Source organism: Lentzea albidocapillata (assembly GCF_000719115.1).
Lineage (GTDB): Bacteria > Actinomycetota > Actinomycetes > Mycobacteriales > Pseudonocardiaceae > Lentzea > Lentzea albidocapillata.
This window is the reverse complement of the sequence record NZ_JOEA01000009.1, coordinates 283,772-498,529: the sequence shown is the minus strand read 5'-3', so window position 1 is coordinate 498,529 and position 214,758 is coordinate 283,772. Positions and strand designations below refer to the sequence as shown.

At 68.7% G+C, this 214,758-nt stretch carries 179 protein-coding genes and 4 pseudogenes (1 of these 183 running past the window's edge); 76 read left to right on the top strand and 107 right to left on the bottom strand.

Features of this window, described 5'->3' with window-relative positions; all coding sequences use genetic code 11:
- The 6 genes from IG04_RS0116310 to IG04_RS48960 all read left to right on the top strand — a co-directional run.
- The coding region (locus IG04_RS0116310) for an STAS domain-containing protein (RefSeq protein ID WP_030477502.1) at positions 1-583 on the top strand (583 nt) is incomplete at its 5' end.
- Positions 584-685: 102 nt separating this feature from the next.
- Complete coding sequence (locus IG04_RS0116305) at positions 686-922, top strand: hypothetical protein (protein WP_030477501.1); 237 nt, start codon at positions 686-688, stop codon at positions 920-922.
- 48 nt (positions 923-970) lie between these two features.
- Positions 971-1,711: a hypothetical protein gene (locus IG04_RS0116300; RefSeq protein ID WP_030477500.1), complete on the top strand. Its 741-nt coding sequence runs from the start codon at positions 971-973 to the stop codon at positions 1,709-1,711.
- Positions 1,708-2,664 (top strand): ADP-ribosylglycohydrolase family protein, encoded by a 957-nt coding sequence (locus IG04_RS0116295; RefSeq protein ID WP_030477499.1) that lies wholly within the window; start codon positions 1,708-1,710, stop codon positions 2,662-2,664. Before IG04_RS0116300 ends, IG04_RS0116295 begins: the two co-directional genes overlap by 4 nt.
- Complete coding sequence (locus IG04_RS0116290; protein ID WP_030477498.1) at positions 2,665-3,111, top strand: hypothetical protein; 447 nt, start codon at positions 2,665-2,667, stop codon at positions 3,109-3,111.
- A gap of 536 nt (positions 3,112-3,647) precedes the next feature.
- Positions 3,648-4,157 (top strand): methyltransferase family protein, encoded by a 510-nt coding sequence (locus tag IG04_RS48960; protein WP_051770008.1) that lies wholly within the window; start codon positions 3,648-3,650, stop codon positions 4,155-4,157.
- A 267-nt stretch (positions 4,158-4,424) separates the two neighbouring features.
- Here the strand turns inward: IG04_RS48960 and IG04_RS46500 are convergent, their stop codons facing one another.
- From IG04_RS46500 to IG04_RS0116265, 4 genes are all read right to left on the bottom strand, one after another.
- A complete protein-coding gene (locus tag IG04_RS46500; RefSeq protein WP_157512932.1) occupies positions 4,425-4,721 on the bottom strand; it encodes a hypothetical protein in 297 nt (98 codons plus the stop codon).
- A 197-nt stretch (positions 4,722-4,918) separates the two neighbouring features.
- Positions 4,919-5,149, bottom strand: a complete 231-nt coding sequence (locus IG04_RS0116275; RefSeq protein ID WP_030477495.1) for a YgaP-like transmembrane domain — start codon at positions 5,147-5,149, stop codon at positions 4,919-4,921.
- Between the two features lie 12 nt (positions 5,150-5,161).
- Entirely contained in the window at positions 5,162-5,791 is a 630-nt protein-coding gene (locus IG04_RS0116270; protein ID WP_144065333.1) for a hypothetical protein, read from the bottom strand.
- A gap of 17 nt (positions 5,792-5,808) precedes the next feature.
- Positions 5,809-6,183, bottom strand: a complete 375-nt coding sequence (locus tag IG04_RS0116265) for a DUF302 domain-containing protein (protein WP_245816152.1) — start codon at positions 6,181-6,183, stop codon at positions 5,809-5,811.
- Positions 6,184-6,372: 189 nt separating this feature from the next.
- Here IG04_RS0116265 and IG04_RS0116260 point away from each other — a divergent pair, with 189 nt between their 5' ends.
- From IG04_RS0116260 to IG04_RS0116250, 3 genes are read left to right on the top strand one after another with little or no spacing between them, the layout of a single operon-like run.
- Entirely contained in the window at positions 6,373-7,761 is a 1,389-nt protein-coding gene (locus IG04_RS0116260) for an MBL fold metallo-hydrolase (protein WP_030477492.1), read from the top strand.
- Positions 7,758-8,129, top strand: coding sequence for a rhodanese-like domain-containing protein (locus tag IG04_RS0116255; RefSeq protein ID WP_030477491.1), 372 nt, complete (start codon positions 7,758-7,760; stop codon positions 8,127-8,129). Before IG04_RS0116260 ends, IG04_RS0116255 begins: the two co-directional genes overlap by 4 nt.
- Positions 8,126-8,929, top strand: a complete 804-nt coding sequence (locus IG04_RS0116250) for a sulfite exporter TauE/SafE family protein (protein WP_030477490.1) — start codon at positions 8,126-8,128, stop codon at positions 8,927-8,929. The genes IG04_RS0116255 and IG04_RS0116250 overlap by 4 nt, the downstream gene beginning before the upstream one ends.
- Positions 8,930-8,939: 10 nt before the next feature.
- Here IG04_RS0116250 and IG04_RS0116245 read toward each other — a convergent pair whose 3' ends face one another.
- Positions 8,940-9,206, bottom strand: a complete 267-nt coding sequence (locus tag IG04_RS0116245) for a metal-sensitive transcriptional regulator (RefSeq protein WP_245816199.1) — start codon at positions 9,204-9,206, stop codon at positions 8,940-8,942.
- 306 nt (positions 9,207-9,512) lie between these two features.
- Here IG04_RS0116245 and IG04_RS0116240 point away from each other — a divergent pair, with 306 nt between their 5' ends.
- On the top strand, positions 9,513-9,815 hold the full coding sequence (locus IG04_RS0116240) for a DUF2243 domain-containing protein (protein WP_084401181.1): 303 nt from the start codon (positions 9,513-9,515) through the stop codon (positions 9,813-9,815).
- A gap of 5 nt (positions 9,816-9,820) precedes the next feature.
- Here IG04_RS0116240 and IG04_RS0116235 read toward each other — a convergent pair whose 3' ends face one another.
- The 3 genes from IG04_RS0116235 to IG04_RS0116220 all read right to left on the bottom strand — a co-directional run bounded on the left by IG04_RS0116235 (position 9,821) and on the right by IG04_RS0116220 (position 12,833).
- Positions 9,821-9,991, bottom strand: a complete 171-nt coding sequence (locus IG04_RS0116235; protein ID WP_157512930.1) for a hypothetical protein — start codon at positions 9,989-9,991, stop codon at positions 9,821-9,823.
- Positions 9,992-11,038: 1,047 nt separating this feature from the next.
- Positions 11,039-11,890 carry a helix-turn-helix domain-containing protein gene (locus IG04_RS0116225; protein ID WP_144065334.1) on the bottom strand — a complete coding sequence of 284 codons (852 nt, stop codon included), beginning with the start codon at positions 11,888-11,890 and terminating at the stop codon, positions 11,039-11,041.
- Between the two features lie 70 nt (positions 11,891-11,960).
- Positions 11,961-12,833 (bottom strand): helix-turn-helix domain-containing protein, encoded by an 873-nt coding sequence (locus IG04_RS0116220; protein WP_030477485.1) that lies wholly within the window; start codon positions 12,831-12,833, stop codon positions 11,961-11,963.
- Between the two features lie 318 nt (positions 12,834-13,151).
- Between IG04_RS0116220 and IG04_RS0116215 the strand changes: the two genes are divergently transcribed.
- On the top strand, positions 13,152-13,610 hold the full coding sequence (locus IG04_RS0116215) for an NUDIX domain-containing protein (RefSeq protein ID WP_245816154.1): 459 nt from the start codon (positions 13,152-13,154) through the stop codon (positions 13,608-13,610).
- A gap of 31 nt (positions 13,611-13,641) precedes the next feature.
- Here IG04_RS0116215 and IG04_RS0116210 read toward each other — a convergent pair whose 3' ends face one another.
- Both IG04_RS0116210 and IG04_RS48615 read right to left on the bottom strand, forming a co-directional pair.
- Positions 13,642-14,856, bottom strand: coding sequence for an acyl-CoA dehydrogenase family protein (locus tag IG04_RS0116210; RefSeq protein ID WP_157512928.1), 1,215 nt, complete (start codon positions 14,854-14,856; stop codon positions 13,642-13,644).
- Positions 14,857-14,876: 20 nt separating this feature from the next.
- On the bottom strand, positions 14,877-15,629 hold the full coding sequence (locus tag IG04_RS48615) for an LbetaH domain-containing protein (RefSeq protein WP_157512926.1): 753 nt from the start codon (positions 15,627-15,629) through the stop codon (positions 14,877-14,879).
- A 218-nt stretch (positions 15,630-15,847) separates the two neighbouring features.
- On the opposite strand from IG04_RS48615, the gene IG04_RS0116200 reads away from it, so the two are divergent.
- Together IG04_RS0116200 and IG04_RS0116195 are read left to right on the top strand one after the other, a co-directional pair.
- On the top strand, positions 15,848-17,215 hold the full coding sequence (locus IG04_RS0116200) for a helix-turn-helix domain-containing protein (protein WP_030477481.1): 1,368 nt from the start codon (positions 15,848-15,850) through the stop codon (positions 17,213-17,215).
- 48 nt (positions 17,216-17,263) lie between these two features.
- A complete protein-coding gene (locus IG04_RS0116195) occupies positions 17,264-17,905 on the top strand; it encodes an HAD family hydrolase (RefSeq protein ID WP_030477480.1) in 642 nt (213 codons plus the stop codon).
- A 12-nt stretch (positions 17,906-17,917) separates the two neighbouring features.
- Here the strand turns inward: IG04_RS0116195 and IG04_RS0116190 are convergent, their stop codons facing one another.
- From IG04_RS0116190 to IG04_RS0116180, 3 genes are read right to left on the bottom strand one after another with little or no spacing between them, the layout of a single operon-like run.
- Complete coding sequence (locus IG04_RS0116190) at positions 17,918-19,186, bottom strand: helix-turn-helix domain-containing protein (protein ID WP_036014713.1); 1,269 nt, start codon at positions 19,184-19,186, stop codon at positions 17,918-17,920.
- A 45-nt stretch (positions 19,187-19,231) separates the two neighbouring features.
- On the bottom strand, positions 19,232-19,768 hold the full coding sequence (locus IG04_RS0116185; RefSeq protein WP_051770001.1) for an NUDIX domain-containing protein: 537 nt from the start codon (positions 19,766-19,768) through the stop codon (positions 19,232-19,234).
- On the bottom strand, positions 19,756-20,982 hold the full coding sequence (locus tag IG04_RS0116180) for a transcriptional regulator (RefSeq protein WP_051769999.1): 1,227 nt from the start codon (positions 20,980-20,982) through the stop codon (positions 19,756-19,758). Before IG04_RS0116180 ends, IG04_RS0116185 begins: the two co-directional genes overlap by 13 nt.
- A 251-nt stretch (positions 20,983-21,233) precedes the next feature.
- On the opposite strand from IG04_RS0116180, the gene IG04_RS45275 reads away from it, so the two are divergent.
- Together IG04_RS45275 and IG04_RS0116170 are read left to right on the top strand one after the other, a co-directional pair.
- Positions 21,234-21,521, top strand: a complete 288-nt coding sequence (locus IG04_RS45275) for an HC3 family zinc finger protein (RefSeq protein WP_144065336.1) — start codon at positions 21,234-21,236, stop codon at positions 21,519-21,521.
- Positions 21,434-22,108 (top strand): hypothetical protein, encoded by a 675-nt coding sequence (locus IG04_RS0116170; RefSeq protein ID WP_169745996.1) that lies wholly within the window; start codon positions 21,434-21,436, stop codon positions 22,106-22,108. Before IG04_RS45275 ends, IG04_RS0116170 begins: the two co-directional genes overlap by 88 nt.
- A 215-nt stretch (positions 22,109-22,323) precedes the next feature.
- Here the strand turns inward: IG04_RS0116170 and IG04_RS0116165 are convergent, their stop codons facing one another.
- Genes IG04_RS0116165 through IG04_RS44015 form a run of 4 tightly spaced genes read right to left on the bottom strand, consistent with a single transcriptional unit; the run spans position 22,324 to position 26,031 of the window.
- On the bottom strand, positions 22,324-23,295 hold the full coding sequence (locus tag IG04_RS0116165; RefSeq protein WP_030477476.1) for an NAD-dependent epimerase/dehydratase family protein: 972 nt from the start codon (positions 23,293-23,295) through the stop codon (positions 22,324-22,326).
- A gap of 27 nt (positions 23,296-23,322) precedes the next feature.
- Positions 23,323-24,681, bottom strand: coding sequence for a DUF6545 domain-containing protein (locus tag IG04_RS0116160; RefSeq protein ID WP_144065337.1), 1,359 nt, complete (start codon positions 24,679-24,681; stop codon positions 23,323-23,325).
- A complete protein-coding gene (locus tag IG04_RS0116155; protein WP_144065338.1) occupies positions 24,629-25,132 on the bottom strand; it encodes an ImmA/IrrE family metallo-endopeptidase in 504 nt (167 codons plus the stop codon). The genes IG04_RS0116160 and IG04_RS0116155 overlap by 53 nt, the downstream gene beginning before the upstream one ends.
- Positions 25,133-25,137: 5 nt before the next feature.
- On the bottom strand, positions 25,138-26,031 hold the full coding sequence (locus IG04_RS44015; RefSeq protein ID WP_084401183.1) for a helix-turn-helix domain-containing protein: 894 nt from the start codon (positions 26,029-26,031) through the stop codon (positions 25,138-25,140).
- A 367-nt stretch (positions 26,032-26,398) separates the two neighbouring features.
- Between IG04_RS44015 and IG04_RS48955 the strand changes: the two are divergent.
- The 30 genes and pseudogenes from IG04_RS48955 to IG04_RS0116010 all read left to right on the top strand — a co-directional run.
- Positions 26,399-26,926, top strand: a pseudogene (locus tag IG04_RS48955) (AAA family ATPase); the annotation flags it as partial.
- Between the two features lie 30 nt (positions 26,927-26,956).
- Complete coding sequence (locus tag IG04_RS0116145) at positions 26,957-28,945, top strand: LuxR C-terminal-related transcriptional regulator (protein WP_248782525.1); 1,989 nt, start codon at positions 26,957-26,959, stop codon at positions 28,943-28,945.
- A 1,128-nt stretch (positions 28,946-30,073) separates the two neighbouring features.
- A complete protein-coding gene (locus IG04_RS46495) occupies positions 30,074-30,820 on the top strand; it encodes a hypothetical protein (RefSeq protein ID WP_144065339.1) in 747 nt (248 codons plus the stop codon).
- Positions 30,817-31,218 (top strand): hypothetical protein, encoded by a 402-nt coding sequence (locus tag IG04_RS0116135; RefSeq protein ID WP_144065340.1) that lies wholly within the window; start codon positions 30,817-30,819, stop codon positions 31,216-31,218. The genes IG04_RS46495 and IG04_RS0116135 overlap by 4 nt, the downstream gene beginning before the upstream one ends.
- Positions 31,219-31,564: 346 nt before the next feature.
- Entirely contained in the window at positions 31,565-33,508 is a 1,944-nt protein-coding gene (locus tag IG04_RS0116130; RefSeq protein ID WP_084401192.1) for a S53 family peptidase, read from the top strand.
- Between the two features lie 145 nt (positions 33,509-33,653).
- Positions 33,654-33,962, top strand: coding sequence for a hypothetical protein (locus tag IG04_RS0116125; protein WP_030477468.1), 309 nt, complete (start codon positions 33,654-33,656; stop codon positions 33,960-33,962).
- An 80-nt stretch (positions 33,963-34,042) separates the two neighbouring features.
- Complete coding sequence (locus tag IG04_RS0116120) at positions 34,043-35,092, top strand: DUF3558 family protein (protein WP_030477467.1); 1,050 nt, start codon at positions 34,043-34,045, stop codon at positions 35,090-35,092.
- Positions 35,089-35,832 (top strand): hypothetical protein, encoded by a 744-nt coding sequence (locus IG04_RS0116115; RefSeq protein ID WP_030477466.1) that lies wholly within the window; start codon positions 35,089-35,091, stop codon positions 35,830-35,832. The genes IG04_RS0116120 and IG04_RS0116115 overlap by 4 nt, the downstream gene beginning before the upstream one ends.
- A gap of 32 nt (positions 35,833-35,864) precedes the next feature.
- Complete coding sequence (locus IG04_RS0116110; protein ID WP_144065341.1) at positions 35,865-36,488, top strand: hypothetical protein; 624 nt, start codon at positions 35,865-35,867, stop codon at positions 36,486-36,488.
- Positions 36,485-37,579, top strand: a complete 1,095-nt coding sequence (locus IG04_RS44010; protein ID WP_051769995.1) for a hypothetical protein — start codon at positions 36,485-36,487, stop codon at positions 37,577-37,579. Before IG04_RS0116110 ends, IG04_RS44010 begins: the two co-directional genes overlap by 4 nt.
- Positions 37,580-37,676: 97 nt before the next feature.
- Positions 37,677-38,693 carry a L,D-transpeptidase gene (locus tag IG04_RS0116100; protein WP_084401200.1) on the top strand — a complete coding sequence of 339 codons (1,017 nt, stop codon included), beginning with the start codon at positions 37,677-37,679 and terminating at the stop codon, positions 38,691-38,693.
- Between the two features lie 47 nt (positions 38,694-38,740).
- Complete coding sequence (locus IG04_RS0116095) at positions 38,741-39,445, top strand: hypothetical protein (protein WP_030477462.1); 705 nt, start codon at positions 38,741-38,743, stop codon at positions 39,443-39,445.
- A 106-nt stretch (positions 39,446-39,551) separates the two neighbouring features.
- Complete coding sequence (locus IG04_RS0116090; RefSeq protein WP_030477461.1) at positions 39,552-40,130, top strand: hypothetical protein; 579 nt, start codon at positions 39,552-39,554, stop codon at positions 40,128-40,130.
- A gap of 4 nt (positions 40,131-40,134) precedes the next feature.
- Positions 40,135-41,013 carry a thioesterase II family protein gene (locus tag IG04_RS42640; RefSeq protein WP_051769993.1) on the top strand — a complete coding sequence of 293 codons (879 nt, stop codon included), beginning with the start codon at positions 40,135-40,137 and terminating at the stop codon, positions 41,011-41,013.
- Positions 41,010-41,492: a GNAT family N-acetyltransferase gene (locus tag IG04_RS0116080; protein WP_030477459.1), complete on the top strand. Its 483-nt coding sequence runs from the start codon at positions 41,010-41,012 to the stop codon at positions 41,490-41,492. Before IG04_RS42640 ends, IG04_RS0116080 begins: the two co-directional genes overlap by 4 nt.
- Positions 41,493-41,781: 289 nt before the next feature.
- Positions 41,782-42,642, top strand: a complete 861-nt coding sequence (locus IG04_RS0116075; protein ID WP_051769991.1) for an inositol monophosphatase family protein — start codon at positions 41,782-41,784, stop codon at positions 42,640-42,642.
- Positions 42,632-43,318, top strand: a complete 687-nt coding sequence (locus tag IG04_RS0116070; protein WP_051769989.1) for a YczE/YyaS/YitT family protein — start codon at positions 42,632-42,634, stop codon at positions 43,316-43,318. Before IG04_RS0116075 ends, IG04_RS0116070 begins: the two co-directional genes overlap by 11 nt.
- Positions 43,319-43,347: 29 nt before the next feature.
- Positions 43,348-44,082 carry a GP88 family protein gene (locus IG04_RS0116065; RefSeq protein ID WP_211257767.1) on the top strand — a complete coding sequence of 245 codons (735 nt, stop codon included), beginning with the start codon at positions 43,348-43,350 and terminating at the stop codon, positions 44,080-44,082.
- Between the two features lie 92 nt (positions 44,083-44,174).
- On the top strand, positions 44,175-44,816 hold the full coding sequence (locus IG04_RS42635) for a hypothetical protein (protein ID WP_245816157.1): 642 nt from the start codon (positions 44,175-44,177) through the stop codon (positions 44,814-44,816).
- A complete protein-coding gene (locus IG04_RS48610; RefSeq protein ID WP_030477454.1) occupies positions 44,816-45,937 on the top strand; it encodes a C40 family peptidase in 1,122 nt (373 codons plus the stop codon). Before IG04_RS42635 ends, IG04_RS48610 begins: the two co-directional genes overlap by 1 nt.
- A gap of 78 nt (positions 45,938-46,015) precedes the next feature.
- Positions 46,016-46,732, top strand: a complete 717-nt coding sequence (locus tag IG04_RS46490) for a hypothetical protein (RefSeq protein WP_144065342.1) — start codon at positions 46,016-46,018, stop codon at positions 46,730-46,732.
- Positions 46,726-47,916, top strand: coding sequence for a MinD/ParA family ATP-binding protein (locus IG04_RS0116050; RefSeq protein ID WP_051769986.1), 1,191 nt, complete (start codon positions 46,726-46,728; stop codon positions 47,914-47,916). The genes IG04_RS46490 and IG04_RS0116050 overlap by 7 nt, the downstream gene beginning before the upstream one ends.
- A 23-nt stretch (positions 47,917-47,939) precedes the next feature.
- Positions 47,940-48,269 (top strand): hypothetical protein, encoded by a 330-nt coding sequence (locus IG04_RS0116045; protein ID WP_051770038.1) that lies wholly within the window; start codon positions 47,940-47,942, stop codon positions 48,267-48,269.
- A gap of 76 nt (positions 48,270-48,345) precedes the next feature.
- Positions 48,346-48,996 carry a DUF8175 domain-containg protein gene (locus tag IG04_RS0116040; RefSeq protein WP_030477451.1) on the top strand — a complete coding sequence of 217 codons (651 nt, stop codon included), beginning with the start codon at positions 48,346-48,348 and terminating at the stop codon, positions 48,994-48,996.
- A 22-nt stretch (positions 48,997-49,018) separates the two neighbouring features.
- Positions 49,019-51,193 (top strand): hypothetical protein, encoded by a 2,175-nt coding sequence (locus IG04_RS44005; protein WP_144065343.1) that lies wholly within the window; start codon positions 49,019-49,021, stop codon positions 51,191-51,193.
- On the top strand, positions 51,190-52,686 hold the full coding sequence (locus tag IG04_RS0116025; RefSeq protein ID WP_030477449.1) for an SCO6880 family protein: 1,497 nt from the start codon (positions 51,190-51,192) through the stop codon (positions 52,684-52,686). Before IG04_RS44005 ends, IG04_RS0116025 begins: the two co-directional genes overlap by 4 nt.
- Positions 52,686-53,078 (top strand): WhiB family transcriptional regulator, encoded by a 393-nt coding sequence (locus IG04_RS45270; RefSeq protein WP_084401296.1) that lies wholly within the window; start codon positions 52,686-52,688, stop codon positions 53,076-53,078. The genes IG04_RS0116025 and IG04_RS45270 overlap by 1 nt, the downstream gene beginning before the upstream one ends.
- Before the next feature lie 176 nt (positions 53,079-53,254).
- A complete protein-coding gene (locus tag IG04_RS0116020; protein WP_245816158.1) occupies positions 53,255-54,553 on the top strand; it encodes an ATP-binding protein in 1,299 nt (432 codons plus the stop codon).
- Positions 54,550-56,436, top strand: coding sequence for a type IV secretory system conjugative DNA transfer family protein (locus IG04_RS0116015; protein ID WP_030477447.1), 1,887 nt, complete (start codon positions 54,550-54,552; stop codon positions 56,434-56,436). Before IG04_RS0116020 ends, IG04_RS0116015 begins: the two co-directional genes overlap by 4 nt.
- Positions 56,429-57,196, top strand: coding sequence for a hypothetical protein (locus IG04_RS0116010; protein ID WP_144065344.1), 768 nt, complete (start codon positions 56,429-56,431; stop codon positions 57,194-57,196). Before IG04_RS0116015 ends, IG04_RS0116010 begins: the two co-directional genes overlap by 8 nt.
- On the opposite strand, the gene IG04_RS0116005 is transcribed toward IG04_RS0116010, so the two are convergent.
- Both IG04_RS0116005 and mobF read right to left on the bottom strand, forming a co-directional pair.
- Positions 57,193-58,320 carry a DUF5677 domain-containing protein gene (locus IG04_RS0116005; protein WP_144065345.1) on the bottom strand — a complete coding sequence of 376 codons (1,128 nt, stop codon included), beginning with the start codon at positions 58,318-58,320 and terminating at the stop codon, positions 57,193-57,195. The genes IG04_RS0116010 and IG04_RS0116005 overlap by 4 nt on opposite strands.
- Positions 58,321-58,663: 343 nt before the next feature.
- The gene (gene mobF, locus IG04_RS0115995) at positions 58,664-63,115 is read right to left on the bottom strand and encodes a MobF family relaxase (protein ID WP_159460459.1); all 4,452 of its coding nucleotides are present in this window, start codon (positions 63,113-63,115) and stop codon (positions 58,664-58,666) included.
- Positions 63,116-63,420: 305 nt separating this feature from the next.
- On the opposite strand from mobF, the gene IG04_RS0115990 reads away from it, so the two are divergent.
- On the top strand, positions 63,421-63,939 hold the full coding sequence (locus IG04_RS0115990) for a hypothetical protein (protein WP_030477443.1): 519 nt from the start codon (positions 63,421-63,423) through the stop codon (positions 63,937-63,939).
- Positions 63,940-64,214: 275 nt separating this feature from the next.
- On the opposite strand, the gene IG04_RS0115985 is transcribed toward IG04_RS0115990, so the two are convergent.
- The 22 genes and pseudogenes from IG04_RS0115985 to IG04_RS0115885 all read right to left on the bottom strand — a co-directional run bounded on the left by IG04_RS0115985 (position 64,215) and on the right by IG04_RS0115885 (position 82,892).
- The gene (locus IG04_RS0115985) at positions 64,215-65,117 is read right to left on the bottom strand and encodes a hypothetical protein (protein ID WP_030477442.1); all 903 of its coding nucleotides are present in this window, start codon (positions 65,115-65,117) and stop codon (positions 64,215-64,217) included.
- Positions 65,118-66,329: 1,212 nt separating this feature from the next.
- Positions 66,330-67,199, bottom strand: a complete 870-nt coding sequence (locus IG04_RS0115980) for a magnesium chelatase domain-containing protein (protein WP_030477441.1) — start codon at positions 67,197-67,199, stop codon at positions 66,330-66,332.
- A 168-nt stretch (positions 67,200-67,367) separates the two neighbouring features.
- Positions 67,368-67,850, bottom strand: coding sequence for a single stranded DNA-binding domain-containing protein (locus IG04_RS0115975; RefSeq protein ID WP_030477440.1), 483 nt, complete (start codon positions 67,848-67,850; stop codon positions 67,368-67,370).
- Positions 67,851-68,065: 215 nt separating this feature from the next.
- Positions 68,066-68,560, bottom strand: a complete 495-nt coding sequence (locus tag IG04_RS0115970) for a hypothetical protein (protein WP_030477439.1) — start codon at positions 68,558-68,560, stop codon at positions 68,066-68,068.
- A 145-nt stretch (positions 68,561-68,705) separates the two neighbouring features.
- Positions 68,706-69,098, bottom strand: a complete 393-nt coding sequence (locus IG04_RS46485; RefSeq protein ID WP_144065346.1) for a hypothetical protein — start codon at positions 69,096-69,098, stop codon at positions 68,706-68,708.
- An 82-nt stretch (positions 69,099-69,180) separates the two neighbouring features.
- Positions 69,181-69,621 (bottom strand): hypothetical protein, encoded by a 441-nt coding sequence (locus IG04_RS0115960; protein ID WP_030477438.1) that lies wholly within the window; start codon positions 69,619-69,621, stop codon positions 69,181-69,183.
- Entirely contained in the window at positions 69,618-70,013 is a 396-nt protein-coding gene (locus tag IG04_RS0115955; RefSeq protein WP_030477437.1) for a hypothetical protein, read from the bottom strand. The genes IG04_RS0115960 and IG04_RS0115955 overlap by 4 nt, the downstream gene beginning before the upstream one ends.
- Positions 70,014-70,056: 43 nt before the next feature.
- Positions 70,057-70,734: a hypothetical protein gene (locus tag IG04_RS0115950; protein WP_030477436.1), complete on the bottom strand. Its 678-nt coding sequence runs from the start codon at positions 70,732-70,734 to the stop codon at positions 70,057-70,059.
- 236 nt (positions 70,735-70,970) lie between these two features.
- Entirely contained in the window at positions 70,971-71,582 is a 612-nt protein-coding gene (locus tag IG04_RS0115945; RefSeq protein WP_144065347.1) for a hypothetical protein, read from the bottom strand.
- A 219-nt stretch (positions 71,583-71,801) separates the two neighbouring features.
- Positions 71,802-72,722, bottom strand: a complete 921-nt coding sequence (locus IG04_RS0115940) for a bifunctional DNA primase/polymerase (protein ID WP_051769982.1) — start codon at positions 72,720-72,722, stop codon at positions 71,802-71,804.
- A gap of 49 nt (positions 72,723-72,771) precedes the next feature.
- Positions 72,772-74,421, bottom strand: a complete 1,650-nt coding sequence (locus IG04_RS0115935; protein WP_030477433.1) for a hypothetical protein — start codon at positions 74,419-74,421, stop codon at positions 72,772-72,774.
- A 137-nt stretch (positions 74,422-74,558) separates the two neighbouring features.
- A complete protein-coding gene (locus tag IG04_RS0115930; RefSeq protein ID WP_157512924.1) occupies positions 74,559-74,705 on the bottom strand; it encodes a hypothetical protein in 147 nt (48 codons plus the stop codon).
- Positions 74,706-74,945: 240 nt separating this feature from the next.
- On the bottom strand, positions 74,946-75,284 hold the full coding sequence (locus IG04_RS42625) for a hypothetical protein (protein WP_144065348.1): 339 nt from the start codon (positions 75,282-75,284) through the stop codon (positions 74,946-74,948).
- 507 nt (positions 75,285-75,791) lie between these two features.
- Entirely contained in the window at positions 75,792-76,262 is a 471-nt protein-coding gene (locus IG04_RS0115920) for a gamma-glutamylcyclotransferase family protein (RefSeq protein ID WP_036014705.1), read from the bottom strand.
- Positions 76,263-76,621: 359 nt separating this feature from the next.
- Positions 76,622-77,032: a hypothetical protein gene (locus tag IG04_RS49085; RefSeq protein ID WP_476737572.1), complete on the bottom strand. Its 411-nt coding sequence runs from the start codon at positions 77,030-77,032 to the stop codon at positions 76,622-76,624.
- A gap of 422 nt (positions 77,033-77,454) precedes the next feature.
- The gene (locus IG04_RS0115915; protein WP_084401206.1) at positions 77,455-77,712 is read right to left on the bottom strand and encodes a hypothetical protein; all 258 of its coding nucleotides are present in this window, start codon (positions 77,710-77,712) and stop codon (positions 77,455-77,457) included.
- Positions 77,713-77,866: 154 nt separating this feature from the next.
- Positions 77,867-78,103: pseudogene (gene ssb / locus IG04_RS0115910) on the bottom strand (single-stranded DNA-binding protein); the annotation flags it as partial.
- A gap of 282 nt (positions 78,104-78,385) precedes the next feature.
- Positions 78,386-79,396: a DUF4192 domain-containing protein gene (locus IG04_RS0115905; RefSeq protein ID WP_051769980.1), complete on the bottom strand. Its 1,011-nt coding sequence runs from the start codon at positions 79,394-79,396 to the stop codon at positions 78,386-78,388.
- Between the two features lie 523 nt (positions 79,397-79,919).
- Positions 79,920-80,171, bottom strand: coding sequence for a hypothetical protein (locus IG04_RS0115900; RefSeq protein WP_144065349.1), 252 nt, complete (start codon positions 80,169-80,171; stop codon positions 79,920-79,922).
- Positions 80,172-80,245: 74 nt separating this feature from the next.
- Positions 80,246-81,304, bottom strand: coding sequence for a DNA-processing protein DprA (gene dprA, locus IG04_RS45265; protein ID WP_159460460.1), 1,059 nt, complete (start codon positions 81,302-81,304; stop codon positions 80,246-80,248).
- Between the two features lie 167 nt (positions 81,305-81,471).
- Positions 81,472-81,990 (bottom strand): hypothetical protein, encoded by a 519-nt coding sequence (locus tag IG04_RS0115890; protein ID WP_144065350.1) that lies wholly within the window; start codon positions 81,988-81,990, stop codon positions 81,472-81,474.
- A 245-nt stretch (positions 81,991-82,235) separates the two neighbouring features.
- Entirely contained in the window at positions 82,236-82,892 is a 657-nt protein-coding gene (locus IG04_RS0115885) for a Crp/Fnr family transcriptional regulator (RefSeq protein WP_030477423.1), read from the bottom strand.
- 270 nt (positions 82,893-83,162) lie between these two features.
- Between IG04_RS0115885 and IG04_RS0115880 the strand changes: the two genes are divergently transcribed.
- The 6 genes and pseudogenes from IG04_RS0115880 to IG04_RS0115860 all read left to right on the top strand — a co-directional run.
- The gene (locus IG04_RS0115880) at positions 83,163-83,711 is read left to right on the top strand and encodes a hypothetical protein (protein WP_030477422.1); all 549 of its coding nucleotides are present in this window, start codon (positions 83,163-83,165) and stop codon (positions 83,709-83,711) included.
- A 303-nt stretch (positions 83,712-84,014) separates the two neighbouring features.
- Complete coding sequence (locus IG04_RS45260; RefSeq protein ID WP_245816162.1) at positions 84,015-84,260, top strand: helix-turn-helix domain-containing protein; 246 nt, start codon at positions 84,015-84,017, stop codon at positions 84,258-84,260.
- A gap of 46 nt (positions 84,261-84,306) precedes the next feature.
- The gene (locus IG04_RS48950) at positions 84,307-85,170 is read left to right on the top strand and encodes a helix-turn-helix domain-containing protein (protein WP_084401213.1); all 864 of its coding nucleotides are present in this window, start codon (positions 84,307-84,309) and stop codon (positions 85,168-85,170) included.
- 190 nt (positions 85,171-85,360) lie between these two features.
- Positions 85,361-85,750 (top strand): hypothetical protein, encoded by a 390-nt coding sequence (locus IG04_RS0115870; RefSeq protein ID WP_051769977.1) that lies wholly within the window; start codon positions 85,361-85,363, stop codon positions 85,748-85,750.
- A 216-nt stretch (positions 85,751-85,966) separates the two neighbouring features.
- Positions 85,967-87,205: a tyrosine-type recombinase/integrase gene (locus tag IG04_RS0115865; RefSeq protein WP_030477420.1), complete on the top strand. Its 1,239-nt coding sequence runs from the start codon at positions 85,967-85,969 to the stop codon at positions 87,203-87,205.
- Positions 87,206-87,360: 155 nt separating this feature from the next.
- A pseudogene (locus IG04_RS0115860) lies at positions 87,361-87,678 on the top strand (lysine 2,3-aminomutase); the annotation flags it as partial.
- Positions 87,679-88,075: 397 nt separating this feature from the next.
- Here IG04_RS0115860 and IG04_RS0115855 read toward each other — a convergent pair.
- Positions 88,076-88,963, bottom strand: a complete 888-nt coding sequence (locus tag IG04_RS0115855) for an alpha/beta fold hydrolase (protein ID WP_030477418.1) — start codon at positions 88,961-88,963, stop codon at positions 88,076-88,078.
- Between the two features lie 79 nt (positions 88,964-89,042).
- On the opposite strand from IG04_RS0115855, the gene IG04_RS0115850 reads away from it, so the two are divergent.
- On the top strand, positions 89,043-89,669 hold the full coding sequence (locus IG04_RS0115850) for a winged helix-turn-helix transcriptional regulator (protein WP_030477417.1): 627 nt from the start codon (positions 89,043-89,045) through the stop codon (positions 89,667-89,669).
- Positions 89,670-89,737: 68 nt separating this feature from the next.
- Complete coding sequence (locus IG04_RS0115845; RefSeq protein WP_030477416.1) at positions 89,738-90,484, top strand: MBL fold metallo-hydrolase; 747 nt, start codon at positions 89,738-89,740, stop codon at positions 90,482-90,484.
- 148 nt (positions 90,485-90,632) lie between these two features.
- On the opposite strand, the gene IG04_RS0115840 is transcribed toward IG04_RS0115845, so the two are convergent.
- Genes IG04_RS0115840 through IG04_RS0115780 form a run of 13 tightly spaced genes read right to left on the bottom strand, consistent with a single transcriptional unit; the run spans position 90,633 to position 101,864 of the window.
- Positions 90,633-91,472 (bottom strand): enoyl-CoA hydratase, encoded by an 840-nt coding sequence (locus IG04_RS0115840; RefSeq protein ID WP_030477415.1) that lies wholly within the window; start codon positions 91,470-91,472, stop codon positions 90,633-90,635.
- 14 nt (positions 91,473-91,486) lie between these two features.
- A complete protein-coding gene (locus IG04_RS0115835) occupies positions 91,487-92,533 on the bottom strand; it encodes an acyl-CoA dehydrogenase family protein (protein WP_051769975.1) in 1,047 nt (348 codons plus the stop codon).
- Between the two features lie 4 nt (positions 92,534-92,537).
- A complete protein-coding gene (locus IG04_RS0115830) occupies positions 92,538-93,668 on the bottom strand; it encodes an acyl-CoA dehydrogenase family protein (protein WP_030477413.1) in 1,131 nt (376 codons plus the stop codon).
- Positions 93,668-94,879 carry an acyl-CoA dehydrogenase family protein gene (locus tag IG04_RS0115825; protein ID WP_030477412.1) on the bottom strand — a complete coding sequence of 404 codons (1,212 nt, stop codon included), beginning with the start codon at positions 94,877-94,879 and terminating at the stop codon, positions 93,668-93,670. Before IG04_RS0115825 ends, IG04_RS0115830 begins: the two co-directional genes overlap by 1 nt.
- Positions 94,879-95,859, bottom strand: coding sequence for an NADPH:quinone oxidoreductase family protein (locus tag IG04_RS0115820; RefSeq protein WP_030477411.1), 981 nt, complete (start codon positions 95,857-95,859; stop codon positions 94,879-94,881). The genes IG04_RS0115825 and IG04_RS0115820 overlap by 1 nt, the downstream gene beginning before the upstream one ends.
- Entirely contained in the window at positions 95,856-96,638 is a 783-nt protein-coding gene (locus IG04_RS0115815; protein ID WP_030477410.1) for an enoyl-CoA hydratase family protein, read from the bottom strand. Before IG04_RS0115815 ends, IG04_RS0115820 begins: the two co-directional genes overlap by 4 nt.
- Positions 96,628-97,050 (bottom strand): MaoC/PaaZ C-terminal domain-containing protein, encoded by a 423-nt coding sequence (locus IG04_RS0115810; protein ID WP_030477504.1) that lies wholly within the window; start codon positions 97,048-97,050, stop codon positions 96,628-96,630. Before IG04_RS0115810 ends, IG04_RS0115815 begins: the two co-directional genes overlap by 11 nt.
- Entirely contained in the window at positions 97,047-97,496 is a 450-nt protein-coding gene (locus IG04_RS0115805) for an FAS1-like dehydratase domain-containing protein (protein WP_030477409.1), read from the bottom strand. The genes IG04_RS0115810 and IG04_RS0115805 overlap by 4 nt, the downstream gene beginning before the upstream one ends.
- A gap of 17 nt (positions 97,497-97,513) precedes the next feature.
- Positions 97,514-98,293: an SDR family oxidoreductase gene (locus IG04_RS0115800; protein WP_030477408.1), complete on the bottom strand. Its 780-nt coding sequence runs from the start codon at positions 98,291-98,293 to the stop codon at positions 97,514-97,516.
- On the bottom strand, positions 98,286-99,161 hold the full coding sequence (locus IG04_RS0115795) for an SDR family NAD(P)-dependent oxidoreductase (RefSeq protein WP_030477407.1): 876 nt from the start codon (positions 99,159-99,161) through the stop codon (positions 98,286-98,288). The genes IG04_RS0115800 and IG04_RS0115795 overlap by 8 nt, the downstream gene beginning before the upstream one ends.
- A 2-nt stretch (positions 99,162-99,163) precedes the next feature.
- Positions 99,164-100,213: an NAD(P)H-dependent flavin oxidoreductase gene (locus IG04_RS0115790; RefSeq protein WP_420843963.1), complete on the bottom strand. Its 1,050-nt coding sequence runs from the start codon at positions 100,211-100,213 to the stop codon at positions 99,164-99,166.
- A gap of 14 nt (positions 100,214-100,227) precedes the next feature.
- Positions 100,228-101,004 (bottom strand): CoA-transferase subunit beta, encoded by a 777-nt coding sequence (locus tag IG04_RS0115785; RefSeq protein WP_030477405.1) that lies wholly within the window; start codon positions 101,002-101,004, stop codon positions 100,228-100,230.
- The gene (locus IG04_RS0115780; protein WP_030477404.1) at positions 101,001-101,864 is read right to left on the bottom strand and encodes a CoA transferase subunit A; all 864 of its coding nucleotides are present in this window, start codon (positions 101,862-101,864) and stop codon (positions 101,001-101,003) included. The genes IG04_RS0115785 and IG04_RS0115780 overlap by 4 nt, the downstream gene beginning before the upstream one ends.
- Positions 101,865-101,978: 114 nt before the next feature.
- Between IG04_RS0115780 and IG04_RS0115775 the strand changes: the two genes are divergently transcribed.
- Positions 101,979-102,737 carry an enoyl-CoA hydratase/isomerase family protein gene (locus IG04_RS0115775; protein ID WP_030477403.1) on the top strand — a complete coding sequence of 253 codons (759 nt, stop codon included), beginning with the start codon at positions 101,979-101,981 and terminating at the stop codon, positions 102,735-102,737.
- Positions 102,738-102,923: 186 nt separating this feature from the next.
- Here IG04_RS0115775 and IG04_RS0115770 read toward each other — a convergent pair whose 3' ends face one another.
- The 3 genes from IG04_RS0115770 to IG04_RS0115760 are packed head-to-tail and all read right to left on the bottom strand — an operon-like array spanning position 102,924 to position 105,816.
- Entirely contained in the window at positions 102,924-103,730 is an 807-nt protein-coding gene (locus IG04_RS0115770) for a sugar phosphate isomerase/epimerase family protein (RefSeq protein WP_051769973.1), read from the bottom strand.
- Complete coding sequence (locus tag IG04_RS0115765) at positions 103,727-104,602, bottom strand: SDR family NAD(P)-dependent oxidoreductase (protein WP_030477401.1); 876 nt, start codon at positions 104,600-104,602, stop codon at positions 103,727-103,729. The genes IG04_RS0115770 and IG04_RS0115765 overlap by 4 nt, the downstream gene beginning before the upstream one ends.
- Positions 104,599-105,816, bottom strand: coding sequence for an ABC transporter substrate-binding protein (locus IG04_RS0115760; RefSeq protein ID WP_084401218.1), 1,218 nt, complete (start codon positions 105,814-105,816; stop codon positions 104,599-104,601). Before IG04_RS0115760 ends, IG04_RS0115765 begins: the two co-directional genes overlap by 4 nt.
- A 243-nt stretch (positions 105,817-106,059) precedes the next feature.
- Here IG04_RS0115760 and IG04_RS0115755 point away from each other — a divergent pair, with 243 nt between their 5' ends.
- Positions 106,060-106,644 (top strand): TetR/AcrR family transcriptional regulator, encoded by a 585-nt coding sequence (locus IG04_RS0115755; RefSeq protein ID WP_030477399.1) that lies wholly within the window; start codon positions 106,060-106,062, stop codon positions 106,642-106,644.
- A gap of 195 nt (positions 106,645-106,839) precedes the next feature.
- Here IG04_RS0115755 and IG04_RS0115750 read toward each other — a convergent pair whose 3' ends face one another.
- Genes IG04_RS0115750 through IG04_RS0115740 form a run of 3 tightly spaced genes read right to left on the bottom strand, consistent with a single transcriptional unit; the run spans position 106,840 to position 110,214 of the window.
- Positions 106,840-107,562: an ABC transporter ATP-binding protein gene (locus tag IG04_RS0115750; RefSeq protein WP_036014700.1), complete on the bottom strand. Its 723-nt coding sequence runs from the start codon at positions 107,560-107,562 to the stop codon at positions 106,840-106,842.
- On the bottom strand, positions 107,559-109,352 hold the full coding sequence (locus IG04_RS0115745) for a branched-chain amino acid ABC transporter ATP-binding protein/permease (RefSeq protein WP_030477397.1): 1,794 nt from the start codon (positions 109,350-109,352) through the stop codon (positions 107,559-107,561). The genes IG04_RS0115750 and IG04_RS0115745 overlap by 4 nt, the downstream gene beginning before the upstream one ends.
- Before the next feature lie 4 nt (positions 109,353-109,356).
- Positions 109,357-110,214 carry a branched-chain amino acid ABC transporter permease gene (locus IG04_RS0115740; RefSeq protein ID WP_030477396.1) on the bottom strand — a complete coding sequence of 286 codons (858 nt, stop codon included), beginning with the start codon at positions 110,212-110,214 and terminating at the stop codon, positions 109,357-109,359.
- A gap of 121 nt (positions 110,215-110,335) precedes the next feature.
- Here IG04_RS0115740 and IG04_RS0115735 point away from each other — a divergent pair, with 121 nt between their 5' ends.
- Positions 110,336-111,373: a phosphotransferase family protein gene (locus IG04_RS0115735; RefSeq protein ID WP_051769971.1), complete on the top strand. Its 1,038-nt coding sequence runs from the start codon at positions 110,336-110,338 to the stop codon at positions 111,371-111,373.
- Between the two features lie 48 nt (positions 111,374-111,421).
- Here the strand turns inward: IG04_RS0115735 and IG04_RS0115730 are convergent, their stop codons facing one another.
- Together IG04_RS0115730 and IG04_RS0115725 are read right to left on the bottom strand one after the other, a co-directional pair.
- On the bottom strand, positions 111,422-112,642 hold the full coding sequence (locus IG04_RS0115730; RefSeq protein ID WP_030477394.1) for an acetyl-CoA C-acetyltransferase: 1,221 nt from the start codon (positions 112,640-112,642) through the stop codon (positions 111,422-111,424).
- Between the two features lie 55 nt (positions 112,643-112,697).
- Entirely contained in the window at positions 112,698-114,320 is a 1,623-nt protein-coding gene (locus IG04_RS0115725; protein WP_051769969.1) for a FadD3 family acyl-CoA ligase, read from the bottom strand.
- Between the two features lie 101 nt (positions 114,321-114,421).
- Between IG04_RS0115725 and IG04_RS0115720 the strand changes: the two genes are divergently transcribed.
- Genes IG04_RS0115720 through IG04_RS42620 form a run of 3 tightly spaced genes read left to right on the top strand, consistent with a single transcriptional unit; the run spans position 114,422 to position 116,800 of the window.
- A complete protein-coding gene (locus tag IG04_RS0115720) occupies positions 114,422-115,576 on the top strand; it encodes an acetyl-CoA C-acetyltransferase (protein ID WP_030477392.1) in 1,155 nt (384 codons plus the stop codon).
- Positions 115,573-116,343 carry an SDR family oxidoreductase gene (locus IG04_RS0115715; RefSeq protein ID WP_030477391.1) on the top strand — a complete coding sequence of 257 codons (771 nt, stop codon included), beginning with the start codon at positions 115,573-115,575 and terminating at the stop codon, positions 116,341-116,343. The genes IG04_RS0115720 and IG04_RS0115715 overlap by 4 nt, the downstream gene beginning before the upstream one ends.
- A complete protein-coding gene (locus IG04_RS42620) occupies positions 116,333-116,800 on the top strand; it encodes an acyl-CoA thioesterase (protein ID WP_036014695.1) in 468 nt (155 codons plus the stop codon). The genes IG04_RS0115715 and IG04_RS42620 overlap by 11 nt, the downstream gene beginning before the upstream one ends.
- Here the strand turns inward: IG04_RS42620 and IG04_RS0115705 are convergent.
- The 4 genes from IG04_RS0115705 to IG04_RS0115690 are packed head-to-tail and all read right to left on the bottom strand — an operon-like array spanning position 116,787 to position 120,311.
- Positions 116,787-117,218 carry a nuclear transport factor 2 family protein gene (locus tag IG04_RS0115705; RefSeq protein ID WP_051769967.1) on the bottom strand — a complete coding sequence of 144 codons (432 nt, stop codon included), beginning with the start codon at positions 117,216-117,218 and terminating at the stop codon, positions 116,787-116,789. The two genes, IG04_RS42620 and IG04_RS0115705, sit on opposite strands and share 14 nt — an antisense overlap.
- Positions 117,215-118,249, bottom strand: coding sequence for an acyl-CoA dehydrogenase family protein (locus IG04_RS0115700; protein ID WP_030477388.1), 1,035 nt, complete (start codon positions 118,247-118,249; stop codon positions 117,215-117,217). Before IG04_RS0115700 ends, IG04_RS0115705 begins: the two co-directional genes overlap by 4 nt.
- A 9-nt stretch (positions 118,250-118,258) precedes the next feature.
- A complete protein-coding gene (locus tag IG04_RS0115695) occupies positions 118,259-119,434 on the bottom strand; it encodes an acyl-CoA dehydrogenase family protein (protein ID WP_030477387.1) in 1,176 nt (391 codons plus the stop codon).
- 4 nt (positions 119,435-119,438) lie between these two features.
- Positions 119,439-120,311 (bottom strand): SDR family oxidoreductase, encoded by an 873-nt coding sequence (locus IG04_RS0115690; protein ID WP_030477386.1) that lies wholly within the window; start codon positions 120,309-120,311, stop codon positions 119,439-119,441.
- A 121-nt stretch (positions 120,312-120,432) separates the two neighbouring features.
- Between IG04_RS0115690 and IG04_RS0115685 the strand changes: the two genes are divergently transcribed.
- Genes IG04_RS0115685 through IG04_RS0115665 form a run of 5 tightly spaced genes read left to right on the top strand, consistent with a single transcriptional unit; the run spans position 120,433 to position 124,156 of the window.
- Complete coding sequence (locus IG04_RS0115685) at positions 120,433-121,632, top strand: MFS transporter (protein ID WP_030477385.1); 1,200 nt, start codon at positions 120,433-120,435, stop codon at positions 121,630-121,632.
- 56 nt (positions 121,633-121,688) lie between these two features.
- Positions 121,689-122,444, top strand: coding sequence for an SDR family NAD(P)-dependent oxidoreductase (locus IG04_RS0115680; protein ID WP_030477384.1), 756 nt, complete (start codon positions 121,689-121,691; stop codon positions 122,442-122,444).
- Positions 122,434-122,919: a nuclear transport factor 2 family protein gene (locus IG04_RS42615; protein WP_051769965.1), complete on the top strand. Its 486-nt coding sequence runs from the start codon at positions 122,434-122,436 to the stop codon at positions 122,917-122,919. The genes IG04_RS0115680 and IG04_RS42615 overlap by 11 nt, the downstream gene beginning before the upstream one ends.
- Positions 122,916-123,656, top strand: a complete 741-nt coding sequence (locus IG04_RS0115670; protein ID WP_051769963.1) for an SDR family NAD(P)-dependent oxidoreductase — start codon at positions 122,916-122,918, stop codon at positions 123,654-123,656. The genes IG04_RS42615 and IG04_RS0115670 overlap by 4 nt, the downstream gene beginning before the upstream one ends.
- Entirely contained in the window at positions 123,653-124,156 is a 504-nt protein-coding gene (locus IG04_RS0115665; protein WP_030477381.1) for a nuclear transport factor 2 family protein, read from the top strand. Before IG04_RS0115670 ends, IG04_RS0115665 begins: the two co-directional genes overlap by 4 nt.
- A gap of 130 nt (positions 124,157-124,286) precedes the next feature.
- Here the strand turns inward: IG04_RS0115665 and IG04_RS0115660 are convergent, their stop codons facing one another.
- From IG04_RS0115660 to IG04_RS0115590, 15 genes are read right to left on the bottom strand one after another with little or no spacing between them, the layout of a single operon-like run.
- Positions 124,287-125,057 carry an SDR family NAD(P)-dependent oxidoreductase gene (locus tag IG04_RS0115660; RefSeq protein ID WP_030477380.1) on the bottom strand — a complete coding sequence of 257 codons (771 nt, stop codon included), beginning with the start codon at positions 125,055-125,057 and terminating at the stop codon, positions 124,287-124,289.
- Positions 125,054-125,767, bottom strand: coding sequence for a hypothetical protein (locus tag IG04_RS0115655; RefSeq protein WP_051769959.1), 714 nt, complete (start codon positions 125,765-125,767; stop codon positions 125,054-125,056). Before IG04_RS0115655 ends, IG04_RS0115660 begins: the two co-directional genes overlap by 4 nt.
- Positions 125,764-126,939, bottom strand: coding sequence for a lipid-transfer protein (locus IG04_RS0115650; RefSeq protein ID WP_030477378.1), 1,176 nt, complete (start codon positions 126,937-126,939; stop codon positions 125,764-125,766). The genes IG04_RS0115655 and IG04_RS0115650 overlap by 4 nt, the downstream gene beginning before the upstream one ends.
- Positions 126,936-127,358 carry a Zn-ribbon domain-containing OB-fold protein gene (locus IG04_RS0115645; RefSeq protein WP_030477377.1) on the bottom strand — a complete coding sequence of 141 codons (423 nt, stop codon included), beginning with the start codon at positions 127,356-127,358 and terminating at the stop codon, positions 126,936-126,938. The genes IG04_RS0115650 and IG04_RS0115645 overlap by 4 nt, the downstream gene beginning before the upstream one ends.
- Positions 127,355-128,194, bottom strand: a complete 840-nt coding sequence (locus IG04_RS0115640; protein WP_051769956.1) for an ATP-binding cassette domain-containing protein — start codon at positions 128,192-128,194, stop codon at positions 127,355-127,357. The genes IG04_RS0115645 and IG04_RS0115640 overlap by 4 nt, the downstream gene beginning before the upstream one ends.
- Positions 128,194-129,195, bottom strand: coding sequence for an ABC transporter ATP-binding protein (locus IG04_RS0115635; RefSeq protein ID WP_030477375.1), 1,002 nt, complete (start codon positions 129,193-129,195; stop codon positions 128,194-128,196). Before IG04_RS0115635 ends, IG04_RS0115640 begins: the two co-directional genes overlap by 1 nt.
- Position 129,196: 1 nt before the next feature.
- Positions 129,197-130,060 (bottom strand): ABC transporter permease, encoded by an 864-nt coding sequence (locus IG04_RS0115630; protein WP_030477374.1) that lies wholly within the window; start codon positions 130,058-130,060, stop codon positions 129,197-129,199.
- Positions 130,057-130,998 carry an ABC transporter permease gene (locus IG04_RS0115625; protein WP_030477373.1) on the bottom strand — a complete coding sequence of 314 codons (942 nt, stop codon included), beginning with the start codon at positions 130,996-130,998 and terminating at the stop codon, positions 130,057-130,059. Before IG04_RS0115625 ends, IG04_RS0115630 begins: the two co-directional genes overlap by 4 nt.
- Before the next feature lie 52 nt (positions 130,999-131,050).
- Positions 131,051-132,634 carry an ABC transporter substrate-binding protein gene (locus IG04_RS0115620; protein ID WP_030477372.1) on the bottom strand — a complete coding sequence of 528 codons (1,584 nt, stop codon included), beginning with the start codon at positions 132,632-132,634 and terminating at the stop codon, positions 131,051-131,053.
- Positions 132,635-132,660: 26 nt separating this feature from the next.
- Positions 132,661-133,842 (bottom strand): lipid-transfer protein, encoded by a 1,182-nt coding sequence (locus IG04_RS0115615; RefSeq protein ID WP_030477371.1) that lies wholly within the window; start codon positions 133,840-133,842, stop codon positions 132,661-132,663.
- Entirely contained in the window at positions 133,839-134,246 is a 408-nt protein-coding gene (locus IG04_RS0115610) for a hotdog family protein (RefSeq protein ID WP_030477370.1), read from the bottom strand. The genes IG04_RS0115615 and IG04_RS0115610 overlap by 4 nt, the downstream gene beginning before the upstream one ends.
- Positions 134,243-135,340 carry an acyl-CoA dehydrogenase family protein gene (locus tag IG04_RS0115605; protein WP_030477369.1) on the bottom strand — a complete coding sequence of 366 codons (1,098 nt, stop codon included), beginning with the start codon at positions 135,338-135,340 and terminating at the stop codon, positions 134,243-134,245. Before IG04_RS0115605 ends, IG04_RS0115610 begins: the two co-directional genes overlap by 4 nt.
- On the bottom strand, positions 135,340-136,311 hold the full coding sequence (locus IG04_RS0115600) for a bifunctional MaoC family dehydratase N-terminal/OB-fold nucleic acid binding domain-containing protein (protein WP_051770030.1): 972 nt from the start codon (positions 136,309-136,311) through the stop codon (positions 135,340-135,342). Before IG04_RS0115600 ends, IG04_RS0115605 begins: the two co-directional genes overlap by 1 nt.
- A gap of 5 nt (positions 136,312-136,316) precedes the next feature.
- Positions 136,317-137,474 (bottom strand): acyl-CoA dehydrogenase family protein, encoded by a 1,158-nt coding sequence (locus IG04_RS0115595; protein ID WP_030477367.1) that lies wholly within the window; start codon positions 137,472-137,474, stop codon positions 136,317-136,319.
- Positions 137,475-137,523: 49 nt separating this feature from the next.
- Positions 137,524-139,182 carry an AMP-binding protein gene (locus tag IG04_RS0115590; RefSeq protein WP_030477366.1) on the bottom strand — a complete coding sequence of 553 codons (1,659 nt, stop codon included), beginning with the start codon at positions 139,180-139,182 and terminating at the stop codon, positions 137,524-137,526.
- 188 nt (positions 139,183-139,370) lie between these two features.
- Between IG04_RS0115590 and IG04_RS0115585 the strand changes: the two genes are divergently transcribed.
- From IG04_RS0115585 to IG04_RS0115565, 5 genes are read left to right on the top strand one after another with little or no spacing between them, the layout of a single operon-like run.
- A complete protein-coding gene (locus tag IG04_RS0115585; RefSeq protein WP_030477365.1) occupies positions 139,371-139,988 on the top strand; it encodes a PaaI family thioesterase in 618 nt (205 codons plus the stop codon).
- Positions 139,985-140,830 (top strand): SDR family NAD(P)-dependent oxidoreductase, encoded by an 846-nt coding sequence (locus tag IG04_RS0115580; protein ID WP_030477364.1) that lies wholly within the window; start codon positions 139,985-139,987, stop codon positions 140,828-140,830. The genes IG04_RS0115585 and IG04_RS0115580 overlap by 4 nt, the downstream gene beginning before the upstream one ends.
- 3 nt (positions 140,831-140,833) lie before the next feature.
- On the top strand, positions 140,834-141,859 hold the full coding sequence (locus tag IG04_RS0115575) for an LLM class flavin-dependent oxidoreductase (protein WP_030477363.1): 1,026 nt from the start codon (positions 140,834-140,836) through the stop codon (positions 141,857-141,859).
- 22 nt (positions 141,860-141,881) lie between these two features.
- A complete protein-coding gene (locus tag IG04_RS0115570; RefSeq protein ID WP_030477362.1) occupies positions 141,882-142,751 on the top strand; it encodes an LLM class F420-dependent oxidoreductase in 870 nt (289 codons plus the stop codon).
- Positions 142,748-143,245, top strand: coding sequence for a nuclear transport factor 2 family protein (locus tag IG04_RS0115565; RefSeq protein WP_030477361.1), 498 nt, complete (start codon positions 142,748-142,750; stop codon positions 143,243-143,245). The genes IG04_RS0115570 and IG04_RS0115565 overlap by 4 nt, the downstream gene beginning before the upstream one ends.
- A 14-nt stretch (positions 143,246-143,259) precedes the next feature.
- Here the strand turns inward: IG04_RS0115565 and IG04_RS0115560 are convergent, their stop codons facing one another.
- The 9 genes from IG04_RS0115560 to IG04_RS0115520 all read right to left on the bottom strand — a co-directional run bounded on the left by IG04_RS0115560 (position 143,260) and on the right by IG04_RS0115520 (position 152,354).
- Positions 143,260-144,087 (bottom strand): SDR family NAD(P)-dependent oxidoreductase, encoded by an 828-nt coding sequence (locus tag IG04_RS0115560; RefSeq protein ID WP_030477360.1) that lies wholly within the window; start codon positions 144,085-144,087, stop codon positions 143,260-143,262.
- Positions 144,084-144,515: a nuclear transport factor 2 family protein gene (locus IG04_RS0115555; protein ID WP_030477359.1), complete on the bottom strand. Its 432-nt coding sequence runs from the start codon at positions 144,513-144,515 to the stop codon at positions 144,084-144,086. The genes IG04_RS0115560 and IG04_RS0115555 overlap by 4 nt, the downstream gene beginning before the upstream one ends.
- Entirely contained in the window at positions 144,515-145,387 is an 873-nt protein-coding gene (locus IG04_RS0115550) for an LLM class F420-dependent oxidoreductase (RefSeq protein ID WP_245816165.1), read from the bottom strand. The genes IG04_RS0115555 and IG04_RS0115550 overlap by 1 nt, the downstream gene beginning before the upstream one ends.
- A 262-nt stretch (positions 145,388-145,649) precedes the next feature.
- The gene (locus tag IG04_RS0115545; RefSeq protein ID WP_030477357.1) at positions 145,650-145,907 is read right to left on the bottom strand and encodes a hypothetical protein; all 258 of its coding nucleotides are present in this window, start codon (positions 145,905-145,907) and stop codon (positions 145,650-145,652) included.
- Positions 145,885-147,264, bottom strand: a complete 1,380-nt coding sequence (gene pcaB / locus IG04_RS0115540; protein WP_030477356.1) for a 3-carboxy-cis,cis-muconate cycloisomerase — start codon at positions 147,262-147,264, stop codon at positions 145,885-145,887. Before pcaB ends, IG04_RS0115545 begins: the two co-directional genes overlap by 23 nt.
- Positions 147,265-147,312: 48 nt before the next feature.
- Positions 147,313-148,644, bottom strand: coding sequence for an MFS transporter (locus IG04_RS0115535; protein WP_063758271.1), 1,332 nt, complete (start codon positions 148,642-148,644; stop codon positions 147,313-147,315).
- Positions 148,645-148,683: 39 nt separating this feature from the next.
- A complete protein-coding gene (locus IG04_RS0115530; RefSeq protein WP_030477354.1) occupies positions 148,684-149,439 on the bottom strand; it encodes an SDR family oxidoreductase in 756 nt (251 codons plus the stop codon).
- 15 nt (positions 149,440-149,454) lie between these two features.
- Positions 149,455-150,885 carry a class II fumarate hydratase gene (locus IG04_RS0115525; RefSeq protein ID WP_036014690.1) on the bottom strand — a complete coding sequence of 477 codons (1,431 nt, stop codon included), beginning with the start codon at positions 150,883-150,885 and terminating at the stop codon, positions 149,455-149,457.
- Positions 150,885-152,354, bottom strand: a complete 1,470-nt coding sequence (locus tag IG04_RS0115520) for an NAD-dependent succinate-semialdehyde dehydrogenase (RefSeq protein ID WP_030477352.1) — start codon at positions 152,352-152,354, stop codon at positions 150,885-150,887. The genes IG04_RS0115525 and IG04_RS0115520 overlap by 1 nt, the downstream gene beginning before the upstream one ends.
- Positions 152,355-152,442: 88 nt before the next feature.
- Between IG04_RS0115520 and IG04_RS0115515 the strand changes: the two genes are divergently transcribed.
- Together IG04_RS0115515 and IG04_RS45250 are read left to right on the top strand one after the other, a co-directional pair.
- Positions 152,443-153,576: a LysR family transcriptional regulator gene (locus IG04_RS0115515; RefSeq protein WP_084401222.1), complete on the top strand. Its 1,134-nt coding sequence runs from the start codon at positions 152,443-152,445 to the stop codon at positions 153,574-153,576.
- Positions 153,573-153,710 (top strand): hypothetical protein, encoded by a 138-nt coding sequence (locus IG04_RS45250; protein ID WP_157512922.1) that lies wholly within the window; start codon positions 153,573-153,575, stop codon positions 153,708-153,710. The genes IG04_RS0115515 and IG04_RS45250 overlap by 4 nt, the downstream gene beginning before the upstream one ends.
- Before the next feature lie 145 nt (positions 153,711-153,855).
- On the opposite strand, the gene IG04_RS44730 is transcribed toward IG04_RS45250, so the two are convergent.
- Complete coding sequence (locus IG04_RS44730; protein ID WP_063758270.1) at positions 153,856-154,953, bottom strand: S1 family peptidase; 1,098 nt, start codon at positions 154,951-154,953, stop codon at positions 153,856-153,858.
- A gap of 329 nt (positions 154,954-155,282) precedes the next feature.
- On the opposite strand from IG04_RS44730, the pseudogene IG04_RS42610 reads away from it, so the two are divergent.
- Both IG04_RS42610 and IG04_RS48945 read left to right on the top strand, forming a co-directional pair.
- Positions 155,283-156,071 (top strand): annotated as a pseudogene (locus IG04_RS42610) (S1 family peptidase); the annotation flags it as partial.
- Between the two features lie 81 nt (positions 156,072-156,152).
- The gene (locus IG04_RS48945) at positions 156,153-156,446 is read left to right on the top strand and encodes a proprotein convertase P-domain-containing protein (protein ID WP_420843964.1); all 294 of its coding nucleotides are present in this window, start codon (positions 156,153-156,155) and stop codon (positions 156,444-156,446) included.
- A gap of 195 nt (positions 156,447-156,641) precedes the next feature.
- Here IG04_RS48945 and IG04_RS0115495 read toward each other — a convergent pair whose 3' ends face one another.
- The 14 genes from IG04_RS0115495 to eccD form a co-directional block, all read right to left on the bottom strand.
- Complete coding sequence (locus tag IG04_RS0115495; RefSeq protein WP_030477348.1) at positions 156,642-159,074, bottom strand: ATP-binding protein; 2,433 nt, start codon at positions 159,072-159,074, stop codon at positions 156,642-156,644.
- A gap of 85 nt (positions 159,075-159,159) precedes the next feature.
- Positions 159,160-159,414, bottom strand: coding sequence for a hypothetical protein (locus tag IG04_RS0115490; RefSeq protein WP_245816167.1), 255 nt, complete (start codon positions 159,412-159,414; stop codon positions 159,160-159,162).
- Positions 159,415-159,545: 131 nt separating this feature from the next.
- Positions 159,546-159,971 carry a hypothetical protein gene (locus IG04_RS0115485; protein WP_030477346.1) on the bottom strand — a complete coding sequence of 142 codons (426 nt, stop codon included), beginning with the start codon at positions 159,969-159,971 and terminating at the stop codon, positions 159,546-159,548.
- A 109-nt stretch (positions 159,972-160,080) separates the two neighbouring features.
- A complete protein-coding gene (locus IG04_RS0115480) occupies positions 160,081-198,624 on the bottom strand; it encodes a glycosyltransferase (protein WP_030477345.1) in 38,544 nt (12,847 codons plus the stop codon).
- 93 nt (positions 198,625-198,717) lie between these two features.
- Positions 198,718-199,782 carry a hypothetical protein gene (locus tag IG04_RS43995; protein ID WP_051769951.1) on the bottom strand — a complete coding sequence of 355 codons (1,065 nt, stop codon included), beginning with the start codon at positions 199,780-199,782 and terminating at the stop codon, positions 198,718-198,720.
- Positions 199,783-199,824: 42 nt separating this feature from the next.
- Complete coding sequence (locus tag IG04_RS0115470) at positions 199,825-200,145, bottom strand: hypothetical protein (protein WP_030477343.1); 321 nt, start codon at positions 200,143-200,145, stop codon at positions 199,825-199,827.
- 11 nt (positions 200,146-200,156) lie between these two features.
- Positions 200,157-202,145 (bottom strand): hypothetical protein, encoded by a 1,989-nt coding sequence (locus tag IG04_RS46480; protein ID WP_030477342.1) that lies wholly within the window; start codon positions 202,143-202,145, stop codon positions 200,157-200,159.
- 5 nt (positions 202,146-202,150) lie between these two features.
- The gene (locus IG04_RS0115460; RefSeq protein ID WP_245816169.1) at positions 202,151-202,561 is read right to left on the bottom strand and encodes a YbaB/EbfC family nucleoid-associated protein; all 411 of its coding nucleotides are present in this window, start codon (positions 202,559-202,561) and stop codon (positions 202,151-202,153) included.
- Positions 202,500-204,602 (bottom strand): hypothetical protein, encoded by a 2,103-nt coding sequence (locus IG04_RS0115455; RefSeq protein WP_030477341.1) that lies wholly within the window; start codon positions 204,600-204,602, stop codon positions 202,500-202,502. The genes IG04_RS0115460 and IG04_RS0115455 overlap by 62 nt, the downstream gene beginning before the upstream one ends.
- 6 nt (positions 204,603-204,608) lie before the next feature.
- Positions 204,609-205,061 (bottom strand): hypothetical protein, encoded by a 453-nt coding sequence (locus IG04_RS0115450; RefSeq protein ID WP_030477340.1) that lies wholly within the window; start codon positions 205,059-205,061, stop codon positions 204,609-204,611.
- 33 nt (positions 205,062-205,094) lie between these two features.
- Positions 205,095-205,397: a WXG100 family type VII secretion target gene (locus IG04_RS0115445; RefSeq protein WP_030477339.1), complete on the bottom strand. Its 303-nt coding sequence runs from the start codon at positions 205,395-205,397 to the stop codon at positions 205,095-205,097.
- Positions 205,398-205,430: 33 nt separating this feature from the next.
- Positions 205,431-205,778: a WXG100 family type VII secretion target gene (locus IG04_RS0115440; protein ID WP_030477338.1), complete on the bottom strand. Its 348-nt coding sequence runs from the start codon at positions 205,776-205,778 to the stop codon at positions 205,431-205,433.
- A gap of 130 nt (positions 205,779-205,908) precedes the next feature.
- On the bottom strand, positions 205,909-207,315 hold the full coding sequence (gene eccB / locus IG04_RS0115435; protein WP_030477337.1) for a type VII secretion protein EccB: 1,407 nt from the start codon (positions 207,313-207,315) through the stop codon (positions 205,909-205,911).
- Between the two features lie 2 nt (positions 207,316-207,317).
- Positions 207,318-208,691: a type VII secretion integral membrane protein EccD gene (gene eccD, locus IG04_RS0115430; RefSeq protein ID WP_030477336.1), complete on the bottom strand. Its 1,374-nt coding sequence runs from the start codon at positions 208,689-208,691 to the stop codon at positions 207,318-207,320.
- A 122-nt stretch (positions 208,692-208,813) separates the two neighbouring features.
- On the opposite strand from eccD, the gene eccCa reads away from it, so the two are divergent.
- Complete coding sequence (gene eccCa / locus IG04_RS0115425) at positions 208,814-212,785, top strand: type VII secretion protein EccCa (RefSeq protein ID WP_211257766.1); 3,972 nt, start codon at positions 208,814-208,816, stop codon at positions 212,783-212,785.
- An 81-nt stretch (positions 212,786-212,866) separates the two neighbouring features.
- Here eccCa and IG04_RS0115420 read toward each other — a convergent pair whose 3' ends face one another.
- The gene (locus tag IG04_RS0115420) at positions 212,867-214,021 is read right to left on the bottom strand and encodes a S8 family serine peptidase (RefSeq protein WP_051769950.1); all 1,155 of its coding nucleotides are present in this window, start codon (positions 214,019-214,021) and stop codon (positions 212,867-212,869) included.
- Positions 214,022-214,164: 143 nt separating this feature from the next.
- Between IG04_RS0115420 and IG04_RS0115415 the strand changes: the two genes are divergently transcribed.
- On the top strand, positions 214,165-214,758 hold the beginning of the coding sequence (locus IG04_RS0115415) for a right-handed parallel beta-helix repeat-containing protein (protein ID WP_030477333.1). 2,691 nt of this gene lie beyond the right edge of the window; 594 of the gene's 3,285 nt are visible here — the first part of the coding sequence; its start codon is at positions 214,165-214,167; its stop codon lies beyond the right edge, outside the window.

Sequence of the window (214,758 nt, the reverse complement as noted above, 5' to 3'; positions counted from 1 at the left end):
CCTCGCGGCCGGTGTCTTCCTGCTGATCCTGGTCTTCACCCTGGGCCCGGTCGTCTCCCTGATCCCGATGGCGGCACTCGTCGCGGTCATGGTCTTCGTATCGATCAGCACCTTCGACTGGACCAGCATCAAGCCGGCCGCGCTGCGCCGTGCGCCCAAGAGCGAGACCGCCGTGATGGTCGTGACCGTCGGCACGGTCGTCGCCACCCACAACCTCGCACTGGGCGTCATCGCGGGCGCTCTGCTCTCGGCGATCTTCTTCGCCCGCCGCGTGGCGCACCTCGTCGACGTCTCCAGCGTGCTCGACCCGGACGGCACCATCCGCGTCTACGCCGTCACCGGCGAGCTGTTCTTCGCCTCCAGCAACGAACTGATGCACTCCTTCGACTACACCGACACCGTGTCGAAGGTAGTCATCGACCTGTCCGACGCGCACGTGTGGGACAGCTCCGCAGTCGCCACGCTCGACGCCGTGACCGCGAAGTTCACCTCTCGCGGCATCGAAGCCGAGATCATCGGTCTCAACCCGCACAGCGAGCGATTGCACACCAAGCTGTCAGGACAGCTCGCCGGATCACACTGACAACGCGAAGGGGCGGCATCTGCAGGTGCCACCCCTTCGCATTCGCCCATAACAGGCGAAACGGACTCTACACGACACTAACGTTAGAGTAGAGTCAGGGTCATGGAAGCCGTGCCTACCACGAGCGAACCCGTTCTGACGCAGACCGAGATCATCGACTGTGTCGAGGACGCCTTTCTCTCCGGCGCCGCCACTGTGACAGATTTGCTGGACGCGGCCCTGCGTTGCCAGGCCCGGCCCGCTGTCTTCGCCGCGCTGGTTCAGTTGTCCGAGCGCTCCTACGTCTCCGTCATGGACGTCCTGGCCAACCTGCCGGATCTGCCGTACACAGCGGACTGAACCACCAGCCTCCCCTCGTCCGAGCAGGCTTCCCGCGAACGGAGATCCTTGGCCCGTCCCACCGCCGAACCGCCCCCGGTCGCCGCCGTGCGGATGCTGCTCGCCGCCACCGCCGGCCGACGCCCTCATCCCGCACCGCTCGCCATCGCCCGAGGTGGCGTCATCGCGCTGGTTCGGGAAACCGACACCACCAGCCTGGATGTCCTGCAGGGACTGCGCACGCTGGCCGAGCACGCCGGGCTCGACCTGCTCGACGTCTCCCCCGCGCCGGTGTTCGGCCGGACACCGCGCGCCCGGCGAGTGAGACTGGTCGTCGCCGCGACACCAGCCGTCTCCCTTTCGGCTCAGCGGTGTGCCGCGGCCTGGAACGCTCCGGTGGTCCTTCCCGACGTGTTCGACCTGGACGAGTCTCTCCGGTTGCTGCTGCAGCCGGAACCGGCGCTGACCGTCGAGTTCGGCGAGGGTAGGACCTGCACGGTGCTGCAGGCAGCCCACTTCGCCGGACGCATGCACTGCTCGACCGCCTCCGGCGCCTTCGCTCAGGAAGCCCGAGCGCTGGCGGTCAGCCCGATCCCCGGCGGCATGCTGGCCTGCGCGGTGAGCGAGGAGGCCGGCCCGATCCGGCCTCTTCGCGAACCACTGACCGTGCGCCTGGCCGCTCCGGTCCTCTCGACCGTCGACGGCGTAACCGATCTCTTCCCCGCGGGAACGCACCGGATCGGCCCCGCGCAGCCGCTCTACCGAATCGTGCTCCACAACGCCGCACTGAAATCTGGTGATCTTCGATGACCGCCTCCACCACTCACGTCACTCATGCGGACAAACGCCGCGGGCTGCTGCTGGGCGCCGGGCTCGGCGACGCACTCGGCGCACCGTTCCAAGGCCACACCACCGTGGACGCCGACACCCTGGCCGCCGAAGAACGCGCACCGAGCCAGCTGGTGCACACCGACGACACCGTGCTCACCATCGTGCTGGCCGAACACCTCGCCGCCGGGCACGACACCGACGTCCTCGACGAGAACGCGCTCGCCCGCGAGTTCGCCGCGGCGTGGAAACGCGAACCATGGCGGGGCTTCGACTCCGGCACCCCGCCGGTGTTCGGCCTGCTGCACGCGGGCGTGGCGTGGAGCAGCGCCGCGAAGGCGTTCCTGCAAGCGCAGGCCTCGCAGGGCAACGGCGCTGCCGCACGCGTCGCACCCGTTGCGCTGGTGGGCACCAGCGTGCAGCAGACCAGGAAACTCGCGCTCCGCAGTGCCGCCATCACCCACGCTCACGCCCACGGCAGACACGGCGCCGAATGCCAGGCAGCCGCCGTCTACCTCGCGCTGCACAGCAACCCTGCTCAGTCGCTGGACAGCTATCAGTTCCTCCGCGACATCGTCGAAGTGCTGCCGTCACAACTGTGGCGCGAACAGCTCGACCGCGTCAGCCGTCTCGCAGACAGCGCCGATCCCGCGCGTGCCGCCCGAATCCTGGGCAACGACAGCTCCGCTCTCGGGTCGGTCCCCCTCGCACTGCTGGCATTTCTGCGCAACCCGGACGATCCCGCCGACGCCATCCGCTACGCGGTCCGGGCCGGAGGTGCCACCGACACCATCGCCAGCATGGCTGGAACTCTCGCCGGCGCACGCTCCGGCGGCACCGCGTTTCCCCAGTCCTGGCTGCGCCGCTTCCCCACCGCAGCAGCGCTGTACCGACTCGCCGACCAACTCGCCGCCACGAAGCTGCCCAACGCTTGAGTGCTCATCCCCAAGAGCTTGACTGTGCTTCGCCAGCGCGCAGTGGCCGGAGCGCCACGGATCAAGTTCAACGACGAGTTCCTGATGTCCGGCATGCTCGCCGTCGCCGAGGTGGAACTCTTGCAGGACAACGACTCCGCCACACAGTCGGTCTCGCGAAACTCGATTGATCATCGCTCATCCGGGCTGCCAGAGTCAGTATTGATCTCAGGCAGCGGAGGAGACACGATGCCAGCAGCCGACCCTCTGCCCGACGTCATCCGCGCGGACGCGGGGCTCGTCGTGATCAGCCCCTTGTATGTCGGTGGTACGCGGCAGCAGAAGGAAGTTACCGACGAAGTGCTGACTCGAACGAGACTGCGCGGCAACCCTCGCGCCTTGCGTCAGACCGGAATCATTGTCGGCTATATCTACGCACACTCAGCACCGACCGAGAGGAAACATTGAACACGGCTAGTTTCCGCGAGCTGGTTGAAACTGCACAGCAAGACGGGTGGGCCAGCGGAGGCCTCAACCTTCAGTTTCTGAACTTCTACGCCAACGAGCTTAGCCACACCGCGCTGCAGCGGGACACGCCTCCATGCAGTGACGAGCCAGGTTCACGACCTCACTCGATGGCGTGAGAATCCGCTGACAATTGGAAGATCTCAGGGGTTCATCCCCTAATCTCCGCGTTGTGCGCATTCCCGGACTCACGCGCAACGGTCGTAAGACGTCGAAGGACTTGCGTACGGGGTGAGGTGCCGCTTCCAGAGAAACGTCAGACCAACAACCGTTGCGTTGGTCGCCGCACTCGCCGCGCGACATCCAGCCGGAGCCCTGTCCCTTCGGGCGACGAGGATGATCTTAGATTTCGGACGATTCGGCATCGTTCCCGCAGATCGCGGCGCCGCCAGGAGGATCGCGCACGTGGATCAAACCTGCGGTTGATATACCCGGCTGGGTATTTTGAGAACCGTAGTCGAAAGAAGCGAGGTGCAGCGATGGTGTCGGAACCAGCTCGCGACAAGCGCGTGGCGGCCCTGCTGGTGAGTCTGCAGGTCGTTCTCCTGGCCGCCTTGGTCGTTGCGCCGGCGAGTGGCTGGGTCGCTCCTGACAGGGTGCGTTGGGCAGGGTGGGCAGCAGTGGTCGGCGGGGTCGTGTTGATGGCCGTGACGGCCGTGGTTCTGGGGCGGGGCCTGACTGCCTCACCGTTGCCGAACAGCCGTGCGGAGTTGCGGACGAGTGGGCCGTATCGGTTCTCGCGTCATCCGATGTACACGGGCTTGCTCGCAGCGGCGCTGGGGTGGGCGTTGGTAGCCCCAGGTGTGTTGCGGACCGTCGTGTTCATCGCACTGGTCGTCGTGATCGTGGTGAAGACACGCTGGGAAGAGTCGCACTTGCGGCGACGGTTTCCCGACTACCCGTCCTATGCCCAGCGGACTGGGCGGTTCCTGCCACGCCCGTGTGCTTTCGCGCGCGTGACTCGTCCGCCACAGATGCCGAGTTCGTGAAGTGAGACTCAGGTGCGCGAGCAGTGTTCGCAGCCACCGGTTTCCCGTGGTCAGAGAGGTGACGCTGGTTGATAAATACCCCTAGGGGTATAGTTGCCCAGACAGAACTTCGACGGAGGGCGTTCAACATGTGTCGCCGGGTGACGTGCAGTACGTGCGGTAAGGCCACCTATGCCGGATGTGGCCAACACGTCGAGCAGGTGCTCGGTGGGTTGCCGACCGCTCAGCGGTGCCAATGCGAGTCGCCGGGCCGGGGCCCGTCGCTGCTCAAGCGGCTGAGCGCATTGCTGAGGCGCTGAGGAGGACCACCCGCTGCGGAATCCCCGCCGCATCCCGTGCCGAGCCGCGCGGGTCGGTTCGACTGGGTGATCGTGCACTGTGCAAGAGTCGAGTGATGCGTCGTATCTTGTTCAGCAGCGACGGGCTGCTTCGACTGCCGGTGCTGCTCGCGGTGATGATCTTGGCCGCGGTGACGGTCTTGGCGTTGGCGTCCTGGGGTAGTTGGGTGGCAATGGCAGTCATCGCGGTGATCATCGGAGGCGGCTTGTTCGCTGCGATCAGCATCAAGTGATCGCAGCGAGAGGGATGCCGACGCGACTGCTCGTGATGCGGAATCGGGCTCGTGGCAACCAGGTTGACGAGGCGCGGTGGGTGTCGTACCCGGCGGTCATGTCCGGGCACGACGTCCCCGAGTCCCATGGCACACCAAGACTCGCAACCGTTCTGAGCTGGTTCCGGTCTGTGATGTTCCCCGGCGGTGATCAGGCGCGAGCAGCCAACCGTGCCCGCAACTGCCTGCCCTTCAATGGAAGTCGCAGCAGCGGGCCGATCAGGCAGAAGTCGAACACCCCAGCCGCAACGGGCAGCAATCCCGCCGCGGCGAGGACCAACCAACCGCCACCGGCGAGTGTCCCCACGGTGATCATGACGAGTCCGAGAACGACGCGCAGCGCACGACCTGCCTGGCTGCCAAGGAATCGAACGAGTCTCACGATGTGCTCCTTTTAGGAATTGCCCGCTGGGAAAGACGGGATGTCTGTGACAACACAGGCCACGGCGGCGGACGGCGGACTGACGGGCTGACGCCGCAGGTGCAGAACCGCCCCGACTCCGATGCCGTAGACGAGGTGCACCAGCAGGCTCGGCCAGACCCCTGAGATGCCTCGCGCCCACGGATGGTCATGGCCGAACAACACCGGAAGCGCCAGCGCGTTGACAGCAAGCCAGTAGCCATCGCCGTAGAGCAGGCTGAGCGCCAGTCGACGAGACAAGCTCTGTGGCCAGAGACCGGTCAAGGACAGCAATACGAGAGGACAGGCGCTGACGATGCCGATCAGCACATGCAGCGCCAGCAGCCCGACCCCACGGTCGGAGCCCGTCAACAGAGAGGCCACGAGTCGCCCGTAGCGGTTGACTTCGAACCCCATCGCCGACACGACGAGTCCAATCGGGACCATCGCCAACGCCGCGCTCACGCCCGCCACGACCGAGTCGGTCGCAGCCACGGACGGCCAGCCATGCCGCGGTCGGCACCGTACGCGCCACGCCCACACCATGGCGGCCGCGATCACCACGAGCAGCGCCGCGGCCACGACCGCCGCCAGCGATGGCGGCAACTGCAGAACAGGAGCCACCGAGTCCTGCGTACTCGTCACCCGGTGCCGGCGCCCAGACTGGACAGGGCGGCATCCAGGCGGCGTGCCGCGTCGGCGGCCACGGGTGCCAGATCGGGCAGACCCGTCAGCTCGACCATCGTGGCCGGATCGAGTGCCTGCACCAACGTGCCGTCGCCGTCGGCCCGAACCACGACGTTGCAGGGAAGCAACAAGCCTATGGCCCGGTCGACATCCAGGGCTTGCCGGGCCAGCGGCGGGTTGCAGGCGCCGAGGATCAGGTATGGCTCCATGTCGTGATCGAGTTTGGCCTTGAGGGTGGCGGTGACGTCGATCTCGGTGAGCACCCCGAACCCCTGCTCTGCCAATGCCCCGCGCACCGCCTCCACCGTGTCGGCGAACCCGGCGTCCACTCGCACGCTCCGGTCATACCCCACTGATCTTCCCGCCTTTCGCACTCAGCTGTGTCCACTCGTCGACCTCGGGGTACCCCCAGGCGTATCGGCCGGTGTCAACCAGTGACTCGTGTATACCCCTGGTGGTATCCGGTACTGTGGAAGATACCCCTATGGGTATCTTGAGGCGAGAGGAGGACTCCAGTCGTGCACTTCGTCGAGACGATCGAGGTCGAGGGCCTGGGCAATCGGCACTACCTCGCGGGTTCGGACGCGGTGGCGGTGGCGGTGGACCCGCCCCGCGATGTCGACCAGGTGCTGGCCGCGGCGGCCCGCAAAGGGGTACGCATCGGATGGGTCGTGGAAACCCATGTGCACAACGACTACGTCAGCGGCGGGCTGGAACTGGCTCGGCTGACCGGCGCCCAGTACGTGGTGCCCGCCGGGGCGCGAGTGGCCTTCGACCACACCGCGGTGTCCGATGGTGAGGTCATCGACCTTGCCGACGGGTTGGCGTTACGGGCGGTGGCCACTCCAGGCCACACTCCTCACCACACCTCCTACGTGCTGGCTGACACCGGCCGTGATGTCGCGGTGTTCACAGGAGGGTCGCTGCTGATCGGCACCGTGGGCCGTCCTGACCTGGTCGATCCCCGGCTGACCGAGTCGCTCGCGCGAGCACAGCACGCCTCGGCGCACAGGCTTGCCGACGAACTCGACGACTCGGTGCCGGTGCTGCCCACTCACGGGTTCGGCAGCTTCTGCTCGTCGTCGCAGGCCCAGGGCGAGTCGACCACCATCGGCGCGGAGAAGCAGTCCAACGAAGCGCTGACCAGCGATGTCGACACTTTCGTGATCCAACTGCTCAGCCAGTTGGACGACGTGCCCGCCTACTACACCCACATGGGACCGATCAACGCCACCGGCCCTGCCCCAGTCGACCTCACGCCCCCGCGACGCGCCGACGCCGCCGAGATCGCCGAGCGGCTCGCAGCAGGGGAATGGGTCGTCGATCTCCGGTCGCGGATCGCGTTCGCCGACGGCCATGTCGCAGGGGCGGTCAACATCGAAGGCGACGGCTCGCTCGCTACCTACCTGGCATGGCTGATGCCGTGGAACAAGCCGGTCACCTTGCTGGGCGAGTCCGCCGAGCAGGTCGCCGCGGCCCAGCGCGAGCTCGTGCGGGTAGGCATCGACCGGCCGGCCGCCGCCGGAGTCGGTGCCCCGCAGGACTGGGTGCCCGACGGCGACAAGCCCGTTTCCTTCCCCAGGGCGAGCTTCGGTGATCTGGCCGCCGCGCTCTCCGGTGGCGAGCGCCCGGTCGTGCTCGACGTGCGCCGCGACTCCGAACGGGACCAGAGCCGTATCGACGGCACGGTGCACATCCCGATCCACTCGCTGCCGCAACGGGTGCACGAGGTACCGCCGGGGCGGGTGTGGGTGCACTGCGCCAGCGGCATGCGCGCCGCCATCGGCGCCTCCCTGCTCGACGCCGCAGGTCGTGACGTGGTCGCCATCGACGACGACTACAGAGCCGCAGGCGACCTCGACGGCCTCACCATCCGCACCGACGAGCGGAAGCGACACGCCCGATGACCACTCCCCCGCTCCACGGCGCGACGACGCCGGACGAAGTCGACCCGGCATTCGCCTACCAGCACGTCACCGCCAGGACCGCAGTCCTGCTCGACGTCCGTGAAGACGACGAGTACGCCGCCGGCCACGCCCCTGGCGCAGTCCACATGCCACTGTCGCAGTTACGTGACGGAGCTGAGCTGCCCGTCGATCTCCGTCAGCGGTCCGTCCTCGCGATCTGCCGCTCCGGGGCCCGCTCCGGCGTGGCCTCCCGGATCCTGGCCGAGCGTGGCCACACCGTCTTCAACGTCGTCGGCGGGATGCAGGTGTGGCAACAGGCCGGGTTGCCTGTTGTCGACGAGCGGGGCGGGAACGGCATGGTCGCGTGAGTGCCTTGATCCTCGCCCTCGTCGCTGGAGCGATCGTCGGCCTCGCGCTCGGCGCGCTCGGCGGCGGAGGCGGTGTACTCGCGGTTCCGGCGTTGGTCTACCTGCTGCACTTGGAGCCGGCCGCAGCCGCTACCACGAGCCTGCTCATCGTCACCGCCACCTCGATGACGGCCCTGATGCGCCAGTACCGCGAAGTCGCTTGGCGCACCGGATGGCTGTTCGCGATCGCCGGCCTGCCCACCGCGGTCGCCGCCGGGATCGCAGCTCACCGCATCCCGGCACCCGCACTCACCGCCGCGTTCGCCGTGATCGCCGCCCTGGCCGCCATCACCATGCTCCGCGACAAGACCAACGCCTCTCCGGGCGATCGCGATCACGCCGACGATCGGGGTGAAGGCGCCGTGGCGACCGCCACACGCACCAGCACTGCCAAGGCGTTGTCGGCCGGGGCCGGTCTCGGCGCGGTCACCGGCCTGCTCGGCGTCGGCGGCGGCTTCCTGGCCGTACCGGCCCTAATCGCCACACTCTCACTACGCATGCGCACCGCGGTTGCCACCAGCCTGCTCGTCATCGTGGCCAACTCGGCGGTCGCGCTCACCACCCGCCTGGTGACCACCCCAACCGCCCTCAACTGGGGCGTTCTGGCCCCCTTCGCCGCCACCGCGATCCTCGGCGCCTGGGACGGCAAGCGCCTGGCCTCGAAACTGTCCGCCCGCGCGCTGCAGCGCGTCTTCGCCATCGTGCTGCTCGCCGTCGCAGCCTTCATGCTCACCGAAGCGGCCATCAACACATTCCGCTGAAGCGAGGACGTCAGGCCAGCGACAGAAACAACTTCTCCAGCCGCTTCCTCATGTCCTCGCCGTCAGGTGTCTGCCCCTCGGCGATGCACTTCTGCAATCCGGTCGCGATGATGGCGAATCCCGCCTTGTCCAACGCCCGCGACACGGCCGCCAGCTGCGTCACCACCGCCTCGCAGTCGCGTCCCTCCTCGATCATCCGGATCACCCCGGCGATCTGCCCCTGAGCTCGACGCAGCCGGTTCAACACCGACCGCAACTCCTCACCGGCCAGCTCCAGATCCACGACTTACCTCCGATGTCGATATACCCCCTTGGGTATCATACCCGGACACCGGCCCCAGCCTCGCGACCTGCCCGGAGGCATGAGCGCTGTGCGGTAGCGCGCCATGTTGCAGAGCCTGAGTGCCGGTCGCGTCACCAAAGGACTCGGCACAGCGTGGAACAGAGCCGGTTAGAACAGTGCGCCCTGGGCACTCGTGATCTGACCGAGCCGACGCGAACCTGAGGACCGGACAGCAATGGCCGCACAAGCACCTGTGATGCGGGATTCCGGACGAGCCCGGACGCTGACGGCGGGGTACCACTGGGGCTTGGTGCCGTATCGTTCGTCAATGAGGTCGTCTTCCATCAACTCCTGCACTGGCATCATTTCTACGATAAGTCCTCGACGGACATCGGCTTGGTCTCAGACGGGCTGTTCCACGCCTTCAGCTGGTTCGCCATGGTCACCGCGCTGCTGCTGATCGTGGGGCTCGTGCGCGACCAGGCGTTCGATGGCTTGACCTTCGCTGCCGGATGCTTGCCGGGGGCGGGTTTCTTCCAGCTCTACGACGGGATCGTGCAGCACAAGTTGTGGGGCCTGCACCAGATCCGATCGGGCAGATAGTGCTCCTAGGTGTCGTCGATCTCGAACGCGTGCTCTTCACACAACAGCAGGAGGTTGTCCGCACTTCGGTTGTCCTCTGCGGTCATCTCGTCCTTCCAACGAGGACCGCCCCGCCGGCGCGGGTGGATGTGCGCGACCCTGCCGTTGAGGATCGTCTCGCCGGTCTCGTTGTTCATCCGGTACAGCGGCTTGCTGCAGTCGGGCTTCGCGCAACGAAACACCGTCCCTTACAGCTACTTCGACGTCGTAGGCGAGGGCAGCGGGTGAACGATCGGCCTCGGCCTCCTATACCTGGGCGGTGTCCGTCATGCCGACCTTCTCGTGCCTGCTCCGATCCCACCGGGCTGGGCGCGCCGAAGCGTCCAACTCGCCCTCCTCAGTACGGCGGCACCTCGCCTTGCATGTAGCGGCGCTGCAGGTTCGTCTCCAGCACAGGCCGGGCCATTGGCAGAACGTCGATCGCGGTTTCCCGCTCGAAGGTCACGTACCGGACACACCGGCCGGTCGTCGTGTTCAGCCAGGCCCACAAGATCCCGGGGATTCTCGGCGGAGGATGAAGCCCTTCTCGCGCGTCAGCAGCGTTGGCGGCCTCGAGCCACGTGTGAACATCGCCGGGAAGACTTGGTCTCGTTCGATCCAGACCTCCACGCCTTGCTCCCGAACGTGGCCCAGCTCCCGCAACACCCGAACGCCATCGAACATAGGTTCGATTCTGTGCCGGATGGCATCACGAACATAAGTCAGCCACGGTCGCCATCCAAGCTTCTGCAACCGTCGTTGTCATACCGGCTTGACATCGATCAGAATCTCACGGACGGCGCCGTCCCTCGCTCTGGTGCTGCGGCGAACGCACGTCTTCGCGCGGCTGCGGCACGCGTCCAGGTCCGTCAGCAATCACCCGAGAAGACAAGAATGCCCGCGATCACGGTTCCATCTCCTCGTCGAGGTGTTCCAGGCAGATCGGCAGGCAGAGCATCCAGGGGTGTTCGCATAGGTGACCGGCGTCGGCTCAGCCCGATGCGCCCTCGGTGCGTACCACGTACTTGCAGAAACGTGCTCGCGGTCGGGGAGCACGGTCAGTGTCGTCAGCGGCATCGTGGGCCTCAAGATCACGAACGACTGATCCACCGCTATCAGGCCGACCACGCCGGCGGCCTGGTCGGCCCTACCTCAAGTCCCTGGTCACGACCTCAGCAATCAGAGCCCGCACGACGTTGATGTTCTCAATAGGCAACGGCCTCTGCGATGAGTTCCAGCGACTCCCCTGTCCCTAGCGCCGCGTCCTGCAAGCTCGCGAACCGCTGCGCACACTGGGCTGTCAACTCTGGCTCCTCGACGTACTCAGCCTTGAGGAAAGTCTCGAGATATGCCACGTCGTTGTGCTGCCGGTGAGGGAACTCGAGCAACGTGAAGGGAGAGCCCATCGCCGGATAAGCTCCCGCACTGCTTGGCACCAGGCGCACGCTCACCGCCAGATGCTCGCTGACCTCCATCAGATGCAACAACTGTGCCTTCATCACCCGCGGCCCGCCGACGATGCTCTGCAGCACTGCCTCGGGGAACACCGCCTGCACCATCAGCGGATCCTTGTCGTTCAACCGCGACAACCACACTTCCCGCACCATCGCCAGCCGTGCTGTGCGCACTGGATCTTCCAACTGCAGCACCGCGTTCGTGTACCCGGGAAGCTGGAGCACCGTCGGAATCAGATCGAGAGTAAAGGACCGCAGCAACGTCGCCTCGGACACCAGATTCGCGAAGTCCGCCGCCGGATCGAACACCACGTCGTCGCCCGCGGAACGTGCCCGCGCCCGTTCTGCGGACTGCACACGCAGCACCACGGCCTGCCATTCTGGAGTGGGCACCTTGTAGACGTACCCGAGCGCCATGACGTCCACGGAAGCCGACGGCTGCACCGCGTTCTCCATCATGGACAGCTTGGCGCTGCTGAAGCCCACGCGCTGGCCGGCCTCGGCGAGGCTCAGCTCGCGCTCGTCGCGCCACCCGGCCAACTGCCGCCCGATGGCGCGTTCGAGCGTCGTGGCCCGGAAATCCTTCGGCATGGTGAATTCCAAGATGTTGCGGTGGGGAGCGTTTCAGCTTCCCCGAAGCCAGACAAAGGACGACCGGACCATCGGCGCGCAGTCACTCAGCTATCGGCCCATTGGCTCCAGCAGCTAGCCGCTCTGCGAAATCGATGATCAGCAGCTTCGAGCCCTCGCAGTCCAAACTGGACTCACTGAGTGCCGTAACAACCTTCCCGTAGCCCTCGACTGCGGCCTTGTCCTCCACGAACACAGTGGACGTGTCGTTCTCGATGCACACCAGGGGTCCGTGGGCCTTGAAGGTCAAGCGAGTGAACGGCCCCCTCATGCCCGGATGGGCACCCAAGGCCGCAGGAACGATTCGAATGTTGATCTCAGGTCGGACCGACATCTGCAGCATGTGATGTAGCTGCTCGACGTGGACTTCGTCTCCACCGACGGGAAGCGCAAGGGCAAGCTCGTGCAGGTAAAACGTGTAGGTCAGGCCACGTAGCTGGAACTGCTGGTCATTCAGCTCCAGGCGAGCTGCGATCCATCCGTCCAGTTCCTTGTCAGGGACAGTGGACGAGGCGGTGATCTCAGCACTCATGTGGCCCGGAATCTGAAGCAGAGCAGGCAATCCGTGTGGATTCCAGGTGGTGACGGTGTCGGCCGCAGCGAGATTCTCGGCCAGCGTCCGGGGCCAAGCCAGCGGGCAGATCCCGTGCTGCTGCAACCAGTTCTTCTCACCCATGGTCGGATAGAGACGCTGCAGGTGCTTGCGTTCGGCGGCTTTGAGTCGGCAGACGCCGAGCAAAAGCGCAAGGTCGACGTCGTCAGCTCCACCCCTGCCGTTCACCACGTTCGACAGCTTGGCTTCGTCCCAGCCAACGACACCGGCGAGTTCACGTGAGCTGTAGCCCGTGCTCTCGATGGTCTGACGGAGACTGGCGCCAAACTCGCGCCCCTTGGCCGTGGAGAATCGCTTCGGCATCCCTTTTCCTTGCGGCGACTGGCAAAACACCCGATCTGTTGCGCCTTCAGCTAACCGGCCTGATCCAGTCGTGCACCAGACCGCCGATCTCGCACGGATCCGGCAGCAAACTCACATTCGCTGCCTCTGAGCTGCAAGGACCGGACGAAACGGCACGGGCGACACGATTGGGTGATTACCTCGCCGTCCCCGAAGTTGGGCAAGCGGAGTCGCGAGTTCCCCAACGGGAAGTGGTTCCACAGGATTGGCTAGGGTGCCGGCGTGACCGCATCGCACTCGTCTACTCCTGCCACTGAGGTCCTCCCAGTGGAGCAATACGTGAAGACGCTGGCCCGAAAGCGTATGGCGGCTGGCGTGCTTTTCCACGACAACGCGGGCCGGGTGCTGTTGGTCCAGCCGTCCTACAAGGACAACTGGGAGATTCCTGGCGGCGCGGTGGACGCTGACGAGTCCCCTTGGGCGGCCGCGACCCGCGAACTCACTGAAGAGCTGGGCTGGGAGAGGCCCTTGGGGCGGTTGCTGGTGGTGGATTACGTGCGCCCTCAGGACTCACGTCCTGAAGGCGTGATTTTCGTGTTCGACGGCGGCGTGCTGGACGAGACTGACCTGGTAGGCCTGGCGTTTCCGGACAGCGAGATCCTGTCGGCTGGACTCCACACGATGGACGAAGCCCGCGGCAAGGTGAAGCCGCTCCTCTCCGACCGCCTGGTCGTCGCATTGGAGGCTGCGAAGCAAGGCACGACCGCGTTGTGCGAGCAGGGACAGCGAGTCGCTTGATCGCGACCCACCGCCGCCTACCAGCTTCTCCTTACGCAGTCCGCGCTGCGGACTCGAGCCGACTGCGAGGCGGGGGCACCGTCGTTTTCGCTCCGTCGACGTGGTGTTTCCCCGCAGCCCGGTAGAGGCTGTCATGGATTCCGTCCGCGTAGAGCAGTCCGTTCAGGTCGCGACGGATTTTGGCCGTTTGGCAATCGGCACGGAAGCCAGACGCACCGAGCAGCAGCGCAAGCTCGGCGACGGTCGTGTTGGCCACGTCGATGCCGTGCGCTTTCGTCGCGGCGCCCCACAGCTCCGCTTCCGCGCCTCCTGCCTCGGCGACGTTGGACGCCATGACGGTGCCGAGCAGGGCAGTCGCCAGTTGAACGTGTGCGCGCCCCAGGGTTATCAGTGCGGAATCCCGCAGCCGAGGCAACTCTCCGCTGAACTGCCGGGCGGAGAGCCTGGCGGTCACGGTGTCGAAGACAGCGGCAGCGCCACCTAGCGCGGTGGCCGTGACGAGTGGTCGATAGCCGGCGAAGTGCTGACGCAGCAGCCTCATCCCGCTCCCGTCCAGCACGTCGTCCCGCCTGATCGGCACGGCGTCGAGTTCGAGAACTCCCCACGCCCAGCCGGCAAGCCCAGTCGGTGGAATCGGCTGCCGACGAAGGCCTTCCTCAGTGGCGTCGACCGCAGCAGCCGCTAGGCGACCATCAGGTGTTCGGAAGAACAGCACGAACACGGCCGCTTCGTTCAGCCGGCTGATCCACGTCTTACGACCCGTCACCAGCCACGTTCCACCTGGTCCTGCAACTGCTTGGGTGCGGGTTTCCGCTGGACGAGATCCGCCATGGCACTCCGTGATGGCGATCCCCGCCAACTCCCCCGCCCGCAGTCGCGGAATCCACTTCTGCCGTACCCCCGGACTGCCGTGGTCGGCGATGAGCGACCCGTGACCAAGCCCGAAAGAATCGCGCAGATCGATGTCGCGATAGCCGCACACGAACTGCACCAGCACGTGGAACAACGCGGGATCGCCCTCCGGTCCTGCGAGGCCGGAGGCGGCCAGGTCTCGCCGAATCGTCCGGAGGCGCCTGCTGCGTTCGCCCCCTGCCGGCGGTTCCGCCTCCACGGGGTAGGCCCCTACGGCCCGATCCAGTGCATCTGCGAACGCCTCCAATCGCGCCCAGTCGACCAGGCCGCCAGGGTCCAGCACGCGCCGCAACGGCCTCAGCCAGGCCGTGATCGCTTCGTGCGCCGTGGCCACCTCCCTCGCCAGGATCGGGCTCACGATGCCTCCCCACGCACAACAGCGGGATGCCCGAAAGCCAATGCACCTGGCGGGATGTCGCGAGTGATCACCGATCCCGCTCCGACGAGAGCGCGCTCGCCGACCGTCACACCGGCCAGCACGACGCAGCCGCTCCCGACCTTCGCTCCGGCCTCGAATCGCGGCGGCGCGAGAGAGGGCTCGCGGTGCGGGTCACGCCACGTCAGCGTCTTGTCGTTGATCGTGCGCACGCCGGCACCAAGGAACACTCGGTCGGCGATCACGGTCGCGCTGGTGATGTGAGAGCCGGGCGAACAGCGCACGTCACGACCGATGCGGGTGCCGCGCTCAACGGTCAGGAGGTGGCCGAGTTGCGTGTCTGCGCCGACCTGCACGGCGGTGCGCAGCAGCGTGTGGTGCCCAACCATGGAGTTCACACCAATGCCGACCTCTGCGTACACAACCGCGCCGGAGCGAACCGTCACCCCCGCACCGATGACCGTGCCGCCGCCGACACCAGGTCGGATCTTCCTGACCGCGTAGCCGAGCTCAGGCTTGCCAACGACCGCGTGCTCCTCGACACGTGCCTGAGCACCGATCGTGGTGCCGCCGTGCACGACGGCGAACGGCCCGATCACGGCACCAGCGTGGACCGTGACCGGCCGCGTTGTACCCAGTTCGTCGACCGGTACGAACAACGCAAACCGACTGATCACCGCGTGGCCTTCGACGTGCAGCAGGCCAGCGCGCTCAAGTTCTGACGCGGTCATTTCTTGCACGGTTGTGGTGTTGCTCATCATTGTCCCCTCCCCCGCGGCAGGAGTGGAGACCTACCGCGTCGACGCCCAGGACACGGCCTCTGCTATCTCGCTGACCAGCGGAGTTGCTGAGGTCGACCACTCATTTGCAAGGTGCGCAAACCGGCTGGCACAGTCTGTGATCGTTTGGGTACGCTCATAAGTCCTGCTCTGGGTGAGGAGGGCCGGACATGGATCGGACTTGTGCGATCTGGGAGACCGACGAGGTCCGCGCCGCTGTCGATTCCGGTGACCTCGGCGCGATCGTCCGTGCCGTCCGCCGGGCTGTTCCGCTCACCCTTGAGGAGCTGGCCAAGCGTTGCGGCTACTCCATTTCCACCTTGTCCCGGCTGGAGCGCGGCAAACAGCCTTTGCGGGACGTCCAGGTGCTCCGTTCCCTGGCCACCGCCCTGCAGATCCCGCCGCACCTGCTCGGCCTGTCCGACACCACATCACGGTCCGTGCACGCACCGCGTCCCGTCGCTAGGGTCAACGTCAACTTGGTGCCGGACGAGGAGACAGATCCCATGCGTCGTCGCACGCTGTTGGCGGGACTGACGGGGCTGGCTGGCGCCTCCGTGCTGGGGACCGGGTCAATGTCCTCGGCCGAAGCCGATCCGGTGAGCACGCTCGAGCGCGCCTTGCTCGATCCACCCGCAACGAGTGCCACGCCGGTCGCCATCGCCCAGCTTCGGGCCGACGTCGCCGAGGCGCGATCGGTCTACCAGCTCGGCCGCTACACCGACGCCGCGACACGGCTGCCCGGCCTCGTCTCAACGGCGATGGCCACGCGGGCCGGGGACGAGGACATCTCCTCCGCCAACGCCCTGCTGGCCGACGCGTACACACTGGCATCGGAGCTGATGGTCAAGCTCGACCGCGGGCAGCTGGCGTGGACCACCGCGGACCGGGCGATGCAGGCGGCCCACGACTCGGACGACCTCCTCGCCCAAGCCTCCGCGCACCGCGCCTGGGCCATCGTTCTGCGACGCACCGGACATGCCGACACCGCGCAGCGCCTGATCTTCAGCACCATCGGGACCCTGCAACCCGAACTGCATCGAGGTCCGGAACACCTGTCGGTGTACGGCACTCTGCTGTCCACCTCCGCGTACACCGCGGCCGTCGATGGAGATCGCGATACTGCACGTTCCTTGACCGCCGAAGCGGTCGAGGCCGCCGCGCGCCTCGGCTCCGACGCCAACCACCGGTTCACCGCGTTCGGCCCGACCGGCGTCGAGCTGTACCGCATCAGCGTGGCCAGAGCCCTGGGTGACTACGGCACCGCCATCGAGGTTGCGAAGCAGATCGACCCCACCTCCATCCCTCTCGCGGAGCGCCGCGCCCGCTACTGGTCCGACGTCGCCCACGCCTTCCACGAGTGGAACAAACCCGAACTCAGCTATCGGGCACTGCTCTCCGCAGAACGGGCGTCCCAGGACGAGGTCCGTTACCGCAAACCGATCCAGCGCATCACCACCAGCCTGCTGCAGCACCCGACCGCGCGCTCCATGCCAGGCCTGCAAGCTTTCGCTCGTCGTACTGGCGCTGTCGCATAGCCCTGTCACGGGTTCGCTCGGACGGGCTCGATGCCGTATGAGTGAGACATGGTCAGTGCTGTTGTGTTCGATGTCGGCGAGACGCTCTTGGACGACTCGCGCGAGTGGGGTGCGTGGGCGGACTGGATAGGCGTTTCGCGCCACACGTTCTCGACCGTTCTAGGTGCCGTGACCGCGGCCGGACGGGACAACGCCGAAACCTTCCAGTACTTCCGCCCCGGCTTCGACGTGGCGCGCGAGCGACAGCTGCGAGAGGACGCGGGGCTCGGGGAGCGAATCGAAGAAGACGATCTGTATCCGGACGTGCGCTCAGGCCTCGCAGACCTGCGCGACCTCGGCTTGTGGGTTGGAATCGCCGGCAATCAGACAGCTCGGGCCGGCGAACTCCTCCGTGCCCTCACATTGCCCGCGGACTACGTGGCCACCTCCGGGGAATGGGGTGTCGCGAAGCCCAAGAAGGAGTTCTTCGATCGGGTCGTCGCCGCGGCTCAGAAGCCTGCTTCTGAAGTCGTGTACGTCGGCGATCACCGGGACAACGACGTCGTCGCGGCGAAAGCCGCCGGTCTCCGAACGGTGCTGATCCGTCGCGGCCCCTGGGGCCATCTGTGGGCCGGCGATCCGCTCGTTCAACGGGATGCCGACTGGGTGATCGACTCGCTGGACCAGCTTCCCGCGCTGTTGACCAGCTGAGCTTCGAACGAGTCAGATCGCTCGTGCGCCTGCCCACGCGGCGAGCTCGACCACTCTGCTGTTTCCTGGGCGACGCTGGAGAAGCGTACCGAGGGTGCACTTGACCTGCGGATGTTCCCGTGTGTGTTGAGGAGCAGCTTCCCGCGCCCTCTCGATGCACGCATACGCGTCGTCGTGTCGCCCGAGGTTGAGCTGAGCGCGCCCCAGATCGATGTAGTAATGGGAGCGCCGCTCTGCCGGCAACTCCGAAGGCGGATGCCACGCCGAAGCTCGTCCGACTCCGACGGGGTCGCGCAGCTCAGCAGCCACAGCGAGTTCGTGGATGCGGATCGAATGCGGACCGAACGCCGTGCCGCGGTAGATGCCTTCGCGCACTTTGTCGGCGGCGTGCCGAGCCTCCCGCAAATGGTCCGTTGCCGCCCGGCCATCACCACGTCTTCCTGCAACCACTGCAGCCCTCATGTGGAGAGATCCGTACGCCGCGGCCACGTCTGGCCGGTCTCGATTGGACAGAGCCACCGCGTCAGCCGCTGCGACGAGGGCTCGAGCGCCTGTAGCAAGGTCGCCGTTGGCGAAGAACGTCTCGGTGCGGACATACTCCGACGCTGCCACCAGCAACCTGTCGTTCGCGGCCGCAGCTGACTGTCGCATGAGGTCGATGAGGCGAGCCGAAAGGTCCAGATACCCGAACTTGAAAGCGATTCCGTCCGCAGCACGGAACACAAGGGTGCGAAGCGCGGCTGCTTGATGTAGTTGCTCGTCGCTCTTCACCACCTGGCTTGCCCGTGCCAGCTCAGCGAGCAGCCCGGGAAGCTGGTCTGCCAGAACGCCGTAGCGTGCTTCCAGACGGTGTTCGTTGATGCGTGTTACGTCTGCGGCGATCTCTTCCAAAGGTCGCGCCGGTCCGTCCTCTGGGAGATCGAACGCGTCCAGAACTCGCCGAAGCCGGGGAACCACCGCGTGCACGCGGTCCAGATCATCACTGCCGCGGACGGACATTCCCTGCGAGCTCGACGCCATCCCGGCAGCTTCCTTGGCACCGGACGTGTTCGGCACGGAGGATGGCCCGTGAGGGTGGAGCACCCGCAGCAATTCCCCAACGGTCTTGAGCCTCAGCGCCTTCGCCAGGAGCGGCTGGAGAGTGGGAGTCAGCTTCGCGGTCTGGCCACGCTCCCAACGCCCAATGGTGCCAACGCTCACGCCCACCAACCTGGCCAGGTCTTCCTGGCTGAGACCCAGGGCGCCACGCAGCGCGGCCAGCTCCGTTCTAGGCGTCGCCATCGGTCTCCCCAAGTGCAAGATCTGGCCGCATTGTTGATGGCGAGCCTAGCTTGGAACCTGTCCCAGGCCCGCATCTCCGCCGAGGAACTTCTGTTCCTCGGCGTAGTCGAACGTTCCCGACTCCGCGGCAGCCAGCGCACGTTCAAGCTTGTTGGCCATGTCAGGTCTCAACCGCCGCAGCGCTTCGCTTACTTCGACGATCTCGAACTCGCTGATCTCCGGATCGCTCACACGCAGCGCCTTCAGCAAGTCCGGCCCCAGAACGCCACCATCAAAGACAAAAACAAGCTGGTCGTCCCATGGACCGTGCGGTGCTTCCCAATCGAGCAGCAGGACCCGCCCGATACTGAGTTGGACGCCAAGCTCCTCCAGCACTTCGCGCGCAGCTGCGACGGCCGGCGGCTCGTTGCTCTCCGCCATACCACCCGGCAGATCCCAGAAGGCCTTGTATGTCGGGTTGACCAGTACGACCCGTCCTTGTTCATCACGAAGAAGGACGTCAGCCGCGACTCGTTTGCGAGCCTGTCTGGCGTTTCCCTCCGCGAAGTATGCGAACTGATCTTTCCCGGTCAGATCGGCCACGTCGCAGTTCGACCTTCCTGTGCTCCTGTTCCGCGCGTTCCGGCCCCCTGGGCAGCCAGGAACACCTCGACCTCGGGCACGCGGCGCGCACCTTCAAGGTTACGTGCCAACAGATCGAGCCGACGGACGACTCGGCCTGAACTGAGTGATGAGGCTGTGCCACAGACCTCGGTCCCGACCACTGCGGCTTCGTCCACACGCCCAGCACCCACAAGGACCTTGGCCAAGGTGAGCTGACCGAACACTCGGCTACGCACACGATCCCCGGACCGCAGCCGGATCACCTCCCTAGCCTGGTGTTCGGCCTCTTCGTACTCGGCCAGGTCGAGGAAGCAGAGGGCGGCTTCGCCGGCCAAGGACGCCTCGTCAAAACCGGTGATCCAGTCGGCGCTCTGCTCTCCCGCCGAAATGTCCAGCATCGCTTCGGCTGCATTGAGCTCCTCCGTGCAAGGCCGACGCTCGCCCGCAAGACCAAAAGCCCTGGCACGCATCGCATGCAGGCGGGCCACCAGCCTCAAAGCACCCTCATGGTCACCAGCCCGCGCCAATCCCTTGGTAGCTATGCGAATCGCGTCGTCCGGCTGCCCAAGCTCGATGGCTAGGTGCGACATGGAGGCACATACGTTTGCTGAGAGCAAGTCGTTCTCTCCAGCGGACGCGAGCCTGAAGGCTCGGTCGAAGTAGCTGCGCGCCCTTGCATCGTCGCCGCTGCCGTCGTGGGCCATCCACCCGGCAAGCTCGGTCATCGAGGCGGCCGCAGAGAACAACCGGACGGCGTCAGCCGACGCATTACCCACGTTGAGAAGCTGAGGTGCAACCTCTTGGTTCAGGTACTGCACGACACCCAGATAGAGGACACCACCACCCACGCGGCGGTCTGTTTTTTGAAACGCCTGCGCCGCGAGTTGAATTCTTTGCACAGGGTCGAGTTGCGCCAGATCGGCTGGCTCGCTGATGCCCCACTGGCCAGAGTTGGGCGCACCAGCCGATTGCTCCTGTGCGCGCGGCCGCAGGATGATGATCAGCTCCCGCGTCCCGGTGAGGCCAAGCGCTTTCGCTAGAAGCGGTTGCAAAACTGGCGATAGCGACTTGGTCTCGCCCCGTTCCCAACGCCCAATGGTGCCAACACTGACCCCAACCGCCTCGGCCAGCTTCTCCTGGGTAAGCCCCAGAGCCCGACGAAGCTCAGCCAGGCCGGATCTCGGAGTCGGCATCGGTCACTCCCTGAGCCTGAATCGGGCGTATTGTCGCTGGCCAGCCTAGCTTGGAACACGTCCCAGGCTGGCATTCCAGCCGAAGGACCTTCGTTTCACCCAATCGGTGCATCCGATCGTTCGCGCAGGTCAGAGCCATCGAATGACAGATTCCTGATAGGCGATGGCAGATTGATGATCTGGTCCTCTCTCGCAGCGTCGTCTTGTGTGGATGTCTGCCAAGCCCGCACACGCTCGGGAAGTGACCGGACATGCCTAGAGACTTCAAGTGGCAGCCGCACGACGGTGAACGCCACGCGATACCCCGGACTCTCGTTCCGAACGCTGTAGGTCGCAGCCTGTGCGACATCGAGTTGACTGCAGGCTCCGATGTCTGGCCGCCGCACGCACGGTGGTGGCCCACATGCCAGATCTGCGACCGCGCGTGGCGAGATGCCGAAGGCATTCGGCCTTGGCCACGGCAAGGAAGTTCGACAAAGGTCAACTCGACTGGCAGGACCATTTCGTCGGCTGCCACGGAGCTGGTGTTGCAGCTATGACCGCTACTCCCGACGAACCGGCATGTCCGCCTTCGGGCATCGACCAAATCGCTGAAGACGAGGCTCGGCTTCAGAAAGGCAACATCAGCGAACGCGGCGCGCACCTGTGCTTGCGTGCGATTGGGCACCAGCTGAAGGCCGAGCCCGATGGAGTCGAGGATGCGCTTCAACTCATCATCTCCCAGGCAGACAAGCGGATGGTGGTGGTCGCGGCCGCCGGCATCATGGCCAAGATCCTTCTCGACGGCGTGCCACGCGACCAGTTGCGATCGCCGATCAGGTTCCCGATCTCGTTCTCCCTGCCCGGCGACATCGATCCCGAGGATCGTGACGCGTGGCAACAGAACGTGCGGGCAGCGTCGACCTTCGTCTCCGCATACGCGACGGCCGACCCCGTCGCGATCGAGGAAAGCATCCCGCTCCTCTGTGGTGAAGGCACGTTCGAAGTCCTGGTCGTCCTCGTAGCTGCTGTCGCACGCAAGCTGGAGAGACACGCGCGCTGGTTCACCGAAGCTCTACGGTGCTGCGACGATCAGTCCGATGATCCAGCCAACCAGGCCGTGCAGGAAAGAACGTTCAGCGACTGAGCATCGCCGCGTGGCGAGATGCTTCGAACACCAGGGGCGTTGACCGCGACTTCGTGCTCCGGGTCGGGACCGTGGCTACCGTTCTCCCGTTGAACGCCCGCACGAGACCTTAAGCAACAAGCGTTTCCGTTTAGTGCCTACCGACACGTTCACCACGCTCTCTGGACGTTAGACGAAGTGACCGGCTGAACCTCGGATCGGTGTCGGGCTTCGTGTCACTGCGCGTAGGTGGGTGGCGGAGCCCCGACAGTTTCGCGCAGTGCTGAGTCCAGATCGTCGTCGGTGATGCCCAGCTCTGGCAGGCACGTGGGAACGAACATCTTGCTGGTGTAGAGCTCGCCGTAGTGTGCGTAGTCGAGGCCGGTGTCCACTCCGCGCTCCAAATCCCTGAAGCCGTTGAAACGCATGAACCTCTGGAAAGTTCGTGCGGGCACTTGCCGAACGTCGTCCGGGTTCGGGTGTCCTGCGAGACGCGCGAGCCGTGACACAAGCTCAGTCCACTCAAGATTCGCTTGCGCGACAGGGAAGTCGCCCTCGAGCCGTGAGGTCAGGGCTGTGCAACTCGCTGCCCCGATCGCAGCCGCACTGACGAGTGCGGTGCCGCCAGGAGGCGTCATGAGCGGCAAGCTCGTCTCACCGCGAAACCACGGCAACATGTACTCGAACTGACTCGGCCGACCAGGTGTCGCGCCGAAGACGTACGGGATTTCCAGGACTGCCACGGAGCACGAACCTCCTGCGGCCTTCCGCGCCTGGATCGCTTGGTCTGCGCGGCTGGCGATGTACGGGTGACGATCAGGTAGCCCGAGCTCTGGGCGTTGCCGATTCAACGTGATGTTGTAGGACCCGTGGATGACGGCACTCGTGATTCCAGTCTGCCTCGCGGCTTCCATCATCCGGCCGACCGCGTCGACGTTGTGGTGCTGAAAGTAGGCGCCACTTGGCCGAGACGCTTGAGCGCGGCTATCGACTCCTGCCGCGAACACGAGTGCCTCGTGTCCCTTGAGGATCGGCTTCCAGTCGCTTTGCGGCAGTGAGCTGGCGTCGCCCTCGTAGAACTCAACATCGCTCGGCAGGTTGGAGTTGTGGCTACGTCCGACAACGCTGACGTCGTGGCCATGGCGTAGTAACGCGCCGACAACGTGGAATCCGAGATATCCGGTTCCTCCGACGACGATCGTTTTCACGCTGTTCCTCCGTGGATTCGCACGTCGTCAGCTCGTCGCTGCGCCGCTGGTTGCCGAGGCTCGGATGAGTTCTGGCGCGCGAGTTCGGATCTGCGCCACGACCGGCGACTTGCGTGCGTCATGCACCTCTTGCCACCAGCGCACCTCTGCAGCCTTCTCGCCTTGTCTCGTAAGACGTGACGCCTCGTCTGCGGTCGAGAGTTCGACGCGGACCTCTGTGCCTGTGCGGGCTACCTCAAATCCGACTTCGAGGCACGCACGTTCCACGACGGCCTCGAGCGCGGGTCCCCTCAGCCCTTCCTCGCGGGCGAGTTTGTCAGCTATGGCGCGGGTGCCGTACGGAATCCGCATGCGCAGACGGCCTTCCCACAGCTCGACCAGGCGATCGCCCAGCTGGCGGCTGGCGTCGCGCACGTGCAGGAAGTCCTTCACGGCCGACGAGGGCGGCGGGTCGACGACGATGGACGGAAAGGCCGCGTACATCCGCTGGTGCAACGGGTAGAGCCGGCGGCGGGCCTGATTGGCGTGCGCCCAGACGACAAGCCGGCTGTTCTTGATCCACAGGCTCAGTGCGGTGGCGCTGAGGCCGAGCATGGTCAGCAGGCCCGCGATGCCCTTGATCGGGGTCTCCACGACGTTCTGCGTCCAGGACGGTACGGTGCCGAACAGCAGGGCGAGGTTGTAGCTGACTGAGTGCAGAACCATGCACAGGCCGCCGATCTGGCCCAGCGCGTTGGTGTTGAGCCCCATCGCGAGCCAGCGCGTTCCCCTGGCCTTCTTCACCCACCGCCACCCGAGGCGACACACCACCACGTTCATCACGCCTGCGAAGCCCATCGACAGGACGTAGGCGACGGCGGCGAAAGGATCGCCCGGTCCCCCGGTCTGGTACCTGCCCGCGGACGTGATGTCGTAGTCGCTCGCAGTGGGGTTCATCGCGAACAAGACGACGACGGCGGTGGTCAGCACCGCGTAGATCAACCATTCCCGACGTGCGATCCGGACCGCGGTCGCGCGTTCTTCTACGGAGAACAGGTAGAACATGTGCACGCAGATCACAGTGGAATTGCCCAATGTCATGATCATAGGCCAGTTGAGCCACATGCCGTCAACGTGCAGCAACGATGTGAACGGCGGTATCGCCAGGGCATAGGAAACCGTGGCCAGCACGGCTGCGGCCAGAAGCGCTCGTTTGGCCGGCACAGACGGATCATCGGGTCGCCGCTTGACCCTGCGCAGGTGAGCGAGCACGGCCAGCGCCGACCACAGCATGCCGAAGCCCGTTACCAGTACAAACCACATCGCGCGTCCCCCCAGGCGTAAATGTGCGGTGTTACTCGATGTCGGCCAGCGCTCCCCCGAGCGACCTGACACCGTCTGGATCATCGACGTGTGGGGCGAGTTGCAAGGTGTCACGACCCCGTGCCCGATGGAGTAGTTCGCGGGCGAACAACTCTGCCTCGTTCTCGCGCGGCGAGGCGAAGGTGCTGCGGCACAGAACCTGGTCGTGGACGACGTGCCCCAAGACGCGATGCCCTACCTCGTGCAGGATGATGTCCTGCTGGTGGGTCAGTCCGCTCCTGTTGTCGAAGAAGATCGTGATGGAGTGCTCGGACTCGATGAGCGCACCGCTGAAATTGGTCTCAGGCAGGTCGTGAGGTGCGACCTCTTCGCTCAGCGGCCGAAATCGCACAGGCTTGCCGAACTCCACCGTGAGCAGGCCCGCGTACTCGTCCGCGTTCCACGGCATCGGGATCGGAACCCGCTTGGAGAACTCTGCAGCGCGCCTCCTCAGAGTTCGGCGATCAAGCGGGGCGTCGGTGTTGTCGTGGTTCATGTGCTTCACCGATCCGCCTTGTCGGGTCCTGATCCAGAGGCCGAGTTCAGGCGCACCTGGTTGTCCATCTCCAGGTGGCTGTTGATCAGCCCTGCCAGAATTCGAGCGCTGGCTTCATTGCTCAGGCCGCTGTTGCGGCCGGCGTTCTGGGGGTCGGCCTCCAAGGTCCGCAACGCGACACCGAGCAGTCCGCGCTCATCACTTTTTGCCTGCCGCAGGAGCTCGAGCAGTTTCTCGTCTTCCGACTTGGCGCCGGAGACGTCCTGATCGTCGGCGTAGAGGTAGCTGAGCCGCTGCCCGAAGAACGCCGCCAGGTTGCGCAGCACAGGAACGGACACATCGTTGTCGGTGATCTCGCCGCTACGGAGCCCCCGCACGCGCCAGGGCTTCTCCCCGATCGCGTCCGCCACCTCCTCCTCGGTGTACGGGCGCTGTTCGTGCACCGAGTGCACATGATCGAACAGCCAGTTCAAACGCTCGCACACCGGTCGGGAGCTGTCGGGCATCTCACCGGTGACTAACCAGTGCGGGCTCGACGGGTTCACCGGAAGTTCCTTGAGCTCGCCGTCCTTGAACCGGCGAAGATCGACGTCGTACTGGATCGCCGCCTCGACCCGCGCCGCTTCCGCGTCACTGAAGAAGTAGGCCGTTGGGACCTCGAAGAAGGAGGCGATCCCCTCCAGAACATCCTTCGTCGGATTCGGCTTCGTACCCTTTTTCAGCTGGCTCACGTAGCTCGCTGACACGCCAAGATGCAGCGCAAGGTCCTTGTTCGTATGTGGCTTGGTGTCGCAGTACCGCTGCCCCTCGACCGCAGGCCTGATCGTCTCGAACAGCCACGTGATCTGACCGTGCAGCGTTCGAGGGACCACATCGGCCGCGCGCTGAACCTCGCTCATGCATCCCCCACGGACACCCAGTTGAACCGCAGCGACGTACTCCGTCGCTCCCCCAGACACGTCGAGGTTAACTCAGACTGCATCAGTGCGGCCAACCTTTCAAGGTTGAAGCTGGTCGACGGGCTTACATCGAACCGGCCATTAACCCGAATGGGTGAGTGCGACCAGTTACTGGCCAAGCCACTTGGAGGTCCTCTAAGGTGCGACCAAGGGTGATGCAACTTCAGTTCATTTCGCGGGGAGGCGAACGAAACTGAGGTTGACCAGCGAAGATGCTTCGTCCCCAAAGGATAGTTAACTGAATCTGCGGTCCGCCACCGTTGTGCGGACGCATGCTCGACATCGAAGCGACCCGTACTGCACGCCAATGCAGATGCATGGAGCCGGGTCCGCGGACCTACGGAAGACTCGTCGCACCCCGAGGGGCGCCTGGCGACTTCAGCACGTGTTCTGGGGGAAGCACATGATGATCACTAAGCGACCGACGAACGAGGAAGCCGTCGCCGGCGGCCACGACGTCCCCGCTCCACGGGTGCGTGTCTCAGTGCACGAAAGCCTGCTGCCCGGCGAACTCAGCAGCTTGATCGGAAGAAGCCAGCTCCTGCGGCAAGGCGCCGACACCGTCGGATCGGCTCGCGTGCTGACCTTCATCGGACCTGGTGGCGTCGGCAAGACCCGAGTCGCGGAACGCCTCGTCCACGAGATGAGCCGCAGCAGCGACTTCGAGTGCGGTCGGGTTCACCTGGCCGACCTGCGCGAGGGCGAGGATCGGCTGGCACCCGCGATCGCGCAGGCATTCGGCCTTCGCGAGAACTCTCCCGAGCCCGCCGAGGACCTTCTCGTCGAACACCTGGCTCCCCGACAAGCGGTGCTGCTACTGGACAACTGCGAGCACCTTGTCGGCGAGAAGCCCGGCAGCGGGTCGGTGCCACAACTGCTGCGCACTCTCCTGCAAGCGGCCCCGGGACTGCGGGTGATCGCCACCAGCCAGATCAGGCTCGGCCTCAGCGGCGAGCACCTTCTGCCAGTGCCGCCCCTGTGCATCGGAGCCGAGGAGTCGTCGGATCCCACCTCGCTCACCACGGTGCATGAGGCACTCCAGTTGCTCATCGTGCGCGCTCGCGCCGTCGGCGTCGAGATCGCCGAATCCGACTACCCGGTCGCAAACCGGCTGTGCCAACTGCTGGACGGACTACCACTGGCCATCGAGTTGGCCGCCAGCCAGCTCGACGTGCTGAGCCTGCAGTCGGTCGTCGAACACTCCGACCTTCTCGGGCTCCTCGTCGATGGCACCTCAACAGAGGCGCACCACCGCGGGCTCCGGGTGATGCTCGAGTTGTCGCAGAAGCTGCTCACGAGCGATGAACAGCGGATGTGGGCGTTGATGACGGTGTTCGAATCCGAGACCGGGTTCGACCTGGACGCGGCGCGTGCGGTCTGCGTGGGCGATGACATCGCCTCAGCCGACGTCCAACCGCTGCTATCGCAGCTGGTGCGCAAGTCACTGTTGCTGGTCGATCACCAGGCCGGTTGCACGCGCTATCGCATGCTTCGCGTGATCAGGCAGTTCGGCCAGCAGCTGCTGACCCAGGCTCAGCAGGACGCCGACGGCGGCACTGCGCCGAGGCCGGCCAGTGCGGTCGTTCACGCGGCTGCCGAGCACTTCAGCGATCTGGCCCGACGGGGAGCGAAGCTCTGGCTCGGCCCCGGCGAGGTTGAGTGGATGCACTTGTTGCGGCTGGAACTCCCGAACCTGCGCGCAGCTCAGAAGCACTTCCTCGCACAGCCTGGGCAGCGGCGCCGCGGGGTCGAACTGGCGACCAATGTCACGCAGACGCGATGCCAGATCTTCGCCGGAAAGCTCAACGATTCCCGGCGAATGCTGATGCTCGGACTACAGCACGCCGCAGAAGTCCCTGAGCCGTCCGACGTCGTCGCTACGTCGATGCTCGCGTGGATCGCGATGCTGCAAGGACGCCTCGATCTCGCGGCCCCTCTGCTGCAGAAAGCCAAACGTGACGCCGCAGCACTAGGGCTGAGCGAGACGCTAGCGCCGCTGTTGTACGCCTCGGCGACGGCGGTCTTTCTCGGCGAGCCTGACCTGAAGAAGGCCCAGGCAGCACTCCCGGCCATGGAACGCGCCGAGACTGCGTTCCAGCTCGACGGCAATGCCGGCGACACCTTCATGGTGATCCTGTTCAGAGCGATGGCCGTGGCGTTCCTGGGCGAGCGAGACCAGGCCATGCTGCAGCGCGATCGACTGTTGGCCCTGGCGAACGAGGCTCAGGCAGTGTGGTCGATCTCGTGGGCGACCTGGACCAGCGCTTTGGTCGAGTTCATGCACGGCAGCCCGAGGCGCTCCATCTCTCTCGCCCAGGACGCGCTTCGGCTGCAACGCGAAATAGGCGACACGTGGGGACCGACGTGGAGCGCCTGGCTGCTCGCGGTCGCCACGGCCAAGGTCGGGGATCACGAACTCGCGGGCAAGCTCTTCGGGGCGGTCAGCTCCCTCCAGCGGGAGTCGCAGACTTGCGTGGTGAACATGCAGCCTTTTCTGCGTGTCAACGACGAGATCAGGAACTACTGCCGACACACGATCGGCGAGGACCGCTTCAGTGAAGCGATCACCACCGGCGAAAAACTGTCCATTGAGGACGGAACCGCGCTGGCGCTGACGCCGATCGAAGAGATGCATTCTGTCCGCGCCGGCGAGAACCTGCTGACGTCCAAGGAGATCGAGGTCGTCCGGATTCTCGCGCAGGGCAAGCGGTACGCCGAGATCGGCCGGGATCTCGACATCGCCGACCGCACGGTCGAGACCCACGTCCGCAACGCCAAGCGCAAGCTCGACCTCCACACCAGGTCGGACTTGGTCGCGTGGTACCTCGATCCAGAGTCCAACAAGTCGATCTGAGTCAGCGAATCGGTCGTCAGATCCGTGCATCGCCGCGTGAGTTCTACAGTCCGGCTCGCAGGCCCCGACAGGCCGCGCATCTCGTGAGGCGCACGAACCGGGGCCGCCATGCGTCGATTCCGACACTCCCAACTGCGCAGATTCCTGCGGACCCTGGGGAACATTGTCGCCCCGTAGTTGCACAGCAGAACCCGTAGCGGCCATCAGGTAACCCCGTAGCGCCATGCCTCAGTTCAGCAAGCCCGTGGCGGCCTCCGCGAGGCAACGTCTGGATGCACACATGAAATCGAACGAAGTTTCACGACAAGCCAGATTCTCTCTTCGCAAGTACATCCTTCGTCATCGGCACCAACCGTCGCTTCGCTCGTTTCCGCAGTTCAACAGGTTCCCGCCAGTGCCGCAAGGGCCCACAGCGCGTCGCACTACGGGAAAACACGTAGCTATTCGAACGCCTACGGGATAATTCATGCAATCCAATCCTCTAACTACGCGTTGACAACAGAAATGATTGCCATAGTGTTTGTCACGACGGGATGCGGAAACCGAGCGAGACACCTGAGCCACCAGCGACGTCTCTTTTAATCTCGCTGGCCGCGGATAGCGGGGCACCTCACTCGGATGCAACATCGCTCTCGTCCGGACGAGCACCAGGGGGCAGTGGGATGAGTGCGTTGGCGATACGGATAGGCATACGCATTGCGCGCCCAGCAGTCGCGGCACGTCACACCCGCGACGTCACCAGCAACACCTGGTGCACCAAGACCTCGCCGTCGCTTTACGAACGACGACGAGGCGGTGGCCAAGCGGCGGACCGGGGAGGGATCTGCTGCTTGGCCACCGGCCGACACACCGTTGTCGGCATCAGATGAGGCGTCGGCTGTCGCATCGCGGTCACCTGCTCGCTGGTCGACGTGGGGCAGCGCGGCGGCCGACGTCTCGAAGCTTTGGGGGAGGATTGCATTGCCGAAGCATCAACCGCGTTGGGCACACAGCAGCGCAGGCCTGGCAGTCGCGCTGGGCTTGCGAACAGATCCGATACCACCTGCGCTTGCGGGGCACCTGCAGAATGCGACCACCGCTGATCCAGCTGAGGATCTGGTCGAACTCGAAGGCAAGCTCCGCGCCACGGTGGCCACGCTGACGTCCCGCACCAACCAAGCCGAGCACTCCATTGCCGACGCTCGCCGGAAGATTGCTGAGGCGGGGCACAGTTGGAGCCCCGCCGGCTGGCTCCGTCGACGTAGCGCGAAGGCAGAACTGTCCAGTGCGATCGCGAGGCAATCAGGCCTGCGCGACTCGCTCGACCAAGCCGTCATCGCACGGGACACGTTGCGAGAGTTCGTGATCGGCCTGGGCGCGCCGTTCGGCCTACTAGGAGAGTCGTCCGCAGGTTGGCAGCGCTCAGCAGACATACCTGCGAGCGTCGTCGTGTTCGGCCCGGAAGACAGTTTCGTCGCCGCGGACTCACGCCGAATGGACAGCGGCTGGGCCAGCGCACGCGTCGCCGGGGAGATCTACGGCGAGCAGTGGCGTCGCGACGGCGACGACGACGGCCCCTACAGCCAGCCCCTGGACCGCGCTGGGCCGTGGAGGATCGGGTTCATCCCTCACACAGGTGAGGTCTACGCGTCACGGCACTGCGGCTATCTGCCCGAAGAGGTATGGCTGCTGGGCAGGGACTTCGAAGCGCAGCGCGCGCACACGACCTTGGATGGTCTGCTGCCGCGAATGCGTGAACCGAACTCGTTGATCCTGGCAGCGGGAGTCGTGCACGCCGCACGGAGCCTACGCAGCACACCGCAACGCACCGCGCTGCGACTCCGTGGCACCCAGGAGCCTCAGGCACACGTGGCCGAGGCGGGAGATCTGGAATGACCAGCCGGCAGCTGGCCGTCGCCATCGGTGTCGCCATAGCCGCGTCCATTGGTTGCTCAGTCCCGTCCAGACCAGTGCAGCCGTCCACCCCGACGACCGAAGTCGTTGCGTCCGTGCAGATCCCTCCACCGGAGTCGCGGAGTCCTCAGGTCACCGTCGAAGGTGAGGCCACCTGGCTGACAGGCCGGCCGGGATGCATCTCGCTGGTCACCGAAGCCGGTCAGCGTTTTCAGCTGTCCGGCAGCATCGTGCTGGACAACGAGCACCGGGCCCGCGCGGGTGAGCAGCCGCGGGCACAACGGGTGCGTGTGACCGGGTACGTGCCGGAACGCGGAGCCTCGGCCTGTCATCTCGGCCTTACATTCGTCGCGGAAAAGGTGACCGCGGTGAGCAGCTAGAAAATACCGCTGCCGCAATCATTTAGACCCGTTTGCCGTCAGGTTTCGGGAACTTTGCAATGCCTAAATGACGGCCACAAAAGTAATTTCGAAAATACGCTTGAACACGTTGACATCTGCGATCACCGCATTGCAGTCTAGAAACTACCAGCACGTCAGTGCAGGTCACGGGCTCACACGAAGACGCTGGCCCGTGCGGGGGTGACTCCGTCGCCGCGAGGGGCTCGCGTTCCCAGGGCACAAAACTGCCCGCCGCGTTTCCTCACACGCCTTTCATCAATGGCGTTGATATTGCCGTCACACCCGGCCGAGACCGGGTGAATCTATGAATTCGGGGGCTTTACACATGGCAGTACGTCCATCCCGCGCGGCGGCACTCGCCGGCTGCGCGGCGCTGGTCGGGATCCTCGGGACCTCCGCCGCTCAGGCGGATCCGACCCTGGCCAGCGACCGCGCATCGATCGAGGGCAACACACCGAGCTGGGCCACTCCATCGGCGAAGGTCGGCGACGTGAGCGGTGACGAGGTCCGCCGGGTACGGATCGCGTTGACGCTCAAGGATCGGCGCGGCGCCGAGGCTCTGGCCAAGGTGGTGTCCACGCCGGGCAGTCCGTCGCACCGCAAGTTTCTGTCCTCCCAGCAGTTCGTGGACCGATACGCACCTGCCCAGTCCACTGTGGATCGGGTGACCGGCTGGCTGCGGGGCCAGAACCTAACGGTGTCGGAGGTGTCGGGAAACCGGCACTTCGTGACAGTCGAGGGCAATGTCTCGGCATTGGAGTCGGCGTTCCGGGTGAAGCTCGGCAAGTTCAAGCTCTCCACGAAGGCCGGTGCGCTGGAGCTGGCCGCGCCGGAGTCCGCAGTGTCCGTTCCGCGCGAGCTGCGTGGTGCGGTGGAGGCGGTGCTGGGCCTGGACGACAGCGAGCGCACGATCACTCCGAAGCAGGTGGCGATGCGCACGCCCAACGGCGCACCGGCGCGGCCGCGCGGCGACGTCAAGGCGGCGGGCGACCCGAACAGCTGTGCCTTGTATTGGGGCGAGTCGGTCAACACCGCGGTGCCGCGCAAGTTCGCCGGTGACATGCAGTCCAACGCGCTGTGTGGTTACAACACAGCGCAGATGCGGGGCATCTACGGTCTGGGCGGTGGCAACACCGGTGCCGGGCAGACGGTCGCGATCATCGGCGCCTACAACCACGAGCCCATCGTGTCCGACACCAACCGCGCGGCCGCGACGTTCGGTTCGCCGCAGTTAGCACCGGGCCAGTACTCGGCGGTGCTCGCTAGCCGCTGGGACGACATCGAGCAGTGCATCCCCGAGTCGTGGGCGGGCGAGCAGGCGCTGGACGTGCAGGCGATCCACACCATCGCCCCGGCAGCGAAGATCGTCTACTACGGGGCGTCGAGCTGCCGGACGCTCTACGACGCGCTGAACAAGGCTGTGCAGGACAACAAGGCGTCGGTGTTGTCGAACAGCTGGGGCGCCTCGGGTGAGAACCAGCCCGCCGCGGTGCGTCAGCAGATGGACAGCATCGCTCTTCAGGCCGCGATCCAGGGCCAGGCGATCACCGTGTCCTCCGGGGACGCGGGTGACAACGCCGGTAACCCGGACGTGCGCCGGGCCGCTACCGACTTCCCGGCCTCGCACCCGTGGGTGACCGCGGTCGGTGGCACGTCGGTCGCCGTGGACGGCAACAACAAGGTGAAGTTCCAGACCGGCTGGGAGATCTCCGGCTACACCCAGTCCGGCCAGAGCTGGGCGCCGCAGCAGGGCGTCGACGGCAAGTTCGCCGGCGGCGCGGGCGGCGGCGTGAGCTCGCTGTACGAACAGCCCGACTACCAGAAGGGCGTCGCGCCGGGCACCGGACGTCGCATGCTGCCGGACGTTTCCGCGCTCGCGGACGCCTACACCGGAATCAGCGTCGGCTTCACGACCCCGGACGGCTACGTCGAGTACCCCTCCGGCGGCACGTCGGCCGCCGCGCCGATCATCGCCGCGCTCGTCGCGGACTCCCAGCAGGCCCAGGGCGTCGAGCGGTTCGGGTTCCTCAACGGCGCGCTGTACGAGATGGCGGGCAAGACCGGCATGACCGACGTCAAGCCGGTCGCGGCCGGTGTCTGGACGCCGTACATGGTCACCTACGGCCACGTCGACGTCCCCGGCACCCAGGGCTCTTACCTGGCCGAGTTCGACACCAAGCCGCAGTCTCTGCAGAGCGGCAGCGGCTGGGACAACGTCACCGGTGTCGGCACCCCGTCAGCGGGATTCCTCACTGCCTTCGGCAAATGACCCACCAGCGTCAGTCCATCAGGGACTGATCCCCCAGGGCCGCGTCGCCCGCCTCCGCACCCCCCAGGGCGGACTCGCAGTGCGGGCGGCGCGGCCACCTCACCCGGCTCACATACCGGTACTTCTCGAATCTGGAGCAGGACCATTGATCACTCGCAGGATCGTCACCCGCTTGCTGGCCACCGCGACCGTCGTCTCGGCGATGACGCTGACCGTGCTGTCCGGCACTGCCTCCGCGCTGGTCTCCCCCCACATCGGCGGGGCGGGATCACCGACGCTGGCTGCGGCCGACGTCGACGCGCACGCCGTCACCGAATTCGGCGCCGTTGACGTGGCTGTCCGGACCCGAGCCGGCACCGATCAGCCGCCCAGCCGGGCCATCCCCGGATGGATCGCCGATCTGCGCAGCACCGGCGTGCAGGTCTCGCAGGCCGTCCGGCTGCTGCGCGGCTGACCCGCCCAGCCTTCGCTCACTCCCACCCCAGTCTTTCGTGCCACCGGGCACATCCCGTTCGGATCAGGGGGATCACGAACATGGCTCTACGACAACGTTTCACGCTCGCGCTGCTGCTCGGCACGGCGCTGCTGGCCTCCGCGTGCACCAAGGACGCCCCCAGCCCACCTGAGGGCGGCGGGGAAACACAGCCGACGAAGATCGAGGCCGCAATCCCACAGGAGTACCGGGCGCTGGCCGAGGCCGCAGCAGGCTACCGGGCGATCGACGCGTGCGGGCTGCACGACCCGGACGCCGCGAAGGAGATCACCGGCGACGAGCTCGACGAGATCATCCCGTCGCAGGACGGCATGCAGGAATGCGTGCTGCGGACCCACAAGGGCGAGTTCCGGGCCAGCTGGACGATCTATCTGGAGGTGGGCGAGACCTTTGACGCGTCGCAGCGCAAGGACGCCGCCCCGGAGAGCATCGGCGGCCTGGAGGTCTTCGTCTCCGAGGACGAGCGGACGTGCACACTGGCCAAGCCACTCGACGACGACCGGGCGATCGTGCTGCGCACCAGCCCGTCCGGCACCGGGGAGGACAAGCCGGCCAAGTCCAGCTGCCAGCTGGCCAAGGAATACGCCGCCAAGGTCGCGCCTCTGTGGAAGGACCTGCCCAAACGCGGTTCTGAACGCACGAAACCGGAATTGACGCTAGCAAAGCTCGACCCGTGCACCGTGGCGTCGGGTGCGCTGGACATGTTCGGCGCGGACGCAGTGTTGCAGCCCTCAGGGCCCTTCGTGTGCACCGCGAAGCCGCTCAACCCCGGACCGCCGTCACGGGACAAAGGCGTGGGCCGCAACGAGGTCGGCATCACGCTCATGGTCGACGACGACCCGTCAGCACTGGTCAAGCCAGGAGATCAGAGCGCTCGTGAGGTCACGGTCGCCGGCTACAAGACGGTGATCTTTCAAGGCCGCTCAGGCTGCACCAGCTACATCGTCTACGACCCGGACACCAGCATCGTGCAGGACAACCGGGCCACCGAGGGCGGCGTGCTGTACCAGCAGATCCGCATGTCCACGGCGACCTGCGACATCGCGCAGCAGGCGGCGGAGAAGGTCTTGTCCAAGGTGGGCAAGCGATGAACGGCCGCCTGGTCACCCTGGTGCTCGCGGCGACCACGCTGACGGCCACGACGTTGAGCGGCTGCGGCAGCATCGTGCCCGGCACCGCGAAGCCGGAGTCCACACCCAGCAGCGGCAAGGCCGCGGCAGCCGGAGCGTGCGTGCGCAGCAACGAACCGGAGGTGTGCCAGGAGTGGTCGGACACCAAACCGAAAACCGGCCAGGACCTGCTGCGCACCGCTGAGGAGGAGCCGGTCGTCGCGGCGCAGATGCTGTGTTCGGCGCTGCCCGGCGATGTCCTGGACCGGTTTCTGGGTGCTGGCCACTACCGGGTCATCGCAGACAGCCCACGAAGCCCGACGTGCACGATCAGCTCGGACGACAACAAGAAGGGCGCTGACGGCAAGTACGAGTCCGTCATCGAGGTCGAGATCTTCTTGTCGACCAAGGAATCCCTGGCGCGGGATCTGTCCATCCTGCAGTCCAGGCCGGACACCGCCGCGAAGGTCACCGAACTGTCCATCGCGGGCAAGCCGGTGATGCGCGTCGGCGATCCCGAGGACGCCAACGGCCAAGGCCGCGACAAGGAAGAGCTCTCCATCGCGGTGCTGGGCGACAAGGAGAAACCCGGTGCTCTGCGGGTCCGGCAGAACCTGCGACCGCCGCGCGGCACCAAGGTCGACGCCCCGGTGGACCGGGCCCGCCTGGACAGCATCCGCGACCCGCTGGTCGCGGAGCTGCTGAAAACACTTTTCCCATGAGCCTCAACGCATCTTTGTCGGGGGACAAGATCATGACGACTATCAGGAGCTTGACGCGCGGCGTGCTGACACTTGCCGCCGCAACGGCCTGTCTCACCACCGTGCCCACTGCCCACGCCATCGCCACGGTCGCCACGCAGGACAAGCCCAAGCAGATCACCCTGGGTGATCTCGACCCGCGCGTGGACGCCAAGACCGTCGGCGCCCCGTACGACCCGTGCCAGCTCGGGTGGGGAGCCTTCCCGCAGGAAGTGCGGCCGGACAAGGACAACAAGCCCCGGTTGCGTGCGCCGTCCGCCACCGATGTGTTCCGCACGGGATGCAGGTACGACAACGGAGAGCCGAGTAAGGGCGCGGATCCGAGCGGAAAACCTCTTCCGACCAAGAGTTTCATCGCTCTCGTGGTCTGGGCCAAGCCGGGCGAGATGAAGACCGCACAATCCGAACAGGAGGGTTCGCAGCCGCACACCTTCGGCACCAAGCCGGGGTTGATCAAGCCGGGCATCAACAAGTCGAGCAACGAGCCGACCTGCACCGCGATCATCCCGCTGGCCAACGGCACCGCCGCGCTCACGATCACCAACGGACGTTTTCCCGGCGATACCTGCACGATCGTGAAGCACGTGGGCGAGGTCATCGCCGGGAAGACGCCGTGAGCACCCGCCTGGGCGACGAGGTCGTCATCACTCCCCTGTCCGGTCATTTGGCCGTCGTAGGCGCGAGCACCGCGCGGCTGACCGCCGGGCCAGAGACCGACCTGGAAATGACTCAGCCGCTCAAGCCCCTCACCGCGATGATGCTGCTGCGCCAAGCAATGCTGATGCGGCTGGTGGACTGGCGCCGGTCCGGTTTGATGGTGAAGCTGCTGTTGGCCGTGACCTTGGTCGTGCTCGTGGCGTTGTTGCTGCGCATGCACGACATCAGCCGCCCGGCCGCTGCACCTGCACCGGTTCCGGACACGGTGACTGCGACGGCGACTGCCGCCGGGCCGCTGCGGGACCGGATACCCGTTGCCACGCAGCAGGACCCTGCTGAGGTCGCTCCGCGAGCGATCAACGAGCCGGAGATGGCGGCGCTGCCGCGCGCGGCCGTCGGCGTGACTCTGGCGGGCGCGCCCGCCGATCCGGCACCTGGGGCTGATCCGGGCACGGTCGTGCTGCATCCCACCGACGACACCGCCGTATATGCCGAGCCTGGCGGGTGCGCGTTCGCTGTGCTGCCGCCGCGGCAAGTGCTCACGCCGACGTGGACACCGGTCCTTGAGCGCAGGCCGGGTTGGGCGTTGGTGATGCTGCCCTCGCGCCCGCACCCCACCGGTGCGGCAGCGGTCGGCTGGATCCACCTGCGGCCGCAGGTCGAACTGGCCCACGGTGACAGGCGCGTCGAGATCAACACCGTCACCGGCAAGGTCACGGTGCTCGCCGAACTCGGCCACGGCACCGCTGCAGCATCGACCCTCACCGGCACACCGGCGTCGGTCGCGATACCGGCCCGCGCTGGCGGCCGAAGCTTCGTCGCCGCCGGCGGCCAGGCCGATGCGCTGCCGTGGCTGCTGCGGGTGCTGTGGCCGTTCCGCCTCGATGTCGACCGGCTGTGCACGGGCCCGATCGGCGGGATCACGGTGCCGGGCCTGCCCGCCGTGTCCGCGCTAGGCCAGGTCGACTCCACCGGCTGTGTTCCCGCTCCCCCAGGCGTACGCGACGCCCTGCGCGACGTGCCCGCTGGCACCGCAGTGCTCCTGCACTGACCCCAGACCCCCAGTTGCGGGTGCGGCGATCCGCCGCTCGGGGGCGACCGGCACGCCGCACCCGCAGTCCCCACCGAGAAGCAGAAAGGAGGTCGTGATGATCCACGACGGTGACCAGCTCGGACCGGCTGGTCAGGACGACGAGCAGCGGCCGACGCCCGGCCCGCAATCCCCCTCGGGTGAGCGGCGCTACCAGACGCCGCCGACGCAGGCGCGCCGCAGGCCCGCCCTGCTCGCCGGCGCCGGGCTGGTCGCCGTCACCGTGTTCGCTGCCCTGCTGAGCATCGCGCTCACCCGGCCCACCGCCGGCGAGCAGCGCATCGACCCGCTCGGCCAGAACGACACCACCAGCGGCACCCTCACCTCCGAGACAACGCCGGTCGTGGCACCGCAGACGGTGAGCGCCGATCAACTCGCCTCGCTCCCGCAGGCCACCACCTTCGCCACGACCCCGGCCGCCCCGCGCGACCCCGCACCCGAGCAGGTGCCGGGCGGGCTGGTCGCCCACCCCACCACGGCGGTGCCCGTGTACGCCGCGCCCGGCGGCGACGCTGTCGCCGTCGTCCCTGCGACCCAGCCGCTGGGCATCGAGCCGAACATCACCCGCACCGACACGTGGCTGTCCATCCTGGACACCCAGCCGGGGTGGGCGCTGGTCGCGCTTCCTTCACGCCCCAACAACTCCGTCGCCTGGATGCACATCGACACCCCGGACGTCACCGTCGCCAAGAGCCCCAGTGTGATCACCGTGGACCGGCCCGCGTTCGAGGTCACGCTCACCACCCACGGCACCGTCACCGGCCGCTGGAAAGCCGGGATCGGCAAACCCGGCGCGATCACCCCGGCCGGCCGCACGTTCCTGCTCGCCGCGCTGCGCGACAACGGCTCCACGTTCTCCAAGGTCGTGCTGCCACTGGGCACGCACTCCGACACCCACCTGACCTTCGGCGGCGGCCCCGGCACGGTCGGCCTGCACACCTGGCCCACGCCCGAGGTCTACGGCACGGCCTCCTCCGACGGCTGCGTCCGGATCCCGCCGGACGCGCTCTCCAGCCTCACCGAGGCGATGACCCGCGGCGACCTGCCGCTCGGCACCCCGGTGTTGATCAAGTGAATTCCCGTACCCGGCCCCAGGGCCACACCACATCAAGGGGGGACCACGTGGTCCGCACAACCACCCACTCCACACGCCTGTTCCTCGCCGCGGCCGGCATCGGCGCGCTCGCGGCGGCGGGCTCGGCGTCCGTGCTGGCACCGGCGAACGCCCAGGTCCACGGGCTCGCTGCCGCCCAGGCCAGTACGTCGACGGCGTACGGCGTGTCCGCGTCCGGCAACGAGAACAAGGCCGCGCAGCCCTCGGTCGCCTCCGACGGCGAGGTCAAGACCGCGTCGGGCTCGGTGTCCGGCATGGGCTGGTCCGCGAGCGGCATCACCGTCAAGGCCGGCAACGGGATCGCCGAAGCGACCGTCGCCAACGTGGTGGTCGCGGGCAAGGCGATCGGGTCGGTGTCGGCCAAGTGCGCCGACGGCGCCGTGAGCTACGCCCACGGCGGCGCGGCACCCAGCGACCCGAAGCTCAAGGTCAGCTTCGGCGGCGGGGCGGGCGCGACCATCCAGATCCTCGGCGCGGGCGACAAGGTCGCGCAGACGATCACCGTCGCGGTGGTCAAGTGCGGCAAGGCCACCGTGCCTCCCACCAACCCGCCGACCAACCCGCCCACTGGGCAGCCCACGGGCCAGCCGACCGGCAAGCCGCCGGGGCAGCCGCCGACCGGCACGCAGAAGCCGACGCCCAAGCCCGGCACCACGCCGCAGCCCGCGCCGACACCCCAACTGCAGGACGGCCACCACCCGGTCACCGGCTGATCCAGGCCAGGACCGGTTCGCGGACCTAGATCCGGCGTCCCACCCCCACTTCCCCGGGGGTGGGGCGCACCAGCCCCACACCACCAGCGTTGCGAAGGAGGACCAGGTGATTCCGCTCAAGCCCGGCGCGGCCACCGACGAGCTCACCGATCGAGCCGCCCGGCTCGCACGCGGGATCCGGGTCGCGCCGAAGTTCTCCACGATCCTGAGCTGGTGGACCGGCTACCCGCTCAAGCGGGTACCTGTCGAAGCGGACCGGCTGGACGTCGTCGACGAGCACGAGGGCATGCTGCTCGGCCTGCCCGCCGGGACAGAAGTGTTGCGCCGCAACGGCGTGTTCGTCCCACTCAACGCCGACGGACCACACCTGGCGTCGATCAAGTCGCTGATCCACGTGCCGCGCCTGGGCCTGACGCCCGAGCAGCTCGTCCTGCTACGCGACGGCGCGGTCCCGATCGGAGAGCTCATCCCCGACGCACCGCGCGGCACCCACTACGCCATCGAGCTCGACGGCCCGCGCGAACCGCAGGCCCCGGCGATCATGTCGCGCGGCACGCTCTACCCCGGCGGCATGCCCGCCGTTCTTGCGGACGAGATCGTGTTCTGGCGGGTGCTGCGTGATCGCGCCCCGCAACACGGCGTGCTTCTCCCCCGTCCTGTCCCGACTTCCGTGCCCGTGTGGTGATCACATGTCAACGATCCTGACGACCCCGCCGCCCGCCGCCCCGGCGTCCCCGGAACGCCTTCCGTCACCTTCCTCGAGTTCGGGGTGGCTCGCGAGGTACCGCAACGGACCCGGCCCCACCCGGCACACGCTGGTCGCGTTCCCCTGGTCCGGCGCCGGCCCCACCGCCTACAACTCCTGGATTCCGTTGCTGCCCCAGGAAATCGACCTGGTGACCGTGGCGCTGCCCGGCCGCGACGACCGCCGTGACGAGGACCCGGTGACCAAACTGACTCCTGGGCTGGTCGACGCAATCACCGACGCACTGCTCGCGCACACCGGCGACGGCGACGGCACGGTGGCGTTGTTCGGGCACTCGTTCGGCGCGCTGCTCGCGCACGCCGTCGCCGTACGCATGCAGGAGCATCAGCGCACGCCGCAAGCGGTGATCGTCTCGGGCAGCCGCGCGCCGATGGTTCGCCCGCCGCACCCGCTGCACCTGCTCGGTGAGCGGGAGCTGCTGGCGAAGCTGATCGACATGGGTGGCCTGCCGCCGCGGTTGCAGCGCCACGAGCAGTTCCTGCGGTCGTGGTTGCCGCGCGTGCGCGCCGATCTGACCGCGTGCGAGACCTACTGGCCCGGCACGCTCCCGGTCCTGGACTGCCCGCTTTTCGCGTGGTCGGGCGCGGCGGACTGGTACGCGCCGGCGTGCACCACGCACCGGTGGCTGGAGCTCGCGCCCGACGCGACGCACACGACGTTCCCCGGCGGACATTTCTTCATCAGCGGCCAGCGCGGCACGACCGCCCTGCTGCAGGCGTTGCAGTGGCCCCGTCCAGTCGCGGCGCGGCCGTTGCGGCTGCTGCAGTCGCAGCCGCTGCTCGCGCGGAGGTGGGGAGCGTGACCACCTTCGAGGTGTTCGACGTCTACGCCGACGACGACGCGACCATGCAGGAACTGCGCGGGCTGCTGGCCCGCTGCTCGGAAGCGACGCTGCGATCCCGCTGCCACGGCGGGACTCCCGGCGCGGCCCGGCTGCTGCTGGAGGCGCTGCCCTCGCGCGCCGACCAGCTCACCGTCGCCGCGTGGACCGAGCAGAGCATGGTCGGCGTCGCGTCCATGCTCTACGACGCCGGCGGCATCGAGATCGCCGTGCTCGTCGAGGACGCATGGCAGCGCCACGGCGCGGGCACCGCGCTCGCGGCCCGTCTCGCTGAGGAAGCGGCCCGCGATGGGGTGCTCGCGGTCACCGCGTCGGTCGGCACGACCAACACGGCCGGAATCGGGTTGCTGCGCAAGGTGTTTCCCGCGCTCGCGCTCGCGGCACCGCGCGGCGGGCTGATCACCGCGGTGTGCCCGGTCGTGACGGGAGCGGGCCGATGATCACGAACGTGCCGGCGTGGACGTGCCGGCTGGGGTTGGGCACGTCCACGTTCGGCGCCCCCGCCCACCAGCCCCCGATTCCCGGTCCGCGCCGGAGGGTCCGCATGCACGATTTCGGGCCCGCGCCATGAGTTTCGTTCCGCGCGACGTGCTCTCGCCCCTCCCTGACGCGCCCGGTTGCACCGGGCCACAGCGAGATGTCACGCCGCTCCGCCTCGGCGCGCCGCCACCGCCTCATCGGGCGATCCAGCCCGCCCCGCCCGTGATCTACCACCGTCAGGGAGACCTAGTGCATTTCGATACCCGTCAGCTGCAGATCCACGCTGAGCACCTCGCCGGCACCGGTGCCCGCACCGTGCGCGAGCGCCTGGCACGGCCCGGAGCCACTGACGCGACCACCAAGAGCAGCGAGACCGACTACGTCACCGACTGCGACCCGGCCTCCGAAGCCGCGATGCGCCAGGAAGCCACCGAGATCTGGGGCGACGCCCCGCACTCCTTCACCGGTGAGGAAAGCGGTGTGGCGCAAGCACGTCCGGGCGAGCTGAGGTTGATCGCGGACGGCGTCGACGGCACCGCGAACCTGCACGCCGGCGCGCCGGAGTACGGGGTGTCGATCGCCATCGAGGTCGACGGCGTCGTGCTCGCGGGTGCGGTCGCCGAACCGGCCAGCGGCCGTGTCTACTCCGCCGGGCGCGGCAACGGCGCCCGCTTCTACGACCCGGCCGTGCGTCACCAGTGGATCCCGCTGGACGCCCGCAAGGACAAGCCGCTCTCGCAGCGGTTGCTCGCCACCGGCTTCAGCTACCAGGCCGCCGAGCGCGGCCCGCAGGCCGCGGTGGTCGCGCGGATGATCGAGCACGTCGAGGACATCCGCCGCGTCGCGCAAGGCACGTACGGCGGCTACTTCGAGCACTACCTCAACGAATGGGACTGGGCCGCCGGGCTGCTGATCTGCGAGGAAGCCGGTGCGGTCGTCAGCTGGCCGGGCACCGGCGGACCGGCCTCGCACCTGGGAGACCCGATCTTCGCAGCTGCGCCGGAGGTCGCCGACGACCTGCTGGTGCTGCTGGAGAAGGCCGGGGCCGCCGCGCTCGACCGCCGCGGGCCGGTGCCGAAGCGCGAGTGGGTGAGCGGTCATGCCCACTGATCCCACACAGGAGCAGCCCGCCGCCGAGGCCAACGAGTCACGGCCGTTCGTGGTGCGGCTGGGCCAGGTCGTCGTAGGCAACGCGCTCATGGGCATCGCGGTGGGCATGCTCGTCACGGCTTCCATGGGGCTGTTGCCGCTCGACGTTTTTCACCGGGCCGTCGGTGACCGATTCGGATGGACGATCGGCGGCGCGATCATCGCCGTGCAGGCGACGGTGCTTGTGCTCAATCTCGCGCTGCGCGTCAAGCCCGGCATCGGCACCGTCGCCTCGGTCATCATCCCCGCTGTCGTCGCCGACCTCACCCTCGCAATACTGCCCGCGCCGCAAGTGGTGTGGCTGCGGGTGATGGCGATGCTGCTCGGCGGCGCCATGTTCGCCGTCGGCACCGCCCTGTACCTGTCGGCTGAACTCGGCGCGCTACCCCGCGACGGCCTGATGGTCGCGATCGCCCGCCGCACGGACTGGAGCCCGGCACGCATCCGCATGGGCGCCGACGTGCTGTGCCTGCTCACCGGCGTACTCATGATCAACCCGGCGATCGCCGTCGCGAACGGATCACTCGGGGCCGGAAGCGTACTGCTCGCAGTCGCCCTGGGCCCGTCGATCGCAACGCTCGTCCCACTCTTCACACACCGTCCACAAGGGAACACGCGCGTGCGAGGTGAAACCTGATGCCACGAAACACTTACAGGCCCGAACGCATGATCACCCAGAATCGGTGGCTGCGTCCGCACGGAATCCACAACTTCTCGATCCCCGCGCTGGCAGGGAAATTGCCCGACGGCCGCCGGTACGTGACGTGTGAGCAGGCCGGCGTTTGTGCACGCGCATGCTACGCCCGGACGGGAACGTTCCGGTTCCCGCAGGTGCTGGCCAAGCACGAACGCAACCTGGCTCGCATCCTCGACGACCTCGAAAAGTGGACCGCGGACATCATCGCCGAGCTGCGCGCACCGAAGTTCGACGGGGCGGCGCTCCGAGTGCACGACGCCGGCGATTTCTTCAGTGACTTGTACCTGTCCACCTGGCTGGAGGTGGCGCGGGCGACACCGGGGACGCTGATCTACTGCTACACCAAGGAAATCTCCCGATTCGAGCGCATTGCCGTACCGAACGCGCCCGAGAATTTCCGCTGGATCTACAGCTACGGCGGCCGCGAGGACCACCTCATCGACCCGACGCGGCACCGCGTCGCCGATGTCTTCCCGACCGAGGAAGCGATCGCGGCGGCTGGGTGGCACACCAACGCCGCCACGGACCTCGACGCCGTGCTGGGCCCGTCGCCGGTCGGCATGCGGCAGAACCACATCCCGCACATCCAACGGCTCGTCGGCGACCGCACCTTCCGGGAGTGGCAGGCCTCCAGGCCGCGCGGCCGCCGTGCCGTCAACCGCAGTCCCGACGACACCCGACCACCCAAGAGCGGCCCGCCGTGACCGGCCGGCGTGAGCGGGGCACGCAACCCGGCACGCGTCGTCCGCACCCGGCCTGACCGATCGCACACCCCGCTCTGGAAGGGAGAAAGCACATGCGCGCCTGGATATCGACCGGCTTCGGCGCCGTGCTGCTGTGCGCGGGCTGCTCCTCCCCCGCACCCGAACGGACGGTCCCAGCACCGCCCAGGCCGGAACTGAGCGCGTCGACCCCGGCGACCAGCCCGTCACCGCCGCCCGGATCGGGTCTGCGGCTGCCGAGCGTCTCGCCGATCACGCCGTCCGCGCCCGCCGGGACCCCGTCGACGGTGCCGCCGCCCCCAACGGCGCCGACCGCCGCGACCACGGACTTCGCGGACCCCGTCGCGGTGACGCGGGCATGGATGACGCAGTGGTGCGCCTCGGACTACCGCCAGCCCCGCAACAACAACGTCGAGCGGGCAACGGTGTTCTCCACCACTGCAGGCAAGACCGCGGACCTGCGAGCCGGGGACAGCGAGGCCGCGTACCGCTCGGTGGTCGAGCAGAAGCTGTCTACCCGCTGCGACCGGATCACCGCCGAACTCATCCCCGAGGCCCCGCGCGGCGAGGACCAGGTCTACGTGCGGGCGACGGCGACCCGCACCCTGCTCGCGGCCGACGTCGCCTTCCAGACCGAGCACGTGCTCACCACTCGCACGGTGCTGCGCCAGCCCGACGGCCGGTGGCTCGTCGACATCCACGTCGAGGCCGGCTGATGAAACTTCTCCTGATCCCGCTCGTCGCACTGGCCGCCGCGCTGCTGCTCGTGCTGGTGCTGCTGCAACCCCGCCGCGCCGACGCCGACGCGATCATCCCGCCCGCGACGTGCCAGGTGCCCGGCACCGGTCCGAGCGCACCAGCGCCACCGTCGGGTGGTGGTTCGTTCGCAGGGGTGGTGCTCTCGCCGACGCAGACCGCGACGGTGCAGCAGATCCTCGGGGTCGCCAAGGGCATGAGCATCACCCGCCGCGGCGCGGTCGTCGCGTTGCAGGCCGGGATGCAGGAATCCACGCTCAACCCGTTGGCGCGCAACGGAAACGCCGTCGGCGTATTCCAACAGATCGCGCCGGGACCCTGGAACGCCTACGTCGGCTACGACCGCACCGACGCCGCCGCCGCGTCCAAGGGCTTCTTCGCCGTGCTACTCAAACGCGCACCGAGCTACGAGACCGACGCCCGGTCGAATCATGAACTCGCCGAGGACGTCGAGCGCAGCGGTGAGGGCTGGCGCTACGAGAAACACCAGCGGTTCGCCGAGGCGGTCGTGGCCGCGCTCTACGACGGCTCTGGGCCGCCGCTGGACTGCGCGGACCGCTCGTTCAAGGGCCGGATACAGGTCACCGTGACCGGCTCGGACGTCACCCTGCCGCCGGAGGCCGGGGTTGCTGGCGTCGTGCGTGCGGCCTCCCCGCAGGTCGCCACCGCGATCGCGGCTGGTCTGTCATGGCTGGGCATCACCTACTCCTGGGGCGGCGGTAATGCAGACGGTCCCACGAAAGGCGTCCGTGACGGCGGCGTCGCCGACGCGCACGGCGATTACAACAAAGTCGGATTCGATTGTTCGGGATTGACGCTGTACGCGTATGCGCAGGCCGGAGTGCAGATCATCCGGCCCTCGGACGCGCAGCTCACCCGCGCGAAGCTCGTCGTCCCGTTCGACCAGGCCAGGCCAGGTGACCTGCTGTTCTGGGGCACTCATCACGTCGCCATGTACCTGGGCGCCATCAACGGACAACACATGATGCTCGAAGCCCCGCAAAGCGGCGATGTCGTGAAGGTCTCGAAAGTCAGAACCGGCGGGGACTTCCGGAATGTCGGCGCCCGGCCAATTCCGTAAACGCCAGAGAAGGAGTTCGCACATGAAGGTACAGCACCTCGGTTCACAACACGAGTCGACCGCGAAGGGAGATGTGGAATGGAATTCCGGCCAGTAGACATGCCCTCATCGGAATGGGAGGAGGTGCCTCCTATTCGCATCCCACCCGGCTGGAATCCGGAGGAGTGGGGCTGGCAACCAGCGTTCGGTACCTACGTCCCCGACGATGATAAAAGCTTGGAGCTCCTCGTACGGATCGGAGAAGACCCTACTCATGGGTGGAGCTTCGTCACCTACAACGAACCGGGTCCACCAGACGCAGAAAACGGATGGTTGTTGTACAACCCGGTGAGCGTCCAGAAAAACGTCGACGATGTCTCCGACTTCAGGGTCAACTCTGTGGAAGAGCTTCAAGAGCTTCTGACACAGGTCCAACGGCACGGCTATGCAGAAGTCCACGCCGACGGATGGACTGTTCACGCCGCACCGACTGCAGCCATGGCACAGGACGCGGTCGAGCAGGACCATCAGCGCCGACTAGTCCATTGGGATGTGAATGGAAATTACTGGGCATTCACGGACTTCCCGATCCCAGTCCCGGTCACCGGTTCCGCGCCACAGCCGACGCGCCTAGCCGAAGCCCTGGACAACAGTCCGGTATCCCGGACGAGTCCGGCGCGGGAGGCATCCAGCTCGGGCACGTCGCTGAGGGACGTCGCGAAACGCATTCTCGCGGCGGTGCGCCCGAAACGCGGGCCCGATCACGACGTCGCTCCACCACAGCAGGGGCTCTCGCGCGGGGGGCCGCAGTGGTGACCGGCACCGGCTACAACGCCGAGGAACCCGTCGATCTGCACGGAGTCGCCCCGGTGGGGAGCGCTGCAGCTGCGCCTGCGAACCCGGTCAACGCCGACCGTCCAGGTCCGGAGCAGCTGGTGGCCGTGCAGCCGCCGGTGACGGCTGATCCGGCGATGTGGGGATGGCGCGCCCGGCTGCGGAAGGCGACCGGCGGGCTGATCAAACCCGGTCCCGGCCGTGACGAGGCGCGGCACCGGCAGGCCGAGGTTGCGGTGCGCCAGCACCTCGGAGGTGGGCGGCTGGCGATGGTCGCCAACCCCAAGGGCGGCGCCCAGGTCAGCACGACCACGTTGATGCTCACGCACACGTTCGCCGCGTTGCGCGGCGGACCGGTCGTGGCGTGGGACAACCACGAGGCGCGCGGAACCCTCGCGCAGCGCGCCGAGGTCGCCACGCCCGACACCCACGTGTGGCATCTGCTCGGCGCCGCCGAGCAGCTCACCGCCGTCGGCACGGCGGGCGACCTCACCCACTACCTGCGCTCGCAACCCACGCGCGCCGAGGTCCTGGCCAGCGACACCGACCCGGCCCGCGCACAGCAGATCGGGCCCGGCGAGTGCGGCCGGATCTGGTTACTGCTCAGCCGGTACTTCGGGCTGACGGTGATGGACACCGGCAACAACGTCCGCGCGGGGAACTGGCAGTGGGCCGCGGGCATGGCCGACCAGCTGGTCGTGCCGATCACGCTCGAGCCCGATGTCGCGCAGAGCGCGGCGTGGATGCTCGACCACCTCGACACCCGGCGGCCGGACCTCGTCGCCGGCGCGGTCACCGTCGTCGGCCCCGCCACGGCGGCCGCGCCCCCGGCACTGCGGCGGCAGATGCTCGCCTACTTCGCCGCCCGCACCGCCTTGGTGGTCGAGGTGCCGTTCGACCCGCAGCTCGCGGGCGGCCGGCCGATCGTGCACGCCCGGATCAGCGAGGCCTCCCGCCGCACGTGGGTCGGCGCGGCGGCCGCGGTCGCCGACAGGCTCGCGGCCCAGCGGGCCCCGCGCCCGGACCAACTACCACCCTGGGCAGGCAAGTCATCCCCTCCCGCACAGGAGCACCACGAACCCGAGCAGCCCGCCGACACCGCAACGCCGCCACCCGGCGGCGCGCCCGCGCCGGTCACCGAGCTGCACCTTCGAAAGGCCACATGATGTTTCACCGCAACGATCCGGAGGTGACGTTCCTCGCGCAGAAAGAGCCCGGCCCGCCCGGTGCACCGACCGGTTCGCCCAACCCCTTCGACGGCGTCCAACCCGATCTCGGAGTGTGGGGGGATGCGTTCAACTCCACCTGGAAAACGCTGCTCGGCGGCGTGTGGGGCATCGCGTTCCTGATCGTGGCGTTCGGCTTCATCCGGGCCACGGTCGAGCTGCAGCGAGCCAAGAAGGGCGGCTACTCCGCGGACGTGCACGAACACACCGAATCCGCGAGGAAGTCGGTATTCGCTCTGATCGCACTGGCAGGCCTGGGCATGATCTTCGGTGCAGTGATCGCGATCTTCTAGGGGAACCGGAGCCAAGCACATGTCCCACACCACGCCCACGAGCGCGCCGGCCGGTCCCCGGCCGAGGACCTCTCGCGTGCTCGTCCTGATCCTCACCGTCGCCGTCGTGCTCATTGGTGGCGTTCTGGTCGGCCGGTACGCGCTGCCCGCGTCCAGCGAGCAGGCACAGCCCGGACACACGCAGCCCAGCGACGTGCCCAGCGGTGCGGGGGCGCGCGAGCACGGGCCGAAGACGATCACCAAGGGGGTGCCGAGCGGGTTCACCCGCGACCGTGAGGGCGCAGCGAGCGCGGCGATCATCGCCGTACAGCTCCAACCCGCCGTCGCGCACGGCCACGCCGACCCCGAGGTCGTGAAGACCACGTGGATCGCCAGCAGCGCCGACCAGGCCACGCGTCAGCTGTTCTCCCAGACCAAGGCGACCAGCGGGGACGACCGGACCTCCAAGGCACCGGCCGACTTCGCGGTGAAGGACTTCACCGGCGACCAGGCGGTCATCGAGCTGTGGGTGTCCTCGGTCGGCATCGGCCCAGGTCTGGGCAGCCGGGGCGTCATCCGCGCGCAGCGGTGGTCGACGGTGACCTACCGGCTGGTCTGGGAGGCCGACACCTGGAAGGTCGCGACCGTCAAGACCGTCGACGGCCCGCAGCCCGGCACCGACGACACCGCCCCGGCGCCTGAGCGCAAGCAGGTCGCCTTCTACAGCTTCTTCATCACGATCGAGTAAGCGGCAAACCTATGGGGGGAGCATGTTCCGACGCTTGACCGTCCTATGTGGAACGGTTCTGGCGCTACTTCTCACACTCGCGCCCGCGGCGCTCGCACAGCCGCCGACGAACGGCAACACCCCGCAGGGTTTCCCTCCCAACCTTGTGAAGTACGTCGGCGACACCAGCGAGTTCCGCCAAGGACCGTGGTTCAGCACACCAGAGTGCAAGGACAAAGGCGGCGACCTCAGCCTTTACCTCAACGAGGTCATGAAGGTCGAGTCGCGGCTGCTGTACTGGGCCACGCCGCCCAGCGAACGTGCCAAGTTCTGGCCCGACCAAAACACCGCCGACGTCAACCGGGAACCACCGGAACTCCCGGCGACGTTCCCAGCGGTGTTCGGCCCCGACCACTCCTTCAACGTGGCGTACCGCTACTGCGCCGACGAGATACGCGAGTGGACCGCCCCCGTGCGCAACACGTGGGGCCTCACGTGGGCGGCCAAACCGGACGCCGAGTCGCTGGAGCGGATGAAGCCGTACGCCGCCGGCGACAGCACCCTGATCAAGAACTTCAGCGACCCGTGCGCCGACGCCGTGTCGTCCTACTGCCAGAAGGCGTTCTTCGTCGACTGCGGCCGGGCAGTCATGGTGCCGGACAAGAAGGAACGCTGCATCCGGTGGAACGAGTCGATCGCCAACTTCTTCCACGGGTTGTCGCAGTTCATCTCGAACAACACCCACTGGCTCGACAAGATCGGCGCGTTCTTCAAGATCATCGGTGAGGCGCACCTGGCCGCCGGGCGCATGCAGATCGACGCTTTCGCCTCGATCCTGTCGGTCGCCGTCGACATTGCGAAGTTCGTCGCCAACCCGGCCGGCGCGATGGACGAGCTCGCCAACTCTCTGCACGCCTCGGCCGTGGACTTCGCAGTCCGGGTGCTACTCGAGGGACTGGCCACCGTCGGGAACTTCGACCCCGGCTCGCCGTGGTTCCTGGCCACCTACGGCGCGTCGACCGGACTCGGGCTGATGGTCATGGCGCTGATGTCGGTCCTGATGATCTCCCGCACCGCCTCCGGGGGCGGCGGCCGCGAGGACCTGCAGGAGGCGCTGTTCAAACAGCTGCCCCTCGGGATGTTCTTGACCGTGTTCGCGCCCGCGATCGCGACGGTGCTGCACACGACCGTGCGCAAGATGACCAGCGGCATCGCCGCGTGGCAGTCCGACTACATCGGCAGCGCCATCACGAAACTGGCCGCGCTGTCCCAGGTGACCGCCGTGATGATCCCCGGCGGCGCCGGAGTGGGCAGCATCGTGTTCGGGCTGCTGATCTTCGGTACCGGCGCGGTCTTCGTGGGTTTCGCCCTGCAGTCGGTCGCGTTGCCGTTGTCGGGACTGGTGGCGGGGATCGCGTGGGGCATGCGCGTGCACCCGCGGTGGCGGCTCAAGGCGGCCCGGCCGGTCTACACCTACCTCGGGCTGCTGTTCTCCAAGCCGCTGCTGTACTTCTTGCTCGGCGCGGTGTTCGCGCTGATCGACGGCAACCTCTCGATTCCGGCGATGAAGGCCGGCGGAATGCCGCTGCTCGGCCAGATCGTGGTCGTGATCGTCGCGCTCATCGTGGTCGGTTTCGCGCCGTTCGCGTTGTTGAAGTACGCGCCGTTGCTGCCGACCGCCGAGGACTCCCACGACTCGCAGCCCTCCGCAGGGTTCGGCACTGCCGCGGTGGTCGGCGCGGGCATGGCCGCCTTCGAACGCCACCAGCACAGCCGCTCACAGAGCGAGGACAAGGACGGCGAGTCCGGGCAAGGCGGCGCCCACTCCATCGCGCAGACCTACAGCGCTGGCCAGAAGCCACAGGCACGGCAACAACAGCCGTCGTCGAAACCGCAGGCGTCCGGCGGCAGTTCCGGCGGCAAGTCCGGCGTCCCGCAGATGAAGGGCAGCCCGAACAACGCGGTCTCCGCCGCAGGCTCGGGCGGCTCCGCGCCGGGCATCGGGGCGGGCAAGCCGGGAGCGGCGACCGGTCCCGGTGGCAATGCTCCGGCGGGTACCTCCGCACAGGCCTCACAGGCAGGAGCGGCGGCCGGAGGCGCGATGGGGCCGATCGGTATCGCCGCGCAGGCCGCGCTCGCGGCCGGAAACAAGATGCGACAGGGCGCTCACCGCGCCGTCAAGGCCGATGAAGAGACAGTCCGGGGGGACGACAAATGAGGATTTCCGTACTGGGCGGCGAGATCAGCCGCCGAGGTCTGCTGGGCTCGCTGAGCACACCCGCCTACGTCGCGCTCGCCGCAGCCGGAGCGATCGCGTTCATCTTGTGGCTGGCGGTCGGCGACCTCGCCGGGGCGATCAGCGGGTTCGCCGTACTCGCCGGCACCTACGGGCTCGTGCGGCCGTGGGGCCGTCGCTCGGTCGCCGCGCAGGTCCTGTGGTCGTGGCGGTGGCGCCGCCGCCGGATCCGCGGCGAGACGACGTTCATCGCGCCGCAGCTGGCCCGCGAGTCCGATCCAAGCGACCTGTTCGGGCCACTGTGGACGCTGCCCACGCCGCTGGGCCGGGTCGAACCGCTCGACCTGCGTGGCACCCCGTGGGAGCACATGTTCATCCTGTGGCACCACAACCCCGGTGAACCCTCTTACCTGAGCGTTCTCATGGAGGTGCAGGGCCAGGCGTCCGGGCTGCGCGCCGAACGCGCCTACGAGGTCGCGTCCGTCCGCTACGGAGTGCTGCTCTCGCAGCTGGCCAAGGCCGGGTCGTACCTGCGCGGCTTGCAGCAGATCAACAGGATCGTCCCGCACGACGCCACACCGCACCGCGAGTTCATCTCCCAGCGGCTCTCGACCCGGCCCGGTCTGGAACCTCTGATCGAGTCCTATGAGGAACTCGTCGACCTGACCGCGAACACTGCCGAGCAGCACCGAAATTACCTCGTGGCCCGGTTCCCGCTGACCGGCGAGTTCTACGAGGAAGCACGCAGTCACGCCGACGGTCCCTCAGGGTGGGCGGGCCTGGTGCGCGACGAGCTCGCGCGGCTCGCGGACCTGGCCGTGCGTGCCGAGCTCACCCGCCCGCAGGTCCTCGGCGAGCAGCGCACCTGCGCGGTGCTGCGGTCGCTGCAAGACCCGCGGTGGCCGATCGACCAGCACGAAGGCGTGCGGTGGGACACCTGCTGGCAGAGCTACACCACCGAGTCCGACCACATGGTCGTCAACGAGGCGTGGCACACGCGCACCGCGTTCCTTCCTCGCGACGGGATCGCCCCGGCGCCGCTCGGACCGCGATGGCTCGCGCCACTGCTCACGGCGGTCACCCCGTCGGTCATCCGGACGCTCAGCGTGCGCATGGAGTTCGTGCCGGACAAACTCGCCCGCGCACGGGCGCGCGCCGACGTCGCCCAGGACGGCGCGTCGATTCTGGCGGACGCGAAGAAGGGCCGCGTCGACGACGGCACCGACAGCACGATGCTCTCAGCGTCGCAACGCCGCCTGCATGATCTCGCGCCCGGCTCCGGGCATCAGGGCGTCGACTGGTCGATGGCGATCTCGGTGACCGCCGACGGTGCTGCAGAGCTGCGCCGCGCGTGCATGCGGGTCGCAAACGAGGCCGCCCAGTCCGCGCTCACCGAACTGGACTGGCAGGACCGTGCGCAGGACTCGGCCGTCATCGCCACCTACCCGCTCGCGCGCGGGATGGCGGTGGCGTGATGCGCACGCCAACGATCTTCCACTACGCCCGAATCGCCGACGCGCTGCGCCATGCAGGCACCGACTGGCAAGCGCTCGACGAGCTGATCGGTGCCGTGCCCGATCTTCCCTGCCGCGTCAGCGATCCGGATGTGTTCTTTCCCGGCGAAGGGGCTCGGTTCGCGGGAAGGCGGGCGATTCGTGATGAACGAGCTCGGATTGCCGGGCTGTGCAGTGGATGCCCGGTCCGCACGGAGTGCTTGGCCAGCGCACTGCTGCGAGGCGAGATCTATGGTTCCTGGGGCGGCGTGTGCCAACCGGATTTCCAGTTATTGCAACAACTCTGGGAGGAACGTGTCCCCCGGAGTGCGCGGCCTCTGGCGGGTAGTGCCGCAGTGAAAGAGACCCGATGATGTCGCGCCGAGCCAGCGCGTGGACACGTGCTTCTCGTCGCGCGCGACCGGCTCCGCTGGTCGGATGGCGGCCACCGGAGCCAGCTGCGCCACCACCGCAACTGGAGTTCCTGCCGCCACCATCCCGTCGGCGGTGGCTGGACAAGTGGGGCTGGTACGAGCCGCGCAACGAACCTATGTCGACGACAACCCGGCAGGCCGAGGCTCTCAATCTCGCGCTCAGCTCGCCGCCGACGAGTAGCCGAGGGCTGATCGTCGGCACAGATCTGTTGTCAGGCCAACTCGTCGTGCACGACCCGTTCATAAGCTACGAGGACAAGCTGATCAGCTCGGTCAACGTGGCGGTGGTCGGGGATGTCGGCAAGGGCAAGAGTTCCCTGCTCAAGACTTGGGCTTGCACCCGGCAATTGCTGCTGCGGGGCCGGCGCGTCGTCGTGCTCGACAAGAAGCTGCAAGCCGGGCGTGGCGAATACACCGCTCTGGCCCAGTACCTGGGGGCACCGAGCATCCGGTTCACGGTCGATGGCACCGGTAGTCGCCTCAATCTCCTTGATCCGGTCATTGCGCTGGGCAGCGAGCAGATCGACGACGCCGGTCAAACGATTGACCGCACCGATCGGCCAACCGGTCAGATGATGCTGCTGCGCGCTGTGCTGGCCGAAGCGCTCGCGCGGCCGGTCACCGAACGCGAAGGGAAGGCGCTGCGCCTCGCGCTGGTGAGCGCGACCCGCGATGCCCGCGAGCGTGGTCGCGTGCCGGTGATCGGCGATGTCGTGCACCACCTGCTGCACCCTGGAACCGCCGAGGCTCAGTCGCTGAACCGGACGGTGTCCGAACTGCAGGACTGGGGTCTCGACCCAGCGTTCGGGCTGGAGCGGATGATCGAGGAAGACCTCGCGGGCCTGGTTGACGACGAGACCAGCGCAGAGGTCAATCTCGATCATCCCAGCGGCCTCACGCATTTCGACATCAGCGCTCTGCCCACCGAGGGGCCGGCTCTGCGGGTGGTCATGGCGCTGATCACCACGTGGCAGACCAACATGCTCGCGGCGCGTTCTGAGCGCGCCGAGCAAACGATCGATGTCATCGAGGAGGCCTGGCACGTCGCCGAGGGCTCGACCGGCAGGATTCTTCGTCGCAACGCCAAGCTTTCCCGTGGACTTGGTCTGTCGACCGTTGCGGGATTCCAGCACCTCGTTGACCTCGACGCCGACAGTCCCGGTCGCGCGCTGCTGCAGGAAGCGGAGACCAGGTTCATCTACTGCCAGGGAAGCTACGCGGATGCGGCTGCCTGCGTCGCGCTCTACAACCTTCCGCCTGGGACCGAAGAAACGATCATGACGCTGGCGCAGGGCACCTGTCTGCTCCAGATCAGTTCCCGTGACCCGATCCTCGTGCGGCATGAGCGCTCACCTCGCGAGATCGCGCTCACCGATACCGACAGCGCGCTGACCGGGATGCTCTGGCGCGTATGAGCAGGCCCGGCCAGCAGCACCAGATCCCGTCGTCGCCGAGGCCGCTCTACGGGGTCTTCTACCCCTTGCTCGGCGCGGCTCTGGCAACGGTCCTGTTGGCTGGTCTGGTCGGCGGCGCTCTGTCGGGCTGGCTGGGCGGGCATGGCTGGGCGTGGCCGCCACCCCGTCTCTTGCCGTCCACGATCATCGGCTGGGCGACACACCTGTCCGACCCCGCTGCAGGCTGGCCCACAGACCCTCGGCCTGGACCAGCAGTCCTCACCTACGGTTCGGTGCTCGTCGTGCTCGCAGCCGAGTTGGCGCTGTGGACTCGGGTGTTCGCCTGGCGGAACCGGATCTATCAGCGCCGCGCCGAACTCCGGTCCGGTCTGGCCGACCGCCACGCCGTCCAAGAACGTCTCGGTGCCAGGGCCGTCACCAAGGATGCGCCACGGTTGCGCCCGTCACTGGCCAACTTCCTCGACATCAGCGCGGATGACGCGGGCGCGTTGTTCGCTCGGTGGCCAGGCACGTGCGAGGGAATCTACGGAAGCCATGAGGACTCAAAACTCGTAGTCGCCCCTGTCCGAATGGGCAAGACCGCCCGGCAAGCGGTGTCCGACGTGCTGCGAGCCCCCGGCGCGCTCGTGGCCACCTCGACCCGTTTCGACCTGATCGAACTGACGATCATGGAACGCGCGAAGCGCGGACTCGTGTGGGTGTTCGATCCGGAGAACCGGGTGCCCTGGCCGGAGAAACTGCGGTGGGACCCGATTCGCGGCTGCGAGGACTTCGACGTAGCTCTGCGTCGAGCCGTCGCCATCTGCAGCGCTCGGCCGCTCGAGGACACCAAGAACGGCGGGTACTTCAGCGGCAAGAGCGAGGGCGTGCTCGCCGCCATGTTGCACGCGGCAGCATTGAGCGGCTCCGACTTGAGCATCTTGTGGCTGTGGACGACCAGCCAGTCCTACCGGCCCGCGCAGATCCTCGAGACGGACGAGCGAGCGGCGCCTGCGATCGCCGACGGACTCCGCAACCTGCTCGACAGTTTGAAGAGCACGAGCGACACCTCCGGCGCCGGCGGCATCTACTCCACACTCGAACTTCTCCTTCGTCCACTCACCTCACCGACGATCATGCGGGCGCTCACACCCCAGCCCGGTGACAGGCAGTTCGACATCGACGCCTTCATCCGCAGCGGCCACGACACGCTCTACATGGTTTCCCGCGGCCGCAAGAACTCCGCGGCACCGATGGTCAATGCCCTGATGGTCGAGGTGTTGCACCGCGCGGACATCCTGTCTCAACACCCGACCGCCGAGCAGCTCAACGCACCCGCCTACGGCGATCTGCGGCTGGATCCACCGCTGCGGATCGTGATGGACGAGGCAGCCAACATCACCCCGGTCGACGATCTGAGCGCACGGCTGGCCGACTCGGGTGGCCGTGGCATACAGCTCTACGTATACGTGCAGAACTTCTCACAGTTGCGGCAGCGCTGGGGTTTCGAAGAGGCAACCGAGATTTGGGACTGCGCGTCGATCAAGCTCGTGCTCGGAGGCTTGAGCAACTCCAAGGATCTACTGGCACTCTCGGACTTGCTGCCTGAACGCATCGTCGACCAGGCCAGCGTGTCCACCGGCACCGCCGTGCGCGACCAGGTCACGGTCTCCCCTTGGAGGCAGCGTGCTTTGACCATCGACGAAATCCGGGAGCTCGGCGACGGCGAAGGCTTGCTGTTCTACCGCAACCTGCGCGCGGCCAAGGTCGATCTCCCAGGTTGGTGGGAGACTCCGGACCTGGCCGACCTCGTCGCTCAAAGCCGAAACGAGGCGCGGAAGCTACTCGCTGCTTCCCAAACCGGCCTCGCCGCGGACCTCCAGACGCCTGCAGACGATGACTGACACTCCGTTCGACCCACCCGATCCCAGCGACGAGGCGGCCGTCCGCGAGAGAAAGCGAACACACCCGCCCGTCGAGGCCGTGCCGGTTCTGGACGTGGAGTTCCTGCCTGATGTGGTCTCGGACCTCGCTTCAACGAGCGAACTGCATGACCACCAGCTGGCCGAGCTCGCGGGTGTCGTCTCCGAGCTTGGCGGCTCCGTTGCGACGTCGCGCGACCAGATCCAGGCGTTGCGCGAGTTCCTGTTGGAGTTGCAGGAGAGCCTTGTCGAGCGAGTGAACCTAAGCCGTCCCAACCGGTGGGCCTGGGGAGTTCTCACCCGCGATGAGGCCGCCCAGCTATGGGGTGAACTGCGATGGTTCGTTGACCACCTCATCACGCGGTATCCCCTGTCTTCGGACGTGAGCATCCCGCCGTGCTGGTACCGCCACACGGTCGCCGTCGACGAGCTCACCGACCTCTACGCGGCGTGGCGTCACGCCTACTGCTCGGGAGACCAACCCTCGGACGAGATGACCGCGTGGCGCAACCGATGGCTGTGGCCGACCCTTCAGAACCTTCACGCTCACGCGGACTGGAGGGAATGCAAAGCACAGCGCCAGCATGTCGAACCGGCCGCGCGCCAAGAGCCGACCGACGATGGCATCCTCGACTTCGTCGTGCAGGATCTTAACGAGCGACCTGGTGAACGACGGTCAAGTCTTCCTTGGACAGCCGATCACAGGCCTCCATCTCACGGTTCCAGAACGAGACCTAGCTAGATCTTGTCATTCTCCGACGGTTCCGCGTCCGCTGCGCGATCAAATGCCACGGAGAGAGCGTGGTTGAGTCGGTACATGGCCCAGCGCGAACGCAGCCGTGCCCACTTGCTCGTCTTGGCGTGCAAGGTTGCTGCTTCGAAGCTCCTGTAACCCGCCACCAGCTCGATGTTGGTGCGGTCCACCAGAACTTGAATCGCACGAAGGGAGATGATCGCGTGGGCCTGCCGTGGGTTGATACCGAACAAGACCAGACTCGTCGTGCAGTGCTGCAGAAGCAGGAGAGCCAGATTGGCCGGCTCAACCAAACCTGTCGTGTTGCCGCCTGTCGGCAGCAGCTGCTCGTCGACGGCAAGCAGCGCGAAACGAATGCCCGTTGCGTCGGCGTGGATCTCGTGGCTGGCACGACGGTAGTAGGGCTCCAGATGCCCCAGCTCGGCAAGCCGGGTCAGGTCGGCGAACTCCATCCGGTTCTGGCCTTCGCGTCGCAGATCGTGAGCCCAGCCGTAGCTGCCTCGATAGTGCGGGCCGAACCGGTTCACCAATTCGTCGTGCTCGGCGCGCAGGCGGTCAAGCTCCTCAGCGGCAATAGGTGTTTGTTCCAGTGTCGTCGCATGCTTCTGGTGACGTAGCGCGTCGTTGTATGCGAGCACCTTCTCGTGCAGCACGTAACGCTCGGCCAGATCCGCGTGCTCGGGCTTGCGGCCGTACTCACCGATCACGCGCGCGATCACGGCCAGCTCGTGCAGCGTGCGGCACCGTCCGAGCGCGGCACCAAAGGCTCCGCCTCGCACGCGCGCGTAAGCATCGTGGGCCGCGCTACACGCACGGGTTTGCAGTCCCAGCAGCACTTCTAGTACTTGATCGACACTCGAAGCAGGGTTCTTGTCGCGCTGTTGAACAGTGCGCGTCATCAGGGCATTCGTCTCGTGCCACGCGAGTAAGTAGAGCGTGAGTGCCTTTCCCCAGTGCCGCCACAGCCACTTGCGAAAGCGTCGCTCCTCACGCGCGTAGTCAGTCGTAAGACGACCGGCAGTACGTAGCAATCGGTTGGCGTGGCGTGCCGCAACAGCATCCACATCGACGGCTATCCGGTGGCCATCGGCAGTCACGATGACGGCAGTCATGACACTCCAGGGGCAAGGTCGAAGTTGCGGGCTTGAGCCGCGCGAAGGTGAAAGAACGAACGAAGCCGCAGGGAGCCGAACTCGGCTACCTACCTGCGCTGTTTCAGAACCGACGCGCGTCGCAGCGTTGGCTGCACCGCATCGTCCTGGAGGCCGTTCACGTCGGCGATCATGCCACAGGTGGACTCCCCGCCACGTCCTGACTTCCGCCCACAGCACACGCGATTGGCCACCAGAGCCGGTAAATCCACGAGGAACTGGACGCTGACACGGCCACGTGTCCCTGAGAGTTCAACCAACCAGGTGACCCCATACGAATCTCAGTATCCTCTCGACCAGTCGTCTACGGGCTTGGTCGTGGTCCGCGACGAGGATCGTGCGGCTGGTGATCGAGCTCGCGACGACGGCGGGCGCCTGCCTCCCGGCGTTGCTGGTCGATGAGCCGTTGCCTCTCTCCTGTTACCTTCGTGTGAATCGGCGCAACAGGTGTTCGGTTCGGCGGATCCGCCGTCGAACGGGCTCCGATGGCCAATGCCGGACTCGGCGTCGTGGCACGGCGAGCCTGCTGTTCCGCGCCCTTAGCTGCCTCGAACGCGGATCGGGCCTGATCGCTTGTAGGCGCTCCTCCTAGAGGCTCGGGGCCGGTAAGTCCGTGTTGTTCTCGGTAGGCCGCGAGGATCGCCAGTGCTGCGAGGTACCGAGCCGTTTGGGCGGCGCCTTCGGGTGCGGGGCCGAGTTGTTCAACCCATTCCGGGCGGTCTCGAGCGGCGTCGCGCGCGAGCTGGACCACGCGTGCCTGGATCCGTTTGGCATCTGCGGTTGCTGCTGAGGCAAGTGCGCGGTCGCGGCCTTCCAAGGCGGCCAGCTTTGGCGGACGTGGCAACCATGACGGCCACATGCCGTAGACCCTGACGGGCTGAGGTGCGCTCAAGTTCGTACCAGGGCTCTCACCGGTAACCGGCTGCAAGTGGGCCATCGTACGTTCGTAGCTCGGGATCAGAAGATTCAAGCGCGCGGCGACGCCCAGGCCGGCACGCTCCTGGTCGACAGTGATCGCGCGAGCGTCGGTGGTTGTTGAGGTGCGGATGCGCCACGCGACGAATGCCGCCGGGTTCACCTTTTCCTTAAGTGCTTGGGGATCGATCGCAGCGAGTACGTCCCGCGGGTCATGGCCGGCGTCGGCTGCACGTGCGAGGTTGTGTGCGAGTGCGCCGAAGGCTGAGCCAGCGATGACGAGTTCGATGTTCGGGTGGTCGTTCCATGCTTCGCGGAGGAGGTCCGCTGCCTGGTCGCGCAGCTGTTCTTCATGCGTGAGCGCTGAGGCGCCGTTACCGTGTTCGGATTCCTTGGACGGCTTGGCTATGCGCTTGAGGGCGGCGACGACGAGGCGACTGGCATCCCGCACGTCAGGTCGAACCATCACGGCGGGGTTGATGCGCACAAGTGTGTCCCGAGGATCGACTGTGCTTGAGCTCAATCGGTCGATCAGGCGGGCGACGGTGTCGAACGCGCTTCCGTTTGTTACGGCCTGGACACCCTCGTGGTCGCGCCATACGTCGCGTAGCAGCTCTTCGGCGGTTGCTCGTTGTTCTGCGCTGGCGGCGTGGCGTCCGGCTTGAGGTGTGTTGGAGTCGGAAGGTTTCGGCTTGGGGAAGGGATCTTTGAGTTGCTTCAGGTCGACCAGTACCGGCCGGTCGTTGGCGTTGTTCTCGGTGTCTACGGCCCGTTCGACCATCTTGGTGATGACGCGGCGTCTGCGGGCGAAGGCGGAGTCTGGTTCGCCGAGCATGTATGTGTCTTGCGGGGTCTCGAAGTCCTGCTGGGATGCGAACGTCCAGACCGCTTGTGTGTGCCGTGAGGTCGCGACCAGAAAGCTTCGGTTGTCAGCACCTGGGGCATGGAAGAGCACGGCGCCGCCGCGTTGTTCGTCGTCCTCCCCCGTCCAGGTCTCGTTGATGTTGAGACCTTGGCTCTTGTGGACCGTGAGGGCGTAGCCGTGCGTCAGGCCGCCTTTGGCGACGTAGCTAGGGTCGAAGGTGCGGCTCTCGCGCACGTGTCCGCCGGGGATGGCGCGTGTCCAGGTGACGGCCAGGTGGCCGGTGTCGTCGATGTGGGTGATGACTCCGCGGTAGCCGTTGAGAGCGTCTGGGTCGTCGGTGTGGCGTTCGTTGATGCGGACGAGGACGTGGTCGTTCTCGTGGAGGTGGATGGTGTGGCCGCCGGGTAGGTCGTAGGTTCGGCCGTGGCCGAGTTCGCCTTGCACTTCGCGGATGGCTTGGGCGCCGGCGTTGAGGCGGTCTACTTGTTCGTTCGTGCTGGCGACCATGAGCAGGCCGAGCATCTCGGTGTGCGGGTCGGGTGCGCCGGTTCTCTGGTCGATCCATGTGGCGAGCATGGCGGCGGTGGTGTCCTGGCTGGTCTTGCCGACGATGAGGCGGTCGCGGTCGGCCCATGAGGTGAGTGCCTCGACGTAGTTGCCGTCGCGCCATGCCGCGACGGCGGCGCGTTCGTCTTCGTCGGCTTGGCGACGGTTGTCCACCAGTGCTCCGCCGTCGACCATTTTGTGCACGATCGCGACCATGGAGCCGCAGCCGACGCCGCGTAGTTGCTTGGGGTCGAAGATCTCTACGATCTTGGTGCCGCTGTCTTTGGCTGCTTGGTAGAGGGCTGCGCGGTCGCGGTCGTGGGTCATGCCGGCCTCGTCCAGGATCAGGACGTCGATTCCGTTCAGGCCATCTTTGTGGTCGATGCGCCATCTCCACTGGGCCACGGTTCGGCTGGAGATGCTCGACGCGGCTTGAAGGTTCTGTGCCGCAACGCCTTGCGTCGAGGCACCGGCGACGACGAATCCGTCGGCTTCGTAGGCGACGCGCGCCGCCTCCATGAGCGTTGTCTTGCCGGAGCCGGGTCCGCCGATCAGTGCGTCGATTGCCTGGCCGGAGGTGACGATGTTGAGTAGTTCGTGGCGTTGTTCGGTGGAGAGGGTGAAGCCGTTGGTCGCCTCGATGGTGTCGGCGGCCATCTCCGCGGTGGTTCGGGAAACGCGGATCGGGGTTTGATCTTCGTGGCTTGCTTGGGCGGCGGCGACGATGGCTTTCTCGGCTGTGACGATGTCTTGGGTGGTGTACAGCTGGGCATTGGTCATATGTTCGGCGCCGAGTTGGCGGCGCTCCCCCACACCGGCAGCAGGGTTTTCGTCGTCGTTGTCGACGCTGATCAGTGGTATGAAGCCGTTGTGCCGCAGAACCTCGTCGGTGAGGGTTTCGACGGTGTGGTGTTGGGCGCCGTTGGGGAGTTGGTCGACGACGGCTGCGAGCGCGTCGACACGGGAGAATCTGCGGGAGTGTCCGGTGAGGCCGCGCTCGACGTCCTGCAGTGCGGTTGCGAGCTCGTTGATGGTTGGTTGGCGGGTTGCTTCTTCTGGCATCCCGGGGATGTGCGCGTTTTGGGCCATCGCGTCGGGGTCGAGGCCGGCGTCGATGGCTCGCTGGCGGTTCTGCTCGCGGTGCGTCAACTCCGGTTCGGGGGTGTCGTTTTTCGCCTGACGGGTTTCTTGCTGGACCATGCTTTTGAGCGAGCGTGAGGCGTCCTGTTCGGTGAAGCCGAGGTCGAGGAGCATGGCGTGGATGTCGGCGCCACGCTGGGAGAACTCCTTGATGGCGGCGTCCGGAATGGACGCGATCTCCCACTGGCCGGTGCGTTCGGAGCGGCGCCAGGCGACGCCGTACCGCTGGGTGAGGACGTGACGGACGCTGCCGTGCAGGAGCTTCGCGGCTGCTGGGATGTGACGCATGAGGTCACGGCCACCGGCCGCTACGGTGCTCCACTTGCCGTCGAAGCCCTTGGTCATGTTGGTGATCGTGTAGTGGACGTGCCAGTGCGGGTCGCCGCAGCATTGGCCGGCGGCGGGTCGGGCCGCGGGGTGGATCATGGCCCAGCCCGCGAAGCCGTTGCCAGGAACCTTTTCGGCCGTCGAGCCGTCGCCGTGGTGTCCGCGCATCCCGTATGCGGTGTTGGTTTCCAGCCAGGCGAAGGTGGCGCCACCTTGCTCGAGGTAGATGGCGTCCAGGGCGTTACCGGTGTCCTCATCGACGAACTCGCGCAGGAGAGAGAAGCTTTTCGGCAGGGTGAGGGTGATGTCGTAGCCTCGGTTGCCGATGATGATGCGGTTGTCGACCACCGCGTCGCTCTGGGTTCCGTCCTTGGCGGTGATCGTGATGGTCTTGGTGAGATTTACTGCTGCACCTTCGAATACGCCGGGGTCCCACACGGCGGCGAGGCGTAGTTCGGCGGCGTCGGCGAGCTGGCCGGCGTGGTCGGCGCGGAGCATGGCCGTTTCGCCGTGACGCCCGACTGAGCGCTTGGCGCGGTTGAACATGTCGAGCATGCGTTTGGAGGTTGTTCCGGACCAGCGGCCCTGGCGGTGCCGGAGGACTTCAGAGACGTCCACTTTGGCCTCGCGCGCGACGCCCTCGATCATGCGAACCAGTTGCGCGATGGGAACTTTGGCCTCGATAGGCACGCCCAGCTTGTGCTCCACGAGTTGCTCACCTGAGCGCGGGTGGTAGCCGTCCATCATGGCTCGGGCGAGCGGGAACTGCTCCGCGGTCAGCTCAGTGCCCGCCTCGATACCCAGATCGGCCAGTGCCTGGCCGATCCAGATGAGGGGGCGTTCCGCATCGGTGCGGTACTCGAGCTGCGCGTCGCCGGAGATGCCTGCGACACAGCCGTGTTGCTGCCCGAGCCGGTAGTCGACCTGCTCTGGAGCGCTACCGATCGGTGTCACCCAGGACACCGGACACACCTCTCCCATCGCGCCGCGCGAGGGAGGGTTAGAAGATCATCTTCTTCGTATCGCGATAGCGATACCTTAGTCCAAAGCTGTTGTCCTTCGCAGGCGCAAAGCCTGCCCTGATCGCGTAGCGATCAGCACGAGAACTGCCGGCCCGTAGGGCCGTCGATGTCCGGCCGCCATGGGACTTCCTGGGGTTGTCAGCTGCTGCGCGTCGGTTGACCTGGTGAGGCAGGTTGGTCGAGCGCTGGAATGCGCGTGTGCTTTAGCGTCCATGGAGGGGGTCCGTCCACTCGGGAGGGGTTGACGTGAAGACGGCTGCACAGATCAGAGATGAGGTTCGCGCCGAGGAGCGGCAGCGACGGAAGCTGCGCGAGCGGGCGGTGTTGACGATCGCGGCGGCAGCGGCGGCGGCCGTGAAGGAGCTGGAGGACGTCGAACGTCGCAAGCAGGCGTTGCGCGATCAGCTGGAGCGAGATCTTGCGGCTGAGGACGCGAAGCTGGATGCGAAGGAACTGGCTGCAGGACGGGCGGTGGTCGAGGCGTTGAGTGGCGCCGAGCTCAGTGCCATCGGTGCGACGTTCCGGGACGCGGAGCTTCATCGGCACACCGGTATCCAGGTCGCCTCGTTGCGAAGGTGGGCTCGTCGGGCGCGAGACACCGAGGACCAGGCGCTCGATCATGTTGAGGATTCGCGGGCGTCAAGCCCGCGAGCATCCAGAGATTCCCCCGAGGTCCGCACTGATGTTCGGGGTGACCTGAATGTGGTTGGCGCTCTGGGGGCACCAGCCACTGTGTCCGAACCGCCCGACGATGAGTCGGGTTAGGCAAGTTCCCGGGCTCGGGTGCCGCGTTGACTCCTGGCCTTGGGAATGCGCGGACGCGGTTGTCGCGCCGGTGTCAGCGGCCGTGGGCCGAGGTCGCGTGAGGTGCGCCGCCGCAGGCGGTCCTTTTCGCCGCAGGCGGCAGGTGTGCGAGGGCGGCAGCCTTCGCTCGGGGTGTGTCGGGCTCGATGCCCGGCGCACCCCGGCTTCGCGCGCGGCGCCCACCGGGGATGCACCTCCTTGTCGGGCTGTGCATCCCCGGTGTGTGGCTGTGCGGCCTAGGCGGCCATTGCGTAGTGCGTCTCCCGCGCTTCGGACATCTTCGATTCGTCGTTCCAACCGAAGTTGTTGTGCACCAGCCGCTTCATGTCCCACTGGTCGGCCGGGCTGTAGGCGTCGGCTTCCTTGCGGAGGATGGCCAGTGCGGTCGAGCGCGGGAAAGTCGTGGCGATGAACTTGCACCTGGCGGCGATGATTTCGTCTCGCCACGCGGTGGCGGGCAGGGAAGGGAGCCCTGGGCGGCCAAGGCTGCGGCACCGGTCGCAGAGTCCATCGGTGTGGTGGCGGTTGTCCTTTGCGCTGCGTTCCTGCCAGCAGTGGACGCACGCGAGCCCTTGTAGCGCGGGAACGGCCGTCTCGTCGTAGTCGTTCTCGTAGTTGAACGGCCTGTCCTCGATCGGAGGCTGGTCGTCGACACCGGCGCGGCTCCACTGGTAGCGGTGGACAGTCTTGGCGCACTTGATGGCCGTTCGGATCTGCTTCTTGGTCCTGCGGGCGATGCGGGCGGCCGGGTCGACCTTCCGGCGGACGGGGCTGAACTCGACGACGTCCCTGCGGTAGCTCGTGCGCAACTCCGGCGCTTCGGCTCGGGTGGTGGGAATGTGCACGTCGGCGCGCAGGACCTCGGGCTCGGCCGGAGTTGCTTCGTCGACGGGCGGGGTGATCGGATCGACGTACAGGACGACGCACGTCTCGATGAGTTCGCGGTGCTCCAAGGTGCTGCGCTTCCAAGCGTCCCGCATCCGGGCGTTGACGGTCTTGGTGTTGTTCTCACGAACCCAGGCGATGTGAGCGAGTACCTCAAGGGTTTCGGGGTCTGCGGTGTCAAGAATCTGTGCGGCCAGCTCGCGTGCCTCGGCCATTCCGCCAAGGTCGAGGAGCAGGTCAATGTCTTCCAGCATTTCCGAAACAGACGTTTCATTCGTCATGAGACTCAACCTTTGGTGGTGTTTTCCGGCCGCCGGGGGTCGCGGTCCCCGGCGTTTTCTTGCACTTCGATCCTATAAAGAATAGGGCTGCAATGCAAGCCTTTCGCGGCCGAAAGAGTAATTCTTTGAACTCTTTTTCTTTCTCAGTGCCACAAAGTCCAGCCACGCAGAGGAAGTGATGGAAGGGGCGGCGCGCCACGAAAGGGCAGGCCAGGGGCCTGCCCTTGTCTTCCTGACCGCGGGTCGGTGGCGGTCTGTCAATTCGCCATCTTTGGCCGGTGATTTTTTGGCGCCCGAATTGCGTGGCGGTAGGGGCCCCGCGCCATTCGGGCGCCAAAAAATCATTGGACAGGCGAATTGACAGGCCGCCACCGACCCATACAATGCGCCGCCCCTTTCATCACTTCCGTAAGTGAGTCGAATTTCGGAGTCAGCCACAGTTTTCGGAACTGATTATGGCGACCTAAGCTATCCAGGGAACGCTGCCGCTTCAGATTCCGCGACATAAGCTGCTAGTCCTCGTGTCCGCGGCTCAGGTTCCAGCCAGGCAGTCGGGGCAGTTCGGCATGTCACTCGGAAACCCGCAGGTCCCGCACCTCTCACCGTTCGCTACCTCTCTCGCGTTCTGGCGCTGGCGCCTGCTCGCGATGGCGTACCGCTCACGTGCGGTCGCCGGCGCCCACGGGGCTTGGGTTGCTCGTTTGGCCTGAAGAAGCCTGCGGATGGTTCTGCTCGCCATTCGGCAACCCCCTGGTGCGCTGTGTTGCTCCGACAAGAACAGGGGCTGGTCCAGCTATGAGCTGTGCCAGCTCTCACGGCCGACGTACTTACTCGTCTGGTCGCGACCAGGCCCGCGACGTGCGGCGCATTCGTGGTCACGCTCACCGCGACTCTCGCGGTCATGCCTCGCAGGAGCATCACGCGCAACGCCAGGCGCAAGGTCGACGGTGCTCCACATCTCAGATCCACGAACGGTAGGGTGTGAAGGTCTTCAGCAAATCAGGCATGGTGTGCCTCCGGCGCTGAAGCACCGTGCTGGCGGCTGACTGTCGCGGTTCCGTCCTCGGACGGTGGGCCTCGTGCCTAAGCCGCCAGCACACCCATCCCGTGTGTTCGCAGAGTTCGTAGCCTTGTACGGCTCCCAGTACGTGTCAGCGACTCATCGCTCAGCCAAGAGCTGAGGCCTCACTCCTGAACCGGCACGGAACGTGTCGGAGAGTTCGGCTTGTCCGAAGTGAGATTGTGGAGCGCGTTGTCGTCGCCACGCAGCCACTCGGCAATCTCTGCCAGGCGATGAGCACCAAGCACTTCGAGGTCATCCAGTTCAACGATCTCCTCAAGGCACGTCGCCGGCACGATGACCCGGCTGATGCCGTGGGCGCGGGCTGCCCGGACTGCGGCGTAGATGTCGCCCGTTTTGCGGAGGCCGCCGTCGAGGCTCACGTCGCCGATCACGGCGGTGTCGGTGATCCGCCGCGTCGAGATTCCTGCCGCAGCCGCGATAGCAGCCACGGCGATGGCCGCCGACGTGACAGAAGGAAGCTTCCGGTGTGGGTCGACGCGCACCGTGATGCTGCGATGGATGAGAGGGACGCCAGAATTGGCCGTCGCCGCCCACAACCGCTCGCGCAGCTCGTTCGTGCTGCCACTGCTTCCAATCAGAGCCAGTGAGGTGGGACCGTCGGTCGCCGCAGCGCTGAAGGTGAGAACTTCGCCCGGCTGGCGTTCCACGGACACCGAAGCGACGGTCGCGGCGAGACCAACTGCCAGATGGCCATCTGTTCCGTACTTGGGGCCGACGTTCTGGCAGCAGTGCCGGCAGGCGACGTTGGTCTCGGAATAGGAAGCGCCCTTTCCCGTGGCGTGGCAGCAAGGCGTCAGCGGAACAAGGCGTTCGGTGCCGTCGGCACGCTTGATGTCCTCGTCGCACACGAGAACGTCGCCGTCAGCGTCAACTCCTCGGACCCGGCCGGCGATCACGGGAGCGACGTACAGCAGGCGGCCGTTGGCGAGCCTTAGTTGGAAGGTGCGGCTGGGAGATGTGCGGTAGCTCATTGGACTTCCAGTCAGCTCAGGGCGGAGGAACACAGCGCAGGTCCGTTGCTTCACGGAGGGCGGTCGCCATGCCCCTGTGTAGCCGAGGCATGGCGGCGTCGAACTCTGCGCCAGGAGGCTCGTGTTGATCGTTGCGAGTCGTGTCTCGGTCGATTCGCAGTCGGTGGTTCACGCCGCGGCCGGCGTCTCGACGGCAGGCTCGGTGCGCCGCCGCTGCATCTCTTCAAGAGCTCGGGCGACCTGAGGGAACATGTCGCCGGCGCGGACTGGTTCGTGACGAGCTTTCCGCTCCCTGATCGCTGTGACCGGACCGCGCCGCGCGCTCGGCCCAGCGTGGATCGCCTTGAACGTGAACGCTGGGATGGTCTTGCCGATCTCGTGGTCGAACGAGTCGTTGTTGGTCAGGTGGCCGTAGACCATGATCTTCAGGCCGGTGGTCCAGTCGCTCTCCAACACGTTCTTGGCGAGCGTGCCGGAGCAGACGACATCCAGGAAGGTCGCGGTTCCGTCGTCCCAGCGACCGGTGTCCTTGCTGAAGCGGCGGTCGTTGTTGAAACCAAGGATGAACTTGACCTCGAACCGGTCAGGGTGTCCGACGTCTCGGGGCACACCGCAAAGGTCGCCGATCTGCAGGAAGAGGTTTTCAGGCATGGAAGATCTCCTTTGTAGTGCTGGATGAGTCGGTTCAGAAGCGCGGCGGCTTGGGGAGTGGGCGTGGCCCACTGGCGGCTTGATGCGACGAGCTGGGCAGGTAGCGCGGATCGACTTCGCGTGGGTGCCGACAGCGGCTCAGCGGAGACGATGCGATCGGCTCGTGGCGGAGTTTGATCGTGCACCGCGTGCAGCTGGCAGCGGGGTGGCGCTGGTCATTCCTCCGGCATGCGAGGAGGGACGAAGCGGAGTTCGACATCGCCTCGCGGTCCGGACAGGTCTGAGGTTCGTTCGTGCTGGGCGGTGGGGCGACGGTTGTGCCGGCTTGCGACCCTCGGATCGCTCGCGTAGTCCACGTACATGCGCCGTGCGCCCGGCGAGACTGCGGGCAGAATCAGGTGTCCGAGGCCCACACCGTGTTTGATGATCGGTTCGCGAGTGCGTGGGCTGATGACCGCGACGATGGCCGCGATCGCGCGGAGTCCGACGTTGGCGAAGGCGAGGACCTGTACGCGCTCGCCGAGGTTGATGTCGCCGTGGGTATCCCATACCTCGTTCGTGAAGTCTGTCCACTCGCCAACCGTGAACGGGACTCGGACGATCGCGTCGCGCCGGTAGAACTCGCGGGTCATCTGGTCGACGAGGCCGTAGCCGGGATACTTGCGCTCCAGGGCCTGTCTGGTTGCTGTCGATGGGAAGTGGACGCTCATCTGTCTTCCTGATCGGTGTGCCGAGCGGAGGTGCGCAGGCATGCCACGCCGTCTCTGCCCCTAGCGGATGGTCCAGGTGGCGCTCCCGTCCAGATGACATCGAGGTACAGCCGACCGAGGATGTCGTCCAGGCAGACGACGCCCGTCAACGGCGGGGCCTGGCACTCAACGGTTGGTGTGGAGGAGTTCCACCTGTCGTCTGGCGCGATTCGCGCCCACACGATGAGCAGGCCTCCCAGGCAAGACACCACCCGAGGGCGTGTCGTTTGTGGAACGGGCTGCTGAGTGTTCGCCAGCCCGTGCGTGGCAGTACGTTCGTCGGCTCGGCCGTGATGAGCTCACGGGGTTCGAAGCAATTGCGAGCCAACCGAAAGGTGGTCATGAGCTGAACTTTGATGACGTCGCACCCGTGCTTGTACGTCGGCATGAGTCCGACGATCTTGACGGGCAGGTCGCCGGCGAACGAGGCGTCGTAGTGGACGAGATCGCCTACGCCGAGAATCGGATGGCCAGGCAGACGGATCATGTTGTCGTTCATTGACTTCTCCTGAACGCGGGTGCGGGCCGTCCCGTGCCGGTGCGTGATGAAGGCACCTCGCATGGCACAGGCACGGCGCCACTCAGGAGTCGGTGGTGCTCCGTTGCTGCGGTGGAGTGGCCCAGCTGTCTTCAGGGATCTCGATGTACCGACTGATGCCCAGCTTGCCGGTGGCTTCGCGTGCTGCCCTGGCAGTGCCGCCGTGCTGTGTGCGGGCGCAGTCCCAGCACAAGGGGGTGTCGTCGCCGCTATCACGCACGTAGCGCGTGGCGAGGTTGGTGCAGTAGTCACATCGGGGTTGAAGCCTTACCCATTTCACCGCAGCGCGCGGCGCATGCTCGGCCGCGAGAACCAGGTCCACCGCCGAGCGCGGAGAGCTAGCGAGTCCGACGGTGAACGTGATGGTGCCGCGGTCGTGGTGCAGCCGCACCGCGTAGACGTTGTGAACGGAAGAAGCTGCCGACGTGTGCTCGGCACCTGTCTGCTCCGGGCCGTTCAGTCCTGGATCGCTGGGTGCGGTCATTGCGCCGACTTCAGATCCGACGACGCGGTGGTGTCGATCGGTAAGAGTGTCTCTCCAGTGTGGATTGTCGTTTGGTTCTTGTGGGTCTCCCAGCCTGAAGTGGCGAAGTCGAGCAACTTCGTCGCGGCGTGTGTGAACTCTTCGAGGTCCACCGTGCCGCGGTCCCAGCTGTGCTCTCCGCACTGCAGGATCGCTGCCATGCGCACCACGGCCATCGGCAGAGACGGAAGTTCTTCGAACCACTCGTTTGCTACTTGGTCGGACCAGCCCAACTCGTACCGGTCCGATGCCAGCTTGGTGATCTCGATGTAGATCGAGTCATCGATGTACGTCAGGCAGACGTCACCGATCTTGTGACCGGCCTCGTCCGCTGTCCCGCTCTCCACGGGCATGAGGTTCTCCTCGCAGAAGGTGATTGAGGTGGGCCAGCCGGATTCAGCTGGGCGGGCCGTTGAGCGTCAGCGGAGTGGCGCAGTTCCCGCAAACGCGGGGCTTCAGCGGTACGGACTCCTCCTCGTCCTGCTCGTGCTGGAGGTTCGCCGGGACTTTGAGAGGTTTGGGGGCATCGGCTGAGTCGTAGCTGGACTCGTCGCTGAGATCGATGCCGCGCAGCGCGGCCTCGTAGTGCCAGGCCGCGTGGTGCAGGCGCCGCAGATCGTCGCTGGCAGGCACCAGCCCAGCTACCGCACGCACACAGCCCGTGCAGAACTCGTCGGCGCGATACTGGTAGGCCAGGGCGTGGGGAACGTCTTCCCATCGCCAGCCCAGGTTGTCGGCGTAGGTGTCGAGGTCGGCGTCAGTCGGGTTGCGGATCCGGGTGACGGCGTTCATGTATCGGCCGTGGGCGAACTGTTCCCAGGTGTGGCCGGACGCCAGGGTGTGCAGATCGTCGGTCTCGGTTCCGGCAGGCAGTGGCGTGTAGGCGCACGGCCACGCCGACGTGGCGATGCCGATCACGCGTGCGGGTGGGACGTAGAGGATGTCACCGTCGTGGATGTCTCCGTGTGACTGCACCGCGTCGTAAGCTTCGCCGCGGCTGTAGAACACCCACACGCCCGGGTTGGGGTTCGCGGGGATGTCCGGGTCGTCAAACGGGTGGATGTAGCCGGCCACAAGGTGTCCTATCGCCTTCTGTTGAGGAGTTGAGGTGGGTGTGCCGCGCGCCCGCACCCGCCTTGGGGGCAGGAGGCGGGGGGCTGCGCGGCACACCCGGCAGGTGGCGCCCGATCATTGCGTCCGTGACGCCACAAAGCCTTGTCGTGAAATGGTTTCTCGTTGCTGAGTGCGAAGGTCCTCTGCAGCTCCGCAGGTGTGGGGGCGCGACCTGCTCGTAGGCGTTCTGGGAGTCGTCAGCCGGGTGAAACGCCGGGCAACGTCCCGTCACAGGTCGCTGAGGTGGTGATGTGTGTGGAGTCGTTCGTCAGGTACGACTCGTCGTTGCCGCGGATGCGAAGCTGTCCGACGCGGTAGCGGAAGGCTGGAGCGGCCAGAATTCCGCTGGCCATCTCGGCGCGCAGTAGGCAGGCGTCAGCTTCGACGTGGCGGTTGCTTGCCAGCAGGCTCAGCACGTGTGTCGACAGCTGTTCGTCATCTGCGATGTCGATCGTGACGCCTTCCTCGGCGCATCGTCGGAGTACGGCCTCGATGCGCTCCACCGGATTGAGCACGCGATGGACGTATCCGAAGGGGATCGTGGCGATCGAGCGGCGACTGACGCGCCGCAGCACCACGAAGTCGTCCTGGTAGGCGGAGAGCGAGTAGCGATCTCCCGACGGACTTTCGGTGATCTCGACGACTCGGTAACGACCCCACGCTTCGAGGACGCTTCCCTCGTAGACGACATAGTCACCGAAAGCAGGTGGCACAGCACCGAATTCGCCGATGCTGGGGCTTGGCAGACCGTACATGGTTACCTCCGGCCGGGCCCTCCCGCGAACCACTTGTCGGTCAACGCGGGTCAAGGGCCGATGCGCGAAACGGACTAGGGTGTGCGATCGCGGAGGTCGTGACGCTCCAGCGCTTCTGGACGAGAGAGCGCGGGTTTGTCTCTACGTACCAGGCGATAGGTGGACCACCGCGTAGCTAGACGTGCTCACACGCCAGCGAGTCGAGGTCGCCGATACTGGTCGGCCGGCCGAAGTACGCGCCTTACGCGTCGTGAACTCGGCACCGAGTGGCAGCTAGGCGATGTCGAGGACTTCGCGTGGTTCCCGGATTCCGCGTGCGATCCCGTTCATGATGTGGTGCAGGGACTCTGCGTATGTCCAGCCGTTCACGCCTTCGTGGCCCGCAGCGGCGGCGAGCAGTGCGTCAACGGCATCTCGTTCGTCGAGCCATCGCGACCCGACGATCTGCCCGAGTTTGATCGCGGCGACGAACAGCGTGTGAGCACGGGTCCCAGGCCTCGCCTCCCGCACTTTCGTGGTTTCTCCGCGTACCGCGGCGGCCGCATAGGCGGTCGCACGGCGTGCGGGCAAGATCACGCCTCCGGACGTGCGAGCAGGAAGATCGGCTGCTCGAGGCGGCGTGAGCGCTGTGACAATCCAGAGGGGTAGCGGTGCGACGGGCAGAAGAGGTTGAGCGAGGCGATACAGGCGTCGTTTCCCCGCCACTCGGAGGGCCGACCCGGCCGCGATGATGCAGCCGTGCTGGGCGCGCGTGTCGATGTGCCAGCCGAGGGCCCCGACCGTGTTGCGCAGTGCGACATCGTGGGGAGCCTGGAAGTAGCGGTGTTCCCCTCCAGATGGGGTCCACACGCGGTAGGTGTGGACTGGGTCTGGTTCGCCGAGGTCGTGAGCGAGCAGCCTCAGCACGTCACGCCCGTGACGAGCGCCCCGACGTGCCCATTGGGCGGGTGGGAGTTCGCCGTGGGCGGCGTCGAGGTCGAGGACGACCAGCCCAGCTGCCCGGCACGAAATGGCGATGTTGTAGGGCACTCTCGCCCACCAGACTGAGATCTTTTCCTCGCTGGTGGTTGCCACCGAGTCCCAGCCCTCGAACAGAGGGATCTTGCTGTCGACCCCCGCCGGCACAACTGGCCACCCTCGGGCTGCCGCAGCACGCGCTGCCGCGAGTTGCCGGGAGCTCACGATCCGGCTCATTTCTCTCGGGCGGGTAGGGGCCACCCACGCGGTGGCCCCTACCCGACGGCTAGGCGGCTACCGGCTCAGACGAGCTCGCCGGGTCGGAGGCCTCGACCTGCTCGGCAACGTCGGCGGTGCCGTCGAGTGGACGGCCGTCTTCGTCGAGCCCAAGGATGTAGTTCTCGACGGGGCTGAGCCCCATGCCGAGTTCCTTGAGAATGGTCATCAGCAGAACCGTCTCGGGACCGGCGTTCTTCCACGGGCTCTTCTGCTTGGAGATCCTGGCCTCGACCGCGAACGCCCAAAGTCCCAGAGTGAGCATGGCGGCGTGCTCCTCGCTCGCGCCGTCGATCCGCTTCTGAAGTGCGTCCTGGCTCAGAGCCGGCTTCACGCCTTCGCCGCTCGCTGCGGCTCCGGCCAGGCATTCCCTCAGCAGCGGGTGAGAGTGCTCGATGGCCCTCTTGAACTCGTAGCCGGCGACGACTGCGAGCTGCGCGGTCCGGCGGTGGATCCGGAAGCCCTTCGGGTACTTCACTTCGCGGAACTTCTCCGCCATCCAGGCCTGGCGCGGCTCGATCGAGAGGGGCCATTCCCCGTTGAACTTGATCGTCAGTCGTCGATCGGCCAGTTCCTCCGGGGTCATCTTGCCGGCCGGTTTGAGAGCCGCCACGCCCTTCGGTGCATCGAGCATCGCGTGGCCATACCCCCGGAAATCCCGGCACAGGTGCACGGGAACCGCCTTACGGGTCTCGCCGTGGCCCTCGAAATCGATCAGCACCACGTTTCCGGGACAGTTCTTGTGCGCCGCAGGAGTGAGGGCGGTGCCGGGCTCGTGAGCGGGGCTGGGACGCAGCGCCGTCAGAGCGGCGGAGTCGTTGTCGGCCGCGAGCTCCATCGCCGTCACGATCGGAGTCTTGCTCTTGGCGAACTTCGCCTGCAACGGCCGAAGCAGATCGGCGTCCCGCCTTTGCTGCATGAGCTCGTACGCCTTGTTCCTCAGGCCGTACCGGTTGGTCTGTGCCGTCTGGGTGAGGGCCTCGACAGCCTCGGGATCATGGTCGACCTCGGCTTCAAAACCCGCGATCAGCAGCATGTCGTCGAGGGTCAGGTTCTCGTTGTTCCGGGACGCCTGGACTGCGGCTTTCGACTGCACCGCGGTGTGGAGCTTTTTCGCGTCCTTCAGGGGCATGTGTCGCTGCGTGGCCAGCTCCTGAGGCGTCACCTCGAGCAGGACGAGCTGATGGAGCGCGGCCATCTTGTCGCCCGTGGTGATGTCAGCGCGGCGCTCGTTGATGCGCAGCTGGCTGAAGATCCTGGCCTTGACGGCATCGCGCTCATCGTCATCGTCGTTGCTCGGCCGCACGAGCACGAGCAACTTGTCCAGGCCGGCCTTGAGCGCGGCGAGGGTGCGCATCTTGCCGTCGTGAACGGCCAGGCGGCCGTGGTGGTCACGGCGTGCTTCAATGACGATGTCGACGCCGAACTGTTCGACGCTGCTGGAGAAGACCTCGTCCTCGATGACGGTCTGCCTGGTGTTCTCCGTGACGTCCTTGCCGAGGTACAGCGCACGCGGGTGGGCAAAGAGCAGCTCGTAGCCGTCCCGCTCCATGATCACCTGGATGGAGTCTCCAGGAGCTTCAGGCGTGGTCTCGGCCGCGGCTGCGGGGGTGCCCTCGTCGGCAGGCTGGTCGAGTCGGTCGTCGGTCTTGATGCTCACGTGGTATTTCTCCTTGGAATAGAAGGGGAACGTCGATCGGGCGCAGGCGTGCCGAGTGCGTGGTCGCACGAGAAGGCGGACTCGGCTCGGCCGAATCCGCTGCGTACGAAGGAGTTGCGAGAACTGGCGAGTGTCCTTCAGTCCATGGCGACCGGACGGATGAACAGAAGCGCGGTGACGATCCGCAGGAACCCCGAGCGCTGTATCGACCTGAAGTTGACCGGCACTGCGCCGTCCACGTCGCTCTCGTAGAACGCGAGCCCGGCCAACTCATCACTGGACACCGTGAGGGTTTGCCCGCAGCAGAGCGAGATCGGAAGCACAGGAGCCGCGACAATGTGGCGTGGTCGTCTGCGTTCGTGCCACGGCCGCACGGCCGACCGGAGTCGAGGTCTGTTGGCTGAGCCACACCGAACCCCGCACTCGAAGTCACTCCACCAACCGTGACAACACAACGTTGCACCGCGGCAGCGAGGCTTGCTCGGTGTTGTGGCGCAAGGTCGACGAGATAGCCACGCCGCGATCTAAGGGCGGTCGACCGCGGTAGCCGCCTGCCGGCTGGTGACGACTCGCGCCCACTCCGCTGTGAGGCGGGCGTACTCGGCGTCGCAGCTACATCCGTGATCCACGCTCGCGCAGTGCGCGTAGAAGCCGTGGCTTTGACTGGCCTCCCGGGTGAGTCCAAGCGTGTCGATGCCGTTGTAGTGGCTGCCGAAGATCTGTCCGAGCAGGTCGTCCGTCGTGCTCTGCAGGTCAAGCACGGTGACGTCGACGCGCATAGCCCATCCCGGCTGCGCACAGTCGAGCCGGGCGGCGCCGCGTGCCACCCGCACGGGAATGCTGTCAGCTCCTCCGCTGGTCATCTCTACCGTCCTTCGAGTCTGCCTCTCACGAAGCCTTCCGGCTCCCGTAGGCGGATGAACGTGGTGTCGTGTGGCGCGATGGCGAGGCCTCACCATGGAGTGGATGGCCGCCAATCCCATACAGGGGCCGCGAGTTGGTAGTCCTCCCCCATGCCTGCACCAGACCAGCCGTACCCCCACTGCCAACACGTGATGACGATGCGTTCGTCGATGGCAGCAAGCTCGGTGGCGATCGTGCGGGGGGCCTCCGCTGCACGACACCGACTCGTCGTCGCGGAAGGTCGAGGATTGGAAAGATCTGTGCGAACTGCAGATTGCGGCCGACTCCCCGTCAATGACAACGACCGCGGCGCTTGACAGACCACCCCACGGAGCTGTGAGCCGGACTGCGTCACCAGCAAGCGGCATTCTTTCGGCCTGACCGTCCTCACAGGACAGAGATCCGCATCTCAACGAGTTCGAGGAGTGGACGAGACGGCGCAAGCCACACCTGATCCGAGGCGTCGCTCAGCCGACGACGTCGTTCCTTCTCGCGGACACATCGGGGATTTCGGCCTGGTGCAACACCCAGTCACCGCTCGAAACCTTGTTGTCCGGGGTGAGTTCGCGCGCGACGGTGTCGCCGGCCTCGTACAGCCAGGCGGAAACCGGGCCGGTGTTCGAGCGGACCGTGACAAGCACTCGCACGTAGATGCACGTCGGATCGGCAGGGTCGTAGCCTTCGAGCTCGTCCAGCTGGCGGAGAACGTCGTCGTACTGGTCCGGCCAGACGCTCATGAGCTCACCGACGACACCGTTGGTGTCGGCAGTCCTTCCGACAACGAGGGGAAGCCCGCTGGCGTCGTAAAGACAGTACCCGTCCAAGCGACCCTGTTCCTCCGCAGCGATGCGGCCGTCAAGGTGCTTCCGGTAATTGAACAACCCGCGTCTGAGGGTCCCGTAGACGAAGAACGGAGGCTGGATCAGCTCGGTCGGCACGAGGTACCTACTTTCCCTGTGGGCAGGCTGGGAGGACGAGGACTAGTCATGAGCGCGGGAACCGTGCTCCCGGCGGCGAAGCGGCTGGGTGTTCAATGAGAGTTGGCGACCAGACGCGGCGATCGGGCCTCCTGGCCCGCCACGAAGGGGCCGGTACTGCCTGGCGCAGTGGCTATGCCGACGCAAGACAGCACGACACCTCGTTGTGGATGCGACGCGTCGGTCGATCCGATGTCGCAGAGAATCCTGAACTGTTGCTAACAGGAAGGACTTTCTTGTCCTTACTGAGCCAGCATCGAATGTTCGGCCCTCTACACTGGATCTTTCGTTCATTGCCAGCAGGGCGGTGAACAAGCAAACTAGAGGCGCCCTGAGAAGCTCTCTGATCCGACGACAGCGAGTACGTTGTCAGCCGCTTCGAGCACAGTCGCGAGAGGACGGCGCATGAGAGGAAGGCAGTAGATCCCTTGCACACTGATGCGCGCTGCCTCGCACCACGGTGTGCGATCTGAGTCGACTGGGATGACGAGCAGAATGCCGTTGCGTGCGGGCAGATTCCGCTGAAGGCAGAGCGTCAGGGTCTGCTCGTCGAGCAGTACGACCGACGCCGCGGTCCACGCAGGAAGAGTGGGGGCTTCTGCGCGAACGACTTGCAAGCCCCGCTGTGCCCGGTGACAACCGAAGGTCGCCGAGATGAAGTCGAGCAGAAGCAGAGAAGATGATGTTCGGACCGAGGCGGAAGTACCAGTGGTGGCGGGAAACTCACGCATAGCTCCTTCTTTCGAAGAAACGAGCCGCCGCCACCGTCACGCAGGTGGCGGCCAGAACGGCGGGCAGTCCTGCGAACGGGACCGTGGGGCTCGGGTGGAGCGAAGTTGCTCGATATGGCTAGCTGCATGCCGTAGTGCGATGCGCAGCGTCAGCTGGCTTGGGTGGTAGCCGTTCCAGCGCTCCGGGTTGTCGATCGCGTAGCCGGCTATCGGCGCGTTGGGGCAGCGGGCATCTACGGATCGCACGAAGCTCAGCAGTGTCCGGCGGGAGCCGGAGCTGCTCAGGCATGTCGAGTACGCGGCGTTCCAGGTGTCTGGCCCAGGATCTGCGTCCAAAGCGCCGATACGATCCCGGACGAGATCTTCCAGGGGCTGCCCGAGGCCATCGACCAACCTGTCGAGCAGCCTCGCCAGGCGCCGTGTCACGCCTGAACCCCGAACACACCTGAAAAGCCGCATTCATGGGCTTCCTCTGCCTCCTGGCTGAACTGCCCAGGAGTCACACGGATCTTCTCCCAGCCTTGGGCGGCTATGTCTGACAAGGCGCGTTGGGCCTCTGTCCATGTGCACGCTTCTTCAAGCAGGAGTGCGTACTCTCCACGGCCGATTTGCCGGATGCCGCTGATCCTGTACATCTGACTGTCCTCATCAATGTGTTGCCGATCCCAGACTTCACGCATGCCTGGTGGACGTCGCTCACGTGTTGTCGATGCGTGGACGTGATCTGACAGAAGTGCGGGCCCGCCGACAAGCCGGCGGGCCCGAAGGTGAATCAGAGTTCAGAACGAGGGCTCGTCGTCGAAACCACCGGCGTCGGCCGCTGGGCCAGACCCCCACGATCCGTCGCGAACCGCGGGTGAGCGACTCGGCCACGTTCTCGGCGACCTGCCGCCACACGTTGCACCGCAGGAACAGCGCTTCGCCGTCCTTCCACTCGCCCGAATTCTTGTCGAACTTGCGGGGCGTGGAGGCGACCGTGAAGGACGTCACGGCCGCGCCGCTCTGGGTGAAACGCAGTTCCGGGTCGGCAGTCAGGTTCCCGACCACCGTGATCGTCGTTTCTCCAGCCATGGCTGATCCTCTCGTGATAGGTCGTTTCGTTCCGTGCGGATCTGTTGTGGACAGTTGCGGGCTTCAACCCGTCGAAATCCCGCGGTTCGGGCTAGACGCTGCGGCCCGGAAACTTGTTCGATGTAGCCGGTTTGCGTGAACGGGATCGCTCGATCGAGGGCACGTTCGACCGAACTCGAGTCCGTCAGAGCTCGGCAGATGCCGCGACGACGAAGGTGAACGCGGATGGCACCGCTCTGGTAGCTCTTGACCGAGATCGCTCGATCCGACCGGAAGGCGCGCCTACGTGTCGGCATGCTCCGCGAAGATCACTGCCGCATCGATGTCCGCCTGGCGCGCGAGGTAGCCAAGCTCTGCAGGTGGGATAGCTGCCGTGAAAGCAGCGCGTAGCAGCCTGGACAACTGATGTTCCGGACAAACCTCAACCGCGACGTCCAGCGCCACCGAGGCGAGCGCTCCTTCTCCCCGTAGATAGGCGTAAAACGCTGCCAAGGCTGCAGGCTCAGCACGGTACGGAGCTGGGCACTCCCGGATGAGCGTGAAGAACAGATGCTCAGCGGCCACGGCCTGCTCGTCCGTCGCGAAGGACAACGAAGCGTCACGGACCCGAACATCGTCCAACGCCAGTGCCATCCGTGCGACGAAGGCGTCGTCCACCTGGAGATCGCCTCGTGCTGAGGCGTCGACGGCGTCCCGGATCAAGGTGAGCCCTTCTCGGGAGGAACAAGCCCACGTCGTGGACATGCCGCCGAGCAATTCGGCTCTCCGGGCGAGGTCCTGTTCGGAGGCTGCCTCGACGTAGCTCGCCAGCTCCGCCCGGCTGGCGTGTGTCACCTTCCCAGCCACGACGCTCGCAGCAGCCAACTCGGTTGCCGATGGATCTGGGAGCGTGCCGGACATGCCGCATTCGCCGCAGTAGCAGCACCAGCGCGCACCTTCCACGCAGGCCTCGGCCCAGAGCGCGACCCCGTCTGGCAGGTGAACGTCGCCCAGGAATCGGTGAAGTGCGGTGATCACCTCGGTGTGCGGAGGTTGCCCGGTGGATGTGAGTTCGCCGCCTCCGAACACCAACACGATCGCGACGACGTTGTCGCCCTGTCCGAGGACCATCTGCGCGATCTGTTCAGCGAAGGCATCAGATTGGGAAGGGTCCGGAAGGTCGACCCTCATAGTCATGACCACGATCCCCTCGTTGCAGACCAAGCAGACCAGGGAGTTCTCCGGAGTGAAACCGATCAAGGGCGGCACGCTGGCAAGCAGCGCCCCGGCGTCCTTGCAGTTGATCTTTACCATCAGCTGTCCTTTTCGGAAGAAGCCGCCACTCGTTCGTAGGCGCGCTCGGTATCTGCGCTAATCAGAAAGAGAAATTTGATGCGGGTATCACGCGATCAGATGTCGATCCGAATGACTGGCAAGCGATTGCGCGGAGTTCGGTGCCGCGTGCGTGCCACCACAACGGCGTTCTGGACCGACCGCGGCAACCAAGGCCTGTACGGCGCGGATCATCCAGCCGCTGGCGTTCGGAGCGCAGTGCAGTCCGGTTAACCAGATGGTTCACGCAGCGCTTCGAACTGCGACTGCATGGTCCGTTGGGCTGGGAGCCGGTCACGACTGACATGGCCGACACCAAGGACGCCACTCCTACGCCAATCGTGTTGGCACGAAAGAGATGCACTCAATTTGGCGGAACGCGGACGTTGCAGCGCCGGACGAGCAGGGCCGGCTTCTTGACGATCTCATCGAGGTCGGTGAGCCGCTGGACATGAGCGGTGCCTGGAGGTCGAACGCGCGCACCGAGCCGGGCGAAAGGCGCCACCTAGTGGCGCCGCACCGCACAGCCGCGAGGACAGTCCTGATCGAGCGGTAGCCGTCGATCGAACTTCCAGTTGGCCGCATGCTCGCCGCGAATCATCATCAGTGCGGTGCAAAGCGCAGTTCGTGTCGGGAACGGTGGCGTCCAGCGCTCCGCACCGATGATCAGTGCGAGCCAGTAGCCGGGTGACCCGATGACGCGGCCGATCGACCAGCGAGTCTTGAAGAAGGTGTCGTGGAGCTCGATGACGTACACACGATCAGAGTCCGCGCGCTGCGGAAAGGACTGCAAGCAGTCGCGGAGGTGGACGTGCACGTCCAGGCCGCACCTCATGACGCCGCCTCTGGACGGACCGCTTGGGAAGCGGGCATCGTTCGATTGCCGCCCACGCCGTCAGTGCGGCTCTGCAGGGCCTTCAGGATGTCTTCGGTGGAACCGACCGGGATCGCGCGTCCGTCGCGCATCAGTTCAAGACAGCCAACCGAGGTCGCGGAGGTGATCGGTCCCGGCACGGCCATCACAACTCGCCCCAGGACGGCCGTGATCCTGGCGGTGTAGGAGGTTCCGCTGCGCCTGCCGGCCTCAACGACCACGAGGCCATCGCTACAAGCGGCAACGATCCGGTTCCGCGCCAGGAAACGTTGTCGTGCAGGCACGACTCCCGGCGAGTACTCGCTGATCAACAGTCCCTCGCGTGAGATCCGCTCCAGCAGAACGGAATTGCCCACGGGATACGCCACGTCAACTCCACACGGCAGCACCGCGACGGTTCGGCCGTCGGTCGTGAGCGCTCCGCGATGTGCCGCCTCGTCAATGCCGTAGGCGCCACCAGCAACGACGGTGACGCCATTCGCAGCGAGGTCAGATCCGAACTCACTCGCTACCTGGACACCGTAGGGGCTAGCTGCGCGTGCCCCGGTTACGGCCACCGCCTTGCCCAGGAACTCTGACAGGCAATGAGGCCCGCGGACCCAGAGCGCGAGTGGCTCACCACTGCCACGATCACGACGGCCACCCTCAGACGGCGGCGCCAACCTCTCCCCGGGCCACTCAGCGTCCTCGGGGACTACAAGCCTCCCGCCGCAGCGTCCGATCTCTTCCAGGTGCCGGCGAGCGAGCCCTACAGCACCGCCGCCCGACATCGCGTTCTTCGAGGCGAACACGAAGTCACCGGAACTGATCCTGTTCGACGCCTCGATTGGACCGACTTCGGCGACTAGGGCAGACAGTGCGGTCAGGTCCGCCTGTTCGCCGACGCAGGATCCAGCTACCAGGGACAGGTGCGCCCTGGCCAGGAGGACAGCGTCGGTCGGCTGACTTGCTGAAATCACTTTGACTCCATTGGGTTTGGTGCGATTGATGTACTTCGTCCGACGATCGACCAGCACACGCTTATAGCGTCGAACTGGAACGTGAGGTCGTGCCTCACGACGGCTGGGCCTGAACCTGAGCGCCAGGCTCGAACTGGAGTCCCTTTCCAGTAACCGAACGGCGTTCATCCTGTTGTCACAGTGCACGATCGACAGTCGTCGGCACCGCCCATCGGCAAGTCCCGCTATGCCTCGTGACGCACTGTTTGGGCGATGTCCGGTGGCCCGACTGTGACGCCCAGCAGGAATGTGAACGTCTTCGTTCGCCTACGGATCTCGAACTCAACCTCGTCACGAACCTGGCCGCGACTGAGCAGCAGATGTGGCTGCGTGTTGCCGATGAATCGAAGGCCGATTCCGTCGCCTGGACGAACGATCTGCGCCACGGTCTTCCAGCGAGAGTCGCTCTGCGCACACGACAGCGCTAGATGTCCCGTCGCATCGGGATGATCGATCAGCGACCACGAGGCGAGACTTCCATGCTCAGTTCCGAACATCTCCCCTACGGCCGCGATGACGCGTACCCGCTGTCCCTGTTCGCTCAGACGAAGGTTGAACAACTCCTCCTCTCGTGCTGTCACTCCCCTGGCCACGCTGCGAAGATCCAGCTCGAGAGCGAGCGACAGGTAGAAGCGGCGTCCTTGTCTCTTCAGCAGCACGGTTTCAGCCGCGCCGAACGCCTCGACATCGTCATGGTTCAGCACAACGGAAAGCATGATTTGCCGTGTCTTCCATGAAGTGTTGCAGGACAGGGTTCTCGTCGACACAAGGAGCTTGACACTCCTGCCGTTCGCGCCGCTCGCGCAGTTGCAACCGCGAGTAGCCGGAGTTCGGTAGCCCGCCTTGCAGACAAACAGTCCTTATAGGACGATCCACAGAGGCGCAATGTGTAGGACTGCGGGAAGGGAGAAGTAGCGATGCCACCGACGGTGGCTCGTATGCGCTCGACCTAACGAGCGAGCCGAGCAAGACGCGCTGGGTCGCGGATCAACACGCTCTTGTGGCCGACTTCCAACCAGCCGCGTCGGGCGAAGTTCGAGAGCACCTTGTTGACGCTCTCCCGCCGAGCACCGATGTACTGGGCGATCTCCTCCTGAGACAGCTCGTGGTCGAGCTGCATGCCGGACCTGCCGGACTCACCGAAGCGCATCGCGAGCTCCAGCAGCACCCTGGCCACACGTCGAGGAACATCCGCAAAGATCGCGTCGCCAACCATGTTGTTGGAGCGCCGGACCCGACGCGCGACAACGCGCAGCATGTACTCCCCGAGTTCGGGATGAGCGTTGATCCGCTTGCGCAACGCAGTGCGCCCCACGCTCACGGCACTCACGTTGGTCACCGCCGTTGCAGTGGAGGCACGAGGTCCTGGATCGAACACCGACAGCTCGCCGAACATGTCGGCCGGTCCGCAGATCGACAGCAGGTGTTCCCTGCCATCCGCGGTGCAGCGGCCGATCTTCACCATGCCCGACTGGATGATGTAGAGCTGATGTCCGGCATCTCCTTGCGTGAAGATCCTCTGACCACACGAGAACGAGCCCTGCTCTCCGACGGACGCGGCGAGTTCGGCAAGAACCGGGTCGGCCTTGGGTACGACGATGCTCATCTTGATTCCCCTACGAGCGTGAGATGGATATGCGACGGGCGCGGGTGCTAAACCCGCGTTGAAACCACAAGCACAAGGACTAAGTGGACTGTCGCCGGATGCGATGAAGCCGGAGTCGGTGACTTGGAGGACATCGGACGCCTTGACACCTCACGGCCCTGTGGGCCCGCTACGGCCCACGTGAACGAGATACAGAAGACCTGAGCGGACGAGAAACCAGTCAGACGCGGCGATGTACCAAGGCGCAACGACGTTTGGGACGATCACCGGGTGTCTGTACAACGCGAGGCTCACCAGTCACATCTGGTCGATTGGCTCTCGACTCAGGTTGAGATCCATGCCGCCTTCGCCAGCACCAGGACCTGGCTGTTCACCTGCGTTGAGGAACTGGTGCTCGAAACCGGGTACTGGGGAGTCCCAACCGAGCTTCCACCTGGTCACGTCCGCGGCGCCGCAGGAAGGTGCTTCGCGAACGCATCGGCGTACGCGACCGTTCACTGCCTGACCTACGTTGAAGGCTTCGCACTGTCGACCGTCGGCATCGCCTATCCGCACGCGTGGGCCGTCGATGACGCCGGCAACGTCCACGACAGCACCTGGCCCGGCACGCGCGGCCTGGCGTACCTGGGCATCCCGTTCTCGGCGGCTTACGTCGAAGCGTTCGACGGGATCCTTGGCGACGCGCGCCTCGTCCACGACGCTCACCTCGACGACTACCGGATGCTCCGAGATGGCCTACCCGATGGGGCAGTCCTTCCCCTTGGCGAACCAGTTGGCGCAGGAGCAGCTGGCTCGAGTCGTCGAGGCGGCATGTCTTAGTCCCGCGTGGTTTGTTCCCGGTGCAAGGTGGCGGCTTAACTTCAGTAAACACTGAAGTAATCGTGCTGGATGAGATTTGGCTGGACCCCGCTTCTTGGCCGTCCATTCCACGGAGCGCGATTGACGCCGTGGCGTAGCGGCGTCTGCGCGCCCACAAGAGCCCCACGGCCCTGGCAGTTGCTCGGGTGAACGCACACGCCGACGCGCCGCACTTCGTCCAGTAGCCGCTCCGTTTGCCCGAGCGGCCGACGACCTTCGACTCCTAACCTCGGGCTTCAACCGAGACGAGACGGGAGTCAACAGGTGAACACAGGCCATAACCCCACTTCGAAGAGCGGGAGTCGACCGGGCAGCGAGACATCGGCGATTCGATCGCTGAAGTACGCCGAGCCACTATGGGATCCCAACGAGGTCGCAGCTTTCTTGAAAATACCCAAAAAGACACTACAAAAGTGGCGTAGCGATAACACAGGGCCGCCGTGGCGACGGTATGGCAAACATGTTCGATACGAACCTCATCTGGTTAGAGAGTGGCTGTCCAACCAGTAGCCGACGATTGACGTGATCACATCCGCAATCAACGAAATCGAGCAGAATGAGTATCAAAGTTGTGACACTCGCCTGGGAGTACGCACCCGTGGCAGGCAACGAGCTTCTCCTGCTTCTGGCGATCGCCGATCAGGCAAATGATCTCGGCACGGATGCATGGCCTTCCATCGACACCCTCGCCCGCAAGACCAGGCTGAACAAGCGAACAGTCCAGCGACTCCTCCAGCGCCTCAGCTCAGCAGGTCTTGTCGCCATCGAGCCAGGCGGCGGCCGACGCAGCAACCGATACACCATCGACCTGGAACTTCTTGTCAGCCCATCATCGAGGACCGCAGATGACGACGACACACTCCCGGCAGAACGCCACCCCGGACAATCTGTCACCCGTGACACCGGCGCCACCCCAGGGGCGACAGTGCTTGACCACCGCAGCCACGACACAGCTATGTCCCCCAACCCGTCCCACACAGCCCTCTCCCCGTCCCCAGCATCTCGCGCTCACCCTGGCGACACCGACGACGCGGCAACGACTGAGTCAGCAAGAGCAGCAGCGGGAATCATCGACAAAATCCATGCCGTTGCACCGATTTCGCATCAGGACCAGAGAGCCCTGGAACTCAAAGTCCGGGATTCCCTGGCGGCAGGACACGAACCCGACCAGATCCTCCGGCACCTGGCGGAGAACCTTCACAGCGCCCGCTCCCCGATAGCCGTGATCCATTCGCGACTGCGGAACCTGCCGCCCAAGCCCACGCACGGCCGGACTTCCATTGCCCGGCCCGAATGGTGTGGAACTTGCGACGGCCCCGAACCGCACCGCAGGTTGATCCAACGCGACGACGGTCGTGTTCAGGCATGTCCCAACTGTCATCCCAAGCACAACGCGAACCCAGCGAGAACAAGCGGCTGACAGCCATATCAACAGGCAGCGCTCGGCAAGGTCGAACCCGGCCACCCCTCCCTCGACCACGCAGCGCGATGCCACAACCCTCAGGACTACTCAAAACTGGTACATCTATGTACCATCGGTACTTAGATGTACCAGAGACGGCCTCGCGAGGCCACCCGCGAGGCATACCGCCAGAATGGGAGGGGTTCACATGCTCGATCACCCACGGGAGGGCCAGGTGCCACGACGCAGCGGCGACCAACCGCCCGCCGCCTACGTGATCGAAGGGACATTCCCTGACGTCAAGCTCCGCGCGGACGCTCCCGTCAGCGCGCACTTCGCCGTCGCGTTCGCCAAGGCACTAAAAGCCGCGGTGCATGCGAGCAGCGGGAGCCTGCGGTCGATCGCCAAGGAGGCCGGCGTCACGCATCCGACCGTGACGAGGATCCTCGACGGGCAGACGCTGCCCGATCTGCGGTCGATATCCGGCCTGGAAGTTGCGCTGCACGCGAGGCTCTATCCCACCGAGCTGTACCAACAGTTCTCGGCGACACGCTCAGGCGCGAACGAGCCTGCAGGCGAAGCCGAGCAGAGCCGCTGACCTGACTGCGCTCAACCATCAGGTATTCGTGCGCTACCAGCTTCATACACCGCCGCATTTGACCGCGACTTAATGATCCGGTCGGCGTTGAGCGCACGTTAAACCGCCAGCAGGCCACACTGGCGTACTCCTTGGGCAAACAAGGCTGATGAGCGACCACTCCCCGTCGCCGAGCCGTGCGCCCATCATTCACATGCTCGACTTGCAGAAGGCATCATGGCGTACATCGACGACCGTTGGTGGCAAGAGAAGAAGGATCCGGTCACCAAAGAAGTAGTCCGGGACGCAAAGGGTCGTCCCGTGATGGAGAAGAGTTCGCGCTACGGCAAAGGCGACCGCTACCGCGTCCGCTGGAAGCTTCCCGGAGGCAAGGAGGACAACAAGAGCTTCCCCGACAAGCAACACAAGGAAGCCAAGGCATTCAAGACCCAGATCGAAAACTCTCTGAGGACCAAGAGCTACGTCTCCCCCAAAGCCGGGGACATGAAGGTCCGCGAGTACGCGGAGAGCTACAAGAACGGCAGGTCACCTGACGAACGCAGCCGAGCCTCGCTCGACAGCCTGTTCGCCTGCCAGGTCTACCCGTTCATGGGCGACATGTCACTGAACGAGGTCGCGCTCGATGGGACCGTGATCAGGAACTGGCTGGCCTGGATGAACAACGTGTCCGGGATCGCGGTGAACTACCAGTATCAGGTCTGGATCAACCTGTCCGCGATGTTGGACGCAGCGGTCGTGGACGAAAAGATTCACCGAAACCCGTGCAAGCTCGGCACCATCTCGGCACCCAAACCGGTGCAGAAACTGATCACACCTTGGACGGACGAGAAGCTCCAAGGGATCCACGACTCCCTTCCGCCTGAACATCAGGTGGTAGTGCCAATCGGCGGCGGACTAGGGCTCCGACAGGGCGAGATTCTCGCTTTCAACAGGGAGGACATCAACCGCAAGGACATGACCTATCACTGCAGGCTGCAGGTTACTTACATCAACGGAAAGTTGAAGTTCAAGCTCCCGAAAGGTCACAAGACCCGCATCGTTCCAATCTCGGGCGGGACGCTGCACCACATCGACTATCATTGCGAGCTTTATCCGTCAGTGGAAGTCACACTTCCCTGGGGAGAGAACGACAGCAAGGAGACCCACACCGCCAACCTCATCCTGCCGTACCGCGGTGTGACCGCGTGGCGCGGATCGATGTTTCTCAACCAGATCTGGAAGCCAACCTTCTCAATCGCCGGGATCCCCTACATCAAGGGCGACGACGGGATGCACGCCCTGAGGCACCTGTACGCGTCGCACATGCTCGCCTCGAACGTCAGCATCAAGGAACTGTCGGTGTTCCTCGGCCACTCAAGCGAGGCCTTCACCCTGAAGACCTATGCTCATCTCATGCCGTCGAGCTACGGACGAGCCAGGCTGGCCGCAGATACACTGTTCGCACCGCCTGCTTGAGAACCGGTCTCAGGACCTTCTCGCGGGCGAGCGATCTCGAATTCGAGATCTCAACCTCTCGGCCAGGGGCCCCACAGGGGCCCCATGATCATCAACTAGCGCCAAGCTCTCATAAACAGCCAGGTCAGACCGTCCATCCGGCGTGCCGCCGAATCATGTGCGACATGATCCCCAACGCCGAGCACTGGCGGGTGTCGGTATGGGAAGCGCAGGAGCTGCAGCACGCGATCATGGGCTACCTGCCTGGGTACGCGACTCCTCGGATCGTGTGCGACGTGCCGTACGTCGGCAAGCGCTGGGTGCACCAGCTCGCCGAGTACGACCGTGAGCTCGGGATTTCGTACTGGACCAAGAACTACCGGACCGGGATCGAGCTCGAGGACCCCGAGGCGTTGGACCGCCGCTACCCCTACTACGACCCGATCTCCACCCTCGGTGCGACCGGCCAGAAGTGGTGGGCCGACCAGGCCTGACGGGCCGCGATGGGGCCGTTCTCGGAGCAACTTCCGAAGGCGGCCCCATCGGCATGTTCTGTCTGTTCAGACCCATCGTGACTCGTTGGGTCTCGACGAGAAGGGACCCAAAAGGGGCCCCAGGAGTCCACAGTGGACGCAATGTCAGGTGCACAGTGGCAACACCGGTCGTTTCGGCCACTCCTGTGCTTGTGTGGCTGCCGACCGCAGGCGTCGTCATCCCTCGAACCACCCAGCCGGAGTACGAAGCCGGGCCGCTGGTGCCGGCCGGCGGCGCTCGCTGACACTCGAGCGACGAGCTAGTCGCGCAAGGACGCCAAATTCGAGCGGACTACTTTCGTTGTCCCGTACGGGTGAGAGTAGTCAATCGGTCCCGCTCACCCGCACGACTCGCGTCTCAGCGCTGGGTCGCTGCCCAGTCGCGGATCACGGCGACGAACTCCTCGGGCGCGTCGGACTCCGTGTAGAGGCCGGCGCCCTTGACGATGACGGTCTCGTGGTCGGGGAAGGTCGCTTCCAGGCGCTCGCGCTCCTGAGGACGGAAGGCGATGTCGGCATCACCCCACATGATCAGTGTCGGCAGGTGGGCAATGTCGGCAAGGCCGGCCTCGACCTCGGCGAAGAAGGCCCGGCTGGCGAGGACCCGGCTGGGGAACACGGCGGACGCCTGACGCCGCTCGGGGGTGTCCAGCGCCCGGCGGTAGTGGGTCATCTCGGCCGCGGTCAGCTTCCGCCTTCGGTGACCTGCGGGCATGAACCAGTTGACGAGGACGTTGAGCCGCCGGACCAGGAAGCGGAACGGGGGTCCGCCGATGATGCGACCGAACCACTCGAAGTGGAATACCCCGTTGACCGGCCAGGCCCAGGTGTTGGCGAGCACCAGCCGTTCGAAGACGCTTGGCCGCCGCTGCACGGCGGCCAAGCCGATCATGCCGCCCCAGTCCTGCCCGACCAGAGTGGCCCCCTTGAGGCCGAGCGCGTCGACAAACCCGGTGACCACGTCTGCGTGCTCCTCGGGCAGGTAACGGTAGCCCGGCTTCGGTGTGGACAGCCCGAAGCCCGGGTAGTCGAGGGCGATGCACCGGAAGTCGTCGCGCAGCGCGCGGATCACGTCGCGCCAGAGGAACGACCAGGTCGGGTTGCCGTGCAGGAGCAGCAGTGTGGGACCTGACCCCTCGTCGACGTAATGCACGGTGTGCCCGTCGATATCGACGAAGCGGCTCTCGAACGGGAACAGGTTGTCGTCGACCCAGGTGGGCCGCACGCTCTTGCTGGTCTCGGCCATGGCCGCCCCCTCTCGACTCGGGCCTACGGTAGACTTGAGTCTGTCAAGGGCACTTGAGATCGTCAAGTAGAGGGATTCGATGCGTAGCTACGGCCAGTACTGCGGGCTCGCCCGGTCGCTCGAAATCGTCGGTGACCGGTGGAACCTGCTCATCGTCCGCCAGCTCCTCATCGCACCCGCCCGCTACCGGGACCTGATCGACGGCCTCCCCGGCATCGCGACCAACCTGCTCGCAGACCGGCTCCGCGACCTCGAGGCCGCGGGCGTGGTCGAGCGGCAACTGGCCGGCCAGGGCAGCGTCGTCGAGTACGCCCTCACGCCGTGGGGTGCCGAGCTGCGCCAGCCGATCGAGAGCCTGCTCCGCTGGTCCACACCGCTGATGGTCCGCGGCCCCGACGGCGACTCCTTCCGCCCCGAGTGGCTCACCCTCGCCGTCCCCGCCCTGCTCGACACCAGGGTCAAGGTCCGCACCTCGGCGACGATCGGCCTCGAGATCGGCGACACGCCCTTCCAGCTGCGCGCGACGCGTTCCGGCTTCGAGGTCGGCCCGCATGACGGCCGCGACCTCGACGCCACCGTCCGCGCCGACCCCGCCTACGTCCTCGGCCTTGCCGCCGGCGCTCTCACCCTCAGCGACGCCCGCGCCCTCGGACTGGTCGAGATCGACGGCGACGAGTCCGTCGTCCGCACCGTCTTCGCCGCCTGACGGGCCGCTCCGGGCGGGCGTGGCTTTCCCCTGCCAACCGGATCTACCAAGAATGGCATTCTGCCCGGATGCGACAGATCACCGTGCTGGGCAGTTGTGGCGCATTCCCCGAGCCTGGGCGAGCATGCAGCGGGTTTCTGGTGGACTGGGACGGATACCGGCTGGTGCTCGATCTCGGCTACGCCACGCTGCCTCGTCTGCTGGCCCGCTGCCCGGATGGCGCGGTGGACGCTGTGGTCATCACCCACGAGCATCCCGATCACTGCATCGACCTGCACGGCCTGTTCCGCATACGCTTCTACAGCGGTCAATGCGAGCCGAAGGTGCCGCTGTACTGCCCGCCCGGTGTTCTCGCCCGGCTCGGCGGCCTGGAGCCGGATGTGGACCTGCGCGCGGTCTTCGAGGTGCACCCCCTGCCCGGCGCATACCGGGTCGGCCCGTTCGCCCTGACCGGTGTGCCGCTGCCGCACTATGTGCCCAACGCCGGCGTCCGGCTGCAGGCCGACGGGATGACCCTCGCCTACACCGGAGACACCGGTCCCGACCCGTTGCTGGCCGAACTCGGCCGGGACGCCGACCTGTTCATCGTCGAGGCCACCGATCGGGACGGCGAGGCCAGCCGGGCGGTGCGCAACCTGATGACCTCGGCTGAGGCGGGTCGATGGGCCCAGCTCGCGGGCGCACGCCGGCTCCTGCTCACCCACTTCTGGCCGGGCAACGATCGGGCGGCCTCAGTGGCCGCCGCGCGGGTCGAGTTCGGTGGCGATGTGCTGGCAGCGGAGGAAGATCTCGTCATCCCCCTCACCATCGACTGAACGCCGACCTCGCTCGACAGCACTTCTCCCGGCCTCCACTCGTTCGGTTCGCCATGAGCGGCGCTTCACCTCACCAGAACATCCGCACATGCCGCCAAGCGGCTGCACCGCTTGCACGATCGTCGTCATCGGTGATGGTCTGGCCAGTTCAGCGTGCGGAATCCCTCATCGACCTGGCGGTCTGACCGGCCAGCGAGTCCGCGCCCACCTCCGCGTTGTGCGCGTGCGCCGCGTGGTGCAGGCCGAACACCGAGTCCATCCCGGCACGCAGGCCCATCAGGTCCTCGGACTGGTTGACCGCCTTCTTCGTCAACGCCAGCCCCAGTCTGGGCATCCGGGCGATGGTCTCGGCCAGATCGTTCGTCGACGTCACCAGGTCGGCCCTGGGCACCACCCGGTTCACCATGCCCAGGGCCAGGGCCCGGTCGGCGTCGAAGCGCTCGCCCGTGAACAGGAACTCCTTGGCGAACCTGGCGCCCATCACCCACGGGTGGGCGAAGTACTCGACGCCGGGAATGCCCATGCGCACCACCGGATCGGCGAAGAACGCGTCGTCGGCGGCCACGATCAGGTCGCAGCACCACGCCAGCATCAGGCCACCCGCCACGCACGCGCCCTGAACCATCGCGATCGTCGGCTTCGGCAGTTCGCGCCACCGCCTGCACATGCCCAGGTACACCTCGGACTCCCGCGCGTACCGGCTTTCCACGCCCTGCTTGTCCACGTGGTCCCACCAGAGTCCGGCCCTGCGGTCGAACGTGGTGTCCACGTCCCGGCCTGGACTGCCGATGTCGTGCCCCGCGGAGAAATGATCACCCGCTCCTGCCAGCACGATCACCTTCACGGTGTCGTCGGCCGCGGCCCGGTAGAACGCGTCGTCGAGCGCGTAGGTCATCGCCGAGTTCTGGGCGTTGCGGTACTGCGGTCGGTTCATCGTCACGATGGCGATCGCGTCACGGACCTCGTAGGTCACGACATCGGTGCTCACGCTGGCTCCTCGTCTCAACTCGCGGGTGTTCCGGTGAAGGGCAGGCCGAGGTCGCGCGCGACGACGGCCCGGTGCCACGCCGCCGAACCCCAGTCGGCGGCCAGCGCCCACGCCCTCTTCGCGTACAGGTGGAGGTCGTACTCGGTGGTGTAGGCGATCGCGCCGTGGCACTGGATCGCGGCCCGCGCCACCTCGCGTGCGGCGTCGGAGGCCAGTGCCTTCGCCATCGACACGTCCCGCACCCGGTCCGGGTCGCTCGTCGCCAGCGAGAAACCCGCCCGTGCCACGGCGGGCGCGGCGAACTCGATCCGCAGCAGGGCGTCCGCCAGGCGGTGTTTGACCGCCTGGAAGCTGCCGATCGGCACGCCGAACTGCCGGCGTTGGCCGACGTACTCGACGGTCGTCTCCAGCATCCGCCGGGACAGCCCGATCAGCTGCGCCGACGCGCCCAGCACGCCGCGCAGCCAGGCGAGTTCGACAGCGGCCGGGTCGTCCACGACGACCAGTTCGGTTCCGCCGATGATCCGCCGGAGGTCCGCCGCCGGGTCGACGGCGTCGACGGGCTCGCGGGAAGCCCCCGCCAGGTCAAGCACCCGGATCGGCCCCACACCGCCGAAACCACCGTGCAGCAGCAGACCAGGGCGATGGCCGAACCGGACGACGCCGTCGAACGTCACCGCGCACGTCGTCTTCCCGGCCACCACGTCGGCCACCAGGTCCGAACCCGCCAGGTCCGGACCCAGCGGCCCCGAGCGCGCCGGCCCGGCGGACTCCAGCACCGCGGGCGCGAATCCGACCGTGTCCACCAACGGCAGCGGCACCGCCGCCCACCCGCACTCCACCATCAGCGCCACGAAGTGGTTCTCGTCCAGTCCCAGCCCCCCGGCGCCCTCGGACACCAGCAGGCCGGGGACTCCCAGGTCGACCAGGCCCCGGTGCAGGGCGGCCACCTCGGCGGAGTCCGGCGCGCACCGGACCGTGGCGGGCGGGCACAGCTCCGTCACCAGATCGTGGACGACGGCGCGCAGGTCGGACTGGTCGGCGGTCATCGCGAAGCGCACCAGGTCACCTCCTCGGCAGGCCGAGCACACGCTCAGCGATGATGTTGCGCTGGATCTCGTTGGTGCCCGCGTAGATCGGGCCCGCCAGCGCGAACTGGAAGCCCCGGCTCCACGGGTTGTCGGTCTGTGCCTCAGGTCCCAGAAGGTCGAGGGCCGTCTCGTGCAGGCTGATGTCCAACTCGGACCAGAAAACCTTGTTCAGGCTCGACCGTGCCCCCGGCGCGCGACCTTCTACGAGGTCCGTGACCTGCGCGAGGGTGAACAACCGATACGCCTGGGCCTTCATCCACACGTCGGCGACCCGGTCCGACACCACGTCGGTGGCGCCTGCCCTGGCCAGGTCCACCAGCCGGTCCGCCGCATGGAGAAACCGACCGGGCGAGCGGAGCGTCAGACCGCGTTCCGACCCCGTGGTGGCCATCGCCACCTGCCACCCCTCACCCACTACGCCGAGAACGGCACTGTCGGGCACGAACACGTCGTCGAAGAACACCTCGGCGAAGCCCTCGTCTCCGTCGAGCCTGTCGAAGCCGCGGACGATCACGCCCGGCGCGTCCAGCGGCACCAGGAAGTACGTCAGCCCGCGATGCCGTTCGGCGGTCGGGTCGGAGCGGAACAGGCCGAACAGGTGGGTGCAGAACGCGCCGCGGGTCGTCCAGGTCTTCTGACCGGTCAGCCGCCATCCGCCTGCCTCGTCATCTCGCTCGGCGCGGCTGCGGATGGCCGCCAGGTCGCTGCCGGCGCCCGGCTCCGACCAGCCCTGGCACCACAGGTCCTCGGCGGCGGCCATGCGGGGCAGCAGGGTGTCGCGCTGGTCCGGGGTACCGAACTCGAACAGGGTCGGCGCGAGCAGGAAGATTCCGTTCTGGGTAACCCGCTGCGGAGCGCCCGCCCGGTAGTACTCCTCCTCGAAGATCAGCCACTCCCACAGCGACGCGTCCCGGCCGCCGTACGCCTCCGGCCAGGACACCACCGACCAACGGGCGGCGAACAGCGCGCGCTCCCACTCCAGATGTGCCGCGAACCCCTCCCGGGTATCGCCCGACGGCAACGGCTGGGCGGGCACGTGCGCCGCGAGCCACTCGCGGGCCTCCGCGCGGAAAGCCTGTTCGGAGTCGGTCCACGTCAGATCCATCACGCGCTCCTGTTCCGGTGCCTGCGCAGTTCCTGACGGGCGACGGTCCGGATGTGTACCTCGTCCGGTCCGTCCGCTATGCCCAGGATCCTGGCGCTGGCCCACATGCGGGCGATCGGGAAGTCCTCGGTGACACCGCCGCCGCCGTGCGCCTGGATCGCCCTGTCAAGCACGAACCGGGCCACGCGTGGCGCGACGACCTTGATCGCGGCGATCTCGGTGGCCGCGCCCTTCGCGCCGACCTCGTCGACCAGCCACGCGGTCTTGAGCACCAGCAGCCGGGCCTGCTCGATCGCCATGCGCGACTCGGCGATCCACGTCCGGATCACGCCCTGGTCGGACAGCGGCCCCCCGAACGCCGTCCGCGCCATCGTGCGCCGCGTCATCAACTCCAGACCGCGCTCGGCCATGCCGAGAGTGCGCATCGCGTGGTGCACCCGACCCGGCCCGAGTCTGGCCTGGGCGATGGCGAACCCGTCGCCTTCGCCGCCGAGCAGGTTGGTGACCGGCACCCGCACGCCGGTGAACGTGATCTCGCAGTGCCCGTGCTGGTCGTGGTAGCCGAAGATGGGCAGCGACCGGACGATCTGCACGCCCGGCGCGTCCGCCGGCACCAGGACCATCGACTGCTGTCGATGCGCGGGCGCCGACGGGTCGACCCGGCCCATCACGACCAGCAGTTCACACCGCGGATCGGCGGCGCCGGTCGTCCACCACTTGTGGCCGTCGATGACGTACTCGTCGCCGTCGCGGATGATGGTGGTGGCGATGTTGCGAGCGTCCGATGACGCCACGGCGGGTTCCGTCATCGAGAAACCGGAGCGGATTCGCCCGTCCAGCAGTGGTTCCAGCCACTGCTCGCGCTGCTCGGCGGTCCCGAACAGGTGCAGCAGCTCCATGTTCCCGGTGTCCGGTGCGGAGCAGTTCAACGCCTCCGGCGCGATGTACGGCGACCGGCCGGTGACCTCGGCCAGGTAGGCGTACTCCAAAGTGGACAGACCGGAGACGGCCGGCAGGAACAGGTTCCACAGACCCCGCTCCCGAGCTTTGGTCTTCAGCTCCTCCACCACCGGCGGCAGCACGTGGCTGCGCGGCCCGGAGGCCTCCAGCTGGGCGGCGTAGACCGGCTCGGCCGGGTACACGTGCTCGTCCATGAAAGCGCCGAGCACGTCGAGCAGCTCCCGCACTCGCGGGCTCGGACCGAGATCCATCATCGGGCTTCCCCCGTCCGCAGCACGATCTTGCCGAGCGCGCCCCGGTTCAGCACCACGTCGAGCGCGGTGGCGGCGTCGGACAGCGAATAGGTCAGGCCGACGTGGGGCCGCAGCAGCCCAGCGGTGTACCACTCCAGCAGCCGAGCCATGTTCGCCGCGTTGGCCTCCGGGTGGCGCTCCGCCCACTTGCCCCACAGCACGCCGAGCAGCGCGCCTTCCTTGAGCAGCAGGCGGTTCATCCCCACCTTCGGAATCTCGCCGGAGGCGTAGCCGACGGTCAGGTAGCGCCCGCCCCAGGCCAGCGCGCGGACCGCCGTTTCGGCCGGTGCGCCGCCGACCGGGTCGTACACGACGTCGACTCCACCGGTGATCTCCGCCAGCCGTCCGGCGAGGTCACCCGTCGAGTAGTCGATCAGCTCGTGGGCACCGTGCTCGGCGCACAGGTCCAGCTTCGCCGGACTGGACGCCGCCGCGATCACCCTGGCGCCCAGCGCCACGCCGATCTGCACGGCGGTCAGCCCCACACCGCCCGCCGCGCCCAGCACCAGCAGGGTTTCGCCCGCTCGGAGCCCGGCCCGGTCCACCAGTCCGTGGTACGAGGTGCCGTAGACCACGGGAAACGCGGCGGCGTGTGCGAAGTCCATGTCGTCCGGGATGGGGTGCGCCCGCTCCGCGGCGACCACGACCTGCTCGGAGTAGCCGCCCATGCCACAGAACACCGCGACCCGCGTGCCCGGTGTGATGCCGGTGACGCCAGGGCCGACTTCCCGCACGACACCCGCCGCCTCGCAGCCGGGGGTGAACGGGAGCTCCGGCTTGCTCTGGTAGGTGCCTGCGACGATCAGACCGTCGGGGAAGTTCACCCCGGCCGCGTGCACGTCCACCAGCACCTGGCCCGGCCCGGCGGTCAGGTCGGGCACGTCAGCCGCGATCAGGTTCTCCGGGCCGCCCAGGGTCCGGCACAACATCGTCCTCATCGCGCGTCCGGCTTGCCGAACTGGTCCCGGACCCGGTCAGCGACCCCGGACAGGTTCAGTTCGAAGGTGAAGCCCTGCTCGAACCGGTAGCTCCGGTTGACGTCCCACGGGTCGATCCCGTTGAGCGACTCCTTCGCCATCCGGATCACCGCGGGGTCCTTCGCGGCGATCGACCGGGCGAGTTCGAACGCGGTGTCCACCAGCGCGGCGCGCGGCACCACCGAGTGCACCGACCCGTAGGCGTGCAGTTCGGCGGCGGTCGCGGTGGCCGACGTGTAGACCATCGCCCGCATCTTGTGCTGCGGCACGAGCCGGGACAGGTGGGTGGCCGCGCCGAGCGCGCCCCGGTCCACCTCGGGCAGGCCGAAGGTGGCGTCCTCGGCCGCGACGATCACGTCCGCGTTGCCGACCAGGCCGATCCCGCCGCCCAGGCAGAATCCCTGCACCGCCGCGATCACCGGCACAGGGCACTCGTACACGGCCTTGAAGGCCGCGTGACAGCCCCGGTTCGCGCCGATCAGCGCGCCGAACCCCTCGGCGCGCTGCATCTCCTTGATGTCCACGCCCGCGTTGAAGCCGCGCCCCTGCGCCCGGAGCACGACGACTCGCACCGCCGGGTTCGCGCCGGCCGCCACCAGCGCCTCGGCCAGGGCGAACCAGCCGGCCACCGGCAGCGCGTTCACCGGCGGGTTGTCCACCACGATCTCGGCCACGCCGTCGTCGTGCACCGTGAGCGTGACGAGGTCCGGCTCCAGCGGCGGGAAGTGCTCAATCAACATGGGGCTTCTCCTCCTGGTCCGGCACGACGAAGGTCGACCACGCGGTGACCGCCGGGTCGCCGTTCTGGCGCGAGCAGGTCAGTTCGACGTCGACCCGGCGTTCGCCGTCCTCGGCGTACTCGCGAACCACGTTGCCAACGCAGGAAAGCACGTCGCCCGGCCACACCTGGGCGCGGAACCGGATGCGGAAACCGCGCACGTTCTCCGGGCCGAGCCAGGCGGTCGCGTAGGTGCCGAGGAGACCGGCCTGCCACATGCCGACCGAGAACGGTGTCTGGAACCCGGCCGCTCTGGCGAACTCCTCGTCGTGGTGGATCGGGTTCATGTCGCCCGACGCGCCCTGGTAGCGCACGAAGTCGGTGCGCGTGACCGGACCGACCACCCACGGCTCCGGTACGGGGGGAACGGTCATGACTCCTCCGCCGGCGGCCGGGCGGTCTCGACCCCGGTCATGGTGGCCCGTGCGACCAGCCGGCCGGACTCGTCGCGGAACTCGGTGTGCATCACGGCGAACGTCATCTCGCCGCCGCGCCTGCCCTGCTTGGTGAACACCTCGCCGATGCGGGACTGACAGGTCAGCTTGGCGCCCGCGCGCGGCGGCGGACCGAAGAAGACGTACTCCTGCTCGGCGTGCAGACCGCGCCGCTGGTCCAGGTCCACCGCCGGCCAAGGGTTCGACTCGTCGCTCTGCCAGAAGAACGTCGTGGTGAGGAACGTCGGCTGAACCACGGGGTCCTCGCGCTCCAGGTAGTACGGGTCGGTGCTGCCGGTGGCGAGGGCGAACTCGCGGATCTTGCCCCGTTCCACGTCCATCCGGAAGGGTTCGCCCTCGGTGCCGGCGGCGTCTGGGTTGGCCATCCTCGGCTCTCCTCCGATCAGGGGTGCTGGCTGCTGACGGACACGACCTCGCCCGTCATGTAGGACGAGTAGTCGCTGGCGAGGAAGACGATGACGTTGGCGACCTCCCACGGCTGCGCGGCCCGGCCGAACGCCTCGCGGGCGGCCAGCGTGGCCAGCAGGTCGTCGCTCGTCACCTTGGCCAGATGGGGATGGACGGCGATGCTCGGCGACACCGCGTTGATCCGGACGCCGTGCGGTGCCACGTCCATGGCCGCGCACCGGGTCAGCGCCATCACACCGGCCTTCGCCGCCGCGTAGTGCGCCTGGCCGGCCTGCGCCCGCCAGCCGATCACCGACGCGTTGTTGACGATGACCCCGCGGCCGGCGGGCACCATGTGCCGCAACGCCGACCGGGTCGCCTTGAACGTGGCGGTCAGCGTCACCCCCAGCACCGAGTCCCACTGCTCGTCGGTCATGTCGACGACACTGGCCGTGCCACCTAGTCCCGCGTTGTTCACCAGCACGTCCAGTGAGCCGTGCTCGGCGACCACGGCGTCCATCAGGTCGTCCACCTGCCGCTGATCAGTGACGTCGCACGGCACCGCCAGCGGCCGGACGCCAGTCAGCTCACCGAGCTTGTCGGCCGCTTCGCCGAGGCGTCGCTCATGCCGGTCGCTGATCACGACCTTGGCGCCCTCCTCGGCGGCCCGCCGTGCCGTGGCGTAGCCGATGCCGGTGCCCGCGGCCGCGGTCACCAGGACCGAGCGGCCGGCCAGCAGGCCGTGTGCGGGACCGGCCCAGTTCTCGTCAGACACGGGTGCGCAGCTCCTTGTCCAGTTCGGCGACCGTCCAGCGGTCGCCCTTGTCCACGGTCCAGCCGTAGCTCCACCCGGTGAACTGCCGGATCTCGCCGCCCTTGACGTAGAAGACCTGGCCGTTCGCCGGGCAGTCCTCCGTGAGCAGCCACGCGACCAGCGGCGGGATGTTGCCGGGGTGGTAGACGTCGAAGGCGTCGGGGTCCTCGGGCGCGGCGACCATCTCGCCGATGCCCGGCAGGTCCTGGGTCATCCGGGTGCGGGCGACCGGTGTCAGAGCGTTGGTCCGCACCCCGTAGCGGGCCAGTTCCTGCGCCACCATCAGGGTCAGCGCGGCGATGCCCGCCTTGGCCGCACCGTAGTTGGTCTGGCCGATGGCACCGATCAGGCCGGAAGTCGACGACACGTTGACCACCGAGGCAACGGGCTGCCTGCCTGCCTTCGACTCGTCGCGCCAGTACCGCGCGAACACCTGGCTGGGGGCGAAGGTGGCCCCGAGTTGGCCGCGGACCACCGCGTCCCAGTCGTCCTCGGACATGTTCACGAACATCCGGTCGCGCAGGATGCCCGCGTTGTTGACCAGACCGTGCACAGCGCCGTACGTGGAGCGCGCCAGTTCCAGCAGCTCCACCGCACCGGCGACGGTCGCGACGTCGGCGGTGTGGGCCACGGCGGTGCCGCCGGACGCGGTGATCTCGTCCACCACGGCCTGGGCGACCGACGGGTCGGCGTTGCGCCCGGCGGCGTCCGCGCCGGTGTCGTTGACGACGACGCGGGCACCTTCGCGGGCGGCGAGCAGGGCATGTTCGCGACCGATGCCCCGGCCCGCGCCGGTGATCACCACGACGCGATCGGCTAGTGATGCCACCTTTACTCCTCGTCTGTCAGGTGACGCAGGACGTCGGCGGCCTGCGTCATGATCCGGTCGATCAGCTCGGCGCACGCCGGCAGGTCGTCGATCAGCCCGACCACCTGTCCGGTGGCCATCACGCCGACGTCGATCTGGCCTTCCAGCAACGCGGCGCGGTAGAGCATCGGCGCGTTGGCCGCCATGACGACCTGGCTCCAACTGAGGTCGCGGCCCTTGCGCATGGCCAGTCCCTCACGCGCCAGGTCTGCCCACGAGCTGCCGGAGACCTTGCGGAACGCGACGGCGTTGCGGGCGGCGCGCAGCAGCCTGCCGGGCGCCGAGGCGCGTTCCAGCCGGTCGACGGTGCCTGCCCGGAGCACGCGTTGCGGCACGCCGTCGACCTCGTTGGTCAGCACGGTGTCGGTGACCGACTTGGACAGGTAGAACTCCTTGACCTGCTGGGCCACCGGGGACTCGGCGGTGAGCATGAACCGGGTCCCCATCGCGATGCCCGCCGCGCCGTAGGACAACGCCGCCACCAGCCCACGGCCGTCGAAGAACCCGCCCGCGCCGATCACCGGGATGTCGACCGCGTCCACCACCTGCGGCAGCAGAAGGCTCGTCGGGACACCGCCGGTGTGCCCGCCACCCTCACCGCCCTGCACGATGACCGCGTCGGCGCCCCAGCCGGCGACCTTCTCCGCGTGCCGGCGCGCACCGATCGAGGACACCACCACCAGACCCGCGTCCTTGCACTTGGCGATCAGGTCCTGGCGCGGGGCGAGGGCGAACGAAACGACCTTGACCCCTGCGCTGATCAGCAGGTCCAAGCGGCGGCCCACGTCCGGCTGGTCCGCCCGGACGTTCACCCCGAACGGCTGGTCCGTGCCCGCCAGCACGGTGTCGACAGCGGTTACCAGCTCGTCGTAGGAGAGCAGGCCCGCCGACAGGATGCCCAGTCCGCCCGCGTTGGCGGTGGCCGTGGTCAGCGCGGCGTCCGACACGTAACCCATACCGGTCTGCACGATCGGGTAGCGCACGCCGAACAGGTCGCAGGCCTTGGTGTGCAGCGCGGACATCAAGCTCACCCCGCCACTTCGCGATTCCGCGACCCGCTGGGGTCGAGGAGTTCACGGATCAGCCGCAGCTCCTCCGAGGTGGGTTCCCGGCTGGTCGGCACGTCGGCGTCCACGGTGAGGTGGCACCCGGTGGCGGCGACGACCTGGTCCACCGTCACTCCGGGGTGCACCGAGACCAGCCGCAGCCTTCCGTCCGGACCGAAGTCCAGCACCGCGAGGTCGGTCACGATGCGGCGCAGGTCGTGGAACCGCTGGGCGCCGCGTCCTGCCCGCGCCGCCCGGTCGTTGCCGACGCCCGCGACCATGTCCACCTCGGGCACGAAGACCCTGGTCGAGTGCCGGGGCACCCAGTAGCTGGTCGGGTGGCTGACCGAGTTGCCCGGCGCCCCGCGCACGCCCAGCAGCTGCACCTTGGGCTTGCGGTAGTCGCCGATCGCGGAGATGTTGGTGTTGCCGTAGCCGTCGACCTGTGACGGGATCATCATCACGTGCCGCTTGCCGTGCCAGACCAGGTCGAAGATCGTGCGGAACGGCACCCACGCCTCGATCTCGCCCCCCGCCGGCGAACCGACCGGCCAGGTGCCACGCACCAGCTGTGCCTCGCCGTCGGAGATCAGCAGGTCGGGCGAGAAGGTGTGCCGGGCCAGCCGGACGCCGATCAGCGGGATCGTGCCGAACGCGCTGGCGAGCAGCTCGCCGTTGTCGCGGAACACGTCCGCGCAGGCCGCGACGCACACTTCGGCGCGGGTCACGATCGTCGGGTCGATCTGTGCGGTGGTCATGCCGACACCTCCTGGCGACGGGCCTCGACCGCCGACTGCCAGTCCGATTCGCTTCCGTCGAGGTAGCGCTCGGAGAACTGCCGCCAGGTCTCGGGGCCGGCCGCGGCGGCGACGTACTCGCGCTGGAAGCTTTCGTCGCGCTCGTAGTCGGGGACGCAGGAGGTGAAGTGCGCACCGCCCGGCGCCTCCACCACGCCGGTCACCAGCAGCCGGCTGATCCGGAGCGTGGCCGGGTGCGCGGTGACGGTCAGCTCCGCCGTCGGCACGATCTTCTCGCAGGACACGAACGCCTGCTCGGCGGCCATGCAGTACAGGTCGTCGAAGTACGGGTCGGGACCGAGGAACTGGGCGTTGCCGTGCATGTCCGCTCGGTTCATGTGGACCAGCGCCGCGTCGAGGTGCAGCGCGGGCATCGCCACCGTCTCGTCACCGCCGTACGGGTCGGCGACCGTGCGCAGGTCCGGGTTGTGCGTCAGCACGTCCGATCCCAGACCGGCCCTGGTGGGAAGGAACGGAAGGTTGAGACCGGCGGCGTACAGGCCCCACTGCAGCATGCCCTCGTCGTACTCGGCGACCTCGATGCTTCCGGCCTGCCGCGCGGCTCGGAAGTGCGGGTCCAGCGCGATCGAGTCCAGCGAGACGAACCCGAACACCACCTTGCGCACCTTGCCCGCCGCGCACAGCAGCCCCACGTCCGGGCCGCCGTAGCTGACCACGGTCAGGTCGCGCAGGTCCGACCGGAGGATCTCGCGGACCAAGGACATCGGCTTGCGTCGTGAACCCCACCCACCGATCCCGACGGTCATCCCCGACCTCAACCGGGACACCGCCTCGGCCCCGGTCATCCGTTTGTCGGCCATCTGCACCCCCGCGTTCTCATTCGCTTTGTAGCAAGCGCTTGGTTGGGTACCGTACCAGGCGCGGCAACCTCGTCAAGGTCGTCGCACAGGGCACGCATCACAGGAGGACACCGAATGACGGTGCAGGAGCAACGCAGTGGCACGGTCGCCGTGCTGACCATCGACCGTCCGGAGGTACGCAACGCGCTGGACCAGCGGACCCTGCTCGACCTGCACGCCCGGCTCCTGGCGTGCGGCGAGGACCGCTCGGTGCGGGCCGTCGTGCTCACCGCGACCGGAGACCGGGCGTTCAGCGCCGGGCTCGACCTCAAAGACCTGGTTCGCAACGGCGTCCCGGACGCGGCCCGGCGCCCGGTCAACCTGCTGCGCGACGGCTACGCCAAACCTGTGGTCGCGGCCGTCAACGGCGCGGCGGTCGGTGGCGGCTTCGAACTGGCGCTGGCCTGCGACCTGCTGGTGGCGGCCGAGCACGCGGTGTTCGCGCTGCCCGAGGTCAGCCGCGGCATCGTGGCCTCGGAAGGCGGCACCGACCTGCCGCTGCGGCTACCGGTGGCGGTCGCCCTGGAGCTCGGCCTGACCGGCGAACCGCTGACCGCGGCGGACGCGCTCCGACTGGGTCTGGTCAACCGGGTGTCGGCGGCAGCGGACGTGCTGCCGACCGCGCTGGCGCTGGCCGAACGCATTTCCGGCCACTCCCCCGCCGCCGTCGCGGCGACCAAGCGCCTGATGCGCCGGGCGTGGTGCCCCGACCCGGCGGTGCTGCGCGCGGAGAACCTCCGGGCCACCGCCGAACTGCTGGACGGTCCGGACGCGGCCGAGGGCGCGGCGGCGTTCCTGGAGAAGCGCGCGCCTCGCTGGGCGGACCCGGTCTGACGGATCCGGTCCGACGACGCGCCGGAGCCCCGACCTGCGCCGGCATCGAAGAGCGGGCGGGTCGGGGCTCCGGCGTTCGGCTCGGGTCCACGCGTCAGGCAGGCACCATGCGTCGGGCCTGCGGTTCGGTCAGGGCAACAGCCCACTCGGCCCACACGGCCCACTCGGCTCAGCGGCTCACACGGCTCAGCGGCCCAGTCTGGCGGCGGTCCACGCGACGGCGCGGGTCAGGGCGCTCTCGGCGCCCTCCTCCTCGATCGCCGGACCGGTCAGCTCGATGTCGACCGTGCCGCGGTAGCCGGCCGCCAGCACATCGGCCAGCAGATCCGCCATCGGCAGGTCGGCGTCACCCGGCACCCAGCGGTTCGGGAAGGTCAGGGTGCCGACCCGGAAGTCGCTCACCTGGACCAACCGGATGCGGTCCATCTCGGCCCGCAGCGTCTCCGGCAGGCCACCTTCCTGCCAGCAGCAGTACAGGTCCACGCACAGCCCCACGTCCAGCCGCCGGGCCAGCTCCGCCGCGTCCCGGACGCTGTGCGCGAAACTCAGGTCGCACCGCACCGGCAGCGTGTTCTCCAGCGCCAGCGCGACACCCGCCGCGCCCGCTCGCTCCACCACCGGCGCCATCCGGCCCACGAACCGGTCGGCAGCTTCCTCCCAGGTCAGGTCACCGGACGGGCCGACGGTGAGATAGACCGTCGGTGCGCCGAGCCGGGCCGCGAAGTCGACCGCGACGGTCAGCCGCTCCACCTGGCGTGCCCAGCCGGGCTCGTCGCGGGGATCGGCGGTGAAGGCGTGCACCAGGTACTCGATGCCGACTCCGGCGCGCGCGATCTCGTCGGCCGCCGTCCGCCACCCGAGCGCCGCGACCTTCGCGGCCGCCAGCCCGGCCGCATCCGTCCCGGTGCGCCCGTACATCGCCAGTTCGCCGGGCAGGGACCACGCCGTCGCGGCCATCCCGCTCACGCAGATCCGGTTGTCGTGCCGCGTCACGCCACCACCTCCGACCGCACACGTCGCACGCCCGCCGGCTGCTGCCGACCGGCCAGGTCCGACTCGAACGCCTCCGCCAACGACTCCACCGTCCACACGTCCCGGCGCACCACCGGCTCCAGGATCGCCGGGTGGGTGCACAGCATCAGCTCCTCCCCGGACAGCCGCACCACCTGACCCGTGACGGCCGCGCCGCGGTCGGACAGCAGGTACACCACCAGCGGGGCGTTCCGCTCGGGCGCCAGGCCGGCGTTCTGGCTGCCGTCGACACCCCGGAACGCCTGGTAGACGTCCGCCATCCGGGTGTGCGCGTTGGGTGAGACGGCGTTGACCCGCACCCCGTGCTCCCGCACGTCCTCCGCCCACGAGTAGGTGAGCGTCGCGACCGCCGCCTTGGTCGCCCCGTACACGGCCGAGGCGGTCTTGCCCATCTGCTCGCCGGACGTCACGTTCAGCACCACGCCACGACCTCGGGCGACCATGTGCCGCAACGCGTGCGTGCCGCACGCCACCGTGCCGAACAGGTTGACGTCGATGATCCGGCGGGTCTGCTCGGGCTGCTGGTCCTGCGGCAGCGCCAGCGCGAACACGCCCGCGTTGTTGACGAGCCCGTCGATCGCGCCGAACTCCTCGACACAACGCCCGATCAGCTCTTCGGCGGCGTCCCAGGACGTGATGTCGGCGGGGTGGGCGACGGCCCGGCCGCCGCCGGCGACGATGCGGGCGGCGACCCGCTCCGCCTCGTCCCCGTCGATGTCGTTGACCACCGCCACGCCACCGGCGGCGGCGACCGCCAGCGCGTACGCCGCACCGAGGCCGCGTCCCGCGCCGGTGATCACGACAGCGCGACCGGCCAGCGGGGCGTCACTCATTCGGCCGCACCGAACCGGCCGTCCTTGAGCACGGACGCCGGCACGATGGCCGCCGCCTTCGGGTCCGCCGCCGGGCCGTGCGACTCCGACGTGAAGGTGTAGCTCGACAGCGCCCACAGCCCTGTCGTCGCCGGCGTCAGCTTCTCCAGGTAGGCGGACTGGGCCTTGGCGTCGGTGGCCGTGCCGGACTCCTCTGCCGCCTTGGCGGCCAGCATGATCGCGTCGTAGGCGAAGTAGGCGTTGAGCGGAAGCTTGATCTCGCCCTCCGCCTTCAGCGCCGCCAGCATGGTCTTCAGCGCATCGGGGTTCGCGTGCTTCGCGCCTTCGACCGCGCCGGCCAGCACGTGCAGGTAGACGTTGGCCGCCGCCGGGGTGCCCACCACGCCGTCCGGCGCGGCCCGGTTGAGGAGCGAGGTGACCGCGGCCGTCGAGTCGGCGACCAGCGGCACGTCGGTCCAGCCGATCTTGCTCCGGCTCTCCAGGACGTAACCCACCGACGCGCCGGCGCCCTGCATGAACAGGATGTCCGGAGCACCCGCGCGCAGCCGCTCCAGCTGCGCCGTCACGTCCAGGTCCTCGGCCGTGTAGGTCTCCTCGCCGGACACCGCCAGCCCGGCCGCGGCGACGGCCTCGCGGGTCGCCTCGACGGTGGCCTGCGCGAAGGCGTCCTTGCCCGCGATGATCGCGACCTTCCGGGCGCCCTTCTCCTTGGCGTAGTCGACGAACGACTTCGCCCAGGAGGCGGGGATCGGCGGGGTCTTGAACAGGTAGGGGAACTTCTTCGGGTCGTCCAGCGCGGACGCGCTGGCCTGCTGGACCGAGAACACCTCGGCTTCGGTGATGACGGGAGCCATCGGCAGCGCCTCGGCGCTGGTGTTGCCCGGCAGCACCAGGTTCGGCTTGGGGCCCGCGTTCAGCCGGGCCTGAAGCTTGGTGACCGCGGTGGTCGGGTCGCCGCCGTCGTCGACGATCTCCAACTCGACCTTGCGCCCGAGGATGCCGCCGCGCTCGTTGAGCACCGCGACCGCTGCCTTCGCGGCGTGCGCCGCGGCCTGGGCGTTGATCGCGGCCGGCCCGGCCTGGTTCTGGCCGACGAGCTGCACCACGCGGTAGACGTCGTCGCCCGCCGCGTCACCACCCTCGCCGGTGTCGGGGCTGCAGGCGGTCGCCAACACCGCGGCAGCCGCCAGAAGTCCGCCAACTCGCTTCCGCACAGGCGTGCCTCCCTCGCATCAGCCCGCCACCTAACGTAGCAAGCGCTTGGTCGGGACCGTAGGAGCACATCCACCGCAGGTCAAGTGCCCGATGCGCACCCGTGACCCAATCGGCCGGAACGAGAGTGGTCCAAACGACGCAAATTGGTTTCGACCACTCCCACCAACCGTGGCCAGCGTGGTATAACAAGCGCTTGATTGGCAACAGGACGGCCTGACTGACCAGGCCCGGAAAGGGACGACATGGCAGCGACACCGGATCGTCGCGCAATCATCCTCGAGCAGGCGGCAGACCTCTTCGCCGCCAAGGGGATCGTGGCCACGACGGTGCGTGAGATCGCCGACTCGGTCGGAATCCTCTCCGGGAGCCTCTACCACCACTTCAAGTCCAAGGACGAGATGGTGATCGCCATCGTCACCAGCTACGTGGACGACTTGAAGATCCGGTACGAGGAGATCATGGCGGCCGGCGTCGATCCACGCACCCAGTTGGCGGAACTCATCCGCGGATCGCTGGCGGTCATCGAGGCACATCCGCACGCCACCGAGATCTACCAGAACAGCGGCGCGTATCTGGCCTCGCTGGAGGGCTACGACCACATCAAGGGCACCGCGAGCGCCATCCAGAAGACGTGGATCGAGGTACTGGAAGCGGGCGCCGAGTCCGGCGACTTCCGCTCGGACATCCCGCCGCGGGTCCTGTACCGCCTGCTGCGTGACGCGCTCTGGCTGTCGGTCCGCTGGTTCAAGCCGACCGATGAGTACTCGATGAAGCGCTTCGCGGACGACTTCGTCTCCACCTTCCTGATCGGCCTCGTCCCGCGCTGAGGCCGGCCGCGGACCACGGGAGTCCGGCGGTGGTCGCCACGACGCCGCCGCCACCCGGCTCGACAGGTCACCACCGAGGGCTCTGCCGGGACACTCCGGCAGAGCCCTCGGCCACGTCACCGCCCCGGTCAGGTGATCACCTGTGACGCGACGACCTCGGAACCCACCTGCCGGCCCCTGGCAGGCCACTCACGGTCACGTGCCGGCCCGGCCGAAGTAAGCCGAGGTGAGCGCGTCGGCCTCCACCTCGTCCGCCGGACGGTCCATGACCACCCGTCCGACCTCCAGGACCGTCACCCGGTCGGCGACCTCCAGTGCCGCCGCGACCGCCTGCTCCACGAGCAGGACACCGATGCCGGATTCCTTGAGCTTGACCACGGCGGCCATCACCTCGGCGACGATCGACGGCGCCAGCCCGCCGGACGGCTCGTCCAGCATCAGCAGCGAGGGCTTGGCCATCAGCGCCTGCCCGATCGCCAGCATCTGCTGCTGACCACCGGACAGCTGGCCGGAGGTGGTGTGCCGGCGGTCGGCCAGGATCGGGAACATCTCGTACACCGGGTCGAGCTCGGTCCGGAGCTTCCGCTTGCCGAGCCGCCGGGTGTAGCCGCCGAGGAGCAGGTTCTCCTCGATGGTGCGCCGGCGGAAGATCCGTTTGCCCTCCTGGACCAGGGCGATCCCGGCGGCGACGCGCTTGTGGGCGGCGACGCCGGTGATGTCCCGGCCCTGGAGGGTGACCGAGCCCGCGTCGGCCCTGTTCACGCCGGCGATCGCGCGCAACGTGGTGGTCTTGCCCGCCCCGTTGCGCCCGAGCAGCACGGTGACCTCGCCGGCGCGCACGCGCAACGACACGTCCCAGACCGCGCGAATGTCGCCGTATCCGGTGGCCAGCCCACCGACCTCCAACAAGGTGCTCACTGCTCGGCCTCCTGCATGACGCCCAGGTACTCCGACAGCACCCTGGGGTGGTTCTCGATCTCGTCCGGCGTGCCGGACGCGATCAGTTCACCGCGGGCCAGCACCTGGATGGTGTCGGCCAGGTCCAGCACCAGCCGGAAGTTGTGCTCGACCAGGATCACCGTCGCCCCGGCCGCTCGAATCGCCCGGATCAGCTCCCCCAGCCGGGCCACCTCGTCCTCGTCCAGCCCGGACGCGATCTCGTCCAGCAGAAGCACCTGAGGCCGGGACACCAGGGCGCGCGCCACTTCGAGCAGCCGCCGCGTGCCCAGCGGCAGCGAGGCCGCTTCCGCGTCGGCCAGGTGTTCCAGCCCGACCATCCGCAGCACGGCGGTCACCTCGGCCCGGTCCTCCGCCGCCGCCCTCCGGTAGCGGGGCAGCCGCAGGATCGACGACGGCATCCCGACATACCGGGGCGTGTACGCGCCGGCTGCCACCGCCTCGCGGACGGAGATGTGCGCGGGGAACAGGGGTGTCTGGAAGGTGCGCGCCACACCCGCCCTGGCCACCCGGTGCGTCGCCCAGCCGGTGATGTCCCGCTCCCCGACCCGGATGACCCCGGCGTCTGTCCGGTAGTAGCCGCAGATCATGTTCAGCAGGGTGGTCTTGCCTGACCCGTTGGGGCCGATCAACGCGGTGATCCGGCCGGGTTCGGCGGTCAGGCTGACCCCGCCCAGCGCCTGGAGGCCACCGAACCGCTTGCCCAGGTTCTCCACCGACAGGCGGGTGCCGGGCAGCGCGGGCACCTCCACGTCGGCGGGCGGGCGGTTCGGCACAGCGGCCGGCGGTGTGGTGAACCTGGCGACCAGCCAGCGGATCGCCCGGTTGGCCAGCCCGGCCAGCCCGTTGGCCACCAGTGTCCCCGCGATGATCAGAAAAATGCCGTAGACGACCTGCGCGTACTGCTCGAAGTCGGTCGAGCGCAACGGTCCGTACTGCATCACCGCCGCACCGATCAGCGGCCCGTAGATGCTCTTCGCGCCACCGAGGATCGACGCCGCCAGCACCGTGACCGCCATGGTGAAGCCGAACGTGTGCGGCGACAGGTACTTGTCGGCGAAGGCGAACAGCACACCCGCGATCCCGGCCGGGATCGCGCCGACCGCGTACGCGGTCAGCTTGAGCCGGTACACCGGGATGCCCAGCGAGGCCGCCAGCACCGGGCTCTCCCGCAGCACCTGGAAGGCGACGCCGTGCCGCGACGTGATCAGGTTCCGCATCACCGCGAACCAGGCGACCGTGACCACCGCGACGACCACGTAGAAGTCGATGTTGTTCAGTTCCACGCCGAACAGCCGGGGTTTGGGGATGCCGACCATCCCGACCGCGCCCCCGGTGTAGTGCTCCAGGAGGTCGATGAAGTGCGGCACCAGCAACACCAGGAAGAACGACGTCATGGCCAGCGACCAGCCTCCGAGCCGCAGGCCCGGCACACCCGATATCAGGCCGACCACGAGTGCGGCCACGGCGCCGACGACGATCAGCACGGCGAGGTCGTCGACCAGGTTGATGGCCAGGTACCCCGCGAGGTAAGCGCCGGTCGCGTACATCGCGGTCTGCCCCAGCGCCAGTTCGCCCGCGTAGCCGAAACTCAGGTTCAGGCCGCTGGCCACCAGTGCCAGGATGCAGGTCAGCAGCAGCAGCCGGCGGGTGCCCGCGTCGATGCCCAGCCAGGGCGCGGCGATCAACAGAGCGCCGAACACCAGCGGCAGCAGCCACGACGGAGTCGTGCGGAGGATACGCAGCGGCATCGCGCTAGACCGCCCTTTCCCTGGTCGTGCCGAACAGTCCGGCCGGTTTGAGCATCAGGATCGAGATCAGCACCACGAAGACCGCGATGGTCGGGAAATCACTGCCGAGCCAGCGCCCGGACAGCGACTCCACCAGCCCGACCACGAACCCGCCGATCACCGCGCCGGACAGGCTGCCGAACCCGCCGATGGCGACCGCGACGAAGCCCTTGAGGGCCAGGGCCGCGCCGAGCGTGGCCACCGCGAAGGTCTTGGGACCGACCAGCGGTCCGGTGAGCCCGGCCAGCACGCCGGTGAAGACGAACGCGCCGAGGGCGAGCTTCCGCACGTCGATGCCGCGCAGCAGGGCGGCCTCCCGATCCTCGGCCATGGCGAGCATGGCCAGGCCGACGAGAGATCGCCGGCTGTAGAGGATCAGTGCGCCGGCGATCACGAGGACAGCGACGATGAGCGCCAGCTCCACCACGCTCACCCGGCCGCCGAACACCGTCCAGGTCGCGTCCGAGAGCACCGACGGCACCTTCAGCACCTGGTCACCCCAGATGATCCGGGTGACGCCGTCGAGCAGGGTGGCCATGCCGAGGGTGGTGACCAGGTGTGCGTGGGTGCCCTTGACCGGGCGGATCGCGATCAGCTCCTCGACCAGGGCGACGAGCCCGACCACCACCACCGCGATCAGGACGATCAGCAGCACCGGCAACTCGGCGACGACCAGGCCCCAGTAGGTCACGAAGATCGCGAACATCATCAACTGCGCATGCGCGAAGTTGAAGGTCGTGTAGGCGATGAAGACCAGGTTGTATCCGATGGCGACCAAGGCGTAGACCGCCCCGATCGACAGGCCCGACCAGATCGATGTCACCGGACCTCCTCCTCCAGGCTGCGTTGCCCCTTGTCGTGCTGGCACTCTAGCTGACCAACCAAGCGCTTGGTAGAGTTACTTTGCGCGAGGTTTCGACGACGACCACACCTGGGAGCCACCGATGGGCCTGATCGACCAGACCGCACTGGGCATCACCGCCGCCGTGGCGGACCGACTGGCCGCCACGCTGCCGGGACTACGCCGACCTGTCAGCTACACCCGGCTCACCGGCGGGCGCTCCAACCTGACGTTCCTGGTCACAGACGCCAACGGTAACCGATGGGTGCTGCGCAGGCCCCCGCTCGGCGATCACCCGGCGACCGCGCACGACGTGCTGCGTGAGGCTCGGTTGCTCCAGGCCGTCGCGACGGGCGTGCCGGTGCCGGCCGTGCTCGCGGTGTGTGACGACCTGTCGGTCACCGGAGCGCCGTTCATCGTGCTGGAGTACCTGGACGGCTTGGTGCTGCGCGATCCGGACGGAGCGCGGACGGCGCTGCCGGAGGCGAACCGGGCCGCGATCGGCCCCGCGCTGATCGACGCGATGGCAGGCCTGCACTCGATCGACCCGGCCGGGCTCGGTCTGGACGCGCTGGCCGGGCGACGCGACCACCTGGCCCGCCAGCTGCGCCGCTGGCACGAGAACTGGCGCGGCACGGCCACCCGGCCACTGCCCGACCTGGAACGCGCGCACGCCCGGCTGGCCGACCGGGTGCCCGAGCAGACCCGCACCGCGATCGTGCACGGCGACTTCCGCCTGGACAACTGCGTTCTCGGCCGGGACGGGCGCGTGCTCGGCATCCTCGACTGGGAGCTGACCACCGTCGGCGACCCATTGGCCGACCTCGGCCAGTTCCTGGTCTACTGGGCGGAACCGGGTGACGAACACACCGCGCTGCACGCGCCACCGACCACGGTTCCCGGTTTCGGTTCGCGCGACGAACTGTCCGCGCGGTACTTCGACCGGCTCGGCGTGGACCCGGTGTCGATGGACTACCACCTGGCGTTCAACTGGTGGAAGACCGCATGCATCGTGGAGAACGTCTACACGAGGATGGCCGCCGGGGCGATGGGCTCGACCGACCGGACCCCGGAGTCGTTCGCCGAGCAGGCGGCGGGCCTGGCGGCGCAGGCGTGGCAGGCCACCGCACGCCTGCGGTGACGACCGTGCCTCGGAAACGGCGACCGGTTCCGAGGCACACCGCGGGGACTACGAAAGGCGCTCGACCACCATCGCCATCCCCTGGCCACCCGCCGTGCACATGGCCACCAACCCGAACTGGCCGTCCCGGAACTTCAGCCCGTTGACCAGCGTCGTGGTCAGCCGTGCCCCGGTCTGCCCGAACGGGTGCCCCAGCGCGATCGCGCCGCCGTGCACGTTCACCCGCTCGACGTCGAGCTTGAGATCCTCCATGGTCGGCAGCACCTGCGCGGCGAACGCCTCGTTGATCTCCACCAGGTCCATGTCGCCCACCGTCATCCCGGCTGCGGCCAGCGCCCGCCGGGACGCCTCGACGGGTCCGAGGCCCATGATCTCCGGCGAGATCGCCGAGACCCCGGTGGACACGATGCGCGCCAACGGCGTGACGCCCAGTTCCGCGGCCTTCCCGTCGGACAGCACGACCAGCGCCGCCGCGCCGTCGTTGAGGCCGCAGCAGTTGCCCGCCGTCACGGTGCCGTCCGGCCGGAACGCGGGCTTCAGACCGGCCAGGGACGCCGCGGTGATCCCGGCCCTCGGCCCGTCGTCGGCCGCGACGACCGTCCCGTCCGGGGTGGTCACCGGGGTGATGTCCAGCGCGAAGAACCCGTCCGTGATGGCCCGCTGCGCGCGCTGCTGGCTCAACGCGGCGAACTCGTCCTGCGCCTGCCTGCTCACGCCACGCACCTGGGCCACGTTCTCCGCGGTCTGCCCCATGGCGAGGTAGACGTCCGGCACCTGGCCCGCGGACCGCGGATCCGTCCAGGTCGGCACGCCGTCACCGGCCCGGGTCTCGCTGCGTGCGCCCGCCGCGCCGAACAGCGGGTTGCGGGTGCCGGGCATGCCGTCGGCCTTGCCTTGGGCGAACCGCGACACCGCCTCGGCCCCGGCCGAGATCAACGCGTGCGCCTCACCCGCCCTGATCGCGTGCAACGCCATCCGGCTGGTCTGGAGGCTGGACGCGCAGTAGCGCTGGACGGTGGTGCCCGGCACTTCGTCGAGCCCGAGCGCCACCGCGACGACCCGCGCCATCCCGTAGCCCTGCTCGCCCGCCGGTTGCGCGACGCCGAGCATCAGGTCTTCCACGGAGTGCGGGTCGAGTTGCGGCACCTGGTCGAGCGCGGCGCGAACCATCGCGACCGCGAGGTCGTCGGCGCGCATCCCGGTCAGCGTTCCCTTGAAGGCGCGTCCGATCGGCGAACGGGCGGCGGCGACGATCACGGCTTCGGGCATCGAAGCTCCTCGGTGCTGGGTGGGTGGATGTGGAACCGGCTCGGCGGCAGCGTGCTCACCCGCGGTCGCCGAGCCGGAATTTCTGGACCTTGCCGCTGGGCGTCCGGGGCAACTCGCCGACGAACGTGACCCGGCGCGGCACCTTGAAGTTGGCCATCGTCCGCCGGCAGTACGCGATGAGTTCCTCCTCCGTGGGCGCGGCACCGGCGCGGGGCACGACGAAGGCGTGACCCACTTCGCCCAGCCGCACGTCGGGGATGCCGACCACGGCGACCTCGGCCACGCCGGGGTGGTCGCCGAGCAGCCGCTCGATCTCAGCGGGATACACGTTGAACCCGCCGACCACGAACATGTCCTTGAGCCGGTCGGTGATCCGCAGGTAGCCGTCCGCGTCCAGCCGGCCGATGTCGCCCGTGTGCAGCCAGCCGTCCGCGTCGATGGCGGCGGCGGTGGCCTCCGGGTCCTCGAAGTAGCCGAGCATCACGTTGTGGCCGCGGACGACGACCTCGCCCTCTTCGCCGGGCGGCAGCGGCATGCCCCCGGTGCCGACCACGGCGACCTCGGTGCCCGGAATGGCCTTGCCACAACTGGTCGACAGTCGCTCCAGGTCCGCGTCCGGCGGGCACACGGTGGCCGTGCCGCAGGTCTCGGTGAGCCCGTAGGCGGTGATCACCTCCCGGAAGCCCAGCGTCTCGCGCATGCTCTTCAGCAACGGCACCGGGACGACGGTCGCGCCCGTGACCGCCAGCCGCACCGAGGTGAGGTCGTAGTCGGCGAGCCGGGGGTGCGCCAGGATCGACGAGTAGACGGTGGGTGCTCCGGGGAAGACGGTGATCCGCTCGCGCTGCACGAGGGTCAGGGCGGCGTCCACGTCGAACACCGCCAGCGGCACCATGGTGGCCCGGCGGATCAGACAGGCCAGGATGCCGGCCCGGTACCCGAAGCTGTGGAAGAACGGGTTGATCAGCAGGTAGCGGTCGCCGGGCCGCAGACCGCACATGTCGCTCCACGCCTCGTCCACGAGGAGGTCGCTCAGGTGGGTCACCATGGCGCCCTTGGGGTAGCCGGTGGTACCCGAGGTGAAGAGGATGTCGGCCACGTCGTCGGGCCGGATCGCGGCGATCCGGCGGTCGACCTCGGATTCCGGCGTGTGGTCGCCGCCGGCCAGGAACGCGTCGAGGGTCAACGCGGTGCGGTCGTCGGTGTCGTCCAGGGTGACCACGGTGTGCAGGTGCGGCAGCGCGGGCACGGGCCGCCGGCCGCCGGGCTTCTCGGGGCTGCTGTCGCGCAACATCGCCAGGTAGTGGTGGTCGAGGAAGCGGTCCTCGACCACCAGCATGCTCGCCCGCACCTTGGTCAGGGCGAACCGGGCCTCCTCGCCCTTGAAGCGGGTGTTCACCGGAACCAGGACGCCACCGGCGGCCAGGATGCCCAGCGCGGCGACGACCCAGCCCGCCGAGTTCGGGGCCCACACCGCCGCGCGGTCGCCGGGTTGGAGCCCGCGGGCGATCACGGCCCGCGCGAACCGGGTGACCGCGGCGTCCAGGTCGGCGAAGCTCAGCCGCACGTCGCCGTCGACCACGGCGTCCACGTCCGGCGCCTCCACCGCCGCCGAGCGCAGGCACGCGGGGATGGTCAGGTGTCCGGTGTCCGTGCCTCCGGTGTCCGTTTGCGACACGCGCGCCTCCCTATGGTTCCAGCAGATCGTGCTGGCAACCCTATCGGACCAACCAAGCGCTTGCTAGACTGCGGTCGCACCCATTGTCAGGAAGGATCCACATGGCCGAGGCTTACCTCGTCGAGGCGCTCCGCACGCCCGTGACCAGACGCGGCGGCGCGCTCGCCGGCGTGCACCCGGCAGACCTGGGCGCGCACGTGCTCGCCGGGCTGATGCGGCGGTCGGGCGTCGACCCCGGCGCGGTGGACGACGTGGTGATGGGCTGCGTCGACACCATCGGCCCGCAGGCCGGTTGCATCGCGCGTACCTCGTGGCTCGCCGCCGGGCTGCCCGACCACGTGCCCGGCGTGACGGTCGACCGGCAGTGCGGTTCGTCCCAGCAGGCGGTGCACTTCGCCGCGCAGGCAGTGCTGAGCGGCACGGCGGACGTCGTGGTGGCGGCAGGCGTGCAGAACATGAGCGCCATCCCGATCTCGGCGGCGATGACCGCCGGACAGCACTTCGGCTTCGCCGACCCGTTCTCCGGGTCGGCGGGCTGGCAGCGGCGGTACGGCAACGCCGAGATCTCCCAGTTCCGTTCGGCGGAGATGATCGCGAGCAAGTGGCACACCTCCCGCGAGGCCATGGAGGCGTTCGCGCTGCGCAGCCACCAGCGCGCCGTCGAGGCCGTCGGCTCCGGGTGGTTCGAGAAGGAGATCCTGCCGCTGGGTGAGGCCACCGTCGACACCTGCCCCCGGCCGGACACCTCGGCTGAGAAGATGGCCGCGCTGGCGCCACTGGAGGAAGGCGGCAGCATCACCGCGGCCATGGCCAGCCAGATCAGCGACGGCGCGGCGGCGTTGCTGGTGATGTCCGAGCAGGCCGTGCGCGACCACGGTGTGACGCCGCGGGCACGTATCCACCACCTGTCGGTGTCGGGAGCGGACCCGGTGTGGATGCTCACCGCGCCGATCCCGGCGACCGCCCGCGCGCTGGCCAGGACCGGGCTCACCATCGACGACATCGACCTCGTGGAGATCAACGAGGCGTTCGCGCCGGTGGTCATGGCGTGGCTGGCCGAGACCGGGGCCGATCCGGCCCGGGTCAACGTCGGCGGCGGCGCGATCGCGCTCGGGCACCCACTCGGCGCGACCGGGGCACGGCTGATGACGACGCTCCTGCACTCGCTGGAGCGAACCGGTGGCCGGTTCGGGTTGCAGACGATGTGCGAAGGTGGCGGGCAGGCCAACGTGACGATCATCGAGCGCCTCGGATGACCGGGACGCAGCAGGGCCGGGTCGTCATCGTCACCGGCGGCACTCGGGGCATCGGCGCGGTGATCGCGCGGCGGTTCCTGGACGAGGGCGCGGACGTGGTGGTGTGCGGACGATCCGAGACGTCGGAGCCACCCACCGGGGGCGGTCGTTCCGCGGTCTTCATTCAGGCGGACATCCGGCAGCCGGACGAGGCTGAACGGGTCGTGCGGACAGCGGTCGACCGGTTCGGGCGCCTGGACGTGCTGGTGAACAACGCGGGCGGCGCGCCGCCCGCGGACAGCGCGACCGTCTCGCCCCGGTTCGTCGCCGCGGTCGTCACCCTGAACCTGCTCGCGCCGTTCTACCTGGCCCAACCCGCCAACGCGGTGATGAAGGAGCAACCGGAAGGCGGCCTGATCATCAACATCGGCAGCGTGGCCGGGCGCAACCCCTCGCCCGACGCCGCCGCCTACTCGGCGGCGAAAGCCGGACTGACCGTGCTGACCCGCGCACTCGCCATGGACTTCGCGCCGCAGGTGCGGGTGAACCAGGTGACCGTCGGGCTCGTGCGGACCGAGCTGTCGCACCTGAGCTACGGCGACGAGGCCGGGCAGGAGCGGGTGGCCGCCACCGTCCCGATGGGGCGGATGGCGACCCCGGCCGACATCGCCGCCGCGTGCCTGCTGCTCGCCTCGCCCGGCGCCGAGTACGTCAACGGCGCCGAGTTGCTGGTCGACGGCGGTGGCGAGTTCCCGTCGCGCTACCTGGCGGCCCGGCGTGACGGATGAGCGGTTCCGGGAGGTCCACCACCTCGACATGCGACTGAGCTACGCGGACTGCGACCCGGCGCGAATTCTGTACTTCGCGGCGTGGTTCCCGTGGATGGAACGCGTGCACACGGAGTGGCTGTACCTCAACGACCTGCGCCAGGACACTCTGGACGAGCGGTACGGGTTCCGGACGATCACCCGTGCCGCCGAGTGCGAGTACCTGGTCCCGGCGAGCCTCTTCCAGCGCGTCCGGATCGGGCTGGGTGTGGCCCACCTGGGCCGCACCTCGTTCCGCTGGGACCTGCGCATGACGCGCCTCGACGACGGGGTGGCGGTGGCTCGCGGCTCGATGACCCTGGTGACCATCGGCACCGGCGGCTCACCGGTGCCGGTGCCCGAGCCGCTGCGATCGCTGGTGGCACGAGCCCTGCCGCCGTCGAACGGGGCCAGGACACCGCCGGTCACCCAAGCGTGACGCGGCGGCGCGCCAGCAGCCAACGACCGGCCACGCGCACGAACTCGTCGTGGTACAGGCCCATGCCGACCAGGCGTGGCGCACCGTCGGTCGAGGCGTAGAACCGCCAGCAGGACACGGCGGTCGCCCTGTCGCGGTCCGGGTCCACCGCCGTGCCCGTCACGACGTGACGGGTCGCGGTGCCGGGCCCCTGGATGCCCGACGCACGTCGTTCCGCCACACCTGCGGCGATCTCGGCGTGGCCCCGGCGGCACTGGGCCGCGACACCGGCCGCCGGGTGGCCGGGCATCTCCCAGACCGCGTCCGGGGTGAAGAGCGCCAGGTAGTCCACCGGGGTTCCGTCGTCGGCGGTGTGGGCGACGCGGGCCACCAGGTCGGTGATCAGGACCAGATCGGCTGCGTGGCGCGGGTCGTTCACAGACCGGCCAGCGCGGCGACGCGTGCGCGCAGTTCGGCGCCGGACCCGAACAGCAGCTGATTGGCCTTGCCGCGCTTGAGGTAGAGGTGCGCGTCGTGCTCGAAGGTGAAGCCGATGCCGCCGTGCAGTTGCACCGACTCGGCTGCGACCGCCATCAACGCGTCGGCGCAGACCGCCTTGGCCAGCGGTGCCACGACGTTCAGCTCGGCGGAGCCCGCGGCTGCGGCGCGGACCGCGTACCAGGCCGTCGACGTCGCGCCCGCCACGGCCACGGCCAGGTCGGCGCAGCGGTGCTTGAGTGCCTGGAACGTGCCCAGCGGCTTGCCGAACTGGGTTCGGATCTTGAGGTACTCCACGGTCAGGTCGAGGCAGGTCGTGGCCGCTGCGGCCGATTCGGCTGCCAAGGCGGTGAGGACGAGGTCGGTGAGGAGGTCCACGACCGGCTGTCCGGCGCCGAGAAGGGTGCCGGGTGTCCGGTCGAGGACGACCGTGGCCAGGGTCCGGGTGTGGTCCAGCGCGGTGCGGCGGTGGCCGGTGGGCGCGTCGACCGCGTAAAGGCGCCGATCCTCGGTGACCACCAGCAGCACGTCCGTGTCCACGCCGTGGATGACGTGGTCGAGGACGCCGGTGAGATGGTCACGGTCGGCGGCCACGGGATGGGTGGCGATCGAGACCGACGTGCCGTCCGCGGCGATCCGCGTCAGCAGGCGGTCGGCTTCGGGCGTTCGGCAGGTTTCCAGGACCGCGGCGGCGACCAGCGTGGTGAGGAGCGGTCCGGGCACCAGACGGCGGCCGAACTCCTCCAGCACCACGGAGGCGTCGGTGAAGTCCAGTCCCATGCCGCCGCACCGCTCCGGGACCAGGAGCGCGGTCAGGCCCAGCTCTCCCGTGACACGGCGCCACAGCGCCGGGTCGAATCCGGATTCCGAGTGGATGGCCGCACGGACGTCGGAGTGCTTGTCCAGGAAGCCGGCCACGGTCCGGCGCATCTCGCGCTGCTCGGTGTCGCGCATGGTGGTGACGTTGCTCATCGCGGTTCCCTACCGGGGCAGGCCGAGGACACGCTCGGCGATGATGTTGCGCTGCACCTCGTTGGTGCCGCCGTAGATGGTGTCCGCACGTGTGTAGAGGAACAGGCGCTGCGCGTCTGTCAACTCGTAGGGCCCGCCTTCGGCGACGAGGGCGGACTGGCCGGCCACGTCCACCGCCAGCTCACCCAGGTCGCGGTGCCAGTTCGACCACTGGAGCTTGGAGATCGAGGCCTCAGGGCCGGAGATGCCGTCACCCGCCGAGGTCAAGGTGCGCAGGGCGGTGAAGCGCATCACCTGAAGCCCGATCCACGCGTCGGCGACGCGTGCGCGGAGGATGGGATCCGACAGGGCCCCGTTCGCGCGGGCGGCTTCGACGACGGCGTCCAGCTCACGCTCGAACCCGATCTGCTGACCGAGGGTCGCGACGCCCCGTTCGAACCCGAGGGTCGCCATCGCCACCCGCCAGCCGTCGCCTTCCGCGCCGACCAGGTTCTCCACGCCGGTGACAGCACCGTCGAAGAACACCTCGTTGAACTCGGCGGTGCCGGTCAACTGGGTGATCGGCCGGACCTTGACGCCCGGCTGGTCCATGGGCACCAGCAGGTACGACAGGCCGCTGTGGCGAGTCGACTCCGGATCGGTGCGAACGACCGCGAAACACCAGTCGGCGATGTGCGCCAGGGACGTCCAGACCTTCTGGCCGGTGATCTCGTACTGATCGCCACGCCGCACCGCACGGGCGCGGACGCCTGCCAGGTCGGAGCCCGCGCCGGGTTCCGAGTAGCCCTGGCACCACAGGACCTCGCCGCTGACGATGCCGGGCAGGAAGCGGCGCCGCTGGTCCGGGGTGCCGAACGCGAGCAACGTCGGCCCGACGAGCTGCTCGCTCATGTGGCCAAGCCTGCCGGGAGCGCCCGCTCTGGCGCACTCCTCGTGGAAGATGACCTGGCGGATCAGCGACAGCGCCCGGCCGCCCTCGCTCACCGGCCACCCGAGGCCGATCCAGCCCCCAGCGCCCAGCCGCCGCTCCCACTCCCTGCGCCGGTCGATCGCCTCGTGTTCGCGGCCGGGGCCACCGGTGCCGACGACGTCCGCGAACTCCCCGGCGAGGTGCTCCGCGAGCCAGCCGCGCACCTCGGCGCGGAACGCCTCGTCCTCCTGGGTCAGGTCCAGGTCGAAGGTCATCGGGTCACGCACCGTAGACAGGCGCCGGGGGTTCGGTCCTGCCGACCAGTTCGGCGATCACGGGACCGAGTTCGGCAGCGTCCCAACGACGGTCGCGCGTCTCGGCTCGGCCGTGCCGCCAGCCGTCGGCCAGTGACACCTCGCCGCCGGCGATCTCGAACACCCGGCCTGTGACGTCGGCCAGGTCGCTGCCCAGCCACGCGACCAGCGGCGAGACGTTGGCCGGGTCCATGGCGTCGAACCCGTCGCTCGGCTTGGCCATCGCGGTGGCGAACACCGCTTCGGTCATCGGCGTGCGTGCCGACGGCGCGATGGCGTTGACCAGCACGCCGTAGCGGGCGAACTCCACCGCGGCGATCTGGGTGAGCACGGCGATGCCGGCCTTGGCCGCCGCGTAGTTGCCCTGGCCGACGCTGCCCATCAGGCCCGCGCCGGACGAGGTGTTGACCACTCGCGCGGCGATCGACTCGCCCGCCTTCGCCCGGTCGCGCCAGTACGCGGCGGCGTGCCGCATGGGCGCGAAGTGGCCCTTGAGGTCGACCCGCAGGACCTGGTCCCACTCCTCTTCCGACATGGTCACCAGCATCCGGTCGCGGTTGATCCCGGCGTTGTTGACCAGTGTGTCGAGCCGTCCATAGGCCCGCACGGCCGTGTGCACGAGCTCTTCCGCGCACGCCCAGTCCGCCACGTCGCCGGTGTGGGCCAGCGCCTCGCACCCGGCCTCACTCAGCTCGGCCGCCAGTTCCTTCACCGCTGGGCCCACGTCGTTGAGCACCAGCCGGGCGCCCTGACGGGCGAACTCCAGCGCGTGGGCCCGTCCGAGCCCCTGTCCCGCGCCGGTGACGATCACCGACCGTCCGGCGCACACCCCGGTCATATCCAGCCACCTCGCATGTCGTCGGTCGACGCCAGACAACCACACGTCACGTTGACCACGCAAGCAAGCGCTTGGTAGAGATGGCTGACCGTGACCGCACCAGTGGAAGACCAGGTTCCGGATGGACATGTTCCGCGCGATGCGCCACCAGCCGTTCCGCCTCCTGTGGAGTTCGGTGCTGCTGGTGCAACTGGGTTACTGGTTCACCACCATCGCGTTCCAGTGGGAGGTCGCCCACCTCACCGACAACGACCCGATGGCACTGGGCCTGCTCTACTTCGCCGCTTTCGCGCCCTATCTGCTCTTTTCACTGCCCGCCGGCGCACTCGCGGACAGCAGGGACCGGCGCACCCTGCTGCTGACCGCGCTGGGCTGCTCGATCGCCCTGGCAACGGTGTGCGTCCTGCTGGCGCTCCTCGACGCGATGCCGATCTGGATCGTGCTGCCGCTGGCGTTCCTGTCGGGCTGCGTGGTCACCGTGGTGTCGCCCGCCAACCAGGCGCTGACCGCGAGCGCGGTGCCGGCGGCCGATCTGGGGAGCGCCGTGCCGGTGCAGTCGATGGGCCTGAACCTGGCCCGCATCGTCGGACCCGCGCTGGCCGGACCGGTGCTGCTGTTCTCCGGTTCGGCAGCGGCCTTCGGCGTGTACGCGCTGACCTGCGTCAGCGCGATGCTGCTGGCGTGGCGGCTGCAGGTGCGGCGCGTGCCGCTGCCCGCACTGCGCGAGAGCACCGTGCGGCGGGTCATGGCCGGCATCGCGCACGCCAGAGCCCGGCCACCCGCCGCGACCGCCCTGGCCGTGGTGGCGGTGACCTCGGTGTTCGGATCGGCCTTCCAGTCCCAGATGCCGGTGCTGGGCGCACAGGTCGCCGAGGATGGCGACGCCGCGTTCCTGGCACTGGTGGTGACCGGCGGGGTCGGCTCGCTGCTCGGCGTGATCACCGTGGCGCGCCGCCGTGAGCCGGCCACCCTCGTGTCCGCGTCGAGGCAGTTGGCGGCGCTCGGCGTGACCGCCGCAACGCTGGGCGTCGTGCACTGGTTCCCGTTGATGATGCTGCTTGTCTGCGTGGCGGGCGGACTGACGTTCTCGATCATGACGTCGATCAACACGATGCTCCAGCACGTGGTGGAGGACGGCCAGCGGGGACGGGTGCTCAGCCTGTACTTCCTCTGCTGGGGAGGTCTGCTGCCGTTCGGTGGCCTGGGCATCGGCTCGCTGATCGGCGCGGCGGGAGCCGCGATCGCGTTCGCGGTGGCGGGCGTGGTGGCCGCCGTGGCGGGCGTCGCCATCGCGTGGCGCGGCCGGCGGCGCGACGTTTGACCTCGCCGGGCCCCGCTCCTATCATCCAACCAAGCGCTTGTTCAAATGGAGGTGGCGTGGACTTCGCAGCACGATCGGGTAGTGCCGTGGTGACCGGAGGGACCGGCGGAGTGGGCGCGGCGGTCTGCCGGCTGCTCGCGGAGCGAGGCTCGGACGTCGCGCTCACCTACCGCGCCAACCGCGCCGCGGCGGAGGAGCTGGTCGCCGAACTGACCGCGCTGGGCGTGCGCGCCCGAGCCGAGCAGGCCGACCTGTCCGACGCGGCGCGGACCGCCGCCGTCGTGGCAGGGTTCGGCGAGATCCACACCGTCGTGCACGCGGCCGGTCCGCACATCCCGATGGTTCACCTGTCCGCGGTGTCGCCAGAGCGGTACGCGACCCAGCTCGACCAGGAGGCCGCCGCCTTCTTCAACGTCGTGCACGCGGCGCTTCCCGCGCTGCGCCGCGGTAACGGCAACGTGGTCGCGGTGACGACGGCGGCCACCACGCGATACCCCGTCCGTGACGGGCTCTCCAGCGGCACCAAGGCCGCGGTCGAGGCCCTGGTGCGGGCGTTCGCCGCCGAAGAGGGCCGTTACGGCGTGCGGTTCAACAGCGTCGGGCCGGGCATGCTCACCGACGGCATGGCCGAACGGCTGATCAGCTCCGGCGAACTGGACGAGCGGGCGCTGGCCATCACCCAGGCCAACATCCCGTTGCGCCGGTTCGGCGTCGCGGCCGACATCGCCGAGGCGGTCGCTTTCCTTGCCTCGGACCGGGCCGGGTTCATCACCGGGCAGAAGCTCGACGTGGACGGCGGCTATGGAGTCTGACCTGCGTCGGCTACTGGCCGAACACGAGATCAGCCGAACGTTGCTGCGCTACTGCCGTGGCGTCGACGGGATGGACGAAGCCCTGGTGCGCAGCGCGTTTCACCCGGACGCGTCGATCCGCATGGGCGGCTTCGACGGTGGCGTCGACGAGTTCATCGCCTTCCTGTGGAAGGTGATCAGCCGCCGCACCATGACCATGCACTACCTGACCAACACCTCGGCCGAATTCGACCCGGCCGGCGCGGACGTGGAGTCCTACGGCATCGCGTTCCAGCGCGGCGCGGAACCGCCGCCCAAGGGCAACCTGATCACCGGGTTCCGCTACCTCGACCGGTTCACCGAGCGCGACGGCCGCTGGCTCGTCGCCGAGCGCACCACCAGCACGGAGTGGAACCGGGTCGACGACCTGCCCGGCCAGTGGCCCCTGCCGGACGGTGTCCGGTCCGGCATCCGGCACCAGCGAGGAGCGCGATGAACGCCAGTCCGCAGTTCGGTTTCACCCCCGGCGACATCCTGGTGGTCACCGGCGCGGCCAGCGGGATCGGACGCGCCACCGCACACCAGGCGGCCGGGGCAGGCCTGACCGTCGCGGCCTGGGACCTGGACGGGGACGGCGCCGCCACCACCGTCGCGGAGATCACCGAGGCGGGTGGGACGGCGCTGGCCGTGACCGCCGACGTCAGCGTGGCCGAGCAGGTGGACGAGGGGTTCGCGCGCAGCCGTGAGCTGGGGACCGTCCGCTACCTGGTCAACAACGCGGGTCCGTCGTCAGCCGTCGAGCTGGACTTCGACGAGGCGCTGCGGATCTCGGTCGGCAGCATGCGGCGGATGGTCGAGACGTTCCTCTCCCCCGCGCCCACCGGCGCGGCGGTGGTGAACATCGCCTCGGTGGCGGGCAACGTGATCGGCACCGCGTCCGACTGGTACTGCGCGAGCAAGTCCGCCGTCGCCGGGTACACCAGGCATCTCGCCGCGTACCGAAGCCACGAGGTGCGGGCCAACTCGGTCGCGCCGGGCATGACCGACACGCCCCGGCTGGCCGGTTTCGCGTCGAGCGAGGTCGGGCAGCGGGCGTTGGAGCGCGTTCCCCTGCACCGGATGGGCACGCCGGAGGAGATCGGATGGGCGGTGCTGTTCCTGTTGTCCCCCCTGGCTTCCTACGTGAACGGCGTGTTCCTGCCGGTCGACGGCGGATGGACGGTGACCCAGTGACGACCTCGGACCACGACCTGATTCGCGAGGTGGTGTCGCGGTACTGCCGCGGCGTCGACCGGCTGGACCTCGACCTGGTGCGGTCGGCGTACCACCCCGGCGGGATCGACCACCACACCGGCTTCGACGGGACGGTGGACGAGTATCTGGAGTGGGTCGGCGCGGCGTTGCGCCGGCTGTCGGGGACCATGCACATCATCGGCAATCATCTGGCCGAGGTGTCCGGGGATGTCGCGGTCAGCGAGACCTACGGCACCGCCGTGCACTGGGGTGAGCCCGCCGACGATCCCCGCCGGAACTTCACCACCGGGTTCCGGTACGTCGACCTGATGACGCGAGTGGCGGGCCGTTGGGCGATCCGCGAGCGCTGGGCCGTGCGCGAGTGGACCCGGTCGGACGCCGGACGGCTGATCGCCAAGGAGGGCGCTGGGCCGTCCGGAGCCCGCGACCGCACCGATCCGCTGTACCTGGCGCAGGACATCGCCCGCCGCCTCACCTAGGGCCTGTATCGAAGTCTGGTTCGATGAGAGTTGCGCTTGAGGTGGTTCCTGGTGGCCTCGGGCCCGGCTATCGCGGATCAGACTTCGATACAGACCCTAGTGCACGGCCGGTACCGGAGTTGGCACGGCGTCAGGTCCGGTACCGGCGGCCGGCGTTGTCGCGGACCACGGCCGCACGGTCGAGTGCGCTGCGGGCCGTCGCGGCGGCGAGGTTGCCGGCGGTCACCCGGACCGGACCGGTACCCAGGTGTGCCAGTCCTTCGGCAGCCACGGCGTCGGCGTCGTCGGCGTCCACCAGGCGGAGTCCCGCGCGCCGCATCGCCGGGGTGTCGGTCAGGCCGAGCACGAGTTCGAGCACGTCCACGCCGTGGGGTTGGAGTTCGAGCCACAACCCTTCCGCGAAGATGCGGCCGAACGCCTTGGCGGCGGCATAGACACCGATCCCGGCGTGCCCCACGTAGCCTGCGAGCGACCCGATCAGGAGGATGCCGCCACGGCCGCGCGCTTTCAGTTGCGCTCCGAAGTGGTGGCACAGCGCCAGCCGCACGGTGATGTTGAGGTCGACCACCCGCTGCGCTCCGGCCGGATCGGACTCGACGAACTCACCGCGGTGGGTGTTGGCACCCGCGTTGATCACGAGCAGCCCGACGTCGAGCCCGGCGGTGGCGTCCCGGACGGCGGCGATCGCGTCGGACGCGAGAAGGTCCACGGCCAGTGGCCGGACCAGCACGCCCGATCGCCGTACCGAGTCCGCGAGGTCGTGCAGCGGACCGGGTTTGCGGGCGACGAGGACGAGATTGACGCCAGCGTCCGCAAGGCGGCGCGCCAGGGCCGCGCCCACGCCCTCCGAGCCGCCCGCTATCACCGCCCACGGGCCGTAGCGGTCGCGGTCCACGGTCATCGGGCCTCCTCGAACCAGGTCCACCGCCACGGCTCGATGGTCCGCAGCGGGCTGCTCAGCAGCAGTTCCCCGGTGGTGGGCGGTGGGGCGAACGCGACCGGGTCGCGGTCCAGGTAGTACAGCGTGACTCGGAGCGACGCCGACAGCGGTCGCCGCGTGCCGTCCAGGCCCTCGGCACTCACCGCCTCGCTGTCGAACGTCCAGCCACCCAGCACGCCGTCGAGCTCGAGCACCTGGGCGAGGTCCGGTGGATCGGCCCCCTGCGGGTCGGTCACCGTCACGTGGACGCCACGGTGCGGCCGGAACGGCAGTGCGGCGGCGGAGATACCGGCGCGCGGGTGCACAACTCCGCGCAGCGGCCGGAAGAAACCCAGCAGCGGGCGCGTCGTGTAGGCCAGGTCGGGACGACGACCCGCGCGGCGGGTGCTCTCCCCGAGTGCCTTCCACTCCTCGATCGAACGCGATGCCGGTTCGGCGAACCAGTACATCGCCAGGTAGTGGAAGCTCGAGAGCAGGGGCGACGGAGCCTGGCCGGCCGCGGCGCAGTCCGGCGAGCGAACCCAGCGGTCCCCGTGGACGACGCCGGGCAGCGCCAGGTTCTCCGGGCGGTGGTCAAGCTGGTGCCAGGCGTTGTAGTCGTGGTGGCGGGCCGGGTCCGAGATCCGGGGAAAGGCGAAGAAGACCTGGCGTGAGGTCAGCGGCGTGGTCACCGGTCCACTCCGAGCACCAGGCCGCTGGTCGGCACCGGCGAGCCACCGGTCACCAGCACGTGGTCGACCGGGCGGACGGGCTGGTTGACCGACGTGCGGCGGACCAGCCGGACCCCCTCGGCGATGCCGTTCACGCCGTGCACGTAACCCTCACCCAGTTGGCCGCCGTTGGTGTTCACCGGTAGCGAGCCGTCCAGTTCGAGGTGTCCGTCCCGGACGAAGTCCTTTCCCTCGCCCCGGCCGCAGAATCCGTACTGCTCCAGCTGCAGCAACACCATGGGGGTGAACGCGTCGTACAGGATCGCGGCGTCCATGTCGGCCGGACGCAGTCCGCTCTGCTGCCACAGTTGCTCGGCGCAGACCCGGACCTCGGGCAGATCGTCGATCCGGGGCCGGGAGAAGCTGCTCATCGAGATCTGCTGCGGACCGATGCCCTGGGCGGCGGCCCGGATCACGGCGGGCGGGTGCCGCAGGTCCCGTGCCCGCTCCACACTCGTGATCACCAACGCCTGGCCGCCGTCGGTCTCCTGGCAGCAGTCCAGCAGCCGCAACGGGTCCACGATCCAGCGGGACGCCTGATGGTCGGCCAGGGTGATCGGTTTGCCGTAGAACCAGGCCTTCGGATTGGTGGCGGCGTACTTACGCGCCAGCACCGATATCCGGCCGAAGTCCTCAGTCGTGGCGCCGAACTCGTGCATGTACCGGCGGGCGACGACGGCCTCCTGCTGGGCCGGGGTCAGCAGGCCGTAGGGGTTGATCCAGTTGCGGTACTCCTGGTCGGTGGTCGCCTGGTAGGCGAACGGCGGCGGTCCCGCCCCGAACCGGTTGCCGGACCGCTCGTTGAATGCCCGGTAGACCACCACGACCTCGGCCACACCGGTGGCGATCGCCATCGCGGCCTGCTGCACGGGGGCGCACGCGCCGCCACCACCGTGCGGAATCCGGCTGAAGAACCTCAGCCGGGGGATGCCGAGTGCCCGCGCGACCGCGATCTCCGGGTTGTTCTCCATCGTGAACAGCGAGACGCCGTCCACGTCCTCCGGCGGCAAACCGGCGTCGGCCAGCGCGGCCAGCACACTTTCGCACGCCAGCCGCCACTCGCTGCGACCGGAGTTCTTGGAGAACTCCGTCGCGCCGATGCCCGCGATGGCCGCGACCCCGGACAACGTCATGACCGCACCTCGCGCAACGTCGGCAGCAGCTCGCCGCGGTAGTGGGGAGCGAACACGACCTCCACCGGCAGGCCGATCGCGATCCGCGACGGGTCCGCGCCGGGCATGTCCGCGACGATCCGCACACCCTCGGCCAGTTCGGCGAGGCCGATCACCAGGGGGTAGTCGAACGCCGGATCCTTCGGGTAGTAGGCGATCGCGTAACTGTGCAGCGTGCCCCGGCCGCACGCCTCGACGCAGTCCCAGTCGAACGACCGGCAGAGGGCGCACGTCGGAGCGGGCGGATGGCGCAACTCGCCGCACGGCACACAGCGCTGGATCACCAGCCTGCCTTCACGGGCCGCCGCGAACCAGAACGCGTTGTCCTCGGTCACCACCGGAACGGGCACCGCGGACTGCGGCCCCGATGCGCCGTTCACGGCGTGACCACGTAGTCGGGCGGGGTCAGGAACTTGCCGTGGCGGTCGCGGGGAATGGGCACCGGGATCGCCTTGAGCAGCCGCCGGGTGTAGTCGTGCCGGGGCGAGGAGAAGATCTCCTCGACCGCGCCCTGCTCGACCATCTCCCCCGCCGCCATGACCAGCACCCGGTCGGCGATCACCTCGACCAGCGCCAGGTCGTGACAGACGAACAGGTAGGCCAGGCCGAGCTCCTCCTGCAGGTCCCGCAGCAGGTTGAGGACCTGCGCGCGGACCGAGACGTCCAGTGCCGCAACGGGTTCGTCGCAGACGATCAGGCTCGGCTCCAGGGTCAGCGCGCGGGCGATCGCGACCCGCTGCAACTGGCCACCGGACAGCTCGGCCGGATAGCGGGCGAGGTAGCGGCTGCCGATGCCGACCCGGTCGAGCAGCCGGGCCACGTCCCTGGTCCGCGTCGCCCGGTCGCGGTCGGTGTGCACCACGAGCGGCTCGGCCACGGCGTCGGCGACCGTCATGCGCGGGTCGAGCGAGCTGTACGGGTCCTGGAAGATCATCTGCATCCGCGGGCGCAGCGCGCGCAACCGCGTGCCACCGAGTCCGCGCACGTCGACGCCGTCGAACGTGATCGTGCCGGCGTCCGCCTCGACCAACCGCAGCACCATCCGGCCGACGGTCGACTTCCCGGCCCCGGACTCTCCCACCACCGCAAGGCATTCGCCCTTGCCGAGGTCGAACGAGACGTCCTTGACCGCGTGCGTCCACCCGGTCCGCCTGCCGAGCAGGTTTCGCCCGGACGAAAAGGACTTCGACAGTCCCGACACCTCCAGCAGCGCCATCAGATCACCACCCCTTCCAACCGGATCTCCGGCGCCCGCAGGCAGCGCGCGCGGTCAACGTCCAACAGTGGGTGCGTCGTGTCGCACCGGCCCGCCTCGCTGAACGAGCACCGGTCGTGGAAGCGGCACCCCACGGGCCAGCCGCCCGGTGCCGGGATGCCGCCGGGGATCGCCACCAGCCGCCGGTCGGCGGTCCGGTGCCGGGCGTTCGGGATGGCCGCGAGCAGACCGGCGGTGTACGGGTGGCGCGGCCGGTAGAACACCTCGGAGGCGGTGCCCCGCTCGGCGATCTCGCCCGCGTACATCACGACCACCTCCTGACACAGCTCCGCGACCACCGCCAGGTCGTGGCTGACGAACAGCAGCGAGACACCGGTCTGCTCGCGCAGGTCGCGCAGCAGCTCCAGAATCCGCTCCTGCACGGTCACGTCCAGCGCCGTGGTCGGTTCGTCGGCGATCAGCAGGCGCGGGTTGCACGCCATCACCATCGCGATCATCACCCGCTGGCACATGCCACCGCTGAACGCGTGCGGGTACTCGTCCACCCGTTGCGCCGCACGGGGTATCTGCACCAGTTCCAGCATCTCCACCGCGCGTGCCCGCGCCTGCCTGCGGTTCAGGCCGAGGTGGCGGCGGACCGACTCGGCGATCTGGTCACCGACCGGGTACGCGGGGTTGAGGCTGCGGCTCGGCTGCTGAAAGATCATGCCCATGCCGGGGCCGCGCAACCGCCGCCAGCGCTTCGCGTCTCCGCCGGTGAGCTCCTCGCCGTCGAACGTCACGGTGCCTGCCGTGATCCGGCCGCCGGTCGCCCCGGTCAGGCCCATCACCGCCAGCGACGTCACGGTCTTGCCTGAGCCCGACTCCCCGACCAACGCCATCGCCTCACCCCGCCGGAGGCTGAACGTCACCCCCTCCACCGCACGGACCCAGCCTCGGCCGGTGTCGTCGGGGAACTCGACCGTGAGGTCGCGCACGTCCAGAAGAACGTCGTCGGTCATATCAGTCTCCGTTTCCGCCGGACCGGCTGCGCACCAGCGCCCGCCGCACGCCGTCGCCGAGGTACGTGAACGCGAGCACGGTCAGGAAGATCATCACGCCGGGCGGCCAGACCAGGTGCGGCGCCAACGACATGTTGGACGACGCGGTGGACAGCATCGAACCCCAGCTGGCGCCGGGCGGCCGGACGCCGAGGCCCAGGAAGCTGAGGCCTGCCTCGGCGGCGACGGCGCTGCCCAGCGACACCGACATCACCAGCACGATCGGTGGCAGCACGTTGGGCAGGATGTGCCGCATCGTGGTGCGCAATGTGCTGCACCCCAACGTCACCGAAGCCTCGATGTACGTCTCGTGGCGGATGTCCATGGTGGCCGCGCGCGCCACGCGGAAGAAGCGGGGCGCCATCACCAGCCCGACGGCCAGCATCGCGTTGGTGATGCCGGCGCCGAGCACCGCCACGATCGTGATGGCCAGAACCAGGGACGGTGCGCTCATCAACGCGTCCATGAGGCGGGTCAGCACCACGCCGACCCAGCCGGCGCGGTAGCCGGCGAGCAGACCGAGCGGCAGACCGAGGACGAACGCGACGGCGACCGCCTGAAGCGCCGCCCACAGCGACACCCGCGCGCCGAACATCAAGCGGCTCAGCACATCCCGGCCGTAGTCGTCGGTGCCGAGCAGGTGCTCGGCGCTGGGTGCGCGCAACCGCACCAGCAGGTTCTGCGCGTTGGGCTCGTAGGGCGCGATCCACGGTGCCAGGACCGCGACGAGCACCAGCAAGGCGATGAAGACGGCGGCGAACACCGTCGACCTGCGCCGCAGGACGCCACGCAGGATCGTCGGTCGCCCGGTGGTCGGCGTTGTCATGTCCGCACCTTCGGGTTGAAGTAGCCGTAGGAGACGTCGACGAGGAGGTTCACCAGGACGACCACGACTGTGGAGAACAGCACGAAACCCAGCAGTACCGGGATGTCCCGGCTCTGCACGCTGTCCACCGCCAGCCGGCCCAGACCCGGCATGTTGAAGATCAGCTCGATGGTGACGGTGCCCGCGAGCACTTCCGACACCCGGAAGCCGAACACCGTGATCACCGGGATGGCGGCGTTCTTCAGACCGTGTTTCAGCACGACGGTGGCCCGGCTCATCCCCTTCGCCTCGGCGTTGAGGATGAAGTCCGACTTGAGCACCTGCCCGAGCGCCGAACGCAACTGCAGGGTGACCTCCGCCGCCGGCAGCAGGCCGAGCGCCAGTCCTGGTAGGAACAGGTGCGACAGCCACGGCCCGAAGCCCGCCGACAGCGGCTGGTACCCGAACGCCGGGAACAGCTGGTAGGTCACCGCGAACAGCGAAGCCAGCACGAGGGCGAACCAGAACGCCGGGATCGCGATGGCGATCGAGGCGAGCCAGTTCGCCGCCCGGTCGAGGAACCCGCCGGGCCGCATGGCCGACGCGACCGCCAGGACAACGCCGATCAGCACCGCCATCACCATCGCCACCAGTACCAGTGACATCGTGGTGGACATCCGCCGCACCAGCAGGTCGGTGACGGACTGATCGGACATGAACGAACGGCCCAGATCGCCCTGCACCGCTCCGGCCACCCACCGCAGGTACCGCTCCACGACGGACTGGTCCAGACCGAGTTGCTCCCGGATCGCGGCGATGCGTTCCGGGGTCGGTTCCTCGCCCGCGAGGACCACCGCCTGGTCGCCCGGTGCCAGGTCGATCAACAGGAAGACCAGCAGTGGTACCACGAGCAGCAGCGGAATCGCCGCCAGAAGTCGCCTGCCTGCGTATCGCAGCATGGTGTGTTCCTTGACTCGGGGTGGTGGGGGTGGCCGTCGACCGCGCGAGCGGTCAGCCCTTCCTCATGGCCACGTTGCGCAGGTCCCAGATACCGATGTCGGCCCACGGCACGTCGTCGACGAACATGACCTTGTTGTTGGAGATGGCGGCGTTGGTGAGCCTGCAGATCGGGACGTACCAGGCTTCTTCGAGCGTGGTGGCCCAGATCCGCTCGTACAGCGGCGCGCGCTGCTCCTGGGACAGGGCGGGGTCGCCCGCCTCGGCCGCGAGGTCCTGGACCAGAGCGGGTTTGGCGGCGAGCTTGTACGTGCCGAGCAGGAAGGTGTTCACCGTGTCGGCGGGGTCGATCTTCGGGCTCATCGACGAGGCGACCAGCAGTTCGAAGTCGCCCGCGATGAACCGGGCCTCGCTCTCCGAGTTGGGCACCGGGTTGAGATTGGCGTCGATCCCCGCCGCGGCCAGCGCGCCCTGCACCACGTTGGCCGGCTGCTCGGCGTTGGTGCCCGCGGCGAACGTGATGTCCACCTTGGCCCCGCCCGCGGCCGTGACCAGTGACTTGGCCTTGGCCGCGTCGAAGCCATAGGGGTACTTGTAGTTCTTGATCGCCGGCCACTCGCCGTCGGGGTGCAGTTGGCGATGCGGCGCGCACATGCCCGAGAACAGCGCGTTGACGGCCTCCGGGTCGATGGCGTGCGCGATCGCCTGGCGCACCTCGGGCTTGACCAGGTCGCCTCGACCGGCCCGGAGGTAGACGCCGATCACGTTGCGGTAGGTCACCGGGAGGAAGTTCAGCTGACCGGTCTCGGACAGCTGCTTGGCCTGCGCCAGGTCGTTGGCCGAGCTGACGTACGACAGGTCCGTCTGCCCGGTCTGGACGCCCTTGAGCCGGGTGCTGGCCTCCGGCACCCGTTCGAGCTGGATGCCGGCGAGCCTTCCCGCCTTCGGGTCCCAGTAGCCCGGGGCCTTCTTCACGACGAGCTTCTCCTGCGGCACGAACTCGGACACCACGTACGGCCCGGAACCCGCGTTACCGGGCTTGCTGGACAGGTCCGAGGCCGGATCGCCGATCGCCTTCGGGCTCACCATCATGCCCGCGTTCGTCGCCAGCGAGCTGGGCAGCTGCACGCCCGTGCCCTTGGCCAGCGCCAGCCGGACCGTGGTCGGGTCCACCACCTCGACGGCGGTGATGTCGGCCAGCGCGGCCTTCACCGTGCTGCCGGGGAAGTTCTTGCCGCGGTCGATGTTCGCCTTCACGGCCGCCGCGTCGAACACGGTGCCGTCGTGGAACTTCACGTCCGACCGCAGCTTCACCTCCAGGTGCGTGCCGTCCGGAGCGAACTTCCACTCGGTCGCCAAGCCGGGGATGACCCGGTTGTCCTTGTCGATCATCGTCAGCCGGTCGTAGACCAGCGCGAGGTAGCCCTGGAGTCCGTACGAGGGCTGCAACACCGGGTCCAGCAGCGGCAGCGGCGCGGCCGAGCTGAACCTGAGGATCGCGTCCGGGTCGATGTCGGCCTCGGAGTTCGGGGGCGGCGCCGTCGAGGCGGCGTTTCCTCCCGTGCAACCCGCGAGCGCGAACACCGCCACAACGGCCAGTGCGAGACCACGTCGTCTCGCCTTTCTGCTGACAATCATCGGGATTCCCTATCGTTCGGCGTGGATCAGTGGTCCACGGACAGCACGAGGGCGCTGGTCGGCACCCCGACGCCCGCGGTGACCAGGACGTTGGAAACGTTCGCGGGCTGGGTGGTGGACGTGCCGCGGATCAACCGGACGCCTTCCGCGATCCCGTTGGTGCCGTGCAGATAGCCCTCGCCGAGCTGTCCGCCGTGGGTGTTGGTGGGCAGCGCGCCGTCCACTTCGAGGTGGCCGTCGGCGATGAAGTCCTTGGCCTCACCGCGCCCGCAGAACCCGTACTCCTCCAACTGGTTGAGCACGTACGGGGTGAAGTGGTCGTAGAGGATCGCCGCGTCGATGTCGGCGGGGCCGAGGCCCGACTGCGCCCACAGTTGCCTGGCGCACAGCTCGACCTCGGGGATGCGGGTCAGGTCCGGCCGGTAGTAGCTGGTCATCGGGTACTGGTCCGGTCCGCTGCCCTGGGCCGCGGCGGTGATGATCGCCGGTGGCTGCCGCAGGTCACGCGCCCGTTCGGCGCTGACGACCACGACCGCCTGACCGCCGTCGGTCTCCTGGCAGCAGTCCAGCAGGTGCAGCGGCTCGGCGATCCACCGCGACGCCTGGTGGTCGGCCAGCGTGATGGGCTTGCCGTGGAACCAGGCTCGCGGGTTGGCCGCGGCGTGCTTGCGCGTGACCACCGCGACCCGGCCGTAGTCCTCGCTGGTGGCCCCGTACACGTGCATGTACCGCCGGGCGATCATCGCGGTGTGCTGCGCGGGGGTGAGCAGGCCATAGGGGTTGACCCAGCCGCGGTACTCGTTCTCCGTGGTGCCCGCGGTCCTGCCGGGCGGCGGGCCGAGACCGAACCGCACGCCGGACCGCTCGTTGAACGCCCGGTAGGCCACGACGACGTCCGCGACACCGGTCGCCACCGCCATGGCGGCCTGCTGCACGGGGCCGCACGCACCACCGCCGCCGTGCGGGATGCGGCTGAAGAACGTCAACTCCGGAATGCCCAGTGTGCGGGCGACCATGTTCTCGGAGTTCGTCTCCATGGTGAACGTCGACATGCCGTCGACCTCGGCCGGGGTGATGCCGGCGTCCTCCAGCGCGGCCAGCACGGCCTCCGCCGCGAGCCGGAGCTCGCTGCGGCCGGAGTCCTTGGAGAACTCGGTCGCGCCGATGCCGGCGATGGCTGCCTTGCGTGACAGGAAATCGGACGTCATGGTGTCGCCTCCGGCAGCAGCACGGTGATCTCCGACAGGGCGTGGGCACCCTTGCTGTTGGTGCCGCGCACCGCGATCCGGACCGTGTCCCCGTCCACTGCGACCACCTCGCCGGTCAACGTCATCGTGTCGCCGGGGAAGTTCGGCACGCCGAGACGGGTCTTGAGCTTCGTCAGCCTGGCCGCCGGGCCGGCCCAGTCGGTGACGTAGCGGCCGACGAGTCCGTTGGTGTTGTTGATGCTCATGTAGGTGTCCGGTGTGCCGCGCTCCACCGCTCGCTGCGGGTCGTGGTGCACGTCCTCGTAGTCCCGGGTGGCCAGCGCGCCCGCCACTATCAGCGTCCGCGTGATCGGGACCGCCAGCTCCGGCAGCACGTCGCCCACGGCGACCACCTCCCGGTTCACGCCGCGCCTCCCGCCACGTGCCCGCCGATCCGGTGCAGGTGCCAGGCGGCGGAACCGAGGGTGTTGGCCAGTTGCGTGGTCCACAGCATGTAGCGGTGGATCGGATAGGTGATGTCCGCGCCGAGCCCGCCGTGCAGATGCTGGACGGTGCGCGCCACCCGGTCGCCCGCGTCGGCGGCCCACCACTTGGCGACGTGCACGGCGGCGGTCGCGTCGCGGCCGGTTTCCAGTCGCCACAGGGCATTCCAGAAGGTGACCTCCATCGCCTCGGTGTCGATGTGGCAGTTGGCCGCCTGGTGCGCCACGGCCTGGAAGGTGGCCAGCGGCACGCCGAACTGGTGGCGCTGCGCGACGTAGTCCGCTGCCTGGCGCACCGACGCCTGGCTCACACCCAGCTGGATCGCCGCGAGGCCGACCCAGGCTCGGCGCAGCAGCCACTCCAGCCGGTCCTCCTCCGGTCCCGCGCCGAGCCGTTCGGCGGGCACGTCCACCAGTTCCAGGTCCGTCGCGATGCCTCGGTCGGTGCGTTCCACCCGGTGCCGGGTCACCCCCGGCAGGTCGGTGGGGACCAGGAACAGTTCGACGGTCCCGCCGGTCGTGCGGGCGGGCACGACGACCGCGTCGGCGAGGTGCCCTCCCGGTACGCCAGGGCTGACGCCGGTGAGCCTGGGGCCGTCACCGGAGTCAGTCGCGTGCAGCGGAACCTGCCCGGGTTGTTCGAGCGCGGCGGTGAGCACGGCCGTGCCCTCGGCGACCCGCCGCAGCCAGGTGTCGCGCTGCTTCTCGTCGCCGTACCGGGCGATCGGCAGCACGCCGAGCACGACCGTCTCCCAAAGCGGCACCATGCCGAGCGTGCGCCCCTGTTCGAGCAGCGCGGGCGCGAACTCGGCCATCCCCAGCCCGATGCCACCCTGGTCCTCGGGCACGGCCAGCCCGAGCACGCCGCTGTCTGCCAGCTCCTGCCAGAGCTGCCGATCGAACCGGTCGGCGGTCGCCTCGATCCCGGCCGTTCGCAGCGGATCGGACCGGCGCTCGAACGCCCCGCGCGCGAGCGCCACGACGGTCGTCTGGTCCTCGGAGAGTCGGAAATCCATCAGGCGTTCTCCTCGACTGCGCGGAACCGGGGCAGCACCAGCTCCGGGTCGTACTCGATCCACTCGATCTCCACCCGCGTGCCGATCCGCACGTCGGACTCACCGGCGAAGTCGGCGACCAGCCGGGTGCCCTCGTCCAGGTCGACCAGCACGACGGTGAGCGGGTAGTCGAAACCGGGCGCCTTCGGGTGGTGGCTGGTGACGTAGCTGTGCACGGTGCCGCGCCCGGCTGAAGGCGCCTCGTGCCACTGGAAGGAGCGGCACTGCGGGCAAGCGGGCGAGGGCGGGTGCCGGAGCGCGCCGCAGTCCGTGCAGCACTGGATGACCAGCCGGCGGTCACGTGCCGCCTCGAACCAGAACTCGTTGTCCCGCAGGATGAACGGTTTGGGCCTCAGCCCGATCGGCGAGGTGTTCGCCGTCCGGGGCGCGAACCGCAGGATGCGGAACCGCTGCCGGGCCACGATCTCGCCGTGCTGGTCGGTGTAGGTGCGCAGGGTGGTGATGAAGTGTCCGTCACCCAGACCGGTCCGCTTGCGCGGCGAGACGTCCTCGATGACGGTGGCCATCGACAACCGGTCGCCCACCTCCAGCTCGCGGACGTACTCGTGCTCGTCGTCGGTGGCGACCACGCCGGTGAACCCGGCCTCGGACAGCAGCGCGAGCAGCCTGGTCATCGGAGAGTCGGGAGGCCCCTGCTCCAGTGCCGCCCGGTGGGCCTTGTAGCCGACCATCAGCCAGGTGGACAGCATCGCGGGCGGTGCGACGATCCCGCGCCGCCCGGTCGAGCGGGCCGCGTCCTCGTCCAGGTACACCGGGTTCTCGTCGCCCATCGCCTCGGCGAACTGCCGGATCATCGGCCGGTTCACCGGTTCCGGCGCGTGCCGGACCGCAGTGGCGTCCTGGCCGGCGAACGCCTTCAACAGGGCCAGGAACTCGTCGGCGGCGATGTCCGCGCCCAGCACGGTGCCCATCGCGATCACCGGCCCTTGCGCGGCATGCCGAGACCGGTCACCGCGATCATGTCGCGCAGCACCTCGTTGGTGCCGCCGCCGAAGGTGTTGATGTAGGAGCCCCTGGTCAGGGCCTCCAGCCGACCGCCGAGCGCCGCGCCGGGCGAACCGGGCCGCCTGGTCGCCGCCGGGCCGACCGCGCTGACCAGCGCGCGGCAGACCTCGTCGTGGACCTCGGTGCCGAACACCTTGGCCACCGAGGCGGAGGCGGGCGCCGGGTTCTCCCCTTCGGGGACCATCGCGAGCTTCCAGTTGAGCAGCCGCATCGCCTCGACCCGCGCGTAACTCCGGGCCAGGTCGTGGCGGACCCACGGCTCGTCCGCGCCGGTCTCCCGGCACCACTCGGCGACGTCGTGCCACAGCTGCTCGGTGCGTCCGCCCATCGCGGCCAGCCCGGCCCTCTCGTGGCCGAGTTGGGAAGTGATCAGCTTCCAGCCGGCGTTCACCTCGCCGACCACGCTGTCTCGTGGCACGCGCACGTCGTTGTAGTACGAGGCGTTGGTGTGCGTGATGCCCGACGTGGCGATCGGCGTGCAGCTGAACCCGTCGGAGTCCGTCGGCACGATGAGGATGGTGATTCCCTTGTGCTTCGGCGCGTCCACGTCGGTGCGGCACGCCAGCCACACGTAGTCGGCCTGGCTCACACCGCTCGTGAACACCTTGGTGCCGTTGATGACCCACTCATCGCCGACGAGTTCGGCCTTCATGCTCAACGACGCGAGGTCGGTGCCCGCCTCCGGCTCGCTGTAGCCGATGGCGAAGACCACGTCGCCGGTGAGCATGCCGGGCAGGTACGCGCGCTTCTGCTCCTCGGTGCCGTAGCTCTGGAGCATCGGGCCGATGTTGTTGATGGTGACGAACGGGAACGGCGCCTGTGCCCGCTGGACCTCGTCGAACAGGATGTACTGGTCGGTCGCGCTCCGGCCCTGACCGCCGTACGCGGCCGGCCAGCCGAGACCGAGCCAGCCGTCACGGCCGATCTGCCGGACCACCTCGCGGTAGGCCGGCCGGTCCTCGTTGGTCCCGCCGATGGCCTCCCGCACCTCAGGGGTGAGCAGGGCCTTGAAGTAGGCCCGCAACTCCCGGCTCAGCTCCTGCTGCGGCGGCGTGTACTCCAGATACATCCGGATCCTCTCGTGGTGACCGAACCTGCGGGGGCGGGTGCGGAACGGATCACGTGGCAACGGGCAGCAGTGCGCGCCGACCGTGTCGTGCGAACTCCTCTTCCAGCCGTTCACGCGCGTCCTGGTCCAGCGGCCGGTAGCCGGTGTCCCCTTCGACGCGGAGGAACACCGGGTCGGTGGTCCGCCAGCCGGCACGGCGCAGCACGGTCTTGGCGACCTTGCTGTTCCCGGTCGTAGGCACTTCCTCGATCAGGCGTACGAACCTCGGCCGCCACTTGGTGCCCAGGTCCGGCTGCGCATCAAGGAAGCTCGTGAACCCGGCCGCGTCGAACTCGGCGCCGGGACGCAGCTGGAGCGTGCACATCACCTGGTCGCCGGTGCGGGGATCGGGCACCGCGTAGACCAGCGCCACCGCGACCGCCTCCCAGCGTTCCAGGAGCCGTTCCACCGGTGCGGCGGAGAAGTTCTCGCTGTCGACCCGCAGCCAGTCGGAGGAGCGACCGGCGAAGTAGAAGAAGCCCCGCGGGTCCCGGTAGGCGAGGTCGCCGGTCCAGAAGTCGTCGCCCCGCACCCGTTCCGCGTGCGCGCCGGGGTTGCGGTAATAGCCCTCGAACGTGTGGGCACGGCCGATCGCCACCATCTGCCCGATGGCGGCCTCCGCGTTGAGCAGCCTGCCGTGCTCGTCGAGTTCGGCGGGCGGGCACTCCCGGCCGGTCTCCTCGTCCAGTACCCGGACGTCCGCGCCCTGTACGGGCAGGCCGAGCGCGTCGGGCGGGCTGTCCGGGGTCCGGTTGATCCGCAGCACGCCTTCGCTCAGGCCGTAGCCCTCGGAGACCCGGCAGCCGAACCGGGCGGTGAACCGCGCGATGTCGGCGGCGGACGCCTCGGTGCCGATGGCCAGCCGCAACGAACTGGTGGCGTCTTCCGGGCGTTCCGGCTGCGCCAGCACGTAGGACAGCGCGCGGCCGACGTAGTTGACGAAGGTGACGCCGTAGCGGTGGATGTCGCGGACGAAGCCGGACGCCGAGAACTTGCGGGACAGGCAGACCGTGGCGCCGGCCCACATCGCCGGGGCGAAGTTCATCATGGCCGAGTTGCCGTGGAACAGCGGCATGCACAGGTACGCGACCGAGTCACGGGTGAGCTCGGTGCGGGTGGTCAGCGTCTCGGCGAGGAACGCGAACCGGCGCTGCGAGCAGATGACCGCCTTGGGCGTGCCGGTCGAGCCGGAGCTGAACAGCAGCAGGAGCGTCGCGTCCGGCGGTGGCAGGAGGTCGGGCAGCGGCGCACCCCGGTGCGCGTCGACCAGGTCGAGGTGGTCGCGGCTGTCGATGTTCCAGACGGTGCCGACGCCGTGGTCCAAGTCCGCGACGAGGCCGGCCAGGGCATCCTCGGTGATGATCAGGTCGCAGTCGGTGTGCCGGATGTCGCGGGCCAGCTCACTGCCGCGCCGGGTCGGGTTGATCCCGACCACGACCGCGCCGCTCAGTGCCGCCGCGGCGAGCCAGAACACGTAGTCCGGCACGTTCTCCAGCAGCAGACCGATGTGCCTCTGACGGCCCTCCGGCTCAGGGATCCGGCGCAGCACGGCGGCCCGGTCGGCCGCCTGCTGGACCACTTCGGCCCAGGTCCACGAGTCGGCGCCGAAACGCAGCCCGATGTTGTCGTCGGCGGCGCGCGATCGCACTACCTCGGCGAATGTCTCCAAACCGAACCTCCCGTATGCCCGTTCAGAACCCTCAAGGGGGTCGCAATCAAGCAAGCGCTTGGCCGACCATAATCGCGAGTGCCGTGGTGGTCAAGGACACATCCAGGCCTTCTTGGTCGGTTCGCCCTTGCCTGCCGCCCCGCCGATTCCTACTGTCAACCAAGCGCTTGATCACGAGAGAGGTGGCCATGAACCCATCACCGGCCGTCACCGCCCCGGTCCAGCAGGGCGGCGTCCAGGACGTCGCCGCCGCCGCACGCCGGGTGGTCGACGCGATCGTGCGGGCCGGTGACGCCATCGCCGCCCAGTCCGGCGACCTCGCCACCGCGCTGCACGGGGTGGCCGACCGGATCGACCTGGCCGCGCCACCGCTGGCCGAACGGATGACGACGATGTGGCTGCCGGTGGACTCACGGCTGCACAACCCCGTCAACGGCCTGGAGAACCCGCTCGCACCGCCGCTGGAGATCACCGAAGGAGCGGACGGCGACGTGGCCGGGTCGGTGACGCTCGGACTGCCCTACCAGGGGCCGCCGGGTCACGTGCACGGCGGAATCTCGGCCCTGCTGCTCGACCACGTGCTGGGGCTCGCGAACATCCGCGCGGGTAACAGCGGGATGACCGCACGGCTCGCGCTCACCTACCACCGGCCGTTGCCGCTGTTCGAGGAACTGTCCGTGACCGGACGACAGGCGTCCGTGGACGGTCGCAAGATCCACGCGACCGGGACCATCAGCGCGGACGGCCACGTGGCCGTTTCCGCCGAAGGGCTGTTCGTCCGGCCGCGTGCGGAGCCGGGCCGATGAGCACGCTGACCGGCCAGGGCGCGTTGGTCACCGGCGGCGCGGGCGGCTTCGGTGCGGCGTGCGCCCGCGCCCTGGCCGCCGATGGCGCGGCGGTGGTGTTGCTGGGGCGCACCGAGTCCACCCTGCGCGCGACGGCCGAGCGGATCACCGCCGAACTGCCGGACGCGCCAGCGGTGCGTTGGGTCGCGGGCGACGCCGAGTCCGAAGTGGACGTTCGGAAGGCGGTGGCCGTCGCCGACGAGACCCCGTTGCGCATCGCGGTCGCCACGGTCGGCGGCAGCACGGTCGCACCCGTCATGGCACTCGACCAGCGGACCCTCGAACACGACTTCCGGCGCAACGTGGTGAGCGCGCTGCACGTGATCCGGCACGGCGCGGCCGCGATGGCGCGGCACGGCGGCGGGTCGATCGTGTGCACCTCCTCCAGTGCGGGCGGCTGCTCGTTCCCGTTCCTGCCGTCCTACTCGGTCGCCAAGGCGGCGCTGGAAGCACTGGTCCGGGTGTCAGCCGACGAGCTGGGCGCGCTCGGTGTCCGGGTCAACGCGGTCCGCCCCGGCCTGGTGCCGACCGCCGCGTCGAAGCCCGGACTGCTGGTCGCCGACGCGGAGCAGCGAGCCGTCGTGCTGCGGGAGAAACCGCTGGCCAGGGTCGGCACGGTGGAGGACATCGCGGCGGCGGTGCGCCACCTCGCCGGGCCGGAGTCCTCCTGGACCACCGGCGTGACGTTGCCGGTGGAGGGCGGCTCGCACCTGCGACGCGCCCCAAGCCTGGAGAAGCTGGCCCGTTCCGTCCTCGGTGACGAGGCCATCGACCGGGCCCTCACCGGCCTGCTGCCGGAGTGACACATGGAACTCGTCACCACGTTGCCCGCGGACACGCACCTGGCCGACGTGCGGCAGGCCGTCCACCGCGTGGAACGTCTCGGCTTCGACACCGTGCACATCCCGGAAACCGTGCACGACTCACTGTCGGTCGCGCTGCTGGCGTTGGAGCACAGCAGCCGGTTGACCGTGCGCACCAGCATGACCCTGGCGTTCCCTCGCAGTCCGATGATCACCGCGTACGCGGCCTGGGACCTCGCCCGGTTCTCCGGCGGCCGGTTCCAGCTCGGCCTGGCCACCCAGGTGCGGGGCAACATCGTCGGGCGGTTCTCCATGCCGTGGTCCGCGCCTGCGGAGCGGCTCGCCGACTACGTCCACGCACTGCGCGCCATCTTCCACTCCTTCGAACACGCGACACCGTTGTTCCACGAGGGCAGCCACTACCGGTTCGACCGGTTGCAGCCGTACTTCAACCCCGGCCCGTCCGGGGTGGCGGCGCCACCGATCTGGACCGGAGGAGTCAACCGGCGGATGTGCGAGGTGGCCGGCGCCGTGGCGGACGGGTTCGTCACCCACGCCACCAACTCGCACCCGGCCTACCTCGACGCGGAGATCCTGCCCGCGCTGGCCGCCGGCGCGGCCGGGCGGGACCATGCGCCGAAGGTCGTCGTGGTCTCCAAGTGCGTGACCGGCGTGGACGATGCGGCGCTGGCGGCGGCCCGTGACGCGGCCCGCGCCGAAATGGCGTTCCTCTACTCCACGCCCGCCTACCGGCCCACGTTGGCGTTACTCGGGCACGAGCAGCTCGGTGAGCGCCTGAGCGCGTTGGTGCGCGATGACCGCTGGACCGACCTGCCCGCGGTGCTCACCGACCGCGCGCTGACCGACCTGGTACCTCACGGCTCCTACGCCGAACTGCCGGGCGTCCTCGCCGACTGGTACGGCGGCCGGTGCCACGGCCTGGCGATCGGACTACCGCTCGACCAACGGCACGACGACGCATTCGCCCGGATGCTCGGCGACGTGCGCGAGATACCGACGGCCGGCTGACCCGGCCAGAAAAGGACACCTCATGCGGTTCGGACTGCTCAGCCCGATCGTCATACGCCTGCCCGGCGCGCACTCACCGTGGGAGGCCGATGGCGGCCCGGAGGACCTGGTCGCGATCGCCGAGCACGCCGACGTGCTCGGCTACCACCACATGACGTGCAGCGAGCACGTCGGCGTGCCGCGCGTGGTCGCCGAGACCCGCGGCGGTACGTACTGGAACCCGTTGGCCACGCTGGCTTTCCTGGCCGCACGGACCCGGCGGTTGCGGCTGGCGACCAACGTGCTGGTGCTCGGCTACCACCACCCGCTGGAGATCGCCAAGGCATACGGAACGCTGGACCGGCTCAGCGGCGGCCGTGTCGTCCTCGGGATGGGCGTCGGCACGCTGGAGGAGGAGTTCGCCCTGCTCGGTGCGAACTTCGAGGACCGCGGATCGCGTGCCGACGACGCCCTGCGCGCACTGCGCGCGGCGTGGGCCACGCCGGTCCCCGACTACGACGGACCGCACTTCTCGTTCCACGACTTCGTGATCGACCCGCACGCCGTCCGGCCGCACGTCCCGGTGTGGATCGGGGGACGTACCCGGCGGTCGCTGCGCCGCGCCGTAGAACTGGGCGACGGCTGGATGCCGTTCGGGCTGAGCGGCGACGAGATGGCGTCCCTCCTGAGCGGGTTCGACCTGCCCGACGACTTCCAGGTGGTGTTGCAGCCTGCCGCGCTGGACCCGCTCGGCGATCCGGACAGCACCAGGCGCCGAATCGACGCGGCCGTGAAAGCGGGCGCGACCCTGGTGAACGCCAAGTTCGAAGCGCGCGACCGGAACCACTACCTGGACCAGATGACCGCGTTCACACGGCTCTACCCCGACGCTTGGCCGAAGGAGTCCGAATGACCGACATCAACGACCGTCTCGCAATCCTTGAACAGCGGCTCAACGACGCAGAGGATCGACTGGCACTGCTCCAGATCGTCGCCGCCTACGGTCCCGCGGTCGACAGCGGCACGGCCGGGGTCACCGCCGAGATGTGGACGGAGGACGGCGTCTACGACACGTTCCCGGTGGTACTGAAGGGTCGTGCGGCGATCGCGGGCATGGTCACGGGCGAACGCCATCAGGGCCTGATCCACTCCGGGGCCGCGCACCTGATCGGCATCCCGCACATCCGGTTGGACGGCGACCGAGCGGTGGTGACGACCTATTCGCAACTGGTGCTGCGCAACGCCGACGCGGACGGCTACCGGATCTGGCGCACCGGCGTGAACCGCTGGGAGTTCACCCGGACCACCGACGGCTGGCAGGTGGTGAACCGGGTGAACCGGCAGCTGGACGGGACGCCGGAAGGCCGTGACCTGATCGCGGCGGCGGTCGATCCCGCCCAGGGCTGACCCGGTCGGCCGGGTCAGGCCTCGTTGGGCAGGTTCGTCCAGCCCTTGCGGTCGGCCCGGCCGTACCAACCGGACGCGGCCAGCGTGCCGCCGTCGACCGGGATGGTGTGGCCGGTGACGAACCGCGCGTCGTCGGAGGCGAGGAACTCCACGACGGCCGCATAGTCGTCCGCCTGACCGAACCGGCCGAGCGGCACCCAGCTGCGGATCAGCTCCGGGTCACGGCCCTTGAGCATGAGCTCCGCCGGGGTCTGCGGGGTGTCGGCCAGGTCGGGCGCGATCGCGTTGACTCGGACGCCGTGCTGCGCCACGTCCACCGCGAGGCTCTTCGTGAACGCGATCACGCCGGCGTTGAAGGCGGCGTACGCGGCCGCGTACGGGATGCCGCGGAACGCCTCGACGGTCGAGTTGTTGACCACCACGCCGGATTTCCTTGCCACCATCGACGGCAGCAGCGCGTGGCACATGCGCAGCACGTGCAGCAGATTCAGCTCGTAGAGCAGCTGCCACTGGTCCTCGGTGCTGTGCAGGAAGGTGCGGGCCGCCGGGCGGAAGTCGCCGACGTTGTTGACCAACACGTCCACCCGGCCGTCCGCCACCGCCAGGGCCGTGTCGCGGACCTCGGTGACGACTTCGGGATGGCGAATGTCGCCGACCACGGTGACGCACTCACCGCCTGCCGCGACGATGTCGGCGTGTGTCGCCTGGGCCGCCTCGGCGTCGATGTCGTTGAGCACGACGTGCGCGCCTGCCCTGGCCAGCCGCCTGCTGATGCCGCCGCCGATACCCAGCGCGCCACCAGTGACCACCGCGATCTGGCCGAACAATCTCCCGCCGGTCACTGCTGCCTCATTCCGCGCACCGGGCGCGTCTCGATCCACTGGACGTGCACTGAGCGCTGGACGAACAGCCAACGCCCGGACTCGCGGCGGTAACTGTCCTGGTAGCGCAGGTGCCAGACGAGGTTCCCGCGTTCACCGACGTGGTTGGCCACGCCGGTGACCGTGCCGGTGGCGTCCGGCTCGATCACGTGGCCGACGATCGCGTGCAGGGTGACGGGGAACGCGATCAGCGCGCCCATCGCCGGTCGGATCTCCTTGGGCCCGGTCAGCACCCGGACCGGGTCGAGGTGGTCGGGCGGGTCCGGCAGGCACAGCCGGCCGTCCTCGGTGAACAGGTCGGCCACATCACCGAACCGCCGCTGGTCGACGTACAGGGCGTACCGCGCGGCCAGGTCGGCGATGCCGAGCCGATCACGTTCGTCGACCATCACGGCAACAGTCCGAGCCGGTCGGCGCAGGCGGACAGTTCGTCCTTGACCCGCGACAGGTCCGCTGTGGGGCTCGCGGTCAACAGGATGCGGTTCGCACCGAGCTCTCCAAGCCGCCCGGCCTTCTCGGTGGTCACCTTGCCCAGCGAATGGCCGAGGGTGAGCTCCAGCCGCTCGGGGTCGCGCCCCGCCTTCTCGGCTTCCTCCCGCATCAGGCCGACCAGTGCAAGGAGGTCGGCTCCAGCCACACCGAGGGGCTGAAGCCCGTCGCCGCGCCGCCCCGCACGTCGGGCCGCGGCCCGCGAGTGCCCGCCGACGTGGATCGGAACACCACGCGGCGCGACGGGTTTCGGGTAGCTCATGGCATGGTCGAACTGGAAGAACTCACCGTGGTACTCGGCGCCGGACGGTCCACTGTCCGCCCACAGGGCGCGCATGACGTCGATCTGCTCATCGGCACGGCGACCCCTGCTTGCGAAGTCCACCCCGCACGCCTCGACCTCTTCCTTCATCCAGCCCATTCCGACGCAGAGCCGCAACCGCCCACCGGACAAGGCGTCCACGGTCGCGGCCCGCTTCGCCAGTACGACCGGGTGGTGGTTGGGCAGCACGAGCACGCCAGTCGCCAGGCCGATCCGCGTCGTCCGCCCGGCCAGAAACGCGAGCAGATCGAGCGGGTCGGGGATCGGGCAGTCGTCGTCCAGTTCCATCCGCCCCGAGCCCGCATACGGGTAGGTACTCGAATACGCGCTGATCACCACGGCGTGCTCGACCACGACGATGGACTCGAACCCGCAGTCCTCGACGTGCCGGGCGAACTCGCCCATCCATTCCGGATCGGCGGTGACCCCCGCTCCGACAGGCGCTAGCACAGCGAACTCCATACCCAACCCTCCGCCATGAAGCAAGCATTTGCTTGGTTGATTGGTGACCGTAACATTCGTTCGTTCAGCGCAGCAATCCCCACCAACCCCATCCGGCGCTACCGACGCCGGGGACGACGAGGCCACCGCGTCGAACGCGTCTGGGCAACACCCACCAAGGGGTCCGCATCGCCGAGCAGGCCGCCGCACTGCGCCGCGCCCGTCAGAAAGCGTTGAGCCACAACCCTGAACTCCTCCAGAAGCGCCTGCCTCAGGTCGAACCGCGGGTCGACCACCACACCGGCGCCATCGAGGAACGCTCCGGCGACGAAAGCGTCGAACTGATCGTCGGTGCCGCGGATCCGCGCCCGCCGGCGTCACCGTCGCCAAGATGCGCATCACCGACCAGCCGCAGGGGCCGGAGGCCGATCAGTTCGGAGTGCACCCTGGCAAGGAGTGGTTCACCGTCCTGCCGGGCGCCGCCGCGCTGATCCTCAGCGAGCGCGTCATCCGGGTTGAGACCGGCCACGGGCCGCCCCGGACCGGTCCACCACGGACCGGGTCATCGCCTGGGCGCTGCCGAGGTACGCGGCGGGGTCGCAGAGCTGGTCGATCCGGTCGGCGCCGAGGCTCGCCACGACGTCCGGGTGCGCGTGGAGCTCGGCGGCCAGGTCGGTACCGGTGTCGATCACGCGGCTGCAGGCGGCGTAGACGAGCTCGTGGGCGTGCGGGCGGCCCAGGGCGGGCGCGAGCGCCATCATCACGGCCTCGGCCATGACGAGCCCGCCGGTGAGGTCGAGATTCTCGCGCATCCGGGCCTGGTCCACCCGCAGGCCGGCCATGAGCTGTGCGGCCTGGGCGAGCGAGGAGGAGATCAGCAGGAACGCCTCCGGGATGACGGCCCATTCGACGTGCCACGGTCCGGTGGCGCGCTCGAAGTCCTGCATCATCGCGTCGAGCATCGCCGATGCCTTGTCCCGCAGCAGTTTCGCCGCGGCGACCAGGAGCTCGCTGGAGATCGGGTTGCGTTTCTGCGGCATGGTGGAGCTGGCGCCCCTGCCCGGCTCGAAGGGTTCGGCCAGCTCCCCGAACTCCGTCGAGCAGAGCATGGCCACGTCGGCTCCGATCTTGCCGACAGACCCTCCGAGCGCGGCGAGCACGCCGACCATCTCGACGAGACCGTCGCGGGCGACGTGCCAGGTGATCTCCGGGTCGCGCAGGCCGAGCTCCGCGGCCAGTTCCGCGCGCACCCGCAGGCCTTCCGGCCCTGGCCCCAGTGCGGCCAGAGTCCCCGCCGCGCCACCGAACTGCACCATCAGGTCCCGTTCGCGCACGGCAGCGAGCCGGTCGGCGTGGCGGTCCAGCGCCGAGAGCCACACCGCCACGCGGTAGCCGAAGGTGATCGGCAACGCGTGCTGGAGGTGGGTGCGGCCCGCGGTGACGGTGTCGATGTGTGCTGTCGCGAGGCGTCGCAGAGACTCGCGCAGGCGGTCGAGCTCCGCCTCGACCAGCGCGAGGGCCTCGGCGCACTGCAGCACCGTGGCGGTGTCCATGATGTCCTGGGTGGTCGCACCCCAGTGCAGGTAGCCGCCCGCGGCACCGCACTGCTCGGCGAGCTGGGTGACGATCGGCAGCACCGGATAGCCGACGTTGCCGGTGTCGCGGCGAAGGCGCTCGTGATCGAGCCGTGCCGGGTCGCAGGACGCGGCGATGGACTCCGCCGCGTCCTGAGGGATGACGCCGACCCGCGCCTGAGCCTTCGCCAGCGCTACCTCGGTCCGCACGATCGCGTCCACAAAGGACTGATCGTCGAAGACCGCCCGCATCGACGGTGTCCCGAACATGTCGCGGAACAGGAACGAGTCGAAGACCGTGCTGGCGGGCATCAGGCACGCTCCACAGGAGAACCGGCATCGATGACGACGCACTCCGGCTCAGCTCGTGGGGGTCAGGTCGAGCCCAGCGCCTTCCGGCCGTGCGGAGCCGGCCTGTGTGTGTTCCTTCGAGCGCGGGGCGAGTGAGATGAAGAGTGCGCAAAGCACCGCTGCCAGCACCACGTAAAGCGCGATGGAGGTGGAGGAGCCGAACTCGGTGAGCAGCAGGGTCGCGACGATGGGGACGGGAGCGGCGGTCACAGCACCACCGAGGTGGTACGCCACAGACGACCCGGTGTAGCGCGCCCGCGGCGGGAACAACTCGGCGATGAACCCGGAGATCGCTCCGTAGACGAGGGCGTGCAGCACGGGGAGGGCGAGGAGGTACGCGGAGACGACGCCGACGACGGTGCCGGTGTCGAAGAGCAGGAAGACCGGGAACGCGCCGAGGGCGACCGCGGCGCAGCCGATGATGAGGAGGTTCTTCGTACCGATGCGGTCGGCGAGGAGCGCGAACAGAGGCAACGTCACCACCTGCAGTGCGGCCGCCACCAACAGCGCGGAGAGGACCAGGCTGCGGCTCAGTCCGAGGTGGATCGGCCCATAGCTGAGGAAGAACGTGCTCGCGAGGTAGAAGACGGTGTTCGGGGCGAGCATGCAGAACATGCCGACGAGCAAAGCCTTCTTGTGCGACTTGAAGACCTCCGCTGCGGGCGCCTTGACGGTGTCACCCTTTGCCTGCATGGCGAGGAATTCCGGGGACTCCGTCACCTTCAGCCGGATGTACAGGCCGACGACGACCAGCAATGCCGAGCTCAGGAACGGGATGCGCCAGCCCCAGCTCAGGAGTTGCTCCGAGGGCATGAGGGTGACGAGGAAGAACGCGCCGGTGGACAGGAAGGTGCCTGCTGGTACGCCTGCCTGGGGGAAACTGGCGTAGAAGGCTCGGCGATGAGCGGGCGCGTGTTCCAACGACATCACGACGGCACCGCCCCATTCACCGCCAACGGCGAAGCCCTGGACGAAGCGCAACACGACCAGCAGGACCGGCGCCCAGATGCCGATCGTTTCGTAGGTCGGGAGCAGCCCGACCGCGACGGTGCCCGCTCCCATCATGACCACGGAGAGCACGAGCATCTTCTTGCGCCCGATCACGTCGCCGTAGTGGCCGAACACGAGTCCGCCGAGCGGGCGCGCGAGGAAGGCCACGGCGAGAGTGGCGAAGCCGGCGAGAGTGCCTGCCACGGGATCGAGCTTGGGGAAGAACAGCGGGTTGAAGACCAGGACGGTGGCCGCCCCGAAGACCAGGTAGTCGTACCACTCGATGGTGGTACCGATGAAGCTCGCGATCGCGACCTTCGCCGGAGTGGGTGTCTTTCTGGCTGGCGGCACTGAATGCGTCGTTGTCATTCGTGGCTCCCTGGGGACCGGTTACTGGATGCTGCGGCCGCCGTCGACGTCGAGGCAGACTCCGGTGAGGAAGCCGGCCTGGTCGGAGGCGAGGAAGAGAACGCTGTTGGCGACGTCCTGAGGGGTTGCCGTACGTGCCATGGGGATGCCCGAGACCCAGTTCGTCCGGAGTTCGTCCGGGAGGGCGTCAGCACCGGTGAGGCTTTTGACGAAGCCGGTTTCGGAGATCACCGGATTGACGGCGTTGACCCGCACGTCGGGGGCGACCTCGGTGGCCAGGCCGCGGGTCATGGTGATGACCGCGCCCTTGGTGGCGTTGTAGATGGTGAGGCCAGGCCGGGGGCGTTTGGCCGCGATGGAGGCGATGTTGACGATCACTCCGCGGCCACGTCGGCGCAGCGCGGGCACTGCGTGCTTGCACCCGAGGAACACGCTGCGGACGTTGACGGCGAGCTGCTGGTCGACCGTCTCGACGTCGAGGTCGACGAGCGCGCTCGATCGGTGTGGCACACCGGCGTTGTTCACCATGACGTCGAGGCCGCCGAACGCCGACTCGGCGGTGGCGATGAGGTCGCGGACGGCGTCCTCCTCGGTCACGTCGGTCGTGACCGCGATCGCGGACGGCAGTTCGGCGGCGAGTTTCTCCGCTCCGGCCGTGTTGATGTCGGAGACGACGACGTGCGCTCCCGCGTCGGCGAACGCCCGCGCGGTGACGGAACCGAATCCGCCGGCGGCACCGGTGATGACGACGACTTTGTCCTTGAAGGACAGTTCCATGAGAGCTCCCGTACGTCAGCGCGGTCCTGTCATTCGCCGCGGGTCGAGCAGTTCGGACAGTTCGTCTCCGGTGAGGGCGGTGCGCTCGCGGGCGACCTCGCGGATCGTGCGTCCGCTGCTGCGCGCCTCTGCCGCGATGGCAGCGGCCTTGTCGTACCCAACGCGCGGCGAGAGCGCTGTGGCCATCATCAAGCTGCGTTCGACAGCGTCCGGTCCTGCTTGCGTGGCCCTGATTCCGCTGATGCACCGGTCGGCGAACACCATCGCCGCAGCGGCAAGCAGCTCGATCGACTCCAGCAGGCAGTACGCGACGACAGGGCTCGTCACGGTGAGCTCGAAGTTGCCGCGACCGCCGGCCGCCGTGATGGCGGCGTCGTTGCCGATCACCTTGATCGCGACCTGGGCCACCGCCTCCGCGACGATCGGGTTGGTCTTGCCCGGCATGATCGAGGAACCCATCGAGTGCGTCGGCACCTCGATCTCGCCCAGTCCGGTGCGGGGGCCGCTGTTCATCCAGCGCACGTCATCGGCGATCTTGAGCAAACTCGCCGCAGCCGTCCTGAGCGCACCCGACGCGAACACCACCGCGTCATGGTTGTTCTGCGCCTGGAAATGGTTGGAGGTCTCGCGCAGCTCGACCGAGAACTCCTCGGCCAGGGTCGCGACAACCCTGCCGGCGAACTCCGGGTGGGTGTTGATGCCAGTGCCGATGGCGGTACCGCCGAGCGCGACCTCGGCAAGGCCGAGCTGCACCGCACGGAACCTTCCCACACTCCGTTCGATCTGGCCGGCGTGACCCAGGAACTCCTGCCCGAGCCGGATCGGCACCGCGTCCTGCAGGTGCGTGCGCCCGGTCTTGACGACATCATCGGTTGCTGCCGCGACCGTGCGCAGTGATACCGCGAGATGGTCGAAAGCCGGGATCAACCGATGGGTGATCGCTGTCTGCGCGGTGAGGTGCACAACCGTGGGCGTGACGTCGTTGGACGACTGCCCCCGGTTCACGTGGTCGTTCGGATGCACCGGGTGCTTGGCGCCGAGCCGCGTGCCGAGCAACTGGTTGGCCCGGTTGGCAATCACCTCGTTGGCGTTCATGTTGGTGTTGGTGCCGCTGCCTGTCTGGAACACGTCCACCTGGAACTGGTTGTCGAGCAGTCCGTCGGCCACCTCACCCGCGGCAGCCTCGACCGCCTCTGCCACTACCGGGTCCAGCAGCCCCAGGTGTGCGTTGACTTGGGCCGCCGCCCGTTTGAGCGAACCAAGGCTGCCGATGTAGTGGCGGGGCAGGCGAAGATCGCTGATCGTGAAGGTCTCGATTGCCCGCTGGGTCTGAGCCCCCCACAAAGCGTGGCCGGGAACGAGGACGGACCCGCCGAAGTCCACCTCCTGCCGATGCCCGGGCGGGTAGGCCGCGTCCGCGTCGGGAGTAATCGGCTGCGCGCTCATCAGTCGACTTCCACGGCGACGTACTTGATCTCGAGGAACTCCTCGATGCCGACTCGACCGCCTTCACGCCCGAGGCCGGACTGCTTCATGCCACCGAACGGAGCGGCGGGGTTCGAGACGAATCCGCGGTTGAGGCCGACCATGCCGGTTTCGAGGCCTTCCGCGAGGCGGAGCGCACGTCCGATGTCACGGCTGTAGACGTAGCTCACCAGACCGGACTCGGTGTCGTTGGCGGACCGCAGCACCTCCTGCTCGTCTGCGAACGTGGAGATCGCCGCGACCGGTCCGAAGATTTCCTCTGTCCGCAACCGTGCGGCGGGCGAGACGTCGGTCAGCACGGTCGGAGGGTAGAAGTAGCCAGGTCCCGGGGGAGCCGTTCCACCTGTGCGGACTCGCGCACCGCGGCGCACCGCGTCGTCGACGAGCTCCGCGACCCTGTCGCGCTGGGCGGCGTCGATCAGCGGGCCGACCTCGGCACCGTCCTCGTCACCACGGCCGACGACCATCTTTCCCATCCGGGCAGAGAGCTTCTCGGTGAACTCCTCGGCCACGTCCGCGTGCACGTAGAACCGGTTGGCCGCGATGCACGCCTCACCGATGTTGCGCATCTTGGCGATCATCGCGCCGTCCACCGCAGCGTCGACATCGGCGTCCGCGCACACGATGAAGGGCGCGTTGCCACCCAGCTCCATCGATGTGCGGAGCACCTTGTCCGCCGAGCTCACGATCAGCTTCCTGCCGACCTCCGTCGATCCGGTGAACGACACCTTGCGCAACCGTCCATCATGGACCAACGGCGCTGCAACGGCTTCCGGCTCCGAGGTGGTGATGACGTTGAGGACTCCGTCGGGCAGACCGGCTTCGGTGAGCACGGAGGCGAGCAGCAACGCCGTGAGCGGAGTCTGCTCGGCGGGCTTGAGGATCATCGTGCACCCCGCCGCGATCGCGGGACCGATCTTGCGCGTGGGCATGGCCAGCGGAACGTTCCACGGAGTGATCAGCAGGCTCGGCCCCACCGGCTGGCGCATGAGCATGATCCGCCCAGAGCCTCCGGGCTCGACGGTGAAGTCACCCTGGATCCGCACGGCCTCTTCCGAGTACCAGCGGAAGAACTCAGCTCCGTAAACAACCTCGGACCGCGACTCCGCCAGCGACTTGCCCATCTCCAAGGTGATCAACTGCGCGATCTCCTCGGTGCGCGCAACGAGGAGATCGTAGGCACGGCGCAGAATCTCACTTCGTTCACGCGGCGCGGTCGCGGCCCAGGAAGCCTGAGCGGCACACGCCGCGTCGAGTGCTTCGAGAGCATCCCGCGAAGTACCGTCGGCGACCTCGCACAGGGTTGTTCCGGTCGCGGGATTCTCCACGGGGAAGGTACGTCCACCCGTCGCCGGGCGGAACTGCCCCCCGATCAGCAGGCCCTTCTCAACATTGCCCAGTACCTCGGCTTCGTGAACGGTGCTGTTCATCGCCTCGAGGTCCTCCCTCCTGCTCAGATGCTCTGACCGAGGAGGAGCGTGCAATACGTGATTGCCACTGTCACGGCGAACAGAGCGCATGCAAGGCCGCCATCAGGCCATCCCCGCTGTTTCGCCTGCTTTGTCCTGCGTGTATTCAGAATCGAAGGTCACCTATCCACTTTTGGGGAGGTTCACCTCGTGGCCGGGAAGGAGATCCCCTGCGGCGCGGCTGGTTCAGAGGGTGGGTCTGCAAAGGACGAACTACGATGCTGGCGTGTTGTCACCGTCGTCGACCATCGCGTCAGACCTGATGCCTCGGCTGACGTTGCTGCTCGCGATGAGGGAGCACGGACACCTGAGTGCGGCGGCAGCGGCGGTCGGTGTGCCTCAGTCGACGGCGACGCGCTGGATCGCCGAGCTGAGCAAGACCGCAGGGGTCGCGTTGACCCACCGGCTCGGCAGGCAGATCGAGCTCACCCGTGCCGGCGTCGCGCTGGCCGAGGCGATCGGATCGGCGCACACGGCACTGTCAGTGGGCGTGACACGAGCACATGAGGCCGCCGACCCCGGTCGTGGTCAGGTCGTGTTCGGATTTCTCCGCACCATGGGACAAAGCAGGGCTCCAGAACTCCTGCGCAGCTACCGCGCGGCGCACCCGCGTGTCCGACTGGCACTGGTGCAGGCTGCGCATGAGGAACTGATCGAGCAACTGAGCAACGGGACTATCGACGTCGCGCTGACCGCCATGAGGTCCATCGATTCGAACGTTGCCGCCACTGAACTCTTCCGCGAGCCCTTCGTCCTCGTGGTTCCCGCCGATCACCGGCTGGCACGCCGGGAGGCGGTCCGGCTGCACGACTGTCGCGACGAGACGTTCGTCGGCCTGTCCTCGAGCATTGCGCTACGCAGGCGCGTCGACGAGTTGTTCGGCGCGGCTGGGATCCGGCCGCGCTACGGTTTCGAGACAGAGGAAGTGGAGACCGTACGCGGACTCGCTGCCGCAGGGGTCGGAGTCGCCGTGCTGCCGTCCCGCCACGGCGGCCCGCTGGCGGGCTCGGCGGAGGTGCCGATCGTGCCACGGCACTACCGGCAGATCGGCCTGCTCGTCTCTTCCCTGCACCCGCTGGAACCGACAGTCGAAAGTTTCCGCGAGTGGGCCGTCCGGCACGAGTGGGCGCACGTCCCGAAGAGGTTGGGCAGTTCCAGCTCGCGGAGAGATCGCAGCACTTGACGCTCGTTGGTAAGAACTACCGCACCGGGATCGAGCTCGAAGACCCCGAGGCGCTCGACCGCCGCTACCCCTACTACGACCCGATCTCCACCCTGGGCGCGGCAGGCCAGAAGTGGTGGGCCGACCAGACCTGATAGGTCGCGATGGGGCCGTTCTCGGGACATCTCCCGAAAACGGCCCCATCGGCATGTTCTGCCTCAGCGTCCACATTGGATACTTGAAGTCAGCGCGCGCAAACCCTCCCGCGGACCCGTTCGTCCGCGAGAGGGCACACCGTCATCAGGGCTTGTCGGTCTTCAGCGTGTAGCTGCCGGAACCGCTGTAGGCGTGGACCTGCCAGCGGTAGTAGCCCGCGGTGCCCGCGTACTCGACTGTCTCGTTGGCAGCCTCGGTGGCGCCGGACTTCACGTTCGCCCACGTCGACCCGTTCCACTTCTGCAGATACAGGTCGTAGTCGCTGCCCGACGGCCCCGTGAGGCAACCACGGTGGGTGCCCGAGGCGGCGCTGTAGTAGTAGCTGCCGTTGGGCTGGTAGGCCGACGAACCGGAGTTCAGCGTGCCGGTGAAGGTCTCCCCCGAGCAGTTGCCGGGGCCAGGGCCGGGACCGGGGTCGCCGCCCAGGTCACCGGTGTGGCCTTCGATCCACGACATGAACGCGGGAACCTTCATGTAGATCGACGGGGCGGTCGCGCACTCGGGGTTGTTGCGCCCCGCGCGGCTGGTGGCCCCGCCGAGCTCCCAGCGGTTGTTGGCCCGCACGACCAGCGGACCGCCGGAGTCGCCGTAGCAGGCGCCCGCACCCGACTCGTCACCGACGCACAGCTCGTGAGACGGCACGAAGTTCGCGGTGCAGCCGGTGACCAGGGACGTGTCCAGCTGCATGAGCTGGTTCGGCGCGCTGCCGCAGCCTCTGGTCGGACAGGTCTGGCCGTGACCCATGATCCGCACCGCCGTGCCGGTGTTCAGCGCGGTTTCGGTGATGGTGATCGGGGTCTGCGCCGACGGGCTGCCCAGCTTCAGCAGGGCGATGTCGTAGCCGCTCGGGCCACCGATCTGCTGAACGACGTTGCGGGTCTCGCCCGCGCCCAGCGTGGTCCCGCCGATGCGCACCGAGGTGACGCTGCCGATGCAGTGGTCGGCGGTGACGACCCACAGCGGCGCGATCAGCGAGCCACCGCAGCCGAACCGGCCGTTGCTCAGCAACTTGGTGTAGAAGGTGTAGTTCTCCGTGGCGGGCTCTCCGCCGATGATGTAGGGCTGGACGTCGTCGGCGGTCGAACTCGGGGGCGCCGCCAGGGCGGGACCGGCCAGAGCGGCCAACCCGCTCGCACAGGTCACCGCCGCGACCACCGCAGCCGCGATCTTTCGAAGCCGCATGCCGGCTTCTCCTTCCATGCAGGGTCCGCCCAGCGCGCAGGGTCGCGAAAGGCGCACGTCATTCTGCGGTCACGCGAAGCGGCTGGACCCATCACACTTGGCATAAGTTCGGCTGATCACCACAGTGTCCGCACCAACGCCGGAGATCTGACAGCGCGACGGGAAAAGTTCCCGACGATGGTCCTATTGCCGCGAAGGCTTTCCGCTACGGACAATCAGTGCGCCGGTTGACGACGGCCGCGCAACCGAATCCCTGCACACGCGTCCGGCCTCCCCTGCTGCTCCACCGGGGCCGGTCGCGGGAAGGAACTGTCGTGCACAACTCAAGAATGGGGCGTGTCATCGCCCTGGCCGCCGGCGTGGCGATGTCCTGCGCCGCCATGGCTGGTCAGGCTTTCGCGGCCCCGCCGCCGAGCCTGCCCGGTGACCCGACGCCCCAGGTGGTCGGCGGTAGCCCCGCCGCCAAGGGCGAGTTCCCCTGGATGGTCCGTTTGTCGATGGGCTGTGGTGGCGCGATGTACAGCGAGTCGCTGGTACTGACCGCCGCGCACTGTCTGGGTTCCACTGGCCCCAACACCTCCATCACCGTCACCTACGGTGTGGTGGATCTCCAGGACTCGGCCGCGATCAGACGCACGTCGAGCTACGTCTACAAGTACCCGGGCTACGGGACCTCGGAGGGTGGCGACTGGGCGCTGGTCAAGCTCTCCAGCCCCATCACCGGCGCTGCCACCCTGCCCATCACGACCACAAAGTCCTTCGACACCGGCACGTTCACCATCGCCGGGTGGGGAGACACCTCGGAGGGCGGCAGTGCCTCGCGGTACCTGCTCAAGGCCCAGGTTCCGTTCGTGGACGACACCACCTGCAGGAACTCGGGCGCCTACTACCGGGATCTGATCTTCAACGCCGAACTGTGCGCCGGGTACCCCGGGGGCGGGGTGGACACCTGCCAGGGCGACTCCGGCGGCCCCATGTTCCGCCGCGACAACAACAACGCCTGGATCCAGGTCGGCATCGTCAGCCACGGTGACGGGTGCGCCCGGCGCAACGCCCCTGGCGTCTACACCGAGGTCAGCACGTTCGCCTCGGCCATCGCGGCCAAGGCCGCCGAGCTCGGCGGCGGCCCCACGCCCCCGCCCACCGGCAAGGTCTTCGAGAACACCGGCAACGTCGACATTCCCGACGCCGGTGCCGCGGTGACCAGCTCCATCGCGGTCACCGGTCTCACCGGCAAGGCCCCGGCAACGCTCAAGGCCGGCGTCGACATCAAGCACACCTACCGCGGTGACCTGGTCATTGACCTGGTGGCGCCGGACGGCACGACATACCGGATGAAGAACGCCTCCAGCAACGACTCCTCCGCCAACGTGATCACTACCTACACGGTCGACGCCTCGTCCGAGGTCGCCGCCGGCACGTGGAAGCTCAGGGTCCAGGACACGTACTCGGCCGACACCGGCTACATCGACTCCTGGAAGCTCACCTTCTGACCGAACCCGACCGACGCGGGCGCCCGCCGAAAGACCCACTCCCCGGCGGGCGCCCGCCCGGTTCCGGTTCTCGCACAAGAGGTCATCAGTGGACTCGGCGGTGGCCGGTCACCTGGGCGTGCCGTAAAGCCACACCGACCTTCACATCTGTCGTTGTGACCTCGACATCTCCGACTCAGCGGCATTCCGCGGCGTTCAGGAGGCGTTGAGCTGCTCGATCAGCTCTTCGCGCAGGCTCTTCGCCGCGCCCGCATCCAGCATCTCGCACAGCGAGAGCGCCTTTTCGCGCGCGCTACGCGCCGCCACCGGGTCGCCGGCCTCATCCGACAACAACGCCAGTTCACGGAGCGCGTCCACGTGGTACTGAGCCTGTCCGGTGCGCTCGAACAACGCGAGCGCCTCAGTCAAGCGAGCTCGAGCGTCGACGTGATCGCCCCGCATCCGCAGCAGGCTTCCCGCGGCTTGCAGGGCGCGTGCCTGGCCTATCACAGCACCGTGCGCCTGGAACAGCTCAAGGGCCTCTTCACTTTGGCTGAGCGCCTCTTCGCGCGAGCCCAGGGCCGCCAGGTTCTGCGCGGAGCGAAGCAACAGGTATGCGCAACTGCTGTCATCCACCGACGTACTGCCCTGCGCCTGTCTGAAGTACCGGAGACAGATGCCGAACTCTTCGGCGGCGTCCTCGAGCTGACCTTGTGTATGCAGGTAGGTGGCCCGCATCGCCCGCGCCACATGCACGCCGAGTGGGTAGTCGGCCTCGCTGAACAACCTGATCGCCTCGTCGAAGGTCGCGGACGAGGCAGGCGGCTTCCCATCGTTGAGCTGAGCCGAGACGAAATAGATCCTCGCCCAGGCCTGCTCGCGCAGATCGCCTGCCGCCTCGGCGGCGTCCCAGGCCTTCTGCGCCATTCGAGCGGATTCGTTCGGGCGTCCCATCAGGGAGCACAGCGTCCATGCGAGGTAGTTGCGATGAACGGCCTCGTCTCGTTTGCTGCCGATCGCGATGGCCGACTTCACGGCGAGATCGAACACGTCGTGCCACGTGTTCGCCGTGCCGCCGATCTCCGAGTACCAGTGCATGGACGCGGCCAGGTCCAGGACCTGCTGGTGTTCGCCGCGAGCCGCGGACCTCTTCACCGCTGCCAGCCAGCTCTGGTGCTCCGTCAGCAGCCAGCGGCCCGCGCTGACGGCATCCTCGAACAACGACGCGGAAAGAGGCGAGATCGGGTCGCAGCACGGATGGAAGTGCCCGCCCGCCGCCGTCGCGCCCAACAGCAGCCACCGGGTCAGGCGTTCGTCCGCCCGCCGCACGACCTCGGGATCCTCCTCCTGGGTGAGCCGCTCCGTCGCGAACACGCTGAGCAGATCGTGGAGCTGGTACCTCCCGTCCTCCTGAGACGGTTGCAGCAGACTCGCATCGGCCAGCTCCTCGAGACAGATGGCGGCATCGTCCTCGTCCGTCGCCTCGATGAGGACTTTGGCCGCACCGACGGAGAAGTCGGCCGCCGGAACGAGGGCGACGCGCCGGAACACCGCTGCGGCCGCCGACGTGAGCTGACGATAGGACAGGTCGAACACGCTGCGGACGTTCAGATCCCCGGCCGTCAGCGTCGTCAGACGCCTGCTCCGGTCCCGCAGGTGACCGGCAAGATGGTCGAGCGGCCATGCGGGGCGACTCGCGAGGCGGTTACCGGCGATGCGGAGCGCGAGAGGCAACCGTCCGCACAGTTCGACCAGTTCAGCCGCCGCCTGAGGTTCCCGCGTGACACGAACCGGCCCGATGATCGAGGTCAGCAGAGCGAGCGCATCGTCGCGCTGCAGCTCACTGAGGGTGAACCTGCTGGTCCCCTCGAGTCCCACCAGCAGCTGACGGCTGGTGACCACGGTGAAGCAGCGAGGCCCGCCGACAACCAGCGGACGCACCTGCGCCTCATCCACGGCGTCGTCCAGAACGATCAGAACAGCGCGGTCTCTCAGCAGTGACCTGCACAGGTTCGACCGATGTTCCAGCTCGACCGGGATCTGCACGGCGTCGATGCCGAGCAACCTCAGCAGCAGATGCAGAACGTCGGCGGGCTCACCGGGTTCGGCCGACATACCGCGCAGTTTCAGGAACAGCCGGCCGTCCGGAAAATGCTCGGCCAGATCATGTGCGGCGCGGACGGCGAGACTCGTCTTCCCGGTTCCCGGAGGGCCACTCACCACCGCTACCTGGCCGGACCCCCCGCGGTTGCTCGTCATCTCGTCGGCGAGCGCCCGCAGCGTTTCGAGACAGTGCTCGCGGCCGGTCAGATCCTCGAGGTCCGGCGGCAGCATGCCGACCGCGGGCGGGTCGTAGAGCCGTACGGCCGGCCGAGGTGGCTGCTCGGTGGAAGTCGACCGAGCACGGCTCTGCTTGGCGACTTTCTGCAGACGGGCGAGCTCGTCCTCGGACAGTGCCAGCGGCGCGGCCAGCGCTTCGACCGTCCGTCGCTGCGGCCCCTTGACGATCCCTCGCTCCATGTCGCTGATGGCGCGGACGCTGACACCAGCGCCCTCCGCAAGCTGCTCCTGGGTGAGATCGGCACGAACGCGGTAGCCCTTCAGCAGAGCCATCAAGGTCGGATCTTCCTCTAACACCGCATCCGTCATGGAGCCAAATTATCCACATCCGTCCGACGCCTGCGATTCGACGTCGAAGCCGGGAGGCGGTGCGATCACGGCTGAACCGGGAGCGTCAGTCCACCCGGTGGGCGCTGAGCTCGTCCCAGGTGATGTGACCGGACAGAACGTCCTGCACGGTGTGCAGGGGCGCGGGCTCGAACTCGGCGAAGACGGTTCGCCCGGGTTCGCCGGCGTGCTGCCCGATGGCGGCGGCGATCCGGACGCCGAGATCGCCCGCGTCGCGGAGCCCGTTGCGGGACAGGTAGACCGCGACGACATCCTCGTTGTGCTGGGTGGGCCGCACGGTGCGGGCCGGCGGGAAGTCCACGACAACTCCTCGTCTTCGAGCGGATTCGGGAATCTGGCTCAAGTACAACCCGCCGGGTACCCAGCAACCATGCGGAACCACTGGCAGAACGAGGTGACCGTCTCGACCGGCAACCCTGCCGGAACGGCTCGTCAGACCGACTTCCACACCGGACGGTGTGCCTTTGCCGGCGGCTCCAGCACGAACCTGACCGCTCGCTGCGCGGTCTGCGGGTCCACCGGCGCCGCCGTCGCCCCCTGCTCGCGAATGTGGCTCAGCAGACCGTCTTCTGGCGCCAGACCATGCTCTCGCAGGTAGTAGGTCACGGTGTCGGTCCACACCCACTTGCCATCGGTGATGAAGTTCGTGGGCACGACCGCGGTCCGGTCCGGGTCGACGACGTCGCTCATCATCGTCGGCGTGACCAGGATCGGTGTGCCGCTGTCGAGGTAGGCGGCCAGGGCCCGCCGCTCTTCGGGGTCGTCGACGAACGGGTGATCGGGCGCGAAGCCCGGCCCGGTCTCGGGGTCGACCACGTCGAACACCCTGGCCTGTGTGAACTCCTCCGCTGCCCTCACCGATCTCCTCCAGTCGCGCACGAAAGTCCTCGTCACAGCTCACCTCGTCAACCCGCGGACCACCACGCAGGACTGGCGGCAGAACTGCGCCGAAGGCGAGACCGCACGTTCACAGGTCCAGGAGCTCGACGGCTCCTGTGGCCCGTTCGAGATACACCCAACGCCGGCCGGCCGCCGGCGTGAGATCCACCGGACCGCAGGGAGCCAACGCGTCCACGTCGGCGCCCTGGTCCCTCAGTTCGGCCAGCACCGCGGCCGCGAACGACCTCGCGCCGCCATCGCCCGCACCGGCTGAGGCGAACAGCAGCGGCTTCGCGCCGTCCCACAGCCCGTTCTCCTTGGCCCGCACCAGCAGATCGGCCACCGCGCGCGGACTGAGGTGGTTCCCCCCGATCTCCGGCGCGCCGCTCGCGCCGCCGTGCGCGACAAAGGTGAAGAACCGGTCGTCCACCGGGAGCCGGTCGCACGTCTCCGCCAGCCGCGGGTCGTCGAGCCGGATGCCGCGGTTTCCTTCCAGCGCGCCGGTCGCGACCGGCGTCGCGGTACCGGAAACCGGCACCAGCACGTCGAACACGGATTCGGCCGCCGGTGCGTCCACTCTGGACTCACGCAGGTCCGCGCCGGGCCCGGAGGGCATGCGGTCGTCGCCGTCACCGAACTCGATCTCCGCTGCCGCCCGGACCTCGCTCTCGACCAGCGACCCGAACGCCGTCAGGCCGGGCGGTCCGTCGGCACGCAGGTCGGCGAAGGTCGCGTCCACCGCCAGGTAGCCGGGTGGCGCGTCGTCGAAGCGCGGCGGCCGGGTGTCGTCGGCGATCATGTGCGCACCCAGGCGCGTGGTCGTCACCGTGCCCGGCCGGTCCGGGTCGAGTGCGCTGTGCAACCAGTAGCCGCCGCGGGCGACCCGCGGGACTCCGTCCGCGTCGACACCGACAGCTCCGGCGACGGCGAGGTGCCCGGCCCCGTCCGTCCGGCCGGGGGTGAGGAACACGGAGGTGTTCGCCGAGTACGCGTCGACCTGGATGTCCTGGCGCCGCAAGGCGAGCAGCACTCCGGGCACGAACCGGCCGCCGTCCACCGCGCCGAGCCCGCACGACACGAACCGCGGCGGCCGCACACCGTCCCAGACGCCGTCCGCCTTCAGCCTCACCAGGATCTCGGCCACGGTTTCCGCGGTCAGGTCGACACCCAGGTGGCGTGGCACACCGGCCTCACCGATGTGCAGCGCGATGGTGCAGAACCGGTCGTCGTCCGGGATACGGCCGACCGCGTCCTCCAGCAACGCCGCCTCGGCCAGCCCCTGCGACGGGTCCGCGACCCAGAACCCGCCGGGGAACGGCATACCGGTGGCGAGGACCGAGTCCACCACCCCGAGGTGGACCGGCTGTTCGACAGTGACCGCGTCCGGAACGCCCTCGGCGGCGACGGGCTCGACCGCCGCGTCCACCGGCTCGTCCAGCGGCGCCCGCACGACCGGCCTCTCCAGCCTGACCGCGGTCTCGACCTGGAACACCAGGCCGCCACCGAGCACGGCGCTCACCGCGTCCGTCGCGGCCGTCAACGGGCCGCCGAACAACTCGCGCTCCGCCTCGGGCGCGAGAACACCCCCGTCGTAGCCGTCGAGCACCCCGGTCAGCCGTGCGACGAACTCGGCCCTGGGGAAGGACTTCGGTTGCTCGTCCTCGCCCCGGCGCACCGTGACCCGGTCGCCGACGTCGAGCTGCCAGGTCCGGCCAGAGCCGGCGGTGAGGCGGACCACCCGATGTCCCGGTGCATCGAGGTGCTCGGCCAGGTCACCGGACGGGACCGCGACCGGCACGCCGAACGACAGCTCCACCGGCACGGCGACCACCCGCACACCCGCGCCCTCGTCGGAGGTGACGATCCGCACCGTCGGATCGGACAGCGCGGACCTCAGCTCCTCGCTGATCTCCACCACTCGCGGGTCGCCGAACCGTCCACGCACCTCCAGCACCGCCTGGGCGCCGACCACCGACGCGAACTCGGCCAGGCTGGCCGACACGGTCTCGGGAATTCCGGCACCGCTGTCCTGCCCGGTCCCGAACGGCATGGAGCCGGGGATGAACCGCGTGATCACGTCCCCCTCGGTGGTCGGCACGACCTCGTACCCGCCGGGTGCCTGCCGGAAGACCGGTGTCTTCTGCTGCCCGGCCACCATGTACGCACCATGTGGGGTGGGCTCGGCTTCGCCGCCGGCCTTGAAGTGCAGCCAATGCCCGTCACCGGTGACCACCGGTGTGCCGTCGGCGCGGTACCCGACCGTGCTCGCCACCACCAGCTCGCCCGACGCGGACTGGCCCTCCCGATCCGGCACGGACCACACCGTCGTATCCGCCGCAAACGCCTCGGCGCTGATTCCCCGGCTCTCCCTGAGCCCACGCAACACAGCGGGCACAAAGCGCCCGGATTCAGCCGCACCCAGCCCACACGACACAAACCGCAACGGCTTCACGCCGTCCCACACACCGTTGTCCACCAACCGGGTCAGCACAGCGACCAGCACGTCCGGTGTGACCGGCTGCCCCATGAACTCCGGCATGCCGGAGTTCCCGGCGTGCGCCACCACCGTGCAGAACCGATCGTCCGCCCGCAGTCCCGCGGCAACCTTCTCCAGGCGCTCCAACGTGGTCACGTCCGTTGCCGGATCGGCCAGCCACACCCCGGAGTCGTTGCGCAGATGTGCGGCGACGCCGAACATCGAGTCGGCCGGCGAGGCGGTTCCGGAGACCGGCTCCCGCAGAGAGGAGTCGACCGTGTCGCGCACGACCGCGTAGCCACGGGCCACCCGTTCGATCCGCCACAGGTCACGCGGCGGCACAGTGACGCCTGGTTTGTCCATCCGGCCGGTGAACAGGCCTTGGTCGTCGCGGACGTGGTTGAGCAACGGAGTGGTGGGCGGCAGGTCCGGCCCAGGCACCACCCGATGCGGGCGGCGGCGGGGATCGCGGTCCTGGTGGGCGAACGGCTCCTCCTCGTAGGCCATCGAGTACTGGTCGTAGAGGCCGAGGAAGTGGCCGATCTCGTGAGCGAGCACGTGCGCCGATGCCTTCGGCGACCAGCTGCCCTGGTCCTCCCGCTTGGTGTCCTCCACCTTGACGGTCGCGTGCGCCTCCTCTGCCTTGGCCGCGAACTCGACCCGCACGTGCAGCTGGTCGCCGCCCGGCAACCGGAACCGCTGGTTGAACGTGGCGTCGAGAGCGAGACGGGCACGACGGTGGAGGGCGGCCCGCTCGCGCGGCGACCCGCCGTCCAGGTGCAGGCGGATCGTGTACTCCTGCACCCACCGGCCCAGCACCTTCATCCGGCGCAGGTCGTACGCGATGGTGAGCTCGGACATCCCCATGCGGTCGTCGCCATCGGCGACGACACCGTCGGTCCGGACGACGGGACCGGGGTCGACCTGATCCACCGTCGCCACGTGGGCGCGGGAGCGCAGGTGCTCCCAGTCCCACGGCCGCAGTGGATCGGTGAGCCGAGCCCACGACGCCTCCGGATCCGCCAGCGTGGCCATGCTGTGCCACCACGTCTGCTCGTCGTCCAGCCCCTTCCTGGTCGCGTCCGGCAAGCCGAGCGGTTCGTCAGGGCTCGACGTCGGCACGTCCTGGGCGGGATCGGGGCGAATCCAGTCGACGAGTATCTGGACGCGCCCCTCCCGGGCGCCGGCCGTGACCGGGACGAACTCCAGCGGCTCCGCGAGATCGGCCACGCCGGTTCGGCGGAGGTGGGCCAGGACCTCCAGGCGCAGCCACTTCTCGACCGCGGCCACCCGATCCCCCACCAGCCGCACGAGCGGCATCGGACGGCTTCGCCGGTGCTGGAGCACCGCCACCTGCGCCAGGTCGATCACCAGCCGGGACAACCCGGCCCTGTCCTGCGCGGTCAGCTCCGCGCTGATCTCCAGCGGGGATTTGGTCACGGCGGCCGGCGGGGTGGCGAACCGCACCGCGGGCACGACCGCTTTCGACCCCAGCGGCAGCAGCCGGCCCAGGTGCTCGACCTGCTCGAAGCCCAGCGCGAACTCGCCGTCGGCGGGGACGGGCACACCGAGCATGCCGAGCAGTTCCCTGGCCACCTCCGCGGGCTCCAGCTCGGCGGTGAGGTCACGCCCTGCCGGCCACTCGTGCCCGGTCTTGCCCACGGTGAAGGTGAACTGCGGGTCGTCGTCGACGAACTCGGCCCGCAGCTGGAACTCGGACCCGTCCCACAGCCGGTAGCCCTTGTTGATCAGCTCCTGAGCCTGCTCCATCACCTTTCGCGCCGCTCTGGCGGAGCGCGACCTCACGCCGGGCAGCCGGATCAGCGCGACCCGTGCGGTCACCTCGGTGACCCACTGCTCGCGGCGGTGCAAGCGGTTGCGCCGCGGACCGGTCTTCGACACCTCGACCTCGACCGGCACCGGCATCCGCCGGACCTCGACCGCCGGCCCGACGACATCGGTGTACTTCGCGGCGCCCTCGGACAGCGTCAGGTCACGCACGACGCCGGCTTCCTCGGCGTTCTGGTCACTGGCCGCCTGCGACCGCTTCCATGCCAGCACACGTGGCGGATCTCCGGCGCCGACGATGTGCGTGGTGTGGACGCGGGCCTTCTCCCGCAGTTCGCGCTGGGGGGCGTTCGCGGGGTGGTCGTGCGGGGTGAACCACGAATCCGGGTTGCCCGCAGTGTTCAGGTCGGCGATCTCCGCCCGCAGTGCGGCGAGCCGGCCACTCAGCCGGACGTGCTCGTCAGCGAGAACAGCCCAGGCACTGTCGTTCTTGACGTTGCCGGCGTCCGGGTCCACGGTGGGCAACGACCTGCGCCACTCGCCGGTCTCCAGGGCGAACAGCTTCGTGCGCAACTCGACCCGCTGCCACCGCGAGGTCCGCATGTCCTCCGCGACGGCGTCGATGGCGTCGTTCGCCGCCTGATACCGGGCAACCGCGGCATCGTGTTCCTGCATGCTCACCGTGGCCATCGCGGTGAACCGGCCGGGAGCGACCCGTTCGGCCACCTCACGAAGAATGCGCGTGTCGTCCGACAACCACGGGTCGTCCTTGAGGCTCCGCTTCGACTTCTGCAACGCGGGTACCTTCGCCCGACCGGCCGCGATGTCTCCGGACAGCGCCGTGATCCGCGCCCGTACCGCCGGGATCGCGTCCTCTTCGGGGGCGTCCGGCACAGGATGCTCGAACCGCTTGTCCGCCAACAGGTCCGTCACCCGGTCAAGGCGGGCCTGCGTGTCGGTGACGGCCACCCGCAGGTCGGTCAGGAGTTCGAGGTCGCCGGCCGGCAGCGTGACGCCCTGGTTGGAGACGCCGGTTCCGAACGGCACCGCGCTGAACATCATCTGGGTGATCACGTCCGCCTGGCCCGTCAACCAGTAGCCCTCTGGCGCCTCCTGGAAATCCGGTGCCGCCTGATCCCCGCCGACCAGGTAGGCGGCGTGCACGGCAGGCCCAGCGACCTGGCCGCTGTTCGCGTCGGTCCTGAAGTGCAGCCAGTGCCCGTCATTGGTGATCAACGGCGTGCCGTCGGCGCTGTAACCGACCCGGCTCGCCACCACCAGCTCGCCCCTCCCGGACTGGCCCTGCCGATCCGGCACGGACCACACCGTGGTGTCCGCCGCATACGCCTCGGCGGTGATCCCCGCCTTCGACCTCAGTCCTTCCAGCACCGCGGGCACATAGCTCCCCGCATCAACCGCGCCGAGCCCGCACGACACGAACCGCAACGGCTGCACGCCGTCCCACACGCCGTCGTCCACCAAGCGGGACAACACATCGACCATCACGTCCGGAGTGACCGGCCGTCCCAGGAACTCCGGCACACCGCTGTCCCCGACGTGCGCCACCACGGTGCAGAACCGATCATCCGCCTGGATGTCGACGGCGACCTTCTCCAGGCGGCGCAACGTGGTCACGTCCGTCGCCGGATCGGCCAGCCACACCCCCGTCCTGTCGTCGAGACGCACCGCGACGTCCAGCACCGAGTCCACGAACCTGGCCGTCCGCCGGTGGTCTTCCGCCGGAACCTGTGGCTCCGCCACGGTGTCCCGCACCGCGGCATAACCACGTGCCACCCGCTCGATCCGCCACAGGTCCCGCGGCGGAACCAGCACACCCGGATCATGCGACCCCTCAGCGTACAAACCGTGGTCACCATGCACGCGGTTGAGCAAGGGCTCGGTCTCGCGCGCCTTCGTGCCGTCCGGGCCCGCGGGCCGGATCACCCGATGCGGCCGGACCGCGGGATCACGATCCTCGAAGGAGACGGACTCGCGATCGTTCTGCATCATCAGGTACTGGTCGTCGATACCCAGGTAATGACCGATCTCGTGGGCATAGGTATGCGCCCTCCGGTCCAGTGACCAGGTGGACTGGCTGGCTCGTCCGGCGGCGACGACCGTGACGGTGGCGTGCGCGTCCTCCGCCTTCTCCGGGAACTCGACTCGCACATGCAGCTGATCACCGCTCGGCAACCGGTACCGATGGTTGAACAGGGCTTCCACGCCCAGGCGGGCGCGGCGACGCAGGTGGTCGAGCTCCTCCTCGTCGAACGACTCACCCGACAGATGCAGGCGGACCGTGTACTCCTGCACCCATCGATCCAGAACCTTCATGCGGCGCAGGTCATAGGCGATGACCAGATCGATGGTGTCCACGTCGGTGTACCGCGCGCCGTCGTCGCTCACCCTCATGATCAGGCTGGGATCGACCTGATCCACCGTCACGACGTGGGCGCCCGCCCGGAGGTGCTCCCAGTCCCACGGCCGCGCCGGAACAACCAGCCGGGCCCACGACGCCTCGGGATCCGCCGGCGTCGCCGCGCTGTGGCGCCACTGCTCGTCGTCCAGCACGGTCTTGACCGGAACCATCCCGGGCGCGTGCTCCGCGTCGTCCTCGGCACTCGCGGCGGGAACAGGAACACCTTCCGGGTCCCAGTCGACGAAAACCCGGATCCGGCCCGCCACCGGAGGCATCGACGAGCCGGCGGACTCGGCGAACGGCACCGGCTCGGCGACCTCCGCCGCCACGGTGCCCGCGAGCTTCTGCCGGACACCGTCCCGCACCAGCTCCGCCACCGGATCGGCCTCGTCCAGCCCGTCCTCGTCCGCGACGATCCGCACCACCGGCATCGCGCTGTTGCGCGCGTGCAGCAGCACGACCTGACGGGCCAGCGTGTCGACGAGCCTGCCCAGTCCGGCGAGCTGCCTGTCGTCCCACTCCGACGGGTCCGAGCTGATCGTGAGCTCGGGCCTGCGCGTGCTGGGCTGCAACGTCGGTACGGCGGACTTCGACCGCAGCGGCAGCAACTGGTCGAGCTGCTCCATGTGCCCGGAGTCGAGCACGAACGGATCGCCGGCGTAGACCGGCATCCCGAGGATCCCGAGCAGCTCCCAGGCGATGTCCTGGGAAGTCGTCCCGTTGGTGAGGTGCCGCCCCACCGGCCACGGGTCCTCGTCGTCGCCCACCGTGAACGTGAACTGCGGAGCATCGGTGACCAGATCGACCCGGTAGCAGAGCTGGGACCCGTCCGGCAGCAGGTAGCCCTGGTTGAGCAGCTCCAACGCCTCCGCGATCCCGTCCTTCGCGGACTGGCTGTGGACACCACCACCGGGCGGCAGAACGAGGGCGATCCGAGCCGTGACCTCGGTGACCCACTGGCCGTCCTCGTCATCGCCCGGCACCGGCATCCGCCGCACCTCGACCGACGGACCCAGCACGTCGAGGCGGTCGGCGGCCATCTCCTCCAGGGTGGCGTCACGAACGAGATCGGCGGCTTCCTCTGCCTCCTCATCCTCAAAACCCAGACCCGCCAGCATGTTCCGGGTGGCCACCCACCGCTTGTGCGCGAGCAGCCGCGACGGGTCACCCACGGCCATGACGCGGGCGATCTCGACGGGGGCGTTCCTCCGCGCATCCCGGTCAGGAACCACCGGTTCCCCGAGCCTGTCCGCAGGCCCTTCCCTCCGCTCGGCGAGATCCGCGAGCTCGACCCGCAGCGCGAACAACCGGCCACGCAACCGCACGAACTCCTCGGCGAGCGCGACCGAAGCCCCGTCGGCGACCGTCTCACCCTCGACCGGCGGCACCCACAGCGCCTGTTCCTGGGCCTCCACGCCCGCCCGCCAGGCCGCGGTCTGCAGGACGTACAGCCGCGTCCGCAGGTCGGCGCGATACCGCCGGGCCGCCCCCAGTGTCTCCTCCAGGTTCGCGACCTGGGCGGCCTGCGCGTCGCGGGCGGCAACCGCGGCAGCACGCCGTTGCTCCAGGTCCGCCCGCACCGCGGCGAAGTCCGCGCCACGAACCCGTTCGACCACACCGCCCACGACGAGCGCGTCGTCGAACCACCTCACCTGGGTCTTGAGGCGGCTCAGTCCCTGGTTCAGCGGTTCGAGCTCCGCGCGGAACGCCTCGACGTCGTCGGTGACCAAGGCGATCTGTTCCCACACCGAGTCGATCTCGCCGGGTGAGGCGGTTTCCAGGATCGGATGCTCGAACCTCCGTCCGGGCAGCCCCCGCAGCACCTGGTCGAGCCGCACCTCGGCATGACTGATGGCCACCTTCAGGTCGACCTCGGTCAGGAACCGGCCGTCGCCACCCGACACCGCGGCCACCCCGAACGGCATCGAGCCCGGAACGAACTCCTCGATCCCCCCGGTCTCCTCCTCGGCCCAGTAGCCCTCAGGCCGGTCGTCGAACTCGGGCTCCTCCTCGTCCCCCACGACCAGGTAGGCCCCGTGCACGACCGGCTCGGTGACTTCACCGGCCTGGAAACGCAGCCAATGTCCGTCGCCACTGATCACCGGCGTGCCGTCGGCGGTGAGCCCCACCCGGCTCGCCACCACCAGCTCACCCCGCGCCGACGAGCCGCGCCCAGGTACCGCCCACACCGCCGTGTCAGCCGCGTAAGCCTCGGCCTCCAGGTCCTCGGCGGCGAGCCCACGCAGGACCGCGGGCACATAACGCCCGGCATCCGTCACGCCGAGCCCGCACGACACGAACCGCAACGGCTTCACACCGTCCCACGCACCGTCGGAGACCAACCGCGACAACAGATCGACCATCACGTCCGGCGTGACCGGCTGCCCCAGGAACTCCGGCACACCGCTGTCGCCGACGTGCGCCACCACCGTGAAGAACCGGTCGTCCCGCTGAAGCTCGGCGACGACCTTGTCCAGCCGCTCGACCGTGGTCACGTCCGTGGCCGGGTCGGCCAGCCAGACACCGGAGCCCAGGTGGGTCGCCACGTCCAGCATCGAACCCACCAGCCCGGCGCCGATGTCCACAGTGGACTCGACTTCGGCCGGCTGTTCCGGACCAGGGTCGCGTGAGTCCCGCAGCACGGCGTAGCCACGCGCCACCCGCTCGATCCGCCACAGGTCGCGCGGCGGAACCAGCACACCGGGCCAGTGCTCCCATTGCCCGTACAGGCCGTGGTCGTCACGGACGTGGTTGAGCAGCGGCTCGGTCTCCCGCGTCCCGTCCGGACGGACCACCCGGTGCGGCCGGACCGCGGGATCACGGTCCTGATAGGCGTAGTCGTCCATGCCGCGCGTCGTCGAGTACTGGTCCGCGATGCCGAGGAAGTGGCCGATCTCGTGGGCGAGCGAACGGGCGTTGGAGTCCAACGCCCAGTGGAGCTGATCTGCCCGCCCGGTCGGCTTCAGCTCGATGACGCCGTGCGCCTCGTCCTCGTTGCCCGTGAACTCGACCCGCACGTGCAACTGGTCGCCACTGGGCAACCGGTGCCGGTGGTTGAACAGGGCCTCCACCCCGAGGCGGGCTCGACGCTCCAGAGCCTCGCGATCGGCCGGCGACCCGCCCTCCAGGCGGAAACGGATCGTGTACTCCTGAACGCCGCGTTCCGTCTTCCCCGCGCGCCGCACGACCATCCTGCGCAGGTCGTAGTTGACGTGCCCGGTGACGGGCTCGACCGGGGCGTACGGGCCGGCCTGGTCCCGGATCCGCATGACCAGGCGCGGGTCGACCTGGTCCACGGTCACGACGTTCGCGTCCGCCCGCAGGTGCGCCCACTCCCACGGCCGCACGGGATCGGCCAGTTCGGCCCACGTGGCCGTGATCGCCGTGCTGTACCACCACGTCCGCTCGTCGTCGAGCTCCCGCCGAGCCAGTCCGTCGGCGCTCTCCTCGTCCACCTCCGGACGCTGCGCCGGGACACGTGGCTCAGGCGTCGGAGCACCCTCCGGATCCCACTCGGCGAACAGCTGGAGGTAGCCCTCCGCCGGCCTCATCGCGGGATGGTCCGGCTCGGCGAAGACCACGGGCACGGCCACGTCGGTGTTCGCCAGTCTCGTGCGGACACCGTTCAGTACCAGCTCCGCGAGGGCGTCCTTCTCGCCCTCCCCGTCGTCGGCGACCACGATCCGCACGATCGGCATCGCACGACGTCCACGCAGCAGCTTGACCTGGTGGGCCAACGCATCCGTGAAGGCGGCGAGGTCGGACCACTCTTCCGCGCTCCAGTCGGCGGGCACCGAACCGAGCACGACCTCGGGCCTGCGTTCCGTCCGATCCGGCTCTCCGAAGAACAACGCCGGCACAGCGGACTTCGACCGCAGCGGGAACGACCGGTCGAGCTGGTCCAGGTGCCCGCAGGTCAGGCTGAACGAGTCCGCGCCATCGACCCGCACGCCCAGCAACATCATCAGCTCGCGGGCCAGGGCGTCCGGGGTCGTCTCGCTGGTGATGTGCCGTTCCACGTCCCACTCGTCGCCCTCGACACCCACGGTGAAGGTGAACTGCGGCTCCCCGTCGGTGACGAGCTCGGCATGGAGGCGGAACCAGGATCCGTCGGCGAGCAGGTATCCCCGGTTGATCAGGGACAGCGCCGCACTGATCCGGTTCCGCGCGGCGGTGAGGAGGGAGTCACCCACGCCGTCCAGCGGAATGAGACCGACCTGAACGGTGACCTCGGCCGCCCACTCGTCCTGCTCCCCCGGCACCCGGATGCGCCGCACCTCGACCGCGGGCCCCACCACGTCGAGCTGTCCCGCGGACCACTCGTCGAGGGTGGCCTCGGAGACGATGTCGGCGCTGTCCTCGGCCTCAGTGGACGGAACTCCCTGATCGCGCAACCCGTCGCGGGCGGCGAGCCACCGCCGTTGCGCCCGCAGCCGGGGCGGTTCACCGGCGGCGGTGACGTAGGCGAACTCACCGATGGCCTGGTCCCGCAACGTTTCGATGTCGGCCGGCAGTGGCTCCGCCGGAGCGGTGCTGTCCGGATCCGAGTCGTCCGCGTCCAGTTCGGCGATCTCGGCACGCAGCGCGGCCAGCCGGGAACGCAACCGCACCAGCTCGTCCGCGAGCGCGAGCGACGCGGCATCTGCGGGTGTCCCATCTCCGGCCGACGGTGCCTGCAGCCGCTCTTCCCCGGCCGCCACCTCAGCCCGCCACCACGTGGTTTCGAGCTCGACGAGCGTCGTCCGCAGCATGACCCGGCGCTGCAGCACGGTGTTCAGCCGCTCCGACAGCTCCGCGACCCGGCGGGCCAGCGGCTCGCGCCCCGCGGTCAGCTCATCGCGTTCCTGCTCGGTGTTCTCGCGCACGGCGGCAAGACCGGCGCCGGGAACCCGTTCCGCCAGCGCGCCCGTGGTGAGGGCCCTGTCCAGCTCCAGCAACCGGTCGTCGGCCTCGTCCAGCTCGTCCTGGGCCTGCGCCAGGTGCTCGCGAAGTGCCCCGATCTCCGTGGAGGCCAAGGAGATCCACTCTTCGACGTCCGCGAAGTCGTCCCCGGTCGGCACCGTCCCGACCGGATGACCGAACGCCAGGCCGGACAACATCCGCGTCACGTGGTCGAGCCGTACCTGGGTGTGGCTGACCGCCACCTTCAGATCGTCCATCGTCAGGTGCTTGCCGTCGCCACCCGACAGCGCCGCCGTGCCGAACCGCAGGGCGCCGGGGATGAGCCGCTCGATCGCGTCCTCATCGGCCGCCGACTGCACCTCGTAGCCGTCCGGCACCGGCCGGGAACCGGGGTTCTCCTCGGCCCCTACGACAAGGTATGCGCCGAGCTTCTCCGGTTCCGCGGTGTCCCGGAAACGCAGCCAGTGCCCGTCACCGGAGACGACCGGCCTGCCGTCCGCCGTGAACCCGGCCCGGCTCGCCACCACCAGCTCACCGGCCGCCGCCCCGGGCACAGCCCACACCGCCGTGTCGGCGGCATACGCCTGGGCGGTGATCCCCACCTGCCTGAGCCCGCCCAGCACGGCGGGCACGTAGCGCCGGGCATCCGCCGTGCCAAGCCCGCACGACACGAACCGCAACGGCTTCACGCCGTCCCACACACCGTCGTTCTTCAACCGGGCCAGCAGGGCGACCATCGCGTCCGGGGTGACGGGCTGCCCCGCGAACTCCGGCACACCAGCGGCATCGGCATGCGCCACCACCGTGAAGAACCGGTCATCGTCGCGCAGGCCGCGAACCGTCCTCTCCAGGTGCTCCCGCGCGGTCGCGTCCGCCGCGGGATCGGCGAGCCAGACGCCGGAACCCCGATCGAGACGGCCGATCGCACCGAGCATCGAAACAGGCGGGTTCGCGGGCGGTTCCGGACTGACGAGCCGCGGCAACTCGGTCGCGAACCACTCCCGCGCGTCTGGGTGAAGACGGGCGCGTGGCGCGGGATTCGGGTCGTAGAAGGCGGCGTACGCCTCGGCGAACCACTCGTTCCTGGCCGAGAACTGGTAGTTCGAGACGGCGTGCTCGCGGGCGGACTTCAGGTAGCTGGTCCAGGTCCCGTACGAGTTCACCTGGTAGATCCGGTCGCCGATGGTCAGCGCGTCACCGCCACCGTGGCTGAACATCCACGGCTCGGCGAGTGCGCGCTTCACCACCTCGACCGCCCGCGCGATCTTGGCGACACCCTCGGTGCCGAGTCCCGCGAACTGGCTCGGCAGGCTGTCCAGTTCGCGCGGGTTCGCGCGGGCGAACGCCGGGAGAATGACACGCGCGAGCGCAGCTCCCAGCGGCCGGCCCGCGGCACCGGTGAAGTCCTGGTCTTCCGGCGTCAGCCCGATCCCGGTGAGGATGTCGCGGGTCACCTCGGCGAAACCGGCACCGCCGCGGTACTCCCGCCAGCCGCCGAAGCGTTCCTGGTCAGCGATCCTGGACCAGCTCGCCAGCGGGTCGACCGCGTGCCCGATCTCGTGCCGGAGCGTCCACTCCAGCAGGTTGCCGTGCGCGAGCACGTCGGACACACCGGCCAGGATCTGACGTTCGCTGGGAGCCAGGCCGAGCTTCCAGTCGGAAGGCCAGCTGTAGGTGTCGTACTCGGCCTTGACCCCGAGGTCCATCAACGTGCGCTGCCAGCCGACCCCCCGGTTCAACCGGCCGTACAACCAGCTCGGCAGGCCGACGGGATTGGTCAGGCCGATCAGTCGGGTCCGGGGGAAGTAACCACTGGTGGTGCCGCCGAACTCGCGCAGGATTCCTTTCAGGAACCGGTTGTCCCGCACGTGCCCGGACGGCAGGCCGCCCAGCACCATGTCGATCTTGCTCAGTACGGTGTGGCTCAGGCTGGGACCGCCCGCCTGCGACCCGATCGGCAGCCCGTAGTCCGCCAGCAGCCGCTGTTCACGTTCCGCCGCACCGCGGTTCCACAACAGGCCGCCCAGACCGTAGCCGCCGGTGCTGCTCGCGACACCTGCCGTGCGGTCGGGCTGCGGCACGGACTCGTCGGCTGCGGACAGCGGGCCACCCCACTGCGTGTACTCGGTCAGCGTTTCGCCGGACAGCGTTTCCCCGTACACCAGCGCGGTGAACGCCTCGGCGACGAACTCCAGGCCGTTGTTCGTGGCGTACTGGCTCACTTCGAGCGCGGCGTCTGCCTGAGCCGGGTCGGCACCCGTACCCTGCCTCGCCCCGTGCTGGGCTTCCAGGAACCGGGTCGGATCGTGCGCCACGTGCAACGCGTGCCCGAGCTCGTGCACCACCGTCGCCTCGGCCAGCGTCACCCCGTAGGCATCCCCGCCGGCCGACTCCGCCACCCGGTGAGCGACACCCCTCGACTGGACGTAGCCGATGCCACCGCGCATAGCGGAATCGGTGCCCGGCACAAGAGCGTTGCGCGCGAACAGATCCGGGCCGAGGAACAGGTGCCAGCGCGGCGCCCCGTCGTGATCGCGAAGGTGCATCACCTGCGTGAGCACACCCACCGTGCCCTGCCTGGCGACCGAGATCACCAGTGGGCCGGGCAGCCGGTGCCCCGCGGCGGCGACACGGTCCAGCGCACCCCGGATCGCCCGCTCCTTGAGCGCCCATTCCGGGTCGTGCTCGACCGCGAAGTGCTCCACCGCCACGGTCATCGACCCGTCGGAGGACTGGACCGGCGTCGTCATGGCCGGCGGGTCACCGTCACCCCGCACCGCCGCCAGCAGCTCGTCCGCCACCTCCTGCTGGATCGCGTAGACCGCGCTGATCTCTTCGGCGTCGGGTGTGCCGAACGGCATCGAGTCGGTGATGAACCGCGGGATCAGGTGGCGGTCGGCGTTCGGCACGACCGCATAGCCCGCGGGCGCGGCGGAGAACTCGGGCGCTGTGCCGGGCTCGACCACCATGCGGGCACCGCCGCAGTCGACCGGCTCCGCACCGTCCTCGAAGTACAGCCACGTGCCGTCATCGGTGATGGCGGGCCGGCCGTCGGCGTGGAAACCGGCCCGGCCGGCCACCACCACCTCACCCTGTCCGGGATTGGCAACGCCGGGCACGAACCACACCGCGGTGTCACCGGCGTAGGCGTCGGTGGCGATCCCCTTCGCGCGGAGTCCACTGAGGACGGTGGGGACGTAGCCCTGAACGTCCATCGAGCCGAGCCCGCACGACACGAATCGCAGCGACATCTTGTAGTCCGGCCACCCACGGTCCTGGCGCAGCCGGGCGAGCAGCGCGGTCATCACCTCGGCGGTGATCGGCCGGCCCAGGAACTCCGGCATCCCGCCGGCGCCGGCGTGGGCGGCCACGGTGAAGAAGTAGCCGTCGTCCACCGGGAGGTTCTGGACCGCCTTCTCCTGCTGCATCAGCGTGGTCACGTCCGTCGCCGGGTCGGCGAGCCAGATCCCCGAGTCGTCCTTCAGGCGGCCGGCCACGTCCAAGACCGCATCGACCAGCTGGTCGATCTCCGGCGCGGGGCGGGGACCGGGCTCGCCGGCCGGCGGCCCGGCGGGCTGTTTCGGGTTGGGATCACCGGAGTCCGGTACTGCGGCGTAGGTGCGGGCCACCTGCTCGATCTTCCACACGTCGCGCGGCGGAACGTGCACGCCGGGGAAGGACTGCTGCTCGGCGTACAGACCCTGGTCGTCGCGCACCTGGTTGAGCAGGGGCACGGTTTCCCGCGTCTTCGTCGTTCCCGGTCCCGCGGGCCGGACGACCCGATGCGGCCGCAGGGCGGGGTCGCGCTCCTGGTGGGCGGCGGAGGACCGCTCGCCGAGCATCCGGTACTGGTCCTTGATGCCCAGGAAGTGGCCGATCTCGTGGGCGAGCCCGTCCGGTGCCGTGTCCACCGGCCAGGTCGACTGAGCCGGCCTGCCGGCCTTGGTCACCTTGATGGTGGCGAGCGCGTCCGCCTCGCTCGGCGTGAACTCGACCCGCACGTGCAACTGGTCACCGCTGGGCAGCCGGTGCCGATGGTTGAACAGCGCCTCCACACCGAGCCTGGCGCGGCGTTCCATCTCGGCCCGTTCGGTTTCCGAGCCGCCGTCGAGGTGCAGGCGGACCGTGTACTCCTGCACCCACCGGCCGCCCACCTTCATCCGGCGCAGGTCGTAGGCGATCGGACGCGCGAAGGAGCTACGCACGAAGTGGATGTCGTGGTCGTTGAACCGCATCACCGGGCTGTCGCCGGCCTGCCGCACGGTCACCACGCCGGCGTTCGCCCGCAGGTGTGCCCATTCCCACGGCCGCACCGGGTCGGCCAGCCCGGCCCACCAGGCCCCTGGGTCTCCCGGTGCCGCGGTGCGGTGCGACCAGGTCTCGTCATCGAGCACCTGCCTGCCGTCAGGCGAGATCCAGCCGGGCACCCGGTCTGCTGCCGGCTGCCGAGTCGGCCTCTCGGAACCGTCCTCCCCGTCCACGATCGTCTGGTACTCGACATCGAACACCGGGTCACTCGGCTTCGGAGCGGGCGGATGCCAGTCGACGAAGAACTGGATGTGGCCGGGCGACGGACGCATCGCCGGGTCATTGGGTCCGTCGATGACCAGCGGCTCTGCCACGCCCGCGGCAGGCGTGTTCACCAGCCCCTGCCGCACCGTGCGCAGCAGCCATTCCGACAGCGATCGCCCGGTGGCTCCATCGTCGGCGACCACGACCCGCACGGTCGGCATGGCCCTGCCCCGCTCGTGCAGCGTCTTGACGTGGTGAACCAACTCGGCGGCGAACTCCTTGAGCCGCGCCCGCTGCTCGGGGTCCCGGTCGGAGGGATCCGAGTGGACGGTGACCTCGGGCCTGCGCCCGGTCCTCGTCGGCCACCCGTAAACCGGTGGCACAGCGGACTTGAACCGCAGCGGCAGCAGCCGTTCGATCCGGCTGAGGTGGTCGGCGGTCAGGTCGAACGCGCCCGCGACCTCCACGCCGAGCAGGCGCAGCAGTTCCCTGGCGACATCATCGGGGGTGTGGCCGGAGGTGAGGTGGCGATCCGCGTCCCACGGGCCGGTCACGTCGCCGACCGTGATGGTGAAGTCCGGGCCCTTGGCGGTGAACTGGACCTGGAAGACCAACCGGGACCCGTCCGGCAACCGGTGGCCGCGATTGATCAGGTGCTGCGCCGCGACGATCTGGCTCTCGATGAAACCGACCACCGAGTGGTCCGTGCCGGGCAACGGGATCAGACCGACCCGAACCACGATGTGCGTGTCCCACTGGCGGTGGGCGGGGTCGTCGGCCGTGCGCGGATCGGCACCCGGCGGGAGCACCGAACGCTGTATCCGCCGGACCTTGATCTCCGGTCCCACCACATTGGGGCCACCGCTCGCGGCCTCCTTCATGGTGGCCTCGAAGACCGAACGGGCGGCGCCCAGAGCCACCTCGTTCGAGTAACCCCTCCTGATCAGCTCAGTGTGTGTGGCCATCCACCGCCTGGTTGCGCGCACGCGCGCCGGAACATTCGCGCGGACGGGGTGCGTGGTCTCCCAGCGCGCTCGGTCCGGTAGCCACGCACTGGCGTCCGGCGGCACCGGGTCGGGCATGGGCCTCATCGCCAACTCGGCTCGCAACGCGGCGTTGCGGCCGCGCAGTCGCACGAGTTCGTCGGCCAGTTCCGCCGGCTTCGGCTCGACCGCCCCCGGCGGCACGGCCAGCCGCTGTTCCTCGGCCGCCACGCCGGCCCGCCATTCGGTGGTCCACAGGATCTCCAGCTTGGTCCGCTCTTCGACGCGCGTGTGCACCGCGGCGTTCAGCCGTTGTTCCAGTAGCGCGGTCTGCTTCGTCAGCGCCTGGAGCCGGGCGGCGACATCAACCCGAGTCCGCTCGCAGACGGCTTTCATGTCGCCGAAGTCGGTGCCCGGTAGCCGCGCGGCGGCGTTGGCCACGAGGAGGTCCCGGTCCAACCAGGTCAGGCCATCCCTGGCCATCCTCTGCTGCCCACGCGATATCTCCACCTGGAAGCTCAGCGCGGCGATGTCGTTCTCGAGGAGCGCGAGCTCGTCGACGACGTTCTGGATGTCCTCGGCCGAGGGCGGGGGCGGGACGGGGTGGGCGAATCGCCTGTCCTTCAGCAGCCAGGTGATCTCGTCGATCCGCTGTTCGGTCGCGCTGACGGCGATCCGCAGCTCCGTCGGTGTCAGGTAGCGGTGATCATGACCGGACACCGCCGTGGCGCGGAACGACGACCTGGCAAGGGTCGCGCTCTGCTGGTACTCACCCAGCCACAGACGTTCGGTACCGGCGGTGACCGTGATGAGCCGGCGGGCCGCGCCGGGCAGTGCGACATCCTGGCGGCCACCCGCGCCGGGCTTGCCGAGGGTGACGGTCTTGACCAGCGACGCCAGTTCCGGCCGTGACACCAGGAACTCCAGTGCGGCGTTCCAGATCAGCTCCGGCCGCGGATGCCGGTTCACCACCTGTTCGACCAGCGTCAGATGCAGGTCCCCACCACGGTTGTGCAGCTCCCGCACCAGGGTCTGGACGACCTTCCCGGTCACCTCGGCAGTGGTCGCGCGATCCGATGAGAACGCGGGCAGCGACTCCTGCGTTTCGTCAGTGGCCGCGCCGGTGGCCGGAGCCGTGGTGACGTGTTCCTCTTCGGTGAACCCGTAGTCCTGACGGATCTCGTCCAGGCGCGTACGCGCCGGCGGCTGCTCGGTGTGGACATCGCCGAAGCGCTCCAGGACCTGCAGCCGCAGGATCTCAGCGGCCGCCGCGTAGCCCGCGGCGATCTGCTTGTTCGCCTCCGTCCGGTAGAACGGATGCAACCCCATCGGGGACTCGGCGTTGAACACCTCGTCGACGTTGACCAGGCAGATCTTGTTCGCCTGGGCCCAGACCGCCATGCCGCGCACATCGGCGAGGGGATCCGGCCCACTGCCGGGCGCCGGGATGGCTTGGGCCGCGACGAACCGGCTGCGCGGCACATCGGTCCACAACACCGCCGTGTACCCGCCGCCCACGCCGAAGTTCTCGCGGAGAAACGCGGCGGTCCCGGCGGCGTTCAGGGGCCCACCCAGGTGGACCGCGTGCACGACGGCGGGCACGTCGGGGTCGTCAGCCAACGCCCCCGGGTCCATCGTCGACGCCGTCGGGACCTCGCCAGACGCCAGGTCCAACCGCCGGAGGAACGACACCTGCTGTCCGGCCGTCAATCCGGAATAGTCACGGCCTGCGAGGAACGCCGGTGGCGCCGACGGACTCAGCAGGCCGAAGAGATCCGGTCCCAGCAGCTCGCCGCCCTGGACCGGCGAACCATTCCCGAGCACCGAGGCACGCAGATCCGCGACAACCTGGCCAACCGAGAGCGGGGAACCGTCATCGGCTCCCGGCGCGGAGTTGATCGCGCCGCCGTCGAGCCGGGGTCGCTGCCGGGTCGAACGGGCCAGCCAATCCTGGTGCGCCACGGCCAGCCGCTGCGGGTCGTTGCCCCACGCCCGAAGATCAGCCTCTGCCCGCTCGACCTGGGCCAGCGCCGCGGAGACCTTGGCTTCGGACTCCCGCAGAAGGTTCCCGGCACGCTCGCCGTCACGTGAGCTGCCCGCCGGACCCGAGAAGCGGGACACCAGCCCGGTATGCGTCGCCTCCGCGTCGCGAAGGCTCTGACGGGCGGCCAGGAGGTTCGCCCACGCCTGCGTCCTCGTAGGCGGGAACGTGGCGGGATCGGCGATCAGTGACTCGTCGGGTTCGGCCCGGCCGTCCGCGTCGTTGTCGAGGATCCGCAGCCACTGAGCCATGTCCCGCTGCCACGCGGCGGCCACCGAGGACTTGCCGGATCGGCGCTCGGGGGTGAGGTCGACGGTGATCACCGCGCGCCTGCGTGCCCGTTCGGTGGTCATGCCGTCGGGCAGCGTGCCGATGTTGCGACCGTTGGACTCGGCGACGATGTCGATGTCGTCGGCGGTGACAGCGGGGTTGTTGCCCTGCACCTGGTTCAGCTCGGCTTGGACGGCATCGCCAAGCGCCTCGGCGGTGGCATCGGCCCGCGCCTTGCCCGTCCGCACGGCCTGGCCGACACCCAGCAGCGAGCCATTCCCATAACCGGTCACAGTCGCCAGCGGCTTCGGCAGGCTGCTGCCACTGCGCCCGGCCGCGGCCTCGACCAGCAACCGCGCGATCGAAGTCAGCTTGGACCGCTCCCCCTCGGGGAACGACTTCACACCCTCCGGGAACAGGATCTGCACCGAAGCGGGCGGCGTTGTCTCATCCTCGAGCGGCGTTGTTTCATCCTCGGCCTGCAGAACGTGCGCCATCGTGGCGGGCCGGGAGTACTCGGCCAGGAAGCTGGAGACGGGGCCGTCCGCGTCGACGGTGATGAAACGGGCGGCCTCCGGCGGCAACTCGACCGTGCGCTGGTCGCCCCGCGCGACCAGCTCGCGGTCGGTGACCGTGCGCACCATCGCGGCAAACTCCGGCCGCGAGGCCAGATACCCCAACGCCGCCGTCCAGATCAGGTCCGGCTCATGATGGCGAGCCACCACATCGGCAACCACCGTCAGATGCAGGTCCCCATCGCGGTTGTACAGCTCGCGCACCAGCATCTGCACGACCCGCTTGGTCAGCTCGACCGTGCCTTCCCAGTCCTGGGTCCGGACGGAGGCCGATGGCCGGTCCCGGCCGACCCAGCTCGCCCCGCTCCGCATCGGCGCCTTGAAGGGCGGGAGCTCCTTCCTCGACTCCCATCCGAGGCGGCGGGCCAGAGCGGAGAGAGTGTCCGGTCCGGTGCGTCCCATCACCGAATGACGCCGGACGTTCACGCGCGCCATCGCGACGAACTCGTCGGGCGTGAAAGACCCGGCGGACCTCAGCAGTTCCCGCTGCCCTTTGCCGTAGTTCTCCCGGATCACGTCGAGGTACACCTCCGCCACCGGGTGCCCCTTGGGTATCACCAGGAGGTCGTTGCCCTGCTCGTACCTGGTCTTGTGCACGCCGAACGCGGCCTCCGACTCCACCACCTGTTCGATCTCGTCCAGGGTGTCCGTCGAGGTGACGTACTCACCGTCGCTGTAGAAGCCGCCGAACCGCTGCAGCACGGTCAGGCGCAGAATGTCGCTCGCGGCGGCGTATCCCTGCTTGGTCTGCTTGGCCAACTCCGCCTGGAAGGCCGGCTGCAACAGCATCGGGCTGCCGCTGCTGAACACCTCGAACACGTTGACCAGCACGACATCGTGCTCGTCCGCCCAATCCAGCATTTCTCGCACGCCCGACATCGGATGCCCGTCGGACACCTCCGGCGATGTCCGCGCCTGCTCGATCGCCGCGCGCGGAACGTCCGTCCACAGCAGACGGACGACCTGGGGGTCCACGTCCTGAAGTTCCTCAGCCGTTTCGGCGAGATTCTCCCGCATCTCCAGGCGACCCGCGCTGCTCGTATCCAGCGGACCGCCCAACCAGATCGAGTACCGCACCCACGGCAGCTCCAGCACGCCCGGCAACGGCGCGACCTCACCCGGCGCCCAGGTCGTCAGCGCGTCCTCGTCACGCTCGACGACCAGCACCTGGTCGTCGAGAGCATGCAGATTCTCCGGCGCAGTGTCCTCATGCGACGGTGCCGGTCGGCGAAGGTCGAGCAACTGCAACAGGTGCAGTCCCTGTCCCGCCGTCACACCCGCATAGTCGTGACCATGCAGGAAGCTCGGCGCCGGCGGCGCCGACAACAGCCCGAACAGATCCGGCTCCGGCACACCGGCCACCTGCCGAGGTGCCGTCGCCTCCAGCAGCTCGCCCCGTAGTTCGTCGGCCGTGTCGTCGCGCGCGTGTCCGGAGTCAAGTGGTTGGGAGGCAACCACTCCGGCGTCCAGCCGCGGCCGCTCCCGCAGCGATGAGACCATCCACTCCCGATACCTGCGGTCGAGCCGCTGCGGATCGTTGCCCCACGCCCGCAGGTCTGTCTCCGCGCGCTCGAACCGCTGCCGCGCCGCGTCCCGCGCAGCCGCCAGCTCCGCCAGCCGCTCGCCGTCGCGTGAGCTGCCCTGCACGCTCTCCGCCACGCGAGCGGCCAGCCTGGTGTGCGCGATCTTCGCCTCGCCGAGCTCGTTGCGCGACCGCAGGAGGTTGGCCCACGCATCCGCTCTCGTCGCCGGGAACGAGTCGCGGTCGGCGACCAGCGACGCGTCCGGCACGACCCGGCCGCCCGCGTCCGCGTCGAGAATCCGCAGCCACTGCTGCGTATCCCGTTGCCATGCCTCGCTCATCGAACCCGCGGTCGGAACCGTCGTCTCGAGGTCCACGGTGACAACCGCACGCCGACGGGCCTGCTGCACCGTCATGCCGGGCGGCAATGCGTCGTCACCGAGATCGCGTCCCTTGGACACGGGCACGACGTCGACGACATCGTCGACAACCCCGCCGTCGCCCTGCAGCCGGAGCATCTCGCCCGTGACAGCGGAGCTGAGCGCCTCAGCCGTGGCGGCAGCACGCGCCTTCCCCGACCGCACCGCCTGCCCGGCCCCGAGTACCGAGCCGTTCCCGTAGCCCACCACCGTCGCCCGAGGCCGCGCCTGTCCACTGCCCTGCCGCTCGACCGCGGCCCATGCCAGCAACGTCGCGATGGGCGCCAGCTTGTAGCGCTCCGACTCGGGGAACGTCTTCGTACCCTCCGGGAACACGATCTCCGCGCTGTCGACGGCCTGCGGTTCGTCTCCGGCGGTACCGACGGGGGCGTGCGTCATGATGGCCGGCCGGGTGAACTCGGCCAGGAAGTTGGTGACCGGTCCATCCTCGACGACGAGGAACCGGCCCGCCTCAGGCGGCAACTCGACCGTGCGGTCCAGTTCCTCCGTGATCAGTTCGCGGTCGGTGACCGTGCGCACCATCGCCGCCAGTTCCGGCCGCGACGCCAGGTAACCCAGCGCCGCCGTCCAGACCAGGCCGGGATCATGGTGGCGCGCGACCGCATCGGCAACCACGGTCAGATGCAGGTCACCATCCCGGTTGTACAGCTCGCGCACCAACGTCTGCACGACCCGCTTGGTCAGCTCCAGCGTGGCCTCTCGATCCTGCACCGCAACGCTGGCGGACGGCCGGTCGCGGCCGGTCCAGCTCGCCCCGCTCTCCAGCGGGGAGGTGAATGCGGGCAACTGGTCCACGCGCTGCCAGCCGAGCCGGGTGGCGAGCGTGGCGAGGTTGTCCGGCCCGGTGCGCCCCATCACCGAGTGACGCCGGGCGCGCAGCCCCGGCATGGTGAAGAACATCGCGGGCTGGAAGAACGCCGCGCTCGCCAGCAGGTCCCGCTGCCGCCTGCCGTAGTTCTCCTCGATCAGCTCCAGGAACACGTCCGCGACCGGATGCCCCTTGGGCATCACCAACACGTCGTTGCCCTGCGAACGCCCGTCCTTGTGGATGCCGAACGCGGCCTCCGACCGCAGCACGTTCTTGGCCTGGGTCAACGTTTCCAGGGTCGTGACGTACTCGCCGTCGCTGTAGAACCCGCCGAACCGCTGCAACACCGTCAACCGCAGAATGTCACTCGCGGCGGCGAAACCGTGTTTGGTCTGTTTGGCCAGCTCCGCCTGCAATGCCGTCTGCAACGGCATCGGGCTCTCGCTGTTGAACACCTCGAACACGTTGACCAGCACGATGTCGTTGTCCTGCGCCCAGGCCAGCATCTCCCGCACGCCCGGCAGCGGATCCTCACCCGGTGCCTCGAACAGCTCGCGCGCCCGCTCGAACTCCGCCCGCGGCACGTCCGTCCACAGCACGCGGGTCATCCACCCGCTCACCTGCTCCGCCGAGCGCGCGAGGTTGTCCCGCATCTGCGCACGGCCCGCACTGCTGGTGTCCAGTGGACCGCCCAGCCAGATCGAGTACCGGACCTGCGGCAGCTCCAGCATCCCCGGCAACGGCGCGACCGCGCCCGGCGCCCAGGTCGTCAGCGTGTTCTCACCACGTTCCGCGACCATGACCAGATCGTCGAGATCGTGCAGGTTCTCCGGCGCCGTCTCCTCGTGCGACGGCGCCGCCCGGCGCAGGTCCAGCAACCCCAGCAGGCTCAAGCCCTGTCCAGCGGTCAACCCCGCATAGTTGTGGCCACGCAGGAACTCCGGCGCCGGCGGCGCCGACAACAACCCGAACAGGTCCGGCTCCGGCACCCCACTGACCAATCGCGGCCGGGTGGCCTCCACCAGCTCGTCCACCAGCTCGGCGGCCGCGAAGTTCGGGACCTTGACGTCCGGACCGGGTGTGTCGTCGTCATCGCCTGGACCGCTGATGTCCGTACCGACCTGTTGCCGGGCCGGTCGGCCGGTGTCCGGGTCGATCAGGGTGGGGGTGATGACCTCCGGGTTCGGGCCGCGCTTGTCGAGCAACCACAGGTTGGCCGGGGTCACCAGGGCGTCCGGCCCGCGCGCGTTCGCGCCCATGATGCTGTTGTCGTCGACGATCCTGCCCCGGCCGATCACCTCGCTGGTGCCGTCGGTGTGCGTGACGGTCTTGCCCTTGGCGTTGTGCTGGAAGATGCTCGGGTTCTCGCGGGGCCCTTCGGCGTAGGTGTCGTCGAGGCCACCGAAGTGCCCGCCGATCTCGTGCGCGAAGTGCACCGGGAGCGCGTCGACCGGAATGGTGAGCTGGTTGGCCCGAGTTCCCGCCACGCCAACGGTGACGGTCCCGGTTGCCGTCGCGGGATCGTCGGTGAACTCGACGTGGACGTTGAGCTGGTCACCCCGGGGCAGCGCGTAACCGTTGTTCCAGAACCGGTCCATGCCCTCCCGGGCGTTCGCCTTGAAGGCGGTCAGGTCGTAGCCGTGCGGATTCTTCAGGTAGATGCGGAACGTGCGGTCCTGCACGATCGTGCTCGGCACACCCTCCGGGCCGGGGAACTCGAACCGGCGAGATTCGTACCCGATCGGGCTGCGCCAGGTCTTGAAGCCGAACCTGGGGCGGCCGTTCCCGTCGATGGTGATCGTGCTGTCGTCGGTCAGACCGCCCGACTCGGCGAAGAACCTCGTGGGCGCCACCAGATCGCGGACCCCGTCGATGCGCTCAGCGTCGACCGGGCTCGGATGCGTGGCCCAGCTCGCCGCCGGATGGTCGAACCCGCGATCGCTGTGCCGCCACGACTCGTCGGCGAGCACCTTCTCACCGCTGCGCTGCTTGACCACCTCGGGCGGCGCCTCGGCGATCTGCACGAAGTGGCCGTTCTTGTCCACGTTGATCGCGGCGAAGAACGGAACGAGGTTGATCGTCTCCGTGGGAGCGAAGACCTCCCCCGCAAATCCGCGCTCGTGCAGCACCCGGCGGAGCTCGAATGCTCCACCACCCGGCCCGTTGAGCTGACCCGACTCGCACGCCAGCAGCACGACCGGCCCGCGAGGACGTTCCTCGGCGGCCCGCAGGAAGTTCGCGTCGGCGAGCAGGATCTCGGCCAGCGTCGCGCCGTCCACCCTCAGCACCGACCTGTCCTCGGCCCTGACCTTGAACGCTTTCTGCCCGGCGTGCGTGTAGACGAAGATCGGCTGCTCGGCGGGATCGTCGCCGGCCCACGGAGCGGCATGCGGCGTCGACACCGGCGCCGACCCCGCCGCCTTCTCCGCCGCGTCCTGAGGAGCCAGTGAGCTGTACTCCTTGACCGGCTTCACCGTGGTGCGCGCACCCCACCACTGAGCGCGGTTCTCGTCACCCGCTTTGCTGGGCAACGAAATCCCGATCACACCGCCATCGGCGTCCACCATCGGGTTCGGCACGACCTCACCGAGGCGGAACGTCGTCGCCTTGCCGAACAGGCCGGTGCGTGCCGGCAACGCCGGCCGTTCGTCCGCATCGGACGGTGGAGGCGGGAACTGGGCGATCTTGGGTCCATCGTCGGGAACCGGCGCGGCGGTAAGCACGGCTTCCTGCTGGAACTCGTGCAGCCAGGCGCGTTCCGTATCGGGCGTGATGGTCAGCAGTGCCTGTGCCGCACCAGGAAGCGTGACGTGGTGCATCACACCGGAGTCGAGCTTGCGGTCGGTGACCGTCCTGACGAGGGAGGCGAGCTCGGGGCGTGCCGCGATGAAGCCGAGCGCGGCGTTCCAGACGAGCTCCGGGCGCGGGTGCCGGTTGACCGCTTCCTCGACGAGGGTCAGGTGCAGGTCGCCGTCGCGGTTGCGAAGTTCGCGCACCAGGGCCTGCACGACCTTCTTCGTCAGCTCGACGGTGGCTGCCCGGTCGAATGACGGCGCGGCTCCCTCCGGCGGCGGCTTCAGCCAGCTGCCGGCGCTGTTCATGACGATGCCGGGGATGCCCGGATAGTCCACGAGGCCCTTCGCGTAACCCAGCTTCCGGCTCAGGTCGAGGAGCAGGTTGGGACCGGTGCGGAGCATGACCGAGTTGCGGTGGACCCGCCCCAGCGGCGTGTCGAAGAACCCCGGTCCGAAACCGGTGACGTAGGACGGGAACAGCTCCCGCTGTGTCTTGCAGTAGTTGGCGCGGATCTCGTCCAGGTAGAGCTGGGTGAACGGGTGATCCTTGGGCAGCACGAACGCGGAGTTCCCTGCCTTGTCCGGGCCCTCCTTGTTGACCGCGAACGCCGCCTCGGTCTTGACGAACGCGTCGGGCGCCCACAGGTCCTCGATCTCGTTGTCGCCGTCGGTGTAGATGCCGCCGAACCGCGCGAGAATCTCCATGCGCAGGATGTCGCTGGCCGCGGCGTAACCGGGACCGGCCTGCTTGGTGTTCTCCATCTGGTAGAAGGGATGCAGCTGCATCGGGGACTCGGCGTTGAAGACCTCGTCCACGTTGATCAGGCGGATCTTGTTGGCCTCGGCCCATTCCCGCATACCGCGCACGTCCGCGAGCGGGTCCGGACCACCGTCGGCGGGCGGCGGGGTGTCGCGGGCCGCGTCGAACTGGCTGCGCGGCACGTCCGTCCACAGCACGACCTGCAGGAACTCGCCGTACACGTCGCCCGCGGCGCCGTAGTTCGCGCGGAACTGCGCCATCGCTCCGGCATCGCGCAGCGGTCCGCCCAGCCAGATCGCGTGCAGGATCGCCGGCAGCTCGACCGGGTTCGGCAGCGGAGGAACGTCACCGGGCGCCCAGCCGTGCCGCGCGTCCTCCGACAGTTCGACCGTGGTGACCCATGCCGTCTCGTCCGACAACAGATCGGGGTCCAGGGCCTGGGCGGTGGGCGCGCTCGCCGCGACCATGTTCAGGTTGTGCAGGAACATCACCGACTGGCCCGGCGTGAGTGCGGAGTAGTCGTGGCCGGACAGGAAGGCCGGGGCGGGCGGCGGCGTCAGCAGCCCGAAGAGGTCCGGCCCCAGCAGAGCGGCTCCTGCCACCGGCGCCAGGGACACCACCGCGTTGTCGAGGTCGTCGATCAGCTCGGCGCGGTCGGTGACCTCGTCGGCGTCCAGAGGCTCCGGCGTGGCGACCTGAGGCGCGTTCGAGCCTGCGCCGTCCAGGCGCGGCCGTGCACGCCGCGAAGCGTCCAGCCACTGCCGGTGCTTCTCGTCCAGCCGCTGCGGATCGTCGTTGCCCCACGCGAGAAGATCCGCTTCCGCCCGCTCGACCTCGTCCAGCGCCGCGTCATGCGCCGCCGCCAGCGCCACCAGCCGCTGGTCGTCGCGTGAGCTGCCCTGCACACTCTGCGCCATGCGAGCGGCCAGCGTCGCATACGCCGCCTCCGCCTCATGGAACTTGTGACGGGCCTGCAGGAGGTTCGCCCACGCATCAGCCCTCGTCGCCGGGAACGAGCCCGGATCGGCGACCAACGACGCGTCCGGCACGACCCGGCCGCCCGCGTCAGCGTCGAGAATCCGCAGCCACTGCTCCGTATCCCGTTGCCACGCCTCACTCATGGAGCCGGTCGTGGCGGGGTCCAGCGTGACGACCGCACGCCGACGCGCCTGTTCCGCGGACATCCCCGCGGGCGGGCCGTCACCGAGATCGCGTCCCTTCGACTCGGGCACGATGTCGACGGCATCGGCGGAAACGGCACGATCGCGGCCCTGGAGCAGGTCCAACTCGGTCGCCACGGCGGCACCGAGAGCTTGGGCGGTGGCATCGGCTCGTGCCTTCCCCGACCGCACAGCCTGCCTGATACCGAACGCCGAACCGTTCCCGTAGCCGGCCACAGTCGCCCGCGGCCGCGGCAGACCACTGCCCTGCCGTTCGACCGCGGCCCTCGCCAGCACCGTCGCGATGGACGCCAGCTTGCCCCGCTCCGACTCGGGGAACGTCTTCACACCCTCCGGGAACAGGATCTGCGCCGGATCGGGGGCAGGTTCCTCGTCACCGCTGTCGTCCGGCACCGATGCCTCGTCCACACGCGACGGTGCGGGGACGTGGATCATGGTGGCAGGCCGGGTGAACTCGGCGAGGAAGCTGGTGACCGCGGCATCGTTCTGGTCGACGACGAGGAACCGGGCGGCCTGCGGGGGCAGCACCACGGCACGGTCGTCGCGCTCCGTGATCAGCTCGCGATCGGTGACCGTGCGCACCATCGAAGCCAGCTCCGGCCGCGACGCCAGGTAGCCCAGCGCCGCCGTCCAGACAAGATCGGGATCATGGTGGCGGGCGACCGCATCGGCCACCACCGTCAGGTGCAGGTCGCCGTCCCGGTTGTACAACTCCCGCACCAACGTCTGCACGACCCGCTGGGTCAGCTCCAGCGTGGCCGCGCGATCCTCAGCCGCAACGGTGGCGTCCGGCCGGTTCCGGCCGGTCCAGCTCGCCCCGCTCTCCACCCTGGCGACGGCGAAGGCGGGCAGTTCGTCCATGCGCTGCCAGCCGAGCCGGGTGGCGAGCGTGCCGAGGTTGTCCGGCCCGGTGCGCGCCATCACCGAGTGCCGCCGGGCCCGCATCGAACGCTGTGCGAAGAACATGTCAGGCGGGACGAACCGCATGGCGGGGCCCAGTAGATCCCGCTGCCGCCTGCCGTAGTTCTGTCCGATCTGATCCAGGAACACGTCCGCGACCGGGTGTCCCTTGGGCATCACCAGCACGTCGTTGCCCTGCGAGATCCCGTCGTTGTTGATGCCGAACGCAGCTTCCGACCGGAGCACTCTCTCGATCTCGGTCAGCGTCTCCCGCGTGGCGACGTACTCGCCGTCGCTGTAGTAGCCACCGAAGCGCCGCAACACCGTCAGCCGCAGGATGTCACTCGCCGCCGCGTACCCGTGCCCGGTCTGCTTGGCCAGTTCCGCCTGCATCGCCGACTGCAACGGCATCGGGCTCTCGGCGTTGAACACCTCGTGCACGTTGACGAGCACGATGTCGTTCTCCTGCGCCCAATCCAACATCTCCCGCACGCCCGGCAGCGGATTCTCGCCAGGCACCTCCGACAATGCCCGCGCCTGCTCGAACGCGGCACGCGGCACGTCCGTCCACAGCACGCGGGTCATCCCCGCGCCCAGCTCCTGCGCCGTGAGTGCGAAGTTGTCCCGCATCTGGACCCGGCCCGCGCTGCTGGTGTCCAGCGGGCCGCCCAGCCAGATCGAGAACCGCACCCGCGGCAGCTCCAGCACACCCGGCAACGGCCTGGGCGCCTGAGGTGCCCAGTTCGTCAGCTCGTCCTCACCACGCTCGGCCACCATCACCCGATCACCCGGATCGGACAGGTTCCCGGGCGCTGTGTCCTCATGCGACGGTGCGGGCCGACGAAGATCCAGCAACTCCAGCAGGCGCAACCCCTGCCCCGCCGTCACACCCGAGTAGTCGTGGCCACGCAAGAACTCCGGGGCGGCGGGCGCCGACAACAACCCGAACAGATCAGGCTCCGGCACCCCACTGACCAACCGCGACCGCGTCGCCTCCACCAGCTCGCCCAGCAGCTCGGCAGCCGCGACCCCCTCCGGCTGGGTGGACCACGCGGGCTCTTCCTGCTCGTCGTGGAACTCCTCCACGTCATCCGGGGGACCCAGGAAGTCGGGAAGGCCGGACAGCTGGAAGGCACCCATGAAGTCGTCGCCGGAGAGTCCCGGGAAGCCGGTCTCCTGCGGCTCGGCCCCGGTGGTGTCGTCCGACAGGTCCGATAGCTGGAAGGCACCCATGAAGTCGTCGCCGGCGCCCGCGGCGAAGGCCCGGTCGCCGGCGCCCGCGGCGAAGGCCTGGTCGCCGGCGCCTGCTTCCTGAACCTCAGTGGTGGTGTCAGGCTCGTGGACGGGACGGGTCAGCGGCTGGGTCGTGGGACGGGTCGCCAGGAAGTCCGCCGTCGACGACAGAACCACCCGCGCCGGTTCGCCGAGCTCCGGGCCGAGCGTGATCTCCGTGCCCTGTTCGGTCAGCACGCGCAGCCGGACGTTCAGCGCACCGGCGACCGCGGCCGGCGTCGCGGCCGGTCCCAGGGCTGCGCCCGACGCAAGGAGTTCGTCCTGACGGGACAACGAGTCCGGCGCCAGGGTCGTGGCGATCGCCTCCACCAGGTTCGCCGCCACGGTGTCGCCACCGACCGGGACGACCTCGATCCGCTCACGCCGCAGCACTTCCTGCTGTGCCTGGGTGAGCTGCGCGAGCGCAGGAGCCTGCGGGACGTTCCCGTAGGAGTCGGTGAGACGAGATCCCAGCTGGTCCCGCAGGATGCGGTGGATCATCCAGCTGTGGCGGGGCAGCAGGCGCGGCACACCGCGTTCCGGGTACGCCACGTCCGCGCCCATGATGCTGCCGTCGCCGGTGACGACCGCGCCCACGCCGTCGTCCGCCCGGCTCAGGAGGACTCGGTTCCGGTCGTGTTCCTCGTCCGCCGCGCCGAGGTAGTGAAGCAGTTCGTGAGCCAGCGTTTCCGGTGTGGCGTCGGATCGCCAGACGTCCTGTCTGGTGCCTTCCTGTTCGTCATTGCTGACCACGACCTGCTGCGGGTGGCGGGACTGGCCGCTCTCGTCGGTCAGCGGGTCCGCGGTGAACTCGACGCGGACGTGCAGCTGGCTTCCGCCCGGCAGGCCGTAGCGCTGGTTGACCAGGTTCGCGAGACCGGCCTGGACGCGTTCCCTCACCTGCGCGAGCTGGTCCTCGGTGACGCCGGCACCGCGCACGAGGTTGATCGGCACGGTGAACTCGGTGACGGCGCGCCCGTCGACGTCGAACTGCCGGACGTCGTAGTCGATCAGGCCGTCGTACCGCTTGTCCTTCGTGGTGAGCAACGTGGTCAGCACGTCGGCGGTTTCGGTGCGGACAGCCCACTTCGGGGTCTGTGCCCGCTTCGCCTCCCACTGTGCCGGTTCGACGGGGTTCGCCACCCGGAACCAGGGCGCGTCGGTGGCACGGCTGTGGCGCCACCCCTCGTCCTCCTGGGTGCGCGGCGCGACCGCCGCCCGCCGGGCGAGCTCGGCGTCCAGCACGTCCTTCGCCAGCCACCACGCGTCCTGCTTCGCGTCCGCGAAGTCCTGCCAGGCCGCCTGCAATGCCGCCTGGGACAGGGCGGCCTGGTTGGCCGCGGCGGTCCACTGCGCGCGCACCTCCTGCGCGCGGGTCCGGACGTCGGCCAGTTCCTGCCGCTGCTCCGCGATGATCGCGACCGCGAGGCTGTGCCGCTCCCTCTCGTTGTCACGCCGGTACTTCAGCTCCAGCGCGGACAGCGTGGGGTCCGGCCGGGACGTCAGCTCCTCGACCTTCGCCGCGGACTCCTCCGCGATCTGCTGTGCGAGGAACAGCTCCCCGCCGGGACCCTGCCACGCTGCCTCGTGCTCCGCGAGCGTGGTCTCGGCGCCGGCGCGGTCCGGCCGCAGAGCGTCGAGCCGGAGCCGCGCGGCCTCGGCGACCCGCTCGGCCTCCCGCAGTGCCTTCTCCGCGTCACCGGAGTACCGCTCATGACGCTCCGCCGGCGTCAGCTCGGTCAGCTTCTGCCCCAGCGGCTCCAGGTCCAGCCGCGCGGTCCGCAGGGCCGTCCGCGTCCGCGTCACCTCGCCGGTCGCGGCGTCCCGTCGCGCCCGTACCTCCTCGATGCCGGTCAGCGCGCCGGCGAGCGCCTGACGCTGCTCGTCGAGGATCTCCCCGACGACGTCACGCTGGGCCCGCGCCTCGTCGAGCCGCAGCGCCAGCTCGCGCACACCGCCCGCGGACTCCGCCGACTCCAGCAGGGAGCGCAGTTCGTCGATCTTCCGCGCGACCTCGTCGGCCTTGCGCTCGAGAAGGAACATCGAGCCGGTCGGACTGTCCCAGGCCGTCTGGAGCCCGGCGATCCTGTTCTCCGCGGTGTCCACGCTCCGCTGCCGCTCGTCGAGCCGGAGCTGCGCGGCAGCCGCGGCCTTCTCCGCTGTCCGCACGGCGTTCTCGAGCACGCGCCGGTCGCGTCGTTCCTCCAGCGTCTGCGCGTCCGGATGCGTGTACCCGTGGTAGCGGTCCTGGGCATCCCGGGCGTACGACGTGCGCAGCAGGTCGACCGTCCGCGCCCAGCCCTCGCTCATCCCCAGTTCGCGGACCAGTGCCTCGGCCCTGGACAGCTGCCGCTGTGCGCCGATCTCGGCGTCCCGCCACGCCTTCGCGGTCCGGGTGACCCGAGTCTGGCGGGACTTCAGCACCCGCGACACCTTGGTACCGGCGATGTTCTCCGCGTCGGCGATCGGCATCCGCACGTCCGCCGAGCCCGGCAGCGACAGGTCCACGACCTCCGTGCGCCCGTCGACCCGCACGACGACCCGATAGTCGACGTCGAACCGCACCAGGGCGCTGCGCTCGGCGTTCTCGAGGTTCACCACCGCGGACGTGCTCGGGTCGTCGGGCACCGAGTCGACCGGCTCGCTCACCGTGCGGATCTGCGCGCCGCTGAGGTCACCCACGACGTTGCGCGGCTGGTCCGTGGCCATCAAGGTGGGAGCGCTGACGGACAGGTCGCCGCTCTCCACGAGCTTGTGCTCGGCCACCGTGATCTTCGACTTGGACGTGGGGTTGTCCAGGGTGACGCCATCGCTGAGCGCGATCACTCGTGGCACCCGGAGCCGGGCGTGCACCTCGACGTCCGCACGCTTGCCCCGCAGAACCGCTGCCTCGCGCAGAGCGGGCACGGGCAGGCTTTCCGTGGTCATCGACGGCAGGAAAGCCTGCAGCACCTGTGGGCTCAGGGTCGAGTGCAGCGCGTTGACGGTGCTCGTGCCGTAGTCCATGATGCCGTCGCCCGCACCGGCCCGTTTCAACGCGTTCCGGACGACCTCGCGCAGTTCCGCCGCGGCCCGCACGGACTCGACCGAGGCCTTGTCCGGCAGCGTCGGTACTCCGCCCTGCCGCCACGTCTCCAGCGACGTGGCCGCGCCGTCGCTGTCCTGGTCGCCGCCGACCGCCTGGTTGTCGTGGATGGTCAGGTTGTCCGCGGGCACACGGATGCCGAGCGTCCGCTCGCCGGTGCTCACGGATGCGACGACATCGTCCTTGTGCCGCACCTCGAGGGTGAACTCGATCGGGATGTCGAACAGCGCCGCCGGTCCGGTGGCGGTGCGCAGCCGCGCCTGCCGGCCGGTGGTCATCTCGATGGCGTTCGTCTCCGTGGCGGCGCCGACCGACCCGCGGGCCGCGCCGCCGGCCGTCGTCGTGTGCGTGGCGTCCGGCGTCTCGTGCGCCTTCCGCCCGGCCACCTGGCCCGAGACCGACCACGACCGGGACGTGCCGTCCACGCTGGTGACCCGGATCGCCCTGACCGTGTTGTGCTCGACCGTGCGGCCGTCGTTGACGACCTTGCGGAACTCCGGTTCGCCGAGCGTCCGGGCCTTCAGCAGCACCTGGTAGCCGGCGCCGCCGACCACGCCCGGCAGGTGGGCGTGCAACGCGATGCCGCCGTCCAGCGCGCTGTCGACCAGCGCCTCCACCCCGTCCGGGGACACGAGTTCGAGCAGCCGGCCCCAGTTGTTCATGGCGTCGTTCAGTTGCGCGTCCGGCAGCAGCGGCACCGCGGCCTTGGCCAGTTCGTCGCTCAACCTCGGCACCAGGCCGGACAGGTCGGGTAGCTGTTCCACCACGCCGAGGCCCAGCGCGCCCGGTTCCCCCACGGGCAGTGTCGCGGGAGGGACGAGCCGCTCGCGCCGTTCGATCCCGGCCTCTGGCTTGGCGGGCAGCAGGCCGTACTGGCGTGCCTGGTCGTCGGTGAGCCATACGAAGGCCGCGCCGGGCAGGTCGACGAAACGGGCGGCAACCCGCGGATCGGGATGCATCGCGGGGTTCTGCTGCCGTGCCTCGGCGAGCACCGTGAACCCGATGTCGAACCGCGCCAGCACCCTCGGCGTGCCCGGCGCCGTCGTGACGCTGCGGTCGACGGTCGCCGTGACGTCGGTGAGCTCCAGGTCGACGTTCGTCTTCGACCACGGCTTGACGGTCCCCCCGCCGATGCCGGACACGCTCGGGGTGTCCTTGCCACTGCCGACGACCGTGGCCCCCGTGGTGACGGTGGTACCGATCGTCTTGGTCAGACCGCTCTCGAACCGGAGCCCACCGGAGGTGGACCGCTCCGCGGCCGCGGCGTCGGCCACCCGGACGAGGCTGGGGTTGCTCAGCCGCGCGACGACGCCCACCTTGCCGACCCGGTCGGCGATCCGTCTGGGATAGACCAGCTCGTCACTGACCATGCCGCCGGTGAACGTCCGCAGCGCGGCCTTGACGTTGTCGGGGCTGAGCATCGTCTCGACGGCGGTCCACGCGTCACTGCCGGGCAGGGTGAGCGCGCGGTCACCGTCGGAGGCCTCCAGCAGCGCGGAGTGCACCGCGTCGCGGACCTCCTTCGTGTGGACGACGGTCTCGACGCCGGCCCAGTCGCTGACGTCGGGCGGCGGCAATGCCTTGAGGTGGCCGGTGATCGAGCGCGGCGGGTCGATCACCCGTGTGCGCGGCTCGCCAGGCGCGAACTCGGCGGGATCGGCGGAGTGGGTCAGGCTGTCCGGGATCCACAGCGTGTAGGTGGCCGGCAGTTCCCGCGGGCCGTCCGGGTCCTCCGGCGTGCGCACCTCCGGCGCCTGTGTGCCCGGCGTGCCCGGCAGCAGCTGCCTGATCAGCTTGTGCGGCCGCGAATACGAGGTGGTCGAGACGACGAACCTCGCCTTGTGCTCGAACACCTGCGCATCGGGGCCGCCGACAAGGCCGCGGGCCGACTCGACGACCGGTCCGCCGCCGAGCCGGGTGGTGGCGGAACGGCCGTACTTCACCGCGGCCGACGGCACGGTCGCCAGCTTCGACGTCAGCGACTCGCTGAGGACGACCACCCTCGACTCGGGCCCGGCGGTCCAGCCCCGGCTCGTGTCCGCGGCGGCGCCGGCCAGAGATCTGCTCGCCGTGGCGTTACGCACCTCCCGGTCCCTGACCTCGCCGAGGTGCTCGCCCGGCTCGGACTCCAGCCGGACGGTGATGGTGATCTCTTCCTGCCGCCACATGCTCTGCTGCTTGAGCGTGACCGACACACCCGCGCCCATCAGCGCGTCCGGCCTGCTGTGCAGGGCCTGCGCCGACAACGCCGCGAGCCTCTGCTCGTTCTCCAGCATCTGCCGGACGTGCTTCGCGTTCGGACGCTTGCTGCGGGAGTTGTCGTTCTCGCTGTCCCACGACGGCAACAGATCCGCGTACCGGGGCTGGTTTCGCAGCAGGCGGCGGATCTCCGGCAGCACCGCTTCGGCGCCCTCGAACCGGCCGACCTTGACGTTGCCCGCCGCCAGTCCGTCACGGAGGTGGACGGGCTCGAAGCGCCGCTCACCGGCCGGCTCGATGCGACTACCGACGCCCGCGGGTACCTGCAGATCCAGCTCGGCCGCCTCCGCGGCGCCGACCCTGGCGTACACGACCACCGTCCGGGGCTCGGTTTCCTTTCCGTCGAGGGACTGCACCACGACCTGGGCGGTGAACCGGTAGAGCCCGACATCACCGTGGAGCCCGATGCCCGCCGTCGTCGTGGACGTGCGGCCGACCGCCGAGGAGTGCACCACGGCAGCGGAACGACCGACGCCGGCGCCCGCTGCCACGTTCACCCCGGGCAGGACGTCCACCGCACCGCCCGCCGACAGGGACGCGTCGAACCCGCTCTTGGTGTAGGAGGTGGTGGTCACCCCCGCGGAGGTGGATTCCTGAAGCTGCAACGCCGATTCCGCGGTGGGACCGACGAGCTGGGCACCGGTCAGCACGGCCTTCATCCGCAGCTGGCCGGTGCGCTCGTTGTCCTCACTGGACAGTGGCGGCGAGTTGACCCAGCCCACCAGCATCGCGCCGAAGTTGTCCCGGATGTTCGTGGCGCTCAGGAACGACCGCAGGGCGTCCCGGCCGGGGGCGCCGGTGGCCGTGACGCCGCGGTGCAACAGACCGGCGGCGTCGGCGAACACGTCACCCAGCTCGGTGACGGCCTCCGCCACCGGGTGCTGGAGCCTGAGCCCGGACTCCGGGGGCAGGCTCTTGCTCTCCGGTTGCGCCGGCGGCGTGATGCCCACCAGGTGGTCCGGAACGCGCAGCACCACCGGACCGGTGAAGGCTTCCGGCTGCCCGAGTTCGGCGCCGTGCTCGTCGCGGACGGTCACGACGAACTCGACGTCGAGCTTCACCTGCCTGGAGCTTTCACCGGAACCGATCGTCCGCTGGTCGCGTGTGGAGGTGGTGACGGCCTGCGCGGCGCCGGGTGTGGCCAGCGCGACCTTGCCGCCGACCGTGACGTATGGCCCGGCGCCCGGAGCTCGCACCGTGACGGTGCCGCCGATGTCGCCGGCGGTACGTCCGGTGAGGTTCTCGGTGGTCGAGCTGCCGCCCTTGAGCGTCAGGTTCGACCTGCCGTTGTCCCGCCCGGCCGACCTGGCGCCGAGCACGACCGCGCGCACCTCGACCTCGCGCCGGTTCTTCTTGGTACCGACGGAGAAGAACATGCCGTTCAACGCCGACTCGAACCCGTCGCTGACGGCGTCCTTGATCTCGTCGAGCCGGCCGGCCGGGACGTCGGGCAGCACCCGCGCCAGCTCCGACCGGAGCTGGCCGGCGCACGGCACCTCGATCACCGCGGCGGACCCGATCGACCTGCCCTCGGCCAGGAACGGCGCCAGGTCGGCCAGGTTCAGCTCCTGGTCGGTCTCGACGGTGGTGTGGTCCGCACCCTGGACGGGCGGAGGCGGAGGCGGCTCCGGGATCGATGAGGCCACCTGCGCATCTACTGTGGACTGTGCTTGGTCTGCAGGCGCGGACTGAACCGGCTGCGTCTCAGCGGGTTGGGCTTCGTCGGAGGGACCCGATGTCGTCGTCACCTCGGCGGCCGAGCCGATGTCGGTCGCCACGGTGGTGCTCCCGAGATCGACCGGGCCCGACTCGACCGGGCCTGACTCGACCTGGACGGACTGCGTGGCCGGGGCACTCGCGGACGTCTGCCCGCCGACAGTCTGCGCAGCCGCAGCCGCAGCCGGAGCCGGAGCGTCGGTCGAGGTGGTGCGCGTCGGCGCGGGCCGGGTACGGGGGCGCTCGTCGTCCGCCTGGGACTGCTTGGCGTCGGCAGGCTTCGGCGGGGTCTTGCTGTCCGAAGACGCCCTGACATCAGAACCAGTCTTGCTGTCCGAAGCAGACTTGCCCTCCCCCGCAGACCTGGTGTCCGAAGTGGACCTGGTGTCCGCCGCAGCGCCACCCGTCGCAGTCGTGGCAGGCGGCGCGACAGGCGGCGCGACCGGAGCGGCGCCTGTCACGACTGCGGCGGTCCCGGTCGACAGATCGGAGGGCAGGCCGAGATCGAGGGAGTCCTTGCCACCGAACAAACTGCCGAGCTTGTCCTTGATCGACGTCACCGCCGCGTCGAGGCCGCGCTCGCCGACACTCTCGATGCCGTGACTGACCGCGCCGCCGACCACACCGGAGACGAAACCCATGCCGTAGTCCGCGCCGCTGACCTCCTCGCCGTTGATGGCGGCGATGGCGGCCTGGGACATGACGCCGGAGACACCCTCGGCGAGGAACGTGCCGCTGAACGCCACGACCTTGGCCGCGAGGTTGCCGCCGAGGTGGTCGTTCACGCTGCGGGACAACACGTCCGGCACGTTGTCGCTGAGCACGCGGACGACGTCCTTGCCGATCTTGCCGGTGTGCGGCGCCAGCACCTCGCGCAGGCTGTCCTTGAACGCACCCACGCCGCCGGCACCGTGCTGGCCCCAGTTGCCGACGAACTTCTCCGCGTAGTCGCGGCCGAGCTGCCGGGCCGCGTCCTTGCCGAGGGTGTCACCGAACGCGGTCTCGAACCGGCCGGCCACCTCCTTGGCGAAGTTGTCGCGGTGCCACTTCGTGAACGCCGTCTCCGGGCTGCCGAGCTCCTTGCCCGTCCGGCCGGTCAGGGTGTGCCCGATGTCGCGCAGCCATGTCTTGGTCAGATCGTCGCCAACGCCACCCGGCAGCTTGACGTCGTTGACGAGCTTCATCAGGTCTTCGGTGGTGAGCTTCTTGAAGTCCTTGCCCAGCATCGCACCGAGCTTGCGGCCGAGCTGCTCGCCGAGCTCGCCCACGACGCCGCCGAGCACACCGCCGACGACACCCGAGATCAGCGCGCCCCTGGTCGCGTCGCCGTCCCACTCGGTGCGTTCCTTCTGCAGCCGCTGCACCGCGACGTCGATGAGCAGTCCACCGGTGGTGCCGATGAAGATCTCGAACACCGCCGCCCGCGCCAGCAGCTTGAACAGCGCGACCAGGTACTGGCGGGTGGCGGCGTAGTGCCAGGAGAGGTTCAGCAGTGACGCCCCGGCGGTGACGGAGGCGAGGGCGTACTCCATCGCGATCTCGTACGCGAGCAGGAAGAGCTGGCCGATGGCGGAGTACTTCGCGTACTCGACGTCCAGTGCGATCTTGCGGCTGCCGTCGGCGATGCCCTTGGTGCCCCTGGCGAGCTCATCGACGAGACTCGGGGAGCCGCCGATGAGCCGCTTCATGCTGTCGTGGAACGCCTGCCCCGCGTCCGGCATCCCGAGCTTGTCGTCGATGCCCCGCTTGACCCTGGCGACCTCGTCCGGCAGTTCCAGGATCTTGTTCGTGACCTCGTCGTACTCCTGCGCCACCCGCCGGAACTTGTGCTGGTTGGCGGCGGGCCAGGACACGCCGAGCACCTCGAGGAGCGTTCGCGCCCACTCCGGCAGATCGCCGAAGTCGCTGCGATCGACCTTGATGGGCACCGAACCTCCACACCGGACAACACTTCATCTGAGGCAACGCAGCCCGGTGGTCCGACGGTTCACTCCCGGCGGCTCGTCCCGGCTTGACGAACGTCACGCCTGGCAGGTGGCCTTGACCATCGCTGCGGCGTGGTGCGCGTAGTTCCTGGTCGAGCCCTTCCAGTCCTCGCCCCTGGTGAGCAACTGGACGGCGAGCTTGGACCCCGTCACCTTGAAGGAACCGGCGCTCACCCACTTGCCGCGGTTCGCGACCTGACTCACCTGGAAGCTCCCGGTAGGACTGCCCTTGGCGACGTCGAACCGGTCGTAGACGCGGTAGTGCGTGGGATTGCCGCCCACCTTGGTGATGTCGCCGTTGGGGACGAACACGGAGACCGTGCAGCTACCGGTTTTCACCGAGCCCGTGTCGAACGTCCACAGCCCGTAGGCGCTGGTGTCGTCCTTGGTCGCGTCGCCGGACATCGGGATCGAGACGAACGAGGTACCGCAACCGCCGTTGCCGTGGTCCACCCAGCCCGACTGTCCGTCGCGGTAGGAGCCGACACCGGTGAACCGGGTGCTCCCGGTGCAACCCGGCCCGGCAGTCGCTTCGTACGTCACGATCTGAGCCGGCGCCGGATTCCCCTGCGGGTTCGGGGCCTGGTTCTGGACCGGGGCCTGGCCGGGCGTACCCGGAGCCGCGGCGTTCCCGGGGTTCGCGGGTTCACCGGGTTCGACGGGCCGGCCGTCCGCGGTCTGCGCCGGCGCCGAACCGTTGGGCTGCGCGGTGGTCGTGTCGGTGTTCTCGGCCCGCGGATCCGCCACCCCTGGCACGAACCCGTCGCCCGGCGCGGGAACCTGGGCGTAGCCGGCGTTGTTCGGATGCTCGCCCGGCTGGTCGCCGTTGTTCAGCACGGTGCCGAACGCCACCGGCAGTGCGATCAGCACGACACCCGCGACCGCGGCCGCGACGATCATCGGCTTGGACACCTTGGCGGCCTTCGAAGTGCTGACCGCAGCGCTCGCCTCCACCACCGCCGGCACAACGGCGATGCGGGTCTGGGTGGTGGCCGACGAGGCGGACTCGGCGTCCGGCGTTGCCACGGGGGCGACGGGCGGCGCCGATGCCGCCGCGCCGGCGACCGCGACACCCGTGGACTGTTGTGGCTCCGTGGACATGGTGTTCCCAACTTTCTCTGCTTGCCCAGGTCTGGACGATCGCTAACGCTTGAGGCCGTGGTTGATGTTCGAGGTGTTGTCGTGCTCCATCGCGTTGAGCAGGTCCCTCATGCCGTTGGTCACCCTGGTCTGGTTGCCGACGACCGCGTTGATCGAGGTGAACGCGCCTTCGATCTTGAACGCCGGGTCGTGGAGGTTCTCTTTGATCTTCTGGCCGTCGTCGTCGTCACCGCAGGCCTCGAGCAGCAGGGCGATCCGGTCCTGGCCGCCCTCGCAGATCGTGCCGAAGTACGCCTCGATCTCCGCGAACCCCTGGCCGACCGCGGCGATGCCGTTCGGATCGGCGCTGAACGACTTGCTCATGGTTTCCGTCCTCATCCCGTGGTGGCACTGTTGCCGAACGCCTGACCGCCGAGTCCCAGCGTGTGGTCGCGTTGGGTGTCGTCGCTCGTCGCGACGACGGCGGATCGCCTGGTCGCCTTTCGCCTGCGGCGGCCCAGCACACCCGGTGCGACCTCCGGGTCGGTGCCCCACGTCTTCTCGTCCTCGGCGAGCCAGGTCGACCGGTCCCGCTCGCCCTTGTTCTCGCCCTGTGCTCCGCCCATGCCTCCCGCCATGGGCGGATAGAACGGCACGCCACCGCCGCCGACCGTCCCTTTGGGACCACCGGTGGACGGAGGTCCGCCCGTCACCGAAGGCGGCGGCGTCGTTCCCGGCGGTGCGGCGAACGACGGGGGCAGGTTCGACGACACGCTGACGTGGCTGCCGCCGAAGGAACCTGGCCCGGAGAAGAGGTTCGCGAGCGGGTCGAACCTGGACACGGTCATGGGCAACGAGGTGCTCGGCGGCGGCACCGGCGCAGGCGTGCGCCGCAGCGAGCTGAGATGGCGCTCCAGCGCCGACTGACCGTTGCTCTCGACCGTCGGCGGGCCGTAGGGCGCACGGAGGCGGTCTTTCTGGTCGAGGATCGCGCCGCCCTTCGGGCCCACGATCTCGCCGTTCGAGTTCACCCGCGAGCCCTTGGGCACGATGATCGGCTTGCCGTTGGCGCCCAGCACCGGTTTCCCGTTCGGTCCGAGCACGACACCGTTCGGACCGACGTAGGACCCGCTGGGTACCTTCAGTGACGCGTTCGATCCACCGATGCCGGGACCGGGCGGGCCGTTGGGATTCGTGATGACCGTGGGCGGAGGCGGTGGGCCGCCCAGGCTGGAGTTGTTGCCATCTGGACCATTCGGCCCGCCGGATCCGTTCGGTCCGTTCGGACCGCCCGAACCGGATCCGTCGCCTCCGCCGCCTCCGGCGCCGCCGGAACCGGGGCCGGGGCCGCCGCCGGAACCGGGAAGTGTGAAGGGTGTCGGCGCCTGGATCTGCGGCAGGTACCTGCCGGCCACGTCGTAGGCAGCGGTCAGCATGCCCACCGAGCCGGCCGAGTATCCGTCCAGGTGGTTCACCATGTGGTCGGCCCAGACCTTCTTCGCCGCCGTCTCCAGCTTCAGCCACGGACCTGCCTGATCCAGCTTGCCGCCGAGAATCGTGCTGACGGGGTAGCGCGGCTGGTTGTCCATGTACTCGGTCGTGGTGGTGGGCGCACCCTTCTTGATGTCCGCGACGAGTTCGGGTGACTGCCAGATCGCCGCGAGCACGCCCGCGGGCCAGATGAGATCGGAACCGGCGGCGTGGACCTGGAAACCCATCCCCGTGTCGTAGGACCGCCTCTCCCCGCTCTGCCACTGCAGCCACCCCTGCTGGAGTTGGAGGGCGTATCTGGCCACGAAGTCCCTCACCTCGACGAGCGCGTCCCACGACGTGCGCTCACGGCTCATCTGCTCCACCAGGTTCCGGCACCGGTGGCCGAGGCCGTTCAGCACGTTCCCGAACGCGTCCGCCCCTCTGCCCTGGAAGTCGTTGCCCTCGTGGCCGACCTTCTGCCGCCACGTCTGCAGCGGCTCGACCTGCGCGGTCAGCACGGCGGCGGCGTCGCGCAGGGTGGTGGCCGCGGTGTCGAAGGTCGTCCGCTTCACCGTCGTGAGGGTGTCGCCGAGCGCCCCGTTGAGAATCTTGTTGGCGTTCACCACGAACGGCGTCAGCGCGCTCTCCACCTCCGGGGTCACACTGGCCTCGGCGTACCAGTACCCGTAGTTCGTCTGGTAGGCCGCGCTGAGCAGACCCCTGGTGCCCTGGTCGTTCACCTCCTTCTTGGCCTCCCACTTCAGCCACACCGGCGCGGTGACCGTCTCCCGCGCCGGCGTGATGGGGAAGGTCCCGTCGTCGCTGAAGATGTTGAGCGCCTGCTCCCACCTCCAGGTCCGCGTGTCCGGACCGCCCACGGTGCCGGGGGGAGGCGTGCCGGGGTCCGTCATCGAGGTCAGTCCTTCCCGCGGCCGAAGACGTCAGTGGGCGCCTCGTCCCAGATCGACGCGAACGCCGCGTCCACCTCGGTGTTGCCCGCCATGGCCGCACGCAGGTCGACCCGCTGGTCCATCAGCGGGCCGAAGACCTCGACCGCCGCGTCCGTCATCTCCTGCCGGGCCTGACCGAGCACGTCGATCAGCGTCCGGGCGAGTTGGTCCGGCGGCATGGAGCGGTACTTCGTGGTGTTGAACTTCAGGCCCACCACGGCGTTCTGCGCGTTCATGGTCACGGTGACCATGTGGTCCGCGGATGTCACCGAAGCGGTCCGCGCCTCAAGCTCGGCCTTCGCCGCGTCGATCCGCTCACGCTGATCCCTCAACGCGGCCATGGTCTGGTGCAGTTGATCCGCCAGCCAGTCGGCCATCGTTTCCTCCCTGTCCATGGTTGCGGGCGCTGGAGCCCGAGTTCTGGGTCACCCGTGGCCGGCGCCGGCGGGCGCCGAGCACCGACGGCGGCAGCTTGGGGTCGGTGCCCCAGGTCTCCTCGTCCTCGGCGAGCCACGTCGTCCGGTCCCGCTCGCCCTTGTTCTCGCCCTGCGCGCCGCCCGCGCCCGCCCCGCCTGCCATCGGCGGGTAGAACGGCACACCGCCCATCCCGTTCGGCGTGCCGCCGTTCCCCGACTGGTTCTTCATCAGCGAGGGACCGCCCTCGGTGGTGACCGTCTTCGGCGGAGGCACCGGGGCGTCCTGCCCGCTCGGCCCGTTGAGCCCGGTCACGCCGGGGACGGTCGACACGCCGCTGCCCGACCCTCCGAGCTGAAGGCTCGGCGGCGGCGCGAGGTTGTTGTTCAGCAACGTCGGCATCGTCGGACTGTTGTTGCCGCGCAGAGACTTCAGGTACTTGTCCAGCTCACTCTCACCGTTCTGGCCGCCGACCACCTCCGGCCTCTGCAGGCGGTCCTTCTCGGTGAGCTTCTCGCCCTTCGGGCCGAGGATGTCCCCGTCCGGGCCCACCCTGGACCCTGGCGGCACGACCATCTGCCTGCCGTTGCGGTCGAGCAGCGGCTTGCCGTCGGGGCCGCGCACCACACCGTCCGGACCGACGTGCGACCCGGTCGGAACCTTGAGCTGGGAGTTGGGGTTCAGCGGACCCGGCCCGGTGGAGCCGTTGGGGCCACCGGGTGGGTTCGGCAGGTTCGGCACCAGCGGACCGTTGGGCCCGTTGGGACCGTTCGGGCCATTGGAACCGTTGGGACCCTTGGGACCGCCGTCCCCACCGAGCGTGGGTGGCTTCGGACCACCCTGCCCGCCACCACCGCCACCACCACCGCCTAGTGACGGCGGACCTTTCGGCCCGCCAGGCGAACCCGGCGGCGGTACGGGGGGCGGCGGCACCGGCGGACCAGGGGGACCCGGCGGCGGCTTCGGGGCGAGGTCGACCTTGGGCGTCGGCGCGATGATCGTCGGCAGGTACGTCGACGCGGTCCGGTAGTTCGGGTCGAGCTGCTGGACCACCTTGGCAGCCGCCGTGTCCAGGATCTTGGACATGTGGTCCTGCCAGAGGTTCTTGGCGGCTTCCTCGATCCGGTCCCAGAACCTCTGGCTCCTGGCGTCGACGGCGCCACTCCTGCTCTTCGCGTAGTGCTCGCCCCCACTCCACTGGGACCGCCCGCTGGTCTCTAGATCGGCCTTGAATCCGGCGCTGCCGAACACGGCCTGCAACGCGGCGCCGGGCCAGGCGAGCTGAACGTCCGGCCCGCTCACATCGCCGAAGTGCGTCAGGCTGTACCCGGTCAGGCTCGTGGGTTGCAGCCAGTCCCGGTAGGCCTGCGCGAGCGTGCTGATCGCCCACTGGAGACCGGCCCGGCCCTCGTCGAGTGCGGTGGCCTTGTCGTCGGACTTGCCCTTGGCGTCGACCAGCGCGTTCCACGCGTGGCCGTCGCGGACGCCGAGCTGGCGCACGCAGCTCTCGCACTTGTCGATCAGTCCGTCGAGGACCTTCCAGAACGCCCCTGCACCGGCGCCCTGGAAGTCGTCTCCCTTGTTGCCGACCTTGTCCTGCCAGAGCTTCAGGCTCAGCGCCTGCTGGGCGAGGATGTCCTTGGTGCCGTTCAACGCGTTGTGCGCCCTGTCGAAGGTCCAGGGCTGCGCGACCGGGTTGCTGCCGTTGAGCAACGACTCGATGATCACTCGCATCGGGCCGTAGAACTCGTTCATCGGTTTGTCGAGCCCGCCGTAGTCGGCGCTCGCCACCGCCCAGTAGACCACCCAGTTCGTCTCCGAGCGAATGGTCCAGTCCCAGCCCTCGGGTGACTTGCCACCCTGCGCGGAGCCCCAGACATCCCACTTGAGCCACTTCGTTCCCATGAGGGCGCTGCGGTCGGGCACGGGCTTGGCGACGTCGCCGTCCTGGAAGTAGTTGAGAGCCTGCTCCCAGGTCGCGTTGCTCAGGGCTGGGTCGGTCATCGCGGGTCAGCCCGCGGCCGGGGGCGGCGGCGGAGCGACGGGAGGCGGGGCCGCGGCCGGGCTGAAGATCGCGTTGACCTGCTCCACGCTCAGCTCGGTGGTGAGCTTGACGTTCTCGTACTCGTTGTTCTCCACATCACGCACGACCTGGTCGATCCTGCCGCGCAGATCACGGAGGTAGGTCCGCATCGAGTCGATCTGGGCGTACAACGTGGGCGCCGTGCCCTTACCGGGAGCCTCGTACTTCTCGACCAGCAACCTGGCCGCCTCGAACATCTTCTCGTTGCCGGCGAGCAACCGGCGCTTGCCGGGCGCGCTGGAAGTCGTCTGGCCCAGTTCGAGAATGTTCGGGTCCGTGTCCAAAGTGTTGAGAAACGGATCCAGGTAGCCGGTCTGGAACGACTTGAGAAACGCAGGGGTGACCTTGATGTCACCGCTGCGGGGGTCGTCTCCCGCCACGCCCGTACTCCTTTCCGTGAGGGCGGCGCGGAACTACACCCCGCCGAACTTGTGCATGATGCCCTGGTCAGTGCGGTTGTAGTTGTCGTAGGCCATGGTCATCGTCAGCCCGGCCTTGCTGAAACTTCCCGCCATCCTCGCGAGGATGCCGTTCCAGTTCTGCTGGCAGACGTCGTAGGCGTTGGAGCCCGAACCGATCCACGAGTCCCGCATCGGCTTGAGCTGCACCATCAGCGTGTCCAGCTCGTTCTGGAGTTCGTTCGTGTACTGCTTCATCTGGTCGGCCAGGTGCGGGATGTTGCCGCTGACCGAGTAGCCGTCGATGGGCTGCCCCATGATCGTTCTCCTTCGTGTCCAGGGGTTGGCTGGTCAGGTGAGGCGGTTGTAGACGCCGTCGCTCACGTCACCGAACGAGTTCAGCGCGAGAATTCCCGCGTCGTCCTCGGTCGTGTTCATCTCGGCGTTGCTGACCTGTACCAGGTCCTTGATCTTCCCGAGCTCCTGGAGGAGGAGGTAGTAGTTCTGCGTCCACTCGTCGAGCTTGCGGTTGAACGTGGCACCCGCGGCGCCCGTCCACTCACCGGTCAGCTGGCTACGGAGGGCCTCCGCCTTCAGGCGGATCTTCTCGCAGTCGATCAGCGAGTTGTCGATGGCCGCGATACCGGAGTTCATCCCGGTATCGGTCTTCTGGATCCTCGGAATGAGCGGTGCACTCATCGGCGGTAAATCCTTTCCGGTTGGTGGGGCGGAACCGTGCCCGACGCGAAGCGACGGGGGACAGGACACCAACGCGGAGCCGCCTGGACCATGCGGAACCACCGGCAGGATTGGCCGCCGATTCCGCCGGTCATGCTCCGCACGGAGCCGCCGCCGGAAGCACCGCGCCCCCGTCGCGCAGCGACAACGGGTCTAGCGGCGCCCCGGTCGGAAGCAACGCGAGCAGGCTCGTGGGCAGCCCAATCGAGACGGCGGATTCGAACCCGAGCGCCTTGGCGCCCTCTGGTGGCACCGGGTACTTCACGCCCGTGTCGGTCACGAGGTACAGGGCGTCGCCCACCCTGCCGGACGCGGAGGTGGCCTTGACGAGTGCGCCGGAGCCTGGCCTCACCGCGATCCGGTCGACCTTCGTACACGGCGCCGCGACACCGGGCTGGCTGAACGGCGGCCGCCCTGCCTCGGAAACCTGACTCGTCAACGCGACCTGCGTGCGCGGCGTGTCGCCGGCCGGCAGGGCGACAGCACACAGTCCCTGTCCACTGTGGAGGGTCAGGGCGCGGGGCGGTTTCACCGGTGGGGGCGCTTCGGTCCTGGACAGGTGCTCGCCGACCACCCGGCCGGGCAGCTCGGTCACCGTGACCTCGCCACCCGCGTAGGCGGCGGAGCGGAGCCGTGGATCCGCGGTCAGCAGCCGTGCGTCGAGCTCGGAGACCGGAGTGAGTCCCGAGGTGGTGAGGACGTAGCGCTGCGACGGTTCACCGGGCACCGTGTAGAGCCTGCCGACCTTCGAGTCCACCGAGCCGAGGCGAGGTCCCGGAGAGCCCAGCCCGGCGATCGTCATCGGCGCGAAGTCCGGCCCCGAGGGCAGCGAGTCCAGCAGCGCCGCGGGCGCCCGCACAGGCTGCGGCACGCCGTCCAGCGCGTCGAGTGCGCCGTGGTCCGCCGCCACCCGATGACGTTTACCACGCCACAGCAAGGAACTCGTACCGTCCGGAGTAACCACCACGACCGCTTCGTCGTCGCCGAGAGGCCGCGCGTTGCCACCACCGATGCTCAGCTCGGTCTGCCCGGGCTGGTCACGGCTGACGGACGCGCACACCTGCCAGGGGTCGGAACCCAGCGCGGGCAGCGCGTCCGGCGCGCCGATGATGCCCAGCGGGTCGCCGCGCGGCACGTCGCGCAGTGACTTGTCCGCGACGTGCTTCACGACCAGCTGGTTGCCCGCGACGAGCTTGGCCGACGCGAAGTTCAGCACCGGCAGCAGCTTGCCGCCCGCGTACAGGAACCGCGCCCCGGAGGAGTCGGCCACGACCAGCGCGCCCTCGACCTTCCAGGACTTGTTCCCGCCCGGCGAGATGAGGCCGAACAGCAGCAGAACGAGGCAGACGACCGTGGCGATGATGCCGCCGATGGTGCTTCCCCGGTAGGTCCGGTGCAGCGGGCTCTCCGGAGCGTCGGGATCGATGCGCAGCAGTGCGGAGGTCAGCCTGCCCAGCATGAACCGGTGTGCATGGACCTGGTCGGTCTTCGAGTTCACGCTCAGCCCCCGATACCGCGCATGAACGCGAACACGCCCAGCAGCCACAGCGCGAGCGGCAGCAGCGACAGCGCCGCCAGACTCTCCGCGATGTCCGCGAGCCGGCCCCACTGCGGCAGCAGCCTGCGCCCTGGCAAGGTCCACCGCGCCACGATCAACGCCGACACCGACACGAACAGGGCGGTGATCATCACCAGCGGGCGAGGCGATTCCTGATGCCAGGCGAGCAACAGCCGCAGCAGGCCGTACACACCGGGCACGATGACCGACAGCCGCTGCCACACGCTGCCGAGCGCACGGCCGTGCACCAGCAGCAGGCAGCTCAGCACCGCCACGAAGGTGGTGGCCTGCCAGGACGGGTCACGCACGACGAGCTCGGTCGTGACCGCGCAGGCGAGACCGATCGCGGCGAAGAGGGCGGTCACGTAGGCGTCCGCGACCTTTCCCCTGCCGACGACCTCCTCACCGGAGTGTGGCTCGATGTCCTCCTGCAGTTCCTCCGCGGTGGTGGGCAGTGCGGGCAGTCGCAGTCCGGCGAGCCGGAAGGCGATCCGCGGCACGAACGCGCCGACCAGCACGGCGACCACCGCGATGATCGTCGCCGAGCCGGCGGCGCTCGCGCCGCTGAGCATCATCACCAGCGCACCGGAGGCACACAGCAACCCGAAGGTCGCGACGGAGACGAACACCGGTGCCGCACCCGCCACCGCGGCCAGTCCGAGCGCGCCGGCGCCCGCGCCCGCCACGCAGGCCGCGAGCACGCGCGCGCCTGTCAGCACCGGCCCCTCGGGTCCGCTGGGGACGATGAACCCGGCCAGCCCGACGAAGGGCACCGCCGCCAGCGCCAGCGCGAGCGCCGCCACCGTGTCACCCATTGCGCGGGCCGCGGTGGCCGCGCACACCAGGAGGAAGAACGCCGCCAGAGCGGCGGCGAGCAGCGTCGGCCACGTGTTCATCGCGGAGGCCAGCAACCCGAAGCCGAACAGCGCGATCGCGAGGACGCAGCCGAGCATCGTCCACCGGGTGGCGTCCGGGCTCCACGAGTCGGGCCGGGCCCGCGCCTCGGTGGACAGGCCGTCGACGATGTCGTCGAAGTGCACGGGCGGAAGCTGTTCCCGGCCGGGCAGCAGGTGCAGCGTCTCACCGTCGCGCAGCTTCAGCGCGTCGGCGGTGGCGTCCTGGTCGAGCGGGATCTCCCCCAGCCGCTGCAGGATCCAGCCGTCGTGCTCCAGTCCCTTCTCGCCCAGATCCTGGCCGGCATAGCCGAGGATCGTCGGCATCAGGTCGATCAGCGGGATGTCCACCGGCACTGCCAGCTCGAAGCAGGTGGAGGGGGCCCGGACACGGATTTTGCACAGTCCGGAAGTGGTCGCCATGGCACACGCCTTCGTTCGGCGACCAGCACGACGCATTGAGAGTGAACCGTCGCGTGGTCGGATTTCGTCACCTCTTACGGAGCTGCCACCACAGCGCGTCCGAAGAGGGAAGGAACCCGGGCTTGAGTGTAATAGTGTTCCGCAAGGGGCCCCGCCGGCCCGGGCCGGAGATGCCCGAGGGCGAGCTGAGCATCCAGGAACCGCCGACGCTGCCGGAGGTGCAGCGCAGCGCCGGCGCGATCATGATGTACCTGCCGATGGCGCTGGCCTCCACGGCCACCGTGCTGCTGTTCGTGCGGCCCGGCGAGAACGGCGCCTTCAGCTACCTGGCCGCGGGCCTGATGACCGTGTCCTCGATGGCCATGCTGGTCGGCCAGCTCGGCCGCAACGCGGGTGAGCGCAAGCAGAAGCTCAACGACGCGCGCCGCGACTACCTCCGCTACCTCGCGCAGTCCCGCCGCAAGATCCGCGAGGTGGTGGTGAGCCAGCGAGAGGCGCTGGCCTGGCGCCATCCTGACCCGAAAACGCTGTGGTCGCTGCCGGGCACGTCGCGGATGTGGGAGCGCGAAGCGCAGGACGAGGACTTCGGTGAGATCCGCATCGCACTGGGCCCGCAGCGTCTCGCCTGGCGGCTGAACCCGTTGTCCACCAAGCCGGTGGACGACCTGGAGCCGCTGTCCGCGCACGCGTTGCGCCGGTTCATCCACGCCTACGGCACCGTCGCCGACCAGCCGGTGGCCGTGTTCCTCCCCTCGTTCGCCCGGATCCTGATGCGGATCTCGGACGAGGGAGACGAGGAACGGATCAGGGCGCTGGCCCGGTCGATGATCGCCCACCTCGCGGTCTTCCACTCCCCCTCGGAACTGCGGATCGTCGTGGTCACCGCACCCGAGCGGCGAGCGGCGTGGGAGTGGGTGAAGTGGTTGCCGCACAACCTGCATCCGAACGAGACGGACGGCGCGGGCGAGTCCCGGCTGATCGTCGAGTCGATGTCCGAGCTCGACCACGCGCTGGGCGACGAGTTCGCCGGCCGGCCGGGGTTCGACCCGGACGCCATGCCGGAGAGCACCGAACCGTGCCTCATGGTGTTCGTGGACGGGGTCGACGTGCCGCCCACGTCGAGGCTGTCCGGCGACGGGTACCGCAACACGACGGTCATCGACCTCTCCTCCGCACTGTCCGATCAGGACGATCCGCAGACGCTGCGGATGCGCCTGGACGACGGCACGTTGAAGCTGATCACGGTCGATCAGCACAACAAGGAGGTCGCGGGCGATCTCGGCCGGCCGGACGGCATCGGCGTCAACACGGCCACCGCACTGGCGATGCGGCTCGCTCCGTTCCGGGTGGGCACGCCGAGGCGGACCGCGGAGCCGATGGCCGCCAACTTCGACCTGACGGCCCTGCTGGGCATCACGGACATCCAGACCCATGACGTCACGGGCGGGTGGTCGGCGAGGCGACCCGGCGGACGGCTGAGGGTGCCGTTGGGGGTCGGGCCTTCCGGGTCGCCGGTCGACCTCGACATCAAGGAGTCCGCGCAGGGCGGCATGGGCCCGCACGGCATGCTCATCGGCGCGACCGGCTCCGGCAAGTCGGAGCTGCTGCGCACGATGGTGCTCGCGCTCGCGCTCACGCACTCGTCGGAGATCCTCAACTTCGTCCTGGTGGACTTCAAGGGCGGCGCGACGTTCCTCGGCCTGGACGGGCTGCCGCACACCTCCGCGGTGATCACCAACCTGGCGGACGAGGCAGCGCTGGTCGACCGCATGCGCGACGCGCTCAACGGTGAGCTGGTGCGCCGCCAGGAACTACTGCGCAAGGCGGGCAACTACAGCTCGGCACTGGACTACGAGAAGGCACGTGCGGGCGGCACACCGCTCGATCCGCTGCCCACGCTGTTCGTGGTGGTGGACGAGTTCAGCGAGCTGCTGTCGGCGCACCGGGACTTCATGGACCTGTTCATCATGATCGGCAGGCTCGGCCGGTCGCTGGGCGTGCACCTTCTGCTTGCCTCGCAACGCCTCGACGAGAGCCGGATCCACCAGCTCGAGTCGCACCTGTCGTACCGGATCGGCCTGCGCACGTTCTCGGCGATGGAGAGCCGCGGCGTGCTGGGGGTACCGGACGCGTACCAGCTGCCGTCCGATCCGGGCAACGGGTTCCTCAAGAGCGGCATCGGGGAGCTGGACCGGTTCAAGGCCGCGTACGTGTCCGGACCGCACCGCGTGGCGCGCCGCAACGTCGAGCAGGCGGTGGTGGCAAAGCAGATCGCGCCGTTCACCGCGAAGTTCAGCGCTCGCCGCGATCCCGAGCCGGAACCGACGCCGGTGCAGGAACCGGAACCGTCGGGCTCGGTGCGGAGTCTGCTGGAACTGGCCGTCGACCGCCTGCGCGACAGTGGCCCCGCCGCACACCAGGTGTGGTTGCCACCGTTGGACGCCCCCAACTCGCTCGACGAACTGCTGCCGCCTCTCCAGGTGACGCCACAGCACGGCCTGTGCGCCGTGGAGTGGTACGGCAGGGGCAGGCTCACCGTGCCGATCGGCCTGATCGACCGGCCGTTCGACCAGACCCGCGACCCACTGCTGGTCGACCTGTCCGGCAGCGACGGGCACGTCGCAGTGGTGGGCGGCCCGCAGAGCGGCAAGAGCACCGCGCTGCGCACCCTGATCACCGCGCTGGCGCTCACCCACAGCCCGGCCGAGGTCCAGTTCTACTGCCTCGACTTCGGCGGCGGTTCACTGGCAGGCCTGCAGAAGCTGCCGCACATGGGTGGTGTCACGGGCCGGCTGGACGTCGAGCGCATCCACCGCACGATCGGCGAGGTCACCTCCCTGCTGACGCGCCGGGAACGGTTCTTCGCCGACCACGGTGTCGACTCGATGGCCACCTACCGGCGTAAGCGAGCGGCGGGAGAGTTCTCCGAGGAGCGGTACGGCGACGTGTTCCTCGTCGTGGACGGCTGGGGCACCATCCGCCAGGACTTCATGGACCTGCTGGGCGTGTTCGCCGAGCTGGCCGCCCGCGGCCTCAACTACGGCATCCACCTGATGATCGCGTCGAGCAGGTGGAGCGAGATCCTCACCGCCGTGCGCGACCTGGTGGGCACGCAGCTCGAACTGCGGCTCGGCGACCCCGTCGACTCGGCGATCAACATGCGAGCCGCGGCGGGTGTGCCGAAGATCCCCGGTCGCGGCCTGACCGACAAGAAACTGCACTTCCTCACCGCGCTGCCCTCGATCGACGGCGTGGACCGCGACGTCTCCGAACACCTCGCGGCACTCGTCGACCAGGCGGCCGCGGCCTGGCAGGGTCCGTCCGCTCCCCCGGTCCGGATGCTGCCGCTGGTCCTCGACCGGACCGAGCTCCCCGCGCCGGACGCGGACATGCGCCTTCCGCTGGGCTTCGACGACCAGCGTCTGGAGCCGCTGTGGCACGACTTCGAGGACACACCACACCTGATGGTGGTCGGCGACGTGGAGAGCGGCAAGACGAACGCGCTACGACTGGTGATCGACGGCATCACCCAGCGCTACACCCCGCAGGAGGCCCGGATCATCACGGTGGACTACCGCCGCGGCCTGTACGACGCGGTGCCCGAGGCGTACCGGCTGGGCTACGCGGTGTCGGGCGACACCGTGCTCGAACTGGTCGACGGCGTGGCCAGGGCGGTCCAGACCCGCATCCCCGGCCCCGACATCACCCCTGCCCGCCTGCGCACCCGCGACTGGTGGACCGGACCACAGGTGTTCGTGGTGGTCGACGACTACGACATGGTGGCGACGTCGGGCAGCATGTTCCACCAGCTGTTCGACCCGCTGGCCCAGGGCAACGCGCTGGGCCTGCACGTGATCGTGGCGCGAGGTGCGAACGGCATCAGCCGGGGCTCCAACGACCCGCTGCTGCGGCGTCTGGTGGAGGTCAACACCCCGGTGCTGCTGCTGTCCTGCCCACTGTCGGAAGGCATGGTGTTCGGCGAGGTCAAGCCGCGCACCCTGGTTCCCGGCCGGGCGCAGTACGTGACGCGGCGCGGGACGACCGTGGTGCAGACCGCGATGTCGGCCCACGAGGCGGCGCTCAACGTCAGATGACCACCCGCTCCCGGCCGCTGCGGTGCGGCCGGGAGCGCTTCCGGCGGCCGTCCCCCAGCCGCCGAGCGGGGCTCCCGGATGTCAGGTTCCGGGAGCCCCGCTCATCTCTGCGCTGTCCACCGGCCCGGCACGCCACCCGCGACGACGTCCCCGCGGCACGACCACGGCGACGGCGGCCAGCAGGCAGATGCCGAGCGCCACGCCACCGGCGACGGTCAGGGCGGCACCACGGGCACCGCTGAAATCGGGAATATCCCGCACCACAACGGCATCCCGCCGCACCGAGGAGGATCCGCCACTGGTCAGGCCGGTCGTGAGAGCCGCGAGCGGATCCACCACAGCGTTACCGGGCTGCCGGTAAGCCGTTTCCCGAAGCCGTCGCGCGACGTCGGCCATCGTCAGCTCCGGCCGGTAGGCCCGGACCAGCGCCGCGGCGGCGGCGACGTGGGCGGCGGCGAACGCGGGCCCGGCCGCGACCACCTGACCACCACCGGGCCCCGTGCCGACGACGAGATCACCCGGTGCGGCAAGCGTTCCGGCGACGGCGTCGGCCGCGGGCCTGCCGTCCGGTCCGATGGCGGCGACCGACAGCACGCCGGGCAACGCCGCCGGGTAGTACGTGCTCGGCGCACCGGACCGCCTCGCCCCGCTGTCCGGACCGGCCGCGGCCACGACGAGCGCACCAGCGGCGACAGCGCGGTCGACCGCCTGCCGGAGCACCGGGGCGTCCTCGGCGGTCACCGCGCCGACACAGACGATCCGAGCGCCCGCCGCCACCGCCGCGTCGATGCCGGCCGCGATGCTTGCGCCGGTAGCCACGCCGAACTTGTCGGTACCGCGCGCCGCTACGACTCGGGCGGCGGGAGCGAGCCCGGAGCCCTTGCCGCCGTCCTTCGCCGGTGCGGCGATGAGGCTCGCGAGGACCGTGCCGTGCCCGACGCAGTCGCTGCCCGCGTCGCCGAGGACCTCGGCCGGGGTCACGGACGTGTCGACCCCGGTGTCCACCACGGCGACGGTGACGCCCTTGCCGGTGGTGAGTGGCCACAGGCGGTCCGCGCCGAGGTAGGGCAGTTGCCACGGCACCTCGGGCACCTTCTTGCCCGACGGGGGTGTGCATGCCTGTCCGGCGCGTAGCGTCTGCGGGATCCGAGGGAGTGCGGTGTCCTGGGCGGCCGCCACACCGCCGTTCGCCGCCAGCGTGATCCCCAAGCAGGCCGCTGCCAGGTGTCGCCTCATCGTGCCAGTTCAGCACGGTGACGCGGCGGCGAACACGAAGAACCACCGGCAGGAAACGGATGCCGTGAACCCAATCGGGACCGCGCCGCGTTGTCCGAAGCGGAGCCCTGTGCTCCTCCAGTAGGACGACGAGGGGAGCGCCCGTGTCACGGCACGTGCTCACAGTGGACCGCGACAACGGCTACCGCACCATTTCCGCTGCTCTGCAGGACGCGCGCAACGGCTCGGTGATCTCCGTGCTGCCCGGCCGCTACGACGAGTCGCTCGTGGTGACGAAGGTGGTCACCATCGCGGCGAGCGAACCTCGGGGCAGCGTGGAGATCGTGGCGCGGCAGGGCAGCGTGGTGCGGCTCAACGCCGAGGCCGTGAAGCTGACCGGTCTGGTGTTGCGCGGCCTGCACGAGGAACTGCCGGCGCTCGACGTCGCACGGGGTCAGGCGGCCGTGGAGGACTGCGAGATCATCGGCGCGGCGTGGACGGCCGTGGTGGCCCACAGCTCCGGTTCACTCGCGATGCGCGGCTGCCGGGTGACCAACCCGGCGGGCGCGGGCATCGTCGTGACCTCACCGGCGGCGAGCACGATCGAGGACTGCGTCGTCGAACACGTCGAGACCTCCGCCGTGGTGATCGCCGATCGCGGCAACCCGGTCGTGCGCGACTGCACCCTGCGGCACGCCAAGGGCAACGGCGTCTGCGCGAACGGCCACGCGCAGGGCACGATCCAGCACTGCGACATC

What these genes read in the sequence shown, in the direction of transcription:
- IG04_RS0115780 (WP_030477404.1), bottom strand. Translation starts at nt 101,864, where the DNA reads ATGGCCGACAAACGGATGACCGGGGCCGAGGCGGTGTCCCGGTTGAGG.
- IG04_RS0115970 (WP_030477439.1), bottom strand. Translation starts at nt 68,560, where the DNA reads ATGAGCGTCCACTTCCCATCGACAGCAACCAGACAGGCCCTGGAGCGC.
- IG04_RS0115640 (WP_051769956.1), bottom strand. Translation starts at nt 128,194, where the DNA reads ATGGCGCTGCTGGAGGTGTCGGGACTGTCGAAGTCCTTTTCGTCCGGG.
- IG04_RS44730 (WP_063758270.1), bottom strand. Translation starts at nt 154,953, where the DNA reads ATGCGGCTTCGAAAGATCGCGGCTGCGGTGGTCGCGGCGGTGACCTGT.
- IG04_RS45275 (WP_144065336.1), top strand. Translation starts at nt 21,234, where the DNA reads ATGCCTAGAGACTTCAAGTGGCAGCCGCACGACGGTGAACGCCACGCG.
- IG04_RS0116010 (WP_144065344.1), top strand. Translation starts at nt 56,429, where the DNA reads ATGACTGACACTCCGTTCGACCCACCCGATCCCAGCGACGAGGCGGCC.
- IG04_RS0115555 (WP_030477359.1), bottom strand. Translation starts at nt 144,515, where the DNA reads ATGGTCGACGAACGTGATCGGCTCGGCATCGCCGACCTGGCCGCGCGG.
- IG04_RS0115825 (WP_030477412.1), bottom strand. Translation starts at nt 94,879, where the DNA reads ATGGATCTCGGTCCGAGCCCGCGAGTGCGGGAGCTGCTCGACGTGCTC.
- IG04_RS0115605 (WP_030477369.1), bottom strand. Translation starts at nt 135,340, where the DNA reads ATGGATTTCCGACTCTCCGAGGACCAGACGACCGTCGTGGCGCTCGCG.
- IG04_RS0115495 (WP_030477348.1), bottom strand. Translation starts at nt 159,074, where the DNA reads ATGACGGATGCGGTGTTAGAGGAAGATCCGACCTTGATGGCTCTGCTG.
- IG04_RS42640 (WP_051769993.1), top strand. Translation starts at nt 40,135, where the DNA reads ATGTCAACGATCCTGACGACCCCGCCGCCCGCCGCCCCGGCGTCCCCG.
- IG04_RS0116295 (WP_030477499.1), top strand. Translation starts at nt 1,708, where the DNA reads ATGACCGCCTCCACCACTCACGTCACTCATGCGGACAAACGCCGCGGG.
- IG04_RS0116220 (WP_030477485.1), bottom strand. Translation starts at nt 12,833, where the DNA reads ATGCCGAAGCGATTCTCCACGGCCAAGGGGCGCGAGTTTGGCGCCAGT.
- IG04_RS0115660 (WP_030477380.1), bottom strand. Translation starts at nt 125,057, where the DNA reads ATGACCGTGGACCGCGACCGCTACGGCCCGTGGGCGGTGATAGCGGGC.
- IG04_RS46490 (WP_144065342.1), top strand. Translation starts at nt 46,016, where the DNA reads ATGGAATTCCGGCCAGTAGACATGCCCTCATCGGAATGGGAGGAGGTG.
- IG04_RS0115985 (WP_030477442.1), bottom strand. Translation starts at nt 65,117, where the DNA reads ATGCTGGAAGACATTGACCTGCTCCTCGACCTTGGCGGAATGGCCGAG.
- IG04_RS0115960 (WP_030477438.1), bottom strand. Translation starts at nt 69,621, where the DNA reads ATGACCGCACCCAGCGATCCAGGACTGAACGGCCCGGAGCAGACAGGT.
- IG04_RS0115980 (WP_030477441.1), bottom strand. Translation starts at nt 67,199, where the DNA reads ATGAGCTACCGCACATCTCCCAGCCGCACCTTCCAACTAAGGCTCGCC.
- IG04_RS0116115 (WP_030477466.1), top strand. Translation starts at nt 35,089, where the DNA reads ATGAACGGCCGCCTGGTCACCCTGGTGCTCGCGGCGACCACGCTGACG.
- IG04_RS0115845 (WP_030477416.1), top strand. Translation starts at nt 89,738, where the DNA reads ATGCGACAGATCACCGTGCTGGGCAGTTGTGGCGCATTCCCCGAGCCT.
- IG04_RS0115525 (WP_036014690.1), bottom strand. Translation starts at nt 150,885, where the DNA reads ATGAGCGCGCAGCCGATTACTCCCGACGCGGACGCGGCCTACCCGCCC.
- IG04_RS0115885 (WP_030477423.1), bottom strand. Translation starts at nt 82,892, where the DNA reads ATGAGCATCGTCGTACCCAAGGCCGACCCGGTTCTTGCCGAACTCGCC.
- IG04_RS0115815 (WP_030477410.1), bottom strand. Translation starts at nt 96,638, where the DNA reads ATGTTGATTGAGCACTTCCCGCCGCTGGAGCCGGACCTCGTCACGCTC.
- IG04_RS48950 (WP_084401213.1), top strand. Translation starts at nt 84,307, where the DNA reads ATGAGTATCAAAGTTGTGACACTCGCCTGGGAGTACGCACCCGTGGCA.
- IG04_RS44015 (WP_084401183.1), bottom strand. Translation starts at nt 26,031, where the DNA reads ATGAGCGAGGTTCAGCGCGCGGCCGATGTGGTCCCTCGAACGCTGCAC.
- IG04_RS0116235 (WP_157512930.1), bottom strand. Translation starts at nt 9,991, where the DNA reads ATGAACAACGAGACCGGCGAGACGATCCTCAACGGCAGGGTCGCGCAC.
- IG04_RS46480 (WP_030477342.1), bottom strand. Translation starts at nt 202,145, where the DNA reads ATGACGGACCCCGGCACGCCTCCCCCCGGCACCGTGGGCGGTCCGGAC.
- IG04_RS0116100 (WP_084401200.1), top strand. Translation starts at nt 37,677, where the DNA reads ATGATCCACGACGGTGACCAGCTCGGACCGGCTGGTCAGGACGACGAG.
- IG04_RS0115720 (WP_030477392.1), top strand. Translation starts at nt 114,422, where the DNA reads ATGGCCGAGGCTTACCTCGTCGAGGCGCTCCGCACGCCCGTGACCAGA.
- IG04_RS0115905 (WP_051769980.1), bottom strand. Translation starts at nt 79,396, where the DNA reads ATGGTAAAGATCAACTGCAAGGACGCCGGGGCGCTGCTTGCCAGCGTG.
- IG04_RS0116200 (WP_030477481.1), top strand. Translation starts at nt 15,848, where the DNA reads ATGGATCGGACTTGTGCGATCTGGGAGACCGACGAGGTCCGCGCCGCT.
- IG04_RS44005 (WP_144065343.1), top strand. Translation starts at nt 49,019, where the DNA reads ATGTTCCGACGCTTGACCGTCCTATGTGGAACGGTTCTGGCGCTACTT.
- IG04_RS0115650 (WP_030477378.1), bottom strand. Translation starts at nt 126,939, where the DNA reads ATGACGTTGTCCGGGGTCGCGGCCATCGCGGGCATCGGCGCGACGGAG.
- IG04_RS0115715 (WP_030477391.1), top strand. Translation starts at nt 115,573, where the DNA reads ATGACCGGGACGCAGCAGGGCCGGGTCGTCATCGTCACCGGCGGCACT.
- IG04_RS0115775 (WP_030477403.1), top strand. Translation starts at nt 101,979, where the DNA reads ATGACGGTGCAGGAGCAACGCAGTGGCACGGTCGCCGTGCTGACCATC.
- IG04_RS0115420 (WP_051769950.1), bottom strand. Translation starts at nt 214,021, where the DNA reads ATGAGGCGACACCTGGCAGCGGCCTGCTTGGGGATCACGCTGGCGGCG.
- IG04_RS0115615 (WP_030477371.1), bottom strand. Translation starts at nt 133,842, where the DNA reads ATGACGTCCGATTTCCTGTCACGCAAGGCAGCCATCGCCGGCATCGGC.
- IG04_RS48610 (WP_030477454.1), top strand. Translation starts at nt 44,816, where the DNA reads ATGAAACTTCTCCTGATCCCGCTCGTCGCACTGGCCGCCGCGCTGCTG.
- IG04_RS0116305 (WP_030477501.1), top strand. Translation starts at nt 686, where the DNA reads ATGGAAGCCGTGCCTACCACGAGCGAACCCGTTCTGACGCAGACCGAG.
- IG04_RS0115565 (WP_030477361.1), top strand. Translation starts at nt 142,748, where the DNA reads ATGACCGACATCAACGACCGTCTCGCAATCCTTGAACAGCGGCTCAAC.
- IG04_RS0115765 (WP_030477401.1), bottom strand. Translation starts at nt 104,602, where the DNA reads ATGAGTGACGCCCCGCTGGCCGGTCGCGCTGTCGTGATCACCGGCGCG.
- IG04_RS0116015 (WP_030477447.1), top strand. Translation starts at nt 54,550, where the DNA reads ATGAGCAGGCCCGGCCAGCAGCACCAGATCCCGTCGTCGCCGAGGCCG.
- IG04_RS0115785 (WP_030477405.1), bottom strand. Translation starts at nt 101,004, where the DNA reads ATGACCACCGCACAGATCGACCCGACGATCGTGACCCGCGCCGAAGTG.
- IG04_RS0115870 (WP_051769977.1), top strand. Translation starts at nt 85,361, where the DNA reads ATGCTCGATCACCCACGGGAGGGCCAGGTGCCACGACGCAGCGGCGAC.
- IG04_RS0116135 (WP_144065340.1), top strand. Translation starts at nt 30,817, where the DNA reads ATGACCAGCCGGCAGCTGGCCGTCGCCATCGGTGTCGCCATAGCCGCG.
- IG04_RS42625 (WP_144065348.1), bottom strand. Translation starts at nt 75,284, where the DNA reads ATGACCAGCGGAGGAGCTGACAGCATTCCCGTGCGGGTGGCACGCGGC.
- IG04_RS0115635 (WP_030477375.1), bottom strand. Translation starts at nt 129,195, where the DNA reads ATGACCGACGACGTTCTTCTGGACGTGCGCGACCTCACGGTCGAGTTC.
- IG04_RS0116160 (WP_144065337.1), bottom strand. Translation starts at nt 24,681, where the DNA reads ATGATCCAGACGGTGTCAGGTCGCTCGGGGGAGCGCTGGCCGACATCG.
- IG04_RS0115620 (WP_030477372.1), bottom strand. Translation starts at nt 132,634, where the DNA reads ATGATTGTCAGCAGAAAGGCGAGACGACGTGGTCTCGCACTGGCCGTT.
- IG04_RS46500 (WP_157512932.1), bottom strand. Translation starts at nt 4,721, where the DNA reads ATGCTGATCGCAGCGAACAAGCCGCCTCCGATGATCACCGCGATGACT.
- IG04_RS0115460 (WP_245816169.1), bottom strand. Translation starts at nt 202,561, where the DNA reads ATGGCCGACTGGCTGGCGGATCAACTGCACCAGACCATGGCCGCGTTG.
- IG04_RS0116020 (WP_245816158.1), top strand. Translation starts at nt 53,255, where the DNA reads ATGTCGACGACAACCCGGCAGGCCGAGGCTCTCAATCTCGCGCTCAGC.
- pcaB (WP_030477356.1), bottom strand. Translation starts at nt 147,264, where the DNA reads ATGCCCGCCAGCACGGTCTTCGACTCGTTCCTGTTCCGCGACATGTTC.
- IG04_RS0116255 (WP_030477491.1), top strand. Translation starts at nt 7,758, where the DNA reads ATGACCACTCCCCCGCTCCACGGCGCGACGACGCCGGACGAAGTCGAC.
- IG04_RS0116005 (WP_144065345.1), bottom strand. Translation starts at nt 58,320, where the DNA reads ATGACTGCCGTCATCGTGACTGCCGATGGCCACCGGATAGCCGTCGAT.
- IG04_RS0116190 (WP_036014713.1), bottom strand. Translation starts at nt 19,186, where the DNA reads ATGGCGACGCCTAGAACGGAGCTGGCCGCGCTGCGTGGCGCCCTGGGT.
- IG04_RS0115915 (WP_084401206.1), bottom strand. Translation starts at nt 77,712, where the DNA reads ATGCGTGAAGTCTGGGATCGGCAACACATTGATGAGGACAGTCAGATG.
- IG04_RS49085 (WP_476737572.1), bottom strand. Translation starts at nt 77,032, where the DNA reads ATGCGTGAGTTTCCCGCCACCACTGGTACTTCCGCCTCGGTCCGAACA.
- IG04_RS0116130 (WP_084401192.1), top strand. Translation starts at nt 31,565, where the DNA reads ATGGCAGTACGTCCATCCCGCGCGGCGGCACTCGCCGGCTGCGCGGCG.
- IG04_RS45270 (WP_084401296.1), top strand. Translation starts at nt 52,686, where the DNA reads ATGCGCACGCCAACGATCTTCCACTACGCCCGAATCGCCGACGCGCTG.
- IG04_RS0115670 (WP_051769963.1), top strand. Translation starts at nt 122,916, where the DNA reads ATGAACGCCAGTCCGCAGTTCGGTTTCACCCCCGGCGACATCCTGGTG.
- IG04_RS0115830 (WP_030477413.1), bottom strand. Translation starts at nt 93,668, where the DNA reads ATGGATCTGACGTGGACCGACTCCGAACAGGCTTTCCGCGCGGAGGCC.
- IG04_RS0115515 (WP_084401222.1), top strand. Translation starts at nt 152,443, where the DNA reads ATGCAAGGCCGCCATCAGGCCATCCCCGCTGTTTCGCCTGCTTTGTCC.
- IG04_RS0115520 (WP_030477352.1), bottom strand. Translation starts at nt 152,354, where the DNA reads ATGAACAGCACCGTTCACGAAGCCGAGGTACTGGGCAATGTTGAGAAG.
- IG04_RS42615 (WP_051769965.1), top strand. Translation starts at nt 122,434, where the DNA reads ATGGAGTCTGACCTGCGTCGGCTACTGGCCGAACACGAGATCAGCCGA.
- IG04_RS0115685 (WP_030477385.1), top strand. Translation starts at nt 120,433, where the DNA reads ATGGACATGTTCCGCGCGATGCGCCACCAGCCGTTCCGCCTCCTGTGG.
- IG04_RS0115755 (WP_030477399.1), top strand. Translation starts at nt 106,060, where the DNA reads ATGGCAGCGACACCGGATCGTCGCGCAATCATCCTCGAGCAGGCGGCA.
- IG04_RS0115805 (WP_030477409.1), bottom strand. Translation starts at nt 97,496, where the DNA reads ATGGCCAACCCAGACGCCGCCGGCACCGAGGGCGAACCCTTCCGGATG.
- IG04_RS0116110 (WP_144065341.1), top strand. Translation starts at nt 35,865, where the DNA reads ATGACGACTATCAGGAGCTTGACGCGCGGCGTGCTGACACTTGCCGCC.
- IG04_RS0115850 (WP_030477417.1), top strand. Translation starts at nt 89,043, where the DNA reads ATGCGTAGCTACGGCCAGTACTGCGGGCTCGCCCGGTCGCTCGAAATC.
- IG04_RS0115595 (WP_030477367.1), bottom strand. Translation starts at nt 137,474, where the DNA reads ATGTATCTGGAGTACACGCCGCCGCAGCAGGAGCTGAGCCGGGAGTTG.
- IG04_RS43995 (WP_051769951.1), bottom strand. Translation starts at nt 199,782, where the DNA reads ATGTCCACGGAGCCACAACAGTCCACGGGTGTCGCGGTCGCCGGCGCG.
- IG04_RS0115820 (WP_030477411.1), bottom strand. Translation starts at nt 95,859, where the DNA reads ATGAGGACGATGTTGTGCCGGACCCTGGGCGGCCCGGAGAACCTGATC.
- IG04_RS0115570 (WP_030477362.1), top strand. Translation starts at nt 141,882, where the DNA reads ATGCGGTTCGGACTGCTCAGCCCGATCGTCATACGCCTGCCCGGCGCG.
- IG04_RS0116065 (WP_211257767.1), top strand. Translation starts at nt 43,348, where the DNA reads ATGATCACCCAGAATCGGTGGCTGCGTCCGCACGGAATCCACAACTTC.
- IG04_RS0115745 (WP_030477397.1), bottom strand. Translation starts at nt 109,352, where the DNA reads ATGCCGCTGCGTATCCTCCGCACGACTCCGTCGTGGCTGCTGCCGCTG.
- IG04_RS46485 (WP_144065346.1), bottom strand. Translation starts at nt 69,098, where the DNA reads ATGAACGACAACATGATCCGTCTGCCTGGCCATCCGATTCTCGGCGTA.
- IG04_RS0115940 (WP_051769982.1), bottom strand. Translation starts at nt 72,722, where the DNA reads ATGAGCCGGATCGTGAGCTCCCGGCAACTCGCGGCAGCGCGTGCTGCG.
- IG04_RS42635 (WP_245816157.1), top strand. Translation starts at nt 44,175, where the DNA reads ATGCGCGCCTGGATATCGACCGGCTTCGGCGCCGTGCTGCTGTGCGCG.
- IG04_RS0115470 (WP_030477343.1), bottom strand. Translation starts at nt 200,145, where the DNA reads ATGAGCAAGTCGTTCAGCGCCGATCCGAACGGCATCGCCGCGGTCGGC.
- IG04_RS0116070 (WP_051769989.1), top strand. Translation starts at nt 42,632, where the DNA reads ATGCCCACTGATCCCACACAGGAGCAGCCCGCCGCCGAGGCCAACGAG.
- IG04_RS0115810 (WP_030477504.1), bottom strand. Translation starts at nt 97,050, where the DNA reads ATGACCGTTCCCCCCGTACCGGAGCCGTGGGTGGTCGGTCCGGTCACG.
- IG04_RS0115625 (WP_030477373.1), bottom strand. Translation starts at nt 130,998, where the DNA reads ATGCTGCGATACGCAGGCAGGCGACTTCTGGCGGCGATTCCGCTGCTG.
- IG04_RS0115865 (WP_030477420.1), top strand. Translation starts at nt 85,967, where the DNA reads ATGGCGTACATCGACGACCGTTGGTGGCAAGAGAAGAAGGATCCGGTC.
- IG04_RS0116120 (WP_030477467.1), top strand. Translation starts at nt 34,043, where the DNA reads ATGGCTCTACGACAACGTTTCACGCTCGCGCTGCTGCTCGGCACGGCG.
- IG04_RS0115955 (WP_030477437.1), bottom strand. Translation starts at nt 70,013, where the DNA reads ATGCCCGTGGAGAGCGGGACAGCGGACGAGGCCGGTCACAAGATCGGT.
- IG04_RS0116155 (WP_144065338.1), bottom strand. Translation starts at nt 25,132, where the DNA reads ATGAACCACGACAACACCGACGCCCCGCTTGATCGCCGAACTCTGAGG.
- IG04_RS0115600 (WP_051770030.1), bottom strand. Translation starts at nt 136,311, where the DNA reads ATGGGCACCGTGCTGGGCGCGGACATCGCCGCCGACGAGTTCCTGGCC.
- IG04_RS0115455 (WP_030477341.1), bottom strand. Translation starts at nt 204,602, where the DNA reads ATGACCGACCCAGCCCTGAGCAACGCGACCTGGGAGCAGGCTCTCAAC.
- IG04_RS0115580 (WP_030477364.1), top strand. Translation starts at nt 139,985, where the DNA reads ATGAGCACGCTGACCGGCCAGGGCGCGTTGGTCACCGGCGGCGCGGGC.
- IG04_RS0115445 (WP_030477339.1), bottom strand. Translation starts at nt 205,397, where the DNA reads ATGGGGCAGCCCATCGACGGCTACTCGGTCAGCGGCAACATCCCGCAC.
- IG04_RS0115585 (WP_030477365.1), top strand. Translation starts at nt 139,371, where the DNA reads ATGAACCCATCACCGGCCGTCACCGCCCCGGTCCAGCAGGGCGGCGTC.
- IG04_RS0115975 (WP_030477440.1), bottom strand. Translation starts at nt 67,850, where the DNA reads ATGCCTGAAAACCTCTTCCTGCAGATCGGCGACCTTTGCGGTGTGCCC.
- eccD (WP_030477336.1), bottom strand. Translation starts at nt 208,691, where the DNA reads ATGGCGACCACTTCCGGACTGTGCAAAATCCGTGTCCGGGCCCCCTCC.
- IG04_RS0116180 (WP_051769999.1), bottom strand. Translation starts at nt 20,982, where the DNA reads ATGCCGACTCCGAGATCCGGCCTGGCTGAGCTTCGTCGGGCTCTGGGG.
- IG04_RS0115695 (WP_030477387.1), bottom strand. Translation starts at nt 119,434, where the DNA reads ATGACCTTCGACCTGGACCTGACCCAGGAGGACGAGGCGTTCCGCGCC.
- IG04_RS0115700 (WP_030477388.1), bottom strand. Translation starts at nt 118,249, where the DNA reads ATGAGCAACGTCACCACCATGCGCGACACCGAGCAGCGCGAGATGCGC.
- IG04_RS0116195 (WP_030477480.1), top strand. Translation starts at nt 17,264, where the DNA reads ATGGTCAGTGCTGTTGTGTTCGATGTCGGCGAGACGCTCTTGGACGAC.
- IG04_RS0115530 (WP_030477354.1), bottom strand. Translation starts at nt 149,439, where the DNA reads ATGGAACTGTCCTTCAAGGACAAAGTCGTCGTCATCACCGGTGCCGCC.
- IG04_RS0115440 (WP_030477338.1), bottom strand. Translation starts at nt 205,778, where the DNA reads ATGAGTGCACCGCTCATTCCGAGGATCCAGAAGACCGATACCGGGATG.
- IG04_RS0115730 (WP_030477394.1), bottom strand. Translation starts at nt 112,642, where the DNA reads ATGCCCGAAGCCGTGATCGTCGCCGCCGCCCGTTCGCCGATCGGACGC.
- IG04_RS0115630 (WP_030477374.1), bottom strand. Translation starts at nt 130,060, where the DNA reads ATGACAACGCCGACCACCGGGCGACCGACGATCCTGCGTGGCGTCCTG.
- IG04_RS0116025 (WP_030477449.1), top strand. Translation starts at nt 51,190, where the DNA reads ATGAGGATTTCCGTACTGGGCGGCGAGATCAGCCGCCGAGGTCTGCTG.
- IG04_RS0115735 (WP_051769971.1), top strand. Translation starts at nt 110,336, where the DNA reads ATGGGCCTGATCGACCAGACCGCACTGGGCATCACCGCCGCCGTGGCG.
- IG04_RS0115690 (WP_030477386.1), bottom strand. Translation starts at nt 120,311, where the DNA reads ATGACCGGGGTGTGCGCCGGACGGTCGGTGATCGTCACCGGCGCGGGA.
- IG04_RS48615 (WP_157512926.1), bottom strand. Translation starts at nt 15,629, where the DNA reads ATGACCGCGTCAGAACTTGAGCGCGCTGGCCTGCTGCACGTCGAAGGC.
- IG04_RS0115855 (WP_030477418.1), bottom strand. Translation starts at nt 88,963, where the DNA reads ATGGCCGAGACCAGCAAGAGCGTGCGGCCCACCTGGGTCGACGACAAC.
- IG04_RS48960 (WP_051770008.1), top strand. Translation starts at nt 3,648, where the DNA reads ATGGTGTCGGAACCAGCTCGCGACAAGCGCGTGGCGGCCCTGCTGGTG.
- IG04_RS0115575 (WP_030477363.1), top strand. Translation starts at nt 140,834, where the DNA reads ATGGAACTCGTCACCACGTTGCCCGCGGACACGCACCTGGCCGACGTG.